Origin of the sequence: Larsenimonas rhizosphaerae (assembly GCF_026240105.1) — a bacterium.
GTDB classification, from domain to species: domain Bacteria; phylum Pseudomonadota; class Gammaproteobacteria; order Pseudomonadales; family Halomonadaceae; genus Larsenimonas; species Larsenimonas rhizosphaerae.
The window spans coordinates 397-230,247 of sequence record NZ_JAPIVE010000004.1; the positions used below are offsets into that span (position 1 = coordinate 397).

The 229,851-nt window shown below is 58.6% G+C and carries 220 protein-coding genes, 6 tRNA genes, 1 other RNA gene and 3 pseudogenes (1 of these 230 only partly in view); 107 read left to right on the forward strand and 123 right to left on the reverse strand.

Annotated features, from left to right (window positions below; translation table 11 throughout):
• Positions 1-424: 424 nt before the first annotated feature.
• Complete coding sequence (gene tyrS, locus OQ287_RS12590) at positions 425-1,630, reverse strand: tyrosine--tRNA ligase (protein ID WP_265896676.1); 1,206 nt, start codon at positions 1,628-1,630, stop codon at positions 425-427.
• 97 nt (positions 1,631-1,727) lie between these two features.
• Between tyrS and OQ287_RS12595 the strand changes: the two genes are divergently transcribed.
• The gene (locus OQ287_RS12595) at positions 1,728-2,861 is read left to right on the forward strand and encodes an anhydro-N-acetylmuramic acid kinase (RefSeq protein ID WP_265896677.1); all 1,134 of its coding nucleotides are present in this window, start codon (positions 1,728-1,730) and stop codon (positions 2,859-2,861) included.
• 108 nt (positions 2,862-2,969) lie between these two features.
• Here the strand turns inward: OQ287_RS12595 and OQ287_RS12600 are convergent, their stop codons facing one another.
• A complete protein-coding gene (locus tag OQ287_RS12600; protein ID WP_250938773.1) occupies positions 2,970-3,971 on the reverse strand; it encodes a type IV pilus twitching motility protein PilT in 1,002 nt (333 codons plus the stop codon).
• Positions 3,972-4,005: 34 nt separating this feature from the next.
• Here OQ287_RS12600 and OQ287_RS12605 point away from each other — a divergent pair, with 34 nt between their 5' ends.
• The 7 genes from OQ287_RS12605 (at position 4,006) to OQ287_RS12635 (ending at position 9,977) form a co-directional block, all read left to right on the forward strand.
• On the forward strand, positions 4,006-4,704 hold the full coding sequence (locus OQ287_RS12605; protein ID WP_250938749.1) for a YggS family pyridoxal phosphate-dependent enzyme: 699 nt from the start codon (positions 4,006-4,008) through the stop codon (positions 4,702-4,704).
• A gap of 84 nt (positions 4,705-4,788) precedes the next feature.
• Complete coding sequence (gene proC, locus OQ287_RS12610; RefSeq protein ID WP_265896678.1) at positions 4,789-5,613, forward strand: pyrroline-5-carboxylate reductase; 825 nt, start codon at positions 4,789-4,791, stop codon at positions 5,611-5,613.
• Between the two features lie 21 nt (positions 5,614-5,634).
• A complete protein-coding gene (locus OQ287_RS12615; RefSeq protein ID WP_250938746.1) occupies positions 5,635-6,228 on the forward strand; it encodes a YggT family protein in 594 nt (197 codons plus the stop codon).
• A gap of 110 nt (positions 6,229-6,338) precedes the next feature.
• Positions 6,339-7,496: a homoserine O-succinyltransferase MetX gene (metX, locus tag OQ287_RS12620; RefSeq protein WP_265896680.1), complete on the forward strand. Its 1,158-nt coding sequence runs from the start codon at positions 6,339-6,341 to the stop codon at positions 7,494-7,496.
• On the forward strand, positions 7,496-8,086 hold the full coding sequence (gene metW, locus OQ287_RS12625; protein ID WP_250938740.1) for a methionine biosynthesis protein MetW: 591 nt from the start codon (positions 7,496-7,498) through the stop codon (positions 8,084-8,086). The genes metX and metW overlap by 1 nt, the downstream gene beginning before the upstream one ends.
• 10 nt (positions 8,087-8,096) lie before the next feature.
• Positions 8,097-9,521, forward strand: a complete 1,425-nt coding sequence (locus tag OQ287_RS12630; RefSeq protein ID WP_265896681.1) for a hypothetical protein — start codon at positions 8,097-8,099, stop codon at positions 9,519-9,521.
• 42 nt (positions 9,522-9,563) lie between these two features.
• Positions 9,564-9,977: an acyl-CoA thioesterase gene (locus OQ287_RS12635; protein ID WP_250938736.1), complete on the forward strand. Its 414-nt coding sequence runs from the start codon at positions 9,564-9,566 to the stop codon at positions 9,975-9,977.
• Here the strand turns inward: OQ287_RS12635 and sfsA are convergent.
• Positions 9,972-10,694 (reverse strand): DNA/RNA nuclease SfsA, encoded by a 723-nt coding sequence (gene sfsA / locus OQ287_RS12640; protein ID WP_407658259.1) that lies wholly within the window; start codon positions 10,692-10,694, stop codon positions 9,972-9,974. The genes OQ287_RS12635 and sfsA overlap by 6 nt on opposite strands.
• Before the next feature lie 251 nt (positions 10,695-10,945).
• Here sfsA and dksA point away from each other — a divergent pair, with 251 nt between their 5' ends.
• The 7 genes from dksA to OQ287_RS12675 all read left to right on the forward strand — a co-directional run bounded on the left by dksA (position 10,946) and on the right by OQ287_RS12675 (position 17,892).
• The gene (dksA, locus tag OQ287_RS12645) at positions 10,946-11,380 is read left to right on the forward strand and encodes an RNA polymerase-binding protein DksA (RefSeq protein WP_250938732.1); all 435 of its coding nucleotides are present in this window, start codon (positions 10,946-10,948) and stop codon (positions 11,378-11,380) included.
• A gap of 62 nt (positions 11,381-11,442) precedes the next feature.
• The gene (gene gluQRS, locus OQ287_RS12650) at positions 11,443-12,330 is read left to right on the forward strand and encodes a tRNA glutamyl-Q(34) synthetase GluQRS (protein ID WP_265896683.1); all 888 of its coding nucleotides are present in this window, start codon (positions 11,443-11,445) and stop codon (positions 12,328-12,330) included.
• Between the two features lie 748 nt (positions 12,331-13,078).
• On the forward strand, positions 13,079-14,446 hold the full coding sequence (pcnB, locus tag OQ287_RS12655; protein WP_407658260.1) for a polynucleotide adenylyltransferase PcnB: 1,368 nt from the start codon (positions 13,079-13,081) through the stop codon (positions 14,444-14,446).
• Positions 14,446-14,925, forward strand: a complete 480-nt coding sequence (gene folK, locus OQ287_RS12660) for a 2-amino-4-hydroxy-6-hydroxymethyldihydropteridine diphosphokinase (protein ID WP_250938726.1) — start codon at positions 14,446-14,448, stop codon at positions 14,923-14,925. The genes pcnB and folK overlap by 1 nt, the downstream gene beginning before the upstream one ends.
• A gap of 47 nt (positions 14,926-14,972) precedes the next feature.
• Complete coding sequence (gene panB, locus OQ287_RS12665) at positions 14,973-15,764, forward strand: 3-methyl-2-oxobutanoate hydroxymethyltransferase (RefSeq protein ID WP_250938724.1); 792 nt, start codon at positions 14,973-14,975, stop codon at positions 15,762-15,764.
• On the forward strand, positions 15,764-16,612 hold the full coding sequence (gene panC / locus OQ287_RS12670; RefSeq protein ID WP_265896684.1) for a pantoate--beta-alanine ligase: 849 nt from the start codon (positions 15,764-15,766) through the stop codon (positions 16,610-16,612). The genes panB and panC overlap by 1 nt, the downstream gene beginning before the upstream one ends.
• Positions 16,613-16,716: 104 nt before the next feature.
• Entirely contained in the window at positions 16,717-17,892 is a 1,176-nt protein-coding gene (locus tag OQ287_RS12675) for an acetyl-CoA C-acetyltransferase (RefSeq protein WP_265896685.1), read from the forward strand.
• 74 nt (positions 17,893-17,966) lie between these two features.
• On the opposite strand, the gene pnp is transcribed toward OQ287_RS12675, so the two are convergent.
• The 15 genes from pnp to rlmE form a co-directional block, all read right to left on the reverse strand.
• Positions 17,967-20,087 (reverse strand): polyribonucleotide nucleotidyltransferase, encoded by a 2,121-nt coding sequence (gene pnp / locus OQ287_RS12680; protein WP_265896900.1) that lies wholly within the window; start codon positions 20,085-20,087, stop codon positions 17,967-17,969.
• A 210-nt stretch (positions 20,088-20,297) separates the two neighbouring features.
• On the reverse strand, positions 20,298-20,567 hold the full coding sequence (rpsO, locus tag OQ287_RS12685; RefSeq protein WP_250938717.1) for a 30S ribosomal protein S15: 270 nt from the start codon (positions 20,565-20,567) through the stop codon (positions 20,298-20,300).
• Positions 20,568-20,648: 81 nt separating this feature from the next.
• Positions 20,649-21,569, reverse strand: coding sequence for a tRNA pseudouridine(55) synthase TruB (truB, locus tag OQ287_RS12690; protein WP_265896686.1), 921 nt, complete (start codon positions 21,567-21,569; stop codon positions 20,649-20,651).
• The gene (gene rbfA, locus OQ287_RS12695) at positions 21,569-21,970 is read right to left on the reverse strand and encodes a 30S ribosome-binding factor RbfA (RefSeq protein WP_250938713.1); all 402 of its coding nucleotides are present in this window, start codon (positions 21,968-21,970) and stop codon (positions 21,569-21,571) included. The genes truB and rbfA overlap by 1 nt, the downstream gene beginning before the upstream one ends.
• Before the next feature lie 16 nt (positions 21,971-21,986).
• Positions 21,987-24,482 (reverse strand): translation initiation factor IF-2, encoded by a 2,496-nt coding sequence (gene infB, locus OQ287_RS12700; protein ID WP_250938711.1) that lies wholly within the window; start codon positions 24,480-24,482, stop codon positions 21,987-21,989.
• Positions 24,483-24,509: 27 nt separating this feature from the next.
• Positions 24,510-26,003, reverse strand: a complete 1,494-nt coding sequence (gene nusA / locus OQ287_RS12705) for a transcription termination factor NusA (protein ID WP_250938709.1) — start codon at positions 26,001-26,003, stop codon at positions 24,510-24,512.
• Positions 26,004-26,030: 27 nt separating this feature from the next.
• Positions 26,031-26,492 (reverse strand): ribosome maturation factor RimP, encoded by a 462-nt coding sequence (gene rimP, locus OQ287_RS12710; protein ID WP_250938707.1) that lies wholly within the window; start codon positions 26,490-26,492, stop codon positions 26,031-26,033.
• Positions 26,493-26,635: 143 nt separating this feature from the next.
• Positions 26,636-26,712 (reverse strand) — tRNA-Met (locus tag OQ287_RS12715).
• Positions 26,713-26,779: 67 nt separating this feature from the next.
• Positions 26,780-26,866, reverse strand: a tRNA-Leu gene (locus OQ287_RS12720).
• 34 nt (positions 26,867-26,900) lie between these two features.
• Complete coding sequence (gene secG / locus OQ287_RS12725; protein WP_250938705.1) at positions 26,901-27,386, reverse strand: preprotein translocase subunit SecG; 486 nt, start codon at positions 27,384-27,386, stop codon at positions 26,901-26,903.
• Positions 27,387-27,390: 4 nt separating this feature from the next.
• Positions 27,391-28,143, reverse strand: a complete 753-nt coding sequence (tpiA, locus tag OQ287_RS12730) for a triose-phosphate isomerase (RefSeq protein ID WP_250938704.1) — start codon at positions 28,141-28,143, stop codon at positions 27,391-27,393.
• 64 nt (positions 28,144-28,207) lie between these two features.
• Positions 28,208-29,557, reverse strand: coding sequence for a phosphoglucosamine mutase (glmM, locus tag OQ287_RS12735; protein WP_250938703.1), 1,350 nt, complete (start codon positions 29,555-29,557; stop codon positions 28,208-28,210).
• Positions 29,557-30,405: a dihydropteroate synthase gene (gene folP, locus OQ287_RS12740; protein ID WP_265896687.1), complete on the reverse strand. Its 849-nt coding sequence runs from the start codon at positions 30,403-30,405 to the stop codon at positions 29,557-29,559. Before folP ends, glmM begins: the two co-directional genes overlap by 1 nt.
• 74 nt (positions 30,406-30,479) lie before the next feature.
• Positions 30,480-32,453, reverse strand: coding sequence for an ATP-dependent zinc metalloprotease FtsH (ftsH, locus tag OQ287_RS12745; RefSeq protein ID WP_250938701.1), 1,974 nt, complete (start codon positions 32,451-32,453; stop codon positions 30,480-30,482).
• A gap of 68 nt (positions 32,454-32,521) precedes the next feature.
• On the reverse strand, positions 32,522-33,163 hold the full coding sequence (gene rlmE, locus OQ287_RS12750; RefSeq protein WP_265896688.1) for a 23S rRNA (uridine(2552)-2'-O)-methyltransferase RlmE: 642 nt from the start codon (positions 33,161-33,163) through the stop codon (positions 32,522-32,524).
• A gap of 127 nt (positions 33,164-33,290) precedes the next feature.
• On the opposite strand from rlmE, the gene yhbY reads away from it, so the two are divergent.
• A complete protein-coding gene (yhbY, locus tag OQ287_RS12755; RefSeq protein ID WP_250938699.1) occupies positions 33,291-33,611 on the forward strand; it encodes a ribosome assembly RNA-binding protein YhbY in 321 nt (106 codons plus the stop codon).
• Between the two features lie 48 nt (positions 33,612-33,659).
• On the opposite strand, the gene greA is transcribed toward yhbY, so the two are convergent.
• From greA to dapB, 4 genes are all read right to left on the reverse strand, one after another.
• Positions 33,660-34,136: a transcription elongation factor GreA gene (gene greA / locus OQ287_RS12760; protein ID WP_250938698.1), complete on the reverse strand. Its 477-nt coding sequence runs from the start codon at positions 34,134-34,136 to the stop codon at positions 33,660-33,662.
• Positions 34,129-37,362 (reverse strand): carbamoyl-phosphate synthase large subunit, encoded by a 3,234-nt coding sequence (carB, locus tag OQ287_RS12765; protein WP_265896689.1) that lies wholly within the window; start codon positions 37,360-37,362, stop codon positions 34,129-34,131. The genes greA and carB overlap by 8 nt, the downstream gene beginning before the upstream one ends.
• Before the next feature lie 45 nt (positions 37,363-37,407).
• Complete coding sequence (carA, locus tag OQ287_RS12770) at positions 37,408-38,559, reverse strand: glutamine-hydrolyzing carbamoyl-phosphate synthase small subunit (protein WP_265896690.1); 1,152 nt, start codon at positions 38,557-38,559, stop codon at positions 37,408-37,410.
• Positions 38,560-38,790: 231 nt separating this feature from the next.
• Positions 38,791-39,597: a 4-hydroxy-tetrahydrodipicolinate reductase gene (gene dapB, locus OQ287_RS12775; protein ID WP_265896691.1), complete on the reverse strand. Its 807-nt coding sequence runs from the start codon at positions 39,595-39,597 to the stop codon at positions 38,791-38,793.
• 74 nt (positions 39,598-39,671) lie between these two features.
• On the opposite strand from dapB, the gene OQ287_RS12780 reads away from it, so the two are divergent.
• Positions 39,672-40,613, forward strand: a complete 942-nt coding sequence (locus tag OQ287_RS12780) for an esterase-like activity of phytase family protein (protein WP_265896692.1) — start codon at positions 39,672-39,674, stop codon at positions 40,611-40,613.
• Between the two features lie 46 nt (positions 40,614-40,659).
• On the opposite strand, the gene nuoN is transcribed toward OQ287_RS12780, so the two are convergent.
• From nuoN to OQ287_RS12845, 13 genes are all read right to left on the reverse strand, one after another.
• A complete protein-coding gene (nuoN, locus tag OQ287_RS12785; protein WP_265896693.1) occupies positions 40,660-42,117 on the reverse strand; it encodes an NADH-quinone oxidoreductase subunit NuoN in 1,458 nt (485 codons plus the stop codon).
• 7 nt (positions 42,118-42,124) lie between these two features.
• A complete protein-coding gene (nuoM, locus tag OQ287_RS12790) occupies positions 42,125-43,654 on the reverse strand; it encodes an NADH-quinone oxidoreductase subunit M (RefSeq protein ID WP_265896694.1) in 1,530 nt (509 codons plus the stop codon).
• A 23-nt stretch (positions 43,655-43,677) separates the two neighbouring features.
• Positions 43,678-45,534 carry an NADH-quinone oxidoreductase subunit L gene (nuoL, locus tag OQ287_RS12795; RefSeq protein WP_265896695.1) on the reverse strand — a complete coding sequence of 619 codons (1,857 nt, stop codon included), beginning with the start codon at positions 45,532-45,534 and terminating at the stop codon, positions 43,678-43,680.
• Positions 45,531-45,839: an NADH-quinone oxidoreductase subunit NuoK gene (gene nuoK / locus OQ287_RS12800; protein ID WP_250938682.1), complete on the reverse strand. Its 309-nt coding sequence runs from the start codon at positions 45,837-45,839 to the stop codon at positions 45,531-45,533. The genes nuoL and nuoK overlap by 4 nt, the downstream gene beginning before the upstream one ends.
• Positions 45,836-46,396 carry an NADH-quinone oxidoreductase subunit J gene (nuoJ, locus tag OQ287_RS12805; RefSeq protein ID WP_250938680.1) on the reverse strand — a complete coding sequence of 187 codons (561 nt, stop codon included), beginning with the start codon at positions 46,394-46,396 and terminating at the stop codon, positions 45,836-45,838. The genes nuoK and nuoJ overlap by 4 nt, the downstream gene beginning before the upstream one ends.
• Before the next feature lie 23 nt (positions 46,397-46,419).
• Positions 46,420-46,959 carry an NADH-quinone oxidoreductase subunit NuoI gene (gene nuoI, locus OQ287_RS12810; protein ID WP_250938677.1) on the reverse strand — a complete coding sequence of 180 codons (540 nt, stop codon included), beginning with the start codon at positions 46,957-46,959 and terminating at the stop codon, positions 46,420-46,422.
• Positions 46,960-46,972: 13 nt separating this feature from the next.
• Positions 46,973-47,959 (reverse strand): NADH-quinone oxidoreductase subunit NuoH, encoded by a 987-nt coding sequence (gene nuoH / locus OQ287_RS12815; RefSeq protein ID WP_250938675.1) that lies wholly within the window; start codon positions 47,957-47,959, stop codon positions 46,973-46,975.
• A complete protein-coding gene (nuoG, locus tag OQ287_RS12820) occupies positions 47,956-50,682 on the reverse strand; it encodes an NADH-quinone oxidoreductase subunit NuoG (RefSeq protein ID WP_265896696.1) in 2,727 nt (908 codons plus the stop codon). Before nuoG ends, nuoH begins: the two co-directional genes overlap by 4 nt.
• A gap of 84 nt (positions 50,683-50,766) precedes the next feature.
• Positions 50,767-52,125 (reverse strand): NADH-quinone oxidoreductase subunit NuoF, encoded by a 1,359-nt coding sequence (gene nuoF / locus OQ287_RS12825; protein WP_265896697.1) that lies wholly within the window; start codon positions 52,123-52,125, stop codon positions 50,767-50,769.
• Positions 52,122-52,634, reverse strand: a complete 513-nt coding sequence (gene nuoE, locus OQ287_RS12830; protein ID WP_250938669.1) for an NADH-quinone oxidoreductase subunit NuoE — start codon at positions 52,632-52,634, stop codon at positions 52,122-52,124. The genes nuoF and nuoE overlap by 4 nt, the downstream gene beginning before the upstream one ends.
• Before the next feature lie 15 nt (positions 52,635-52,649).
• Positions 52,650-54,425 carry an NADH-quinone oxidoreductase subunit C/D gene (gene nuoC, locus OQ287_RS12835; protein ID WP_250938666.1) on the reverse strand — a complete coding sequence of 592 codons (1,776 nt, stop codon included), beginning with the start codon at positions 54,423-54,425 and terminating at the stop codon, positions 52,650-52,652.
• Positions 54,426-54,454: 29 nt separating this feature from the next.
• Positions 54,455-55,132, reverse strand: a complete 678-nt coding sequence (locus OQ287_RS12840) for a NuoB/complex I 20 kDa subunit family protein (protein ID WP_250938664.1) — start codon at positions 55,130-55,132, stop codon at positions 54,455-54,457.
• 9 nt (positions 55,133-55,141) lie between these two features.
• Positions 55,142-55,540, reverse strand: a complete 399-nt coding sequence (locus tag OQ287_RS12845; protein WP_250938662.1) for an NADH-quinone oxidoreductase subunit A — start codon at positions 55,538-55,540, stop codon at positions 55,142-55,144.
• Positions 55,541-55,834: 294 nt separating this feature from the next.
• Between OQ287_RS12845 and thiD the strand changes: the two genes are divergently transcribed.
• The 6 genes from thiD to OQ287_RS12875 all read left to right on the forward strand — a co-directional run bounded on the left by thiD (position 55,835) and on the right by OQ287_RS12875 (position 60,991).
• Positions 55,835-56,638 carry a bifunctional hydroxymethylpyrimidine kinase/phosphomethylpyrimidine kinase gene (thiD, locus tag OQ287_RS12850; RefSeq protein WP_265896901.1) on the forward strand — a complete coding sequence of 268 codons (804 nt, stop codon included), beginning with the start codon at positions 55,835-55,837 and terminating at the stop codon, positions 56,636-56,638.
• A gap of 96 nt (positions 56,639-56,734) precedes the next feature.
• A complete protein-coding gene (locus tag OQ287_RS12855; protein WP_250938660.1) occupies positions 56,735-57,592 on the forward strand; it encodes a universal stress protein in 858 nt (285 codons plus the stop codon).
• Between the two features lie 34 nt (positions 57,593-57,626).
• The gene (gene dtd, locus OQ287_RS12860) at positions 57,627-58,064 is read left to right on the forward strand and encodes a D-aminoacyl-tRNA deacylase (protein WP_250938657.1); all 438 of its coding nucleotides are present in this window, start codon (positions 57,627-57,629) and stop codon (positions 58,062-58,064) included.
• A 99-nt stretch (positions 58,065-58,163) separates the two neighbouring features.
• Entirely contained in the window at positions 58,164-59,300 is a 1,137-nt protein-coding gene (locus OQ287_RS12865; RefSeq protein WP_265896698.1) for a patatin-like phospholipase family protein, read from the forward strand.
• 53 nt (positions 59,301-59,353) lie between these two features.
• Positions 59,354-60,097 (forward strand): acetoacetate decarboxylase, encoded by a 744-nt coding sequence (locus OQ287_RS12870; RefSeq protein WP_265896699.1) that lies wholly within the window; start codon positions 59,354-59,356, stop codon positions 60,095-60,097.
• 90 nt (positions 60,098-60,187) lie between these two features.
• Complete coding sequence (locus OQ287_RS12875; protein WP_250938651.1) at positions 60,188-60,991, forward strand: 3-hydroxybutyrate dehydrogenase; 804 nt, start codon at positions 60,188-60,190, stop codon at positions 60,989-60,991.
• Positions 60,992-61,101: 110 nt separating this feature from the next.
• On the opposite strand, the gene OQ287_RS12880 is transcribed toward OQ287_RS12875, so the two are convergent.
• Together OQ287_RS12880 and OQ287_RS12885 are read right to left on the reverse strand one after the other, a co-directional pair.
• A complete protein-coding gene (locus tag OQ287_RS12880) occupies positions 61,102-61,383 on the reverse strand; it encodes a hypothetical protein (protein ID WP_265896700.1) in 282 nt (93 codons plus the stop codon).
• Positions 61,384-61,400: 17 nt separating this feature from the next.
• Positions 61,401-63,314 (reverse strand): ABC-F family ATP-binding cassette domain-containing protein, encoded by a 1,914-nt coding sequence (locus tag OQ287_RS12885; RefSeq protein ID WP_265896701.1) that lies wholly within the window; start codon positions 63,312-63,314, stop codon positions 61,401-61,403.
• Between the two features lie 68 nt (positions 63,315-63,382).
• Here OQ287_RS12885 and OQ287_RS12890 point away from each other — a divergent pair, with 68 nt between their 5' ends.
• Together OQ287_RS12890 and OQ287_RS12895 are read left to right on the forward strand one after the other, a co-directional pair.
• The gene (locus OQ287_RS12890) at positions 63,383-63,886 is read left to right on the forward strand and encodes a TIGR02444 family protein (protein ID WP_250938647.1); all 504 of its coding nucleotides are present in this window, start codon (positions 63,383-63,385) and stop codon (positions 63,884-63,886) included.
• Positions 63,887-63,952: 66 nt separating this feature from the next.
• Complete coding sequence (locus tag OQ287_RS12895) at positions 63,953-64,663, forward strand: FKBP-type peptidyl-prolyl cis-trans isomerase (protein ID WP_265896702.1); 711 nt, start codon at positions 63,953-63,955, stop codon at positions 64,661-64,663.
• 238 nt (positions 64,664-64,901) lie between these two features.
• Here the strand turns inward: OQ287_RS12895 and pobA are convergent, their stop codons facing one another.
• Positions 64,902-66,167, reverse strand: a complete 1,266-nt coding sequence (pobA, locus tag OQ287_RS12900) for a 4-hydroxybenzoate 3-monooxygenase (protein WP_265896703.1) — start codon at positions 66,165-66,167, stop codon at positions 64,902-64,904.
• Between the two features lie 129 nt (positions 66,168-66,296).
• On the opposite strand from pobA, the gene OQ287_RS12905 reads away from it, so the two are divergent.
• Positions 66,297-67,163 (forward strand): helix-turn-helix domain-containing protein, encoded by an 867-nt coding sequence (locus OQ287_RS12905; protein ID WP_250938644.1) that lies wholly within the window; start codon positions 66,297-66,299, stop codon positions 67,161-67,163.
• An 11-nt stretch (positions 67,164-67,174) separates the two neighbouring features.
• On the opposite strand, the gene pcaG is transcribed toward OQ287_RS12905, so the two are convergent.
• The 8 genes from pcaG to OQ287_RS12945 all read right to left on the reverse strand — a co-directional run bounded on the left by pcaG (position 67,175) and on the right by OQ287_RS12945 (position 75,430).
• Entirely contained in the window at positions 67,175-67,822 is a 648-nt protein-coding gene (gene pcaG / locus OQ287_RS12910) for a protocatechuate 3,4-dioxygenase subunit alpha (RefSeq protein ID WP_265896705.1), read from the reverse strand.
• Positions 67,823-67,825: 3 nt separating this feature from the next.
• Positions 67,826-68,563, reverse strand: coding sequence for a protocatechuate 3,4-dioxygenase subunit beta (gene pcaH, locus OQ287_RS12915; protein WP_265896706.1), 738 nt, complete (start codon positions 68,561-68,563; stop codon positions 67,826-67,828).
• A 118-nt stretch (positions 68,564-68,681) separates the two neighbouring features.
• Positions 68,682-69,623, reverse strand: coding sequence for a pca operon transcription factor PcaQ (gene pcaQ, locus OQ287_RS12920; protein ID WP_265896707.1), 942 nt, complete (start codon positions 69,621-69,623; stop codon positions 68,682-68,684).
• Between the two features lie 207 nt (positions 69,624-69,830).
• The gene (gene pcaDC, locus OQ287_RS12925) at positions 69,831-71,006 is read right to left on the reverse strand and encodes a bifunctional 3-oxoadipate enol-lactonase/4-carboxymuconolactone decarboxylase PcaDC (RefSeq protein ID WP_265896708.1); all 1,176 of its coding nucleotides are present in this window, start codon (positions 71,004-71,006) and stop codon (positions 69,831-69,833) included.
• A gap of 56 nt (positions 71,007-71,062) precedes the next feature.
• Positions 71,063-72,268 carry a 3-oxoadipyl-CoA thiolase gene (gene pcaF / locus OQ287_RS12930; RefSeq protein ID WP_250938637.1) on the reverse strand — a complete coding sequence of 402 codons (1,206 nt, stop codon included), beginning with the start codon at positions 72,266-72,268 and terminating at the stop codon, positions 71,063-71,065.
• A 29-nt stretch (positions 72,269-72,297) separates the two neighbouring features.
• On the reverse strand, positions 72,298-73,101 hold the full coding sequence (locus OQ287_RS12935) for a CoA-transferase subunit beta (RefSeq protein WP_265896709.1): 804 nt from the start codon (positions 73,099-73,101) through the stop codon (positions 72,298-72,300).
• Positions 73,098-73,925, reverse strand: a complete 828-nt coding sequence (locus OQ287_RS12940) for a CoA transferase subunit A (RefSeq protein ID WP_250938633.1) — start codon at positions 73,923-73,925, stop codon at positions 73,098-73,100. The genes OQ287_RS12935 and OQ287_RS12940 overlap by 4 nt, the downstream gene beginning before the upstream one ends.
• A 167-nt stretch (positions 73,926-74,092) precedes the next feature.
• A complete protein-coding gene (locus OQ287_RS12945) occupies positions 74,093-75,430 on the reverse strand; it encodes a class-II fumarase/aspartase family protein (RefSeq protein WP_265896710.1) in 1,338 nt (445 codons plus the stop codon).
• Positions 75,431-75,559: 129 nt separating this feature from the next.
• Here OQ287_RS12945 and OQ287_RS12950 point away from each other — a divergent pair, with 129 nt between their 5' ends.
• Positions 75,560-76,351: an IclR family transcriptional regulator domain-containing protein gene (locus OQ287_RS12950; protein ID WP_250938629.1), complete on the forward strand. Its 792-nt coding sequence runs from the start codon at positions 75,560-75,562 to the stop codon at positions 76,349-76,351.
• A 6-nt stretch (positions 76,352-76,357) separates the two neighbouring features.
• Here OQ287_RS12950 and aroQ read toward each other — a convergent pair whose 3' ends face one another.
• From aroQ to OQ287_RS12965, 3 genes are read right to left on the reverse strand one after another with little or no spacing between them, the layout of a single operon-like run.
• Entirely contained in the window at positions 76,358-76,789 is a 432-nt protein-coding gene (gene aroQ / locus OQ287_RS12955; RefSeq protein ID WP_265896712.1) for a type II 3-dehydroquinate dehydratase, read from the reverse strand.
• Positions 76,790-76,812: 23 nt separating this feature from the next.
• Positions 76,813-77,685, reverse strand: a complete 873-nt coding sequence (locus OQ287_RS12960; protein ID WP_265896713.1) for a shikimate dehydrogenase family protein — start codon at positions 77,683-77,685, stop codon at positions 76,813-76,815.
• Between the two features lie 34 nt (positions 77,686-77,719).
• Positions 77,720-79,579 (reverse strand): bifunctional sugar phosphate isomerase/epimerase/4-hydroxyphenylpyruvate dioxygenase family protein, encoded by a 1,860-nt coding sequence (locus tag OQ287_RS12965; protein WP_265896714.1) that lies wholly within the window; start codon positions 79,577-79,579, stop codon positions 77,720-77,722.
• 314 nt (positions 79,580-79,893) lie between these two features.
• On the opposite strand from OQ287_RS12965, the gene OQ287_RS12970 reads away from it, so the two are divergent.
• Genes OQ287_RS12970 through OQ287_RS12980 form a run of 3 tightly spaced genes read left to right on the forward strand, consistent with a single transcriptional unit; the run spans position 79,894 to position 82,919 of the window.
• Entirely contained in the window at positions 79,894-80,898 is a 1,005-nt protein-coding gene (locus OQ287_RS12970) for a tripartite tricarboxylate transporter substrate binding protein (protein ID WP_265896716.1), read from the forward strand.
• Positions 80,899-80,945: 47 nt separating this feature from the next.
• Entirely contained in the window at positions 80,946-81,413 is a 468-nt protein-coding gene (locus OQ287_RS12975) for a tripartite tricarboxylate transporter TctB family protein (RefSeq protein WP_265896717.1), read from the forward strand.
• Positions 81,414-81,428: 15 nt separating this feature from the next.
• Positions 81,429-82,919: a tripartite tricarboxylate transporter permease gene (locus OQ287_RS12980; protein WP_265896718.1), complete on the forward strand. Its 1,491-nt coding sequence runs from the start codon at positions 81,429-81,431 to the stop codon at positions 82,917-82,919.
• 1 nt (position 82,920) lies between these two features.
• On the opposite strand, the gene OQ287_RS12985 is transcribed toward OQ287_RS12980, so the two are convergent.
• From OQ287_RS12985 to OQ287_RS12995, 3 genes are all read right to left on the reverse strand, one after another.
• Positions 82,921-83,445 carry a hypothetical protein gene (locus OQ287_RS12985; RefSeq protein ID WP_265896719.1) on the reverse strand — a complete coding sequence of 175 codons (525 nt, stop codon included), beginning with the start codon at positions 83,443-83,445 and terminating at the stop codon, positions 82,921-82,923.
• Positions 83,446-83,473: 28 nt separating this feature from the next.
• Positions 83,474-84,487: a 2-hydroxyacid dehydrogenase gene (locus tag OQ287_RS12990; protein WP_265896720.1), complete on the reverse strand. Its 1,014-nt coding sequence runs from the start codon at positions 84,485-84,487 to the stop codon at positions 83,474-83,476.
• A 444-nt stretch (positions 84,488-84,931) separates the two neighbouring features.
• A complete protein-coding gene (locus OQ287_RS12995; protein WP_265896721.1) occupies positions 84,932-85,528 on the reverse strand; it encodes a DUF2780 domain-containing protein in 597 nt (198 codons plus the stop codon).
• Between the two features lie 215 nt (positions 85,529-85,743).
• Here OQ287_RS12995 and OQ287_RS13000 point away from each other — a divergent pair, with 215 nt between their 5' ends.
• Positions 85,744-87,165 (forward strand): MATE family efflux transporter, encoded by a 1,422-nt coding sequence (locus OQ287_RS13000; RefSeq protein WP_265896722.1) that lies wholly within the window; start codon positions 85,744-85,746, stop codon positions 87,163-87,165.
• A gap of 43 nt (positions 87,166-87,208) precedes the next feature.
• Entirely contained in the window at positions 87,209-87,796 is a 588-nt protein-coding gene (locus OQ287_RS13005) for a DUF4202 domain-containing protein (protein WP_265896724.1), read from the forward strand.
• On the opposite strand, the gene OQ287_RS13010 is transcribed toward OQ287_RS13005, so the two are convergent.
• The 5 genes from OQ287_RS13010 to hemC form a co-directional block, all read right to left on the reverse strand.
• A complete protein-coding gene (locus OQ287_RS13010) occupies positions 87,793-89,373 on the reverse strand; it encodes an FMN-binding glutamate synthase family protein (RefSeq protein WP_265896725.1) in 1,581 nt (526 codons plus the stop codon). The two genes, OQ287_RS13005 and OQ287_RS13010, sit on opposite strands and share 4 nt — an antisense overlap.
• A gap of 131 nt (positions 89,374-89,504) precedes the next feature.
• Positions 89,505-90,731 (reverse strand): heme biosynthesis HemY N-terminal domain-containing protein, encoded by a 1,227-nt coding sequence (locus OQ287_RS13015; RefSeq protein ID WP_250938603.1) that lies wholly within the window; start codon positions 90,729-90,731, stop codon positions 89,505-89,507.
• Positions 90,728-92,026: a uroporphyrinogen-III C-methyltransferase gene (locus OQ287_RS13020; protein WP_265896726.1), complete on the reverse strand. Its 1,299-nt coding sequence runs from the start codon at positions 92,024-92,026 to the stop codon at positions 90,728-90,730. Before OQ287_RS13020 ends, OQ287_RS13015 begins: the two co-directional genes overlap by 4 nt.
• A gap of 22 nt (positions 92,027-92,048) precedes the next feature.
• Entirely contained in the window at positions 92,049-92,819 is a 771-nt protein-coding gene (locus OQ287_RS13025) for a uroporphyrinogen-III synthase (protein WP_265896727.1), read from the reverse strand.
• The gene (gene hemC, locus OQ287_RS13030; RefSeq protein ID WP_250938597.1) at positions 92,806-93,744 is read right to left on the reverse strand and encodes a hydroxymethylbilane synthase; all 939 of its coding nucleotides are present in this window, start codon (positions 93,742-93,744) and stop codon (positions 92,806-92,808) included. The genes OQ287_RS13025 and hemC overlap by 14 nt, the downstream gene beginning before the upstream one ends.
• A 200-nt stretch (positions 93,745-93,944) precedes the next feature.
• Here hemC and argH point away from each other — a divergent pair, with 200 nt between their 5' ends.
• The 8 genes and pseudogenes from argH to OQ287_RS13070 all read left to right on the forward strand — a co-directional run bounded on the left by argH (position 93,945) and on the right by OQ287_RS13070 (position 100,335).
• Positions 93,945-95,354, forward strand: a complete 1,410-nt coding sequence (gene argH, locus OQ287_RS13035) for an argininosuccinate lyase (RefSeq protein WP_265896728.1) — start codon at positions 93,945-93,947, stop codon at positions 95,352-95,354.
• A pseudogene (gene lptM, locus OQ287_RS15400) lies at positions 95,351-95,452 on the forward strand (LPS translocon maturation chaperone LptM); the annotation flags it as partial. The gene argH and the pseudogene lptM, both read left to right, overlap by 4 nt.
• A gap of 131 nt (positions 95,453-95,583) precedes the next feature.
• Positions 95,584-96,843, forward strand: a complete 1,260-nt coding sequence (gene lysA / locus OQ287_RS13045; protein WP_265896730.1) for a diaminopimelate decarboxylase — start codon at positions 95,584-95,586, stop codon at positions 96,841-96,843.
• Complete coding sequence (gene dapF, locus OQ287_RS13050) at positions 96,843-97,673, forward strand: diaminopimelate epimerase (protein ID WP_265896731.1); 831 nt, start codon at positions 96,843-96,845, stop codon at positions 97,671-97,673. The genes lysA and dapF overlap by 1 nt, the downstream gene beginning before the upstream one ends.
• 9 nt (positions 97,674-97,682) lie before the next feature.
• Positions 97,683-98,333: a DUF484 family protein gene (locus OQ287_RS13055; protein WP_265896732.1), complete on the forward strand. Its 651-nt coding sequence runs from the start codon at positions 97,683-97,685 to the stop codon at positions 98,331-98,333.
• The gene (locus OQ287_RS13060; protein ID WP_265896733.1) at positions 98,330-99,241 is read left to right on the forward strand and encodes a tyrosine recombinase XerC; all 912 of its coding nucleotides are present in this window, start codon (positions 98,330-98,332) and stop codon (positions 99,239-99,241) included. Before OQ287_RS13055 ends, OQ287_RS13060 begins: the two co-directional genes overlap by 4 nt.
• 2 nt (positions 99,242-99,243) lie before the next feature.
• Positions 99,244-99,939: an HAD family hydrolase gene (locus OQ287_RS13065; protein WP_265896734.1), complete on the forward strand. Its 696-nt coding sequence runs from the start codon at positions 99,244-99,246 to the stop codon at positions 99,937-99,939.
• Positions 99,940-99,993: 54 nt separating this feature from the next.
• On the forward strand, positions 99,994-100,335 hold the full coding sequence (locus tag OQ287_RS13070; protein WP_265896735.1) for a hypothetical protein: 342 nt from the start codon (positions 99,994-99,996) through the stop codon (positions 100,333-100,335).
• A gap of 6 nt (positions 100,336-100,341) precedes the next feature.
• Here the strand turns inward: OQ287_RS13070 and yihA are convergent, their stop codons facing one another.
• A complete protein-coding gene (gene yihA / locus OQ287_RS13075; RefSeq protein WP_250938580.1) occupies positions 100,342-100,959 on the reverse strand; it encodes a ribosome biogenesis GTP-binding protein YihA/YsxC in 618 nt (205 codons plus the stop codon).
• Between the two features lie 202 nt (positions 100,960-101,161).
• On the opposite strand from yihA, the gene OQ287_RS13080 reads away from it, so the two are divergent.
• Together OQ287_RS13080 and OQ287_RS13085 are read left to right on the forward strand one after the other, a co-directional pair.
• Positions 101,162-101,794, forward strand: a complete 633-nt coding sequence (locus OQ287_RS13080; protein ID WP_250938578.1) for a thiol:disulfide interchange protein DsbA/DsbL — start codon at positions 101,162-101,164, stop codon at positions 101,792-101,794.
• Complete coding sequence (locus OQ287_RS13085) at positions 101,791-102,618, forward strand: endonuclease/exonuclease/phosphatase family protein (protein ID WP_250938576.1); 828 nt, start codon at positions 101,791-101,793, stop codon at positions 102,616-102,618. The genes OQ287_RS13080 and OQ287_RS13085 overlap by 4 nt, the downstream gene beginning before the upstream one ends.
• Positions 102,619-102,695: 77 nt before the next feature.
• Here OQ287_RS13085 and dnaJ read toward each other — a convergent pair whose 3' ends face one another.
• The 3 genes from dnaJ to grpE form a co-directional block, all read right to left on the reverse strand.
• On the reverse strand, positions 102,696-103,838 hold the full coding sequence (gene dnaJ, locus OQ287_RS13090) for a molecular chaperone DnaJ (protein WP_265896736.1): 1,143 nt from the start codon (positions 103,836-103,838) through the stop codon (positions 102,696-102,698).
• Between the two features lie 90 nt (positions 103,839-103,928).
• Positions 103,929-105,860 carry a molecular chaperone DnaK gene (gene dnaK / locus OQ287_RS13095; protein ID WP_250938572.1) on the reverse strand — a complete coding sequence of 644 codons (1,932 nt, stop codon included), beginning with the start codon at positions 105,858-105,860 and terminating at the stop codon, positions 103,929-103,931.
• 101 nt (positions 105,861-105,961) lie between these two features.
• Entirely contained in the window at positions 105,962-106,600 is a 639-nt protein-coding gene (gene grpE, locus OQ287_RS13100) for a nucleotide exchange factor GrpE (protein WP_250938570.1), read from the reverse strand.
• Between the two features lie 189 nt (positions 106,601-106,789).
• Here grpE and recN point away from each other — a divergent pair, with 189 nt between their 5' ends.
• A complete protein-coding gene (recN, locus tag OQ287_RS13105) occupies positions 106,790-108,466 on the forward strand; it encodes a DNA repair protein RecN (protein ID WP_265896737.1) in 1,677 nt (558 codons plus the stop codon).
• Between the two features lie 82 nt (positions 108,467-108,548).
• Here recN and fur read toward each other — a convergent pair whose 3' ends face one another.
• The gene (fur, locus tag OQ287_RS13110; protein WP_250938566.1) at positions 108,549-109,004 is read right to left on the reverse strand and encodes a ferric iron uptake transcriptional regulator; all 456 of its coding nucleotides are present in this window, start codon (positions 109,002-109,004) and stop codon (positions 108,549-108,551) included.
• Between the two features lie 42 nt (positions 109,005-109,046).
• Between fur and OQ287_RS13115 the strand changes: the two genes are divergently transcribed.
• Complete coding sequence (locus OQ287_RS13115; protein WP_250938564.1) at positions 109,047-109,520, forward strand: outer membrane protein assembly factor BamE; 474 nt, start codon at positions 109,047-109,049, stop codon at positions 109,518-109,520.
• Here the strand turns inward: OQ287_RS13115 and OQ287_RS13120 are convergent, their stop codons facing one another.
• Positions 109,521-109,832, reverse strand: coding sequence for an RnfH family protein (locus OQ287_RS13120; protein WP_265896738.1), 312 nt, complete (start codon positions 109,830-109,832; stop codon positions 109,521-109,523).
• Positions 109,822-110,256: a type II toxin-antitoxin system RatA family toxin gene (locus OQ287_RS13125; protein ID WP_250938560.1), complete on the reverse strand. Its 435-nt coding sequence runs from the start codon at positions 110,254-110,256 to the stop codon at positions 109,822-109,824. Before OQ287_RS13125 ends, OQ287_RS13120 begins: the two co-directional genes overlap by 11 nt.
• Before the next feature lie 129 nt (positions 110,257-110,385).
• Here OQ287_RS13125 and smpB point away from each other — a divergent pair, with 129 nt between their 5' ends.
• Both smpB and ssrA read left to right on the forward strand, forming a co-directional pair.
• Positions 110,386-110,865: an SsrA-binding protein SmpB gene (gene smpB / locus OQ287_RS13130; protein ID WP_250938558.1), complete on the forward strand. Its 480-nt coding sequence runs from the start codon at positions 110,386-110,388 to the stop codon at positions 110,863-110,865.
• Between the two features lie 44 nt (positions 110,866-110,909).
• Positions 110,910-111,289, forward strand: a transfer-messenger RNA (tmRNA) gene (gene ssrA / locus OQ287_RS13135).
• Positions 111,290-111,745: 456 nt separating this feature from the next.
• Here ssrA and OQ287_RS13140 read toward each other — a convergent pair.
• From OQ287_RS13140 to OQ287_RS13160, 5 genes are all read right to left on the reverse strand, one after another.
• Positions 111,746-112,321, reverse strand: coding sequence for a PIN domain-containing protein (locus tag OQ287_RS13140; RefSeq protein WP_265896739.1), 576 nt, complete (start codon positions 112,319-112,321; stop codon positions 111,746-111,748).
• Positions 112,318-112,764 carry a helix-turn-helix domain-containing protein gene (locus OQ287_RS13145; protein WP_265896740.1) on the reverse strand — a complete coding sequence of 149 codons (447 nt, stop codon included), beginning with the start codon at positions 112,762-112,764 and terminating at the stop codon, positions 112,318-112,320. The genes OQ287_RS13140 and OQ287_RS13145 overlap by 4 nt, the downstream gene beginning before the upstream one ends.
• Before the next feature lie 152 nt (positions 112,765-112,916).
• Positions 112,917-113,972 (reverse strand): phage portal protein, encoded by a 1,056-nt coding sequence (locus OQ287_RS13150; protein ID WP_265896742.1) that lies wholly within the window; start codon positions 113,970-113,972, stop codon positions 112,917-112,919.
• Positions 113,969-114,808, reverse strand: coding sequence for a phage terminase large subunit family protein (locus OQ287_RS13155; protein ID WP_265896743.1), 840 nt, complete (start codon positions 114,806-114,808; stop codon positions 113,969-113,971). Before OQ287_RS13155 ends, OQ287_RS13150 begins: the two co-directional genes overlap by 4 nt.
• 230 nt (positions 114,809-115,038) lie before the next feature.
• Positions 115,039-115,425 carry a hypothetical protein gene (locus OQ287_RS13160; RefSeq protein ID WP_265896744.1) on the reverse strand — a complete coding sequence of 129 codons (387 nt, stop codon included), beginning with the start codon at positions 115,423-115,425 and terminating at the stop codon, positions 115,039-115,041.
• Between the two features lie 132 nt (positions 115,426-115,557).
• Here OQ287_RS13160 and OQ287_RS13165 point away from each other — a divergent pair.
• The 6 genes and pseudogenes from OQ287_RS13165 to OQ287_RS13190 all read left to right on the forward strand — a co-directional run.
• Positions 115,558-116,109, forward strand: a pseudogene (locus OQ287_RS13165) (phage tail protein); the annotation flags it as partial.
• Between the two features lie 44 nt (positions 116,110-116,153).
• The gene (locus OQ287_RS13170; protein WP_322974130.1) at positions 116,154-116,912 is read left to right on the forward strand and encodes a contractile injection system protein, VgrG/Pvc8 family; all 759 of its coding nucleotides are present in this window, start codon (positions 116,154-116,156) and stop codon (positions 116,910-116,912) included.
• 81 nt (positions 116,913-116,993) lie between these two features.
• Entirely contained in the window at positions 116,994-118,064 is a 1,071-nt protein-coding gene (locus OQ287_RS13175) for a type IV toxin-antitoxin system AbiEi family antitoxin (protein ID WP_265896745.1), read from the forward strand.
• The gene (locus OQ287_RS13180) at positions 118,039-118,395 is read left to right on the forward strand and encodes a hypothetical protein (RefSeq protein WP_265896746.1); all 357 of its coding nucleotides are present in this window, start codon (positions 118,039-118,041) and stop codon (positions 118,393-118,395) included. The genes OQ287_RS13175 and OQ287_RS13180 overlap by 26 nt, the downstream gene beginning before the upstream one ends.
• Positions 118,396-118,416: 21 nt before the next feature.
• Positions 118,417-118,866, forward strand: coding sequence for a nucleotidyl transferase AbiEii/AbiGii toxin family protein (locus OQ287_RS13185; protein ID WP_265896747.1), 450 nt, complete (start codon positions 118,417-118,419; stop codon positions 118,864-118,866).
• Positions 118,867-119,204: 338 nt separating this feature from the next.
• The gene (locus OQ287_RS13190; protein WP_265896748.1) at positions 119,205-119,714 is read left to right on the forward strand and encodes an RDD family protein; all 510 of its coding nucleotides are present in this window, start codon (positions 119,205-119,207) and stop codon (positions 119,712-119,714) included.
• Positions 119,715-119,770: 56 nt separating this feature from the next.
• Here OQ287_RS13190 and OQ287_RS13195 read toward each other — a convergent pair whose 3' ends face one another.
• Together OQ287_RS13195 and OQ287_RS13200 are read right to left on the reverse strand one after the other, a co-directional pair.
• The gene (locus tag OQ287_RS13195) at positions 119,771-120,013 is read right to left on the reverse strand and encodes a hypothetical protein (RefSeq protein ID WP_265896749.1); all 243 of its coding nucleotides are present in this window, start codon (positions 120,011-120,013) and stop codon (positions 119,771-119,773) included.
• A 5-nt stretch (positions 120,014-120,018) separates the two neighbouring features.
• Positions 120,019-120,219 (reverse strand): annotated as a pseudogene (locus OQ287_RS13200) (hypothetical protein); the annotation flags it as partial.
• A 133-nt stretch (positions 120,220-120,352) separates the two neighbouring features.
• Between OQ287_RS13200 and OQ287_RS13205 the strand changes: the two are divergent.
• The gene (locus OQ287_RS13205) at positions 120,353-120,769 is read left to right on the forward strand and encodes a hypothetical protein (protein ID WP_265896750.1); all 417 of its coding nucleotides are present in this window, start codon (positions 120,353-120,355) and stop codon (positions 120,767-120,769) included.
• A gap of 271 nt (positions 120,770-121,040) precedes the next feature.
• Here OQ287_RS13205 and OQ287_RS13210 read toward each other — a convergent pair whose 3' ends face one another.
• Entirely contained in the window at positions 121,041-121,595 is a 555-nt protein-coding gene (locus OQ287_RS13210) for a cytochrome b (protein WP_250938555.1), read from the reverse strand.
• Between the two features lie 153 nt (positions 121,596-121,748).
• On the opposite strand from OQ287_RS13210, the gene OQ287_RS13215 reads away from it, so the two are divergent.
• The 3 genes from OQ287_RS13215 (at position 121,749) to OQ287_RS13225 (ending at position 124,703) form a co-directional block, all read left to right on the forward strand.
• A complete protein-coding gene (locus OQ287_RS13215) occupies positions 121,749-122,204 on the forward strand; it encodes a very short patch repair endonuclease (protein WP_250938553.1) in 456 nt (151 codons plus the stop codon).
• A gap of 257 nt (positions 122,205-122,461) precedes the next feature.
• Positions 122,462-123,769 carry a flippase gene (locus OQ287_RS13220; protein ID WP_265896751.1) on the forward strand — a complete coding sequence of 436 codons (1,308 nt, stop codon included), beginning with the start codon at positions 122,462-122,464 and terminating at the stop codon, positions 123,767-123,769.
• A complete protein-coding gene (locus OQ287_RS13225; protein ID WP_250938549.1) occupies positions 123,735-124,703 on the forward strand; it encodes an ATP-grasp fold amidoligase family protein in 969 nt (322 codons plus the stop codon). The genes OQ287_RS13220 and OQ287_RS13225 overlap by 35 nt, the downstream gene beginning before the upstream one ends.
• 81 nt (positions 124,704-124,784) lie before the next feature.
• Here OQ287_RS13225 and OQ287_RS15360 read toward each other — a convergent pair whose 3' ends face one another.
• Complete coding sequence (locus tag OQ287_RS15360; protein ID WP_350355176.1) at positions 124,785-125,039, reverse strand: ogr/Delta-like zinc finger family protein; 255 nt, start codon at positions 125,037-125,039, stop codon at positions 124,785-124,787.
• 265 nt (positions 125,040-125,304) lie between these two features.
• Between OQ287_RS15360 and OQ287_RS13230 the strand changes: the two genes are divergently transcribed.
• Together OQ287_RS13230 and OQ287_RS13235 are read left to right on the forward strand one after the other, a co-directional pair.
• Positions 125,305-125,964, forward strand: coding sequence for a LexA family transcriptional regulator (locus OQ287_RS13230; protein WP_265896752.1), 660 nt, complete (start codon positions 125,305-125,307; stop codon positions 125,962-125,964).
• A 167-nt stretch (positions 125,965-126,131) separates the two neighbouring features.
• Complete coding sequence (locus OQ287_RS13235; protein WP_265896753.1) at positions 126,132-126,296, forward strand: hypothetical protein; 165 nt, start codon at positions 126,132-126,134, stop codon at positions 126,294-126,296.
• A 255-nt stretch (positions 126,297-126,551) separates the two neighbouring features.
• On the opposite strand, the gene OQ287_RS13240 is transcribed toward OQ287_RS13235, so the two are convergent.
• The 6 genes from OQ287_RS13240 to OQ287_RS13265 all read right to left on the reverse strand — a co-directional run bounded on the left by OQ287_RS13240 (position 126,552) and on the right by OQ287_RS13265 (position 130,700).
• Positions 126,552-126,627, reverse strand: a tRNA-Thr gene (locus tag OQ287_RS13240).
• 21 nt (positions 126,628-126,648) lie between these two features.
• Positions 126,649-126,723: transfer RNA gene (locus OQ287_RS13245), tRNA-Gln, on the reverse strand.
• Between the two features lie 5 nt (positions 126,724-126,728).
• Positions 126,729-126,804: transfer RNA gene (locus OQ287_RS13250), tRNA-Phe, on the reverse strand.
• Positions 126,805-126,900: 96 nt separating this feature from the next.
• Positions 126,901-127,170 carry an oxidative damage protection protein gene (locus OQ287_RS13255; RefSeq protein ID WP_250938461.1) on the reverse strand — a complete coding sequence of 90 codons (270 nt, stop codon included), beginning with the start codon at positions 127,168-127,170 and terminating at the stop codon, positions 126,901-126,903.
• A gap of 15 nt (positions 127,171-127,185) precedes the next feature.
• Positions 127,186-128,256, reverse strand: coding sequence for an A/G-specific adenine glycosylase (gene mutY / locus OQ287_RS13260; protein WP_265896754.1), 1,071 nt, complete (start codon positions 128,254-128,256; stop codon positions 127,186-127,188).
• A 110-nt stretch (positions 128,257-128,366) separates the two neighbouring features.
• Entirely contained in the window at positions 128,367-130,700 is a 2,334-nt protein-coding gene (locus OQ287_RS13265; protein ID WP_265896755.1) for an AsmA family protein, read from the reverse strand.
• A gap of 323 nt (positions 130,701-131,023) precedes the next feature.
• Between OQ287_RS13265 and hisB the strand changes: the two genes are divergently transcribed.
• From hisB to hisF, 4 genes are all read left to right on the forward strand, one after another.
• On the forward strand, positions 131,024-131,617 hold the full coding sequence (gene hisB, locus OQ287_RS13270; RefSeq protein ID WP_284732788.1) for an imidazoleglycerol-phosphate dehydratase HisB: 594 nt from the start codon (positions 131,024-131,026) through the stop codon (positions 131,615-131,617).
• 35 nt (positions 131,618-131,652) lie between these two features.
• Positions 131,653-132,294, forward strand: a complete 642-nt coding sequence (hisH, locus tag OQ287_RS13275) for an imidazole glycerol phosphate synthase subunit HisH (protein ID WP_250938455.1) — start codon at positions 131,653-131,655, stop codon at positions 132,292-132,294.
• A gap of 70 nt (positions 132,295-132,364) precedes the next feature.
• The gene (gene hisA / locus OQ287_RS13280) at positions 132,365-133,123 is read left to right on the forward strand and encodes a 1-(5-phosphoribosyl)-5-[(5-phosphoribosylamino)methylideneamino]imidazole-4-carboxamide isomerase (RefSeq protein ID WP_250938452.1); all 759 of its coding nucleotides are present in this window, start codon (positions 132,365-132,367) and stop codon (positions 133,121-133,123) included.
• The gene (gene hisF, locus OQ287_RS13285; RefSeq protein WP_265896756.1) at positions 133,120-133,893 is read left to right on the forward strand and encodes an imidazole glycerol phosphate synthase subunit HisF; all 774 of its coding nucleotides are present in this window, start codon (positions 133,120-133,122) and stop codon (positions 133,891-133,893) included. The genes hisA and hisF overlap by 4 nt, the downstream gene beginning before the upstream one ends.
• A gap of 18 nt (positions 133,894-133,911) precedes the next feature.
• Here the strand turns inward: hisF and OQ287_RS13290 are convergent, their stop codons facing one another.
• Positions 133,912-134,514 carry a YjaG family protein gene (locus OQ287_RS13290; RefSeq protein ID WP_265896757.1) on the reverse strand — a complete coding sequence of 201 codons (603 nt, stop codon included), beginning with the start codon at positions 134,512-134,514 and terminating at the stop codon, positions 133,912-133,914.
• Between the two features lie 89 nt (positions 134,515-134,603).
• On the opposite strand from OQ287_RS13290, the gene OQ287_RS13295 reads away from it, so the two are divergent.
• Positions 134,604-134,966, forward strand: a complete 363-nt coding sequence (locus tag OQ287_RS13295; RefSeq protein WP_265896758.1) for a gamma-glutamylcyclotransferase — start codon at positions 134,604-134,606, stop codon at positions 134,964-134,966.
• A gap of 26 nt (positions 134,967-134,992) precedes the next feature.
• On the opposite strand, the gene OQ287_RS13300 is transcribed toward OQ287_RS13295, so the two are convergent.
• Positions 134,993-135,286, reverse strand: a complete 294-nt coding sequence (locus OQ287_RS13300) for an MGMT family protein (protein WP_265896759.1) — start codon at positions 135,284-135,286, stop codon at positions 134,993-134,995.
• A gap of 52 nt (positions 135,287-135,338) precedes the next feature.
• Here OQ287_RS13300 and OQ287_RS13305 point away from each other — a divergent pair, with 52 nt between their 5' ends.
• On the forward strand, positions 135,339-136,019 hold the full coding sequence (locus OQ287_RS13305) for a type 1 glutamine amidotransferase (RefSeq protein ID WP_265896760.1): 681 nt from the start codon (positions 135,339-135,341) through the stop codon (positions 136,017-136,019).
• A gap of 58 nt (positions 136,020-136,077) precedes the next feature.
• On the opposite strand, the gene selD is transcribed toward OQ287_RS13305, so the two are convergent.
• The 3 genes from selD to OQ287_RS13320 all read right to left on the reverse strand — a co-directional run bounded on the left by selD (position 136,078) and on the right by OQ287_RS13320 (position 139,182).
• Positions 136,078-137,118, reverse strand: coding sequence for a selenide, water dikinase SelD (gene selD, locus OQ287_RS13310; RefSeq protein ID WP_250938439.1), 1,041 nt, complete (start codon positions 137,116-137,118; stop codon positions 136,078-136,080).
• 136 nt (positions 137,119-137,254) lie between these two features.
• Positions 137,255-138,640, reverse strand: a complete 1,386-nt coding sequence (radA, locus tag OQ287_RS13315) for a DNA repair protein RadA (protein WP_250938437.1) — start codon at positions 138,638-138,640, stop codon at positions 137,255-137,257.
• Between the two features lie 89 nt (positions 138,641-138,729).
• Positions 138,730-139,182 (reverse strand): copper resistance protein NlpE N-terminal domain-containing protein, encoded by a 453-nt coding sequence (locus OQ287_RS13320; protein ID WP_250938436.1) that lies wholly within the window; start codon positions 139,180-139,182, stop codon positions 138,730-138,732.
• A 296-nt stretch (positions 139,183-139,478) separates the two neighbouring features.
• Between OQ287_RS13320 and fdhA the strand changes: the two genes are divergently transcribed.
• Positions 139,479-140,672, forward strand: a complete 1,194-nt coding sequence (fdhA, locus tag OQ287_RS13325) for a formaldehyde dehydrogenase, glutathione-independent (RefSeq protein WP_250938435.1) — start codon at positions 139,479-139,481, stop codon at positions 140,670-140,672.
• 167 nt (positions 140,673-140,839) lie between these two features.
• Here fdhA and OQ287_RS13330 read toward each other — a convergent pair whose 3' ends face one another.
• Positions 140,840-141,943: an alkene reductase gene (locus OQ287_RS13330; RefSeq protein ID WP_265896761.1), complete on the reverse strand. Its 1,104-nt coding sequence runs from the start codon at positions 141,941-141,943 to the stop codon at positions 140,840-140,842.
• 125 nt (positions 141,944-142,068) lie between these two features.
• Positions 142,069-142,341: a DksA/TraR family C4-type zinc finger protein gene (locus OQ287_RS13335; RefSeq protein WP_265896762.1), complete on the reverse strand. Its 273-nt coding sequence runs from the start codon at positions 142,339-142,341 to the stop codon at positions 142,069-142,071.
• 144 nt (positions 142,342-142,485) lie between these two features.
• On the opposite strand from OQ287_RS13335, the gene djlA reads away from it, so the two are divergent.
• Positions 142,486-143,250 (forward strand): co-chaperone DjlA, encoded by a 765-nt coding sequence (djlA, locus tag OQ287_RS13340; protein ID WP_250938432.1) that lies wholly within the window; start codon positions 142,486-142,488, stop codon positions 143,248-143,250.
• 9 nt (positions 143,251-143,259) lie between these two features.
• On the opposite strand, the gene OQ287_RS13345 is transcribed toward djlA, so the two are convergent.
• Entirely contained in the window at positions 143,260-144,852 is a 1,593-nt protein-coding gene (locus tag OQ287_RS13345) for a sulfatase-like hydrolase/transferase (RefSeq protein ID WP_265896763.1), read from the reverse strand.
• 132 nt (positions 144,853-144,984) lie between these two features.
• Here OQ287_RS13345 and hisC point away from each other — a divergent pair, with 132 nt between their 5' ends.
• Both hisC and gloA2 read left to right on the forward strand, forming a co-directional pair.
• The gene (gene hisC / locus OQ287_RS13350) at positions 144,985-146,049 is read left to right on the forward strand and encodes a histidinol-phosphate transaminase (protein ID WP_265896764.1); all 1,065 of its coding nucleotides are present in this window, start codon (positions 144,985-144,987) and stop codon (positions 146,047-146,049) included.
• Complete coding sequence (gloA2, locus tag OQ287_RS13355) at positions 146,046-146,462, forward strand: SMU1112c/YaeR family gloxylase I-like metalloprotein (protein WP_250938429.1); 417 nt, start codon at positions 146,046-146,048, stop codon at positions 146,460-146,462. Before hisC ends, gloA2 begins: the two co-directional genes overlap by 4 nt.
• A 42-nt stretch (positions 146,463-146,504) precedes the next feature.
• Here the strand turns inward: gloA2 and OQ287_RS13360 are convergent, their stop codons facing one another.
• From OQ287_RS13360 to OQ287_RS13370, 3 genes are all read right to left on the reverse strand, one after another.
• Positions 146,505-147,887: a GntP family permease gene (locus tag OQ287_RS13360; RefSeq protein WP_250938427.1), complete on the reverse strand. Its 1,383-nt coding sequence runs from the start codon at positions 147,885-147,887 to the stop codon at positions 146,505-146,507.
• Positions 147,888-148,263: 376 nt separating this feature from the next.
• Positions 148,264-148,857: an NAD(P)H:quinone oxidoreductase gene (gene wrbA, locus OQ287_RS13365; RefSeq protein ID WP_265896765.1), complete on the reverse strand. Its 594-nt coding sequence runs from the start codon at positions 148,855-148,857 to the stop codon at positions 148,264-148,266.
• A gap of 119 nt (positions 148,858-148,976) precedes the next feature.
• Positions 148,977-149,990: an aldose 1-epimerase gene (locus tag OQ287_RS13370; RefSeq protein ID WP_265896766.1), complete on the reverse strand. Its 1,014-nt coding sequence runs from the start codon at positions 149,988-149,990 to the stop codon at positions 148,977-148,979.
• A 125-nt stretch (positions 149,991-150,115) separates the two neighbouring features.
• Here OQ287_RS13370 and OQ287_RS13375 point away from each other — a divergent pair, with 125 nt between their 5' ends.
• On the forward strand, positions 150,116-151,066 hold the full coding sequence (locus OQ287_RS13375; RefSeq protein ID WP_265896767.1) for a 2-hydroxyacid dehydrogenase: 951 nt from the start codon (positions 150,116-150,118) through the stop codon (positions 151,064-151,066).
• A 184-nt stretch (positions 151,067-151,250) separates the two neighbouring features.
• Here the strand turns inward: OQ287_RS13375 and OQ287_RS13380 are convergent, their stop codons facing one another.
• Entirely contained in the window at positions 151,251-152,153 is a 903-nt protein-coding gene (locus tag OQ287_RS13380) for a Brp/Blh family beta-carotene 15,15'-dioxygenase (RefSeq protein WP_265896768.1), read from the reverse strand.
• Positions 152,154-152,204: 51 nt separating this feature from the next.
• Positions 152,205-152,876, reverse strand: a complete 672-nt coding sequence (locus OQ287_RS13385; protein ID WP_265896769.1) for a bacteriorhodopsin — start codon at positions 152,874-152,876, stop codon at positions 152,205-152,207.
• A gap of 291 nt (positions 152,877-153,167) precedes the next feature.
• Here OQ287_RS13385 and OQ287_RS13390 point away from each other — a divergent pair, with 291 nt between their 5' ends.
• Genes OQ287_RS13390 through OQ287_RS13405 form a run of 4 tightly spaced genes read left to right on the forward strand, consistent with a single transcriptional unit; the run spans position 153,168 to position 157,883 of the window.
• Positions 153,168-154,700, forward strand: a complete 1,533-nt coding sequence (locus OQ287_RS13390) for an ABC transporter substrate-binding protein (RefSeq protein ID WP_250938415.1) — start codon at positions 153,168-153,170, stop codon at positions 154,698-154,700.
• Between the two features lie 2 nt (positions 154,701-154,702).
• Positions 154,703-155,647, forward strand: a complete 945-nt coding sequence (locus tag OQ287_RS13395) for an ABC transporter permease (RefSeq protein WP_265896770.1) — start codon at positions 154,703-154,705, stop codon at positions 155,645-155,647.
• Positions 155,644-156,477, forward strand: a complete 834-nt coding sequence (locus OQ287_RS13400) for an ABC transporter permease (RefSeq protein ID WP_265896771.1) — start codon at positions 155,644-155,646, stop codon at positions 156,475-156,477. Before OQ287_RS13395 ends, OQ287_RS13400 begins: the two co-directional genes overlap by 4 nt.
• A complete protein-coding gene (locus OQ287_RS13405; RefSeq protein WP_265896772.1) occupies positions 156,474-157,883 on the forward strand; it encodes an ABC transporter ATP-binding protein in 1,410 nt (469 codons plus the stop codon). Before OQ287_RS13400 ends, OQ287_RS13405 begins: the two co-directional genes overlap by 4 nt.
• A gap of 33 nt (positions 157,884-157,916) precedes the next feature.
• Here the strand turns inward: OQ287_RS13405 and OQ287_RS13410 are convergent, their stop codons facing one another.
• The 4 genes from OQ287_RS13410 to OQ287_RS13425 all read right to left on the reverse strand — a co-directional run bounded on the left by OQ287_RS13410 (position 157,917) and on the right by OQ287_RS13425 (position 161,558).
• Positions 157,917-158,828, reverse strand: a complete 912-nt coding sequence (locus tag OQ287_RS13410) for a DMT family transporter (protein ID WP_250938405.1) — start codon at positions 158,826-158,828, stop codon at positions 157,917-157,919.
• Between the two features lie 48 nt (positions 158,829-158,876).
• Complete coding sequence (gloA, locus tag OQ287_RS13415) at positions 158,877-159,413, reverse strand: lactoylglutathione lyase (RefSeq protein ID WP_250938402.1); 537 nt, start codon at positions 159,411-159,413, stop codon at positions 158,877-158,879.
• A gap of 57 nt (positions 159,414-159,470) precedes the next feature.
• Positions 159,471-160,865, reverse strand: a complete 1,395-nt coding sequence (gene dcm, locus OQ287_RS13420; RefSeq protein WP_265896773.1) for a DNA (cytosine-5-)-methyltransferase — start codon at positions 160,863-160,865, stop codon at positions 159,471-159,473.
• Positions 160,866-160,946: 81 nt separating this feature from the next.
• A complete protein-coding gene (locus OQ287_RS13425; protein ID WP_265896775.1) occupies positions 160,947-161,558 on the reverse strand; it encodes a TetR/AcrR family transcriptional regulator in 612 nt (203 codons plus the stop codon).
• A gap of 81 nt (positions 161,559-161,639) precedes the next feature.
• On the opposite strand from OQ287_RS13425, the gene OQ287_RS13430 reads away from it, so the two are divergent.
• From OQ287_RS13430 to OQ287_RS13445, 4 genes are all read left to right on the forward strand, one after another.
• Positions 161,640-162,209, forward strand: coding sequence for a hydrolase (locus tag OQ287_RS13430; RefSeq protein ID WP_250938397.1), 570 nt, complete (start codon positions 161,640-161,642; stop codon positions 162,207-162,209).
• Positions 162,210-162,212: 3 nt separating this feature from the next.
• Positions 162,213-163,298: an AbrB family transcriptional regulator gene (locus tag OQ287_RS13435; RefSeq protein ID WP_265896776.1), complete on the forward strand. Its 1,086-nt coding sequence runs from the start codon at positions 162,213-162,215 to the stop codon at positions 163,296-163,298.
• Positions 163,299-163,396: 98 nt separating this feature from the next.
• Positions 163,397-164,986, forward strand: coding sequence for an L-lactate permease (locus OQ287_RS13440; RefSeq protein ID WP_265896777.1), 1,590 nt, complete (start codon positions 163,397-163,399; stop codon positions 164,984-164,986).
• 100 nt (positions 164,987-165,086) lie between these two features.
• Complete coding sequence (locus OQ287_RS13445; RefSeq protein WP_265896778.1) at positions 165,087-166,064, forward strand: DMT family transporter; 978 nt, start codon at positions 165,087-165,089, stop codon at positions 166,062-166,064.
• Between the two features lie 17 nt (positions 166,065-166,081).
• Here OQ287_RS13445 and OQ287_RS13450 read toward each other — a convergent pair whose 3' ends face one another.
• The 4 genes from OQ287_RS13450 to OQ287_RS13465 all read right to left on the reverse strand — a co-directional run bounded on the left by OQ287_RS13450 (position 166,082) and on the right by OQ287_RS13465 (position 170,604).
• Positions 166,082-166,936 carry an ABC transporter permease gene (locus OQ287_RS13450; RefSeq protein WP_250938388.1) on the reverse strand — a complete coding sequence of 285 codons (855 nt, stop codon included), beginning with the start codon at positions 166,934-166,936 and terminating at the stop codon, positions 166,082-166,084.
• Positions 166,937-166,942: 6 nt separating this feature from the next.
• Positions 166,943-168,205, reverse strand: a complete 1,263-nt coding sequence (locus tag OQ287_RS13455) for an ABC transporter permease (protein ID WP_265896780.1) — start codon at positions 168,203-168,205, stop codon at positions 166,943-166,945.
• Positions 168,206-168,261: 56 nt separating this feature from the next.
• Positions 168,262-169,344 (reverse strand): extracellular solute-binding protein, encoded by a 1,083-nt coding sequence (locus tag OQ287_RS13460; protein WP_265896781.1) that lies wholly within the window; start codon positions 169,342-169,344, stop codon positions 168,262-168,264.
• A 96-nt stretch (positions 169,345-169,440) separates the two neighbouring features.
• A complete protein-coding gene (locus OQ287_RS13465; RefSeq protein ID WP_265896782.1) occupies positions 169,441-170,604 on the reverse strand; it encodes an ABC transporter ATP-binding protein in 1,164 nt (387 codons plus the stop codon).
• 215 nt (positions 170,605-170,819) lie between these two features.
• Here OQ287_RS13465 and OQ287_RS13470 point away from each other — a divergent pair, with 215 nt between their 5' ends.
• The 5 genes from OQ287_RS13470 to OQ287_RS13490 all read left to right on the forward strand — a co-directional run bounded on the left by OQ287_RS13470 (position 170,820) and on the right by OQ287_RS13490 (position 175,295).
• Entirely contained in the window at positions 170,820-171,317 is a 498-nt protein-coding gene (locus tag OQ287_RS13470; RefSeq protein WP_250938380.1) for a C40 family peptidase, read from the forward strand.
• 16 nt (positions 171,318-171,333) lie between these two features.
• A complete protein-coding gene (locus OQ287_RS13475; RefSeq protein WP_265896784.1) occupies positions 171,334-172,221 on the forward strand; it encodes an RsiV family protein in 888 nt (295 codons plus the stop codon).
• A gap of 80 nt (positions 172,222-172,301) precedes the next feature.
• Positions 172,302-173,912, forward strand: a complete 1,611-nt coding sequence (locus OQ287_RS13480; protein WP_250938376.1) for a BCCT family transporter — start codon at positions 172,302-172,304, stop codon at positions 173,910-173,912.
• A gap of 93 nt (positions 173,913-174,005) precedes the next feature.
• Positions 174,006-174,824 (forward strand): sugar phosphate isomerase/epimerase family protein, encoded by an 819-nt coding sequence (locus tag OQ287_RS13485; protein WP_250938374.1) that lies wholly within the window; start codon positions 174,006-174,008, stop codon positions 174,822-174,824.
• A gap of 27 nt (positions 174,825-174,851) precedes the next feature.
• Positions 174,852-175,295 carry a DUF4174 domain-containing protein gene (locus OQ287_RS13490; RefSeq protein WP_265896786.1) on the forward strand — a complete coding sequence of 148 codons (444 nt, stop codon included), beginning with the start codon at positions 174,852-174,854 and terminating at the stop codon, positions 175,293-175,295.
• A gap of 6 nt (positions 175,296-175,301) precedes the next feature.
• On the opposite strand, the gene OQ287_RS13495 is transcribed toward OQ287_RS13490, so the two are convergent.
• Positions 175,302-176,525 carry a glycosyltransferase gene (locus OQ287_RS13495; protein WP_265896787.1) on the reverse strand — a complete coding sequence of 408 codons (1,224 nt, stop codon included), beginning with the start codon at positions 176,523-176,525 and terminating at the stop codon, positions 175,302-175,304.
• A 220-nt stretch (positions 176,526-176,745) separates the two neighbouring features.
• Between OQ287_RS13495 and hpxO the strand changes: the two genes are divergently transcribed.
• From hpxO to OQ287_RS13510, 3 genes are all read left to right on the forward strand, one after another.
• Positions 176,746-177,918 (forward strand): FAD-dependent urate hydroxylase HpxO, encoded by a 1,173-nt coding sequence (gene hpxO, locus OQ287_RS13500; protein ID WP_265896789.1) that lies wholly within the window; start codon positions 176,746-176,748, stop codon positions 177,916-177,918.
• An 89-nt stretch (positions 177,919-178,007) separates the two neighbouring features.
• Positions 178,008-178,910 carry a ribokinase gene (locus tag OQ287_RS13505; protein WP_265896790.1) on the forward strand — a complete coding sequence of 301 codons (903 nt, stop codon included), beginning with the start codon at positions 178,008-178,010 and terminating at the stop codon, positions 178,908-178,910.
• 41 nt (positions 178,911-178,951) lie between these two features.
• On the forward strand, positions 178,952-179,596 hold the full coding sequence (locus tag OQ287_RS13510; protein ID WP_250938365.1) for a DUF938 domain-containing protein: 645 nt from the start codon (positions 178,952-178,954) through the stop codon (positions 179,594-179,596).
• A gap of 2 nt (positions 179,597-179,598) precedes the next feature.
• On the opposite strand, the gene OQ287_RS13515 is transcribed toward OQ287_RS13510, so the two are convergent.
• The gene (locus OQ287_RS13515) at positions 179,599-180,690 is read right to left on the reverse strand and encodes an App1 family protein (protein WP_250938364.1); all 1,092 of its coding nucleotides are present in this window, start codon (positions 180,688-180,690) and stop codon (positions 179,599-179,601) included.
• A gap of 236 nt (positions 180,691-180,926) precedes the next feature.
• Here OQ287_RS13515 and OQ287_RS13520 point away from each other — a divergent pair, with 236 nt between their 5' ends.
• From OQ287_RS13520 to OQ287_RS13550, 7 genes are all read left to right on the forward strand, one after another.
• On the forward strand, positions 180,927-181,634 hold the full coding sequence (locus OQ287_RS13520) for a DUF3581 family protein (RefSeq protein ID WP_250938363.1): 708 nt from the start codon (positions 180,927-180,929) through the stop codon (positions 181,632-181,634).
• Positions 181,635-181,885: 251 nt separating this feature from the next.
• Entirely contained in the window at positions 181,886-183,439 is a 1,554-nt protein-coding gene (locus OQ287_RS13525) for an ABC transporter substrate-binding protein (RefSeq protein WP_250938362.1), read from the forward strand.
• Positions 183,440-183,498: 59 nt separating this feature from the next.
• Complete coding sequence (locus OQ287_RS13530) at positions 183,499-184,548, forward strand: ABC transporter permease (protein ID WP_265896791.1); 1,050 nt, start codon at positions 183,499-183,501, stop codon at positions 184,546-184,548.
• Positions 184,545-185,504 (forward strand): ABC transporter permease, encoded by a 960-nt coding sequence (locus OQ287_RS13535; protein ID WP_265896792.1) that lies wholly within the window; start codon positions 184,545-184,547, stop codon positions 185,502-185,504. Before OQ287_RS13530 ends, OQ287_RS13535 begins: the two co-directional genes overlap by 4 nt.
• Positions 185,505-185,508: 4 nt before the next feature.
• Positions 185,509-186,501: an ABC transporter ATP-binding protein gene (locus OQ287_RS13540; protein ID WP_250938359.1), complete on the forward strand. Its 993-nt coding sequence runs from the start codon at positions 185,509-185,511 to the stop codon at positions 186,499-186,501.
• Positions 186,488-187,552, forward strand: coding sequence for an ABC transporter ATP-binding protein (locus OQ287_RS13545; RefSeq protein ID WP_265896793.1), 1,065 nt, complete (start codon positions 186,488-186,490; stop codon positions 187,550-187,552). The genes OQ287_RS13540 and OQ287_RS13545 overlap by 14 nt, the downstream gene beginning before the upstream one ends.
• A gap of 219 nt (positions 187,553-187,771) precedes the next feature.
• Positions 187,772-188,683: a LysR family transcriptional regulator gene (locus OQ287_RS13550; protein ID WP_250938357.1), complete on the forward strand. Its 912-nt coding sequence runs from the start codon at positions 187,772-187,774 to the stop codon at positions 188,681-188,683.
• A gap of 1 nt (position 188,684) precedes the next feature.
• Here OQ287_RS13550 and OQ287_RS13555 read toward each other — a convergent pair whose 3' ends face one another.
• From OQ287_RS13555 to OQ287_RS13570, 4 genes are all read right to left on the reverse strand, one after another.
• Entirely contained in the window at positions 188,685-190,061 is a 1,377-nt protein-coding gene (locus OQ287_RS13555; RefSeq protein ID WP_250938355.1) for a DEAD/DEAH box helicase, read from the reverse strand.
• Positions 190,062-190,253: 192 nt separating this feature from the next.
• Positions 190,254-191,345 carry a M42 family metallopeptidase gene (locus OQ287_RS13560; protein WP_265896794.1) on the reverse strand — a complete coding sequence of 364 codons (1,092 nt, stop codon included), beginning with the start codon at positions 191,343-191,345 and terminating at the stop codon, positions 190,254-190,256.
• A 76-nt stretch (positions 191,346-191,421) separates the two neighbouring features.
• Positions 191,422-192,432, reverse strand: coding sequence for a TIGR00341 family protein (locus OQ287_RS13565; protein ID WP_250938351.1), 1,011 nt, complete (start codon positions 192,430-192,432; stop codon positions 191,422-191,424).
• Positions 192,433-192,553: 121 nt separating this feature from the next.
• The gene (locus OQ287_RS13570) at positions 192,554-193,291 is read right to left on the reverse strand and encodes a hypothetical protein (protein WP_265896795.1); all 738 of its coding nucleotides are present in this window, start codon (positions 193,289-193,291) and stop codon (positions 192,554-192,556) included.
• A 148-nt stretch (positions 193,292-193,439) separates the two neighbouring features.
• On the opposite strand from OQ287_RS13570, the gene OQ287_RS13575 reads away from it, so the two are divergent.
• Entirely contained in the window at positions 193,440-193,832 is a 393-nt protein-coding gene (locus tag OQ287_RS13575) for an MAPEG family protein (RefSeq protein ID WP_250938348.1), read from the forward strand.
• Positions 193,833-193,971: 139 nt separating this feature from the next.
• Positions 193,972-195,561 (forward strand): ABC-F family ATPase, encoded by a 1,590-nt coding sequence (locus OQ287_RS13580; protein WP_250938766.1) that lies wholly within the window; start codon positions 193,972-193,974, stop codon positions 195,559-195,561.
• A gap of 187 nt (positions 195,562-195,748) precedes the next feature.
• On the opposite strand, the gene cdd is transcribed toward OQ287_RS13580, so the two are convergent.
• Positions 195,749-196,153: a cytidine deaminase gene (gene cdd, locus OQ287_RS13585; RefSeq protein ID WP_250938347.1), complete on the reverse strand. Its 405-nt coding sequence runs from the start codon at positions 196,151-196,153 to the stop codon at positions 195,749-195,751.
• Positions 196,154-196,331: 178 nt separating this feature from the next.
• On the opposite strand from cdd, the gene OQ287_RS13590 reads away from it, so the two are divergent.
• Positions 196,332-196,847, forward strand: a complete 516-nt coding sequence (locus tag OQ287_RS13590; protein ID WP_250938346.1) for a putative periplasmic lipoprotein — start codon at positions 196,332-196,334, stop codon at positions 196,845-196,847.
• Between the two features lie 48 nt (positions 196,848-196,895).
• Here OQ287_RS13590 and OQ287_RS13595 read toward each other — a convergent pair whose 3' ends face one another.
• Positions 196,896-198,128 (reverse strand): MFS transporter, encoded by a 1,233-nt coding sequence (locus OQ287_RS13595; RefSeq protein WP_265896796.1) that lies wholly within the window; start codon positions 198,126-198,128, stop codon positions 196,896-196,898.
• A gap of 177 nt (positions 198,129-198,305) precedes the next feature.
• Positions 198,306-200,006: a methyl-accepting chemotaxis protein gene (locus OQ287_RS13600; protein WP_265896797.1), complete on the reverse strand. Its 1,701-nt coding sequence runs from the start codon at positions 200,004-200,006 to the stop codon at positions 198,306-198,308.
• Positions 200,007-200,310: 304 nt separating this feature from the next.
• On the opposite strand from OQ287_RS13600, the gene OQ287_RS13605 reads away from it, so the two are divergent.
• From OQ287_RS13605 to OQ287_RS13615, 3 genes are all read left to right on the forward strand, one after another.
• Complete coding sequence (locus OQ287_RS13605; RefSeq protein WP_265896798.1) at positions 200,311-201,870, forward strand: peptide MFS transporter; 1,560 nt, start codon at positions 200,311-200,313, stop codon at positions 201,868-201,870.
• Positions 201,871-201,957: 87 nt separating this feature from the next.
• Positions 201,958-203,766, forward strand: a complete 1,809-nt coding sequence (locus tag OQ287_RS13610) for an aminopeptidase P family protein (protein WP_265896799.1) — start codon at positions 201,958-201,960, stop codon at positions 203,764-203,766.
• Between the two features lie 244 nt (positions 203,767-204,010).
• Positions 204,011-204,514 (forward strand): Hsp20 family protein, encoded by a 504-nt coding sequence (locus OQ287_RS13615; RefSeq protein ID WP_250938341.1) that lies wholly within the window; start codon positions 204,011-204,013, stop codon positions 204,512-204,514.
• Positions 204,515-204,583: 69 nt separating this feature from the next.
• On the opposite strand, the gene OQ287_RS13620 is transcribed toward OQ287_RS13615, so the two are convergent.
• Positions 204,584-205,888, reverse strand: a complete 1,305-nt coding sequence (locus OQ287_RS13620) for an MFS transporter (RefSeq protein WP_265896800.1) — start codon at positions 205,886-205,888, stop codon at positions 204,584-204,586.
• Between the two features lie 305 nt (positions 205,889-206,193).
• On the opposite strand from OQ287_RS13620, the gene OQ287_RS13625 reads away from it, so the two are divergent.
• A complete protein-coding gene (locus OQ287_RS13625; RefSeq protein WP_250938337.1) occupies positions 206,194-207,159 on the forward strand; it encodes a zinc-binding metallopeptidase family protein in 966 nt (321 codons plus the stop codon).
• A gap of 12 nt (positions 207,160-207,171) precedes the next feature.
• Here OQ287_RS13625 and OQ287_RS13630 read toward each other — a convergent pair whose 3' ends face one another.
• The 4 genes from OQ287_RS13630 to norR all read right to left on the reverse strand — a co-directional run bounded on the left by OQ287_RS13630 (position 207,172) and on the right by norR (position 212,312).
• On the reverse strand, positions 207,172-208,056 hold the full coding sequence (locus OQ287_RS13630; protein WP_250938335.1) for an EamA family transporter: 885 nt from the start codon (positions 208,054-208,056) through the stop codon (positions 207,172-207,174).
• A gap of 212 nt (positions 208,057-208,268) precedes the next feature.
• Positions 208,269-209,234, reverse strand: a complete 966-nt coding sequence (gene mmuM, locus OQ287_RS13635; protein ID WP_265896801.1) for a homocysteine S-methyltransferase — start codon at positions 209,232-209,234, stop codon at positions 208,269-208,271.
• On the reverse strand, positions 209,234-210,634 hold the full coding sequence (locus tag OQ287_RS13640; protein WP_265896803.1) for an amino acid permease: 1,401 nt from the start codon (positions 210,632-210,634) through the stop codon (positions 209,234-209,236). Before OQ287_RS13640 ends, mmuM begins: the two co-directional genes overlap by 1 nt.
• Before the next feature lie 157 nt (positions 210,635-210,791).
• Positions 210,792-212,312: a nitric oxide reductase transcriptional regulator NorR gene (norR, locus tag OQ287_RS13645; protein ID WP_265896804.1), complete on the reverse strand. Its 1,521-nt coding sequence runs from the start codon at positions 212,310-212,312 to the stop codon at positions 210,792-210,794.
• A 149-nt stretch (positions 212,313-212,461) separates the two neighbouring features.
• Here norR and OQ287_RS13650 point away from each other — a divergent pair, with 149 nt between their 5' ends.
• Positions 212,462-213,637: a globin domain-containing protein gene (locus OQ287_RS13650; RefSeq protein WP_265896805.1), complete on the forward strand. Its 1,176-nt coding sequence runs from the start codon at positions 212,462-212,464 to the stop codon at positions 213,635-213,637.
• Between the two features lie 25 nt (positions 213,638-213,662).
• Here the strand turns inward: OQ287_RS13650 and OQ287_RS13655 are convergent, their stop codons facing one another.
• Positions 213,663-214,562: a DMT family transporter gene (locus OQ287_RS13655; RefSeq protein ID WP_250938330.1), complete on the reverse strand. Its 900-nt coding sequence runs from the start codon at positions 214,560-214,562 to the stop codon at positions 213,663-213,665.
• 190 nt (positions 214,563-214,752) lie between these two features.
• Here OQ287_RS13655 and OQ287_RS13660 point away from each other — a divergent pair, with 190 nt between their 5' ends.
• Together OQ287_RS13660 and nhaC are read left to right on the forward strand one after the other, a co-directional pair.
• Complete coding sequence (locus OQ287_RS13660; protein WP_250938329.1) at positions 214,753-215,352, forward strand: cell wall hydrolase; 600 nt, start codon at positions 214,753-214,755, stop codon at positions 215,350-215,352.
• Positions 215,353-215,455: 103 nt separating this feature from the next.
• Positions 215,456-216,970: a Na+/H+ antiporter NhaC gene (gene nhaC, locus OQ287_RS13665; protein WP_265896806.1), complete on the forward strand. Its 1,515-nt coding sequence runs from the start codon at positions 215,456-215,458 to the stop codon at positions 216,968-216,970.
• A 95-nt stretch (positions 216,971-217,065) separates the two neighbouring features.
• On the opposite strand, the gene OQ287_RS13670 is transcribed toward nhaC, so the two are convergent.
• The 3 genes from OQ287_RS13670 to OQ287_RS15300 all read right to left on the reverse strand — a co-directional run bounded on the left by OQ287_RS13670 (position 217,066) and on the right by OQ287_RS15300 (position 220,796).
• Complete coding sequence (locus OQ287_RS13670; RefSeq protein ID WP_265896807.1) at positions 217,066-217,950, reverse strand: sulfite exporter TauE/SafE family protein; 885 nt, start codon at positions 217,948-217,950, stop codon at positions 217,066-217,068.
• Between the two features lie 400 nt (positions 217,951-218,350).
• A complete protein-coding gene (locus OQ287_RS13675; protein ID WP_265896808.1) occupies positions 218,351-219,358 on the reverse strand; it encodes a cation diffusion facilitator family transporter in 1,008 nt (335 codons plus the stop codon).
• Positions 219,359-219,464: 106 nt separating this feature from the next.
• A complete protein-coding gene (locus OQ287_RS15300) occupies positions 219,465-220,796 on the reverse strand; it encodes a methyl-accepting chemotaxis protein (protein WP_322974131.1) in 1,332 nt (443 codons plus the stop codon).
• Positions 220,797-221,071: 275 nt separating this feature from the next.
• Here OQ287_RS15300 and OQ287_RS13690 point away from each other — a divergent pair, with 275 nt between their 5' ends.
• A complete protein-coding gene (locus OQ287_RS13690; protein WP_265896809.1) occupies positions 221,072-221,608 on the forward strand; it encodes an HPP family protein in 537 nt (178 codons plus the stop codon).
• A gap of 20 nt (positions 221,609-221,628) precedes the next feature.
• Here OQ287_RS13690 and OQ287_RS13695 read toward each other — a convergent pair whose 3' ends face one another.
• Complete coding sequence (locus OQ287_RS13695; protein ID WP_265896810.1) at positions 221,629-222,522, reverse strand: LysR family transcriptional regulator; 894 nt, start codon at positions 222,520-222,522, stop codon at positions 221,629-221,631.
• 102 nt (positions 222,523-222,624) lie between these two features.
• On the opposite strand from OQ287_RS13695, the gene OQ287_RS13700 reads away from it, so the two are divergent.
• Both OQ287_RS13700 and OQ287_RS13705 read left to right on the forward strand, forming a co-directional pair.
• Positions 222,625-223,062, forward strand: a complete 438-nt coding sequence (locus OQ287_RS13700; protein WP_265896811.1) for a DoxX family protein — start codon at positions 222,625-222,627, stop codon at positions 223,060-223,062.
• Positions 223,063-223,093: 31 nt separating this feature from the next.
• Positions 223,094-223,897, forward strand: coding sequence for a DODA-type extradiol aromatic ring-opening family dioxygenase (locus OQ287_RS13705; protein WP_265896812.1), 804 nt, complete (start codon positions 223,094-223,096; stop codon positions 223,895-223,897).
• An 80-nt stretch (positions 223,898-223,977) separates the two neighbouring features.
• On the opposite strand, the gene OQ287_RS13710 is transcribed toward OQ287_RS13705, so the two are convergent.
• The 3 genes from OQ287_RS13710 to OQ287_RS13720 form a co-directional block, all read right to left on the reverse strand.
• Positions 223,978-225,084 (reverse strand): cobalamin-independent methionine synthase II family protein, encoded by a 1,107-nt coding sequence (locus OQ287_RS13710; RefSeq protein WP_265896813.1) that lies wholly within the window; start codon positions 225,082-225,084, stop codon positions 223,978-223,980.
• A 177-nt stretch (positions 225,085-225,261) separates the two neighbouring features.
• On the reverse strand, positions 225,262-225,801 hold the full coding sequence (locus OQ287_RS13715; protein ID WP_265896814.1) for an MAPEG family protein: 540 nt from the start codon (positions 225,799-225,801) through the stop codon (positions 225,262-225,264).
• Between the two features lie 90 nt (positions 225,802-225,891).
• Positions 225,892-227,499 (reverse strand): ArnT family glycosyltransferase, encoded by a 1,608-nt coding sequence (locus OQ287_RS13720; protein ID WP_265896815.1) that lies wholly within the window; start codon positions 227,497-227,499, stop codon positions 225,892-225,894.
• Between the two features lie 229 nt (positions 227,500-227,728).
• Between OQ287_RS13720 and OQ287_RS13725 the strand changes: the two genes are divergently transcribed.
• The gene (locus tag OQ287_RS13725) at positions 227,729-229,429 is read left to right on the forward strand and encodes a methyltransferase domain-containing protein (RefSeq protein WP_265896816.1); all 1,701 of its coding nucleotides are present in this window, start codon (positions 227,729-227,731) and stop codon (positions 229,427-229,429) included.
• A 56-nt stretch (positions 229,430-229,485) separates the two neighbouring features.
• On the opposite strand, the gene OQ287_RS13730 is transcribed toward OQ287_RS13725, so the two are convergent.
• Positions 229,486-229,562, reverse strand: a tRNA-Arg gene (locus tag OQ287_RS13730).
• Between the two features lie 184 nt (positions 229,563-229,746).
• On the opposite strand from OQ287_RS13730, the gene OQ287_RS13735 reads away from it, so the two are divergent.
• Positions 229,747-229,851, forward strand: the beginning of a protein-coding gene (locus tag OQ287_RS13735; protein WP_265896817.1) for a c-type cytochrome. 222 nt of this gene lie beyond the right edge of the window; 105 of the gene's 327 nt are visible here — the first part of the coding sequence; the start codon lies at positions 229,747-229,749; its stop codon lies off the right edge, out of view.

Here is a 229,851-nt window from a genome sequence, read left to right on the forward strand (position 1 = left end):
GCAGAGAAGCAGAGAAGCAGAGAAGCAGAGAAGCAGAGAAGCAGAGAAGCAGAGAAGCAGAGAAGCAGAGAAGCAGAGAAGCAGAGAAGCAGAGAAGCAGAGAAGCAGAGAAGCAGAGAAGCAGAGAAGCATCGTGGCCTGTCTGCTGTCCCATGATGTTAGCGCCCCCCGGCGTCCTTGCCTGTACAAGCCATCCTGGCTCAAGGGGGCGATTCACGCTAACAGGGTCCCTTCCTTGGGTAGCGGCGCGTCCTGCGCCCCCCTCTAACGTGATATCACTATATAGGAGATGTATTGTATCTGTCCAACTTTTTTTGCTTTTTCTATTACTGGCACACTTCAAAGCTGTACAAACACTTTATCCATGTTAACAAACTGTATGGAAGGTCACTGTTATCACCCCAAAGAGCGACCGCTTGCGGCTTCAACCATGGACCAGGGTGATACGTGCATACCGCTTTTTACCCGCCTGGAAGACTCTTGCCTGCCCATCGACGGCCAGCATCGTGCCCGCAGATACCTTTTCACCATCAATCCAGACACGCTGATTCTTCAGCATGTCCTTGGCCTGGGCACCATTACTGGCCAGACCGGCCTGATTGAGGATCATGGCAATCGGCGCTTCCTGCATATCAAGTTTCAGAGTGATGTCTTCAATATCATCGGGGATCTCACCTTCCGCCAGCTGATTACCACTGGACTTGTGTGCATTGGCGGCTGCCTCCTCACCATGGAAACGCGTCACCAGCTCCCGCGCCAGCTCCATCTTGACATCACGTGGGTTCGCACCACGCTCAACGCCATCCATGAGCTCACGCACTTCATCCATCGATTTCAGAGAAAGCAGTTCAAAATAACGCCACATTAAACTGTCGGGCATCGAAACCAGCTTGTTGAACATCTCCCCGGGCCGATCATTGATACCGACATAGTTACCCAGTGACTTGGACATTTTCTGGACACCGTCCAGCCCCTCAAGAATCGGCATGGTCAAAACAACCTGAGGCACCTGGCCAAAGTGCTTTTGCATCTCGCGACCCATGAGAAGGTTAAACTTCTGATCAGTCCCCCCCAGCTCTACATCTGCTTCAAGAGCCACCGAGTCGTACCCTTGTATAAGGGGGTACAGGAATTCATGAATGGAAATGGCCTGATTGCCCTTGTAGCGCTTTTCAAAGTCGTCACGCTCGAGCATACGGGCCACGGTCGATGTCGCCGCCAGCTCAATCATGTCCGATGCTGACAGCTTGCTCATCCACTCGGCATTGAAAACCACCGTGGTTTTTTCCGGATCCAGAATCTTGAAGACCTGCTCCTGATAAGTCAGTGCATTGGCCTTTACATCCTCTTCGGTCAGCGGCTTGCGTGTCACGTTCTTGCCGGTCGGGTCTCCGATACGGCCAGTGAAGTCCCCTATCAAAAACAGCACTTCGTGGCCCATATCCTGAAACTGACGCAGCTTGTTGATCAGCACCGTATGCCCCAGATGGAGGTCCGGAGCCGTAGGATCAAAACCGGCCTTGATGCGCAGCTTGCGCCCTGATGACAGCTTCTCGACCAGCTCGTCTTCGACAAGAATCTCATGCGCTCCGCGCTTGATAATCGATAATGCTTCCGCGACATCCACCATGACTGACGGCTCTCTTCGTAGGTGAGGTTATGCAATCCTTCGGGATCACTATAAAGTGGCGCGATCATACCATGGGCAATAGACGGGATTCATGATCATGCCTGCCACCATTTCCGGCCTGTTTGTGGGCCTGATGTCCGGTACCAGCCTGGACGGCATTGATGCTGCTCTGATTCGCTGTACCGATCAGCGAATTACCTTCATTGATGCCCGCGCGTGCCCCATGCCGGACACTCTGAAAGACGAGTTACTGGCCCTGTGCCATGCACGTTCGGTCGAATTCGACCAGCTGGCCTCGGCAGAACACGCCTTTTGTGTACTGCAGTCAGAACTGGTGAATCAGCTTCTGAAAGGCAACGGCTATACCACTGATGATATTGTGGCCATCGGCAGCCATGGCCAGACCATAGAGCATCAACCGGAACTGTCCACGCCTTATACCTTTCAGCTGGATAATCCGAGCCTGTTAAGCGAATTGACAGGATGTGATGTGGTGGGGGATTTCAGGCGACGAGATCTGGCCGCTGGCGGACAGGCCGCACCGCTGGCCCCGGCGTTCCATCAGGCGATCTTTCAGGATGCACAGTGCTGGCGCGTGGCTCTGAACCTGGGTGGATTTGCCAACATTACTCTCCTTCCACCGACAGAGAGCGGTATCAGTATCACTGGATTTGATACAGGCCCGGCCAATGTCCTCAGTGACTATTGGTTCCACCAGCATAATGAAGGCAACTATGATGCTTCGGGCTACTGGGCTCGCAGCGGCACTCCCCACCAGGCCCTGCTGGAATCCATGCTGGCAGACCCCTTCTTTGCACGAACCGCCCCGAAGAGCACAGGCCGGGAATACTTCAACCCTGACTGGCTCGGCAATCATCTGGCAGCGCACCCGGCCACCCCGGAAGATGTTCAGGCCACCCTGATAGAGCTGACCGCCCGCACAATCGCCGATGCCGTACGCGACGCCCTGCCTGATACGGCATGCGGCGATGTTGATGTCATCCCCTGCGGGGGTGGTGCCCACAATGGGTACCTACTTGAACGGCTGGCATGTCACCTTGCTCCGGTGCGCCTGCGTGACTGCACTGATTTTGGCTGGTCGGCTGACTGGATGGAAGCGGGCGCCTTTGCCTGGCTTGCATGGCGACGCGTCAATTGCCTGCCCGGCAACCTGCCGGAAGTAACCGGCGCGCGAGGCCCCCGAGTGCTGGGCGGGCTCTACCGCCGGTAAGCAGATGACTGCCCTGCCTGCTCGGTCGCCTTTTCCTGGCGGCCGGCAGCACTTGATGGCACGGGGTGAACGACGAACAGTCTCCACCCTACCTAAACATATCGCGGGTCAGCGATCGTAAACAATCAGCCCATCAGTACGTAGTCGATTAACGGCATGTTCCATGGTCTGCATGCCGACTGCCGTGCCGGTTTGAATCGCGGAGTAGATCTGGGCGACCTTGTCCTCTCGAATCAAATTGCGAATGGCCGGGGTAGCCACCAGCACTTCGTGCGCAGCGATCCGCCCTCCCCCCACTTTCTTGAGCAACTGCTGCGACACGATGCCCTGAATGGATTCAGACAGCATCGAACGTACTACGGACTTCTCGTCGCCAGGAAAGACATCAACGATGCGATCAATGGTTTTGGCTGCAGAGGTGGTATGCAGCGTCGCAAATACTACATGACCGGTTTCCGCAGCAGTCAGGGCCAGGCGAATGGTTTCAAGGTCGCGCAATTCACCTACCAGAATGACATCCGGATCTTCCCTGAGAGCGGAGCGCAGGGCGGATGCCATGGTATGGGTATCACGACCTACCTCGCGCTGAGTTACCAGACAGCGGGCCGGAGTGTGAACGAATTCGATCGGATCCTCTATCGTCAGGATATGCTCATAACGCTGACGGTTGATGGCATCCAGCATGGCTGCAAGCGTGGTGCTCTTGCCTGACCCGGTAGGCCCTGTCACAAGTACAAGCCCTCGTTTGAGCGCCGCAAGCTGTCTGAACACATCAGGCAACCCCAGCTCATCCAGATTCGGAACCTGGTCTGGAATAGCGCGAAACACCGCAGCAGCCCCCCGATCCTGCTGAAAAACGTTGGCACGAAAGCGTGCAACACCGGGGATCGCAAAGGAAAAGTCAACTTCATGCTCGGTTTCAAACACGCTGCGCTGCTGCTTACTCATGATGGCGTTGATCAATTCAATGACCTGACGATCATCCAGTGCAGGTACATTGATCCGCCGAATATCCCCATCAACTCGAATGATTGGGGGCAAACCGGCGGACAGGTGTAAATCCGAGGCGTTCTGTTGTGCCGAAAATGCCAGCAGTTCTGTAATATCCATGGTTTCTCGCCAACTATCCGTATCTGGGGTCGTCATGTCAGGACACACTGTGCAGGACAATATCGTCGCGGTACGCGGGCGACTTGAATCCGCGTTGCAAAAGGCCGGACGGACGCCGGGATCAGCCAGCCTGCTGGCGGTGAGCAAGAAAAAGCCGGCCGAGGATGTACAGGCTGCCTACGAGGCCGGACAGCGGTCCTTTGGAGAAAACTACCTGCAGGAAGCGCTCGACAAGCAGCAGGCCCTGTCAATGCTCGACATAACATGGCACTTCATCGGCGCCGTTCAGTCCAACAAGACACGCGAAATAGCCGAGCACTTCGATTGGTGCCATACCGTGGACCGGCTGAAGACTGCTCGCAGATTGAGTGAGCAACGGCCAGACCACCTGCCGCCCCTCAATGTCTGTCTGCAGGTCAATATCAGCCGGCAGGAGTCGAAATCCGGCGCGGCTCCTGAAGAGGTCGAGACCCTGGCAGCAGAGATTGCCACCCTGCCCGGACTCTCCTTTCGTGGCCTGATGGCCATTCCGGCACCCACCGTGTCGTTCAACGAACAACGCCTGCCCTTCAGAGCACTGCGTGAACTACTGGACACATTACGCATCAACCATCCTGATCAACCGCTGGATACGTTATCCATGGGAATGAGCGATGATATCGATGCCGCCATTACAGAAGGATCAACGCTGGTACGAGTCGGCACGGCCATTTTTGGTGCCCGGGCAAGCTGATCAGCGCGACGGGCATGCCAAGCACCCCGTTTCACGTTAAGGTAGCCGCCATCACTGATCATTCATGAACAGACAGGAGCATGCATGGCACATCAACACATTGCGTTCATCGGCGCAGGCAACATGGCCAGCGCCATTTTCGGCGGCCTGATCGACGGTGGTTTTCCCGCCGATCATATTATTGCCGCCTGCCCGGATGCCGACCTGCTTGACGCCGTCGCCAAACGCTACGGCGTCAAGACCACAATCGATAATGCCGAAGCGATCCGTCAGGCCGATGTCGTGGTACTGGCAGTCAAGCCACAGATAATGAAATCAGTCTGCGAGCCACTGAAGAGTCAGCTCAAGGATGGCCCGTTGTTCATCTCGGTAGCTGCCGGACTCAAGGTGGATACGCTGGATCACTGGCTCGGTGGTGGACAATCCATCATTCGCTGCATGCCCAATACACCGTCACTGGTTGGTGCCGGCGCATCAGGCCTTTATGGCAATGCACGGGTTACTGACACACACCGCACAACGGCCACCGAGCTGATGCAGGCAGTAGGTATTGTTGAGTGGGTCGAGGAAGAATCCCTGCTGGATGCCGTTACTGCCGTCTCCGGCAGCGGGCCGGCATACTTCTTTTTGATGATCGAGGCACTTGAAGAAGCCGGCGTCAATCGTGGGCTCCCCCTGGAAACCGCACGGCGCCTGGCCATTCAAACCGCTTATGGAGCGTCGAAAATGGCGAGCCAGAGCGAGCAGGACCCCGCCCAGCTCAAGCGCAACGTCATGTCGCCGAAAGGAACGACAGAGCAGGCCATCTTCAGCTTTGAAAACGCCGGCATCAAGGCCATCTTTGATGATGCCACGCGGGCATGCAGCGACAGGGCCAGTGAAATGTCCGACGAGTTCGGAAAAATCTAAATTACGTAACGGAGCCACACCATGGGGACAACCCTGGGAAATACCGGCCTGATGCTGGTAAACACGCTGATCGGCGTTTACATGTTCGTTCTGATGCTGCGCTTTCTGCTGCATTTTTCGAAAGCGGACTACTTTAACCCCATTAGCCAGGGGGTGGTAAAAGCCACCTCACCTCTGGTTAATCCGCTACAGAAAATCATTCGCCCGATCGGTGGCATTGATATCGCCACCCTGGTAGTCGGGCTGATCTTCAAGGCACTGGGAATCATTCTGGTGCTATGGATTGCCGGCGCCGGCATGCCGGCCCTGCCCAGCCTGTTGATCGGCGCGCTTGCGGGAGTACTCAATGCCATTTTGAAGATCTACTTCTTCGCGATGATTATCCTGATCATCCTGAGCTGGGTTGCACCGCAGGCCAATCATCCTGGCGCCCTGCTGGTCTTCCAGATCACGGAGCCGGTCATGGCACCGCTGCGGCGTGTCATCCCGCCGCTTGGTCCGCTGGACCTCAGCCCGATCGTGCTGTTTTTGATCATCAATCTTCTTGATAGCCTGGTCGTCAATGCCCTGGCCCGTGCCGCCGGTTATCCGGTAGGTGCACTGATCGGTTTTTAACCCGCCTGATCAGCCCGGCTCCCAGCCGGGCTGATCGATATGCTACATTGTCCTGCCCTGGCGCACGTCTTTCCTGCTGCGCTACTGATTCAACCGGAACAGACGCAACAATGCCTGATACGATGCCCTCGACTTCGGTAGGGTTGGTGACGCCCCGCACCGAAACGTTTGAGACGCCGCTGGCCCTGGCCTGCGGCAAGGAGCTGCCCGGCTTCGAACTGGTGTATGAAACCTATGGCGAACTCAATGCAGATGCCAGTAATGCCGTACTGGTTTGCCATGCCCTGTCCGGCCATCATCACGCTGCCGGCTATCATGACCTCGAAGATCGAAAACCCGGCTGGTGGGATGCCTATATCGGCCCGGGCAAAAGCATCGATACTCGTCGTTTCTTCGTGGTCTGCGTCAACAATCTCGGCGGGTGTCACGGGTCGACCGGGCCACAAAGCATCAATCCGGCCACGGGGCAGAACTGGGGGCCGGCCTTTCCACTGGTGACCGTGGAAGACTGGGTACATAGCCAGGCCATGCTGGCTGATCGCCTGGGCATCGAGCGCTTCGCCGCTATAGTGGGTGGAAGCCTTGGCGGGATGCAGGTGCTTCAATGGGCCATCACCTATCCGGACCGGCTGGCCAATGCTGCCGTCATTGCCGCAACGCCCAAACTGTCCGCACAGAATATTGCCTTTAATGAAGTGGCACGACAGGCTATTCGCTCCGACCCGGACTTTCATGATGGCTGGTATGAGCAGCACGGCACGCTACCAAAGCGCGGCCTGAAGCTGGCTCGCATGATTGGTCATATCACCTATTTGTCTGAACATTCCATGGGGACTCGGTTTGGCAGGGACCTGCGGACCGATAGCCTGAATTATGGCTACGACGTCGAGTTTGAAGTGGAATCGTACCTGCGTTATCAGGGCGATGCATTTTCGACACGCTTCGACGCCAATACCTATCTATTAATGACCAAGGCTCTGGATTACTTCGATCCAGCCAGCCTTCACCAGGGCGATCTCTCAAAGGCCATGGCACATACTCGCTGTCCGTTTCTCATCGTCAGCTTTACCACCGACTGGCGCTTTGCCCCGGCACGCTCCCGAGAGCTGGCCAATGCCCTGTTGCGGGCAAAACGGCCGGTGAGTTATGCCAATATCGACTCCCCCTTTGGCCACGATGCCTTTCTACTTCCCAATGACCGTTATGAAGCGGTGTTCACCGCATTCATGACCAGGGCCTATCACGACATGACACGGAGAGCCGCCTGATGCGTGCCGATTTTGCTCAAATCATGCGGTGGGTACCTGAACAAGCACATGTACTGGACCTGGGGTGCGGGGATGGCATGCTCCTTGACACCCTGAGCCGCGACAAGCACATCACCGGATATGGCCTGGAAATTGATCCGGAAGGTATTACTGCCTGTCTAGCGCGTGGCGTAGATGTCATGGAGCAGGACCTTGATGGTGGTCTGGACAACATCGGGGATGATGCCTTTGACGTTGTGATCATGACTCAGGCGCTCCAGGTTCTGCGACGACCGGATCTGATGCTCGATGAAATGCTTCGGGTAGCCCGTGAGTGCATTATTGCCTTCCCCAACTTTGCCTATTGGCGCCACCGCCTCTATCTGGGACTGAACGGGCGCATGCCGGTATCTCGCGCACTGCCTCATGAATGGTACGACACACCAAACATTCACCTGTCGACCTTCAAGGACTTCAGACGGCTATGTGATCAGCAGGGGCATCGCATCATTGACCAGGCCGTCGGCAACGGCCATCACCAGACGCACTGGAGTGCCGAGCGCTGGCCCAATCTGTTCGGCCAGACGGCCATCTTCCGCATCCAACGCTGACCGGGCCCCCATGACCGAACTACGCGCCACGCTTGATGATGTCATTCACACACTGCAAAGCGGCACCGGATCATTTGAACGCCTCATTGCATGCGCAGGCCCGCCCCTGTCCGGGCTGGTTGAGCGCACCTGCCCGGAGGCATCGGATACGACCCGGGAACTTGTTGTTCAGGACATATTCTGTCTGGTACACAAAAACCTCGGACGCCAGCCTGCAAGCGAATGGTCAGGCCATGACTGGATAATGCTGGTGGCTGTCAGGCGCATCAATAACTACCTGGACAGCATAGACTCTACCGCAATGGCCCAGTGGGTAGATCGTATCGAACAGGCCATCGAGCAGTGGCTACCCATTCAAGGCGCCCCTCGCTATCCGGTACACACACCACATGCAGCGACAGGCGACTGCCAGACCCTGTGCCATCATCTGGAAATATCTCCCGCTTCGAATGTACCAGCCATGCTCGATCAGTGCCTTGCAACACGGATCAGGGATATACCCCTGCCCTCGGAGGCAATCGAACGGGTCATGCAGGAGATTGATCGCCATCGTCCGGTCAGGCATGGGGCTGCCCCCATGGAAGAACCGGCGTTCAAATCCCTGTCGGATCCCTCGCTTGCAAAGGCAACACAGAGAGCACGCTGGCAGTATCACATTCGCGACATATTCAGGCAGCGGGTAGGCGAGCCTGCCGAAGACGCCCTGTTCAATCTCTGGTACCGGCACCGCAACAGGCGGCAACGGCTTGAAGCCATGGGACTACCGCGTCGAAGTGTGGAAAAGACCATGGGATCAAGGCTGTCGGTCAGCATCGTTCCAGGCCAGCTGGTACAGTCCATCTCCTTCCCCGACAAGACAGAACGCCGACGATTTGCAAACCGGTTCATCTGGGACGGGGACTGGGATACGCGCCTGTCAGAGCCCCGTACCGGTCGGCAGTTTCAGTTTATCTACGACATCTGGCGGCACCGGGCAGATCTGACGCAAAGCCTTACTCTGGCGGACTACCAGGCGCGTATCGATCAGGGCCGTCCCTTACGCTCGACACACAAGGGCATCCTGCTGGATAGCCGGGAGCGAATCCTGACTTACCTGCACGTTTATCGCTTCTATCTGGAAGACATGGCCTGCTTTGGTCTGGATGCTCACCAGGGCAAGGATGCCATCGGCGTTGCCGTAACCCGCCATGGTCAACTGACCAAGATCAACAAGGGTCTGCATCGCATCGCCATGGCACAGGTACTCGAACTGGCAGAAATACAGGTTCAGGTGCGCAGTGTTCATCGCGGCTGGTGGCAGCAGGTAACCGAGCATCTTCCTGGCAGCAGAGCCCTTGACCAGGTGGGTCAGGCACTTCAGAAAACCCTGCCGGCAACGCACCCGCCCTCAGAGCATTTTTCGCGTGAAAAATGGCGCAGAAAGCATCAGCGCTAGTCAGGTATAACAGACAGAACCTGCCAACACAGGAGAGCAGTAATGAACTTTCACACTCGCAAGTGGATCAAGCCGGAAGACCTTAATCCCAACGGCACTCTTTTCGGGGGCAGCCTGCTGCGCTGGATCGACGAAGAAGCCGCAATCTACGCCGTCATTCAGCTTGATAACCCTCGGGTAGTGACCAAATACATGTCCGAGATCAACTTTCTTTCCAGCGCTCGGGAAGGCGATATCATCGAACTGGGCATTACAGCCACCCACTTTGGGCGGACATCGCTGCGACTGCGCTGTGAAGTGCGCAACAAGATCACACGGAAAAGCATTCTGACCATTAGCGATATCGTTTTCGTCAACATGGGCGCTGACGGTCTACCTGCCCCGCACGGCAAAACCGAAATCACCTACGCAAGCGACCGGTTTGATGACGAGCCGGATAATCAGCCAGCGTCATGACATCGCAACGCTCAGCGGGCGATCACACAGGGTAAGCGGTCCATCAAACCGGCAGCCGTAGGCCAGCACGTGCACACCGCTTTCTACCGCACGATCCAGTGCCAGCCCATAGCCTGCATCGATGTGACGAGCCGGACACACGACCCGCACATCATCACGAGCCACACAGAACAGCAGCACGGCGACTCCTCCCTGGCGAGCCCACCCTGTCAGTGCCTCCAGGTGCCTCTGTCCGCGGCGCGTCACCGAGGATGGAAAGTATCCGCGCCCATCCTCTTCTCGTAATGTGACCTGCTTGACCTCCATGAAAAGAGAAGGCTCATCGGGCAGGCTCACACAAAAGTCGATTCTGGAATCATCAAGCTGTACTTCTCGTCTGATTATCGTATCGGCTGGGGAGCATGCATTGTATGGTAAAGGAAGGGTGATACGGCCCGCCTTCAGGCTCTCGGCAACCAGCGCATTGGCACGGCCGGTATGCACCGAGGCCACTGCGCCGCCGGGCAGTTCGACGCGCTCCCATGTCCAGGCAAGCTTGCGTGCAGGATTGTCACTGGCAGATACCCATACACGAGCACCTGGGCGGTCGAGACTTCGCATGGATCCGGTATTCGGACAGTGTGCCGTGATGGCCCGGCCATCCCATAGCACGATATCAGCCAGAAATCGCTTGTAGCGTTTGACCAGTCGGCCTTCAATCAATCCATTCAAATACACGTTTTATTTACTCTGATCCATAAAAAACGGCCAGGTGTTAACGCCACCCGGACACTTGAGAATTTCTACGCTGTGTCAAAATCGCATTATTCTTAACAAGGCCCGCCATGAAGCGGTTTCATGCACTACTGAGCAGAACGGGCAAACGAAAAGTATTGCATACGGCTTGAAAATACGCTAAATAGCTCTACCTTTCGTGGGCCACCCACCATGCCTGGCGGTCGAAGTCATTACAAGCAAGAGGCAGTCCCATGGCAGTAGCTGAAAACCCAGACAGTTTGAAATCCTTTACGCCCTATGAAGAAGCACCGGGCGAGGAGTACATGAACGAAAAGCAGCTCGCGCACTTTCGCCAGATCCTGTCCAACTGGAAACAGGAATTGATGGAAGAAGTGGACCGCACCGTTCAGCACCTGCAGGAAGAAGCAAATAATCACGCTGACCCTGCAGACCGTGCCACTCAGGAAGAAAGTTTCAGTCTTGAATTGAGAGCCCGTGATCGTGAGCGCAAGCTGCTCAAGAAGATCAATCAGACCATCGATAACATCGACGAAGATGATTATGGCTTCTGCGATGCCTGTGGTGTCGAAATAGGCATCCGCCGCCTGGAGGCTCGTCCAACAGCAACGCTTTGCGTGGATTGCAAGACGCTGGCTGAGCTCAAGGAACGCCAACTCGGCAGCTGATGCTGCAGCCTTTCCTGCGCCGCGCCATCTGCGGCGCTGACCTGTCCGCCGGATATTTCGCCATGTCAGGCTATGTTGGCCGGTTTGCGCCTACGCCTTCCGGTCCTCTCCACTTTGGTTCACTGACTACCGCTCTGGCCAGCTGGCTGGATGCGCGTGCTGTCGACGGGCAGTGGCATGTCCGCATTGAAGACATCGACCCTCCCCGCTGCCCTCCCGGTACAGATACTCTCGTCCTTAAACAGCTTGAAGCATTCGGGCTTGTCTGGGATGGACCGGTCACCTGGCAACACGACCACGGTGAACGCTATGAAGCCTTTCTGAACACCCTGGTGGAAAGCGGTCATGCCTACCCCTGTGGTTGCTCCAGGAAGGAATGGCAGGCTTACGGGGTCTATCCTGGCTGGTGTCGTCATACACCGCGCCATCCCGAGCGTTCATCTGCCTGGCGTCTTGACGTGACAAGCGGTCCATCGACCATATGCTGGAATGACCGACGTCTGGGGAAGCAACAATGGCCACTTGAACCACTCGGGGATGTTGTTCTGAAGCGCCGTGATGGCCTGTGGGCCTATCAGCTCGCCGTCGTGATCGATGATGCCGAACAGGGAATCACCGATGTTGTACGTGGCGTGGACCTACTCGACAACACGCCCTGGCAGCACCTCCTTCACGACCTTGCCGGCTATACCCCACCCCGAATGCTGCACCTGCCACTAATGCTCACCCCCGAGGGCCAGAAACTGTCCAAGCAAAACCTCGCACCGGCGCTTGATACTCGAAGGGATGCACCACGAAGCATTCTACACCAGGCACTGATGGCACTTGGACAGAAGCCCCCGGAGGAATTGATGGATGCTCCAGTAGTCGACCAGCTCGCCCATGCCAGGGCTCACTGGCGCATCAGCCGACTACCGGGCTGCAATGTAACGGCACGTTCAACAACGTAGACCATTGTCTCAGTTTCACAGGCCGGTCAACAGGTTACCCTATACACCACATCGATCGCGCACCAATTTGGCACACACCAGTAGTTCGATGTTCACTTTTGGCGCGCAAGAAAACCCTGCAACAGCTTTAATGCCATCAAATTGATACCGCATTCAAAGCACATAAAAACAAATTACTGTTTTAAAAGAAAAAAATAAAAACTGGCATCACGCATGCAAGTTATAAGGTGAATACGAAGACCGACAGCCATTCGGTGCATAACAAAAACAACGCCACCACTGGCACGGAATAACCAATAACAACAATTTATTCCGATGATACGACAGGCAAAACAATAACAACTCTTTGCCACACAAACGTATGACATAAACAATAACAAGATAGAATCGGTCAAGTAACACGGCGCCGTGAGCACGGGAAAACAATAACAAGGCCCCGGCCAACGGCTACTTCGATCCAACAACAAGAAACGAAGGTAGAAAGGCATCTGCCGTGGTGCATGGAAGATTGTTTTGAATACGAGACGGTCATTGGTCGCCGTCACAAGTACAAGAACGGTGGACTCACCCCCTTGTGACCGTGGTGCGTATTCAGGGCATTAAGCCATCATTAGAAAAATATGAGCAAAGCGCATTCAAGGGAGGCATCGCCTCCCTTTTTCCTGCCTGCAATATAAGTAAATCCTGTAAATACCTTGTGCTTTGCAATACCCGGTCGCTTCGTTACACTTGGCCTATTCATTTACCCATGTTTAAAAGCCTTCAAGGTGGCCCACAGCGTTTGAATACCCCAACTTCTTCACCCCACATTGCTTCTCCCCGGATCCTGACGCGAGACGAGCACTCCCTGTCGCGCCGCATGATCAATGAAAGCGCACTCAAGGTCCTGTACCGGCTTAACCGCGCAGGATTTGAAGCTTACCTGGTGGGTGGCTGTGTACGTGACTCCCTGCTGGGCAAGCAGCCAAAGGACTTTGATGTGGCGACCAATGCCACGCCGGAAGAGGTCAACGATCTTTTCCGCAATGCTCGTATCATTGGCCGCCGCTTCAGGATCGTGCATGTACGCTTTGGCAGGGAAATCATCGAGGTAACCACCTTCCGGGGCCAGCATGGTGACGCCGAGGACAGCCCGCATGCCCAGCAAAGCGATGCCGGCCTGCTGCTGCGTGATAACGTGTGGGGCAGCGTGGATCAGGATGCCATACGTCGTGACTTCACCATCAATGCCCTGTACTACAATATTGACGATTTCTCGATTCATGACTGGGCTAATGGGCTGGATGATCTCGACAACCGTCTTGTTCGGATGATCGGTGATCCGGAAACACGCTATCGAGAAGACCCGGTGAGAATGCTCAGGGCAGCCAGGTTTTCAGCCAAGCTGGATTTCGACATCGAGGAAAGTACACGCGAGCCGATTCTTGAGCTCGCGCCCCTGCTGCTCCAGATCCCGCCGGCGCGCCTGTTTGAGGAAGTGCTCAAACTGTTTCTATCAGGGCAGGCCCTTGCCACCTACGACGTCCTGCGCGAACTCAACCTGTTTCCGATGCTTTTCCCGCCGACGGCGGAATCCTTCGAGCATCTCCCTTGGGCGGATCGCCTGATTCGTCAGGCTCTCGAAAATACCGACACACGCATCAGGGAAGACAAGCCGGTTACGCCGGCCTTCCTTTACGGTGCATTCCTGTGGCCGGCAGTTCAGCTCGAAGCCCAGCGGCTGGAAGATGAGGGTGTGCCAGTCATGCCGGCCTTCCAGCAGGCTTCTCAGCAGGTCATTCACAGACAGCTGCAACATACCTCGATTCCCAAACGATTCAGCTTCCCGATGCGCGACATCTGGGAACTTCAGCATCGATTGCCACGTCGCAAGGGCAAGCACGCCTTTCAGTCACGCGAGCATCCTCGTTTTAGGGCGGCGTATGATTTTCTGCTGTTACGCGAGCAGGCAGGCGAACTTGAGCCAGGCCTTGGCCAATGGTGGACGGATTTCCAGGTAGCCTCCGAACAGCAGCAACGCGAAATGATAGAAGCCGTGTCAGGACAGGCACCCTCTTCAGTCAAGGCGCCACGACGGCCACGTCGCAGAAAGCGGCGCACACCCCCGACCTCATGATGGCCACAGCCTTCATCGGCCTCGGAAGTAACCTGGGAGAGCCGGCAAACCAGCTCACTCAGGCCTTTCAGGCCTTGAACCGCATTCCCTTGACCCGACTTACAGAAACTTCACCGCTGTATCGCAGCGCTCCGGTAGGCCCACAGGATCAGCCCGACTTTGTCAATGCAGCGGCCACTCTCGTTACCCGACTGTCTCCCCTGGCGCTGCTTGATCAGCTTCAGGCCATAGAACAGGCACATAGACGGGTCCGGGCGCGCCACTGGGGCCCCAGAACGCTTGATCTTGACCTGCTCTGGTTTGAACATCAGTACATGACTCACCCCCGCCTGCGCCTTCCGCACCCCGAGATGGTGCACCGCGCCTTCGTCATGATCCCGCTGGCAGATATAGCCCCGACCCTCATGATTGATGGGGAGACCGCACGTAGAAGAGCAGATAACTTCCCCCATCAGGATGTATCGTTACTGATAGAATAACGCCACACATCCAGCGCGCTTTTTATCCGTTCATATCGAGAGATCTCATGAAGAACGTGACCTTGTCTACCCTGCAGAAACATCGACAGGAAGGCAGCATCTTCAGTTGCCTGACCGCTTACGATGCCACTCTGGCAACACTCGCGAGCCAGGCCGGCATTCATGTCCTGTTAATCGGCGACTCCCTCGGCATGGTGCTTCAGGGGCATGACAGCACGGTTCCAGTCACCATGCAGGACATGATTTATCATACTCGCTGCGTGGCCCGCGCCAATACGACGAGCCTTGTCATGGCAGATATCCCCTTCATGGCACACGCTACTACCGAGGATTTGCTGCACCACAGTGCACAACTGATGCAGGCAGGGGCACATATGGTCAAGGTAGAAGGAGAAGGCTGGCTCGCCGACGGAATTCAGGCCCTGACACAACGAGGCATACCTGTTTGCGCCCATATGGGCCTGACGCCGCAAAGCGTCAATGCCTTTGGCGGTTACAGGGTTCAGGGACGCAGTGATGAAGCAGCCCACCGAATGATCAGCGATGCCAGACACCTGGTATCGGCCGGAGCAGCCGTCATTTTGCTGGAGTGCGTGCCTCGCCAGGTGGCACTGGCGCTACGCGAGGAAGTCAACGTACCGGTTATCGGCATCGGTGCCGGCCCGGACGTCGATGGGCAGATACTGGTCATGCACGATATGCTGGGCGCCACTACCGGCCGCATGCCACGTTTCGTCAAGAACTTCATGACCGAGGCATCATCCATTCAGGAAGCATTCGAAGCCTATCATCTTGCCGTCACCGAGCGTCGATTTCCCGCCGAGGAGCATTGTTTCTAATGCAACAATTCAATGACATCGCCAGCCTGCGTGAAACGCTTCAACATGCACGACGCCAGGGTCAACGAATTGCCCTGGTACCGACCATGGGTAATCTGCATGAAGGCCATCTGACCCTGATAGCCGCAGCACGTGCAGAAGCAGACCTAGTGGTTGCTTCCATCTTTGTCAATCCGACACAGTTTGGTCCGGGCGAAGATTTCGATCGCTATCCACGAACCCTTGAAGAAGACTGCCTGAAACTGATGAGTGCCGGTTGTGATGTGGTATTTGCGCCCACGCCTGCCACCATGTATCCCCATGGAACAGAGCATTTGAGCCACGTTCATGTTCCGGCGGTTTCGGAGGGCCTTTGCGGCGCGAGACGTCCCGGCCACTTTGACGGCGTATCCACCGTGGTCAGCCTGCTGCTTCATATCGTACAACCGGATATTGCCTGCTTCGGTGAAAAGGATTACCAACAACTGGCCGTCATTCGAAAAATGGTCATGGACCTTCATATGCCAGTCACGATTGTTGGAGTCCCCATCGTGCGTGAACCCAGTGGACTCGCGTTGTCCTCCCGCAACCAGTATCTGACCGCAGATGAAAGGAAGGTTGCTCCAGGCCTTGCCGCCGTACTACGTGATGTCAAAAGAACACTGGAAAATGGGGGCGACATCTCAACGGCCATCGATCAGGGACAGCAAGCGCTGGTTACCAGAGGATTCCGACCAGACTACCTCGAACTTCGTGAGGCCATCAAACTCACACCTGTAACCGACTCAACTCACAACGCCGTACTGCTGGTTGCCGCCTACCTGGGGCAGACACGACTTCTGGATAATACAGCCGTTACCCTGTCCTGAGATTCTCCGTCCTCCGAAGTGGTTTGATTGGAAAATCAAACTATGCTCATAAAAGCGCCGGCAGTCGCCGGCTTTCATGACGCATTACCGTGAGGAGCCTTCCTATGCAAGACGTGGTGATTGTTGCCGCCAAACGAACCGCCGTCGGCGCATTCAATGGGTCGTTGGCTGGCGTATCCGCTGTCGATCTGGGTGCACGAGTCATTCAACAGTTACTGCAGGATACCGGTGTGTCTCCCGAAGCAGTCAGCGAAGTTCTGATGGGGCAGGTACTTACAGCCGGCTGTGGCCAGAACCCGGCCAGGCAGGCTGCCATCAAGGGTGGTCTGCCTGTTTCCGTACCCGCCATGACCATCAACAAGGTATGCGGATCGGGCCTCAAGGCACTTCATCTGGCAACACAGGCCATCCGCTGCGGGGATGCTGACCTTGTGATTGCAGGGGGGCAGGAAAACATGTCCCTTTCTCCGCATATCCTTCCTCATTCGCGCACCGGGCAGCGCATGGGACACTGGTCCGCCATCGATACCATGATTCAGGACGGTCTATGGGATGCCTTCAATGATATTCACATGGGCATCACCGCTGAAAATCTGGCCGAAAAATATGGCATCAGCCGTGAAGACCAGGACGCCTTTGCCTTCGCATCGCAGGAGAAGGCCAAAGAGGCCATCGCCAGTGGCGCTTTCAAGGATGAAATAGTCCCGTTCGAGATCCCTCAACGCAAGGGTGATCCGCTTGTCTTTGACACCGATGAAAACCCCAGAGCAGTAACCCTTGAAAAGCTGGCCGGCATGCGCCCTGCCTTTAAAAAGGACGGCACGGTAACGGCCGGTAACGCATCCGCACTCAATGATGGCGCGGCGGCTGTCATGCTGTGTTCTGAAAGCAAGGCTCGGGAGCTGGGCCTTGAGCCTCTGGCACGCATTGCCGGTTATGCCAACTCAGGGGTGGATCCTGCAACCATGGGCTTTGGACCAGTCCCGGCGACGCAAAAGTGCCTTGAAAAGGCCGGCTGGAATATTGGCGAGCTTGATCTGATCGAGGCCAATGAAGCATTTGCCGCACAAGCCATCAGCGTAAATCGGGCACTTGAATGGGATACCGGAAAGGTAAACGTTAATGGTGGCGCAATTGCATTGGGCCATCCGATCGGTGCTTCCGGCTGCCGCATTTTCGTGACATTGCTTCACGCCATGCTGAAACGCGACGCCAAAAAGGGATTGGCAACACTATGCATCGGTGGCGGGCAGGGGGTCGCTCTGGCAATCGAGCGTTGATCTACTTTAACCCTGTCTATGGCTTCAGACATGAAAAACCCCGCCGAAGCGGGGTTTTTTAACAGTAAAAGCAATTAGAGAGACGCTTCAAAAGCAGCCTTTTCTTCTGCTTCTACTTCCTTGATGGACAGTTTTACACGTCCGCGGTTATCGATATCAAGCACCTTGACGGTAACCTCATCCCCTTCGTTCAGGAAGTCACGCACATCGTTGACGCGCTCCTGTACGATCTGGGAGATATGTACAAGGCCATCCGTGCCCGGCATGAAGTTGACGAACGCACCAAAGTCAGCGATACGAACAACCTTGCCGCGATACAGCTTGTTGATCTCTGCTTCGGCAGTGACTGCGGTTACTGAATCAACCGCCTTTTTCATACCTTCCTTGGTGTCCGCGTAGATCCGTACGGTGCCATCATCATCGATATCAATGGAAGCGCCTGTCTGATCACAGATCTGGCGAATGGTCGCCCCACCCTTGCCGATGACATCACGAATCTTTTCAGGATCAATCTTGATCGTCGACATGGCCGGTGCGTTATCGGACAGTTCAGTTCGGCTCTGGGAGATGACGTTATTCATCTCGCCCAGAATATGCTGACGGGCATTGAAAGCCTGCTCAAGAGCGATCTCCATGATCTCCTCATTGATGCCTTCAATCTTGATGTCCATCTGCAGCGCGGTCACGCCCTTCGCTGAACCTGCCACCTTGAAGTCCATGTCACCCAGATGATCTTCGTCACCCAGGATATCGGTCAGTACGGCAAACTTGCCATCATCATCCTTGACCAGACCCATTGCTATACCAGCCACCGGTGCCTTGAGCGGAACGCCAGCATCCATCAGAGCCAGTGAAGAACCACAGACGGATGCCATGGAGCTTGAACCATTGGACTCAGTGATCTCGGATACAACACGGATCGCATAAGGGAAGTCTTCGGCGGTCGGCAGCATGGATACCACACCACGCTTGGCCAGACGGCCATGACCGATTTCGCGACGCTTGGGTGATCCCATGAAGCCCGCTTCACCCACACTGTAGGGAGGGAAGTTGTAATGCAACATGAACCGCTCATGCATTTCACCAGCCAATCCTTCGATCAGCTGTGAATCACGCGTCGTCCCGAGCGTCGTCGTGACGATGGCCTGGGTTTCACCACGAGTAAAGATTGCCGAACCGTGCGTTCCCGGAAGAAGGCCAACCTGGATATCCAGCGGACGAACCGTCTTGTTGTCACGCCCATCAATACGCGGCTCGCCATCGATGACCCGGCGACGAACCAGTTTTTTCTCTAGTTTGGCAAAGGCGCCGCTGACATCTTCACTGCTGTAGCTGGTCTCGGATTCACCACTGAGTTGCTCAAGTGCACGTGCCTTGAGATCAGACAGCGCGTCCTGACGCTGCATCTTGTCAGTGATGCGATAGGCCTTGCCAATACCATCGGCAAACCCAAGTTCGATCGCATCCTTGAGAGAATCATTTTCCTTGACCGGCTCCCAGCCCCATGAAGGCTTGCCGGCTTCCCTGGCGAGTTCGTCGATGGCCTGGATAACCGTCTGCATCTCTTCGTGTGCGAAAAGAACGCCACCCAGCATCTGGTCTTCGCTCAGCTCGGACGCCTCGGACTCCACCATCAGCACGGCATTACGCGTACCTGCAACAACCATGTCCAGATCAGATGATGCCAGGTCTTCATTGCTGGGGTTGAGGAAATACCCTTTCTCTTCGGTAAAACCAACACGAGCCGCCCCGATGGGGCCCTTGAACGGCGCACCCGAAATGCTGAGTGCGGCCGAGGTGCCGATCAGCGCTGCAATATCAGGATCGCGGTTCTTCTCGGCAGACAGAACCGTACATACGACCTGCACTTCATTCAAAAAGCCCTTGGGAAACAGCGGACGGATCGGGCGATCGATCAACCGCGATGTCAGTGTCTCCTTTTCGGTAGGACGCCCTTCACGCTTGAAGAAGCCACCCGGGATCTTGCCAACGGAATAGGTTTTTTCCTGATAATGTACGGACAGTGGGAAAAACCCCTGACCCGGCTTGGCTTCCTTCTTGGCAACGACCGTACACAGTACAACCGTTTCACCTACCGTAACGACCACACTACCAGTGGCCTGACGCGCAATACGCCCTGTTTCCAGGGTGACTTTTGTATCGCCGTATTGAAAACTTTTAGTTACCGGATTCACCATGAATTCCTTCGATGTCGATTTAAATCGCGTTGTCTATTTTCACTTGAATGCTCATGTTCATCTTAAGAGCTAATGATGCACCTGTCACTGATATCCTCAGACAGGTAGCCATCATGTGAAGTTGCGCGATCAGGACAAGATCATGTCCATAAAAAAACAGGCAACCCCAAGGGGTTGCCTGTCTGAAACATGCGCTTCGGAACCGTCTTAACGACGCAGGCCCAAACGCTGGATCAACTGCTGATAGCGGTCAAAGTCCTTCCCTTTCACATAATCAAGCAGCTTGCGGCGCTGGTTGACCATGCGAATCAGACCACGGCGGGAATGATGATCCTGCTTGTGATCCTTGAAGTGACCCTGCAGACCGGCAATGTTGGCGGTCAGCAGCGCTACCTGTACTTCTGAAGAACCGGTGTCATTTTCAGACGCGCCGAATTCCTTGACGATTTCAGCTTTCTGTTCAGCTGTAAGAGCCATGATTACTTCCTCTAATATGCATTTTGCATAAATGTTGGAGACCACGCATATTTGCAGTCTCCCCGTACACGCAGAGCACCTTCAGGTACTTTCTGCCGTGTTTACAAGCCGCTTGGGTGCCAGACGCCCCGTGGGTTCTACCAGCGCAATCCCGAGCAGCCGATGTTCATCATACACGCGAACAGGGTCATCATCGACAACCGAAGTCCGGTTTTGAAGCATGACACCCTGGCCCTGCTGAAAGCGAGCAGACTGATCAGCATCAAGCATCACTCGAGGGAGATGCTCTATCAGCACGTCCATCGGCAGCAGGCAGGCCATGCGCTCGCTGTCACCAAGGTTTTCCAGATGTTCCAACGTAACCATGCCAGAGGCATCGAACGGTCCGGTACGAAGTCTGCGAAGCGCATCCAGGTGCGCACCACATCCGAGAACTTCGCCGATATCCATGGCCAGCGTGCGAACATAGGTACCCTTGCTACATGTCACATCCAGCGAAAAGCCGGTCGGTCCTGCATCAAAGGGCCTGCTATGATAAACGCTAACCGAGCGGGGTGCACGCTTGATCTCGCGCCCTTCACGAGCAAGCTCATAAAGAGGCCGCCCCTGATACTTCAGGGCTGAAAACATCGGTGGAACCTGCTCGATTTCACCGGTGAATTGCGCTACTGCGGCATCAATGCTGGCCGGCTCAAGCAGGGGAACAGGCCGCTCCTGAATAACCTGCCCTTCAGCATCACCCGTATCGGTACATTGCCCCAGCCTGAGGGAGGCAATATAGCGCTTGTCTGCATCCAGCAAATAGGATGCAAACTTGGTCGCCTCACCCAACAGGACAGGCAATAGCCCGGTAGCCATCGGATCCAGCGTTCCGGTATGGCCCGCCTTCTGCGCCCCAAACAAACCACGCGCCTTTTGCAGCGCGCGGTTTGAACTCATGCCGGAAGGCTTGTCGAGCAACAGGACACCGTCAATCGGCTTGCCCTTTCGGCGCCGAGCCATTACGGAGATTCTTCCTGTACATCATCGTCATCACGATGGCGATCACGATCAGAAGCCACTGCTTCGTTGATCAGCGATGAAAGCTGCTGACCCCGAGCGATGCTTTCATCGTAATGGAAACGAAGCTCGGGCACATGGCGCAATGACATGCGACGTGCCAGCTGAGAGCGAAGAAAGCCTGCAGCATGCTTAAGAATCTGCATGTTCTCACGAATGACCACAGGATCATCCTGCCCCAGCACCGTGACATATACTTCGGCATACGCCATGTCACGGCTGACACTTGCATTACTGACCGTCACCATGCCCAGCCGAGGGTCTTTCACCTCGCGCTGGATAAGAACAGCCAGTTCCTGCTGAATCTGCTCGGCCACCCGGTCGGTACGACTAAACTCTCGCATCGGTTACTCCCGCGCCTTACAGCGTACGTTCGACCTTGATTTGATCAAAGACCTCGATCTTGTCGCCGACCTGAACGTCGTTATAGTTCTTGACGCCAATGCCGCACTCCATACCGTTACGCACTTCGCTTGCGTCATCCTTGAAGCGGCGCAGGGACTCGAGCTCGCCTTCGTAGATAACCACGTTTTCACGTAGAACGCGGATGCGCTTGTTACGGTACACGCTACCTTCAACCACCATGCAACCGGCCACGGCGCCAATCTTCGGTGCGCGGAAGACATCACGTACTTCTGCGATGCCCACGATCTCTTCCTTCCACTCCGGCGCCAGCATGCCGCTCATGGCCTGCTTGACTTCATCGATCAACTGATAAATGACGCTGTAGTAGCGAAGGTCCAGACCATCACGCTCGACCACGACGCGTGCTGCAGCATCGGCACGGACGTTGAAGCCAACAACGATGGCATCACTGGCAACGGCCAGGTTGGCATCGGTCTCGGTAATACCACCGACACCAGAGGACACAACAGAGACCTTGACCTCATCGGTTGACAGCTCTTCGAGCGCACTGCGAATGGCTTCAAGTGAACCCTGTACGTCAGCCTTGAGAACGATATTGACCTTGGCCACTTCGTCCTGACCCATCTGACTGAACATGTTCTCAAGCTTGGCCTTCTGCTGGCGTGCCAAACGAACATCGCGGTATTTGCCCTGACGGAAGTTGGCGACTTCACGCGCTTTCTTCTCATCGGGAACCACGAGAAATTCATCACCGGCACCTGGCGTACCATCCAGACCCAGTATTTCTACCGGCATGGAAGGACCGACCTTGTCGACCTGCTTGCCAAGCTCATTGACCAGCGCACGAACACGCCCGTAATGAAGGCCGGCCAGCACGATATCGCCCTTCGACAGGGTACCGTTTTGTACCAGCACGGTGGCTACAGGACCACGGCCACGGTCAAGGCGAGACTCGACCACGACACCCTTGGCAGGTGCATTCGGCACCGCATTGAGCTCGAGCACTTCAGAGACAAGCAGCACGGCTTCCAGCAGCGAGTCGATCCCTTCACCTGTCTTGGCAGAGACATGGACAAACTGCGTATCGCCGCCCCACTCTTCTGAAATGACACCACGCTGCGACAGCTCATTCTTGACGCGATCAGGATCAGCGCCGGGCTTGTCAATCTTGTTGACTGCCACGACCAGAGGCACTTCGGCTGCCTTGGCGTGCTCAATCGCCTCTACTGTCTGCGGCATGACACCATCATCAGCGGCCACAACCAGGATAACGACGTCCGTCGCCTTGGCACCACGTGCACGCATGGCAGTAAATGCCGCGTGTCCGGGAGTATCAAGGAATGTGATATCACCGGAATCATGCTCGACATGATAGGCGCCGATATGCTGAGTGATGCCTCCAGCCTCACCGGTAGCAACCTTGGCACGACGAATATAATCAAGCAGTGACGTCTTGCCGTGATCAACGTGCCCCATCACCGTTACAACCGGTGCGCGGGTCACGGAGTCGCCATCATAGGAAATGGTCTGAATCATTTCCGTTTCAAGCGCATCTTCCTTGACCAGTTTCGGCGTATGGCCCATTTCTTCCACAACAATCGCAGCAGTATCCTGATCGATGGTCTGGTTGATGGTAACCACTGCACCCATGGTGAACATGGTCTTGATGACTTCGTTGGCCTTGATGGCCATCTTGTCAGCCAGTTCAGCCACGCTGATGGACTCGGGAATGGCAACTTCCCTTACAATTGACTGAGTCGGACGCTGGAAGCCATGAGCATTGTCACCACGACCGCCACGGCGGGCACCACGACGCTCTGCACGCTTGACCTTCTTGCCACCGCCACGCTTGCGCTCCTGACGGTCGCCACGATCTTCTTCATCGTCACGACCACCACGACGACTGCCTGTCTTGCGGGCCGTATTATCGTTACGCTTGCGGCGGTCACCACGACCTTCCTTGGGCGGTGCATCTGCACCCCCTTCAGTCGGCGCGGGAGCCTCTTCACCCGAGGCCAGGGCTGCTTCCACATCGACTGGTGCGGAGGTGTCAGCCGGCGCCGTTACAGGCTTGGCCTGCTCGGCTGCTGGTGCTTCAGAAGCCGGTGCGGCAACCTGGGCAGCAGGCGCGGCCTGAGCGGAGGCTGCAGCCGGTGCATCCTGAGCAGGAGTTTCCTCCGGCTGCTCATCTTCGCGTTTGACGTAAGTACGCTTCTTGCGAACCTGTACTTCGATTGTCTTGTTACCACGGCCATCACCAGTACGAATCCGGCTCTTGGTCTTGCGCGTCATCGTGATGCGGTTCTTGCCGCGTCCCGGACTGCCACCGTGGTTTTTTGTCAGATGGTCAAGCAGCTTCTGTTTGTCTTCTTCAGAAACCACATCACCCTCGGATTTATGGGGAAGCCCCGCTTCACCCATCTGTTCAAGCAGACGATCGACCTCACGGCCTACCTTGCCTGCAAATTCCTTAACCGTTGTTTCCGCCATTGCGACCCTCCTGAGCCCGTGTCCTGATTACTCTTCACCTGCGAACCAGGGCGCGCGGGCCGTCATGATCAGTGCTGCTGCGCGCTCTTCGTCAATGCCTTCGATGTCCTTCAGATCATCAATGGCCTGCTCCGCCAAGTCTTCCATCGTGACGATGCCCTTGCTGGCCAGTAAATACGCCAGCGGACGTTCCATGCCTTCCATGTTCAGAAGGTCTTCAGCCGGCTCGGCGCCATCCAGTGCTTCTTCGGAGGCTATCGCCAGATTCAGCAATTCATCCTTGGCGCGAGCACGCAGTTCCTCTACCAGTTCCTGATCGAACTCCTCGATCTCGAGCATTTCCTCGAGTGGGACATAGGCCACTTCTTCAAGTGAAGTGAACCCTTCATCGACCAGAATTCGAGCCATATCCTCATCAAGATTGAGGTGGGATATGAAATATTCAACGTAACTGTCGACTTCCTGGTCACGTTTGCCCTGTGCATCCTCTTCGGTCATCACATTAAGTGACCAGCCGGTAAGTTCGGATGCCAGGCGGACGTTCTGACCGCTGCGCCCGATGGCCTGCGCCAGATTGTCTTCACTGACGGCAACATCCATGGAATGGCTGTCTTCATCAACGATAATGGATGCCACATCGGCAGGAGCCATGGCATTGATAACGAGCTGCGCGGGATTGTCATCCCAGAGAACGATATCAACACGCTCGTTGCGCAGCTCGTTGGATACGGCCTGCACACGTGAGCCACGCATGCCGACGCACGCGCCTACCGGATCAATGCGGCGGTCATTGGTCTTGACCGCAATCTTGGCACGAGAGCCCGGGTCACGCGCTGCACCCTTGATCTCGATCAATTGTTCGGCAATTTCCGGCACTTCGATCTTGAACAGTTCCGTCAGGAATTCGGGGCGGGTACGCGACAGAATAAGCTGCGCACCACGTGCCTCGGCATCCACGCGCCACAGAAGCGAGCGAACACGCTCGTTCATGCGATAGCGCTCACCGGGAATCATCTCATTACGCGGCAGGAAGGCTTCAGCATTCTCGCCAAGATCAATAACAAGACCATCCCGCGTGGTTTTCTTGACAGTGCCGCTGACAAGCTCGCCATCACGCTCGGCATACTGACGTACAATTTCTGCACGCTCGGCTTCACGCACCTTCTGCACGATGACCTGCTTGGCCGTCTGGGCAGCGATACGACCGAAGGCAACAGACTCGATCTGCTCCTCGACATATTCATCCATGTCCAGCGGCTCATCACGCTCCTGGCCGGCTGACCAGGGAATCTGTCGGGCCGAAGTGACATAATCCTCATCTGCTACCACGGTCCAGCGCCGGAACGAGTCATAATCTCCACTCTGGCGATCGATGCGAACACGAACGTCCACATCCTGACCCTCGAAGCGTTTACGGGTAGCACTGGCCAATGCGGCTTCCACAGCCTCAAAAATAACGCTGCGGGACACTCCCTTTTCATTGGAGATCGCATCAACGACCAGCAAAATCTCTTTGCTCATAAGTCTGCCTCGCCAGAAAAGCGGTTCTTAGTCATCGAACCGGGGCACTATCTGCGCCCGATCGATGGTTTCTACAGGAAAGCCGTATTCTTCATCGTCCAGCTGAAGGAGCACTTCATCTCCCTCCACGCCGGCCAGAAGGCCCTTGAACTTGCGCCGCCCCTCAAAGGGAGCAGTCAGACGCACATTAACAGTGTGGCCGACGTAGGCAGCAAACTGCTCGATCGTGAACAGGGGGCGATCCATGCCAGGTGAAGACACTTCAAGATTATATTGGCCGGATATGGGATCTTCGACATCGAGAAGTGCGCTGATCTGGCGACTGACGTCTGCACAGTGGTCAACGGTTATGCCATCAGCATGATCTATATAGATAACAAGACGAGAATGCTGGCCCTGCGCCAGGTAATCAATGCCCCACAGCTCGAACCCCATGGCGGTAATGGTCGGTTCAATGAGCGTCTTGAGCGTGGATTCTTTAGTCGCCAACGATAGTACTCCTAAGCAGCAGTTGCATTCAGGCACCTGGCCAGGAGATCGAAAAAGCGAGGTGGCCGATTGGCACTGGTGCTAACAAAAAGCCCCTTCGCAGGAAGGGGCTTTCGAAAAAAAACTTTCCACGCTTTAAAGCGTGGTAGCGGGGGCCGGATTTGAACCGACGACCTTCGGGTTATGAGCCCGACGAGCTACCAGACTGCTCCACCCCGCAACAGGACGCGACGAGTATAGGTGCTTTTGACTTTCAGGTCAAACCTGAACACCCTGTCGCTTTCAAATGGTGCCGAAGGCGGGACTTGAACCCGCACGACCATACGGTCACTACCCCCTCAAGATAGCGTGTCTACCAATTCCACCACTTCGGCACGGGGGCCAGGCGATACTTGCCCGGTTACTACCTTACTGCGTCGTTCCGCTTGCGCTATTACTCTCCGACGCTGGCGCAGCATTATCCTGACTTTGCCCTTCAACGTCAAGGGGTTCACCGGATTGATTTTCATCGGCACCGGCAGAAGGAGCAACAAGGCCATTATCGCCCGATTCGTCGGCGGCGTCACCGGCCTGAGATGCAGGTGCACCGTCATCCAGTGAAGGCACGGCAGATTTCTGCTGCTCAATGACATTGGCATCAGGAATACCGTCATCGCCCCCTTCACCATGATTGACCGTCCAGGCCAATCCCAGTGAAGTCGCAAAAAACAGGGCAGCCAGTATGCCGGTCAATTTCGCCAGGAAGCTGGTGCTTCCCTGGGAACCAAATACAGTCTGAGAGGCGCCCCCACCAAAGGCGGCACCCGCTTCTGCTCCCTTACCCTGCTGAATCAACACCAGCGCAATAAGCGCGATGGCCAGCAGTACATGTACCAACAAAATGGCAACTTGCATTAGTTCAACCTGCAGCGTGACAAATGGCTATAAAGTCTTCCGGTTTCAGGGAAGCTCCCCCGATCAGGCCGCCATCAATATCAGGCTGAGCAAGAAGCTCGTCTGCATTGGATGGTTTCATGCTCCCTCCGTAAAGGAGGCGCATGTCATCGGCCAGTGATTCTGAATACGTGCGAAGACGCGCCCTGATGGCCGCGTGCACCTGCTGCGCCTGTTCCGGTGTAGCCGTTCGGCCGGTGCCAATGGCCCATACAGGCTCATAGGCAATAACCAGCTTCTGACGCTCGGCCTCGGTCAATCCATCCAGCACAGCAGCAACCTGGCCCAGAACGATGTCATCGATACGACCGGCATCGCGCTCTTCGAGCGTTTCACCCACGCAAAGTACGGGCGTAATGCCGGCCTCGAGCGCCTGCCTTGTACGTGCAAGCACTGCCGCATCATCTTCACTGAAGAGAGTGCGCCGCTCGGAATGCCCGACCAGAACAAAATGCACACCAAACTCCTTCAGCATGCTCGCGGAAACTTCACCCGTGAACGCACCACTGTTTTCAGAGTAAAGTGTCTGAGCACCAATCTGGACCAATGTTCCTTCAAAGGCTTCATCTGCATTGGCCAGATACGGGAAGGGTGGAATGATGACAATCTCGATTGCCTTCGATAAGGATTCCGTACGCGCAAAGGCGTTGCCAAAGTCCTCGAGCAAGGCCAGAGACCCGTTCATCTTCCAGTTACCCGCAATCAGCGGAATACGCATGACTACCCCCTTGAAGGTGGTTGTGGATGGTAATAGAGCAAGTTCAGGAATACAACTTGTTAGCCTAGCCTTCCAGCGCTGCCTTCAGTGCGCTGGCTATACGTTCCGCCATGGAGTTCACATCAAAACGCGGGCGCCCTTCCACCATGACGCGAATCAATGGCTCGGTTCCTGAGGGTCGCAACAGCACTCGCCCTTCATCGCCAAGCTCGTGCTCGACTTCGGCCACGGCACTGGTAACTGCATCAGAGGTCATCAAGACCTCCTTGTCCACACCCGGTACAAGGCGAACATTGACCAGAGCCTGAGGTGTCATTTCAAGGTTCGAGAGCAGCTGCTCCAGCGTCTTGCCACGCTGCTGCATGACAGCCAGTACCTGAAGCGCAGATACCACACCATCACCGGTACTTTGTACATGCCCGCAGATCAGATGGCCGGAAGACTCACCACCCAGTAGCCAGTCGTTGGCCCTCATGCGCTCCAGCACATAGCGATCGCCTACTTTCGCACGCTCGAACGGAACACCCAGCTTTTCGAAGGCAGCTGCCAGACCGAAGTTGGACATCAATGTACCCACAACACCGCCGTTAAGCACCTTGCGGTCAAGACGGTCCTTCGCAATGATGTAAAGCAGCTGGTCCCCATCAACGACCTGACCACGACTATCGACCATGATAAGACGATCACCGTCACCATCGAAGGCGACACCCAGGTCAGCCCCGGTCTCAAGCACCTTGGCCTGCAGGGCGCGAGGATGGGTAGAACCCACATCCTTGTTGATATTCAGGCCGTCCGGAGAAGCACCGATGACCGTAACGTCAGCACCCAGTTCACGAAGGACATTCGGAGCAATGTGGTAGGTAGCGCCGTGCGCGCAATCCACTACGATACTCATGCCATGAAGACCGAACCGGCCAGGAACAGTTGATTTGCAGAATTCGATATAACGACCTGCCGCATCACCGACGCGAGTTACCTTGCCCAGTTGAGCAGGCCCCACCGTTTCAAGCGGTAATTCAAGCGCCGCCTCGATTTCGCTCTCAACATCGTCCGGCAGCTTGGTTCCCTCGCTCGAGAAGAACTTGATGCCGTTGTCCTGGAAAGGGTTATGAGACGCACTGATAACTACGCCGGCGGCTGCATGGAAGGTACGCGTCAGGTAGGCGATACCAGGCGTAGGCATCGGCCCCAGCAGAAGCACATCAACTCCCGCCGCCGAAAAACCAGCCTCAAGGGCAGACTCGAACATGTATCCCGAAATCCGGGTATCCTTGCCTATGATTACTCTGGAACGTCCCTGCTTGGCAAAAACCCGTCCAGCGGCCCACCCCAGCTTCAATACGAAATCGGCTGTAATCGGTGATTCGCCAACTGTGCCGCGAATGCCATCGGTTCCAAAATATTGTCTAGCCATTAAGCGCCTTCCTTAAGCACGGCCCGAGCCATATTGACGGCGTCAACGGTCGGAGCCACGTCATGTGTTCGTATAATTCCGGCACCCTTCATCACGGCAATACTGGCCAGAGCCAGCCCGCCGGGGAGCCGATCAGTCACTTCCCGCCCAAGTGCCTTGCCAATCATGCTCTTGCGAGAAACCCCAACCAGCAAGGGCAGGGAAAAGTCAGCCAGATAGTCTAATCGATTCATCAGCCGAAGATTATGCTCAATCGTCTTGGCAAAGCCAAACCCGGGATCGAGTATAATACGTTCCCGCGAAATACCCGCCTGCTCACAGGTAGCAATGCGACCTTCAAGAAACCGGGCAACCTCTTCTTCGATAGGCACATCGTAGTCGACATGCTGTTGCATGGTAGAAGGCTCGCCACGCATGTGCATCAGACACACCGGCAATCCGGTGGCAGCAGCGGCCTCAAGTGCTCCCGGACGAGAAAGCGATCGCACATCATTGATCAACGATGCGCCACAGGCCGCGCCCTCCGCTATCACTTCAGGCGTACTGGTATCAAGTGACACCAGGCAATCAAACTCGGCTACCAGCCGCTCTACCACGGGAAGAACGCGGTCCATCTCCTCCTGCGTACTGACAACCGCTGCACCAGGACGGGTTGACTCTCCACCAAGGTCGATAATACCGGCACCTTCGGCCAGCATGGCGTCAGCCTGACGCAATGCCCGCTCTACCGTCGTGAACCTTCCACCATCTGAAAAGGAATCAGGCGTGACATTCAGCACCCCCATGATGACCGGCGAAGACATATCAAGGCAGTGGCGACCACACGCCAGAGAAGAAGATGAGCTCATCAATGGTTCCACAGAACAGGAGAATTGAAGGGTAAACGACAAGCAAAAAGGCCGCTCGAGAGCGGCCTTTCGGACTAGTGGCCTGCAGGGCCACCCAGCGGATCCGAGGGACGACGACGAACATCATCGTCATCCTGATCCGGGCTTGCGTCAGGATCACTGTCCGGCAAGCCTCCCGTACTGGAAGGCGTACCACCAGCGGGACCATGATCATTCCAGTCCTTGGGTGGCTGAGGATAGCGCCCCTCCATGATGTCCTTGATCTGCGCAGTATCAATTGTTTCATACTGCACCAGCGCATCAGACATCATATCAAGCTTGTCACGATTGTCTTCCAGCAACTGCTTGGCATGCTTGTAGCAGTCGTCGATGATACGACGTACTTCCTTGTCCAGCCGAGAAGCCGTCTCGGCAGAACTGAAACGACCGCCGGCACCGCCGCCTGGCCCACCCAGGAACTGGTGAGATTCGTCTTCGTCATACATCAGCGGGCCCATTTCGTCCGACAGACCCCACTTGGCAACCATGTTATGAGCCAGCTCGGTTGCACGCTTGATGTCGTTGGACGCACCGGTGGTCACACCGTTGGGCCCAAGCGTCATTTCCTCGGCGATACGACCACCAAAGAGGGAGCAGAGCTGACTGATGATCTGCTGACGCGTGAGACTGTACCGATCCTCACTGGGCAGGAACATGGTGACACCCAGAGCGCGCCCGCGAGGAATAATGGTGACCTTGTAAACAGGGTCATGCTCCGGCATCAGAAGTCCGATGATCGCGTGACCCGCTTCATGGTAGGCCGTATTACGCTTTTCCTTCTCGGACATCACCATGGAACGACGTTCGGCGCCCATCATGATCTTGTCCTTGGCAGACTCAAGCTCTTCCATCGATACCAAACGGCGGTCGCGGCGAGCAGCAAAGAGGGCCGCTTCGTTCACCACGTTGGCGAGATCGGCACCGGAAAACCCTGGCGTCCCTCGCGCGATCAACTCGGGCCTGACATCATCACCCAGCGGCACCTTGCGCAAATGCACATTGAGGATATGCTCACGCCCGCGAATATCCGGAAGCCCTACCGTAACCTGACGATCAAAACGGCCGGGGCGCAACAGTGCAGGGTCCAGTACGTCAGGACGGTTGGTCGCGGCAATCACGATCACACCGTCATTGGGATCAAAACCATCCATCTCGACCAGCAACTGGTTGAGTGTCTGCTCACGCTCATCATGACCACCCCCCATACCGGAGCCACGTGAGCGGCCTACCGCATCGATCTCATCGATGAAAATAATGCATGGAGATTGCTTCTTGGCCTGTTCGAACATGTCCCGCACGCGTGATGCACCAACACCCACGAACATCTCGACGAAATCCGACCCTGAAATGGTAAAGAAAGGTACCTTGGCCTCACCTGCAATGGCCTTGGCCAGCAGTGTCTTGCCCGTTCCCGGAGGACCGGCCATCAGTACACCACGGGGGATCTGACCACCGAGACGCTGAAACTTGGAAGGATCCTTCAGGTAATCGACCAGCTCTTCCACTTCTTCCTTGGCTTCATCGCAGCCAGCGACGTCCTTGAAGGTGGTCTTGATCTGATCCTGAGACAGTAGCTTGGCCTTGGACTTGCCGAAACTCATCGGCCCGCCCTTTCCGGCACCACCACCCTGCATCTGCCGCATGAAAAACAGGAAGATGGCCAGAATGATAAGAATCGGGAAGCTTGCGATCAGCAGCCGCGACCAGATGCTCTGCTCTTCGGGTTTCTTGCCCTGAATGACAACATTATGGCTCAACAGGTCATCGATGAGTTTGGGGTCCTGCACTGCAGGCCGTATGGTCTGGAAGGAAGAACCGTCCTCACGCTCACCACGGATGGTAAATCCATCAATGGTAACCTGCCGGACCTGGTCTTTCTGGACCTGCTCGACGAACTGGGAATAGTTCATCGATTGCGGCGCATTATCGACGCTGAAATTGTTGAACACCGTCAGCAGCACTGCCGCGATGATCAACCATAAAATCAAATTCTTAGCCATATCGTTCAAGGGATCACCCTCATTACGTCATTCCAACGGCTCGATCAACTCAAGCACCCGTCCCTTCAAGGTGAGGGCTAAGGAGTATCGTTGCAAGCCTGGGTACGAAATTCTCTTCCGAGCAGATAAACCTCTCGGGAGCGCGCTCGTGACGCCTTGGGCTTGCGCGTCACCACCTTGGTAAAATGCTTTCTCATTTCCTGCAGATACTGATCAAACCCTTCGCCCTGAAACACCTTGACGAGAAAGTGTCCGCCGGGAGACAGCACCTGCGTCGCCATGTCCAGCGCCAGCTCGACGAGGTACATGGCCTGAGGCTGATCGACGGCCGCCTGGCCACTCATGTTTGGCGCCATGTCGGACAGGACAAGATCCACAGGCCGACGCCCTATCTCTGCCATGATAGCATCGAAGACGTCACTCTCCGTGAAATCTCCCTTAATGAAGGTTACATCGGCCAGACCGTCCATCTCTAGAATATCGGTGGCAATAACCGTTCCCGACGAACCAACACGCTCGGCGGCGATCTGACTCCAGCTGCCAGGTGCAGCCCCTAGATCCACGACGGTCATCCCCGGCGCCAGCAGCCTGTCCTTTTCATCTACTTCCAACAACTTGTAGCTGGCACGACTACGGTAACCGTCCTGCTGGGAGCGCTGCACATAGGCATCATCAAAATGCTCCTTGAGCCAGCCGGCACTTGACTTGGATCGTTTCACGATTTTTCCTGCATGGGGGTCCTGATGATCACGCCGAACAGGATCATTGGCTAGAGTCCGGGTGACTAGCGTAGAATAGACGCAAAATGCCTATCAACTGACGTTAAATGCGAGTAAAGAAGATATCATGAGCCTGACAGCGGCACAAAAGAAAAGCTTTCGCAGCATCGGCCATCACCTGAACCCGGTCGTTCTGGTCTCCGAGAACGGAGTCAGCGAAGGTGTCCAGGCCGAACTGGATCGCGCCCTTTCCGACCACGAACTGATCAAGATCAAGGTGGCCGTCAATGACCGCGATGCACGTCGCGAGATCCTCGAAAGCCTGAGTAAAACAGCAAAGGCCGAACTGGTGCAAACTATCGGCAAGATGGCATTGCTCTATCGCCGCAATCCCGATGCCAAGCCAAAGCTTTCAAATGTGGTACGCACCAGCGACAAGCGCCGGTAGCAAAAAAGCCCCGTTTACCGGGGCTTTTTTACAGCACGCACTTGCCGATCAGAGATGCTCGACTTCGCTTATCTCATACTCGACGTCACCACCTGGCGTCCGAACATTGACCACATCCCCTTCTTCCTTGCCGATCAACGCACGCGCGATCGGTGAAGTAACGGAAATGCGGCCCTTTTTGATGTCCGCCTCGTCTTCACCCACGATCTGATAACGAACCTCTTCATCAGTATCGAGATTCATCAACCCCACGGTCACACCAAAGATCACCTTGCCGGTGTTGGTAACCTTTTTGACATCAATGACCTGACTCGCCGACAGCTTGGATTCAATCTCCTGAATCCGACCCTCGATAAATCCCTGCTGCTCGCGTGCAGCATGATATTCGGCATTTTCCTTCAGATCGCCGTGCTCACGTGCTTCGGCAATCGCAGCAATTACCGTGGGTCGCTCGACGGACTTCAAATGGTCCAGCTCTTCCCGGAGGGCGCGCTCGCCCTCCACCGTCATGGGAAACCTAGTCATAAACTACTCCTGCATGCAGCTCCTGGAGCCGCCGCACATTAATATCATTGCCGTATTCAAGTGCCATGCAAACAGCGCGCGCCCCGGCCAGCGTAGTGGCATAGGGCACCTTGCGCGCCAGCGCCGTGCGACGAATAACGGAAGAATCGTTGATAGCCTGGCGGCCTTCTGTCGTATTGACGATATAGGCCACTTCATCGTTTTTCAGCATATCGACGATATGCGGCCGGCCTTCAAACACCTTGTTGACAACACCAACCTCGATGCCGGCATCAGACAACGCGCGAGCCGTACCACGCGTTGCTATCAAGCGGAAGCCTAATGTTAGCAAAGAGCGGGCCACATCGATAACACCTTCCTTGTCAGGCTCACGTACGGACAGGAACGCAGTACGGTCGCCTGTCAGCGGCGGCATGGCCTCACCAGCCCCCAACTGCGCCTTGAAGAAGGCCTCGGCGAAAGTTTCACCGCTACCCATGACCTCACCGGTGGACTTCATTTCCGGCGTCAGAATAGGGTCAACTCCTGGAAACTTGTTGAACGGGAAGACCGCTTCCTTGACGCTGTAGAACGTCGGAATACGCTCCCGCGTAAAGTTCTGGGAAGCCAGCGTCTGACCGGCCATGCACCGTGAAGCCACCTGCGCCAGAGAGCGTCCGATGCACTTGGATACGAACGGCACGGTGCGTGACGCGCGCGGGTTGACCTCGATCACGTAGATTTCGCCATCCTGCCAGGCAAGCTGCACGTTCATCAGGCCGATGACATTAAGCTCAAGCGCCATGCGCTTGACCTGGTCACGCATGGCATCCTGAACCTCCGCCGGCAGTGAGTAGGGCGGCAGTGAACAGGCCGAATCACCGGAGTGGACACCTGCCTGCTCGATATGCTGCATGATCCCGCCGATAACAACCTGCTGACCATCGCTGACAGCATCGATATCCACCTCAACAGCCGCATTGAGGAAGTGATCCAGCAGCACCGGGCTATCGTTGGATACCTTGACGGCATTGGTCATGTAGCGCTCAAGCTCTTCAGCCGAGTAAACGATTTCCATCGCTCGCCCACCCAGCACATAGCTTGGGCGCACCACCAGTGGATAGCCGATCGCTTCGGCCTTGGCAAAGGCTTCATCAAAGCTGCGCGCCGTGGCATTTTCCGGCTGCAGAAGACCAAGCTTCTCGATCATGTGCTGGAAGCGTTCACGGTCTTCGGCACGGTCGATGGCATCCGGCGTGGTACCAATAATGGGCACCCCGGCCGCCTCGAGGTCACGCGCAAGCTTGAGTGGCGTCTGGCCACCGAACTGCACGATGACACCTACCGGCTTTTCCTTGACGACGATTTCAAGCACGTCCTCGAGGGTGACCGGTTCGAAATACAGACGATCACTGGTGTCGTAATCCGTGGAGACAGTCTCCGGATTACAATTGACCATGATCGTTTCATAACCGTCTTCGCGCATCGCGAGCGCAGCATGCACGCAGCAATAGTCGAACTCGATTCCCTGACCGATACGGTTTGGCCCGCCACCGAGCACCATGATCTTGTCGCGATTGCTCGGGTTGGACTCACACTCGTCTTCATAGGTGGAGTACATGTAAGCAGTGGAAGTGGCGAATTCCGCCGCACAGGTATCAACCCGCTTGTAGGTCGGATGCAGGCCGAGCCGATGACGGAAATCGCGGAACTCCTTCTCGGACACCCCCATCAGTGAGGCGACACGCGAATCACTGAACCCCTTGCGCTTCCAGCCGAACACGTCCTGGCGGGACAGCTCACTGATCCCCTTTCCGGCAATCTCGGACTCAAGTGCCACCAGCTCCTGGATCTGAACAAGGAACCAGCGATCAATGTTGGTATATTCAAATACCTGCTCGAGGCTCAGGCCGGCACGGAAGGCATCCGCCACATAGAAAATCCGGTCGGCGCCCGGACGCTGGAGCTCGCCCTGCAGCTGTGTCATGGCACTTTCGTCATGACGCGTCAGTTTGGGGTCAAGCCCGTCCACATCAATTTCCAGCCCACGCAGGGCCTTCTGCAGGGATTCCTGGAAGGTACGGCCGATGGCCATGACCTCACCCACGGATTTCATCTGCGTCGTCAGACGATCATTGGCCTGAGGAAACTTTTCGAATGTAAAACGGGGGATCTTGGTAACAACGTAATCGATGGAGGGTTCAAAAGAGGCCGGTGTCGCCCCGCCGGTAATATCGTTTTGAAGCTCGTCCAGGGTATAGCCGACCGCCAGCTTGGCTGCGATCTTGGCAATCGGAAATCCGGTAGCCTTGGAGGCCAGCGCCGATGAACGCGATACCCGCGGATTCATCTCGATGATGACCATGCGGCCGGTGTCAGGATGAATACCGAACTGAACGTTGGACCCACCGGTTTCAACACCGATTTCGCGCAACACTGCCAGTGATGCATTACGCATCAACTGATATTCCTTGTCCGTCAGCGTCTGGGCCGGAGCCACGGTAATGGAATCCCCTGTATGCACGCCCATCGGATCAAGGTTCTCGATGGCACATACAATGATGCAGTTGTCGCTCTTGTCGCGAACAACTTCCATCTCGTATTCCTTCCAGCCCAGCAGCGATTCGTCGATCAGGAGCTCACGTATCGGAGAAAGCTCGAACCCGCGATTGCAGATTTCCTCGAACTCTTCCTTGTTGTAGGCCACCCCGCCCCCGGAACCACCCATGGTGTAGGACGGGCGAATGATGCAGGGAAAACCCAGTTCGCCCTGAATTTCCCAGGCTTCTGTCATGGAATGAGCGATCTTGGCCTTCGGACATTCCAGATTGATGTTTTTCATGGCCTTGTCGAAAAGGTCGCGATCCTCAGCCTTCTCGATTGCCTTGGCATTGGCTCCGATCAGCTCGACACCGTACTTCTCAAGTACACCGGCACGATCAAGCTCCAGCGCGCAGTTAAGCGCCGTCTGGCCACCCATCGTCGGCAGCACGACGTCAGGGCGTTCCTTTTCAATAATGCGCGTGACCGCTTCCAGTGTGATCGGCTCGATGTAGGTCGCATCTGCCATGACGGGATCCGTCATGATCGTGGCCGGATTCGAGTTGACCAGAATGACGCGATATCCTTCCTCACGCAGCGCCTTGCAGGCCTGGGCGCCGGAGTAATCGAACTCACAGGCCTGGCCAATCACAATGGGGCCTGCGCCGATGATCAGAATGCTATTAATGTCTGTACGTTTAGGCATGACAGTGTCCGCGAAAAACCGTGAATAGTAAGGCGAAGGGCGTAATCAGTCCGCTGACCGGCGTTCGATCATGCGCGTCACAAAGCGGTCAAACAGGGGCGCCACATCATGCGGCCCGGGGCTGGCTTCCGGATGCCCCTGAAAGCTGAACGCCGGACAGTCGGTCAGCTCGATGCCCTGCAGCGTCTGATCGAACAGTGACCGATGGGTGGCACGCACATTGTCCGGCAGGCTGTCTTCATCTACTGCAAAGCCATGATTCTGGCTGGTGATCATGACGACACCGCTGTCCAGATCCTGCACCGGGTGGTTGGCACCGTGATGGCCGTGACTCATCTTGATGGTGCGCGCACCACTGGCGAGTGCCAGCAACTGGTGCCCCAGACAGATACCGAACACGGGTATGCGGGCAGCAAGAATGTCGGCGATGGCCTTGATCGCATAATCACAGGGCTCCGGGTCACCAGGCCCATTGGACAGGAATACGCCGTCCGGATTCATGGCAAGCACTTCAGCGGCAGGCGTCTGCGCCGGCACGACCGTAATCCGGCAGCCTCGGCTTGTCAGCATGCGGAAGATATTGAACTTGGTTCCATAATCGTAGGCCACCACGTGCATGGGACGTTCCAGCCCGGCTGCATCGAGATACCCCTGCCCGAGCGCCCACTCCCCCTGATGCCATTCAAAAGCTTCGGTAATACTGGCCTCCCTGGCCAGATCCATCCCCTTGAGCCCCGGGAATGCCCGGGCAGCTTCCAGCGCACGCTCAACGGCGTCGTCACCTTCTGCCTCACTGCCCGCCAGAATGGCTCCGTTTTGCGAGCCCTTGTCCCTGAGGATACGGGTAAGCTTGCGGGTATCGATGTCGGCAATGCCCTGAATATTCTGGGCACGCAGATAATCATCCAGGCTGCTGACACTTCTGAAGTTACTGGCCAGACGCGGAAGGTCACGAATCACCAGACCGGCAGCACACACGCGGTCTGACTCGACATCTTCATCATTGATACCGGTATTGCCGATATGGGGGTAGGTCAGGGTAACGATCTGTCGGGAGTAGGAGGGGTCGGTCAGTATTTCCTGGTAACCGGTCATCGCCGTATTGAAAACGACTTCACCACTGGTCTGTCCTTCGGCGCCAATGGATATGCCGTGAAATACAGTGCCATCTTCTAATGCCAGTATCGCGGGTTTCAACGCAACATCCTCCCAGGGCTTGATCAGTTGCCCGGGCCCCTCTCAAAGCCAGCGTTCGGCCGTTGCTGGCGATGATGGTGGCGCCGGGCCTGCAGGTCGCAAAAAAGCGGGACGAAATCCAGTAAAGGTTTCATCCCGCTTCTTTTGATTATCACTCGGCTAAACGGGCTTGACCGCAGCCAAATTGGATCGATGATACCGTTTTTATGGCACCAACGCTACCCGACCTTTTCACTTCAGGCCCAGGACATCCTGCATGTCGTAGCGGTCGGCCGGCTGATCAGCCACCCAGCAGGCAGCACGAACCGCACCCTTGCCGAAGGTCATGCGGCTGGATGCCTTGTGGGTCAGCTCGATACGCTCTCCCTCGGTGGCAAACAGCACCGTGTGCTCCCCGACAATATCGCCGGCACGCACGGTTGCAAACCCGATCTCATCGTCTCGACGCGGGCCACACTGCCCCTCCCGCGAGAAAACTCCATGTTCCTTAAGCGTTCGCCCCAGCGGCGCAGCTACCGCCTGCCCCAGCATCAATGCGGTGCCGGACGGGGCATCAACCTTCTGCCGATGATGGGCTTCGATGATTTCGATATCGTACCCGGCCTCGCCCAGCGCCCTTGCAGCGGTTTCAAGCAGATTGACCAACAGATTGACACCCGTGCTCATGTTGGCCGCAAATACCATGGGAACGCGCTCTTTGTAGCCGTCCAATACCGCCAGCTCATCCTCGCTGAAGCCGGTCGTGCCGATCACGATGGCCTTTCCGTGGTCGGCACAAAAGGCCAGATTATCAAGCGTTAACGCAGGGGTCGTAAAATCGATCAGTACATCGATGTCATCTGCCGCCTGACGCACATCACCGAGAGTCGCCACACCGAGCCGACCAAGGCCGGCCAGCTCGCCGATATCCACACCGATCATTGAACTGTCAGGACGGACAATGGCTGCCGCCAGCTCAGCCTGCTCCTCCTGAGCAACCGCCTGTATCAGCACGCGCCCCATGCGTCCGGCAGCACCCATTATGGCTATACGTGTCATATGCGCTCCCCTTGTCGGTGGTGTATGTTGAAAAGTCGGCACTATACCTTATTCTCATGATCAGGCGGATGCCCATGCCCCCCTACCTGCTTCGCGCAAGTCTTGCCGGCAGTCTGCTGCTGAGTGGCTGTACCCTGGCCGGCCCCGTCAGCATGGGAAACGGCAATGCTGACCCCTCGCCCTCGGTTCACTGGTGCGGGGCACTGAACCTGTCAGACAGTGCCATCAGAGGCATTCGCGTTGGCGGCCTGTCGGACCTGGCCTACGACGACCATACCCATACCCTGTATCTGCTTTCCGATCGCGGCTACCTGTTTCAGGGGCGATTGTCATTTGATGAAAACAATCACCTGACCGGGCTCGATATCGACAGTGCCGTCCCCCTCACCGACACCGATGGCAAGCCCCTGACTACCGAGCAGGCTGATGCCGAAGGCATGGCGCTGGTGGCAAGACTTCATGGCGGCAGAGCCCTGCTGATTGGTCTGGAGCTCAATGATCGACTACAGCTGTTTTCACTTGAAGGACGCGCTCTTGGGCCACCGATACGCCCGGATGCCCTTGAGGGCACCCGCTACAATGGCGGACTGGAAGCGGTAACCTATCATCCCGATTTCGGTGTGATTTCCGGGTTGGAACGTCCACCGGCCGGCATGCCGGATCACACTACGCGACTGTTTGATCTTCAGGGACATCTCTGGCGCTATCAACTGGCCGATATCTCAGGCAGCAGTCTGACCGCTCTGGCGCCGCTGGGGCATGACCTGCTGGCGATCGAGCGCGCCTTCGCTCCTCCGCGGCCACTGGCCATCTCCCTGCGCCGGATTCATCTTGAACAGGATGGCAGCACGACCGTCTCCCCGCTGGCCACCCTGTACTCCAGCGATGGCTGGTTACTGGACAACTTTGAAGGACTGACCCGGATCGGTGAGAATCGCTATCTAATGACGAGTGATGATAACTTCAGTCGATGGCAGGCCAGCCTGCTGACCTGCATGGATATTTCATCGCCATGAAAGACGCCGCCCCTGTGGGCGGCGTCTTGATGATGGCAGACAGCCATCAGATCGGGAATTGAAGGCCTGCCATCTGTACCAGATCAATCAGCGGTTGTGGGTAAACGCCCATGATCAGCACCAGCACTGCCAGCACCAGCACCATCAGCCCCCCGACCTGCTGCGCCCAGTCATGAGGTGCATCACGCCCGGGCTGCTCGGCCGGTGACAGGTACAACGTCACCATGACGCGCAGGTAATAGTAAAGGCCCAGCGCACTGCCCAGCACCACGCCCCCGACAAGCCACCAGAGGCTTGACTCGACCCCCACACTGAACACATAAAACTTGCCGATAAACCCGGCCGTCATGGGTATGCCTGCCAGCGAAAGCATCATGACCGTCAGTACGGCTGTCAGGTAAGGGCGGCGCCAGAACAGGCCACGATAGTGGTACAACAGTCCGGCATCGGCACCTCGATACGGGCTTGAAACCAGGGTAATCACTCCGAAGGCCCCCAGTACCGTCGCGACATAGGTCACCAGATACACGGCCGTGGCTTCCAGAGCCAGCCCGTCACTGGCTACCAGCGCAGTCAGCAGATACCCCAGATGGGCAATCGAGGAATACCCGATGATCCGCTTGAGGTTGCTCTGCATGAGGGCAAGAAGGTTACCGACAACCATCGACAGCACTGCCAGTACGGCAATGATGGTATGCAGCCAGCCATCCGCCGTGGCCGGAGCCAGGCTGAACAACCGCATCAGCATTGCAAACACCGCCACCTTGCTGACAGTAGCCAGAAAGGCGGAGACCGGTGCCGGCGCTCCTTCGTATACATCCGGTGTCCACAGGTGAAACGGCGCAATGGACAGCTTGAAGCCCAGCCCGACCACCATCATGCCGACCCCTAGAATGACCCAGTTGCTGGCCAGGCCGCCCGCGCTCAACTGCTGCCCCAGACCAGTAAAGGACAGGGTGCCACTCTCGGCATACAACAGCGCCATACCGAACAGCAGGAAGGCACTGGCCATGGCTGACAGCACCATGTACTTGATGCCCGACTCCAGCGACGTGCGCTCCTTGAAAGCGTATCCTGCCAGGCCATACAACGGCACCGACATCAGCTCCAGCCCGATGAACAGCGACGTAAGATGCTGACTGGCCACCAATACCAGAGCACCGGCCACGGAGCATCCAAGCAGCATGTAAAACTCGTCACGCTGATCCGGCAGGGTTTCAAGATAGGCGTAGGCAAGCGTCGTACAGGCCAGAGCCGCCACCAGAATCAATCCCATGTAAAACAGGCTGTAATGATCGACCATCAACAGGGGCGTCACCTGAATCGGCGCCACCTGAGCCGCCGGAATCAGTGCCAGCAGGGCCGCATTGAGTCCGATGACCGTCAACGTGGCACTCATGAAGTGGTTTCGGCGCCAGGCCACGGCCAGCATGACGATGACGACCGTTGCGCAAACCAGCATCAGCGGCAAAAGCGCAATCAGATGTGAAGTTGTCAGATTCATGGCGGCCCTACAGTGTTGAAGACAAGGGAGTGGTGGCAGTCGCGACCCAGGTCTGGATCTCGCTCATGGCATGCTCGGTAACGCCCAGCAGCAACTGCGGGAAAAATCCGACAACCACCGTCAGCACAAACAGCAACAGCAGCATCAGATACTCGCGTGTATCCAGTCCCCGATAGGTAGCCTCGCTTTTGGCTGCGCCGAAGTACACACGCTGCATCAGGATCAACGAATAGATCGCGGCCAGCACCAGCCCGATACTTGCGACCACCACCACCCAGGGTTCCACCTCAAAGGCTCCGAACAAAATCAGGAATTCCCCGATGAAGTTGCCCGTTCCCGGCATACCGAGTGTCGCCATCACAAACACCAGCGCAAATCCCGGCAGAGCGCCCAGCTTGCCGAACAGACCGCCCATCTCGCGCATGTCCCGGGTGTGCAGCCGCTCGTACAGCTGACCGCTGATGATGAACAATCCCGCCGAGGAAAAGGCGTGAGCCACCATCAGGGCGATAACGCCCTGCAGGGCCAGCAGGCTATTGGAGAAGATCCCGATCAGAACAAATCCCATGTGTGAAATGCTCGAACAGGCAATCAGGCGCTTGATGTCCGTCTGGGAAAACGCCATGGCCGCACCGTAAAAGATGCCCACCAGCCCCAGCCCCATCGCTATCGGCGCAAACTGCATCGCCGCCTCGGGGAACATGGGCATCAGAAAGCGCAGCATGCCGTAGGCAGCCGTTTTCAAAAGGATTCCGGCCAGATCCACACTGCCGGCCGTAGGCGCCTGGGCATGCGCATCAGGCAGCCAGCCATGCAGTGGCACCACCGGCAGCTTGACGGCAAAGGCAATGAAAAAGCCCAGCATCAACAGCATGGCGACCGGCTCGGACAGGGTGGTGTCCTTCAGCGCCGCATAATCGAACGTAAATACGTCGGTCTGCAGGTAATGCATGAAGACCAGCCCCAGAATCGACACCAGCATCAACAGGCCCGACGCCTGGGTATAAATAAAGAACTTCATTGCCGCACGGACACGGGAATTTCCCTTCGATCCACTGTGTCCCCACAGAGCGATCAGGAAATACATCGGTACCAGCATCATTTCCCAGAAGAAGAAGAACAAAAATAGATCTACCGACAGGAAGATGCCGACCACAGCCCCGATGATCCACAGCAGGTTCAGGTGAAAAAAACCAACCCGCCGTGTAATTTCAGCCCAGGAACAGGTAACCGCCAGCACGCCCAGAAACCCGGTCAGCATGATCATGATCAGCGACAGGCCATCCAGGGCAAGATGAAAGCTGATGCCGAATCGATCGATCCAGGGCGCATGGAATTCAAGCACCCAGTTCGGAGTATCACCGATGACACCATCGAGCTGGTATTCGCCGTGCCACCACAGGCCAAGCGCAATACCAAGCTCCAGCAGCATGGTAATCAGCGCAATCACGCGGGGCGGTTTTACCCCGAAGCGTTCGGTCTGCCAGCACAGAAAGCCGCCGATAAACGGGATGAGTATGAGCAAAGGCAGGATCATGACGTTCACGTTTCCTTATGTCGTTATCCGAGGACCAGCAGCGCCAGCATGATGGTCGCCCCTGCGGTTATTGAACCGGCGTACCAGCGGATCCGACCGGTCTGACTGGCCGACAGTCCACGGTGAGCCTGCTTTGCAAGCCATGGCCAGATATTGACCAGCGCATTGATCCAATCCACCCGATGCAACCAGGCAATGGCCAGAAAGGGCTTTACAAACAGCATGTTGTAAAGCTGATCAAACGCGAAGGCATTATGAAGGAAATGCCAGCCCGTACGGCCGATGTCCGTTTTGACCAGCGCACTGACCAATCGACGACGCCCCAGAAACAGAGCTGCCGCGATACCCAGCCCCAGAATGGCCACGATGGAAGACACCACTTCCAGCACAAGTTGCAGCCCCTCGGCATCTCCCTCCGGCGATGCCGGCAGTACGCCGGCCAGTGGCGGATGAATGAAGGCACCGATAAAGGTCGACAGCACCAGCAATACGACCAGCGGTAGATGATGCGCCAGTCCGTGCGGAGCATGCGCCTTGGTTTTCTCCTCCCCGTGAAACACGATAAAGATCATGCGGAAGGTATAAACCGAGGTCAGGAACGCACCCATCAGGCCAAAGGCCCACAGCACTTCATGTCCGGAAGCGAACGACAGCCAGAGAATTTCATCCTTGGAGTAAAACCCGGCCGTGACCAGAGGCAGTGCCGCCAGCGCTGACCCGCCCACCAGAAAGCAGGCATAGGCCAGCTTGAGTGGTTTTCTCAACCCGCCCATTCTGAACATGTTCTGCTCGTGGTGGCAGGCGATGATCACCGACCCGGACGTCAGGAATAAAAGCGCCTTGAAGAAGGCATGAATCATCAGGTGAAAGATGGCCGCATCCCAGGCCTGAACACCCAACGCCAGGAACATGTAGCCGATCTGACTCATGGTCGAGTAGGCCAGAACCCGCTTGATATCGGTCTGCGCCAGAGCGGACAGCCCGGCAATCAGAAGCGTCAGCGCCCCGACAATGCCCACCAGACCCAGCGTCATCGGTGCCAGCTCGAAAATCACATGCGTCCGGGCAATCAGATAGACCCCGGCCGTCACCATCGTGGCAGCGTGAATCAAGGCCGATACCGGCGTCGGACCGGCCATCGCATCGGCAAGCCAGGTCTGCAGTGGCAACTGGGCTGATTTGCCCACCGCGCCGCCCAGCAGCATCAATGCTGCCAGCTCCGCCATCATGTCGCCCTTGCTCCAGGCTTCCGGCGCCAAAGCCAGCAACGTCTGGATATCCAGCGTCTGGAACCGGGCATACAAGATGAACATGCCGATGGCGAGAAACACATCCCCCACCCGCGTCACGATAAACGCCTTGAACGCCGCCCTAGCATTGTCCAGGTCACGGTAGTAATACCCGATCAGTAGATAGCTGCACAGGCCAACCCCTTCCCAGCCCAGATACAACAGCATCAGATTGTCCGCCAGCACCAGCAGCAGCATGCTGAACACGAACAGATTCATGTAGGCAAAGAAGCGGGTATAGAGATAGCCGGTGGCGTCCTTCAGATCTTCGGTCATGTACCAGGACGCAAACAAATGAATCAGAAAGCCGACGCCGGTAATCACACCCAGCATCGTAATCGTCAGACCGTCGACATAGAGGGAAAAACGCGGCGTGAAATCGCCAACGGAGATCCACTGCCAGAGCGTCACGGTGACCGGCGTGTGATCACCCCCAAGGTATGTCACGGCGATAACGGCGACAGACAGCGCAGACAGGGCAATTGAGCCCACACCAATCAGCGCCGCCAGACGCTGGGGCATGCCCCGCAGAAATGCCAGCAGCAGCGCCCCCACCAGCGGACAGATAAAGACCAGAGGAAGTAACGTCATCCTTTCATCTCGCTTACCTGGTCAATATCCAGGGTCCTGAAGCGGCGGTATAGTTGAATCAGCAGGGCAAGACCGATGCTGGCTTCAGCGGCAGCCAGCGTAATCACCATGATGAACATGATCTGGCCGTCCGGCTGCTGCCAGCGCGTGCCACCGACAATAAACGCCAGCGCGGCGGCATTCATCATGATCTCCAGGCACATCAACACAAACAGCATGTTGCGACGGACCATAAGACCGGCCAAACCGATTACAAACAGGATCGAGGCCAGCACAAGGCCATGTTCGACGGGTAATCCGTTCATCGTGTCCCCCGGTGATCATGTGAAAGGCGCTGTTTGGGCTCATTCATCTCGCGGGTCGGCCGCATCGAGTCATCCCGGCCCAGATGATAGGCCGTAATTACACCAGCCAGCAGCAGCATGGAGGCCAGCTCGACCATCAGTACATATGGGCCATAAAGCGCCTTGCCCACCATCTTGGCGTCAATCAGCTCACCGGTAATCATGCCTGTTCCCGGACTTTCAAACAGCGCCACCAGCATCACGATCAACATCACGGCCACCATCACCGAGGGCCCAACCCACATCCTGGGATTGAACCAGCTTTTTTCCTGTTCAACGGATGCCTGCCCCAGATTGAGCATCATCACGACAAAGACAAAAAGCACCATGATGGCACCGGCATAAACGATGATTTCAAGCACGCCGGCGAAGGGGGCTCCCAGAGCAAAGAACACCATGGCGACCGCAATCAGCGAGACGATCAGATACAAAAGCGCATGCACGGCATTGATGCTGGTGACGACCCTGAGTGTCGACAGCACCGCTACGGCCGCCGCAATATAAAAGGCATATTCCACGGGCTAGTTTCCTTGGTCTGTGATCACGGCAACAATGATTTGACGTCAATGGGCTCAGCCTCGTTTTGCGCCTCACCCTTGCCCTTGCCGGCAATTTCCATCCCGGCAACCCGGTAGAAATTATAGTTATGATCCTTGCCGGGCCCTGATATCAGCAGATCTTCCTTCTCGTAGACCAGCTCCTGACGGTTGTACTCACCCAACTCGAAATCAGGCGTCAACTGGATCGCCGAGGTAGGGCAGGCCTCCTCGCACAGACCACAGAAAATGCAGCGCGAGAAATTGATGCGGAAAAACTCGGGGTACCACCGCCCATCCTCCTTCTCTCCCTTCTGCAGGGAAATACAGCCTACCGGGCAGGCTACCGCGCACAGGTTGCAGGCAACGCAGCGCTCCTCACCGTCCGGGTCACGGGTCAGTACGATGCGCCCACGGTAACGAGGGGGCAGATACACCGGCTCTTCCGGGTACTGAAGCGTTTCGCGCTTGCGAAACCCATGCATAAAGACCATGCCGAGCGTGCGCAGCTGCGACCAGGTCCCGGCAAGTACTTTCATGATCATGCCGTGTCCCCCCTTACGATGTGGCCGGGGCGTTGAGAAGAATCACCGCTCCGGTCACGAGTAGATTGATCAACGTCAGTGGCAGGCAGAATTTCCAGCCAAAGCTCATGACACGGTCATAACGCGGACGCGGCAGCGCGGCCCTGAACAGGACAAACAACATGATGAAAAAGCCGGTCTTGAGCAAAAACCACACGATGGGCGGCAACCACGGCCCCGTCCAGCCACCGAAGAACAGCGTGGCGATCAGCGCCGAAATCAGCACCACACCGATGTATTCCCCGACGAAAAACATGCCCCATTTCATGCCGGAGTATTCGATATGATACCCATCGGACAGCTCCTGCTCGGCTTCAGGCTGGTCAAACGGAGAGCGGTGCGTGACTGCCACACCGGCAATCAGAAAGGTACAAAATCCGAAGAACTGAGGGATGATATTCCACATGTCCGCCTGAGCGGTGACGATATCGCGCATGTTGAAAGTACCGGCCATGGCCACTACCCCCATCAATGAAAGCCCCATGAACACTTCATAGGACAGCGTCTGCGCCGATGCACGCAAGGCACCCAGCAGGGCGTACTTGTTGGCGCTGGCATAACCGGCGAACAGCACTGCATAAACGTTCACCCCGGCCATGGCAAAGAAGAACAGCAGGCCCACATTCAGGTCAGCGACGCCCCAGCCCGGCGTAATCGGAATAATCATGAACGACAACAGAAGTGATGCCATCGCGATGACCGGCGCCAGCGTAAAGATTTTCCTGTCGGCAAAGACTGGAATCCAGTCTTCCTTGAAGAACATCTTCAGCATGTCGGCAGCCAGCTGCAGGGAGCCGAAAGGGCCAACCCGGTTCGGGCCATATCGGTCCTGCCACCACCCAAGCAGCCGGCGCTCGACAAAACTCAACAGCGCCCCGGATACCACCGCCGCCAACAGGATGACGATGGCCTGAACAACAGCAATGACGGTATCGATCACCGTAGGCGTCAGCCAGCTCATGCGCGGCCCTCCTGCGTCAGCGTTACGCGCGTGGCAAAGTCGATCCCGGCCGGTACGCCGGGCAGTCCGACCGGCAGGCCGGCGACACCATCGGGCAGGTCACGGCTGACGCGTACCGGCAGCGAAAAGCGCACGCTGTCCAGCTGAACCGTCATCAAACTGCCCTGCTCGACCGCCAGATCCCTGAGGCCGGCGGCATTGACCGCCACAAACGCCTCCACCATACGCTCCTGAATGGGTTCGGCCCGTGCCGACATCGGATCACTGCCGAACAGCTGGTGCAGGGGCGTCAACTGCCATTCCCCTGCCTCACGCCGGCGCGCCGGCGCAGCCGGCGTAAAATATGCGAGCCCGGCATCAGGCTGGTGCGTAATGAGCCGAATACCCGGATCCCCAGCGGTCAGATGGCCGCCCACCTCGTCCTGAAACTTGTTCCAGGCCTGAGGAGAGTTCCAGCCCGGCGCCCAGGCAAAGGGGACTTCGCCACGCGGCTCGGCATACCCGCTATACCCCTCCATCGAGAAAGCCAGGGCCGTATCTCTATCCTGGGGCGTGCGCGGTTCATGCACACTGATATTGGCGCGCATGGCCGTACGGCCGCTGGAGCGATGAGGCATCCGGGCAATCTTCTGCCCCTTGATCCGAAACGAAGCGCTGGGGGCTGCGCTTTCAATGCCCTCAAACTGAGGCAACGCCTTCGCACAGTGCAGGGTGACCTCATCGAGCTGAGTCCAGTCCACATCACGCCGTTCACGCGTGGTATGCAACGCATGCAGCCAGCGCCAGCTTTCATGGGTCAGATCGCCCGGACGGTAATAATCCGGCTGGTATACCTGGAAGAAGCGCTGGGCGCGGCCTTCATGGTTGACGAGGGTGCCGTCGGCTTCTGCAAAGGAGGCTGCCGGCAGGCCGATATCTGCGCGCTCAAAGGTCTCGGTGCGCTGGTGATCCATCACCACCAGGGTGGCCGCCTGACCCAGCGCCTGATCAACAGCAGCTCGCGGCAACCGCTGGTAGAGGTCATTCTCGACCACGATCAGCGTGGTATCGCCGTCAACGCTGGCCAGCGCGTCTTCAAGCGACAACCCACCCATCATTGCCAGGCCTGTGCTGTTGGCTTCACCGCTGATCAGTCGAAGTGATGCCTGCTTGTCACGATGTCGAAGGGCGCGGGCCAGGTTGGCTGTGGCCTCAAGAACGGCCACGGATTCAAGGCTACCCCCCGACACAAGCAGGGGCCGTCTGGACTGGTCGATGACATCCACCAACTGCGAGATCAGTGCCTGTTCGGCCTCCGTGAGAGAGTCGACCGCTGGCGCATTACCGTCCAGTCCGTGAGCGAGGGCACATCCCAGCCGCGCAATCTGGTCTGCCGTGCCGCGGAAGGTCTGGACCGCAATATCATCCAGCCTGGTTTCAGCAGGTGTGGCCACAAATACCGGCAACTTGCGCCCCTGAGCCAGGGTTTCAGCGGCGTTGTAATTCCATTCGGGGATCTTGTTGGCATGCGCAAGCTCCGTACGCTTGCCATTGGCCACCTGACGCACGGCCAGCGCCTCACGGGCTGCTGTCTGGGTCAGGTCTTCCCCCAGAATGATAACGGCGTCGTGCTCTTCGACTTCGCGAAGCGAGGGCGTCGGAAGTGCCCCCTCCTTCAGAATGCGGTACATCAGCTGCTGCCGTTCGAGCTCGGCACGCGGCATACCTACGGAAAAGTGTTCGGCACCCACCAGCTCACGAAGCGCATAATTACTTTCGAGGCTGGCTCGTGGCGAACCAATACCGATGGTACGCGAGGACTGCCGAAGCCGGTCAGCACCGGTATCAAGGGCATGATCCACTGACACCTGACGGACGGCACTACTATCCCGCACTTCAGGCTGGCGAGGACGGTCTTCCCGGTTGACATAGCCATACCCGAACCGGCCGCGATCACACAGAAAGTAGTGGTTAACGTCGCCGTTGTACCGGTTTTCTATCCGCCGCACTTCACCATAGCGCTCTCCCGGGCTGATATTGCAGCCGCTCGAGCACTGGTGGCAGATGCTTGGCGCAAACTGCATGTCCCATTTACGGGTGTAGTGATCAGAGTGAGTGCGGTCGGTAAACACGCCTGTCGGGCATACTTCCGTCAGATTGCCGGCAAACTCGCTTTCAAGCACCCCTTCGGTGGTTCGCCCGAAGTAGATATTGTTGTGCGCCCCGAAGGCCCCCAGATCCTCGCCGCCGGCGTAATCCTGATAAAACCGGACGCAGCGATAGCATGTGATGCACCGGTTCATCTCATGGGCAATGAACGGCCCAAGATACTGGTTCTTGTGGGTACGCTTGTTGAAGCGATAACGACGGGTATCGTGACCGGTCATGACCGTCATGTCCTGGAGGTGGCAATGCCCCCCCTCCTCGCATACCGGACAGTCATGCGGGTGGTTGGCCATCAGCCACTCCACCACACTGGCACGAAACTCCCTTGCCTCGTCATCCTCGATCGAGATGTAGCTGTCGTCCGAAATCGGCGCCATGCAGGACATTACCAGCGTGCCCCGCGTGTCGTCGGCATCCTTGTACTGCTTGACGGCGCACTGGCGGCAGGCCCCGACGCTGCCAAGCGCGGGATGCCAGCAGAAATAGGGGATATCAAGCCCCAGCGAGAGACAGGCGTGCAGCAGGTTATCGCTGCCGTCTACCTCATACTTCTTGCCGTCGACATGAATGGTTGCCATGGCGTGTTATTCCCATCCTCATGCCCGGCGTACCGGGCGGCTCAAGTCAAAAAACGGTCTGCCCTTGCGGGCGGCATAACCGGCTTATACGGATCCCACCGGAATCGGCTCACCGTGCGCTTCCCGCTTCGGGTGGTTGATGCCTTGTTCGAATTCGTCACGGAAATACTGAATGGCACTGCCCAACGGCTCGATGGCCCCCGGTGCGTGCGCGCAGAAGGTTTTTCCCGGCCCCAGCTTGCCGGTCAGCTCCTCGAGTATCTCGATATCGCCCTGCTCACCCTCGCCACGCTCCAGCGAGCGCAGGATGCGAACGGTCCAGGGCAGACCATCACGGCATGGAGTGCACCAGCCACAGGACTCGCGGGCAAAGAACTCTTCCATGTTTCTGAGCAGTGACACCATGCTGACGGTGTGATCGATCGCCAGGGAAAGCCCCGTTCCCATCCGCGTACCGACTTCACCGATGCCGTTGGAGCACATTTGCGCCGACAGATGTTCCGGCAGCAAGAAGCCGGTGCCGGCACCACCGGGTTGCCAGGCCTTCAACTGATAACCGGACTTCATGCCCTGGGCGTAGTCTTCGAAAATCTCACGGGCCGTCGTGCCCAGCGGCAGTTCCCAGAGCCCCGGGTTATTGACCTGCCCCGTGAAGCCGAACAGTTTGGTACCGCCGTCATCACTGCCTTCAAGCGCCAGGCCCAGATACCAGTTCTTGCCGTTGGCAAGAATCGAGGGCGCATTGCACAGGGTTTCAACGTTATTGACGACCGTGGGCTTGCCCCAGGCCCCACTCTGGCCGGGAAAGGGCGGCTTGGAACGCGGATTGGCACGCCGACCTTCCAGCGAATTGATCAGCGCGGTTTCCTCACCACAGATATAGCGACCGGCGCCGGTATGCAGAAAGATATCAAAGTCAAAGTCGCTGCCCAGCACGTGAGTGCCCAGAATCCCGGCCTCACGCGCCTCGACCAGCGCCTCCTCCAGACTTCTGGCGGCATCGACATATTCACCGCGCAGGAAGATGTACCCTCGGAAGGAGTTGTTGGCGAGCGCCGAGATGATCATGCCCTCGATCAGCAGATGGGGCAGCTGCTCCATCAACATGCGATCCTTGTAGGTGTTGGGCTCCATTTCATCGGCGTTGCAGACCACATAGCCCCGGGGCATTTCTTCGCCCCTGGCCGTCAGGCTCCATTTAACCCCGGCAGGAAAGCCGGCGCCGCCGCGCCCCTTGAGGCCTGCTTCCTTGACCAGTCCGGCGATATCATCAGCCTTCATGTCGAGCGCCTTGCGCGCGCCCTCGTAACCATCCTTGTTTCGGTATTCATCCAGGCCGACCACGGCACCGTCATCACGCAAACGCCAGGTCAGCGGATGGGTTTCAGCTGCACGTGGCATGGCATTGATGGTGCCGAATGAGGCAAAGGGGCTCGCACTCATGAGTATTCCTCCAGCAGGCGCATGACGTTGTCCGGGCTGACCGGGCCATGGATGTGCTCATCAACCATCATGGCCGGGCCCTTGTCGCAGTTGCCCAGACAGCACACCGGCAACAGCGTGAAACGCCCGTCGGCAGTGGTTTGGCCAGGGGAAATACCCAAAGCGTCCTTCAGGGTTTCGCGCACCGATTCGTAACCGTTGATGTAGCAGGTCATGCTGTCGCACAGCAAAATCACGTGGCGCCCCACTGGTTGACGGAAAATCAGGCTGTAAAAGGTCGCCACCCCTTCAACGTCGCTGGACGAGATTCCCAGCACATCGCTGATGGCATAGATGGCCCCGTCGGGCACCCAGCCATGACGCTTCTGCACGATCTTGAGTGCACCGATCGAGGCCGCACGCGGATTCTCGTAATGCGACATTTCGTGCTCGATGGCGTGACGATCATCGTCATGCAGCACAAAGTCGCTGCCGGGCCGGTCGGTAAATATCAGGCTGTCTTTGTTCATTGGCTGGTCCATGACTTAACGATCCACATCCGCCATCACGAAATCGATGCTGCCCAGATGCGCAATCAAATCCGGGACAAAGCCCCCCCGCATGACCGCCGGGATCTGCTGAAGGTGCGGGTAACTGGGGGTTCTGATTCGAGTGCGATAGCTCATGGTGCTGCCATCGCTGGTAAGGTAATAACTATTGATCCCCTTGGTGGCCTCGATCATCTGCATGGATTCGTTGGGCTTGAGTACCGGCCCCCAGGAAACCTGCAGAAAGTGGGTAATCAGCGTCTCGATATGCTGCAGCATCTTTTCGCGCGGCGGCGGCGTTGTCAGCGGATGATCCGCCTTGTAGGCACCGGCAGGCATATGCTCCATGCACTGACGAATGATGCGAAGGCTCTGGCGCATCTCCTCGATCCGCAACATGCCACGATCAAAGACATCACCATTGCTGGCCAGGGGCACATCGAAGTCGAATTTTTCGTAACCACTGTAGGGGCGCTTCTTGCGCAGATCGAAATCCACTCCGGTCGCACGCAGGTTCGGACCGGTCACACCCCACTCAAAGGCTTCCCTTGAGGTATAGGCGGCCACATCCCGGGTACGTTCGCGCACGATGGCGTTATCCATCATGGCCCGCTCATATTCATCGAGCCGGGCCGGCATCCAGTCGATAAAGCCACGGATCAGACGATCCCAGCCATTGGGCAGGTCATGAGCTACGCCACCGATACGGTACCAGGCCGGGTGCATGCGAAACCCGGTAATGGCCTCGATGACCTCATAGGCCTTCTGACGATCGGTAAAGGCGTAGAAGACAGGCGACATGGCCCCCAGATCCTGCAGGAATGTTCCCAGAAACAGCAGGTGAGAGTTGATGCGGAACATCTCGGCCATCATGACCCGAATAAACTCGGCCCGGGGCGTTACGGTAATGCCGGCCAGCTTTTCGACCGCCAGCACATAGGGCAGGTTATTCATGACCCCACCGGTATAATCGATGCGGTCGGTATAAGGAATAAAGCTGTGCCAGGACTGACGCTCGGCCATTTTCTCGGCGCCGCGGTGGTGATACCCGATATCCGGCACGCAATCGAGAATTTCCTCGCCATCCAGCTGCAGTACGATACGGAAAGCCCCGTGAGCTGAAGGGTGGTTCGGCCCCAGATTCAGAAACATGAAATCGGCATCGTCAGTACGACGTTTCATGCCCCAGGCTTCCGGATCGAATTTCAGGGCTTCCTGCGCCTGATCCTGCCCCTCCATCGTCATGCTGTAGGGGTCGAATTCAGTCGCTCTGGCCGGATAATCCTTTCTCAGCGGATGGCCGTTCCAGGTCGACGGCATCAGGATGCGGGTCATGTGCGGATGCCCGCTGAAATCGATGCCGAACATGTCAAACACTTCCCGCTCGTACCAGTTGGCATTGGGGTAGTGCCTGACGATGCTGGGAATTACCAGATCCCGCTCCGACAATGCCACCTTGACCATGATGTCGCTGTTGCGCTCCAGCGACATCAACTGGTAGAACACGGTGAAATCCGCATCCGGCAGCCCGTCACGGTGAGTACGAAGACGCTCGTCCACACCGTGCAGGTCGTACAGCATCACGTAGGGCTGACGCACGCCCTTGAGAAACTGCATCACCTCTTCGAGCCGCTCACGCGCCACCCACACTACCGGCATGGCTGTTCGAGTCACCTGAAAGGTCAGGGCATCCGGCCCGAAAAAGGCCAGTAGTTCTTCTTCAATCGCCCAGGACGACTGAGCGCCGGCGGGCTGTGCATTTTCCACGGTCATGAGCGGTCCGTTATCAAGAGCAGTCAGGGTTAAATCTGGTCAGGGGTGCGAAGTTCCGTCACGGCGATGCGCTCGGCACGATGCTTTTCTCGCTGCGACGGCATTTCGGCGCGATACACGCCCTGGTCTCCTACCACCCACGACAATGGGCGGCGCTCTTCCTGGATCGAATCCTGTAACAGCTGAAGCCCCTGCAGAAAGGCTTCGGGACGTGGCGGACAGCCGGGGATATAGACATCCACCGGCAGGAACTTGTCTACGCCCTGTACGACAGAGTAGATGTCGTACATTCCGCCGGAGTTGGCGCAGGACCCCATGGAAATGACCCATTTGGGCTCCAGCATCTGGTCATAGAGCTGCTGGATTACCGGAGCCATCTTGATGAAGCAGGTGCCGGCAATCACCATGAAATCAGCCTGACGCGGAGAAGCGCGAATGACTTCGGCACCAAACCGGGCAACATCATGAGGTGCCGTAAAGGCAGTCGTCATCTCGACATAACAGCACGACAACCCGAAATTGTAGGGCCACAGCGAGTTCTTTCGTCCCCAGTTGACCGCGGAGTGCATCACATCCTCAAGCTTGCCCATGAAGACATTCTTGTGAACCTGCTGCTTCATGGGGTCATCGACGATGCGACGTTCCCCGGCCGGATACTGGGTTGTTTCGGGCGCGTTCGGATCGATACGCGTCAGTTTGTATTGCATGGAGAAACCTCAGGACGAGGTCTTGATCTCCTTGGCGCGTTTGATGGGCGCCCAATCAAGCGCGCCCACACGACTCAGGTAGATCAGACCGGCCAATAACACAACGATGAAAATGAAGGCTTCGACAAAGCCGGTCCAGCCGCTTTCACGCACGGTGACCGCCCAGGCGAATAGAAAGAGGGCTTCGACGTCGAAGATGACGAACAGCATCGCAACCATGTAGAACTTGACGGAAAAGCGCTGGTGCGCGCTTCCCACCGGTACGATACCGGATTCAAAGGGTGTGTTTTTCTGATGCCCCCAGGCGCGCCCGCCAAGGAGACTGGCCAGTCCGACCATGAAGGCACACAGCCCGAAAACAGCGACGACAAAAATCGCTACCGACCAATGCTGTGCAATCTGCTCCATGCCTGTTCTCACTCATCAATGAAGGTGTGGGGCGCGGCGGTCAGGCCGTGCGGACTAGTCACAATGTATTTATTATGTGCGCTTTTTCGCTGGCAAGCGCCCTGGTACCTTCAAGGTAGACGATTACCGCACAGTCATGCCAAGCCCGTTTCCGGAATTGAAAAAACCTGGTTAAATCTTAACGCGCTGAATATTCGGTCATACTAAACGACGCGGCATATCAAAATCCACAATTGGGCGAATTCCTTCCTGAAGGGGCCTGCCAGACAGCCAGTACAAAAAAGGAACATAGTGATCGTGGCCATTCCCAGACTCCTGTCCATCGCAGGCACGGACCCAAGCGGCGGCGCCGGTATGCACGCTGACATGAAAACCTTTTCGGCCCTGGGCGGCTACGCCACCAGCGCCATCACCTCCATCGTGGCCCAGAATACCTGCGGTGTACGCGAGGTATATCCCCTGCCCCTGGCGGCTCTGGAAGCGCAGCTTCGTGCCGTGTTTGATGATATCGAGATCGACGCCATCAAGATCGGGATGGTGGCTGACCGGGATACGGCCCAGTGCATTCGGCGCCTGATACTGGAGTACGCTCCACGCCATGTCGTGCTGGACCCGGTCATGGTAGCCAAAAGCGGTGACCGGCTGGTCGACGCCGGCGCCGTGGCAGCAGTATGCGAACTGCTGGTGCCCCTGGCAGATATTGTTACCCCCAACCTGCCGGAAGCCGCTGAACTGCTCGGTACGAACATCCCCGATTCACGCGATGCCATGATGGCCATGTGCGATGACCTGCGCGGCCTGCAGTCTTCCCACGTTCTCCTCAAGGGAGGCTTTCTGGCTGACAGCACCTGTGCCGATCTGCTTATTTCCGCGCAGGACACCGAGTGGCTGGAAGCACCGCGCATCGCAACACGCCACCTGCACGGTACCGGGTGTACGCTCTCGTCAGCCATTGCGGCATTGCTGCCCCAACATGCCACCCTGCCGGCCGCCGTCAGGGCTGCCAAGGTCTACATGACGCGAAGTCTGGAAGAAGCCGATCGTCTGGGGGTAGGAAAGGGACAGGGGCCGGTACATCATTTTCATGCCTGGTGGTAAAACAAAGGCCCCAATTCATCCACGGGGCTGTTGAATATTCATCCCGCCCAGCCATACTGAGCACACCTGCCACCCTTCCTCTTCTGGAGGCTCGTCATGACACAAACGCTGCTGCTTGCGACGGACCTGTCCAACGAGTGTCGCGCAGCGTTTTCCCGCGCGGTACTGCTGGCCAATGAGCACCACGCCCGGCTGAACATTCTGCATGTACTTGACCCCTTTCTTCCCAGAGCGGCGCTGCGCGAGCTGGAAAAGGCGGTCAGTCGTGAAATCGAACAACTGCTGATAGATACCTGTGAATCGCTGGGCTCGCCAAGACCCAATACCATGATTCAGGTAGTAACCGGCACGCCCTACGCCGAGATCATTCGCGAGGTCTACGAGCAAAAGGCCGATCTGGCCATTCTTGGCAGCCACCGCAAGCATCATCAGCAGGATCTCGTGACGGGCACGACGGTATCCCGCGTCATGCGCCGTGCACCCTGCCCGGTACTGAGCATTTCTCACAGCACCAAACGCAACTGGCAGGACGTACTGGTCCCCATCGACTTCTCGCTGGCATCGCGCCACACTCTCAAGGAAGTCCTGCTGCGCTTTCCCGACATTCGGCTGACCCTGTTGCACGTCTGGGACATGCCTGCCTCCAGAGAACTGGCAAGTGACCCCGGCTATGCACGCTGGCGCAATGAGGAACGCACCAAACTGCGCCAGCAGCTGGAGTTTGAAACCGAACGTTTCATGGCCGATATCGACGATGTACCGGACCTTGAACTGGTGCTTGAGCAGGGGGATCCGACGGAAGTGCTGATCCAGCGAGTACGCGACCAGCCACCCGATCTGCTGGCGCTGGGGAGTCATGGACGCATCGGCATCGGCCGCCGCACGGCGGGCAGCCTGCTGGAGCGACTGCTGTCTGAAACCCGCTGCGACATCATGCTGTGCCGCACCTGGTAAGATGCCCACTGGTTTCACACCACAAGGATGATGAATGAAAGCCCTGATTCAACGGGTCAGTCATGCCGCAGTGCATATCGATGGCACCTGTGTCGGCGATATCGGCCCGGGGCTGCTGGCGCTGATAGGCATCGAGCGTGACGATACCCCAGAGCGCGCCGAGCGGTTACTGAACAAGCTGCTGGGGTATCGCATTTTCAACGATGATGATGGCCGCATGAATCTCGGCCTTGGGGCGACCGGTGGCGGGCTGCTGCTGGTCTCCCAGTTCACGCTGGTGGCCGATACGCGCAAGGGCCTGCGTCCCGGCTTCTCATCCGGCGCCTCCCCGGCGGTGGGCGAAGAACTGTTCAATACCCTGGTTACCCTGGCTCGCGAACGACACGCGCCGGTCGAGACCGGACGGTTTGGTGCCGACATGCAGATATCACTGACCAATGACGGCCCGGTCACCTTTTTGCTGGAGGCCTGACCCCGTTTTTATATTGCACCGCAACATAAACTTTCCTAGGCTGGAATAAAATCACGTTCACCCCGCAGCGCCACAGTGTGCTGCGCTCGGGAGGGTCTGATGTCGCGGGCAATGAATATCCTGTTATTGCAGGGCGGAGGCGCTCTGGGGGCCTATCAGGTAGGTGTTTACGAGGCGCTGAACCGGGCAGGCATACGACCTGACTGGGTCGTGGGTACCTCGGTGGGCGCGCTGAATGGGGCACTGATTGCCGGTGGCGACACCGAACACAGCCTGCAGCGTCTGGAAGCCTTCTGGGAAGAGATTGCCCAGCCCGGCCACAGCTTCGGCCCGCAGAGCGACAGAATGGAGAGTCAGGCCGCACGCTATATGGCACTGACCCGCGGCGTACCGAACTTTTTCACGCCTCGCCGCCCCTGGTCGATTCCACTGTTACACCCCAACGGCACATTGCCCGGGTTCTATGACACCTCGGCCCTGCGGGCCACCCTGAATCGGCTGGTGGATTTCGATGCCCTGGGCACTCGCAACTTTCATGATGGCATCCGATTGAGTGTCGGCGCCGTCAATGTTGGCAAGGGGGAACTGACCTACTTCGATAGCCACCATCACTCCCTGAATGCCGAACACATCATGGCCAGCGGTGCACTTCCTCCCGGCTTTCCGCCGGTAGAGGTTGACGGCGAGCTCTACTGGGATGGCGGGCTCGTCTCCAACACACCGCTTGATTATGTACTGGAAGAAGAGCAGCCCGGCAGCAACCTGCCCGTCAACTGCTACGTGGTGGATCTCTGGCACGCTGCCGGACCGGCGCCCTCGACCATCATGGAAGCCATCAATCGGGAAAAGGACATTCAGTACGCCACCCGTGCAGGTCAGAACGTGCACTTCCTGAAGCGTATTCATGCCCTGAAGGCCGCCATTCGCACCCTGTCCCACCACCTGCCCGAAGAAGTACGTCACACCTCCCAGATCAGTGAAATCCTGAAACTGGGCCTTCAGCAGCCGGTCAATATCGTGCGATTGCTGGCACCGGTACGAGAGCAGGAAACCGCACAGAAGGACATCGACTTTTCCTGGTCAAGCATCGTCGCGCGCCGACAGGCAGGTCACGATGACATGACCCAGGCCCTCGACATCTGCCCCTGTCACAAGGACCCGGTCAGCGATGACATCGGCGCCCGCGTCTGCAGTTTTCGCAGCAACAGGGATGGCCAGCTGGTTGAAGAATCCTGAGCACCGGCCAGTGGGCCCCTGCCCGACCGGATCACGAAACACAGGAGCATGTCATGAAAAAAAACCCTTCCCTGCCCGAGCACAGCGTTGCCATGCCCTGGGACTGCCCCTCCTATCCACCGGGCCCCTATCGGTTCGTGAACCGGGAGTTTTTCAACATCACCTACCGCACTGATGCCCAGGCCCTCCGGCGAGTACTGCCGGAGCCACTGACCTTCGATGAGCCGCTGGTGAAATTTGAATTCATCAACATGCCGGATTCCACCGGTTTCGGGCAGTACGTCGAGTCCGGCCAGGTCATTCCCTGCCTCCTTGAAGGAAAGGCCTACGGCTATCAGCGCGCCATGTATCTGGACGACCACGCGCCCATTGCCGGGGGCCGGGAACTGTGGGGGTTCCCCAAGAAGCTGGCCACCCCGCGGCTTTCGATCATGCATGACACCCTCACCGGCACGCTTGAATACGCCGGCATGCCGGTAGCTCAGGCCACCATGGGGTTCAAGCACCGTGCTCTGGATACGAACAGGGTTCGCCAGGACATGCTGGACACGCCCACCCTGCTGTACAAGCTGATTCCCCATGTCGATGGTAGCCCGCGCATTGCTGAACTGGTGGAAGTCGGCCTGGAGGATCTGGTGATCAAGGGCGCGTGGGAAGGCCCGGGGCGCCTGCAACTGTATGAACACGTCTTCGCCCCGGTCGCGGATCTGCCGGTGCGGGACATTGTCAGCGTTCAGCACATCCTGACTGACCTCACCCTGCCCTACGGCCGGGTAGTACACGACTATTTAGCCTAACCTGATATTCTCGAAACGGTGCCGGGATGCCCCGCGCGGTTTCATTCCAGTACGGGCACGACGCGCCCGACCATCGCCAAGGAGAGCCATATGTCAGCCTACCCCGCGCAGGACCGCCTCAAGGACAAGGTCGCCCTGATCACCGGCGCCGCCAGCGGCATCGGCAAGCAGATTGCTGTTTTATTTGCGGAACAGGGCGCAAGGGTCGTGATTCTCGACATGGACAAGGACGCCGCCGACAAGGCAGCGGAGGATATCGGACGCGCGGGCGGCACCGCGCTGGGCGTTGCAGCCAACGTGACGGATGAACAGGAAGTAGAAGATGCCTTCAAGGCCGCCATCGACCAGTTTGGCCGGCTGGATATCATGATTGCCAATGCCGGCGCCCAGCATGTCGAACCGATCCACAAGCTTTCCTACGCCAACTGGAAGAAGGTGACCGATGTCCAGCTGGATGGCAGCTTCCTGTGCACCCGAGCGGCGTTTCGCCAGATGATGACTCAGAAGGAAGGCGGCTGCCTGCTGTATATGGGCTCGGCCCACTCCCATGAGGCCTCGGCCATGAAGTCACCCTACGTTACGGCCAAGCACGGCCTGCTGGGGCTGTGCCGCACCATGGCCAAGGAAGGTGCCCAGTACGGCATCCGTTCAAACACCATCTGCCCGGGGTATGTAAAAACACCGCTGGTGGAAAAACAGATCCCCGATCAGGCGCGCGAGCACAACATGACCGAAGATGAAGTCGTCGAGAAGATCTTCCTGAAGGACACCGTGGATCAGACGTTCACCACCGTCGAGGACGTGGCAGAAACAGCGCTGTACCTGGTGACCTTCCCGTCCAACGCGCTGACAGGCCAGTCCATTCTGGTAAGCCATGGCTGGTACATGCAGTAAGTCAGGGCCTGATACGACAGGGGCGCCCCATGGGCGCCCCTGTACGGTGATCACGGGACATGTGACTTACCGCCGCAAACGGGATGATGTCGCGCCATGCCACAGACGCTCTAGCGTCCGGTCTGCTCAAGCCCCTGATACTGGAACGTGATGGCCCTGTTGGCTACGAACTGCGCCTGTATCGATCGCTTGCGGTCACCCCATACACAATTGGAAAACCCCATGGCACCAGTACATTTTTCACCCTCACCCAGCACAGCCTCCACCTCGGCACGGGTCATGCCCGGGCTTAATCGCTCATAGTTGCTCATCGTCAGGGTGTCATTGGCGCAACCAGCCAGCAGAACCAGCACGCCTGCCAGCCACCACGTCCCTCGGCTTCTTGTCATCATGGTTCCTTCTCCCTGTCTCAGGAGGCATCCAGCGTATCAGCATAGGCCTCAAGCGCCTCTTCGGCATCAAGCCAGGCCTGCTCACTGGCGTCCAGTTGTGTCTTGAGCTCCCCCTGCCGAGCCAGCAGCCGGTTCAGCTCATCCTTGCGGCGGCTATCGGTATAAAGCGTGTCATCTCCCAGCGACTGCTCCAGCGCATCAAGGTCCTTCTGCAGCGCGACCATGGTCTTTTCAGCCTTGTCGCGAGTGTTCCTGAGCGGGCGCATCCTTTCACGCAGCTCGGCTGCGGCCTTGCGAGCCGCCTTCTTATCCACCCGCGGCTCGGCAGCGCCGGAAGACGCATCAGCGGTACTGCGCGTCATTTCACGCTGCTTGAGCCATTGACGGTAGTCTTCCAGGTTTCCGTCAAAGGCCGTGACTCGCCCATCCGCCACGCACCAGAACTCGTCAACGCTGGCGTTCAACAGATGTCGGTCGTGCGAAACGATCACGACAGCGCCCTCGAACGCTGCCAGCGCCTCGGTCAGGGCCTCACGCATGTCCAGATCAAGGTGGTTGGTCGGCTCATCGAGCAACAGCAGGTTGGGCCGTTGCCAGGCAATCAGTGAAAGGGCCAGGCGCGCCTTCTCGCCACCGGAAAACTTGCCCACTTCACTGAAGATATCGTCCCCCTTGAACCCGAAGCCCCCGAGGAAATTGCGGATATCCTGATCACTGGCGCCAGGCGAAAGCCGCTGAATGTGCATGAATGGGCTGGCCTTGATATCCAGGGCTTCCAGCTGATGCTGTGCGAAATACCCCAGCACCAGGTGTTCGCCTTCCACCCGCTTGCCATTGATCAAGGCCTGATCACCGGTCAACGACTTGATCAACGTCGACTTGCCCGCTCCGTTGGGGCCCAGCAGACCAATGCGCTGCCCAGGCGCCAGCGTCAGACGTACCTGCGACAGAATTGCCGTATCAGCATATCCCAGCTCGGCATGATCCAGCGCCAGCAGGGGATGAGAGGTCTTGTCGGCACAGGGCAGGGTGAACTGGAACGGAGAATCGGCACGGGTCGCGGCAATATCTTCCATTCGCTCGAGCATCTTGAGTCGACTCTGCGCCTGACGAGCCTTGGTGGCCTTGGCCTTGAACCGTGCAACAAACTGCTCGATCTCGGCCCGACGCGCCTCCTGTTTGACCCGCTGCGCCTCGCGCTGGGCAATCTGCTCGGCACGCGTGCGCTCGAACGTGGAATAGCCACCGCGATAGAGCACCAGGGTACCATGATCAAAATGCAGAATATGGTTGCAGACCGCATCCAGAAAGTCGCGGTCATGAGAGATCAGCAGCAGCGTGCCCTCATACCGAACAAGCCACTGTTCCAGCCACAGCAGGGCATCCAGATCCAGGTGGTTGGTCGGCTCGTCAAGCAGCATCAGGTCCGAGGGCATGAACAGGGTCTTGGCGAGATTGACACGCATCCGCCAGCCACCGGAAAAATCGCTGAGCGGAGCCCGAAGCTGAGGCTGGGTAAACCCGAGCCCCATCAACAGCTGTTCGGCCCTGGAGCGGGCGGTATACCCGTCCAGCGCGTCAAAGTGGCCGTGCAGTTCGGCTTCCCGATGGTTGTCACCGGCCTCACGGGCCACTTCAAGCGAGCGCTCGACCTCTCTCAGTGCCGGGTCGCCGTCCATGACCACTTCAATGATCGGCCGATCCAGGGCATCAAGCTCCTGGGCCATGTGGGCCATGCGCAATCCGTTGGTATAGTCGATACTGCCCTGATCAGGCGTCAATTCGCCAAGCAGCAGCTTGAACAGGCTCGATTTGCCGGCTCCGTTGGGGCCGACAATACCTACTCGGCTGCCATCGTTGATGCGAACATCGGCACTGGTAATCAGCGGCGTCCCACCGCGTTGCAGCGCCAGTTGTCGAAATGCAATCATGTTCTCTCCACGGCGTTCATACGTTCCACGCCCCGAAAGGCGGGGGCGGGACTATTCTGAGGCGATAAATGACCGACCATTCTACGCAATTGTGGCACTACGCGCTGCGCTTGTACGCGAAAGACGGTGTTCAGGCCCTGTGTCTGGATCTTCAGGAGAATGCCGGCCTTGATGTCTGCGAACTACTGTGGCTTTGCTGGCTGGACCAGCAGGGTCTGACCCTGAACAACGACTGGGAAGCGGCACTGGCGGGCGTACGACGCTGGCAGCATGACATGACCCTGCCACTGAGGCGCTGTCGCCAGGCCCTCAAGGGCACGGCAGCTCACTCGCCACTGGCCCATGGAATACGTGAACAGCTCAAGGTGGATGAGCTCGACAGTGAGCGCGAGGCCCTGACCCGGCTGGACGCCCTCAAGGCGCAGGAAAATGCCGTCCGCCGGAAGGCACATGGCGAGTCACTGGAAACCTCACTGGCCCGCTGGGCTCCAGGCCTGTCGCTGGACAGTCGCAGACTGGTTGCCCGAACACTGGCGCAAATTCAGCCTCATGCGGAACCAGGAACATCCTGATACAGTCACATCACACATAAATACCAGTATTCCGTACTGGTCTGGTTGCATCAACGAGGACGTTTCATGAAAAAACTGGCAGGCGCGTTACTTATCGGCACACTGGCAAGCACCACGGTATGGGCGGCAGATACCCCGTCATCCCTGACAGACGATCAGGCAAAACTGAGCTATAGCGTAGGCGTTACCCTGTCTCGCAGCCTCAAGCAGGACATGGACAAGGTAGATGTAGATGCCCTGACCCAGGCCATCAAGGACGTCTATTCAGGCAATGACCTGAAAATGTCCGATGAGCAGATTACTCAGACGCTGACCAGCTATCAGAAGAAACAGATTGCTCAGCAAAAGGCCGAGCAGGAGAAGGCCGCCACACAGAACAAGCAGGCCGGTGAAGCCTTCCTGAAGGAAAATGCAGACAAGGAAGGCGTAAAAACCACCGATTCAGGCCTTCAGTACAAGGTGATCAAGAAAGGAACCGGGCCACAGCCTACCGCCGATGACACCGTCAAGGTCGATTACGAAGGCACCCTGATCGATGGCACCGTCTTCGACAGCTCCTACAAGCGCGGCGAACCCGTCAGCTTCCAGGTCAACCAGGTGATCCCGGGCTGGCAGGAAGCTCTCAAGAACATGCATGAAGGTGCCACCTGGATGCTGTATGTTCCCGCCGATCTGGCTTATGGCAGCGCAGGTACCGGTGGCTCGATCGGGCCGAATGAAACCCTGATCTTCAAGGTTGAGCTGCACAAGGTCACGCCGGCCGACCAGGCACAGTAACCGAGTTATCAACCGGTGGCGGTCATGCCGCCACCGGCCTCCCCCGCCCTGTGGATAACTTTGTGAGCAACCCGTAATAATCACGACAGGTCAGTGAATTTCGCCCTGCCGGTTTGCTGAACACATGGTCAACATCCCTATCCCATTACTGCCACTTTAAGCTTAAGCACCTGTAATCGTTGTGATTTTTTGACGCACCTATTGACAGGCCATCTTGACAACTACCAGCATGAGCCAATTAACTGCCAGAACAGACTTTTTTTGCTGTCAAGGGCTCTTGTGGATAGTTTGGTGAACTAAATTTATTGACAACCTCGCTGGAGAGCAGTTCACCGTAGGGAAGTCCCACATAGTTTTCAGCAATGGAAGCAAGTCCCGCGACCGAATCGAGCATGTAACTCAACTCGATATCCTTCATCCGCTGCGCAAAACCATCGTCTTCCGGAAAGGAATGCAGTGTATTGGTCATCCACCATGAAAAACGCACCGCCTTCCAGACACGATCAAGGCAGGTAGGCGAGTAGGAAGGCACCAGATCCTTTCGCCCATGGTGATAGACCTGTACCAGTATCCGGTAGAGCACCGACACGTCGCTGGCAGCGAGGTTAAGCCCCTTTGCCCCGGTAGGCGGTACAATATGCGCCGCATCCCCGACCAGAAACAGACGGCCATACTGCATCGGTTCCGTGACCTGGCTTCTAAGCGGTGCGATGCTTTTTTCGATGGAGGGTCCGGTAACAAGCGCCTCTCCCACCTCGGCAGGCAACCGGTGTGACAGCGTGCTCCAGAAACGGTCATCCGACCAGTCTTCGACCTTCTCATCGGCATTGACCTGAACGTAATACCGGCTGCGGGTGGAAGAACGCATGCTGCACAGGGCAAAGCCATCTGCATGACGCGCGTAAATCAGCTCCTCATGCACAGGGGGAGTATCCGACATCAGCCCCAGCCATCCGAAGGGATAGACCTTTTCAAACAGTGACAGCCTGTCCTGCGGTATAGACCGGCGCGACACGCCATGCGCGCCATCACAGCCGGCAATGTAGTCACACTCGATGTGCAGTGTCTCCCCCTGATGGACAAGCGTAACGGATGGAGCATCACTATCGATATCGTGAAGCCTGACCTCGGAAGCCTCATAAAGGCTCAGGGCGCCACTGGCCCGACGTGCCTCCATGAGATCCCGCGTTACCTCGGTCTGGCCATACACTGTCACGTGGCGCCCCTGAGTATAGTGAGCCACATCCACCCGGCGCAGCTGATCGTGATGCGCAATGGCAAACCCGCCGTGCACCATCCCCTCGTCCATCAGACGCTGGCCGACCCCGGCCTCCTTCAAAAGTGACGTCATCCCGTCTTCAAGTACACCGGCGCGAATTCGTGACAGCACGTGGGCTTCGCTTCGGTGCTCCACAATGACGGCATCAATGCCCTGTCGATCAAGCAGTTGACCCAGCAACAGCCCGGAGGGACCTGCTCCGATAATGACAACCTGTGTTCGCATATGACATTCTCCCTGTAATTACTTGCATTTTTCAGGGATAAAGACGGTAAATTAAGAGCCTTTTTCGCTATTAACCAGCACATATCGCGGATCTGCAGTCCACTTTAGTGGCAGTCCGTCGGGAGGAAGATGAATCGCCCCGATGAGGTACCCGTTTTTTCACTGTACGGTGAACGGCTACAGTGGCCGGTCGACGATCTGCTTCACTGTGAATCGATCTTCGCCCGCAGCCGTCTGCACGATTTCAATATTCGTGCCCATCGCCACATGGACTTGATGCATGTGTTACTGCTGGACAGTGGTCCGGTCTCGCTGGGCATCGATCAACGACGTCATCAGCATGACGGCCCGCTATTGATCCGCGTCCCGCCGCTGGCGGTACATCATTTCAGATTCAGTGCCGAGACCCGAGGCCATATTCTGACGCTGTCAGCCCCGATGATCGCCAGGCTGCGACAGCGCCTCCCCGAGGCGGCAGGCTGGCTGGATGAAGGAGGCTGGACCGCGCTGTCACCGTCATCGCCGGTCCTTGAGCTGCGCGACGAGATCCGGCGGGAATTTGAAGGGCGCGCCCACGGGCGCGAAACCATGATGGATACCTGGCTGTGTGCCCTGATCGGCAAGGCCTGGCGACTCGACATGCCACGCCGGCAGGCCCGGCGTCAGCCGGCAAGCCGAGCCGAACAGCATCTGGCGCAGTTCCAGCACCTGATTGACGCCCGCTTCCGAGCCCGCCCTACCATTACGGTGCTGGCACAGGAGATGGGCATCAGCGCATCACATCTGAATGCCCTGTGCATAAAACATACCGGCCGGAGTGCGCTGGCCCTGCTCAATGAACGCACCCTTCTGGAAGCCAGGCGCGAGCTGACCTACACCAGCATGAGCATTACGTTAATTGCCGAACAGCTGGGATTCGACGAGCCCGGTTATTTCGCCCGCTTTTTCAAGCGTTATACCGGCACCTCGCCGTCCCGGTTTCGTCAGCGAGGCTGATGCTTCGCCGCTTAAAAATCAAAGAAGACCGTTTCCCCCTCGCCCTGAAGACGAATATCCAGCCGGTAACAGGGCACGCCATGCCGCTCCCCGTCCCGACGGGCAATCATTGTCTGACGACGCTGCGGTGACTCCACGGCGTTCAGCACCGGACAGGAGGCATTGGCCTGTGCTTCATCCTCGAAATAAAGTCGTGTATGCAAGGCCAGATTGATACCCCGGGCAAACAGGCTCAGCGCCACGTGAGGCGCCATCCACTGGCCGCGACTGTCCTTCACGCATCCGGGCTTGATCGTATCAAAGGACCACTCCCCGTCACTCAGAACATCCGGCGCGGCACGGCCAAAGCCGTTAAAGGCGTTGGTCGGGGAATATTCGTCACAGTACTCACCGCGGGCATTCGCCTGCCACGCCTCGACAAAGATGTCCCTGACGACATCACCATTGCCGTCAATGACCGTCCCGACCAAAGCGATACGCTCCCCCTCGGCCTCCTCCGTCGCCAGTTGATTCCATATTTCCATATCACGCTGCGGCAGCCCGGCGACCGACAGGGCAAGCCCGATATGCACATACGGCCCGGCCGTCTGGGACGGCGTTTCACGAAACATCAAATCCCCGGCACGGGCGATGGCAGAGAGTGGTTTGAGCTGACTCATGGCTTATCCCTGTGATTCAAAAAACGTTTGAAATTCGCCGCGCGTCACAATATCGAAACGATAAGCCAGTGCATCCATGGGCCGGCTGCGCTCCAGATCCAGACGCGCGGTAAGGCTTTCTACCGCCTCGCGGTCATTCAGGGTCTGCACGATAGGGCAACGGGGAATCAGCGGATCACCCTCGAAATAAAGCTGCGTAATCAGACGCGTCGACAGTGAAGGCCCCATGATGGAGACGTGAATGTGTGCCGGTCGCCAGTGATTGACACCATTGGGCCACGGATAGGGACCCGGGCGGATGGTGCGGAAGCGATACCAGCCCTGCTCATCGGTCAGGGTGCGCCCCACGCCACCAAAGTTCGGGTCCAGCGGGGCCAGATACTGATCCTTCTTGTGGCGATAGCGGCCGCCGGCATTGGCCTGCCACATCTCGACCAGCGTGTGCGGCACCGGTTTTGCGAACTGATCCACGACCCGTCCGAAAATGATGATCCGCTCCCCGATCGGTAGCCCATCCTGCGGCGTACCTTCTCGATAATTCAGCAGTAGATCGTTGTCGTGGGGGCCCAGATCAGCCCGGGAAAATGTCGGCCCGCGCAGCTCGGTAGCCGTCGGATGCTGCAGGCTGACCAGCGACTGCCGGGGTGAACGCGCCACCGAGGTCTTGTAGTCTGGTGCGAAGGCAGGCGGATGCCAGCGGCGATTTCGCTCGACGAAGCGACGTGAAGGGTCAAACGACATGACAGACTCCGGAATCGATGAAGGCGCCTGGCGCCATGGTCATCCTCCATTGTGCCTGCCCGCCCTCCCCCGACAATTGAATTCATCGCCGGGGGTTATAACCGGTGGGCTATATTCGTCAAAGGTCCAGGGCGGAGGTGTCATCCGTGTCCGCCAGCGCCTGCTGGCAGAGAAACCGGCGTAACGCTTCGGCACCCGCCGTCAGCGGCAAGGAACTATTGATGCATAGCCCGACCGAACCTCCCCGGGACTCAAGGGTCACTGGCAGCCGACACAGGGGTGTCGCCCCCGGTGCAGGAGAAATGGCATCCAGCGGCGCCAGCCACAGGGCATCACTATCCAGGCAGTAACGGCGACTGAGTGGCAGCGACAGGGTCTCCAGCATGATGCGGGTCGGGGCGGCGCCCTGCTCGACCCAGAACTGCTCGACGCGTTCACGCAGGGTGGTGCCCACCGGCGGCACGACCCATGGAAAGTCATTCAATACAGTGGCGGTCAGCTCCGCCTCCGCCATCCCCACCAGTGGATGTCCGGGCCGCACCACCATGACCAGCGGCTCGTAATACAGGTGCTCAAAGCTCAGATCCCGTATTTCGCGGGCATCACTCATTCGGCCGACCACAAGGTCCAGCTCTCCCTGCCGCAATCGTGACAACAGGAAGGCACTCGGCCCGGTGGTGACCTGAAGACGCAGTTCAGGCCATGCCCGGTGAAGGGCCACCAGGGCACGAGGAAGGAAGCCCGCTTCCACCGATGACAGCGCCCCCAGCCGGACCACGCGCCCACGGGCAATCTGCCCAACGGCCTTCACGCCCTCCTCCAGGCTCGACAGGGCCGGCCCGGCGTGACGCAATAGTGCAAGCCCGGCCGAGGTCAGCGCCATGCCCTGTGGGCTGCGCTCAAACAGGGAGGTGTCGAGGATCTCCTCCAGCTCACGAATTGTCTTGGACAGCGCTGGCTGGCTGATCGACAACGCGTGAGCCGCCTTGACCAGGCTGCGCCGGCGGGCCACCTCCTGAAAGGCGCTCAAATGGCGCAGCTTGATACGCGACGACATCATGGGAATGTTCCTTTCAAGAATTCAACTGCAACGCGGTGAAGCAGCAATATAACCCTGCCAGGTCGCGCTCATTGTGCTGACCGACAGCAAAAAGCCCGCCAGAACAGGCGGGCTTCATGACGTCAGTCATGACACGCCGGGCCAGAAGATCATGCTTCCGGCACACCGGCGCTCACATCAGCCGAGGGTATCAGAAAGTGGCCGCGTTTATATCTGTTCGCCCCAGCCGTGCTCCTTCGCCATTTTAAAGGCGTGATTGGCCGCCGGAACTCCTGCATATACGGCCACATGTGTCAGCGCCTGACGCAGCTCCGCTTCAGTTACTCCAGTACGGTGAGCGGTATCAAGGTGCAGTGCCAGCTCGCCATCACGTCCAAGGGCTGCCAGCACAGCGAGGGTAATCAGACTACGATCACGGTGGGACAGGTCGGTATTGCCCCACAACTCCCCCCAGGCCAGACGCGTAATCATCTGCTGAAAGGGCTGATCCAGGCTCGTGGCATTATGTGACGCACGCTCGACGTGAGCCTCTCCCAGCACCTGCCGACGAGTCGCCAGACCCGTGTCGTAATCCACCCCGCCGGATCCGATGTCGGCCCCGGAAGGCAGTAACCAGGCCGTCAGCCAGTCGACAAAACGATCGGGGCACTCTACCGATGGAACATGTGCAATCCCCTCAAAGGTCTCCAGGGGCGCACCGCCCAGTGCCTCGGAAAGGCCTTTCAGGGTTGCCGGGGGCGTGGACAGGTCATTGTCTCCGGCCAGCAGCGCCACCGGTGTCTCATGACCCGACAACGCCTTCGAAAAGTCGGTATCGCCCAGCATCAGGCTCAGCTGCGCATAGCTCTCCGCATCCGTCCTGGCCAGCTGAACCTGCCAGCCCGCCAGAGTGGCTGTCTGGTTGCGACGGAAGGAGTCCGAGAACCACCGGGCCGTAATTTCCGGTGCCATGGCATGAAGGCCTTCTTCCCGTACGCGCCGTGCACGGGTCTGCCAATTGGCCGGCGTGCCGATCACGGCACCGGTATTGGTCAGGGCCGCCCGGTCAAGCCGCTCGGGGGCGTCACACAGCAATGCCTGCCCGATCACCCCGCCAATCGATGTTCCCGCGTAATGGTATTTCGGAACATCAAGATGATTCAGGAGCGCCCGCACATCGGCGGCCAGCTCGGAGGGCGTTATTTCGCCTGTCACCGGACTGCTGCCCCCGTGCCCCGGCAGGTCCCAGGTAATCAAACGAAATCGGCGGGACAGGCGAGGAATCACCTCATCCCAGACGGCCTGGCTCATCCCCAGCGGATGGCCCAGGACCAGTGTCGGCAAGGTGGTGCCGCCACTGTCCCGGTAGGCAACCGTACGGCCCTGATACTCGAAAAAAGACATGTCTGCTCCCTGTGTCAGTCAATGTGCCGGTTCTGAATCCACCGTGCCCCCCGAGGCTATACCCGTTCAAGCACGACGGCGATGCCCTGACCAACACCAATGCACATGGTGCACAGTGCGTAGCGCCCGCCGGTGCGAGTCAACTCATGCGCCGCCGCCGATACAATCCGTGCACCGGACATGCCCAGTGGATGGCCCAGTGCGATGGCACCTCCGTTCGGATTGACCCGTGGGTCATCTGCGTCGATCCCCAGCTGCTGCATACAGGCCAGTGCCTGGGAGGCAAAGGCCTCGTTGAGTTCAATGACATCCATCTGATCGATACTCAGCCCCAGCCGTCTGAGTACGCGCTGGCTGGCCGGCACGGGCCCCATGCCCATGATCCGCGGTTCGACACCGGCCGTGGCCATGCCCAGCACTTTTACCATGGGCGTGAGGTGGTAACGGGAAAGCGCGGCCTCCCCGGCAACAATCATGGCCGCCGCACCATCATTGACGCCGGAGGCATTGCCGGCCGTCACGGTGCCCCCCTCGCGAAACGGCGTCGGCAGCTGACCGAGCCGTTCAAGCGTCGTTTCCGGACGGGGATGCTCATCCCTGTCGATGACCAGGGCCTGCTGACGACGCCTGGGCACCTCGATCGGCACGATGTCCTGTCCAAGCCGACCACTTTCCAGCGCCGACCGGGTCTTTTGCTGTGATCGGAAGGCAAACAGATCCTGGTCTTCGCGAGAGATGCGAAACTGTGCGGCCACGTTTTCGCCGGTTTCAGGCATCGACTCGGTGCCATAGAGCGCTTCCATCACCGGGTTGATAAACCGCCAGCCAATCGTGGTGTCTTCCAGTTGCTGGCCCCGCGTAAAGGCGCTGTCGGCCTTGCCCATGACATAGGGCGCCCGGGACATCGACTCCACGCCACCGGCCAGCATCAGCTCGGCCTCACCGGCACGAACAGCCCGTGCCGCAGTGCCGATGGCGTCCATGCCGGAACCGCACAGCCGATTGACGGTACCGCCCGGAATCGTGGTGGGCAGACCGGCCAGCAGCAGTGCCATGCGGGCAACACTGCGGTTGTCTTCCCCCGCCTGGTTGGCGCACCCCAGGATCACATCATCGATCGCCGCCGGATCAAGGTCAGGACAGCGTGCCACTACCGCCTTCAACAGATGCGCCGCCAGATCATCCGGCCGCACCGTGGACAGACCGCCACCAAACCGCCCTACCGGTGAGCGCAGTGGCGAACACAGAAAGACATCGTTCATGATCAGGTTCCTTGTATCAGCGCCAGCACTCAGACGGTATCGCCGGCATGGTGGCGTTCGGTACGCGCCTTGAGTGACCGCAGCACCTCGATTTCTTCAGCGGTCGGTATGGCCGTGGTCTCCAGGGTGTCGGCAAAGCGGATGTCCCAGCCCGTGGCATCGATCACCTGATCACGGGTCACTCCCGGATGCAGCGCAGTCACCACCAGCTCATGGTCCACCGGATCAGGACGCATCACACACAGATCCGTAATGACGCGTGTCGGACCACGGCCCATGTGACGGGCGGTCTCCGGGTGCAGATTGTCCCGAGCGGTACCATCCCGACCAAAGCCGACCGTGGTAATGAAATCGACGTCCTTCACGAACGTGCGCCGGGACTGTTTGACCATCACGAAGACTTCCTTCGAGTTGGTCGCTATTTCCGGGGCACCCCCGCCTCCTGGCAGACGGACCTTCGGCTCGCGATAATCACCGACCAGGGTTGTATTGAGGTTGGCGTAGCGGTCAATCTGGGCCGTCCCCAGAAAGCCCACATCCACATGGCCGCCCTGCAGCCAGTACCGAAACATTTCCGGCACCGAGACGGTCGTCAGTGCGGTTTCGCACAGCTCACCATCCCCAATCGACAGAGGCAGCACGTCCGGCCGGGTTTGCAGGGTACCGGATTCATAGATCAGCACGGCCTCCGGCGCATGGGTCAGTCGGGCCAGATTCGCGGCTTCGCTCGGCAGACCAATGCCCACGAAACAGGTTGTGCCGTTGCCCAGCGCACGGGCTGCCGTCACGGTCATCATTTCCGACGGTGTGATATCAGCAAGCGGTTGGCTCATCGTGTGCTCTCCTCGGGGCGGGCGTTCATGACGTGATCATTCATCCAGGCAGCAAAGCTCTCCCTGTTCCGGGCGATGGCATCCCAGGTCTTGTAAAAGCCATTGTCACGTGGGTAGTAGCCATGAGCATACGAGGGGCTGGCGCCACGCTCGGCAACCACCACGGCGCTTATGGCCCAGCCGGGTATGATGCAGGCATTGGGATGTGTATCGAGCGATTCCACGATCTCCTCGACCGTGACGATACTGTGGGTTGCCGCCAGCACGGCCTCCTTTTGAACGCCGATGATGCCTTCGATCAGCACGTTGCCATGTCGGTCTGCCTTCTGGGCATGGATGACGGCTACATCCGGACGGATGGACGGAATGGCTGCCAGCTCCTCTCCGGTAAACGGACAGGTGATGGACTTGATCTGGTCATTGACCTTCGGCAGGTCACTGCCTACATAACCGCGCAGCACCGCCAGCGGCAAGCCGGCCGCTCCGGCTTCGTACGCGCAGGCCATGGCAGCGTGGCTGTGCTCGCGAATATCGAGCGGCACGGGATGATGATGCTCCACCGCATCACGCAGACGATGAAGCGAGCCAACACCAGGATTACCCCCCCAGGAAAAAATCAGTCGTTTGACACATCCCATGCCAATCATCTGGTCATAGATCAAATCCGGCGTCATGCGGATCAGCGTCAGCTCACGCTTCTGCTGACGGATGATTTCATGTCCGGCAGCGAAGGGAATCAGGTGGGTAAAACCCTCCATGGCTACCGTGGCACCGTTCTCAACGAAACGGGCCACGGCATCATGAAGGCTCAGGAACTCGGCCATGGGATCACCTATCAACTATGGGGAGGGCTACATTGTTCGCAAAACGAACATTAATTTTCCATACGAACAAACTATCCCCTTCGCGCCATGACGTCAAAGCCTGAAAAAAAGGGGCCTTGCAGGGCCCCGGTCATGCACATCAACTCATTTATCGGTTTTTCAACGGGTTAATGGGAAGATAGCCATGCATCCATCCGATCCACCTGAGCCAGACTGCTACCAAGGTAGGAGGCAGGTGCCACTACACGCGCCACATCGTCATGGGATATGTGTTGATTGACCCGTGCATCCTTCATCAGTACCGATGCCAGATCCTGGCCGGTGGTCTGCGCTTCAAGAGCCGCTTCCCGTGCCAGCGCCCGGGCCTCGGCGGCGGACATCACTTCCGATAGCAGCCGCGTGGCCGGCTCGGCCATGATGGCACCTCCAGTCAATTGAAGGTTGGCCTGCATCCGCTCCTGGTGTACTTCCAGCCCCTGAAGCAACGCGCACGTACTTTCCAGCGCACCTTCCAGCAGCGCCGCCATGGCCAGCAGCGGCTGCCATTCGGCGTGCCACTCTCCCAGACCGCGCTCAAGCGGGGAGGCGCCGGAGGTACTGATCAATGAGGCATCGGCGTGTATATGACGCGCCGCCGCACGAATGCGCGCGCAGGCGACGGGGTTGCGCTTGTGCGGCATCGAGGAAGACCCGCCGACGCCGTCTCCTGCCGGCTCGCTGAGCTCCCCGATTTCGGTCTGGCACAGCAACGCCACGTCCGTGGCGATCTTTTCAACGGCGACCGCCACGGCGTCCATCGCTCCGGCCAGCAACAGTATGGGCTGGCGCTGGGTATGCCAGGGCAGTATCGGCGCGGACAACCCGAGTCGATGCGCCATGTCGTCCATGATGGAAAGCCCGACCTCATCCAGCCCCGAATGCACACCGACGGCGCCCCCGAACTGCACCAGAAGATGGCTTGCCCGAGCCTCTTCAAGTCGCTCCCTGGCCAGCGCGAGACCATACAGCCACTGAGCCACCTTGGCCCCAAAACTGATGGGCAGCGCCTGCTGCATCAGGGTACGCCCTACCATTGGGGTTTCCTGATGCGCCATCATGACGTCACGCCCGGCAGACAGCGCGTCGCTCAACAGGGCCCCGGAGCGGGTCAACCGCGGCCTGAGCACCAGCATGAGCGCCGTATCCACCAGGTCCTGGCTGGTCGCCCCACGATGGAAGAACGGCACCAGTGCAGGAGGCAGCGCCGCCTTGCATTGGCTGACGAAGGGAATGGCCATATTGCCGCCATCCACACACCCCTGAAACAAATCGTCGGCATCAAGCGCCAGCGTTGAAAGCGCCTCACGCATCGCCTCGGCGGTATCCGGCGGAATGATACCTCGCGCCTGCTCGGCCTCTGCCAGCGCAAGCTCTACCGACAGCATGGCGTCGATCAGGGCCTCGGCTCCGCTTTCGCGAAGGGCTACCGTACTCATGAAGGGGTGATGCAACAGCCGTTCAAACATCCGATATTCTCCTTGCAGCAGGCAGGTCGTGGCCTGTTTCCTATCGAACCAGTGTTCGCTCAACGAACTATAGACAATCCCCCCCCTGCCGCTGCAAGCTTTCCGCATCGCAGGAAAGGAGAGCCTGACATGACAATGCCCTATCAAGACGACAGTATCGGCACGGATGACCGGGATTTCGTGACGGCTCTGGCCAGTGGGCTGGATGTCATTCTGGCATTTGACCAGGACCACCCACGCATGACCCTGAGCGAAGTAGCCGCTCGCACCGGCATGAACCGGGCACGGGCACGGCGCTTTCTACTGACGCTGCACGCCCTGGGGTATGTTCACAAGCAGCAGCGCCATTTCGAGCTGGCACCGAAAACCCTCCAGCTGGGCTACTCGTTTCTGTCCGCCAATGGCTACCAGAGCGTCATACAGCAGCACCTGGAACATATTACTCAAGTGACCGGTGAGTCTTCATCGATGGGAGTACTGGATGGGCTGGACGTGACCTATGTCGCACGCTCGGCAGCACGTCATCGGCTGATGGCCATTACCCTGTCGGTAGGCACAAGACTGCCGGCCATGGCCACGTCCCTGGGCCGCATGCTGCTGGCGCAGCTGTCAGATGACGCTCTGGATACCCTGCTGGCCCGGGCCGAACTGACGGCTTATACCGAACGCACCTTGACCGACCCGGCACGGCTGCGCGAGCAGATACTGGCGGCACGCCAGCAGGGATACTGCCTGGTCGATCAGGAACTGGACTCCGGCCTGCGATCACTGGCCATACCGGCCTTCAATACTCATGGCCAGCTGATCGGCGCCATCAACCTGAGCACCAATGCGGCTCGGGTAGATCGAGACACCCTGATGAACAGCTTCCTGCCCCTGATGCAGGAACGGGCCGCCATGATCGCCCGCCAGGTCAGCTGAGAAGAGTCATACCGTGCCCAACAGGCTCGCAAGCGCGAGGCGATAGCCCTGGCTGCCAAGGCCTGCAACAATGCCGTCCGCCCGGGAAGATACCCAGGAATGATGCCGGAAGGCTTCCCGCTGATGGATGTTGGAGAGATGGACTTCGATGACGCGGCCATCGAACGCTTTCAATGCGTCCAGAATGGCCACGGAAGTATGGGAATAGGCAGCCGGATTGATGATGATGGCGTCCACGCCATCGAGCCGCGCCTGCTGGATGGCATCGACCAGTACCCCTTCATGGTTGCTTTGCAGACAATCCAACGTCGCGCCAGCGGCAGTAGCCTGTCGGGTTAACGCCTGGTTGATATCATCCAGGGTTTCATGGCCGTAGATGTCAGGCTCGCGGGTGCCCAGCAGGTTCAGATTGGGGCCATGCAGTACCAGTATATTCATGTATTTTCCCAGGGTAACGGCTGTTATTTCGAAGCGACAGGTGACATGAGCACGCGCTGATAGTGCAGGAGTAACGGGGCGGCCTGACTATCCACCTCGGCACGACGGGCCTCATCGTCACAAAATACCCGGAAGGCGTCGACACCCTGAAACACAAAAAGGTGTACACCGCTCATCACGTCAGCGCCCACATCAGCGGCCTGCTGGATGAAGGCTGTTCTTGCCGGCACATAAACAGCATCAAACACCCAGTGAGATGCCTTGATGCCGTCGAGGGGAAACGGGTTGCCCGGGCTTTTTTCATGTCCGATGGGGGTACAGTTTACCAATCCATCACACCCGTCCATATAATGCGCCAGCATATCGGCCGACCCGGCAACGGCCGGAAAACCCGCGTGATTCAACGCCTCCGTCAATCCCTGGGCCTTGTCTGAATCAAGGTCCACCAGGGTAATGGAACTGGCACCCAACTGGCCGAGTGCAAAGGCGACGGCGCGGCCGACGCCGCCCGTCCCCAGCACCACCACCTGGCCGGGGGGACGTGCTCCAAAGGCAGATTGAAACCCGCTGATGAACCCTGAAAAGTCCGTATTTTCCGCATGAACATGGCCGCGATCAAATACCAGCGTATTGGACGAGCCTACCAGGGCTGCGCCTTCACTGCATGATGTGGCCAGATGCAGTGCCTGCTCCTTGAAGGGATAGGTGACGTTGGTCCCTCGATACCCCCCCGCCATTAACGTCGACACCTGACGTTCAAGCGAGACGAATCCTTCCATCTCCTGTGCATCGAACAACTCATAGGTGACCGGAATTCCCGTCAGGTCCCCTAGCCGATGATGTAGATCAGGCGAGCTTGAATGCAAAATGGACTTGCCGATTAACCCCAGCCGCATAACGCGTTCCCCGGTATAACAATGATAGGTAATGTCACTCGCCACGGCGGTGTGAGGCCGCCTGCGCCGCTAGTCGAATGGGGGCATTGGCTTCGCCATAGGCATTATATTCCCCACGCCGCTCCACAATTTCAAAGAAGAATCGGCCCTGAAATGTTGCCGTGTACGCATGAAAAAACTCACCATCGTCATTGCGGTCGTAAAGCACGTTGCGATACTTCATTGCATCGAGCAACTCGAAACTCAGCCCGTAACGCGCCCCCAGATCATCGTAATAGTTATCCGGAATATGCAGCATTGAGAGACCGCGATCACGCATGTCATCGATCGCTGAAAAGATATCGTGTGTCGTAAATGCGATCTGCTGCACCCCGCCACGATGTTGTGATAAAAAGCGGCCGGATTGGGTATCGGCGGCACTTGATACCGTCAGCGGCAGACGGATTGACACGTCAGGAGAGGTCACGGTCTGACTCATCACCATGCCATGAGGGTCCGCAAACTCGGCCTCTTTTTCGGCAGAAAAGCCCAGAATCGTGCGATAAAACAGTACCCACCCAAGCAGCTGGCTGGATGGCAGGACATAGGAGACATGGTCAATATGGCCTAAATGTTCTTTACCCGCGCCATCCGGCCCCTTGCGCAGAACGAAATCCGTTTCCCACTGCAGCCGACGATCCTCTCGTTCATCGACCAGATAAATCAGGCTGCCTTCTACGCCTCTCAGGGCCGGAATGTCCATCTCCTGCTCACCCACGGGGCCTTTATAAAGCGGCGCCCGGTAGTGTGCCGCTCGTGCAAGCACTGCGGCTGGATCGCTGGTGCGCACACCCAGCGCGCACACCGAGGTGCCATGAACCAGCCTGAAGGTATGAGCGAAGCTATCGGTTTCGAAATTAAGGACCAGATGAACATCGCCCTGACGCCATAATTCGACGTTTTTTGAGCGATGCCTGCCGACATGCCTAAAGCCCAGTGCGGCAATAAAGCTCCCCAGGGGCTCGGCGCTCTCCTCATCCAGAGTGAACTCGATAAAGTTGACGCCCTGGTATGCTGCCGGCGCAGGCAAATCAGCAGCCCATTGTGATTCCGGCACCAGTTGCTCAAGCCAGATCAAGGAGCGCAGGCCATCCAGCGCGGTCCCTTCGGCCGGTGCGGCCCGGAAGGCATCATTGAATATTTCAAGGGACAAGGGGCCGTCATAGCCTGTTTTGGCAAGCGCGGTCATAAAGGATTCCAGCGGCAAGCGGCCCTGCCCGGGAAAGCAGCGGTAATGCCGACTCCACTGCAGTACATCCATGTCCAGTAACGGCGCATCTGCGATTTGGACAAAGGCAATCCGGTCCCCGGGTATGGTGGCCAGGGTATCCACCTCATGGCCTTTCGATAGAATATGAAAACTATCGATGACGACTCCCAGCGCTGGATGGTCGGCACGCTCAACAATGTCCCAGGCAACACGATAGTCATCCACATGACGCCCCCAGGCCAGTGCCTCGTACCCGATACGCAACCCATGAACAGCGGCACGCTCGGCCAGCTCTCGCAAGTCACGCGCAGCCTGATCACGATCATCCATGCACTGTGGCGACACATTGCTGCAGATCAGCATGAAGTCAGTGCCTAATAGCTTCATCAGCTCGAACTTGCGCTCGGCACGCTCAAAATTACGCGTACGGGCCGGTTCAGGCATGGCTTCGAAGTCCCTGAACGGCTGGAACGCCACGATATCGAGCTTTAATTCATCACACAGCTCACGCAGTTCTTCAGGTGTGCCATCGAAGGATAAAAGGTCATTTTCGAAAATCTCGACGCCATCGAAGCCGGCGCGCGCTACTGCCGCCAGCTTGCTTCGAAGATCGCCACTCAGGCACACGGTTGCGATAGCTCGCATATAAGCTCCTTGCCGGTCTCAGCAAACAATATCAGTCACTATAGTTCGCATGGCGTATATCAATTCGCATTATGAACAAATACTAATCAGTCTTGTCAAGCACCCCACGGCTCTGGCTCAACAATGGTACCGTAATGCCCTTGGCCACTGAGCAACTCAACGCTTGAGACATTGGTTGAAGGCAGTGTATTACGCGTTGACAGACTTAAAGCCTGGCCCTAGCGTGGTTCGCATGAAAAACTATGATTCGACATACGAACAATGCTTTGTTTCGTCCAATCTATAAAAACCGATAATCGTCTGGAGAATACTCCATGCTTAAAACATTACTGGCAACACTGACTTTTTCCGCGGGGGCAATGCTGTTGGCAGGGCCTGCACAGGCGGCCGATTACCCGCAGCGCAACATCGAAGGCATCATTCAGTGGGGAGCGGGCGGAGCGACTGATAATGTGGCACGCAGCCTGACGCCTTACGTTGAGGAGGCGCTCAAGGGGAAGGTGATTCTGAATAACCGACCTGGCGGCACAGGCGTCATTGGCATGAACACGGTCATGCGCAAGCCTGCCAATGGCTATACCGTCTTGTATGGTGCAGAAAATCCTCAGCTTTACCCTGTCATGGGACTGGCAGACTTCGACTATAGCGACATGACGCCTATCAATGTCATTGGTCAGGGAATGGTGGTCATTGCCGTGCCCGCCGATAGCCCTTACAACAGCATGGATGATCTTTTGAAAGCCGCCCATGACAAGCCAGGCGAGCTTCGCATGGGCGGAACCGGCGCGGGCGGCCTGCCCAGCACCGTGCTGGCCATGATCAATTCCGTTGATTCACTAGATGTTCGCAGTGTGACATTTGGCGGTGATGGCCCGGGGATTACGGCCATGCTCGGCAATCATATTGATTTCATGCCGCTAAGCCTTGCTGCTGCTCAGGAGCAGATCAAGGCCGGCCGGCTCAAGGGATTGGCAGTTATAAGCAAGGAGCGTCTGGACGTACTGCCGAAGGTGCCAACCATTACCGAGGCACTCCCCAAGATTGGAAGCTATATGCCCTGGGGCCCGTTCTGGGTTGTAGCGGTACGCAAGGATACGCCTGACGATATCAAGGCCACATTAAGCAAGGCCTATCAGGCAGGCGTGGCCAACAAGGACTTTCAGGCGTTTATCCAACAGAATGGGGCTGAAACCCTTAACCTGACCGGGCAGGAAGCGGTGGACTTCCTCCACCACTGGCAATCCGTGACGGCGTGGGCCATGCAGTCTGCCGGTACAGCCAAGGTGTCACCGGAAAAGCTCGGCATTCCTAAACCCTGATATCTGTCACGCCCCGGCACCCTGCCGGGGCTTTTCGGGAATTAATCATGTCTATATCTCCTCTGAAGGCAGGCGAGCGCGCCTTTAACCTTTTACTGCTGCTGTTGAGTATCAGCATTCTTGTCGCGGCCTATCAGATTTCAGGATTTGAATCCGTTCGCTCCCCGGGGGCCTTCCCCATGTTTCTGGGCAGCCTGCTGGTAATGTCCATGGTGATGATCATCATCGGACAGCGCCATCACCCGCGCCCGAAAACGACCGGTAACCTCGGTGAAACGCGGCAGTTTTTCAAGGCGCACTTACCGCTGCGGTTCATGATCTTCACCCTGATGACCATCGGCTACCTGCTGCTGCTGACGCCGCTGGGATTCGTTTTTGCGACACTTTTGTTCATGTTCTGCGCCATCGCCTATTTATTCCGCGGCCGCTGGGTCATGTCCGCGCTGGTGACCGTTGGCTCTACCGCCATTATCTACGCACTGTTCACGTTGTTGTTTCAGGTTTATCTCCCCTGATCGAGGTTAATTTCCATGGGTGACACACTCTCCTATTTTTTGATGGCATGGAGCGATCCATGGCTTCTGGCCCTTGTGGCGACGGGCACATTTGCAGGCATCTATATCGGCGCCATCCCCGGCCTGTCCGTAACCATGGCCGTCTCCATTCTGATTTCATTCACCTTTGCCTGGGACATCAACGATGCCCTGGCGCTGATGGTAGGCGTTTTCTGCGGCGGCGTGTATGGCGGCTCTCGTACGGCCATTTTGCTCAATATCCCGGGCGCCCCCTCGGCAGTCGCCACTGCGTTTGACGGCTATCCGCTGGCCCAGCGGGGAGAGGCAGGTCAGGCCATAGGATTAAGTACGGTCATGTCCGTTATTGGCGGGATGATCGGCATTGCCATTCTGGCCGCCTCGGCGCCCGTGCTGTCCGACATGGCATTGAAGTTTGCGCCCAGAGACTACTTTCTGATTGCGGCACTGGGGCTATTGCTGGTGGGCAGCCTGGCCGCTGAATCACTGGCGCGCGGTATTTTCGCGGCAGCACTGGGCGGCATTATTGGCATGATCGGCATGGACCCGGTCACGGCTGAAGGTAGATTTACCTTTGGCAGCATGGATCTTCTGGGAGGCGTGCATTATGTCATCGTCATGATCGGCCTGTTTGGTGTCGCCGAAGCCCTTTTCCAATTACATCAGCTCGATACAACACCCGTGCGCCAAAAGGCCGAAAAGATCATTCCTTCCCTGAACCTGGTACTGCGCTTTCTGCCGCTATCAATTCGCACCTCGGTCATTGGTGTCATCATCGGCGCCCTGCCAGGCACAGGCGGCGACATCGCAGCGCTTTTTGCCTACGATCATGCCAAGCGCACCACCAAAAATCCCAAGGTCCCCTTTGGCGAAGGCGCCTATGAAGGGCTTGTTGCGCCCGAAAGCGCCAATAACGCTGCCGTCGGCGGCGCCTTTGTTCCCATGCTGACACTGGGCATGCCTGGTGATGCGGTGACCGCCGTTATCATTGGCGCCATGGTCGTACACGGCCTGAACCCGGGCCCGATGCTGATGATTGAAACACCCCATATCTTCTGGTTTATCGTGGGTGCTCTGGTACTGGCCAATATCTGCCTGCTGGTCTTTGGACTGATGGGCATCAAGTTGTTTGCCAAGGTCGTTGAGCTGCCCAAGGCTATTTTGATCCCGCTGATTCTGGTGCTATGCGTAGTCGGCAGTTACTCGATCAATGGCAGCATGACCGAAGTATTCTGGATGCTGGGCTTTGGGTTGCTGGGATATTTCATGAAAATTTTCGGCTTCCAGATGGGGCCTGTCATTCTTGGCGTTATCCTGGGGCCGTTGATGGACAAGACCTACCGTCAGGCCATGGCCTCTGTTGGCGACAGCAGTAGTGCCTTTTTGATGGACCTGGTCACCAACCCGCTATCCCTGGTATTGACCACAGTGGTGGTGTTGCTTCTATTGAGCCACACCCCGGTCAAAAGGCTCTGGACACGCCGCTGATTCAGGACGATACGGCCTGATTGTCCTCGCAGGCCGTATCAAAATCGAACCACCCGCCCAGATTGCGATGAGGCGTATGCACTACGACCTTCAGGCGCCAGCGCATGGGAGACGCGCTGCACTGATCAAGCGGCAGCAGGCCGGTAAACCGATGCGGACCGACCTGCTCCATCCTTGTGCTTTCAACCGTACGCGCCTGATCCCTGCGCTCGAGCATGACATCAACTCGGCTGGCATCCAGCTGCTCGATCTGAGCACTGATATGTGCTCGATGCTGGTCGGTCCGTGTCGTGGCAAGGGCCAGTGAGATGTCGCCGTGATGCCCAAGGGATGCCACGCAGCGGCGCTCGGACACCTGGCAGAAGGGGTTGGCCGGGTACCAGGTAATCTGATGAGAGCTGCCTACCCCAAGGTAATAATTGGCCAGGTACCCCATCGACACCATGATCATGACCAGGGTCACCAGAATCAACGCATTGAGCGTAGGCGAGCGTCGGTTGTCTTCCCTGCGTCCTGAATCCGGCATGCCGACAGGTTCCTGTATGTGAAGTAGGTTAGCGGTGTGATGCAGCAACCAGTGCATTGGGGTTATCCGTGCCGGCCTGATAGGCGCAGAGGTTGCCCAGTGTTACCTCGGCAATCTCGCTCAGGGCCTCACGCGTGAAAAAGCCCTGGTGGCCGGTTACCAGCACGTTGGGAAAGGTCACCAGCCGCTGAAGCACGTCATCATCGATGATATCGTCGGAATGGTCCTTGAAGAAGATACCGCTTTCCTGCTCATAGACATCGATGGCCAGCGCGCCAAGATGCCGCATCTTGAGCGCAGACACCACCGCCGGCGTATCGATCAGCCCGCCGCGGGACGTGTTGATCAACATGGCGCCCGGCTTCATCGCAGCCAGTGCATCGGCATCAATCAGGTGCTCGGTCGCCGGCAGCAACGGGCAGTGAAGGCTGACGATGTCGGAGTCGGCCAGCAGAGTGGGCAGATCCACCAGCTCGCCCAGCCTGTTGAAGTCTTCCTGTGGACAAGGGTCATACCCCAGCACTCGGCAGCCAAAGCCCTTCATGATGCGCGCCAGCGCCAGACCGATCTTGCCGGTCCCGACGATGCCCACGGTCTTGCCGTGAAGGGTCATGCCCAGCAGCCCATCCAGCTGAAAGTTTCCTTCGCGTACCCTGTTGTAGGCCCGGTGAATTCTTCGATTGAGGGTCTGAATCAACGCTACGGCATGCTCGGCCACGGCCTCGGGGGAATAGGCCGGCACCCGTGCAACGTACATGCCCAGCCGTTCGGCCACCTTCAGATCCACGTTATTGAATCCGGCGCAGCGCAGAACAATCGCCCTCACTCCCTGCTCGTAAAGCCCTTCAAGAACCGGAGCATCAAGCACATCGTTGACAAAGACACATACCGCCTGGCTGCCTGCTGCCAGTGCCAGCGTCTTCATGCCCAGCGCGGAAGCCTGGTAGGTAAAATGAAGGTCACTGTCGGCAAATTGCGTATGGCAGGTCTGCTCGAAGAATCGCTGATCATAGGGCTGGGCACTGAACACGGTAATATGCATGGCAAACCTACCTTGTTGAATAACAATGTCATCGTTCACTGTCGCCGGCGCCCTCTGTCGTCGGCATCTGACTTTAGTATAAGACGATGAATGCAGTACGACGACAAGCGACCCAGTGTCGCATCCAATTAAAACTAATCAATAAACGCCTCAAATGAAAAACAATATCAAATGACTTGAAAACACATTTGCACCGGATTATCCTTGTGTACGGGTTGATTACCCGGCTCACACGGATTCAGGTCCGATGGGCACCTCCTCATCAAGCTAGTCACGGTCATTATCAGCGCCATTCAATGAATGGCGTTTTTTTATGTCCGGCCCCTGACCGTATCCTGCACGAACGATGCTGTCTGCAGGGTAGTGGCCCTACCGGGCAGGCAGAAAAACGCTCCATGCCGCAAGGCATGGAGCGTCATCAACTGCATCACGCGAACATGGTGCTTATCGGGAAACGTTGCCCCAGATGCTCGACAGCGAGTTTGTCAGTGAAGATGACACGCCAGACTGACTGAACCAGGCCAGCATGGCCGGGCCGAACTGATCGACCATGGACTCATCCATTCCAAGATTGGAGAACACGGCGCTCAGGGCATCCCGGTCACTGGCATTCGCGCTTGATGATGCATCCGCGGACAGGGGGGCCATCAGCTCCGACATGTCACCGGCACGGGCGCTGGCGAGCAAACCGGTCACCGCCGGCGCCTGATTGATAAGCTGGTTGAACTGGTCCGACGTCAACCTGTTGCGAGCCTGAGTCAACAGGGATGCCGCACCGCCGGCTGCCTGCACCGGAGACACATCCAGTTTCTGACTCAGAAAGGAGGTCATGGACGCCGCCTCTGCCAGATTGCCCTCTGTCGTGCCGGTCATGATCGATGCCAGACGCGCCGGAGACACCTCCGCTTCGGTGGTCAACTCGTGGCTGCCCCTGGACAGATCCATTCCTTCTTCGGCCGCCTTGTTCATGTCAAAGGCCATTGCCTGCGCTGCACTACCCAGTCCAAGGCAAATTACCAGTGTTCCTGCAATGCGTTTCATGAAGCTTCTCCTTTGGATCAAGTGTCGAAGGCACTCGAGTAGTAATGTTCATTCCCTCGAACCATTCTCATGAAGCATAGAAAACAACCTGGTATTTCGCCGCCTGTATCGCACGATCATCTCACCGGCGTATCTGACCTGATATCATGGGGGTCTGTGGCGCGTCATGTTCCATGCCCTGCGCTGCCCCGTCTGACACTCGACCGAGGTGCGTCTTGCCCACCCGTTCTGCCTCACGACTGACTGAAGGCTCCGTTGCCGGCTCGCTGCTCAAGCTGGCCATACCGATCGTACTGGCCAATATCCTCCAGTCAGCCTATCAGCTCATTGATTCCTTCTGGATCGGCCGGCTGGGAGGGGATGCCGTGGCCTCCGTCTCCATCAGTACACCATTGATCTTTCTGCTGTTCGCCATTGGCTCGGGGCTCAGCGTGGCCGGCTCCACACTGGTGGCGCAGTACAGCGGCGCCGGCCGCCAGCGTGACGTCAACCGGGTGGCCGGTCAGACGCTGATCATGGTGGTCGTGGTTTCGCTGGCCCTGTCGCTGCTGGGTCATCTTCTGGCCCCCACCCTGCTGGACATGCTGGGGGTAGCCCCGCAGGTGCGCGAGGGGGCGCTGTCCTTTTTGCGATACGCACTGTCCGGCGTGGTATTCACCTTCGGCTTTTCCATGTTTCAGGCCTTGATGCGCGGAATCGGCGATGTACGCATGCCACTTTATATCGTGGCCACGACAGTGGCGCTCAACAGCGTTCTGGACCCACTGTTCATTTTCGGTGCCGGGCCCATCCCGGCCATGGGCATTGCCGGAGCCGCACTGGTCACCCTGCTGACCCAATGCCTTGCCTTCACGACCGGCGTGATACTGATGTGGCGCGGCTATCAGGGCATTCACCTGCAGTGGCATCACCTGAAACCAGACACGCTGCTGATTCGGCAGGCCCTGAGACTGGGCATTCCCTCGTCGATCGAGCTGTCTGCACGCGCGCTGGCCATGAACGTGATGGTTGTGCTAGTGACCGGGTTCGGCGCCACCGTGACCGCGGCATATGGCGTAGGCATGAATGTACTGGGCTTTATCGTGATTCCGGCGCTGGGCTTGTCCATGTCCACGGCAGCCGTCGTGGGACAGAACATTGGTGCAGGCCAGCTTGAGCGGGCACGTCATGTCGCCAGACTCAGTGGGATCATTGCATTCGCAGGCCTCTCGGCAGTAGGACTGGCCGTATTTCTGGGTGCGCCAGCACTGGTCGGATTTTTTGTTCCCTCGGACCCGCAGGTCATCGAACACGGCGCACGGTTTTTGCGTACGGTATCGCTGACCTTTGGCTTCATGGGGTTACAGATGGCATTGACCGGCGCCTTCCGGGCCGCGGGAAAGACCACGGCGGCCATGATATTGACCCTGATTTCCCAGTGGCTGCTGCAGTTCCCGCTGGCACTGGTATTATCCCGAGATGCGCTGCTGGGCAGCGACGGGCTGTGGTGGACATTTCCGGTCACCAACGTAGTGATTGCCCTGATCACGCTGGTCTGGTTTTCACGCGGTACCTGGCTGGATGCTACGCTGACAGGCTCTGCCGAAGAGACGCCCGACACCCTGACACCCCCGCGACCCGCCAACGTTCGATCATGATTCCGTGTGTATTACCTGTTTTCAGCCTGGAGATTCCTGTTCCATGAACCAGCACCAGTATGACCGCATTATGGCTGCGATTGATGACGCCCACGCCTGCGATCCACGCCAGGACAAGGCCTCCGACACCCCTTATGAGCTGGCCTATGCACGCCGTATGAGTGAGTGGCTTGAACGCGTTGCACCTGACGCCGATGCCGAGCTTCGAGTTGCTGCCCGCGCCCAGCATTTTCGCCGCTGGGAAAGTCCGCGCGAAGACTATCCGATGACCCGTCCCGGCTACCATGCCTGGCGTACGGACCTTCAAAAACGCCAGGCCAGTCTGGTCGCCGAACTACTGTCGGAAGAAGGTGTAACGGCAGATGAGATCGGGCGAATCAGTGCATTGATCCTGAAGCAGAACATCAAGACCAACCCCGAGATGCAGGCGCTGGAAGATACCATCGCACTGGCCTTTCTTGACCATTACGTCGAGGCCTTTGCCGAGGAACACGATGACGACAAGCTTGGACGCATTCTGGCCAGAACCTGGGCCAAGATGTCAGCGCATGGCCATCAGCTGGCCGGCACCCTGACCTTCTCCCCCAGGCTTTCACGCATCATGGCCGAGGCCTTGCCCGCCGCCGACTAGAACCGGTCAGCCGAGGCCGCCGACCAGCAGGCCGACCACGCTTCGGGGCGCTCGCTGTCATCAAGCAGCTGCCCCGGGGCCGGACAGGGGCCTATGATATCGCTCCAGGGTCTGGCCGGCGCAAACTGGGTGCGGTGCTGAACCATCGCCGGCGTCAGCTCCTTCGGCGACGATAACCCCATCGCGCCGACCATATTGAAAAACGACGCTACGGTGGCTTCGTGATACCGGGTCACGCGTTTGGACTTGTCTTCTACATCCAGCGCCCGAGAGCGGCGAGGATCCTGAGTCGCTACGCCGGTCGGACACTGATTGGTATGACAGCGACGCGACTGAATGCACCCGACCGCAAACATGAAGGGGCGTGCGGCATGGCAGATATCAGCCCCGAGCGCGTGCTTGACCACCATGTCATAACCCAGTGCCACCTTGCCGCTGGCAATCACCCGAATCTGATCCCGCAGCCCACAGCCTGTCAGCGCCTGATGTACAAAGGGCAGTGCTTCATTGATATAAAGACCAAGGCTGTCGGAAAACTCTGTCGGTGCGGCCCCGGTTCCTCCCTCGGCCCCGTCCACGGTAATGAAATCGGGGAGGATACCGGTATCGAGCATGGCCTTGCAGATACTCAGAAATTCGCTTCGCTGCCCGATGCACAGCTTGAATCCCGTCGGCTTGCCGCCGCTCAGCTCACGCAGCCTTGCGACAAATTCAAGCAGCCCCCCGGGCGTTGAAAACTCCGGGTGCGATGCGGGGGACTCACAGTCCTGTCCTGCCTCGATCCGCCGCGTTTCAGCAATCTCGTCGTTGACCTTGGCGCCGGGCAATAATCCGCCATGAGACGGCTTGGCCCCCTGGGACAGCTTGACCTCGATCATCCTGACCTGATCACTACAGGCCTTCTCCTTGAACAGATCCGGGTCAAACCGGCCCTCCTTCGTGCGACAGCCAAAATAACCGGTACCCAGCTGCCAGATCAGATCGCCTCCATGGCGTTCATGGTAGGGGCTGATGGCCCCCTCTCCAGTGTCATGAGCAAAGCCGCCGACCCTGGCACCCTTGTTCATTGCCAGAATGGCATTGCCCGACAGTGCTCCGAAACTCATGCCGGAGATATTGAATATGGAAGAATTGTAGGGTTTGGTGCATTGCGCCCCACCGACCACGACTCGACCAAAGGCGCTGTCCACATTTTTCGGTGCCAGGGAGTGCATCGAGTAGTCATACCCGGCGGCATCGATATCCCTGAGCGTACCAAAGGGCATCGCGTCTGATCCGCCGGCAGCGCGGTGGTTGATCAGTTCGCGCTGCTCTCGATTGAAGGGCCGGCCACTGGAATCGGATTCAAAGAAATACTGGCGCAACTCGGGCCGCACAAACTCCATCAAATACCTTAAATGGCCTATGACCGGATAATTGCTCAACACACTGTGGTGGCAGCGAAGATCATATATGCCGAGTGCAGCCACCCCCAGCCAGACCACCCACAGTACATTCCAGGCCGGATGAAAAAGGCCCGTTATCGCAAGACCGATAAAGGACACGGCCAGCGCAATGAAAAAATGACGTTGATACATGGCATTCCCCTGGAGCACGTTGGATTCTTGACTGACACTTAAGGTAGCCCCACGCGCATCGCCTTGCATGGATCACGTGATAAAAAAAGCCCCGCACAAGGGCGGGGCCATACCAGAGGAGTCGACAGTCATCAGTGACCGGCGGCTGATGAGGGCTGCGGCAGGGCCGGCAGCTTCTCATGCAGCATACTGACGCTCTGCTGGTAGTACTTCTGACTTTTCGCCGGCTCACCCATGCTGGAATAAAGACGGGCAAGTTCAGCGCAGACAGTGCTGCCTGGATGGACACGATAGCTTGACTCGAAGTACTCCTGCGCCTTGCCCCAGTAGGCATTGCGGAGGGACAAACGCCCCAGGGTAAGCATCAGGTCAGGGTCCTGTGGCCGCTCTTCGGCCCATTTCTCGGCGTGCTGGAGCTGACGGCTGGCGTCCACATCCAGCAGGCCGTAACGCAGGATCAGAGCGGAATGCCACTGCTCCTTCAGCGTCTGACGCAGCAGGCGCTCGGCCTGGTTTTCTTCGCCGGCCTTGTAAAGCGATTCGACATACATCAAGACCATGTCCGGATCATTGCGCAGTGTATCGGGCATTTCATCCCACAACTGGCGTACCTCATCCAGCCGACGGTAATCCCCCGAGGCATCACGAAGCGAGGACATGTAGGCATTACGCTCAAGCAGCACTCGCTCTTCATCGGTCATCAGATTGTGGCGCTCAAGGCGCGGCAGCAGACGACGCAGATTATCCCAGTCACCGACACCCACGTACGCCTGCTTGAGCATCTTGAGCACCTGGGGATGCTCCGGCAGCTGTTTTTCAAGACGGGTCAGTGTGGCAACGGCCTGTTCGTTCTGTTCTCGGTCCAGCATCAACTGTGCATGCACCAGGGAAACGGCAGTATCAGACCCTTCCGTACTGTGGTGAGCCTTTTTCAGCAGTGTTTCGGACTGGTCGTACCGTCCCTGGTAATGAGCGGCAAGCGCTGCGGACAGGTAGTTCACCATCGGTGCAGAGGAGTCATCGGCAGCACGCGTCAGGGATTTTTCCGCCTTTTTCCAGCGTCCCTCGGCAAGATCAACCAGGCCCTTTACCGTGCGGTCCATGGCCTGACGATTACGTGTGCGATGATTCCAGCGCTTGATCCGGCCAACCGGGCGACGCAGCTGCAATAACAGGCGCAGTACCATGTAGAAGACCAGGAAAGCGACCAGCACAAGGATCAGCCCAAACCAGAAGGACGTCTGGACTGACGTATCCCCGACACGTACAAGAAAATAACCTGGCGTCGACAGCATCAACTGACCCAGCAGCGCACCTACTGCCAGCCCGATGACGATGAAGAGAATCAGTTTTCTCATTCGACCGCTCCTTGCTGGTCATAGCGCCGCTGCATGATGTCACGCAGTGTATTGAGTGAGCCGCTGACATCGGGCAGGTCAGGGCGAATGGTTTCATTGGCCAGCTCATCAAGGCGAGACAGCGCCGTACGCACACGGTCATCATCGGTCTTGTAGTAGGCCTTCACCATGTCACGTGCCCGGCTGATGCCCTGCTGATACACCTGCGGCTGCCCCTTGAGCAGTGCCAGTTGCGCCTGCTCGAGCATCAGGCGGACGTTCTGACGCAGATAACCTTCCTGGGACGGCGTGATCAGTGCTTCAAGCGCTTCATCATGATGACGTACCGTCACCAGATCCTTGAGCTGATTCCCCAGCCGTGCCAGCTGGTCACGCCAGTCACCGCCGTAGAATGAACCGTCATCCACCTTCGCAGACAGGGCCTGAGTATCCTGAGCCAGCGGCAGCGTCTGGAACTGCTCTGCCTCGGCAGCCAGCGCCAGATAAAGACCCGTTTCATCCACGCTGGGCACCGCATCGAGTGCCGCCATGCCGGAACGAATCTGACGACGCACCGGGGTAAAGGCGGGGTTGTCTGCCTGCTGGAGGCGCTCATCAGCACTTTTCAGCAGGGCATAGGCGCCGCTGACATCACGCTCGAGCTGAAGGCGCTGATTGGCAAGACGAAGCAGATACTCGACTTCGGCATAGAGCCACTCGCGGGAGTCGGTTTGCTGTGATGCACTCAGTTCATCAAGCACCTTGTCCTGTGTGGCGCTCGCTTCCTTGAGGGAGTTCTGAAGCTCATCAATTTTCTTCTGCTGTGCCGACAGGCGCCGCGTCAGCGTTTCATCCTGCTGCGGGATCTGCTGCTCAAGCGTTGCAACCGTCTGTTTCTGCTGCATCAGCTGCCAGCCACCCCAGCCCATGACGGCAAGAACAATCAACAACAGGATAATCAGCACGACCATGAGGGCCTTGCTGCCCTTTCCGGAAGACGACGTACCGTGGCCACCACCATTGCTGCCACTGCCGCTGCCTTTTCCCGTACCGCGCGGAGGCGTGTTGGCTCCGCTGGCTCCGGGGCGGGATGAGGATTTGGACGACGTGCCTGTCCCGGCACTGGCGGAAGCGGCCGCACCGGATGCTGAGGCCGTGGCGTCAGACCCGGAGGTGCCCGAGACCTTGTCGCTCCTGTCCTCGGGCGAAGCAGGGCCTGCCGTATCCGGCGCCCGGGCAGGCGGGGTCGACGCAGACGAGCCGTCGGGCCGAGAGGAAGCGGTGTTGTCGTCTTTGTCGTGTTCTTGCTTGCTCATGTATCACTAGCCTTTATCAAGGTTAGAAGGCGCTACAAGCGCGGGCCACGGCTGCGCTCAATGCATTCGGGGAGGCGTCTCCGGCCACCATGACGGTATCAAATCCGTGCGTGTAAGCCAGTGTAGCCAATCGCTCGCTGGAAACGACCAGCGGGCGTGAAAACGTTTGCCTGTCACACCATACCAGAAGATGCTCAAGCTGTTCCGCGCTGGTCAATACCAGTGCAGAAAAGCGCCCTTCCGACAGCAGGTGCTGGTGCGTCAGCTCGGGCTCATGAAGCTGACGCCGGTAAAGTGCCAGTGTATCGACACTCGCGCCGCGCTGCATCAGCGTTTCGTGCAGAAGTGGGCGCCCGCCCTGACCACCGGCCAGCAGAATACGGTGACCGCTGACATTATCAGCCGCCAGGGTAGGCAATGCCAACAATGCCTCACTGGCACTGCCACTGCCCATGGGCGGAAAGGACACGTCCACCGACAGCCCGTCGGCCAGGACATCGGCGGTGCTGGTACCGGTTGCCAGATACTCGATACCGACCGGCAGCTGAGGCCAGACTGCCTCGATCTGCTCGACCAGGCACTGCGCGGCGAAGGGGCTCGTGCAGATCACCTGGCGATAAAGATCCAGATCCATCAGGCGGCGCCGGATGGCGCCCTCCTCGTCGTCCAGGGGGGACAATGACATGATGTTGAGCTGCTCGATCGCATGCCCGTCAGCCCGAAGCGCAGCATCCAGCGCTTCGGCGCGCGCTCCCGGACGCGCAATGACCACCGGCAGATCAGCGCGTGCCATAAACATCTTCCAGAATCGCACCAGCCCCCTGGGCCAGCAGCGCATCAGCGACCTGAACGCCCAGCGCCTCAGGTGCCTCTGCCGGGCCACGGGCCTGGGCACGCAGCACCTGTGAGCCGTCCGGCGCGCCCACCAGCCCACGCAGCCACAGGGTCTGTCCTTCATCTTCCAGCAGGGCAAAGCCGCCGATTGGTACCTGACACCCGCCTTCGAGATGCGTATTCATCGCACGTTCGGCAAGCACACAGCTAGTCGTTGGTGCATCGACAAGCGGCGCAATCAGGGCACGAACCTGATCATCCGCCAGACGACATTCGATTCCCAGCGCACCCTGGCCACAGGCCGGCAGGAGCTGCTCTGGCACGAACTCGCTGGTAATGCGCCCTTCCAGCCCCACCCGCTGCAAGCCGGAAGTCGCCAGTACGATGGCATTGAACTCTCCGCTATCGAGTTTGGAGAGTCGCGTCTGCACATTGCCCCGCAGACTTTCAATGACAAGGTCCGGGCGCAGTGACTTGATCTGCAGCCCGCGCCGAAGGCTGGACGTCCCCACGCAGGCCCCCAGCGGCAGAGCCTCAAGCTCCGACACTTCATTGGACACAAACGCATCGGTGGGTGCACCGCGGTCCATGATGACCGCAAGGCCCAGCCCTTCAGGGAAATGCATCGGGACATCCTTCATGGAATGCACCGCGATATCAGCGCGGCCGTCCATCATGGCCTCTTCAAGCTCCTTGACGAACAAGGCCTTGCCACCGATTTTTGCCAGCGGAGTGTCCAGGATCTTGTCCCCCCGGGTTGAAAGTGCCACCAGCTCTACCAGAAGCCCGGGGTGCAGCGCCTCCAGCCGCGCCTTGACGTGTTCCGCCTGCCACAGGGCCAGCGGGCTTTTGCGGGTAGCAATACGCAGATGAGATAGCGGCATGTCAGACACAGGGACTCCAGAGTCGGTAATCAAGCAGGACGACTATCATAAAGCACCCTCCGCCTGCTAAAAACCACCACACGGTTCAACGTTGCCCGAAGGGCAGAGCCTGACCACGGAGTCTGATACACTCGAACGCATCCGGTGCGACCTGGCCGTCGCGCTCTGTCACTTGTCATTATCAGGAATATTCAGCCGCCATGACTCAACAGACCAATCAGTCCTGGGGCGGACGCTTCAGTGAGCCCACTGACGCGTTTGTCGCTGCATTTACTGCCTCCATCGGGTTTGACCAGCGCCTGTACCATCACGATATTCGCGGCTCGATCGCTCACGCCACCATGCTGGCCCGGGTTGGCGTACTGACCGATGATGAGCGCGACGCCATCGTTGAAGGGCTGAACGATATCGAACGCGATATCGAGGCCGGCAACATCGAATGGTCCGTGGAACTTGAAGACATCCACATGAACATCGAAGCCCGGCTGACCGACAAGATTGGAATCACCGGCAAGAAACTGCATACCGGCCGCTCTCGCAACGACCAGATCGCCACGGATATTCGCCTGTACCTGCGCGATGAAATCGATGCCATCGGCAGCGAGCTAGGTCGCCTGCGTGAAGGCATGATCGAACTGGCGGACCGTCACGCTGACACCATCATGCCAGGCTTTACACACCTGCAGACCGCGCAGCCCGTCACCTTCGGTCATCATGTTCTGGCGTGGCAGGAAATGATCACTCGCGACCACGAGCGACTGATGGACTGCCGTCGCCGCGTCAATATCCTGCCTCTTGGCGCCGCTGCGCTGGCTGGCACCACCTACCCGATCGACCGTCACGTCACGGCTGAGCTGCTCGGTTTTGATCGTCCGGCCGAAAACTCTCTCGATGCGGTCAGTGATCGTGATTTCGCCATCGAATTTACAAGCTTTGCCAGCATCCTGCTGATGCACATGTCCCGCATCAGTGAAGAGCTGGTGCTGTGGTCCAGCGCTCAGTTTGACTTCATCGATCTGCCGGACCGGTTCTGCACCGGCTCCTCCATCATGCCGCAGAAGAAAAACCCGGACGTGCCCGAACTGGTACGCGGCAAGACCGGGCGTGTCTACGGCCACCTGATGAGCCTGCTGACCCTGATGAAATCCCAGCCACTGGCCTATAACAAGGACAATCAGGAAGACAAGGAACCCCTGTTCGACAGCGTCGATACGGTCAAGGGATGCCTGCGCGCCTTCGCTGACATGATCCCGGCCATCGAGCCGAAGAAGACCTCCATGTACGAGGCGGCCCGCAAGGGGTTCTCGACGGCCACCGATCTGGCTGATTATCTTGTCCGCGCCGGTGTCGCCTTTCGGGATGCTCATGAGATCGTGGGCACCTCGGTCGCCTACGGCATCAAACAGGGCAAGGACCTGTCCGACATGACACTGGAAGAACTCCGACAGTTCTCCAGCGATATTCATGAAGATGTCTTTGACGTGCTGACGCTGGAAGGCTCTGTAGCAGCCCGAAATCATATCGGCGGCACCGCACCTCATCAGGTTCGCGCCAGCGCCCAGCGCGCCCGGGATGCGCTGAAGCCAGCCCATGCAGGAGGTGCACAATGACACGCCTCATTCCCCTGTTGCTGGCCACCCTGGTATTGGCCGGGTGTGGTCAAAAAGGTCCGCTTTACATGCCAAGCGATGAACAGGCCGCCGAGAAATACGACCCGCAGCATGCCTATGAGCAGCAGTCCGAGCCAGCGCAGGCCGATGACCAGCCGGCCGACAGCGGTAATGACACCCGCGGCAATGCCGATGGCGATACCACAGCAGCCCCTGCGGAGGCCCGGCAATGAGCGCATTTGACTATCGGGAAGGTCGGCTTTTTGCGGAGTCCGTCGCCCTTGAGGATGTGGCCGACCAGGTCGGCACCCCCTGCTACGTGTATTCCCGCGCCGCACTGACCGCCCATTTCAAGGGCTATCAGGACCCTCTGGCAGGCCGGGCACACCTGATCTGCTACGCCGTCAAAAGCAATTCGAACCTGGCCGTGCTTGATGTACTGGCCCGCCTAGGTGCGGGATTCGATATCGTTTCCGCCGGGGAACTCGAGCGTGTTCTGGCCGCCGGCGGCGACCCTTCTCGTATCGTCTTCTCGGGCGTTGCCAAGCAGGCCGAGGAAATGGCCCGCGCGCTGGAGGTCGGCATCAAGTGCTTCAATGTCGAATCCACTGCCGAGCTTGAGCGACTCAACGAAGTAGCCGGCAACATGGGCAGGATTGCCCCGGTGTCGCTGCGGGTCAATCCGGACGTCGATGCCGGCACGCATCCCTACATTTCCACCGGCCTCAAGGACAACAAGTTCGGTATCGCGATCGATCATGCCCTTGAGACCTATCAGCGTGCCCAGGCACTGCCATACGTACAGCCAATCGGGCTCGATTGCCATATCGGCTCCCAACTGACCGATATCGCCCCCTTTATTGATGCGCTGGACCGGCTGAAGGTGCTGATGGCCACCCTGGCCGAGCACGGCATCATGCTCAAGCACCTTGATCTTGGTGGCGGTCTGGGCGTGAACTATCAGGGAGAAACACCACCGGCCACGGCGGATTACATCAATGCCCTGCTCGAGCATCTGGACGACGATACTCTGGAGCTGATTTTCGAACCCGGCCGCTCCATCGCGGCCAACGCTGGCGTCATGCTGACTCGGGTCGAATACCTCAAGCCCGGTGAAACCAGGCACTTTGCCATTGTTGATGCAGGCATGAATGACCTGATCCGCCCGTCGCTCTATCAGGCGTGGCAGGGCATAGTGCCGGTCGACACACGCACGCCTCGCGACAGCCAGACCTATGACGTGGTGGGCCCGGTATGCGAATCCGGCGACTTCCTCGGCAAGGACCGCACGCTGGCCATTGCTGAAGGTGACCTGCTGGCCGTCCAGTCTGCCGGTGCCTATGGGTTTGCCATGGCATCCAATTACAATGCGCGCCCCCGGCCAGCCGAAGTAATGGTGGATGGCGATGCGATGTATCTGATCCGCGAGCGGGAAACCCTTGAGGAGCTGTGGGCCGGTGAAAGCCTTCTGCCGGAGGAGCAGGCCTGATGCTGTTGCGGTTCTGGAAAATGCATGGTCTGGGCAATGACTTCATGGTCGTTGACCTGGTGACCCAGCGCGCTCGCCTGCCCGCCCAGAAGATCAGCGAGTGGGCCAATCGACATACCGGCATCGGCTTTGATCAGTTGCTGCTGGTCGAGCCACCCACGCATCCGGACATGGATTTTCGCTACCGCATCTTCAACGCCGATGGCAGCGAAGTGGAAAACTGCGGTAACGGTGCGCGCTGTTTTGCCCGGTTTGTGGTCGATAACCAGCTGACCGCCAAGCGTGATATCCGCGTCGAAACCGCGGGCGGGCCAATGTTGCTGAGTCTGACTGATGATGCCCGGGTTCGGGTCGACATGGGTCCGCCTCGGCTGGCCCCGGCCGAGATTCCCTTTCATGCCGAGATGCAGTCACTGAGCTACGAGGTGGAAACCGAGCAGGGCACCGTATCGCTGAGCGCAATCTCGATGGGCAATCCTCATGCCGTAGTCATGGTCGACAGCGTGGATACTGCTCCCGTGACCACACTGGGGCCGCTACTTGAGCGCCACCACCGCTTTCCACGGCGTGTAAATGTCGGCTTTCTGGAAGTGCTTTCCACTCGACATGCCCGACTGCGGGTCTTTGAGCGGGGCGTCGGTGAAACCCGCGCCTGTGGCACGGGGGCCTGTGCGGCAGCGGTTGCCGGTATTCAACAGGGCGTGCTCGAGAGCCCGGTCAATATCGATCTGCCCGGCGGACAACTGACACTTGAATGGGCCGGTGAAGGCCATAGCGTCATCATGACCGGACCTGCCGAGCGCGTTTTTGAAGGACGCATCCCTCTTTAGGAGACGCCCATGCCGGACATGCTCACGGCAGCGCAGGTAGCCGCCTGGCTGGAAACGCATCCTGATTTTTTCGAGACACGGGAAGCGCTGCTTGATCAGCTTGATCTTCCCCATCCGGTCCACGGCCACGCCGTACCGATACGGGAATATCAACTGGCCAGACTACAGCAGCGCGAGCAACAAAGCAGTGCCGGCCTTTCAAGCCTTTGCGTCGGAACACGCCAGGATCAGGGCCGCCAGCAACGGCTCAGGATGCTGGTGCTGGCCCTGCTGGAAGCTGAATCACCCGACGCGCTTGGTCAGCAACTGGCAATGCACCTGGCGGAGCTGTTCAATAGCGAAGCCACCGCCCTGTGGCGGCCACACTGCTCCAGCGCCCCCTGCTACCCTCCCAGCCACGCGGCAAACCTGGTGATCTCTCAGCGGTTCAGAAGCCTTCTGACAGATGGCCCGGTGCAGCGGCTCACCCTCACGACTCAGCAGGCTCGTCTACTACTGCCTGGCGCACCCGAAGGGCCGGCCAGGGTGCTGTTGATGTCACTGCCACTGGGCGCAGAAGATGGCTGGCTGCTATGCCTTGATACCGACCGGCTTGACCGTTCAGGCTTCGGGTTTATTGGCGACATTACCGCACGACTGCTGACCCGGATGCTTTCATGACCGCAGACCTTCATTCCCTGTGTACTGACTGGCTTGAACAGCTGGCTCATCGGCATAGCCCGGCGACCGTGGCGGCCTACCGGCAGGACCTGCAGGCCCTCGTCAAGGGGCTTGAAGAGGAAGGCCTTGAACAGTGGTCCGCACTGACCACTACTCACCTGCGTCGTTTCCTTGGGCGTGAGCGTACACGTGGCCTGTCGCCTCGAAGCCTGGCGCGGCGTCTGGCAACCCTGCGCGGCTTTTGTGACAGTCTGGTTGATCAGCAGTTACTGGCCAGCAACCCTGCCCGCCTGCTGGATGCTCCGCGCGCAAAACGCCCGCTGCCAAGACCGGTGGATATCGATCTTCTGAGCCATTTTCTGGACACACCGGTGGATGAGAATGATCCTCTGACCTGCCGCGACCAGGCCATGGTCGAGCTTTTCTATTCATCAGGCCTTCGTCTGGCAGAACTCACCGGGCTGGATGTGAATCATCTGGAAGCCACTCGATTGCGCGTTCGTGGCAAGGGCAACAAGCCGCGCCAACTGCCACTGGGGCAGCGAGCCCGCCAGGCACTGGACCGCTGGCTGGTTCATCGTGCCCTGCTGGCCGAGGATAAACAGACTGCGCTGTTTGTCGGCCGCCATGGCACCCGACTGAGCACTCGCAGCGTGCAGCTGCGCCTGGCCCGACTGGCCGTCGAGCGGGGCCTGCCGGAACACCTGCACCCGCACCGGCTTCGCCACAGCTTCGCCAGCCATCTGCTGGAATCCAGTCAGGACCTGCGCGGTGTGCAGGAACTGCTGGGGCATGCCCATTTGTCGACGACCCAGATTTATACGCGGCTTGACTGGCAGCACCTGACTGACGTTTATGACAAGACGCACCCGCGGGCGCGCAAACGCCCGACCAAAAAGGAAACGTGACCATGCTGAAAGCCATTACCTTCGATCTTGATGACACGCTGTGGGACAACGGCCCGGTCATGGCCCGCACCGAACAGGTTCACTACGACTGGCTCGATCAGCAGGCACATCATGCCGAGCGCTTTCCACTCTCCGAGTATGTCGCTCGCCGCGAAGCCATGGCACAGCGCTATCCCCTGCGCCGGGGCGATTTCACCTTTCTGCGCCATGAGGCGCTGTTGTCGATACTTCAGGATCACGGGCTGCCCGATCATGACGCCCGCAGGCTGGTCGCGGAGACGATCGACTACATGCTGACATTACGCCATGAGGTGACACTGTATGATGAGTCGCTGCCCCTGCTCGAAACACTGGCAGAAAACTACCGCCTTGGCGCCATAACCAATGGCAATGTAGATGTGCGCCGAGTCGTGGATGCCACGCTGTTTGACGTTGTGATCAATGCCGGAGAAATACACGCCCCCAAGCCGGATGCACGCGCCTTTCTTGCCGCGCTGGCCCGCATGAGGGCAACAGCAGGCGAGTCACTTCATGTCGGTGATTCATGGAAGGAAGATGCACTGCCGGCGTTGAGGCTTGGCATGAACGTGGCCTGGATCGACCGACGCGGCAGTGGGTCACCGATCGAGCATCCTCGGCTGCACCGGTTGGCGCATGTACGGGAACTGCCGGATGTGATCGAGGCTCTGACGCAGTAATTCACCGGATCGTGGTTATCGATGACTTGTTATCAGCAGGAACCTGGCTGACACTTGTACACTACATATCTACTTTCCTGCTGGTTCGAGGTACTGATGCGCCTGCTTCCGTTGACCGGTTTACTGTTGATCGTCAGCGCGCTTGGCATTGCTCTGGCACTAGTGCTGGTGCGTGCCGATCACGCGTCGCAGCCGGACGCGCTGCATGTCAACTATCCGCGCCAGCCGGCTCCTCACCTGACCCTGCACCCTTCTTACAGGCAGGCCGAGACACCGTCGACTCCTGCACCACTGACGGCTCGACATGGCCAGGATGAGCCTGCCGCCCTGTTCAACCAGGAAGGCAACGCAGAGACGTATCGCTACCCTGCCACGGGTCGTACCTACGTGTTCTAGGTCAGCTCAGTCTTCGCTGGCCAGCCAGCGATCCAGCGTAGCGGAAAGCGTTTCAACACCGTCCTTCTTAAGGGCGGAAAACAGCTGTACGCTCACCAGATCCTCCCATTCCCTGAGGGCATGCCGCACCTTCTGCAGGCTGGCCGCCGCGGGGCCGCGCTTCAACTTGTCTGCCTTGGTCAACAGGATGTGAACGGGCATGTCTGCCTTGTCTGCCCAGGACAGCATCATCTGGTCAAATTCGGTGAGCGGATGGCGTACGTCCATCAGCAGCACCAGCCCCTTGAGGGAACTGCGACGCTGAAGATAATCCGACAGATGGCGCTGCCACTCCAGCTTTACCTTCTCCGGCACCTTGGCGTATCCATAGCCAGGCAGGTCGACCAGCCGAAGCGTGACATCCTCATTCAGCGCAAAGAAGTTGATCAACTGGGTACGCCCTGGTGTCCTGGACGTTCGCGCCAGTGCACGCTGCTGCGTCAAGGTATTGATGGCACTGGATTTACCGGCATTTGATCGCCCGGCAAACGCGACCTCCGCGCCAGTATCCTCCAGGCACAGGGCCAGGGTCGGGGCACTGTGCACAAAGCGGGCCTGACGATAATTGATGGACGTGGAGGGCATGAACAGGATCCTGCAGAAGATGGTCAACAAGGCTAAGCCAGACGTATGCCGGCCAGTATACCAGCAAGGACCGGATAACGGGGCAGGATCCATCTCGCACCGAAGAGACTTCCCGGGTAGGATAATTCGGGTCGGGAGGAACTTGTCATATCTCTTCCCGCTCTAAACAAGGTTTATTGTCCCTACTAACGGAGCTCCACGGATGATCAAAAAGCTGCTGACCCTGGTGTTCGGCCTGACGCTGGCCTCGATGGCCTTCGCCGCTCAGCCTGTCGCCGGAAAGGATTACAAGGTGCTCGATGAACCGGTTCCAACCGATCTCCCGGCCGGCAAGATCGACGTCACGGAAGTATTCTGGTTCGGATGCCCGCACTGTTATGCCCTGAACCCCGCGCTTGAAAAATGGGTTGCCCATCAAAAGGATGACGTCAACTTCGAGCTGCTTCCCGCCACCATGGGCCGTACATGGGTTCGTCATGCCACAGCCTATTATGCGGCCGAAGAGCTTGGCATCGAGAAAAAAATGCACGATGACTTCTTTGATGCTATCCATAAGGACGGCAGGCAGCTGACGGATGACGGTGAAATTGCCGACTTCTTTACCCATTACGGGGTCAGCAGGGAAGCCGCGCTGAAAGCGCTGAATTCCTTTGGCGTTAAAAGCGAGATTAACGAAGCGCACGCCAAAATGCGCGCATACAAGCTGATGGGCGTTCCGGCACTGGTCATTAACGGTAAATACGTCATCACTCCCAACAGTGCGGGCGGCCTGGACAACATGATGGTTGTCGCCTCATCACTGATCGACGACATCCGAAACGGCGAGACTCCATGATGGAAGGCAGTGCTTCAGACGACAGACAGCGTCTGCGTCTGTTGACGTTCAACCTGCAGGTAGGCATCCATACGCATGCCTACCGCCATTACCTGACGCGCAGCTGGCAGCACCTCCTGCCACATCCGACGCGTCAGAAGCGGCTCGATTTCATCAGCGACGTGCTGAAGGATTATGACGTGGTGGCACTGCAGGAAGTGGACGGCGGCAGCTTTCGCTCCGGCCATATCAATCAGACCGAGTATCTGGCCAAAAAGGCCGGCTTCGATTACTGCTGCCATCAGTTGAATCGCAATTTCGGTCATATGGCAAAGCACAGCAACGGTGTGTTGAGCCAGCGCCCCATGACACGGGTGGAAAACCACCGGCTACCCGGCCCCCCGGGTCGCGGTGCCATCCATGTGACCTTCGGTCATGGCGAACACGCACTGCATGTCTTCGCCGTGCACCTTGCACTGGGACAGCGCACCCGCGACCGTCAGCTGGATTACCTGAGCACCTTGATCGAGCCGGTAAGGCATGTCGTGCTGCTGGGGGACCTGAACTGCACGCTTGAGCAGCTCAAGCCCCATACGCGATTCTGTAGCGCCATGGATCTGTCACCGGGCAAGGCACTGTTGAGTTATCCAGCCTGGCAACCCAAACGGGCACTGGATCACATTCTTGTTTCGAAAAGCCTGGAAACTGCCAATGTGCAGGTTCTGGATCAGCTGTTTTCGGACCACCTGCCGCTGGCTATCGACATCATCCTACCTGATGCCTGCTCTCGAGCATTGGCCCACATGCCGGAACAGGAAGACCCCAGCATCGTGCTTCCTACCTGACACTGCCTTGATTCTGATTCACTGACTCATAAAAAACCCCGCTTGCGCGGGGTTTTTTATGGGCTTCAAGACAGGGCTCATGAACGCATGTCATCAAAGAATTTCTTCACACCATCAAAGAAGCCACTCTTGCGTGGAGAATGACGGCTACCGGTATCCTCCAGGCTGGCCTGGAACCCGCGCAGCAGCTCCTTCTGGTCTTCATTCAGATTGACAGGGGTTTCAAGCACTACCTTGCAGATCAGGTCACCCGGAGAGCCACCGCGTACCGGCTTGACTCCCTTGCCGCGCAGCCGGAACAGCTTGCCGGTCTGGGTTTCAGCCGGAATCTTGAGTTTCACACGCCCTTCAAGCGTGGGCACTTCAAGCTCACCGCCAAGCGTTGCATCCACGAAGCTGATCGGCACGTCGCAGAACAGGTCGCGACCGTCACGTTCGAAGATATCGTGGGCCTTGATCGACACCTGAACATACAGATCACCTGCCGGGCCGCCATTGACGCCCCCTTCTCCTTCGCCATTCAGGCGAATGCGATCACCGGTATCAACACCTGGCGGAATCCGGACAGACAGGGTGCGTGTTTCCTTGACGCGCCCTTCTCCATGACACTTGCGGCAGGGAGTCTCGACGACCTCACCTCGACCGTGGCATGTCGGACACGCCTGCTGAACGGCAAAGAAGCCCTGCTGCATTCGTACCTGGCCGATGCCATTACAGGTGGAGCAGGATTTCTTGCTGGTCCCCGGCTCGGCTCCATCGCCGTGGCAATGGCCACACTCGGACAGGCGTGGCACGCGAATATCCACATTGGTACCGGCTACCGCTTCCTCGAGTTCGATCTCGAGGTTGTAACGCAGGTCACTGCCACGCTGCGGAGCGTTCGGATTACGGCGGCCACCGCCGGCTCCTCCGAAGATATCGCCGAAGACATCACCAAAGATGTCGCCAAAACCTCCGGCGCCACCACCCCCGAAGCCGCCACCACCGGCCTGACCATCCACACCGGCATGCCCGAACTGGTCATAGGCCGCACGCTTTTCACTGTCAGTCAGTACTTCATAGGCGTCGGAAACTTCGCGAAATTTCTCGGCCGCGGTATTGTCGTCCGGATTTCGGTCTGGATGGTATTTCTGGGCAAGTCGGCGATAAGCCTTCTTGATTTCCTTCTGGTCGGCGCTGCGGTCGACGCCCAGCACCTCGTAATAATCACGTTTGGACATGAAGCATCGGCCCTCCGGAACCATGGTTCAAACACAACGACGCGGGAGTCGTGATGGCTCCCGCGCCGGTGTTACGAGAACGGACTCGCCTTACTGTTTTTTCTGATCGTCGTTGACTTCTTCATACTCGGCGTCAACTACGTCATCGTCCGCTTTCTGGCTTTTACCGGAAGTGCCCGCCTCGGCATTACCTTCAGCGCCTTCCTGCTCGGCATACATTTTCTGTGCCAGGGTACCGGACGCTTCAGTCAACGCATCAAGCTTGGCCTGAATTGCTTCGGCATCGTCACCCTTCAGGGCTTCTTCAAGCTCGGTAATCGCGGTTTCAATCGCCTGACGCTCTTCGTCAGTTGCCTTGTCACCGGACTCTTCCAGCGTCTTGCGAGACGCGTGGATCATACCGTCCGCCTGGTTACGAAGCTGGACAAGCTCTTCGAACTTCTTGTCTTCTGCTTCGTGCTGCTCTGCATCCCGGACCATCTGATCGATTTCCTCGTCAGACAGACCACCGGAAGACTTGATGACGATCGACTGTTCCTTGCCGGTTGCCTTGTCCTTCGCCGTGATGTTCAGGATGCCGTTGGCATCAAGATCAAAGGCTACTTCGATCTGCGGAACGCCACGCTGTGCCGGCGGGATATCGGACAGATCAAACCGACCCAGTGACTTGTTCTGGGCAGCCTGTTTGCGCTCACCCTGCAGCGCATGAATCGTGACCGCGGTCTGATTGTCTTCAGCCGTAGAGAAGGTCTGAGTCTTCTTCGTCGGAATCGTGGTGTTCTTCTCGATCAGCGGTGTCATGACACCACCCATCGTTTCGATACCCAGCGTCAGCGGTGTCACGTCCAGCAGCAGCACGTCCTTGACGTCACCGCCCAGAACACCGCCCTGAATGGCCGCGCCCATGGCGACAGCTTCGTCCGGGTTGACGTCCTTGCGCGCTTCCTTGCCAAAGAACTCGGCGACCTTGCTCTGAACCATCGGCATGCGCGTCTGGCCACCGACCAGAATGACATCATCGATCTCGCTGTTGGAGAGACCGGCATCCTGCATGGCTGTTTTACACGGCGCGAGAGAGCGCTGAACCAGATCTTCGACAATGGATTCGAGCTTGGCACGCGTTACCTTGACCGCCAGGTGCTTCGGACCTGTATTGTCAGCAGTGATATACGGCAGATTGACTTCGGTCTGCTGCGCGGAAGACAGCTCGATCTTGGCCTTTTCAGCAGCTTCCTTCAGACGCTGCATCGCCAGGCTGTCGCCGGACAGGTCGATACCGGAATCGGATTTGAACTGAGCGACAAGATAGTCGATCAACTTCATGTCGAAGTCTTCGCCACCCAGGAAGGTATCACCGTTGGTAGCCAGAACTTCAAACTGCGTTTCACCGTCAACATCAGCGACTTCGATAATGGAAATATCGAAGGTACCGCCACCCAGGTCATAGACCGCAATGGTCTTGTCGCCACGGGCGTTATCCATACCGTAGGCCAGCGCTGCCGCTGTCGGCTCATTGATGATGCGCTTGACTTCAAGCCCGGCAATACGGCCGGCATCCTTGGTCGCCTGACGCTGAGAATCGTTGAAGTAGGCCGGCACGGTAATGACTGCTTCGGTAACTTCCTCGCCCAGGTAATCCTCGGCGGTCTTTTTCATTTTCTTCAGGACTTCCGCACTGATCTGCGGGGGGGCCATCTTCTTGTCGTTGACCTGAACCCAGGCATCGCCATTATCGGCTTCAACGATGGAATACGGCACCATCTTGATGTCCTTTTGAACAACATCATCCTTGAACTTGCGGCCGATCAGACGCTTGACCGCGTACAGGGTGTTGTTCGGGTTGGTCACGGCCTGGCGCTTGGCCGCCTGACCTACCAGTGTTTCGCCATCATCGGCATAGGCGATGATGGAAGGCGTGGTACGAGTACCTTCCGCGTTTTCGATAACCTTGGTCTTGTCGCCGTCGAGTACAGCAACACAGGAGTTGGTTGTACCAAGGTCAATACCAATTATGCGTCCCATGTATCCACCTCAAAGCTGATTCGTTTCTATCATGTGCGGTCATTGCCGCGCGTCTGTTTGCGTATATGGGGCCAGGATTTGCCCTTTCAAGGGCCTTTTTCCTATTCAGCGGCCTTGCTGACCACAACCATTGCCGGGCGGACCAGGCGGCCGTTGAGCAGATACCCTTTCTGCATGACATCAATCACGGTATTCGGCTCTACATCAGGGTTCGGCACCATGGTCATGGCTTCATGGTATTGCGGGTCGAACGGTTCGCCGTGGGGGTCGAGCTGTTCAACACCGAACCGAGCCAGAGCATCCACCTGCATTTTCAACGTCATCGAGACACCTTCGCGATGTGTCTCGGAAGCATCTTCCTGCATGCTTTCAAGCGCCTTTTCAAGGCTGTCGACAACCGGCAGGAGCTCTTTCACGAACTTTTCGAGTGCAAACTTGCGAGCCTTCTCGACTTCCTGGTCAGAGCGGCGGCGAACATTCTGCGCTTCGGCAGCGGCACGCAGGGATTTTTCTTCAGACGCCTTCAACTGATCCTCAAGCTCGGCAACGCGTGCGGCGAGAACATCAGCTTCCGGGTCTATATCCTGCCCCTCCAGTTCACCATCGATCGGCTCAAGGGCCTCTTCCTCGATCGTTTCACCTGTCAGCGGCGACTGCTCATCCTCCATGCGCTGCGGCTCGGCATCACGCTCGGCACGCTGCATCTCTTCATCAATGGATGTTCTGGACTTGTCGGTCATGCGTCCTCCTTCGTGCATGGCAATACGGAATACGGGCTGATAACGGCTTGGTGCATAGATGGGGCAGCCCGGTGATAATCTCAAGGCCCAGGAGCAATGAATGCGCGCTTTTCCCTCAAGTAGAGGATTGAATACGGCCTAGAACCACTGTATAAAAAGCCATAGTGTGATTTTCAACAGGATCTGCTCATGTTGTCGCAACTGTCCATACGTCACTACGCCATCGTTGAACACCTCGAGCTCGAGTTTCATCAGGGCATGACAGCCATCACTGGCGAAACCGGAGCCGGGAAGTCCATCCTGCTTGGCGCCCTGTCGCTGTGCCTGGGTGAACGCGCTGATGCCGGCAGCATTCGCCATGGCGCCGCCCAGGCCGATATCAGTGCACGTTTTGATATTCGTGAACTGCCTGCAGCCGCCGCCTGGCTTGCCGAACGCAATCTCGATACCGAAGACTGCCTGCTGCGCCGTGTGGTCACGGCTTCCGGCCGCTCGAAAGCATGGATCAACGGCAGTGCCAGTACGGCCGCGGACCTGAAGGCGCTAAGCGAATTATTGATCGAAGTACACGGTCAGCATGCCCATCACTCGTTGCTGCGAGAAGAAACACACCTTCACCTGGTGGATGAATTGGCAGATCACCAGGCGGAAGTGACCGAGCTAAGGCAGATGTATCGTCAGTGGCAGGCCCTTCGCCGAGATATACGTCATCGTCGCGATAATGGTGCCGAACGCGATGCGCGCAGCCAGTTACTGCGCTATCAGGTGGACGAGCTTGACCAACTGGCCCTGGCAGATGGAGAGCTGGCACAGCTCGAATCCGAGCAGACAGAGCTTGCTCACGCCGACCAGTTGCTGCAGATCGCCCAGAGTGCCATCGACGACTGCGCGATGGAGGACAGGGGTGCCCTGTCGCGTCTGGCCAGTGCTGTTCAGCAACTAGGCAGCCTGCCCACGGAGCAACAGCAACGCTTCAAAAGTGCGCTGGCCATGATGGAAGATGCGCGTATTCAGCTGGAAGAAGCCGTCAGCGAACTTTCCTGGCATCATGCTCACATTGACCTTGACCCCTCACGCCTTCAACTGGTCGAAGAACGGCTGGGAAGCGTCCATGGCATTGCACGCAAGCACTATATTGCCCCCGAGGAACTGGTAGCACTGCATCAGCGACTGGCCGATGAGCTGGAGCAGCTGGAAGGGGGAGATGACACCATTGCAGCACTGGAAGAGCAGGCGGAAGCACTTCGCCATCAATGGCGTGAACTGGCTGGCAGTATCTCGGCACGTCGTATGGAAAGTGCCCGGATCATGGCCGAACGTGTACAGGAGCAGCTTCGCTTTCTAGGTATGGAAAAGGCGCGTTTTACCGTAGAGGTAGTGCCACGTGAAACACCTCAACCGGAAGGCCTTGACCAGATTCAGTTCATGATGAGTGCCAACCCCGGTCAGCCTTCACGCCCGTTGCACAAGGTCGCCTCAGGCGGGGAGCTGTCACGCATCAGTCTTGCCATCCAGGTTGTTACCGCACAATTGAGCCCCACTTCAACGCTGGTTTTCGACGAAGTTGATGTAGGAATCTCGGGCGCGACTGCCGAAATTGTCGGGCAGCTTCTCCAGCAGCTTGGCCATGGCGGCCAGGTATTGTGTGTAACCCACCTGCCACAGGTCGCCGCTCAGGCTCACCAGCATCTTCATATAGAAAAACAGACTGGCGACAGCGATACCCGCACGTCGATGCTGATCCTCGACCATAAGGGCCGCGTCAAGGAGCTGGCGCGCATGCTTGGCGGCATTCATCTGTCGCCTCAGACGCTGGCGCATGCTCGGGAAATGCTGAAAAGCGGTCAATCCAGGCAGCGTCATTAACCTCACAGCAGAGCATTGCTGTAGTGAAATATAAAAAATGCCGCTCGAGAGAGCGGCATTTTTACAACGGCTGCGACACATTTCAGCGGCGCCCACCTCCGCTGCCATCCTGGCGCGTCGCGGTCGACCCCTTCGGGCGCACGTAAAGTACAAGCGCGTGGTCTACCAGTTCAAAGCCACGCTCCTCTGCCAGCTCACGCTGGCGACGCTCGATATCTGCATCAAAGAATTCGACAACCTCGCCGGTTTCAAGACACAGCATATGATCGTGGTGCTCTTCCTGCGACATTTCGAACACCGCATGGCCACCGTCAAAGTTATGACGAACCACAAGCCCTGCGGCTTCAAACTGGGTCAGAACGCGATACACGGTGGCGAGACCAACGTCTTCTCCCTGCTCCAGAAGCGTCTTGTAGACGTCCTCGGCGCTCATGTGCAGCTCTTCTTCGCGGGTTGCCTCCAGGATCTGGAGGATCTTGACCCGAGGCAAGGTGACCTTGAGGCCTGCCTTGCGTAATTCCTGGTTCCTATCGGCCATGGGTTAGCTCTTCGCAGTCGCTTGAGGTATCAGGTATGATCGATGAACGCAAACGATAAGGAAAGTCTGAGACAAATGCAAAAATCGATCCTATTAGTCACTTTTTGTTGCATGATCGGCGTGCTTTCTGGCTGCAGCTGGTTTGGCGTCTACAAAAGAGACATTCCCCAGGGCAATCTGATTACAGAGAGCATGGTACAACAACTTCACCCTGGCATGACAAAAGATCAGGTGACTTATGTGCTGGGGACGCCTCTGCTTGATGATCCGATGGGCGCCAATGCCTGGGATTACGTCTATCGAGTAAAGGAATCCGATGGCAATGTCATCAACAAGCGCGTCAGCCTGACGTTCGATGACAATGTAGTAAGCCATATTGATACTGCCGGTGATATCGATGCCAGCCCGGATGTAAACAATCAGCCCCCTGCCTCGGGGGCAGCACAATCGCCGGGTGTTACTCCGCTTGAACCCATCCCGGCCACCAGTAGCGAACCTTATCCGCGCGGCGAATGATCAGCGCCTTCGACCCAGACCGGCCCGATTTACTCGGGCCTCCTTGGGATCGATGATCAACGGGCGATATAACTCGACTCGGTCACCGGCAGCAACCTGCTGGTGATCCGGGTCACGTACCTTGATACCAAAGATTCCGACCGCAAGCGTGACAAGTACTTCCGGACTTAACCCGCTTTGCGCCACATTATCAAGCCCGCACATGATGGCTACCTGGCGCACGGTGGTACCTTCAGGCACCACCATCTCGAACAACCATTGCCTCTCGGGCAATGCGTAGGCCACCTCGATAGTCAGCTGTTTAGCGCCCATAAACCTGTTCTGCCCGTTTGACGAAGGCATCAACCTGCTGCTTTGTGACCTGCTGAAAAAGCCGACTGAATGCCATGCTCAACAGGCGATTGGAAAATTCAAATGACATGGAAAATTCTACCCGACAGGCATTTTCACCCATCTCCCGAAAATGCCATTGCCCGGAAAGCTGTTTGAATGGCCCATCCACCAGAGACAGATCAATCCGGGATGGGGCATGAAGCGTATTACGCGTCGTAAAACTCTGCTCAACGCCGCCCTTGGCCAGAGTAAGTCTACCCGTTCGATAGTTCTCACCTTCGTCCACGACGTTGGCGGCTCGACAGCCCGGCAAAAATTCCGGGTAGCTTTCAATATCGTTGACCAGATCAAACATCCTGCGATCAGAGTGTTTAACCAGGGCCGATTGAGTGACCGTTGGCATGCAGCTCTCCACTGACGGCAACGCACTTTATGCGTATGATAGTGCGTCTGTTCTATAGTGACTTGAATATTATCACGCTTTCCCGCATATCGAGGAGAGCACGATCACTCCGAAGGTTTAAGAGGTCCCATGGGCAAGAAAAAGAGCAACGCGCCCGGCAGCAACGTTATTGCCCAGAACAAGAAGGCTCGTTTCGAATACCACATTCGAGAAACCTTTGAGGCAGGACTTGCCCTCTCGGGCTGGGAAGTAAAAAGCATGCGCGCCGGCAAGGCACAGCTGACCGATACCTATATTCTGGTCAAGCGTGGTGAAGCATGGCTGCTGGGCTCGCATATCACGCCGCTGAACACGGCCAGCACACACGAAATAGCGGATCCGTCCAGAACCAGAAAGCTACTGCTGCATCGCAAGGAGATTGACAGGATCTTCTCACGCACGCAGGACAAGGGGCATACCTGCGTTCCTCTCAAGCTTTACTGGAAGGAAAATCTGGTGAAGTGCGAACTGGCACTGGTGGAAGGCAAACAGCTTCATGACAAGCGCGCTACCGAAAAGGAGCGTGACTGGAACAGACAGAAGGCGCGCATCATGCGCGACAGCAAGTAACGATTGGCACTCGCCTGGCTGTAATGCTAGGATGCTGATTCTTCGGGGGCGATATGGTCTCGACGCCGGTAGTAAACTCCGAGGTGCATGCCGAGATTGTAACGTATCTCGTAAATCCCACGTTGCAACTAAATAGTCGCAAACGACGAAAACTACGCTCAAGGTGCACTGGCAGCTTAAACCCTGCTAGTTGTTAGCCTGGCTCCAAGGGAATGTGCCCATTTATTCCGGAGGAGAGATGAGCGACAGCTAATGGGATCGTGTTTGGCCCTGTCCTCGTGTCAAACACTAAACTTTAGAGGAATCGTGGTGCCGTATCCTGCCCGTCGGAGGCGTCACTGCTAAATCAAAAGACGGAACTAAGCATGTAGAGCCGAAGGGTAAGCGCCGGCGGACGCGGGTTCAATTCCCGCCGCCTCCACCAAACACGAAAGCCGCTGTCATCGACAGCGGCTTTTTTGTTGCTTTAAATCAAGCGCTTATACTGAAAATACCCTTTACCGAATATTGGTCAACAAATAACCAATCAATATAAATCGGCATGTTTTGGCATGGCTGGGGCAACATTTCCACTGTGGTCGGGACAAGCTTAAACCCAACTGCCATGGGTTTTCCCACACACCGACACCCGACGTTAAAAATGCAAGGAATCGCAAGGAAATCCATCCTGCAACCCCCTTCACGCAGCCCAGCAACAGACTGCCTTCAACCTACCTGCAAGGGCGCAATAAAACCGACCCATTTAGCGCGCAGGCGGGGCGGGGAGTCGATGGCGCGCCGAAACTATGGCGCATGAACATATAGTCAAATCAAGCTAGCTTGCTACCGCCACATAAAGAGCTGCTTTGAAAGCAGCTCGCTTTTCGCATAGAAGGTATTTTTAAAGGATCTGTATATAAGTGGCTAGCGAGTGCACGGTTTGTCCTAGCCCTTGTCGTCTCAAGAGACCCAAGTAGTCTCCGCTCGTAAAAGGAGGATTTTTAAGTGAGGCCCTATGCCCATGAGCTGCCTCCAATACTGCTGACTGGTCCAGGTCAAATAGATCATCAGTAAACTCATCAGGGTGAAGAGCTTCGATATCGAAATGGCTTAGAGTCTCTTGCGGAAAGTCTTTCAAATTGAAAGTAACGATGGTGCTGGCACTACAACGAATAGCCGCGGCAAGTACGTGGCGGTCGTTAGGATCTGGAAGCTCTAAGCCTTCAATTAAGTGTTCATAGCCTGTGACCAAGCTGTCTGAAACAGCTCTGTTCATAAGCTCCGAAGTGCGATCTAGCTGCTCTCGAGTAATGTCTGCCCTTCGATCTAACAAGTTACGCTTCCATTCCTCATGTATTTGCTCAGTCCACTTTGCGCGAAAGCTACCAGTTAGACTTAGCCTCATTAGAAAATCGCGTAGTGGTGCTGGATAAAATACGCAGGCATCAAAAAGCACCGTAAAATGGGATTTTCTCATTCGTACCCCATGCTTAGCTCCTGAGCCTGCTGGCTCAACTCGTCAAGCGCAGCTTCGCTACTTGCATTACGATTTTTCTTATATTCCATAAGGTCTGAAAACTTAACGCGACGATGCTTTCCAGTTCGATGAAAAGGAATTTCCTCGCTTTCAAGCAACTTAACCAGATGCGGCCGAGAGACATTAAGCATGTCCGCTGCTTCTTGGGTCGTAAGCTCTGCATGTACAGGAACAACTTCAACGGCATTTCCATCAGCTAGCTCCGCAAGGATATCCACCAACAACCGTAAAGCTGAAGCAGGCAACTGGACAGACTGTAACTGATGATCTCTATCAAGTATTTGAATTTGTTGCGTTTCAAAGCCGTTCGATACGAAGGCCGCTAAAGCACGCTGACCTTCCCTAGCAGCCAAAACCTCCTGCTCTTGGGGCAACGTAAGCATTGTACAAATCCTCGATCAATGAACAGTAAAATCTCCGTATACAATAAACGAAATAAACGAAAAAAGGGAGTGGAAAATTTCCACTCCCTTTTTAACTAAAGCTAGCCACCTCTCAACTAGTGCTAGTGCTAGTGCTACATCATTGAGTCGCCCTACTGATCTTTCCCACTCAGCTCATACGGCCTGAACCGCACCACCTCCTGCCCCACGATGTCATTGATCTCAAGAAACACCGACTGCAGCGGCTCCAGCTCGTTGGTCACGAACACCCGCGCCGCTTTTTCGATGTCGCCGAACCCGCCCGTATTGTTCGGAATGATCCCCATCAGCTGGGGCGGCACCCGGTGGCCTGCCAGCGTGTCGTCACGGGTGATGTTCTTGATGCCGGCGAACTCGTCTTTCGCCGCCACTTCACTGATCGGAATGATTTGCACGCCGTCTTTCTTGCCGTTTGGCGAATGCAGGAACAGATTGCGGAAGTTGCCGACGCCCTTGGAGTTCTTGAGCGCCTCGCGCATGGCGTCAATGTCCTCCTGGTTTTGTGCGGCATCCGAGACGTACATCACGAAGCCAGCGTGGCTGCCATTCAAGTAGTAGCGCCGGCGAAACAGCGTGGCGTTTTCGTTGAGCATGATCGACTGCAGCGCACCCAGATAATCCGGTATCCCATAAATCTCCTGGTTGATGTCCGGCTCGAGCAGATGAATCACCCCGCCGCGCTCGAACTCGACCGGCTGCTGCCAGTTACTCACCCACCAGAATTGACCGGGCTCGGTACCGCGCCGCACGTACCTGGCCCGCGCCGGGCGCAGTCCGATCACCCGGCCGAGCTGGCCGTGAATACGCTCGAGGTAGGCGTTACCAAACACCAGGTAATCAGTCACCAGCTCGCGGAACGCCTGGCGTCCCAGCAACGGATGCGGCACGAACGACCGTGTCAGGATATTGCGCTTCACCTGCAGACCGCTGCCATGATGCGCGGTCGCCCGATACATTTTAGCCAGCGCAGCCAGATCCACCGGCGGCTCATACCAGCGCGCGGTCAGCATCCAGCAGCCGGTGTAGAGAAAATCGGAAAGATCAGTGACAGGCACCGGCTCGCCGAAGGTAAACGCCTCGGGCCTTGCCGGTGTGATCGCCGGTGCTGTGGGCTGCTGCTCAAAATGCGCATACATGCGATGGCGTGGTTTGGCGGTAACGTCGGTCATCCGTAAATCTCCATGATCGAGCCACCGCGCTCGCCCTCGGCGAGAACGTCGATGGGCTCATTGCTGAGGGCGTGCATGGTGGCCCACGCCAGATCGGCGTGGCCGGTCTGGCCGTTGCGGCCAGCGGCATACGTGAACTGCCGACCGCTTGCGGTCAGCTCGCGGCGGATCGAGGTAAACGACTGCGCGATGATCGTGTCGCGGGCGTCGAACTCCAGCCGCCCGCGATCAATGATGTGCTGCGCCTGACGAACCAGCGCGCTCTTGCTGTCAGGGGTGTAGCGGTGCCGGGTGACGCGCGGGAACCACTTCGCGACCAGCTGCGCCACCGCATCGCCCATCCCGTTGATATCAATGCCGATGTACTGAACGTTATACCGGCGGCTGACCTCGCGGATGTACTCGGCCTGCGCCTCATAGTCGTGCCCCTTGAGCCGGTGCTGCTCAAGAATCCGGTGCCGGTCATTCCGGTTTTTCGCCGGGGCCAGCACGATAAGGCCGGCCCCATCACTGCCCTCACCCTCGCCCGCGGGGTCATACCCCAGCCACACTGGCTGATCCCCGAACGGACGCTGTGCGAACGGCTTCCAGTCACGCCAGATATCCCAGCTGTCGACCATGCAGCGCTGTATCGACATCATCGGGAACGCCGACTGGCTGTCATCGACGAATTCACACATCAGCAGGTTCGCGAACTCATCGTCACTGTATTCAAGCCGCAGTTGGTCGATGTCGAACAGATCGCAGCCCCCGGCAATCGCATCCTGAATCGTCACGATCTGCCGCCACTGACCATCAGCGCATCGGGCACCGCTGGCCAGTGCCGCATGACTCACATCGATGTCAACGCGATCCGATTTGATACTCGGCCACCGTTGACCTCACAGACAGCAGCGCACAACTATCAGGACAACTCGACCAGCCACTACACCATCACGATCAACGCCCCACCCGGGAGCGACGAGGATGCGATCGCGAAAGCCGTAAGTCACGAGCTAGATCGGAGGGCGAGGGAGAAGCAGTCGCGGCGTCGGTCGTCGATGTGGGACCGGGAGTGATTGATGAGTCAAAGATTTGACGTCTCATGGCCCATATGGAAAAGCCGCTCAAAAGACATATGCCAAGTACAAAAAACCACAGAAGCCACTTGTAACATCATTGATATTTCGTCTGAAAGGCCAGTCATCTTTTCTGAGAATGCAGATGCCAGCTGTCCTATAGCCATAAAAAGGCCACCTGCAAAGACCATTGCCTTGAACTGCCTATTGATAAATCCATTAGTGCTAAGCCCAAGTACAAGACCTACGAATATAAAAAAACCGGTGATATCGATGTCGGATAAGGCTGCTGAGAAATCGACGTAAAAGCCACTTTGAATAATCGGAACTGAGGCAAAAGCACCAACAGCTGTTAATAGCAGAAGTCCGATCAAACCCTTGTTTGTGTCATTCATTTCAGGAGGGCATCCTTTATGCTAATGGCTCTCGGAATGTTCGTATTTGAGACAAGTACGGTACCTTATTAGCAATTCCAGCGCCGCACCGAGTGGCGCCATGCCTCACAGTCCCGCGTCGGGGACCGGCCGACCTATCAGTTCCTCGGGCCGGGTACGGATACCATCACGCTGTCGGGTACGCTGCTGCCGGCGTTCACCGGTGGGCGCGTGAGCCTCGATCAGATCCGCGACATGGCCAATCAGGGCCAGGCGTGGCCACTGGTCGAGGGCACCGGCAAGCAGTACGGCCTGTGGGTGATTACCGGCGTCGATGAGACCTCGAGCACGCTGTTTCGAGACGGCGCGGCCGCCAAGATCGAGTTCAGCCTCACGCTCGAGCACGTCGATGATGAGCGCACCGATCTAATCGGGGATCTCACCCGCTACGGCGCGGCTGGCCGGGGCTTACGTATGAGAGAACAGCCGCAGTACCGCCGCCCGGGCTACCGCATCACGCTGGCCGGAGAAGACATCACGCCGCGCATCAACGGCCGCCTGATCGATCTGCGCATCACCAGCCAGCGCGGCCAGGAAGCCGACCAGCTCGACCTGACACTTACCGACCACGATGGCAAACTCGCACTACCGGCGACCGGCGACCGGCGACCGGCGACCGGCGACCGGCGACCGGCGACCGGCTGAGTGTAGCGATTGGCTGGCAGGAGGAAGGACTGATCGAGCGTGGCGTGTTCATCGTCGATGAGATCGAGCACAGTGGATCACCCGACCGGCTCACCATACGCGCTCGCGCTGCCGACATGCGCCACCTCCTGCCCGGCAAGCGCTCGCAAAGCTGGCATGACATCACCCTCGGCGATATCGGCGATACCATCGCCAGGCGGCACCAGCTCACCCCGGTGATAGGCAAGACACTGCACGGCATCCGCATCGGCCACATCGACCAGACCGACGAATCCGACCTCAACTTCCTGACCCGGCTCGGCCAGCGTTACGACGCCATCTCCGCCGTCAAATCCGAACGGATGCTGTTCACGCTGACTGGCGAAGCCCTCACGGCAAGCGGCACTGCCCTGCCCGGCGTCACCCTCACCCGCCGTGATGGCGACCAGCACCGGTTCAGCCAGACCGATCGTGACAGTTTCACCGGCGTCCGCGTGTTCTGGAACGATAAGGCAGGAAGTAAAAGACAGACGGCCATCGCCGGGGAAGGGGAAAAGTTCAAAGATCTGCGCGCTACCTATGCCTCAGAGGCTGACGCCCTCGAGCCGGCCAAGGCAGAGCTGCGCCGGATTCAGCGGGGCAAAGCTACGTTTGAACTAACACTGGCTCAGGGCCGCGCTGATCTAACGCCTGAAACGCCAGTGATGCTCAGCGGATGGAAGCCCCAGATCGATGGCACTGGCTGGTTGGTGACGGAGGTCGTGGATTCACTTAGCGAGCCTGGGTATGGAACACACATACGCTGTGAGACGAAGCAGATCTGATTGCGGGTCAACATTGTTTTGCTGTCCATTAATTTGATTTGTACATTATTAATGGACATGGATAAATAATGGACAAATCCAGTGGATGAGAAAACCGTTGCACAGATAGCACTGGAAGCATTCACGCGCGAAACAGGACTTCCAGGAACGTTACTTCAACAGAACGTTGAAGGTCACGACTGTAATGTCCAGCTAGCGCAGTATGAGCTGAACGGCGCCATCAAACGCTGGGCATCTCATAACCTGCCGCTTCTGCTCCAAAAATTCTCATCCAGCAAAGATGAGCTTCTGCTGGCTGATTACATTAATGCCAATGTGGCAAAAAAACTGCAGGCAGCCGCCATTCAGTTTATCGATATGGCTGGCAATGCCTTCATTGATCTGCCAAATCTGAAGGTGCGCATTAGAGGAAATAAGCCAGTCAACATTGTTGACCTTCCCGCAGTTAAAGCAGTAACCGCTGCTGGAGTGACTGCCAGTCTTGATGTCGTGACGAAAGCCGAACGTATCGACCGCGCTCTTCAGCCAAAGGGTCTGATGGTTATCTATCATTTGCTGACAGATAATAAGGCGCTTACGCGATCGATGCGTGATATTGCCCAGCATACCGGCGTTGCCCACGGTACAGTAGGCATTGTTCTAACGGCCCTTGAAAACGGTTTTTTCCTGAGACGTGACCGCAAAGGTCAACTGGTTTTCCATGACCGTAAGGGGCTTATCGAGCGCTGGGTGCAAGGGTACGCTGAAAAGCTGGCTCCAAAGCTACTGTTCGGCTATTTCCTGCATGAAGGGGACAAGCGGTGGGGTGATCCAGAAGTTTCAATAGTGCACGGTGCATGGGGTGGCGAAGTCGCCGCCCGCGAATACACCCAGTATTTACAGCCCCAGATTGCAACGCTTTACGTACCGGAACAATATCGAGCAGCCGTCATGCAGGAATATAGGCTGCGCCAGGCACCCAAAGGCACTGAACCCAACTTCAAGCTAATGCGAAACTTCTGGGATGATGGGTATGAGGAGCCAGGCACAAAATTTCGTCCAGAATCTACTGCATCACCCTTGCTCACCTACGCCGAGCTGATCGCCAGTGGCGATTCGCGCAATCTTGAAGCTGCCCGGATGATCCATGATAACGACCTCGCTTCGTCTTAAGAAGTCGATTGATCCGGAGACTCAAGCCATTCTGCGTGACGCACACACCGCCTGCAGTACAAGAGGGGTCGAATTTGTGCTTATCGGCGCCAAGGCACGGGATCTAATACTCCACCACGTCTATGGGGCTCCTGTTCAACGAGCCACGTTCGATGTCGACATTGCGCTCCAGGTCAGTGACTGGCCAGCCTTTCAGGCCGTGCGGGACGCCTTGATCGCACAAGGGTACAGCGCAACAGCAACAGAACATCGATTAGTGCATGAACCCGGGGGCTATATAGACATCATACCGTTCGGGGAAATCGCCAACGAGGAAGGCCATATCGCCTAGCCACCGGAGGGTACGATCGAAATGACCGTAACCGAATTCGAGGAAAGCTACCGCTCAGCGTGCCGCATTGAGTTCGATGATGAGCCCGGCCTTGTGCTTCCCGTCGCAAGCCTTGAAGGGATAATGATCATGAAACTGATTGCCTGGAGTGAGCGAGATCCAATAGTAAGCCGCAAGGACGCCGCCGACATCGATTATCTACTGGGCAACTACGAACGTATCGATGCTGATAGAGGTACGTTGTTTGAAACAGAATGGCAGTTTGTAATGCGCCGCTACGACTATAATATTCAGATAGCTGCTGCGTATCTGCTTGGCCATCGCGTACGCCAGATTGCCCTGGAAGAAACGTTGGAGGTGTTAGCCGCACTGCTCATCGAAGCATCGACATGCTTCTTACGGACATGGCGTGATCAGGCCGCCCCCGGGATGACTGCCAAACCTTGTTCGACGCATTCGAAGCCGGGCTAATGAACCGATAATCGCCACACCACTTAGTCCACCTCAAGCTGACGAATCAGCAGCCAGCTGATGAACCTTCGACATACTCATCCTGCACCGAATACCGCACCAGCAGTGTCGCGCCCGCATGAACCGCACAGCACTGCTCACGAGTGGATAATTTCTGCCACTCGACGCATTCGCCTTGAGTTACCTCAACGATGGCTTGTCCATTGGCCCTATCGATTTTGGCAGGGTCTTTTTTTATAGAGCACGTCTACTTTTCTAAAGTAGGGATGGGATGGGGCCGTTAAGCCTCTTTTAAGCGCATGGTGCGCATTGGCTTACCCCCTGACAGGAACCATTTCATGACCTACGCCGGCTTCTGGAGACGAGCGGTCGCCTTTTTCATCGACTTTTCTCTCCTTATGGGTGGAACCACTCTGGTTTCCGTATTCACTTTGTTCACGTTCATTTTTTTCCTGAGCCCTGATTACAGCGTTGCGCTGGAACAGGTCACCTACACCATGGCGAATAAACCCTATATATCACCATTGATCCATGCGACTGTCTTTTGGCTCTATTTCGCCGGTTATGAGTCCTCAAAACGTCAGGCTACTATTGGCAAGCTCGTTATGGGACTGAAGGTGTGCACACTGGATGGCCACCGGATCGGCTTCGGCCGTGCGAGTGCCCGCCACTTTTCCAAGTACCTGTCAGGATTGCTGCTTATGGTTGGATACCTGATGGGCGCGTTCACCAAGAAGAAACAGGCTTTGCACGACAAGATGACCCGGTGCGTCGTCATCAATGTAAAGGCGATCAGGATCCATGAAGAGCCGGTTCAGGCCGAACCGGTTGATGGTTTGCCTGCCTGAGCAGCGCATTCAGGCCTGTCAGCCTTGCCTGACAGGCCGGTGAACCCTCGATATACTCATGCTGCACCGAATACCGCGCCAATAGTGTCACCCCCTTCCAGATAGTGCCCGCATGCACTGCGCAGTACTCGATCGGCCTGCCCCTGGGGATTCGGTAACGCTTGCCATCCTTCCAGCCCGCGCGTTCCTTCCGCTTGCGCCACTGGATCAATCCATAATAGGAAGGTGCAGCGCACCGGACAGGTTTTCTGCCACTCTCTGAACTGCCGGTAATCCTCACTGGAAACACTCTGGCGCATGCCCGCTACTCCACCTGCCGAACCATGCTCACCACCACACCCAACACCTGAGCGTTACCCACATCATGGCCGTGGCTTCCATTGGCATCGCATAACATGGGGGTGTCATTAATCCGCCGCAGGGTTCGCACGACCAGCTCCCCTTCCAGCGCCACCACAACCCTGGCGCCATCCATTAGCGGCTGATTTTCATTCACTACAAGCCAGTCGCCCTCATGCCACTCACAGCCCTCGGCCTGGACTCATCTCGATACCACCAACGCCGTCACCGCGTTTCTGCTCACCCTGCCCCGGCCGGCAAGCCGCGAGGATGCTGTGGCCAGATGCTGTGCGCATCTGATGACCGAACATGACCAGCCCCGCGATAACGCGAGCATTCTGGCGCTTCAGGCCTACGCCGAGCTGGAAGCGGTCAACCGCACCGCATGGATCGATCTTGATGCCAGCACCGCAAACCTGCTGGTGATTCGTCAGTCAGATGGCCCCACCCAGGCACTTACCCTGACCGATCTGTTGCGGCTGGTGCGTCATGAGGCGCTTGCTCATCACACGGTGATGGCCCCCACCACGCACTCCCCCCTGCTTACTGCATTTCAAACGACACAGGAGGTCGTTATGGGTTCGCTCGCGCTGATTTCAGACAAAACCCCTGACAACACCGGCCCCCGGGCCGGGTTCAATTCCCGCCGCCTCCACCAAACACGAAAGCCGCTGTCGATGACAGCGGCTTTTTTGTTGCCTGAAATGAAGCCATGAACCAGGTAACTCCATGACAGTCGCTGATTGAAAGCTGCAACTTAGAGACGAAAACCTCAGGCTATCAAGAAGTGGATAAGCCCATGGCGCGACACATGCTGCCAGAGGCTATTCATTCGGCGACAGGTTAATGTAGCGATGTCGCTTTAGTATCTTGTGCCCGGCCCTCGCCGGGCTCTTTTTATGTTGGGCCCATCCCCCAGCACACGACAGCCCGTAAACGTCACTGGGCATGGGCTTATGAAAAATGACGCTGATCAGGGCCGCTTCCTTAAACGTCAGATTTCGGTTTTCCGACCATATGCGACAGCGTTGCATCCTTCAAAACATAATGATGATAAATCACCATGCTCATATGACCCGCGATTGCGGCCAGAAATGTCCATGCCATAACGCCATGCAAAAGATCTCCGGTCTTGTATGCCCACTGCAGTGGGTCATGAACTCCCCAAAGATGCCCTCCGAAAAAGACAAGCGGTTTGCCTGCGCCATACACAAGAAGCAGCCCCAGTACAGGCGTGACAAGCATGAAGCCATATAAGGCCATATGCCCATACGCAGCCCATTTGCCCGTTTTATCCAATGCACGAGGGCGATTACGAAAGCTCATTAATCCCCAGACAGCTCTCATGAGGGCCAGGGCCAAAATCAGTACTCCTACCGAGAAATGTGTACCTCGCCAGGCACTCACCCACGACAGGTTGCGACTGAACAGCTCAGAGATGACTATGCCGCCGATCTGCCAGAACAGAAGCGCTGCCATGGACCAGTGAAACATGCGGCTCACCAATCCATAGCGGTAACGATTATCGGTTAAAAGGCTCATTATTGTTTCCTCTTTTCACAAGAGGCCATCAATAGCATTCCAGAATTAAGGAGAGCTTATACACCTGCAGGATTCCTTCTAAAAAGGGTGCCGCATAAAGCCTCAAACCGACCCATACTGTGCCACTTGATGGCACGTGAAGAGGAGAAATTCATGGTCGATGTAGTCGATGGCGCCACCCGTTCGAGAATGATGGCAGGCATCAAGGGCAAGAACACCCAGCCGGAGTTGACCATCAGGCGCTTTCTTCATGGCAATGGGTTACGTTATCGCCTTCACCGCAAGGACCTGCCCGGAAAACCTGATCTGGTACTGACGCGACACAACCTGGTAGTTTTTGTACATGGATGCTTCTGGCATCGGCACCCGGAGTGCTTTTATGCAACCTCTCCTGCGACACGGAAAGCATTCTGGCAGGAAAAGCTACAGAAGAATGTCGAGCGAGATCAACGCCAGATAGCACTGCTGCGCGAGGATGGATGGCGAGTTCTGGTGATATGGGAGTGCGGCATCAGACATTGCAGAGAACAGCTGAGCGAGGTTCTGGAATGCGTTCACAATAATGAACCTGAACAACAGTGGCCCACCGTACCACCGCGACAAAGGTAAGCGCCTGATGGGAAACCGCTTTCCCAAAACACGACCTTTTACACTCGCCGACTGGCAACGCTGACGCTGATTTTTAAAAACACCTAATGTACTCTAACCATACTTTGAAGAACCTCGATGGCGCTCAGGCAGAAACAGGTATAAAGCCTGCTAACAAAGCACATATGGCACATCCCCGAGCGCGTACCAGTGTCATCATAAGACATGATGGAACAGCTTGATCCAATAGTCTTTCCTTACCTTTCACTTTGAAGCATATGCAAACCGTTCGCGCCAATACCCTCTGGATCCTGTTCGAGAAAATATTCTTTGTTCTGGCCGGAATCTTCGTCAATGTTTACGTAGCACGATACCTGGGCCCCGAATTGTTCGGTGTACTGGGCTTTTCGCTTGCCATGACGGGCTTGATATCGCCTTTTACGACACTTGGCGCCAACAACATTGTCTTCAATCGGCTGTCTCGCAACCCGGTAAGTGGTCTGCGCCTGCTGAAATCCTCTGCGCGCCTGCGCGCCATCATATTTGTCATGATGGCGTCCCTTTTCAGCCTTTTTGCGTTGTTTTACTTTGAAAATGCTGAAAAAAGAAACGTTTTCCTCATCATCCTGTGGGGCAGCTTTTTTACCACCAACGATGTATACCAGGTTTTTTTCAACGCGCGACTGGAATCCAGAATCAATACCCTGTGCCAGAACTCGGCGTTACTGGCCTCGGTCGTTTTAAAACTGGCATTTGTTGCCGCCAAGCTGTCCGTGACCGCCTTTGCTCTGGCAAGCATTGCTCAGTGGGCCACCTCCTACCTGATGAAACGCTATTTTTACGAGCGTAACAGCGATGTATTACAACAGCGCGATGTACGTGGTTCACGTCGCCATGCTCGATATCTGTTAAGAGTAGGCCTTCCCCTGGCCTTCTCCGGACTGGCCATCGTTCTATATACCAAGACCGACCAGATCATGCTGGGCATGCTCGTCAATCACGAAGCGGTCGGGTACTACACCGCCGCCATCACGCTGGCGCAAGGATGGATCTTCATCCCACAGGCCATCATTGCATCCTATATGGTCGGCATCAGCCAGAGCTCAGGCAATACACGCCAGTTTGATGCAAGAACAAAGGCCCTGTTCAGCAAGGTAATATGGATGTCACTTCCTGCCTCGCTGGCGCTGTCATTATCAAGCCCCTGGGCAGTGTCCCTGATTTATGGCGAAAGCTTTACCCCGGCCACTGACATTTTGTACATCAGTGCCTTCAGCACGCTCTTTTCGGCCATAGGCACCATCAGCTACCGAACGATTACCGTGCTGGGAGGCTATCAGTTTCTTTTTTACAAGATGATGTCAGTAGCTCTGCTCAACATCGTCCTGAATTATGTACTGATCCCGATTTATGGAGGCGCCGGCGCAGCCATCTCGACACTGTGCGCCGAGATACTGTCGTCTGTTGCCTTCAACCTGTTTTTCCAAAAGGGCCGCATACTCAAACTACAGCTCAAGGCCTGTGTCACCTTACCGATGATGGAGAAGACCGATGCCAAGGATAGCACCGGGCAAAACCCGCGATAGCTCGGATATCAGAGCCCGCGACAAGACACGCAGCCTTCGGCAGCTGGGGAAACGTTATAGCCCACGTCGCGCCCTCGATGCGTTGATGGCTGTACTGCGCAGCAACATCATGAACTCCCTGTCGGACCGGCTGCATGTACCGCTTCGCTACAAACGCGCCTTCGGGGAATTTCCCAACCTGCGCAACCCGAAAACATTCAACGAGAAAATCTGCTACAGGAAACTGCATCCCGAGCCGGTTTTTTCAATTCTGAGCGACAAGGTGGAAGCAAGAAGCTATGTAAAACACTGCATTGGCGAACAGAACCTGACGCCATGCCTTGGTGTAGCTCGCCAGCTCACCCCGGAATTATTCGACGAACTTCCCAACCAGTTTGTGATGAAGGCCAGCCATGGGTCAGGGTTCAACCTTCTGGTTGACGACAAGCGTCATGTTACATTCCCGGAACTCTACAACCTGAGCCAGAAATGGCTATCCAGCAATTTTTATACGGTTTGTCGTGAAAATCAGTACAAGCCCATCGAGCCTCGACTGATCTTTGAAAAGTTGTTACTGGATGAGTCCGGCAAGGTTCCGAAGGATTACAAGTTCCATTGCTTTCAAAAGCCAGGCGAAGAACCCGTCATTTACATAGAAATCAGCCATGACAGGTTTACCAATTATCGCGTGGATTTTTATGATTCTGACTGGAAGCTGGTGCGGGTACGTGAAGAACGTCTGGACTCAGGCATTGAGCTTGAAAAGCCGCATAATCTCGATGCCGCCATGGAGCTGGCCTTGAAGCTTGCCAGGGGATTTTCATACGTCAGGGTTGATTTCTACCTGATTGGGGATGATATCTATTTTGGTGAAATGACCTTCACACCGATGGCTGGCCTGATGAAGTTCGACTCTCGCGAACTGGATGAACAATGGGGTGCCCTTTTTGATTAATAGCCTGAGCAGGCAAACAACCCTTTGAACAAGAGAGATCTGCCATACAACAGATCTCCCCCGCACTTTGCCTTACAGGTTTCAGGACGAAAGCTGTTTCAGCATCCGCTCCTTTAACTTGGGCGCCATTGGTAGCCTGATATCCGGATTGGGATGCAGACTAAAGGTCAACGTTTGCGTCAGCTCCAGTGCCAGCTTGCCACGCCATCCACAGTCAGGATTCTGACATTCCACTACCGCCTCTCGGTATATCGGCGTTAGCTGCTGGCTTTTACGAATTCTTGCAAAGGCACCGCAGTGAGGGCAGCTGAGACGCAAGTTGCTTTTACGATCCATAATTGACACCTCCAATTCCCCGATTCGAGCATCCAGTTCCTGGTACTCGTTATTATCAATAACGCTAATGTTGCCGATCGTGCTTTTTAGAATTCGCCCGGCGGACAGCCTCCTACAGATAAGGTATGCTCCTTTAAGTTCAATGAAGCATACTCGAAGACTATTTACATATTGGGGAATAGTCAACTATTGCAGGAATACTATTGTCATGAATACGCACCAGCAAATAGCCCCTATGACTATCTCGGCCTTGATAATGGAACGGATGAAGACCCTTACAGGCCTGACTTCTGACTATGCACTGGCCAAACGCTTCGGAAAATCCACAAGTGCCATTCACAATTGGAGAAAGCGAGGTACGATACCCATTGATGAATGCATTCAACTTTCAGTTCAGTACAACGTTAGCCTCGATTGGCTAGTGCTGGGCAGGGAAACTACTGCCGACTCCCCACCCAACGAATCATCGACCTATAGCGAACCTGTCGATGCAGAAGTGCGTTACCAGCAGCAGGATTATGCCGGCGTACCACTTTATGACATCGAAGCCGCGGCCGGCTCAGGACGCCTGTTCGACGATGAGCATGTCATATCCCACCTGAGTTTTCGGCGAGACTGGATTACTCAGGAAGGACTGCACTTGAAGGATCTGGTAGTCATCCGGGTGCGCGGAGACTCCATGGAAGGAACGCTTAAAAACGGAGATACCGTGCTGGTCAACAAGGCACTGACCCGACCAGATGGCGTGTTTTTAATTCGAGTCGGAGATGAGCTACGCATCAAACGACTTCAGCGCCTGTCCGATGGCTCACTGCGCCTGTCATCGGACAACACCCATTACGCGCCAGAAATCATCCATCCTGATGCACTCGGAAACGTTCATATCATTGGCCACTGCCATTGGCACAGCGGACGCGTTGCCTGAAGCCCCGCATCTCGGGGCCTTGCAACAGCCGACGATAACACGCACAACCCGCCCGAATTATCATGGCCAATACCTTCCCGCCCCTGTCAGTGGATATGTAATGCTACTCGTATTACCACTATCCAAATTGACCGTACAAAGCATGGTTTTTGAGAACCGGACTACTAATGAAACTTGAAAAATCCAATCCTCATTATCCAAACCAGACCATCCATAAAAAATCATTTAAAAACAATATATTACGAACAACTCCCACCAAAAGACCATATGCTTTAAATAATTTTCGACCAGCCCTTGCCACTGCTGCCGGCATTTTTCATAGCGAAGTCTGAAAAAACCATACCGCTCAATCAGTTTGCTGGAAGCAGCCTGTAAAGAATGCCAGCGAATAACACGATACCAGGCACCACGCACGAAGATCATTCACATTCGCCTGGGTAGCAAATTGCAGAGTGCGAGAGCCATAGACTGAAAATAGTGGCAGAGAGACTTCTCCACCCTGACCATGCAGGTGATACAGACACAAAAAAACCGCCTTCAAGGGCGGTTGATTTCATTCCAGTTCACTACTTGGACTGGAAGATTAATGGTGCCGACACCAGGAGTCGAACCCGGGACCTACTGATTACAAGTCAGTTGCTCTACCAACTGAGCTATGTCGGCACTGCATTAAAATGTGTTGACTGGCTGGGGTACCAGGACTCGAACCTGGGAATGCCGATACCAAAAACCGGTGCCTTACCACTTGGCTATACCCCAGCAAATGGTGGCCAGAGACGGAATCGAACCGCCGACACGGGGATTTTCAATCCCCTGCTCTACCGACTGAGCTATCTGGCCGTTGCCAACGGGAGCGAATTAAATAGAAAATCGCCTTTGCGGTCAAGCCTTTTCCGGAAAAACTTTTCAACTATTTTCAAATCTCCCCGCCAGCCCTTATTTTTCGGGGGGTACGTAGCCTTCTGCAATATCGGTCGGCTCGTTATCGAGAAAGCGCTCCATCTGCTCCATCAGGTAACGGCGCGCATCCGGGTCAAGCATACTGAGGTGTTTTTCGTTGATCAGACGTGTCTGAAGCTGCTGCCATTCTTCCCAGGCCTGCCTGGAAACCGTCTCGTACAGTGTCTGCCCCTTGGGACCCGGCAACGGCGGAGCCATCATGCCGTCCATTTCCTCGCCGTATTTACGACACATTACCTTGTGCATGAAAAAAACCGTCCCTTATCCGTGAGAATTTGCAAAGTCGCATTGCGCCAGCAGTGCCTTGACCGGCGCGGCCAACCCGAGGGTGGCAGGTGAGGCTGGATCATACCAGTCCTGTCCGTCACCTCGCAGGACATCAGAGCCACCCTCCCAGCGTATCGGGCAAGGGGTAATCGTCAATCTGAAGTGGCTGAACACATGAACAAAGTGAGTCCAGAATGTGAGGCGGCCTGTATCGCCCGGCAAGGCCTCCTGCCACGCCGATAATGCCTCCAGCGAGTCAAACTGAGGCAGACTCCACAAACCGCCCCACAACCCCCTTGCCGGCCGTTTTTCAAGAAGCACCCGGCCATTCCTGTCATGAAGCAATGCAAACCAGGCCTGCCGTTCGGGAATCTGACGTCTGGGCTTGCTGTGGGGATACATCTCTTCCTCGCCTTCGGCATGCGCCTGACAGGCATCCTCCAGCGGACAGAGCAGGCAGGCAGGCCTCTTCCGTGTACATAGCGTGGCGCCCAGGTCCATCATCGCCTGCGTGTAGTCTGCAGCGCGCTCGGAAGGCTGTAATTGCTCGGCCAGCCCCCAGAGCCTTCTCTCGACAGCCGTCTGCCCAGGCCAGCCTTCCACGGCCCTGTAGCGTGTCAGCACCCGTTTGACGTTACCATCAAGGATAGGAGCAGGCTGGTTGGTAGACAGGCTGATAATGGCGCCTGCAGTTGAACGGCCAATGCCAGGCAGCGTCATCATGGCTTCGACACTTTCCACCGGGAAGTGCCCGCCATGAGTGCCAACCACACACTGGGCAGCGCGATGAAGATTGCGTGCTCGGGCATAATAGCCGAGCCCTGTCCAGAGGTGCAGCACCTCATCCTCGGGCGCTTCGGCTAATGCCTGCACATCCGGAAAGCGCGCCATGAAACGGTGGTAGTAATCGATCACTGTCGCTACCTGGGTCTGCTGCAGCATGATCTCTGACACCCAGACGCGATAGGGAGTGCGCTGCTGCTGCCAGGGGAGGTGGGTCCGGCCATGTCGGTCGAACCAGTCCAGTACGCGGGCCTGAAAGTCATCAGCCGCCAATTCGGTCATCAGGCGGTATCCTCACATGAAAGTTAAGAGTGACAGTATGTCAGGCCATGGCACAGACATAAAAAAAGCGCCGACAGGGTCGGCGCTCAAGACTGGCTTTCAAGGATTGCTCATTTAAATAGACCATTGATGGCATTCTTTAGTTCCTGAGCAGCTCCTTCTCCGAGCTTGTCGTTGATCCTTTGCCGGGTTTTATCCCCCAGACCGCGCTCAACTTCTTTTTGAAGCTTGCGTTTGACTTCGCTACCGGCCAGTCCGGCAAGGGACGCCTGGAAACCATTACGGTCAAAGCTGCACCAGGAACCGGGCTCATCGGAAAAGGCACCCTGGCAGTGCAGCGGAAAATCGACCTTTTGAAACTTGTCGCTGACCTTGCAGGCTGCCGGGTCCGCAGTATTGATAAAACCGGCGTTAATGGCGTAGTCAAACCGAGAAGTCGGCAGGTTGGCCTCACCGGCCCCACTGAAACGAATCCCCGGGATATCCAGCCGGAAGTCATCGTTGTGAGCAATGCCGTTTTTGATGACGAACGTGCCTGAAAGCGCGTCAAAAGGCGTATTATCAGCCCACTCGCGCGCCGACGTACTACTGCTGACTGCTGCTACCACCTGACACATGCGCTGTGACAGATTCTGCCCCAGCAGTGCCCCATCCGTGACCTTGAACTGCGTACGACCATCAAGATTGTTCAACAGGCTGTCACGCTGATTGGTCTGTGAAGTAAACGTGCCATTCATCGCCAGAGTACCCTTGATCGGAGCCGTCTTTTGCAGGGCATCAGCAAGCAGTGGCTCCAGCTTCACGCCCTCAAGGGTATCGGTCATTCGCCACTGAATAGGGGCCTTGCGTACATCCAGCCCTCCCTTGATCAATGCCTTGCCACCATAAAGGTCCGCAGACAGATGCTTCAGGGCATGCTGACCCTTACTGCCCTCTACCAGCAGCGATACATTGCCTAGTGAAAGCTGTTTGGCTGTCATCTGATTGATCGACAGGGAAAGCTTCAGGGCTGCCTGGCGCAGCCAGTCCACGGGAACCAGCGCAGACTCTTCCACGGCCGCATAGGCAGGTGACACCAGCAGATGTTTCAGTGACGCAGTTTTTTCCTCCTTCGCCGCAACCGGTGCAAGATAGCGGTCGAGATCAAAGGACTGACCCGCCAGCGTCAGAGCAATACGCCGACCATCAAGGCCCATCGCAGCCTGTCCATTGAAATTCTGATCATCCAGTGACACATCGAGCCCGGAAAGCATCAACGTGTTCATGTCACCCTTGATCGGCGAATCAAGGGCAATGCGCGTCAGGGCCTGATTATCGGCGCTGGCCAGCGTGGCACCTGCATGCTGCTCAAGCCATTTACGTAGATTGAACGGGGCAAGCGTCACCTGACCTTCATAGGCCGGCGCCTTGTCGAGCCCGGTAAGGGCAAGATGCCCTACCAGCCGAAAATCGTTATCACTGGTCAGCGACAGATCCGACACCGATGCCGTGCCCTTTTGCAGGTCGGCCCGTGCCGAAAAATCGAGGCCAACGGGGATGGCATTGTCGCCACTCCGGGGCAGATACGCCTCACCATCCAGGCTCACGCCATCGACCTGATAAATCTGCTGACCCGGATCCGCCGACACCCGAGCAACAGCAAGATCCAGCGACTGCTCACGATCACCGCTCAGCTCGGGATAACGGGATGTGGTATTGGCCACCAGGTTCTCCAGGGTGTAACTGGAGTTGGCCAGATCGGCACGGACACGGCTTTTCAGGGAAACATGTGTCACAAATGCCGGCGAGGTACTTTCAAGATCGAAGGCCATGCTGAGCGGGAAGAACTGGCCCGGCACCACATTGGCCCCCTTGAGATCCAGCTCACTCAGGGTGTAATTCGCTCCGCTGGCTGCATCGCTGTAATGAACGCGCCCGCCGTTGATGGCAAGGCTCGCGATATCAATGCCCAGCGGCTGATCAGCGGCCCTTGACGGAGAAACAGGCTTTTTCGGGCGTTCCTTGTCATTGGACAGGGTGCCACGTGTTTTTGCCATGTGATCAACAATCTGCTCCCAGTTACCCCGTCCGGTGCCGTCACGCTCAAGATCGAGCTGCAGCCCACTGACATTGATACCGTCAACCGACACATCGCCAACCAGCAGCGACGAGAAATCCACTTCAACATCGGCCTTTTCAACCGAAGCGAAGGGCGTACTGCCTGCCCCCGCGTTCGGCAGACGCGCCGACGCATCCTCGATGGAGACCCCCAGGTGTGGATAAAACGACCAGCTCAGAGGCCCATCCAGGGAGAGTTCAAGCCCGGTCTGGGCCTTGACCGCCTCCGCCAGACGCGGCTTCAGATCATTCGGGTCCAGAAAGGTCGTGACATAAACCACCCCGCAAACAAGCAATAATGCCAGCGCACCGACCGCGGCCAGCAGTATGCGAAACAAAGCTTTCATACGGTAACTCCCTTACCATCACCTGCTGTTGTGCAGACAGGCGTTCACCCAGGCCGATACCGACCCCGATTCATGTCGTCCCTTACCCTGGCGCTACCCATCTAACATCGTCCATGTCACAAGAGACTGAACCTTGCGCGAACCTCTCCGGGTTCTTTTTTACAACGCACCACAAAAAACCACACAGACATGGCCCCGAAGCAGCGATTACCAGTGTAGCGGATGCAGTGGCCCCTTCTCTATAATGGATCCTTATTGCATACCAGCATCCAGCCGAGGCTGGTTTACTCACTCCACCGGAGATGCCGATGTCCCGCCCTGATCTGGACGCCCGTACCGCTGAAATCACTCGCAACACGTCGGAAACCCGTATTCGTGTACGTATCAACCTCGACGGCGAAGGGCGACTTGATGCCTCGACCGGGGTGCCATTTTTTGAACACATGCTGGATCAGGTAGCACGCCACGGTCAGATTGATCTCGAAGTACACGCTGACGGCGACCTGCACATCGACGATCACCATACCGTTGAAGATACCGGGATTGCCCTGGGACAGGCCTTCGCCGAAGCACTGGGCGATAAAAAGGGAATCTATCGTTACGGCCACGCCTATGTACCGCTGGATGAAGCCCTGTCACGCGTTGTCATCGATTTTTCCGGTCGCCCCGGGCTGTTCATGGACGCCGAGTTTACCCGCGCAACCATCGGACGATTCGACACCCAACTGGTATCCGAGTTCTTTCAGGGATTTGCAAACCATGCGCGTGCCACGGTGCACATTGACAACCTGAAAGGCCATAATGCCCATCATCAGGTTGAAACCATCTTCAAGGCCTTTGGCCGGGCCCTGCGCATGGCAGCCGAACACGACCCCCGCATGACCGGGCGCATTGCCTCCACCAAGGGCAGTCTTTAACACCGCTTTTCAGCCGTGACGAATCGGGAGAACACATGACCATCGCCGTCATCGATTATGGAATGGGCAATCTGCACTCTGTCGCCAAGGCGCTGGAACATGTAGGTGAGGAGCGCGTCACCATTACGCGTGACCCTCGAGCCATCAAGGGCGCTACCCGGGTGGTACTGCCAGGCCAGGGCGCCATTCGCGACTGCATGAGCGAGCTGGAACGCGCTGAACTCAAGGGCCTGGTCAATACGCTGCTGGCCGATGGCGACAAACCGTTTCTGGGTATTTGCGTCGGTCAGCAGATGCTGATGACCCGAAGCGAGGAAAACGGCGGAGTACGCTGCCTGAATTACCTGCCCGGATCAGTAAAGCACTTTGCGACCGACATGACCGATGCAGATGGTCAGCGCCTCAAGGTTCCGCACATGGGCTGGAATCGTGTTGATCAGACACATATGCACCCACTGTGGGAAGGCATTCCGGCCGGCGAGCGATTCTATTTTGTCCACAGCTACTTTGTAGCTGCCGAGCAGCATGCCGATGTCTTCGGCACGACCACCTATGGGCACCATACCGCTCACATCGCGACCGGCCGGGACGCCGTTTTTGCCGTACAGTTTCATCCGGAAAAAAGCGCAGCAGCGGGTCTGAAGCTTCTGGCCAACTTTGTCGAATGGTCACCCTGAGGAGCCGACGCCGAGTCATGCCGTTTCGCCACCATCTGCTGCACTTGCCACAACGATAAAAGGGACACACATGCTGGTCATACCTGCCATTGATTTGAAAGACGGCCACTGCGTTCGCCTGAAACAGGGCCGCATGGACGACGCGACCGATTACGGCGCTGACCCCGTAGCCATGGCCAGGCGCTGGGTGGAGGCCGGTGCACGACGTCTGCATCTGGTGGATCTCAACGGGGCCTTTGAAGGCCGCCCCGTCAATGGCGATGCCGTGACGGCCATTGCCCGAGCCTATCCGGACCTGCCGATACAGATCGGCGGTGGTATTCGCTCGCGGGAAACCATTCAGTACTATCTGGACGCTGGCGTCAGTTACGTCATCATTGGCACCAAGGCAGTCAAGGATCCTGACTTCGTGACCGACATGTGCCGTGAGTTCCCCGGCCGTATCATTGTCGGCCTGGACGCGCGGGACGGCTTTGTTGCCACCGATGGATGGGCCGAAGTATCCACCATCAAGGCCACCGAACTGGCCAGACGCTTTGCCCATGACGGCGTTGAAAGCATTGTCTACACCGACATAGCTCGCGATGGCATGATGCAGGGGGTCAATATCGAAGCCACCGTCGCCCTGGCAAGAGAAGGCGGCGTGCCCGTGATCGCGTCCGGCGGAGTGACCAACATGGATGATATCCGAGGCCTGGCTGCCGTTGCCGATCAGGGCCTGCTGGGCGCGATCACCGGCCGCGCCATCTATGAAGGCTCACTTGATGTGCGTGAAGCCCAGGCCCTGTGCGACGCGTCTACAGATGACACCTCGAAGGAAACCTCATGACACTGGCCAAACGCATTATCCCCTGTCTTGATGTAGACCGCGGTCGAGTGGTCAAGGGCATCAACTTTGTCGGCATACGGGATGCCGGCGATCCGGTCGAGATCGCCCGGCGCTACAACGAGCAGAATGCTGACGAAATCACGTTTCTCGATATTACCGCCAGCCACGAAGGCCGCGGCACAACCCTTGAAATGGTCAGCCATATCGCCGGAGAAGTCTTTATCCCGCTGACAGTGGGTGGTGGCATACGCACCTGCGACGATATTCGTGCCCTGCTCAACGCCGGCGCAGACAAGATCTCGATCAATACCACAGCCGTTACCAATCCGGATTTTGTCTACGAGGCATCACAGCGGTTCGGCAGCCAGTGCATCGTGGTCGCCATCGATGCCAAGCAGGTCAGTGCACCGGGAGAGCCGCTCAAGTGGGAAGTCTTTACCCACGGCGGGCGTAACACCACGGGGCTGGATGCCGTGGAATGGGCTCGCAGGATGGTCGATTATGGCGCTGGCGAAATACTGCTGACCAGCATGGATCGAGATGGCACCCGTCAGGGGTTCAACCTTGAGATGACACGAGCCATCAGTGACGCCGTCACCGTACCGGTCATTGCTTCCGGCGGCGTCGGATCACTGGATGATCTGGTGGCCGGCGTCAAGGAAGGCGGCGCTGATGCCGTGCTGGCCGCCAGCATTTTCCACTTCGGTGAGCATACCGTGGAAGATGCAAAACGCCACATGGCAGCACAGGGCATCGAAGTCCGCCTGTAGTGCGTTTCTACCCCGGCATCAGGCCGGGGTATCATCATCGAGCGAGAGGCCGATGTTGCTGACCCCCTGATTACGGGCCAGCCGGCGCAGACGCTTGAGTCCCTCACGGTCAAACCGGGTCTCCTCGACGGCTTCGATCAAGGCCTCGGCGAATCCGGTTTCATCCACCATCAGCGGATGCTCATCCAGCGAATCATCCTCGGACTCCCCTTCGCTGTACTCGATGAATCGCGCTACTCCGCCTGCGGACAGCCGCAGTGCCTCCAGCGCTGTCTGATGCGGCTCGGCCTTCTGCAACCCGTCGAAACAACTGGCCAGCGCCATGGTGACATCCAGGGCAAGCCGTGCACCAAAACTCTCATCCCTGTCAGTATCCGGTTCCAGCGCCACCAGTTTTTCCGCCTGGCGCTCAAAGTCGATCGTGGCACGGCTGGGGCCCAGCTGTTCCCAGATCAGGTCAATCATGACACGGATACGAGCAGCGTCTCCGGTACCGCTGACGTCGGCGTACAAGACATAATTGGGCAGCATCCGCTCGGTCATCCCTGCCGCCACGCCAAGGGCCTGATCGGCACTCAGGGCCAGAATACGCGTACGCGTTGCGGAATCCGGAAACCTCATGCGCCATTCTCCTGATGGTAGAAAAACGTCATCATACACTGAGTGTGCTAGCTTGAAAGGCTCGAACTCCAGGCTTGAGGACAGGGGTCATGCCGCGACTGTTTGTCTACGCTCATCTGCTGCGAACCGCCCCATTGCACCACCTGCTCGATGGTGCTCGGCTACTGGGGCACCACCGTACCACCACTTCCTTTACCCTTCTGGAAACAACCTGCGGGGTGTGTCTGTCGCCGGAAGGCACGACCCCCATTGATGGAGAAGTCTACTCTCTCACTTACTCGCACCTGAACGCACTGGATGAGGCGCTGATCAACACCCACCCCCTGCATCGCGCCGAACTCGTCACCCCGTATGGCGAAGCATGGTATTACGCGCTCGATCCGGTCCCCATGGATGCCGTGGCCCTGCCTCACGGCGACTGGCTTGCCTGGCGAGCAAGGCAGCGCCGATGAACGCAGCCGGCCAGTGCTGTTCAGAATCAGGGCCAGAAAAAGTGCGTTGGAATCCGGCCACGCTCATCAAACACCACCCCCTCGGCCCGAAGCCGTTCATGCTGAACGGCAGCACCACTGTGGTCAGCCAGCACGCCCCCGGCACGCACGATGCGAAACCAGGGCAGTACGTGATCCGACGGCAGGCTTCGAAGCACCCAGGCAACGTAGCGGGGCGTCGCCCCGTCCGTCATGCCGGCGATGGTACCGTAGGTAGTCACCCGACCAGGCGGGATTTGAGCCATTATCGTAGTAACCTGTTCTTTTACCTCATCTTTCACATGACCTCCTGCTGGCTGTCTGCCAGTGGGTTATTCATCATGGGCCTATCATATGCATATCTACTTTTTACAGCACAGTGATTATGGCACGCCCGCCCGTCTGGCCGACTGGCTGACCGGCATGGGCCATAGCTACAACATTTGCGCCCTGCATCGCGGCGAAGTTCCCCCGCGCCCGGAAGATGTTGACGGGTTGATTGTTCTGGGCGGCCCCATGGGTCCGCATGATGATGAAAGCCATCCCTGGCTCAAGCGAGAGCGCAAGCTGATCGATCGCTTGCTTAAAAGCAGCAAACCACTGATGGGTGTTGGGCTGGGAGCGGAACTGATCGCTGATGCGATGGGAGCCGTGGTATCACGGGCCCCCCGAGCGGAAATCGGCTGGCATGATATTACGCGCAGCGACGAGGCCGAGCTGGCCCTGCCTCCAGCCTTTTGCCTGTTTCAATGGCATACACGAATTTTCGGACTGCCGGATGACTGCGCGCCCATAGGCCACAGCGCCGCCTGCCCTGTTCAGGGCTTCAGCTGGGACGATAATCGGGTCATTGCCCTGCAAGGCCATATCGAGGCCACTCGAGCCTGGGCACAGGCACACTATGCCGCCCTTACCTTGCCGGAAGGCTTGTCCAGTCAGGACGAGGCTACCGCACTGGAGCAGCCTCGCCTCTTTGATCACCTTGCCCCGCTTCTGGACAGGATCATGGTGGCCTGGACCGAATCGGTCGACTGACCATCCGGCCCCTGCCATGCCTACAGGTGCATGCATGGCAGAGCCCCTTCCGGTTCCGTTATCCCATCACCCGCAATACCGGCTCGTTGTCACGGGCCGCGGTGCATTCGCCAAATGGCGTCAGGGTCAATCCGAATTCACGTCCCGCACGTTCAACATCATCATCCCAGGCCGGGTCTACCGCGATGAGCAGGCCGCCTGACGTCTGCGGATCACACAGCCACTGCCAGTGGGCATCATCCATGGGGTGAAGGGCCGACCCCAGCGCCTTGAAATTGCGTGCCGTGGACTCCGGAACAAGCCCCTGCCGACGGTATCCTTCTGCCACCCTGAGCCGGCCGATACGACTGAACTCGATACGGGCATGCACACCACTGCCATGACACATTTCATACAGATGGCCGGCCAGCCCGAACCCGGACACATCCGTCATGGCATTCACGCCCTTGATCCGGGAAAGTGCCGCACCAATGACGTTGGGGCGTAGCATGGTCTCGGTAGCAAAGCCATGATGCTCCGGATCCAGCTTGCCCTTGCGACCGGCTTCGTTCAAAAGCCCCACGCCGATCGGCTTGGTCAGATAGAGCTTGTCACCAGGGCGCGCACCGATATTGCGCTTCATGTGCTCAAGCGGCACCATCCCGCTGACTGCCAGCCCGAACATGGGCTCGCTGGTATCAATCGAGTGCCCACCCGCCAGTGCCACGCCCAGCTCACGACATACTGCCTGTGCACCGGCAACCACATCGCCCGCAGCACGAGCCGGTAATACATCGACCGGCCAACCCAGAATACCGAGTGCCATGAACGGCTTGCCACCCATGGCGAACACGTCACTCATGGCGTTGGTGGCAGCTACCCGTCCGAAATCGAAGGGATCATCCACCATGGGCATGAAAAAATCCGTGGTGGATATCAGCCCCTGGCCATTACCAAGGTCATAGACAGCGGCGTCTTCGTGGTCCTGGTTGCCAACAACCAGTCGGTTATTGATGGCACCCGGACCCGCGTTGGCCAGAATGGAGTCGAGTACATCCGAGGCAACCTTGCAGTCGCTGCCGGCATGACGGCTGTACTGGGTCAAACGAATGGAAGTCATGGCACATCCCTGTATAAGCAATGGTTCAGAGCCGGGCAGGCCCTTTTACAATATATTCTGACGTCATAAACGATGATCATGGGCCGTGGCCGGTGATCGTACTTCGAGTCTAGCGCAGGGCGGTCGATTAGTGACCCTAGAGTGCATCAAGGGCCTGCATCAGTTTCTCGACAGCCACCACCTCCATGCCCTCGGGGGACTTTCTGGGTATATTCGCCCGCGGCGCAATGGCTCGTGTGAAGCCATGCTTGGCAGCTTCAATCAACCGTTCCTGACCACTGGGTACCGGACGAATCTCTCCAGAGAGCCCAACCTCACCAAATACCACCAGCTCACGTGGCAGCGGCGTATTGCGAAGGCTCGAGACAATGGCCAGCAGTACGGCAAGGTCTGCGCTGGTTTCAAGCACCTTGACCCCGCCGACCACATTGACGAAGACATCCTGATCACCGGTAAACAACCCGCCATGCCTATGCAGCACCGCCAGCAGCATGGCCAGACGCTGGCCATCCATCCCCACGGCCACACGTCGCGGGTTGCCCAGCGAAGATTCGTCCAGCAGGGCCTGTACCTCGACCAGCAGTGGTCGGGTACCTTCCCATACCACCATGACGACGCTACCGGGCGCCTGCTCCTCCTGACGTGACAGAAAGATCGCACTGGGATTGGTCACTTCCTTCAGGCCGTGCTCAAGCATCGCAAATACGCCCAGCTCGTTGACGGCGCCAAACCGGTTCTTCTGGCCTCGCAAGGTCCGAAAGCGCGAATCGGTGTCCCCCTCCAGCAACAGTGACGCATCAATCATGTGTTCCAGCACCTTTGGGCCGGCCAGAGTGCCGTCCTTGGTAACATGCCCCACCAGCAACAGGACGGTATTGCTCTGCTTGGCAAAACGGGTCAGGGCCGCAGCAGATTCCCGTACCTGAGCCACACCACCCGGCGCCGATGCAATATCCTCCAGGTGCATGGTCTGGATGGAATCGATGATCAGTACTGCCGGCTGCTCCTTCTGCGCTGTAGCCAGCACGGTTTCGACACTGGTTTCACCCAGCATCCTGAGCCCCTGGGTAGGCAGTCTGAGACGGTTGGCACGCATGGCCACCTGGGAAAGGGACTCCTCGCCGGTGACGTACAGCACCTTTTTCTGTTGCGCCAGTGCACAGGCCACCTGCAGCAACAGGGTTGACTTGCCGGCACCGGGGCTACCGCCCAGCAGTACCGCCGACCCCGGCACCAGTCCGCCGCCGAGAACCCGATCAAACTCGCCGAACGTCGAGCTGAACCGGGGCACTTCCGTCAGGTCCACCTCGCCCAGGTCCGTGACACTGGGGGTTACCAGTCCGGCATAACCCTGGCGCGCAGTACTTCCACCTGCACTGCCACCACTGCCCGGTCGGGCCGGCGAGGAAAGGCGCACCTCGGTCAGGGTATTCCACTCCCGGCAGTTCGAGCACTGCCCCTGCCATTTGGAGTAGTCTGCGCCGCACTCGGTGCAGACAAAGGCACTTTTGGCTTTGGCCATTGCTGCTCTCTTGTCGTGTCTACCTGTCCGGGTCAAACCCGGCACATAAAAAAGGCGCCCATGGGCGCCTCCTGTTCAACGAGCCCGGCTTATGGCTGTTTTTTAAGCTGCAACGCCTGGCCATTTTCAAACCGGCGAAGCTGCGGGTCGATCAGTTCAAGCGTCTGCGGGTCGATGCGCTGGAAGTAATAGACCTGACCTTCACCATTGGGTGTCAGTTCATACACTGTTGCCTTGTCATCCGCCGGCGTACCGGTCATGACATCCCAGTTGCCTTCGTAATGTTCTGCAGGCGGGTTCTGGGGATGATTGACGTACTCGGCTTCAAGCGTAAAGGTGCGATCTGCCGGCTGCGCCTGATCGGTACCGGTCAGGTCAACGGTCAGGTCGATGCCATCGCAGTTGCGGCACGGCAGCGTACCCTTGTATTCGGCAGTCTGAGCGGCCGGTTTCTGGCTGTCAGGTGCCTGGGAGCCTGAAGTAGCACACCCGGCGAGCGCGGCAGTCATTGCGACACCGGCCAGCAACGTCCTGATTTGCATGAACTCTCTCCTGCTGATTGGATTAACGGGCCGCAAGGCGACCGGTCGGCCCTACAGCATAGCGGCAAGTAGCATAACCAGGCCACCCCCTGGCACGGATGCGTCACATTTCAATGCAGGCTGTAACGCAGAACAGGATTAAAACGGCATATTCGCCAAATCTTTAGTCTCACGAGGTCGCTTTTACTACATTAAATGCCGTTGAAGGACACGCCACTCCTCCATACCCCCCTATGCTGACTCAGCCTCGCCGTATCTCGGCCGGGACTTATCACACAGAACAAGGAGTGCACGCCATGTCTTCACATGCCAATCGCGGAGTGGTTTACCGCGGCGCGGGCAAGGTCAATGTTGAGTCCATTCCCTTTCCCGAACTGGCCCTTGGCAATCGGCAATGCCATCACGGCGTCATCTTGAAGGTATTGACAACAAACATCTGTGGCAGCGACCAGCACATGGTTCGCGGCCGTACTACCGCCCCTGAAGGGCTGGTACTTGGGCACGAGATTACCGGCGAGGTTATCGAATGCGGGCGTGACGTCGAATTTGTCAAAAAGGGCGACATCGTTTCCGTACCGTTCAACGTGGCCTGCGGCCGCTGCCGTACCTGCAAGCGTGGCGATACGCATATCTGTCTGAATGTTAATGGCGATCGTGCCGGCGGTGCCTACGGCTACGTCGACATGGGGGGCTGGGTGGGTGGTCAGGCCGAATACGTCATGGTGCCCTATGCCGACTTCCAGCTGCTGGTGTTCCCGGACAAGGAACAGGCCATGGAGAAGATCCTTGACCTGACCATGCTGTCGGATATTTTCCCGACAGGCTTCCACGGCTGCTACATGGCCGGCGTTCGTCCGGGTTCAACGGTTTATATCGCCGGCGCAGGCCCGGTCGGTCTGGCAGCGGCCATGTCCGCACAACTGCTGGGCGCCTCCTGCGTCATCGTGGGCGACATGAACGAAAAACGCCTTGATCAGGCACGCAGCTTCGGTTGTGAAGGCCTCGATCTCAAGCAGGACGCCAGCATGTCCGAGCTGATCGAAGGCATCCTCGGCGTACCGGAAGTCGACTGTGCTGTCGATGCCGTAGGCTTTGAAGCCAACTGTCATGGGCATAACCACAGCCATGAACAGCCGGCAACAGTGCTTAATGCCACCATGGAAATCACGCAGCCGGGTGGCCAGGTCGGTATCCCGGGCCTTTATGTCACCGAAGATCCGGGCGCTTCCACGGAAGAAGCCAGACACGGCAACATCTCGATGAAGTTTGGTCTCGGCTGGGCCAAGGCCATGTCGTTCCACACGGGCCAGACGCCAGCCATGCGCTATCAGCGTCAGCTGATGCAGGCTATCCTGCGTGACCGTGCTCCCATCGGCAAGGCGGTCAACGTACAGACCATCTCGCTGGATGATGCACCCAAGGGCTATGCTGCCTTTGACGGCGGCGCGGCACAGAAGTTTGTCATCGACCCGCACGGCCAGCTTGCCTGAACCTGAGCTGCAGTACCGATGCATAATGAAAGGCGACACAGTGTGTCGCCTTTTTTCATTGTGGCGGAAAACGCAGGGCAACCGCACACTTGAGCAATATTTCCAGCAGGTAACGCCCGGAGCAAGGCACCCGGGACAGGCCCGGGTGCTCTTTTCATGCGAGGCGCTTACTCGATCAGGAATGGATAATCGGTATAGCCCTTCTCGGCACCGCCGTAGAAGGTCTCCGGATCCGGCTCGGTCAGCGACGCCTCGCGACGGAAGCGCTCCGGCAGATCCGGATTGGCGATGAACGGCCGACCAAAGACAGCAGCATCGGCGATGCCGCGCGTAATCGTATCGTCTGCCCGCTCGGCCGTGTAGTGACCGCAGAAGAACAATGCACCACGACTGAAACGATCCCGCATGGCCTGACGGAATTCATCGGTCAGATGGATATCATCACCCGCCCAGTCAGGCTCGTTGATGTGCAGATAGGCAATGCCACGACGATTGACCTCTTCCGCCATGTAAAACGCCATTTCTTCAGGCTGCTCGTCGGTCAGGCCGAATATCTCGATGAACGGCGACAGACGAATGCCAACGCGTCCCGGTCCGAAGACCTCACTGACCGCGTCCACAACCTCGAGAGGCAGACGCGCCCGGTTTTCGATGGAACCGCCGTACTGGTCAGTACGCTGATTCGAACCGGTGGCCATGAACTGCTGCAGCAGGTAAGCATTGGCAGCATGTACTTCGACCATATCAAACCCGGCCCGTTTGGCCCGTACGGCCGCCTGGCGGTACTCATCGATCAACGCGGGAATTTCATCCGTCTCGATCGCCCTGGGGGTACTGGCGGACTCTCGGCCGGAAGAACCATCCTCGAATTCGATGAAGGCCTGAGCCCCCTCGCCGCGCAGGGCACTGGGCGCCAGAGGTGCCTGATTATTCGGCTGCACACTGGTATGTGAAACGCGCCCCACGTGCCACAGCTGCATGGCAATCTGGCCACCCCTGGCATGTACTGCTTCCACCACGCCTTTCCAGCCTGCTTCCTGAGCATCGGTCCAGATGCCCGGGGTGTACACGTACCCGACAGCAGTCGGCGAAATGTTGGTCGCTTCACTGATGATCAACCCCGCGCCAGCGCGCTGACCATAATAGGTTTCCTGCAGCGGGCCCGGAATGGTATCCGGCGTACGTGCACGCGTCAGGGGCGCCATCAGCACCCGGTTGGACAGGGTCAGGTCACCCACCTGAACCGGAGTAAACAGTATATCGTGAGCCACGAGGCCTCCTTGCGTTCGAAAAGTCACTATCCCCAGCATGGTAGTAGTTAGCAGACTTATCAAATGCAGCCCTGCTCATATAACGTCATCGGCTGTCTGCACGTCACCATCCCTGCCGGATAGCCCTAGCGCAGCTGGCTATCCTTGCTGCCACGCCGATTGAATCCTGCCCCGTTCCGAGGGCGTTTATCAGCCGCTGTCTGGCAGTCGATACACAGCCGCACGCCGGGCACTGCTTCGCGGCGCGCCTGCGCGATGGGCTCCTCGCACTCCTCGCAATACTCCAGGCTCGGCCCACGCTGCTGCTCAAGGCGCTGCCTTGCCTCCTGCACGCCATCTTCGACCGTGCTGTCGATCTGGTCCTGTACGGCACCATCCCTTGCCCATCCTCCGGCCATGATCACACCCTCCTTCTTCCACCTGCATGATGGCTGTAATGACCATTCAGTCTAGACGACCCTGCCCGTAAGGTTGTCTCCCAGGGTATAGTTGACCAAAACAAGCCTGACTCATTTTCCGTCTCATCGACTATTGGAATTGCCATGCTCTTACTGGTTATCATTTTTGGCCTTATCGGCTACGCCTTCGGCGGCTTCTGGGGCCTGTTGATTGGCGGCCTGATCGGCGGTGCCATCGGACGCTACGTGCGACAGCGCCTGATCAAGGCCCGCCAGCAGATACAGGGCCGTTACCTTGATTCCACCTTTGCGGTCATGGGATGTCTTTGCCAGGCCGATGGCGAGGTCACCGATGGTGAACTGAGCGCCGTCGAAAAGCTCTTTGACCAGTTTCGCCTTCAGGGCGAGCAGCGCGCCCAGGCCAAAGCGTCCTTCGAGCGGGGCCGCGCCGATACCTTTGATCTCGACGCGGACCTGGCAGATATCAAGCGACTGACACAAAGCCAGCCGGTACTGCGGCAGGTCTTTCTGCAGGTGCAGCTGTCGGCCATTGCGGCTGACGGTGTCCTGCATCCCAACGAGCAGGAAATGATTCTGCGGGTCGCACGGGGAGTAGGCTGCAGCGATGCGGAAGTCCAGCAGATCGAAGCCATGCTGCATGGCGCCAGGGAGCAGTCCCCCGAAGCATCGGCGGAAGCGCTCAGGGATGCTTACCGTGTGCTGGGTGTGGAAGAGGATGCCAGTGACGCCGAGGTCAAGAAGGCCTATCGCCGGTTGATGAGCCAGAACCACCCGGACAAGCTGGCCGGCAAGGGGCTGCCGGACAGCATGCGTGAAGTCGCCCAGGCCCGTACCAGCGAAATCGGCAATGCCTACGAGCGTATCCGGACGGCCCGCGGCAACGATTGAGGCCGCGCCTTACCGCTCGCGCCCCGTCACCAGCATGTGCCGGAACTGATCCATGCCCACCGGCCGCTGCCCTGCGGCCGGAATCATGCCTGACGTCCAGCCCCATTCGGTCGCCTCATCCAGCAGCGCATTGCCTCGCGGGGCCAGGATATGCATGGGCACCTGCCGGGTCGCCCTGTCGCCGGTAATGATCGACGCCGGCTGATGGTCTCCCAGAACGATCACGACAGGATCGGTCTGCTGATACGCCGTCACAAAACTGCCAATGACCTGAAGGGTGTAATCGATTGATTCAAGATACTGAGCGCGTACCCGCTCCGGGTCCTGCCAGACCACGGCGGGCGGGTCGCCTGCGACTGCCTCATCATTGAACACCCGCCCCCGATCCAGCTGATCCCAGTTTCTGAGCGTGGGAATCGGCGTCCAGGGCGCATGGCTTGAAATCAACGCAGCTTCGAGCATGACCGGCACATCATCCCGGGCGGCCAGCTCACGCTGATAGACCGAGGCCAGCGTGAACTGATCCGGCATGGTGACCCAATTGAACGGCCGCCCCTCATAGCCCAGGCTTCTGGCATCGTAAACCATGTCATAGCCATAAAAATCCGCCTCTGGCCACGCTCTGGTATTGGCAGGCATGGCCGCTACAGTTCGCCAGCCGGCCCGGCCGAACAGCTGCGTCAATGTCAGACGTGAGGTGCCTGTCAGCCAGTTGTAACGCCGTTGGCTATTGATCCATAGCCCCGATAACAACGTGGAATGGGCCAGCCAGCTCTGCCCGCCTACCGTTGGCGACTCGAGCCAGCCACTGCGCGCCTCGTAGTTCACCCGCCCCAGTGAGTGCTCGATGACTTCAAGCCGCCCGCGCACCCTCGCCTGATAGCGCGGGTCATCAAGGGCGCTGCGCCCATAGGACTCCACGAACAGCAGCAGCACGTCTCGCCCCCGCAGACCGGTAAAAAGCCGTGCCCCCGGCTGGTCGTCCGGATCAGCCTGCGCCACGCGTGCCTTCAGCTCGGCCAGCCCTTCGAGGTTGCTCCGGGACTCCCTGACGTGTGCCACGATGCTCGCCGTGGTTGTCGCCGCCCACCCGTTACCACCCAGGCCACCGATGACCAGCACCAGCGCACTACATCCAAGGCTGGCCGCCAGGGCGCGACGCGGCCATCCGGCGCCCCCTCGTGCGGCTGCCTCGAACCCTCGACCCAGCACCACCAGAACAAGGATCAGCAGAACCAGCAGCAGCAGCAGACCTGCTCGGGCCCACCCCACTCCGACCGTATTGGATAATACGTTCCACCCCGGGCCGAGCAGGCGCCAGTCCGATACCGGATCAAAGGTGCGCCAGTAGGCACCAAGGGCCGCCATGTCTGCCAGCTTCATTACCAGCATCAGTGTAAAAAGAAGGGCCAGCCCCCAGGCCAGCATGCGCCGCCCGCGCGCCGGAACCAGAACAAGCAGCGCCAGTGCCACGCCAGGCTCGAACGGAGGTCGCCACCAGGCCCAGGGGCTGGTCAGTGCCTCGAATTGCCCGGGCAGCAGCACGATCAATACGGCCACCAGCAAGCCGGCCAGGGCAGAAATACTACGCAGCGATGGCATGACAATACTTCCATCCGACAGGGGAGATACCGAGCATAACCGTTACAACAGCACATGACTTGCACCGTCTGACGCACAGCGTCACTATGAAGCTCCCTGTCCTGTACGCATTCTTTCAACAAGCGAGTCATCATGAGCCAGTTCTGGAGCCCTGCCGTGCGGGCGCTGACACCTTATGTGCCCGGCGAACAGCCCCGCGAAAAGCTGATCAAGCTCAACACCAACGAAAATCCCTACCCGCCGGCCCCGGGCGTTGCCGAAGTGCTTCGCGAGTACGCCATCGACCGCCTGCGCCTGTACCCGGACCCTGGCGCTCATGCGCTGCGTGAAGCCATCGCACGTCACCATGACGTCGCCGTGGAACAGGTGTTTGTCGGCAATGGCTCCGATGAAGTGCTGGCACTGGCCTTCAAGGCCTTTTTCGAACGCGACGAAGCACTGGCCGTGCCGACCATCTCCTACAGTTTCTACCCGGTATACTGCGACTTTTACGGTATCACCATGAACCGGCTGCCGCTGACCGAGGCCCTTGAGGTGGACCTTGATGCCTTCCCGACCGACTCGGGCGGCGTTGTCTTCGCGAACCCAAATGCCCCGACCGGCCACGCCCACTCCCGCGAGGCCATTGCCGGCCTGCTGGAACGCTATACCGAACGGGTAGTACTGGTGGATGAAGCCTATGTCGATTTCGGCGGAGAGTCAGTGGTTCCCCTGTTGGCCCGTTTTCCCAACCTGCTGGTTACCGGCACCTTTTCCAAGTCCCGTAGCCTCGCGGGTCTGCGGATCGGCTACGCCATCGGTTCACCCGAGCTGATCGACGGACTGAACCGGGTCAAGGACTCGTTCAATTCCTATCCCCTCGACAGCATCGCCATTGCTGCCGGGGTGGCTGCCATGCAGGATGACGAGCATTTCCGTGCCTGCTGCAACGCCGTGATCGCGACCCGGGAGCGCACCCGTGCCGCCCTTGAACAGGCTGATATTCAAGTACTGCCCTCCTGCACCAATTTCCTGTTCGTGCGACCACGCAGTATCGACGCAGAAGCGCTCTTTACCGGCCTGCGTGAACGCGGCATCCTGGTCCGTTTTTTCGATAAACCCTCACTGAACCAGTTCCTGCGGATCTCGATTGGTACCGACGATGAAATGGATCAATTGATCGATGCGATTTACGCCATGACAGGAGTCAATGCATGAGCCTGGGCTTGAAAGGCATTCACCATGTTGCGCTGATCACCGCCGACTACCCTGCGGCCAGGGCGTTTTACCTGGAGATCATGGGCGGTGAGGTAATCGAGGAGACCTATCGCGAGGCGCGAGACAGCTACAAGCTTGATGTGCGTCTGCCGGGCAACGTGCAACTGGAGCTGTTTTCATTTCCATCACCGCCGGCCCGGGTCGATCAGCCGGAAGCCTGTGGGCTGCGCCACCTGGCCTTTGCTGTCGCCGATATCGAAGGTGCCATCGCGCATCTGACGCACCATGGCGTCGCAACGGAGCCGGTACGTATCGATGAGCTGACGCACCAGCGATTTACCTTCTTCAAGGACCCGGACGGCACGCCGCTGGAACTGTATGAAGTGACCGCCGACACACCGCCCATTCTGTAGTGGCATACCCTGAAAGCGCCCCCGGGGGGCGCTTTTCAACCATTACAGGCTGGCCATGGCCACGATCACACTCAGCGCCAGCACCGGCCCGGCGACAGCCACCACGAAAATGTCCAGATAGGACTTGCCATGCGTCATGCCGCAGATGGCCAGCAACGTGACAACGGCCCCGTTATGCGGCAGGGCATCCAGCCCACCGGTGGCCACCGCGGTTACCCGATGGAGCACCTCGGGGGCAATCCCGGCAGCCTGGCCCAGCTCCATGTAACGTGCGCCCAGTGTTTCCAGCGCAATACTCATGCCGCCGGAGGCCGAGCCGGTAATCCCCGCCAGCAGATTGATTGACACTGACAGGGAAATCAGCGGATTGCCCGGTGCCATGGAGAGGATCATTTCCCTGAGTACGGCAAAGGCCGGCAGGGCAGCCATGACCGCACCAAACCCGACCAGGGACGCCGTATTGAAAATCGGCAGCATCGCATCCTGTGCCCCGGGGCCCAGCGACGCGCCCAGTGAGCGAAGGTGGCGCAGATTCAGCACAATCACCGTCAGGCAGGCCAGAAACAGGGAGGCAATGATCGACCATACCCCGATCACATCCTCGGGGCGGGCCGCCCCCCAGGCGGGCGTTGCCAGCCAGGCATAATCACGTCCGGGCAATATCAGCTTTGACAGCACCAGGTTCGCCGCCAGCACCACAATGATCGGTGCCAGCGCCTTCCATAACGGCGGCCGCAGGCCCTCCTCCTCGCTTTCCTGTACCGTCTCCTCTGCCGCCAGGCTGTCTGCAAACCCTTCCTGGTGACGATGCGCGACTGCAGCCCGCCGCTTGAGCCAGACATATCCCACGGCCATCATGATCAGCGATGCCACCAGCCCAAGCCAGGGCGCAGCAAAGGCCGTCGTTCCGAAATAAGGCATCGGAATGGCATTTTGAATCGCCGGCGTGCCCGGCAAGGCCGTCATCGTAAAGGTAAAGGCCCCCAGCGCAATTGCCCCGGGGATCAGTCGCGCAGGAATATCCGCGGCCTTGAACAGCGCTCGCGCGATCGGGAATACCGCAAACGCCACCACAAACAGGGACACCCCGCCATAGGTCAGCACGGCGCAGCACACCACGATAGCCAGAATCGCATGTCGCTCACCCAGCCGATTGACAGTCCAGTAGCCGATACTTCTGGCGGCGCCGGAAAACTCCATCAGCTTGCCGAACAATGCCCCCAGCAAAAACAGCGGAAAATACGCCACCACAAAGCGTCCCATCGACACCATGAAGATCTGGGTATAACTGCCCAGCATCGGCAACCCGCTGATACCAGCGGCAATCACCGCCAGCAGCGGGGCCAGAATCAGGAGCGACACGCCGCGCCAGGCCAGATAGATCAATAATCCCAGAGTAATAACAATCAGAAGAATACCCGCCATGATGACTCCTTTTGGCCTGTCCACTGACACCCCGAGACAACAGTATCCCGTGGGCATGGGACGTTAATTTAGACCAAATTAATACAAGCGCATCATGATGGCTTTGGCAAAAACGATACGGCTCGTTCATCTCGAACAGGGTGGTCCAGCACCTCGCTGATGACAGGGCCTGTTAACAAGACAGACAACAGCCCGCCGCCACCGCGTGTTGACAGAGCAGATTACCGTGCCCTCGCGAGGCGGTGCCGGTATCAACGGCAGACAGGCCAACCATGGCATATCGCGATGACGTGGAATGACGTGCGCCACTTTCCAGGGCCCGGAAACTGAAAAAGCGCCCCGAAGGGCGCTTATTGCAACATCACCATCATTCAAGTCAGGCCAGTCTGGCCGCCGTTTCCGCGACCAGCTTGCCCTGATAGCGGGCAATCGCCAGCTCCCGATCATCCGGCTGACGAGAGCCGTCACCGCCGGCCAGGGTAGTCGCACCGTAGGGCGTACCACCACTGACCCGTGAAATATCAAACAGCTCGTCGGTGCCGTAACCGATCGGCACCAGCACCATCCCGTGGTGGGCAAGGGTCGGCCAGAAGGTAGTAATGGTCTGCTCTTCACCGCCGCCGGTGCCGGTCGAGGCGAACACACTGCCAACCTTGCCAAAAAGCGCCTTGCTCGCCCACAGCCCGCCGGTCTGGTCCAGAAAGGTACGCATCTGACCGGCCATGTTGCCAAAGCGGGTCGGAGTACCGAAGATGATGGCGTCATGATCGGCCAGTTCCTGCGGCGTAGCCTCCGGGTGAGCGTAGTCGGTCAGACCGCCCGCATTTCTAACGGCTTCCTCGCTCATCGTTTCCGGCACACGCTTGATGGTCACCTCGGCGCCGGCGCTGCGCGCCCCCTCGGCCACGGCCTCGGCCATGGTTTGAATGTGTCCATACATTGAATAATAAAGCACCAGTACCTTGGCCATTACGTCCTCCTGATTACACGCAAAAATCCTGATTCCTGTTGAGCGTAGAACGGTTACTGCGTGTACAAAAACGAAATAATTCCACGCTACGCATCGATTTTTTGAATGCGATACCGAGCTCAGGCCACGGCAATGTCCGGTGCGCCCGTGGCGGTTTCTCCCAATGGGCGTTCAAGGGACACCGTGGCACCGAACTCACGACGCTGGCCCGGCTCAAGTGCCAGGGCAGTGCGCCACTCTTCCCGGTTGAACGCATCCGGCATGAACTCGTTCGGCTCGATGGCCAGTGACTTGCGCGGCCGGTACGTCAGCGGATCGCCGGTAAACAGATGCACCACGCCATGCTCCTGACGAACCACCACGGCATAATCCACGCCAGGAGCGCTCAGTTCGGACACGACACCATCCCCCACCACCGCTGGCGACACGGTATAGCACTGATCCACCACCTGCCCCTCCAGCTGCAGCGGCATCGGAGGCGCCGGATCAAAGGCCTGCTCTCCAGGCAGTGGAATCAACTCATCGTTGGTGACCACGGTCTGACTGGCCGGCAACCTGACACTGCAGGCATCAAGCTTGCCTCCCGGCGGCAGAAAGTACGGGTGCCAGCCCAGCCCGACGGGAGCGACCTCCTGGCCGACATTGGTTGCTGCCAGTGACCAGTCGAGCCGGTTCTCGGCGAGGGTCAGGGTGAGTTCAAGCAACAGGGGAAACGGATACCCGGGCAGGCAGTTTTCGGTCAGCGACAGCGCCCAGCACAGCTCCGCGTGCACGTCATCAGCCTCCTGATGTTCAAGGGTCCAGGGAAGCTGCCAGGCGATGCCATGCAGAGCGTGCTTGCCCTCGTCATGAGGCAGGCGATGAGTGGTGCCATTCCATCCGTAATGGGCACCGGCGATCCGGTTGGAAAAGGGAGCCAGTACCGCACTTCGCGCCCCATCACCGCTGTCGAACTCCTCGTCACTGGCATAGCCGTCGATGACGGATTCCAGCCGCCCTTCCGGGGTGCGCAACACGAGTTCGGTCAGCGTCGCCCCCCGGGCCGACTGCACCAGCCGACATGCCCCGTCCTGATCGCGAACCTCAACGGCCGGTGCGCCGTGGCGTGTTTTCTGCGTAATCACAAATCCCATGATGCTCTCCCTTGCCGGACGGCAGGTCTACGCTGCGTCCTGTGACTGTGCCAGACTGTTCTTATAGTAGAAGCCTGGCGCCACTTGCCCACCCTTGATCACGCGGTACCGATAACGAGGACATCATGCCCATCCATATGCTGGTTGTTACCCCGCTGTCCCGGCATCATCGCCAACAGCTCGCCGATGCCGATATCATCCTGCACCTCGCCCGCACGAACGAGGACCGGGAGACGCTGATCGCCACGCAGGGCGAGCATATTACAGCCGTGCTGACGATTGGCACGATCGGCTTCACCGCCGAGGAAATGGACCGTTTACCCCATTTGACACTGATCTGCGCGCAGGGGGTGGGGTTTGAAAACATTGATGTTGAGGCGGCGCGCGCCCGCCATATTGCCGTCACCCATGGCCCGGGGACCAATGCAGGCACCGTGGCGGATCACACATTCGGGCTGATGCTGGCCAGTCTTCGCCGGATAGTGCAAAGCGACAGGGCCGTCCGCGAAGGACGCTGGGACGAGGTCAGGCGAAGCCTGCCGGCCCTGCATGACAAGACCCTGGGGATTCTGGGCATGGGCAACGTCGGCCAGGCCATTGCCCACCGGGCCTGGCACGGGTTTGACATGCCGGTGCGCTATTACAGCCGGCACGCCCGCACCGACCTGCCCTACACCCACGACAGCGACCCCCTGGCACTGGCACAGGGGGTCGATATCCTGGTGGCCGCCCTGCCCGGCGGATCAGCCACGCGACACATGGTCAACCGCGAGATGATGGACGCCCTCGGCCCCAAAGGGCTACTGATCAACATCGGCCGCGGCAGCGTGGTTGATACAGCGGCGCTGATCGATGCCCTGCATCACAACACGCTCGGGCAGGCGGCGCTGGATGTGCTGGAAGATGAACCGGAAGTACCCGCAGAGCTTTCAGCACTGACAGAGCAAGTGATCCTCACCCCGCATACCGCCGGCCTCTCGCCCAGTGCCATCGACGCCACCATCGCGCTGGTCATTGAAAATGTCAGCGCCATCCGCCGCGGTGACGCGCCGGTTACGCCCGTGCCTCTTGTATGAATCGGAGTCACTACCCACTCTTTCCACGGAATGGATGACGACTGTGCAACGGTAAATATTGATCAGTTCAGAAGGTCAGGCAGTGCCGCGGCCTGGCACTTGGCCTCGACGCCGGGACCAGGTGCAGATCGGTCAGCGATCACGGTTTTCCAGCGCTTTCTGACGCCTGTGTACCGGGTGACGCTCAGCGCGGTTCCGGCACACCGATACGGTGGTCCAGCCACTCAACGATGATATGAGGCACGGTCAGGCAGGCAAGGCCGATGAACGTCATCTTCAACAGTGGCGAGGCCACACTGTAGTGCGCCATGATGGCGTAGCCGATACTGGCGGCAATCCAGGTCACGATCACGACCGGGCCAGCCATCCACAAGGCCTGACGGGCAGAGCGAATCCCCAGCTCCCGACGAATTTCGCGCAGGTGAATCGGGCTGTGGCACGCACAGAAGTAGCAGGCAAAGTACAGTAACGGGTTGAACAGCCAGCCCGCCCCCAGCAGTAACACCAGGCTTGCCAGTACAGCGCGCTGCTTCAGCAGTCGGGGCAGGGCCATAAGCATGATTGCCAGTGCACCCCAGAAGACCCACGGCGCCACCTGCAGAAAGGGCGCGGGGTCGTCGATGGCCAGTGCCTGAATGATGCCCGACACCGCCTCGGGTCGTGCATGAAACGGGGTGGCAATGACCAGCGCCCCCCAGGCCAGCCGGGGCGCCATGGGCAATGCGCCACGCCAGTCCGTCCCGAAATGACAGGCCGAAATCAGCAGGAAAAGCCACAGCCCGAGGGCGGGCGCTGCAATCCAGCCGGCCATCAGCGTCATGGACAGGCTGATATACAACAGCAGAAACAGCAGTAATGCCGGCAGGGGACGGCGGCAGTACTGCTTCAGCAGGCCGCCACGCAGGATGCGCTGGCCCAGCAGGTGATCAAAGGCCCCGTGAGGCAAGCCGAGCACCGCGACACCGACAACCAGCACCGTCATGCCCATACCGGACGAGGCGCCGGTCAGGTGAGTGGCAAGCAGGAGAGCAGCCCCCAGCGCAAACCGGTAAAAGGTACGCCTGGCATCCATGTCACTGGCGTTCATGACCTGTCTCCATAACAGGAGGGGCGGCCATCAGCCGCCCCGGACCAGCCACTACGCCTGCTTGCGTGCAGCGCCCAGTGCCACGAATCCGAACCCGACCTTCGCGGTCACGTCCAGCACCAGGTAGAGCCAGCTCTCGACAGCCGTGGAGATAACGTTGAACCCGGATGACCCGATCAGCCACACGATCGGATAGCAGATCCAGAGTACGGTCAGCATGGTCGCCAGCGTCTTGAAGGCACCAGGATTGGGGCCATTGACCGCTTCTGCAGCCAGGGGCTTCCAGATCAGTCCCAGCACGACGAAAAACGCCACCATGCTGATGACCCACCAGTAATAGTTGTACGGCGCGGTGGACAGGTTGCCGACCAGCCCCGTGATGATCATGTACACATCAGCGGCAATCAGTGCACACACCAGGGTTCTGAGGCGCGACAAGGCATCGGTCGCCATCATGGCCAGACTGACCAGCAGGATCGGCGTCGTGATGACCCAGTCGGTATAGCGCGCAAAAAAGACGTCCCGTCCATTGTAGGCAATGTCGCCCTGGCCGAGTGCCATCGCGAAATAGTTGGCAAACGCCACAAACACAATGGTCATTGCTGCCACACCATGGTGTTTCTGTTTTGGCGATAGCCCCCGACTCATCTGCCAGAATGCCAGGCCACCGGCCAGCATCGCGATCCAGCCGATGATGAAGGAAAATTGTACTGATGAGGACATGTCTGCACTCCTTTGCCTATGCTCTCAAGTCATTGGTTGAACCTGGCAACCCGCTGCCAGCGCGCCTCTTCCTTTCATGGAACTTAACGCAAGGGCAAGCCTAGTACAGTCATTTCATGTTCTGCCAGAAATCGCTAAAAAAGATTTTTCTTCTCCCTGTCATGGCCTGGAGCGCGCGAAGCGTCGGCACATTCCCCTTTACTTAATTTCCACTTAACAGCCTGAACCCCATATCTCCAGCCAGTGAAAGTTATGTTATAAAATAACAAAATCAACATTTAAGGATGCCTCATGCACCGCCCGCCTCCCCTGTCTCTGCTGTGCCGACTGCTACTGGTCCCCCTCCTGCTTGCCGCCCTTCCAGCCAGTGCCGACGATGACCGGCTGGACGTGGTCGCGCCCTGGGAAATCAACAGCCTTGACCCGGTTCAGTCCGGCCTCATTCTGGGGCGAATGCAGGTGGCTGAAACCCTGATCGACAGTGATGATACCGGTGCGCTCGTGCCAGGCCTTGCGACCCGGTGGCAAAGCCCGGATGCCACTCACTGGCACCTGACCCTGCGGCAGGGAGTGCATTTTCATGACGGCACACCCATGACTCCGAAAAGCGTCGCAGCCTCGCTCGAACGAACCCTGGACCGCCCGGGTGTTCTGGCTCAGGCCGATATCCTGGAGGTCACTCCGACCGACCAGGGCGTGGATCTGGTACTGGCACAGCCCTTTGCCGCACTGCCGGCCCTGTTAAGCCATTATTCCACCCAGATCCTGGCGCCGGCTGCCTATGATAATGACGGCCAGGTGACCCGCATCATCGCCACCGGGCCCTATCAGGTCACTCAACTGGCACTGCCCCAACGACTGGACAGCACCCGCTTCGAAGCGTACTGGGGCAAGGCACCCGCCATTGCCACCACCCGCTACCTGGCCGCACCTCGCAGCGAAACACGCACGCTGATGGCGCAAAGTGGTGATGCCGATCTGGTGTTCACCCTCGATCCGGTCAGCCTGGCACGGCTTCGCATGACACCCGGCCTTGCCCTTTTTGCCGAGCCGATTCCCCGGACGGTGGCTCTGAAACTCAATGCGACTCATCCGGGGCTTGATACACCGGCCTTGCGCCACGCCATCAGTCTGGGCATTGACCGTGACGGCATTGCGCAAGGGATTCTGCGCCGCAGTGACGCCGCAGCACATCAGTTGCTTCCCCCCAGCATGGCACGCTGGCACCTGTCAGACCGCGCTCCGGAAGCCCGCAACCTCGACAGGGCCCGTCAGCTACTGGCCTCTGAGGGCTGGACCCCCGGTCCGGACGGTATCCTTTCCCGAAACGGCACGCGTCTGGCCCTTACCCTGACCACCTTTGCCGACCGCCCTGAACTGCCCGTCATTGCCACGGCCCTGCAGGCGCAGCTCCGAGAGCTGGGCATGGATGTTCAGGTCAATGTCGGCAATGCCAGCGAAATTCCCGCCAGCCATCAGGACGGCTCGCTGAACATGGCACTTCTGGGACGCAATTACGGCCTGGTGCCGGACCCACTGCCGACCCTGATGCAGGATTTCGGTCCGACAGGCGGTGACTGGGGGGCAATGAACTGGTCCAGCCCGGCCCTTCAGGACATCTTCACAGAGCTGACACGCCACACTGACCCGGCCCGCCGTGATGCCCTGGCACAACAGGCTGCTACCCTGCTGGCGGACGAGCGTCCGGTCATTCCGGTGGTGTCCTACATGCAGACCCTGGCAGCCAGTTCCCGGCTTGAAGGGGTGTCTCTCGACCCGTTTGAGCGCAGCTACCGGCTCGCTGACATGCGCTGGGGAGACTGATCATGCCGCCATTGGCCATGTCATTGCTCCAGCGTGTATGCCAGGCCGGTCTGGTGGCCTGGGTAGTGGGCACCCTGACCTTTGTTCTGACACGTACCCTGCCCGGGGACATGGCATACCGGATTGCCGCCGGTCGGTATGGTCATGAGCAGGTGACTGCCGCCGCCGCAGAGGCTGTTCGAGCCGAGCTGGCACTTGAAGGATCCGCCGTACAGGCTTATCTGCAGTGGTTCAGTGATCTGGCCCGCGGGGATCTTGGTCGCTCGCTGGTCAGTGGCCAGCCGGTTGCCGGTGAACTGCAGCACCTGCTGGGACATTCAGCGCAGCTTGCCGGAGTCGCCATCGTAATGGCACTGCTGATTGGCGTGCCCTTCGGGCTGGCCAGCGGCCTGTCACGCCACCGGCTGCTCGACCGTCTGGGGCTGGCTCTGGCGGTGGCGATGCGTTCACTGCCGCCCTTTGTGATCGGCCTGGGGCTGATCATGCTGTTTTCCATCACACTTGGCTGGCTGCCTGCGGCCGGATCCGGTCACCTGACGCATCTGTGGCTACCGGCCATGGCTCTGGCCCTCGGGCTGGCAGCGGTATCAAGCCGGGTAACCCACCACGCCATGGCCCGCGTCGCCGCCTCCCCCTTTTACGCCTTTGCCCGACAAAAGGGCCTCAGTGCCCGACAGGCGCTGTACCGGCACGGGCTGCGCAATGTCAGCGTGCCGGTCGTGGCCTATCTGGGCGTACAGTTGATTTACCTGATGGAAGGCGTGGTCGTCATCGAATCGCTGTTTGCCTGGCCCGGTATCGGCCATGCACTGGTACACGCCGTGGTTGCCCGCGACGTGCCGATGATTCAGGGCACGGCGCTGGTACTGGGGCTGGGCTTCGTCCTGCTCAACGCGCTGGTCGACCTGGCCTGCCGCGGCCTTGATCCCTGGAGACAGACATCATGACGACCACCGCCACACATCATCGTATTCCGCTGCTTCGGCTGCGCGTTTCCCTGCCACGCGCACGCATGGCAGGCGCACTGCTGCTGGCGCTACTGATCGCCTTTGGGTGGCTGGTGCCGCTATGGCATGACGTCTCGCCGCATCACCAGGATCTGATGCATACACTGACGCCCCCCGGGGCGGAGCACCTGCTGGGAACCGACCCGCTGGGACGCAGCATGCTGGGACGGCTGACCGAGGCGGTGCGACTATCGCTGGGGCTGGCCCTGTTGAGTGTCGCCAGTGCTGCCGTACCAGGCGTTGTATTCGGCGTTATCGCCGGATGGCGTCCGGGGCTTGTCGACCGCTCCATGGGGCTGGTCGCTGACGTGGTACTGGCCCTGCCCGGACTGCTGCTTGTGCTGCTGCTGGCCGCCATTGCCCCCGGCACGTTCTGGTCACTGTACGTCGGCATTGCACTGGTACTGTGGGTGGAATACTTCCGTGTGGTACGCACGGCCACCCGCACCCTGATCAGCGCCCCTCAGGTACAGTGCGCCAGAATGCTGGGCTTTGGTCCCGGCTATATCTTCAGGCGTCACCTGTGGCCGGAACTGGCACCCCAGGTGACCACGCTGGCGGCCTTCGGAGCCTCCACCGCCGTCCTCGCCGTCTCCTCGCTCGGGTTTGTCAGCATCGGTCTGCGCCCCCCGACCGCGGAGCTCGGCCTCATGATGACCGAACTGTTCCCGTTCTATCAGGAAGCGCCCTGGCTGCTGGCCCAGCCGGTCATCATGCTCTTTCTGATGGTGCTGAGCTTTCAATTACTGGCTGGAAGAGAACCGCAATGACCCCATTAATGGAGGTTCGAAACCTGTGCGTGGAGACCACGCAGCCCCCGATACACACCCTGCTCCACCCGGTCTCGTTTACGCTGCACGCCGGACGTCCACTGACCCTGCTGGGCGAAACCGGCTCGGGCAAGAGCCTGCTGGCCCAGGCCGTCATGGGAACCCTTCCGCCCGGTCTGCGCGCCAGGGGCGATGTCATGGTCGAGGGCCGCAACTTTCTGGCCCTCCCCGCGCGAGCACGAGCAAAGTGGTGGGGGCGCCATTTCGCGCTGCTGCCCCAGGAACCCTGGCACGCACTGGATCCCACCATGCGAATCGGAGCACAGATCGAGGAAGGCCACCGCCTGGTCGCCGGGCGGTCAAGGTCGGCGGCACAGCATGCGACGGATCAGTCCCTGATGCGGCTGGGGCTGGCAGACTGTCGCCGGCATCTGCCCCAGGCCCTGTCCGGTGGCATGGCACAGCGTGCGGCATTTGCTGCGGCCCGCACCACCGAAGCGCCCATCGTGATTGCCGATGAGCCCACCAAGGGATTGGACAGCACCCGCCGGGACGAGGTGGTCACGCTGCTCAGGGAAGCCCTGAACGAGCGCAGCAGCCTGCTCGCCATTACCCACGACATCGATGTTGCCCGTCAGCTGGGGGGGGACATCATGGTCGTACGCGACGGTATATGCCTTGAACAGGGCGAGGCCCGTACGGTGCTTGACGCCCCCAGAAGCGAATATGCCAAACGGCTGATTGCTGCTGACCCCAGACACTGGCCGGCACCTGCATCACCTGCCCCTGCATCCGCTCAACCGGTCATCGAAGGCCGGACGCTGCGCATGAAACGAGGGAACAGGGTGCTTTTTTCCAACCTGTCCCTCACCCTGTCCCCGGGTGAAATTGTCGGGCTGACCGGGCCAAGTGGCTGTGGAAAAAGCACGCTGGGGGATATTCTGCTGGGCATCATCACACCGGATGAGGGCCACGTGCACCGGGCCCGGGGCCATGCTCCCCTGCGCTTTCAAAAGCTCTACCAGGACCCGCCCGCGGCCTTTGCACCCCACTGGACGCTGCACACCCTGCTGGAGGACCTGTGCGCCAGGCATCGCCTCGACCGGGCGCGCATTCCCCTGCTGATGACCCGTCTGGGGCTGCACACCCGGCTGCTGCAGCGCCAGCCGGGCCAGCTTTCCGGTGGCGAGCTTCAGCGGTTTTCGATCCTGCGTGCGTTATTGCTGGAGCCGGTATTTCTGTTCGCCGATGAGCCCACCTCACGGCTGGACCCGATCACTCAGCAGGACACCCTGGCCCTGCTGACCGATGTAGCGCGAGAACACGACTGCGCCGTTTTACTGGTCAGTCATGATCCCGCGTTGATTACGGCAAGCTGTGACCGCCAGGTGGTGCTGAGTGGCTGATGCACCCTGCACTTCAGAGTACGGCCCCGATACTCAGGCCCGGCGCGCCAGTGTCCGTCGGGGTGGACGCACCAGCGCCACTCCGACGGCCGCAACAGCCATGCCCACCCAGGCCAGGGATGGCATGGGCTCATCGATCATCCACCAGGCCATCAGCGCGGCCACCGGGGGCACAAGGTAAAACAGCGACGACACCCGCGCGGCTTCCCCACGGCGCACCATCATCAGCAACAGCGACACGGCAACCAATGAACTGCCCAGTACCAGATAGGCCAGCGCCCCGAGCGACACGGCATTGGCCTCAAACTCGAGATGGCCAAAGGCCAGAGCCAGCGGCAATGCGGTAATCAGGCCTACCCCGTACTGGATGGTATTGGACACCACCGGGTGCTGAGCCACGCCAAACCGCTTTTCATAAAGGGTTGCACCGCTCATGCCGGCCAGCGCGCCAACCGCACACAGGATGGCCCACAGGCTGCTTGATGACAGATCATTTTTGGACCAGATAACGATCACGGCTCCTGCCAGCCCCAGTACCAGACCACACCAGGAGCGTGCGCCCTGGTGCTCACCCACCAGCCACGGCGAGGCAACCGCCACCACCACCGGCTGCAGACATACCACCAGTGCGACGGTACCGGCAGAAGCTCCCAGCCCGAACGCGGTATAGCACAGCCCGAAATAGACCGTCTGGATCAGCACCCCGACCACCGCCTGATGACCCCATTGGGCCCGCGTTGTCGGCCAGGCCGGTGACATGAACAGCAACAGCGGCAGCAGTACCGCCAGCACCAGCGCATAACGCAACACCAGAAGCAGCATCGGGTCGACATAGGCAATGGCCAGCTTCGACACCGGAAAGGCCAGTGACCACAACACCAGAAACAGGCCGGGAGCCAGCAACAGCAATAGCCCGGAGGCTTCGCCACCACGGGGTGAAGACATTCGATACTCCTTTCAGGGGCGATCCAGGATCATGTTCCGTCAGTGCGGTCACGCCTGTCCGAGGTGGCTCAGCCGCGCCGGTTCGACCACTTCGATCCAGTACCCGTCAGGGTCCTTGACGAAGGCAACGTCCTTCATTCTGCCGTCATTCGGACGCTTGACGAAGTCCACCGAATTGGCATCAAACCAGGCCACGGCACGATCCAGGTCAGGCACCGACATGCAAAGATGGCCAAATCCCTGCGGGGCATCGTTGCCGTTGTGGTAGTGAAGCTCCGGGTCGTTTTCGCTGCCCCAGTTGTGAGTCAGTTCCAGCAGACCGGTCTGCGAGAACGTCCAGGTTGTGCGTGCCGCAGCGTCATCGGGAACCTGGCTGTCTTCTGCCAGATGGCCCAGAAAGTACAGCGTGAACTGCAGTTCGGGAAAATCGAGCTGGCGCAGCAGACGCATGCCAAACACCGTGGAATAAAAGGCCAGCGACGTTTCAGGGTGCTTGACCCGCAGCATGGAATGATTGAGGCGGAACCCTTCAGTGGCAGAAGGGGCCTGCGCGGCAACGCCAGGCGCCATTTCGGTAAAGGACATCGTTACTCTCCTGGTAAGGGCCACGCCGGACGGGCCGGCGCAGCGGATCACATCGGGTTAAAAGGACAGCTCAAACTGCTGAACCCGCTCGGCACGTTCAACCGCCTGCATGATGCGTGGATGCATCAGCGTGGCCACGGCTTCAAACACCGGCACCACCACGGAATTGCCAAACTGCCGATATGCCTGGGTATCAGAAACCGGAATGACAAAATCACCTTCACCGGGCCGGTCAAAGCCCATCAGCCGGGCACATTCCCGGGGTGTCAGTCGGCGCGGCCGGTGTGCCTGATTGTGCGCGCTGTAAAAATCATCCTGTGGATCAAAGCCCCGGTCGACCAGAATCTCCGAGCCATCCTTGTGGTAGCGCGCCGACAGGGTGCGTGCGGTATCGGTCGGGCCGGTCAGCCCAAAACCGAATCCATTGCCCTTCTCGCGATGCTTGCGCGCGTACTCGAACAGGTATTCCCACAGTTTGGGGCTCAGGATATAGCGCTCATCCACGGGGTTATCCAGCATGTCACCGAACGTGGGCCGCTGCGCCGGGTACAGGTGTTCAAGCGCGCGCAGGGTAAAGCCCTCATGCACGTCCAGATCACGGCGAAAGCCTACCAGCACGATGCGCTCACGGTGCTGCGGCACAAAGTGGCGGGCATCAACCACCTTCGGATCCCGCCCTCCGGGAGCCTCGACATCAGCCACCTCATACCCCAGCTCATCCAGCGCGTCGCAGATCACGCGAAAGGTCTTGCCCCGGTCATGACTCTTGAGGTTCTTGACGTTCTCCAGCAAAAAGGCCGCCGGGCGCTTGGCCGCCAGAATCCGGGCCACATCGAAAAAGAGGGTTCCCTGGGCATCACATTCGAACCCGTGCTTGCGCCCCATCGAGTTTTTCTTCGAGACACCGGCCAGCGAAAACGGCTGACAGGGAAACCCTGCCAGCAGAACGTCATGGTCCGGCACCTGGGCATCGATATGGCGATAGGCAGAGGCTTCATCCACATCAGGACGATGGCTCAGGGTCAGGTCGCGGATGTCTTCATTGAAGATGTGACGCGCCGGATCGCAGTAATAGTTGGCGCGGTAGGTACGTCCCGAGTACTTGTTCCACTCGGAGGTCATGACGCACTCGCCACCCAGTGCATCAAAGCCGCGGCGCAGGCCACCGATACCGGCAAACAGGTCAATGAAGCGAAAGGCCGGAGGCGCCTGCCGGACAGGGGGTGGGGGCAGCAGTGAACACATGGCCCGGTGGGCGGCCAGCGTCAGCCGTGGTGCGCCTTTCCCCTTGACCCAGCGATTGATGGTCTCGCGGCACCAGTTACCGGGTTCGGCGTCACTGAGCACCCGAGCCAATTGACCCTGGCCATGAATGGCCAGCACGCGTTCGAGCAGCTCGCGCTCGTCAAGGTCATCGTAAGGGGAAGCTGATGCGGCGTACCGGGAGGTCATGGCATATCTCGCTGGGTAAATTCTGTGACCAAAGACCACATGATATCCCCACCAGGAACACCATGCGACCGGAACCTGGCCTCAGTGACACTGTGCGCCGAGCCAGCCTTCTACCATGGCATGCCAGTTGGCCCGCGCCCTGACCGGATCGGCCTCCTCGCCCATATGGACCATGGCCTTCATGGCATTGACCACGACCACGGCGGCCACCTCGATCTCGTCATCGCTCAATTCGGGCGCGCGGGCCCGCAGGGCACGAGCCGTACCGGTTCTGAGGCTGCGCCTGAGCGTCTTCCGGCAGTCCGGTGGAACGGTATGCGCCTCCAGCAGCGTCATTGCACAGCGCCGTTCGACTTCAAGTGACATCAACACATTGAGCAAAAGGCTGGTGAACTCGCCAAGCGTTACCTCGGTGGCACTGTCACAAATGGCGTCCAGCCGGGCCGATAGATGAGCGTCATAGCGGGCCAGCAGGGCCTGCGCCAGAGCAGTCTTGGTCGGGAAAAACTGATAAAGCGAGCCGATCGGGGCGCTGGCCGTGGCGGCGATTTCGGTCATGGTCGCAGCATCAAATCCCTTGTCGGCAAAGGTAGTGACCGCCGCATTCAACAGATCCTCGACACGTCGTCGCCCACGGGAGCGTTTGGGTGCCCGGGCGGTCGCGCTGGTTGCATTTGACTTTTGTGAGGGCATCTTCATAAAATGTTTTTGTGAGGTTATCCTCATGTATATCACGCCCACCTGATACCGTCGACCACCAGCAAGGACCAGCACATGATGACCCTTGATCCCGCAACGACTGCGCTTATTCTGATTGACCTGCAGCATGGCATCGTCAATCTGCCACTGGCTCCCCGCAGTGGTGCCGAGGTGGTCGAGGCCTCACGACCGGTCGCAGATCGCTTTCGTGAGGCTGGTGCCTGCATAACCTGGGTACGCGTAGGCTGGAACGAGACGTTTTCCAATGCCCCGAGCAATAATGTCGATACACCGGCCGAGCGCCCCCAGGGCGGCTTGCCTGACGACTGGTCCACACTGATGGAGGGCCTTGAACAGCCCGGCGACCTCACGATCCTCAAGCATCAATGGGGAGCCTTTCACGGCACGGCCCTGGATACCGAGCTTCGTCGGCGCGGCATCAAAACGCTGGTATTCGGGGGCATTGCCACCAACATGGGCGTTGAATCAAGTGTCCGTGCCGCCTGGGAGCACGGTTACGACGTTGTGGTACTGGATGATCTGACCACCACCTTCTCGGAGGACATGCAGGCGTTTGCCATTCAGACGATCCTGCCCAGGCTGGCGCGCATTACGTCCACCGATCAGCTTTGCCTTGAGCACTAGGCCGTGAGCGCCCTCCTTCACCTGCGTCTGGCTTCCCTGCCGGTCCCCCTTCAGTGGGTCCTGCTCGTGGTGCTGTCCGGCATCATTGCCTGGGGGCTTGAACTGGTGAAGCTGCCGGCGGCCCTGCTGCTGGGACCGATGGTCATGGGCATCGTCTTCAGCCTGCGTGGCAGCACGCTGGGGATCGGACGGCCGTTCTTCTTCGCCGCCCAGACCATCATCGGCTGCATGATTGGTTCCAGCATGAACATTGATGTGCTGGATACCTTTGCAACTCAGTGGTGGCTGTTTCTGCTGGTGACCCTGCTGGTCATCGGCACTACCAGCCTTCTAGGCTGGTTCATGGCCAAATGGCAGGTACTGCCTGGTACCACGGCGATATGGGGAACCTCCGCGGGGGGAGCGTCGGTCATGATGCTGCTGGCCGAGTCTCAGGGCGCCGACATGCGTCTTGTCGCCTTCATGCAGTACCTGCGGGTTTTGTTTGTCGCCGTAACGGCCTCGATCATTGCGCGATTTCTGCTGCCGGCACAGGCACCCGATGCGGACACCTCGATTGACTGGTTTCCAGCACTGGACGCCGTGGATTTCACCCAGACGCTGCTGATTGCCGCGATAGCTGGTTACATCGGGCTCAAGCTGAAACTGCCGGCCGGCCAGCTTCTGCTGCCGATGATTGTCACATCGGCCCTGTCGATGGGCGACACGGTGACGCTGCAGTTGCCGGAATGGCTGCTGGCCATCAGCTATGCGCTGGTGGGCTGGCGCATCGGGCTGGGCTTTACCTCGACCATCTTTCGCCATGCCCTGCGGGCGCTGCCACAGATCATGGCCTCCATTGTGGTGCTGATCGGGCTGTGCGGGCTGATTGCGGTACTGCTGGTCGTGCTGCTCGATATCGATCCATTGACCGCCTACATGGCGACAAGCCCGGGCGGGCTGGACTCCATTGCCATCATTGCCGCCTCCAGTAACGTGGATATCGGCTTTATCATGACCTTTCAAACCGTGCGTTTTGCGATGGTACTGATGATCGGTCCGATACTGGCCAGGGCACTGGCCAAACGGCTAGCGGCCCGTACCGGCTGATCACCGCCGGGTGCGACACCAGGGCGCGGCCTGCACACACGTACGAAAACACCGGGTTTGTATACTGAAGGCATCCCTCGCCGACAGGATCCGCACCCATGATGCACCTCATTGCTGCCTATCTCCCACTGGTGGTGCTTATAGGCCTGATGGGCAAAAAAAACAGCATGGCGTCCAGCCGCGCTCTGCCCCTGTGTGCCGTCATGGCCTGGTGGCTGTCACTGACCGTATTTGACCAGAACCTGCGTGAGCTGAACGCGACCGTCGCAAGCGGGATGCTGCTTGCCCTGACACCGCTGTCTATCATTGCCGGTGCCATCTTCCTGTTTCGGACCATGGACGTCACCGGTGCGCTGGACACCATTCGCACCTGGCTCAACCAGATCAGCCATAATCCAATAGCGCAGCTGATGATCGTGGGATGGGCCTTTGCCTTTCTGGTGGAGGGTGCGAGCGGCTTTGGCACGCCAGCAGCCATCGCGGCTCCGGTGCTCTACGGCCTGGGCTTTCCCGCGCTGAGAGTGGCCGTCTTCTGCCTGATCATGAATACGATTCCGGTCACCTTCGGCGCGGTGGGCACGCCGATCTGGTTCGGCTTTTCCGTTCTTGAGCTCACCCCGCAGGCCCTGCATGCCATTGCCTGGAAAGCGGCACTGGTCAACACGCTGGCTGCTCCGTTCATTGTGATTGCCGGGCTGGCGCTGGTGCTGGAAGAACGCCGCGCCATTCTGTCCAACCTGGTGTTTATCCTGCTGTCCACCTTCGCCTGCACTCTGCCTTACCTGCTGTTAAGCACCATAAGCGTTGAATTCCCCGCACTGGCGGGCGGGGCCATCGGGCTGTTCATCACGCTGATGCTGGCACGGCGCGGCATTGGGCTGGCTCGGGAACACAATCGGCCATCCCCTACTGGCGCCATCGCACCACGAACACTCATCAAGGCGACCTTTCCCCTGTGGGGCACGGTACTGGTACTGATCCTGACCCGTATCCATCAGCTGGGGCTGAAGCAACTGCTACAGCGTGATCATCCGGCGCTGCATGTCAGCCTGGGGCCGCTGGGAGATCTGCACCTCAGTGCGGCGCTGGTAGTCAGCCTCGATGATATCTTCCTGACCGATGTGGCCTGGCAGCACAGTCTTCTGTACGTACCATCGCTGGTGCCGTTCATACTGATTGCCCTGTTGACCCTGATCTGGTTCCGATCCAGCGCCACACGGCAGGTCGCACGCCAGACGTTCGACAGCCTCCGGGCCCCGTTTCCTGCCCTGCTGGGGGCTCTGGTATTCGTCAATGTGATGATGCTCGGTGGAGAAGCCTCACCGGTAGCGCGCATCGGTCACCATCTGGCGGGGCTCAGCGGACAGAACTGGCCATTGCTGGCCCCCATACTGGGAGCACTGGGCTCCTTCTTTTCCGGGTCGGCAACCATTTCCAACCTGACGTTTGCCGCCATCCAATCGTCCATTGCCACACAGTCCGGTCTGGACCCCACCTCGATCCTGGCCCTTCAAGGGGTCGGGGCGGCCATGGGCAACATGGTCTGCATCAATAACATCGTGGCCGTCACATCCATTCTGGCGCTGAAACACCAGGATGGCGTGATATTAAGGAAAACCGCTCTGGTACTGATACTTTACGCCACAATTGCCGGACTGGCCGGGGCGTTACTGCTGCCGCACGTGTAGGCCCGGCAGCATTTCTGCCGGTACATCCTGCCCTTTTAGCTTGACGTCAAGATAAATAACCAATTAACTTGACGTAAAGATAAATAACCAGGACAAGACCATGCCCAGTACACGCCTTCGCGATTCAGGAACCACTGCTTCTGCATCAACTCCCCGGAAACGGCTCACTGCACTGGGCTATCTGCTCGTCGGGGGCATGCTGCTGGGACTGTCAACGAACATGGCCAAACTTGCCGGTGAGATGGCGGTATCGCCGCTGGCCTTTCTATTCTGGTCGCTGGGAGGTGCAGCACTGCTGCTGATCGCGCTGGCTGCCCTCCGCGGCTGCCTGCCGCCGATCAACGCCCACACGGTTGAGTACTATGTAGTATCGGCCCTGCTGGGCGTGGCAGGGTCCAACCTGCTGTTCTTCTCTGCCATTGCGCACCTTGGCGCGGGATTCGTGGCCCTGATGATCACCCTGCCACCACTACTGACCTACGCCGGTGCCCTGCTGTTGAAGATGGAGCGCTTCCAGGTGCTGCGCGCCGCCGGCGTGCTTTCTGCGCTGGCCGGGGCGATGACGCTTGCCATGCACAAGGTGGCCGGGCCGGAGGCTGAGATGCGCTGGATTCTACTGGCACTGCTGGGTCCGGTACTGCTTGCCATGGGCAATCTATACCGCACGCTGCGTTGGCCGGTGGGCGTGTCCGGAGAGGCGTTGGCGCCCGGCATGCTGATCGCTGCCGTCGTTCTGCTGCTTGGCTTGGGCTGGCTGCCCGGCTTCTCGCTTGGCGTGCCCATTGCCCGGCCCGAGGTGATGCTGCTGATCCTGCTTCAATCCATTATCTTTGCGGTCCAGTTCCTGCTGCTTTTTCTACTTCAGAAAGCCGGCGGCCCGGTTCTTTTGAGTCTGCTCGGCTCGGCAGGTGCCCTGTTCAGCGTACCGGTAGCTGTCCTTCTTCAGGGGGAGCGCGCACCAGAGGGACTGCTGCTCGGAGCCCTGCTGATCGGGGGCGGTATCGCCCTGCTCAATTCATGCAGGGTCACCTCCCGCCCCCGGACGCCCCCTCGGGCCAATCACACCCGCGGCAGCTAAGGCCGTCTTCACTCGCCTTATTCGGCAGGCGTCATGCCCCGCAGGCGCTCGTTACGCCTCCTGATCAGCTCAAGCGTTGCCAGCAACAGCACTGATACGGCCACCAGTAGCGTTGCCACGGCCAGAATGGTCGGGCTGATCTGCTCCCGAATGCCGGACCACATCTGAATCGGAATGGTCCGTTGCTCCGGTCCGGCAATGAACAGTACGACCACGACCTCATCAAAGGAGGTGATAAAGGCAAAGAGCGCCCCTGAAATCACCCCGGGGGCGACCAGCGGCAATACCACCTTGAAGAAGGCGCGCGTCGGGCTGGCACCGAGGCTGTTGGCGGCACGGGTCAGGGTATTATCGAATCCTGACAGGGTAGCCGTTACCGTGATGACGACAAACGGAATCCCCAGCACCGTATGAGCAAGAATGACGCCGGCAAACGTCTGACTCAGCTGCATTTTCGAGAAGAAAAAGAACATTGCCGCGGCCGAAATGATCAAAGGCACGATCATCGGCGAGATCAGCACCGCCATGAAGACGCCCTTGAATGGCATGTGCCGACTTGAGAGCCCGAGGGCAGCAAAGGTGCCCAGCACCGTGGCCAGCACCGTTGAACAGACGCCGATGATCAGGCTGTTTTTGATCGCGGACAGCCAGGCCTCGGAGGTGAAGAACTCGTGATACCAGCGCAGGGAAAAGGCATCGGGCTGCAGGTTCAGCATGCCGGGCGTAAAGGTAAAGTACGGCTCGGCATTGAACGACAGGGGAATGATGACCAACAGCGGACCGACCAGAAACAGAAAGATCAGCGCACAGATACCACGGAAGCACCAGGCCCACAGGCGCTCACCGCGTGTCGCACAGGATGGAATCGCCATGGCGCGTTACCCCAGTTTGACCTTGTCCACACCGATCAACCGGTTGTAGACGAGATAGCAGATGATGACCACGAACAGCAGAATCGAGGCAATGGCAGCGGCCAGCCCCCAGTTGAGCGAGGTCTGCATGTGATAGGCAATCAGGTTCGTAATGAAGCGGCCGCTTTCGCCGCCGACCAGTGCCGGCGTGATGTAGTATCCGATCGACAGGATGAACACCAGAATCGAACCGGCCCCGATCCCGGCCACCGTCTGCGGGAAATAGACGCGTCTGAAGGCGGTTACCGGCCCGGCCCCGAGCGACCTGGCTGCACGCATGTAACCGACAGGAATCGTCTTCATGACCGAGTAAAGCGGCAGGATCATGAAGGGCAGCAGGATATGAGTCATTGCCACGATCGTACCGGTCTTGTTGTAGATCATCTGAAGCCGTTCATCGTTACCGATGACATGAAGGCTGACCAGGATATCGTTGAGTACTCCCTGCTGCTGCAAAATGGCAATCCAGGTGGTGGTACGCACCAGCAGTGACGTCCAGAACGGCAGCAGCACCAGAATCATCAACAGGTTGCCCTTGCCCGCCGGCAGGGTAGCCAGCAGGTAGGCCACCGGATAGGCCAGCACCAGGCACAGCGCCGTGATCAGCATGCTCATCCACAGGGTACGAACGAACAGCTTCACATGCAGCTGCAGATAGCCGGGCTTCTCGACAATATTGCCGTTGGGGGCGTACTGCATGTCGATCGCCGACAGGTAATACGATAGCGTCCAGGGGCGGGCCTCGCGCTGTATCATCCGCCACAGGTCATGCTCGCCCCAATCCCTGTCCAGCGAAATCATTGCCGCCTTCCAGGGAGGGCCCTCGAGACGCCCCAGCTTTCTGGCCGATCCCATCAGGGTGGAGCGCATGCCGGAGTACTGATAATTGAGCCTGGAAGCTACTCGCCCGATCGAGCGATCGGCATAACCGGTTTCAAGGTCCTTGTACAGCGCGGCATATACCGGCTCACCCGGCAGCCCCTGCCCGTCCCAGTCGGCGATGGCGCGTGAGGTAAGCGGCAATCCCTGACTGACCTCGGGGTTATCGATACTGCGCCACAGCATGCTGCCGATCGGCAGGACAAAAGCCACTATCAAAAAGGCAACCAGCGGCAGCACCAGCATCAGGGCACGAAGTCGGTGGCGACGCACGGCATGTTCAAGGCTCGCCTTGAGGGGGCGACCATCCGCGGTCGTCAGCCCCTCCGGCGTATCGGAAGGTAGTGTCATGAGAGTCTCCTCGATCCGGCGGTCAGCCCCGTCATGCGACGGGGCCGTGGGCAGGGTTAGCTGGACAGCCAGGCATTGAAGCGCTGGCTCAGCTCATCGAGGTGGTCGGCCCAGAAGGCATCATCCTTGCGAATGGCCGTCTTGAAGTTGGGCCCATAGGTAGGCATGTGCGGCTTCATGTCGATATCGGTGCCATCCATCGTGGACACCAGTGCCGAGGATGACTTGCGCGCCGGGCCATAGGAGATGTATTTGGCCTGATTGGCCAACTGAGGCGTGGCGGTGGCAAACGCCAGGTAATCCTTGACCCTGTCGAGCTTGCCAGCGGGCACAACCCAGCCATCAAGCTCGAAGACCTGAGCATCCCAGATGATATCGAACGGCTGATTCTCATTGACGGAAGCGTTGAAAATACGGCCGTTATAGGCCGATGCAAACGACACTTCCTTGTCTGCCAGCAACTGCGGCGGCTGGGCACCTTCCTCCCACCAGATTACGTGATCCTTGATGGTATCGAGCTTTTTGAACGCTCGCTCCACCCCTTCCTCGGTAGAAAGCACTTCATAGACATCGTCCGGTGCCACGCCATCGGCTACCAGAGCCCATTCCATGTTGTTGATCGGCTTTTTCTGCAGGGCCCGTTTGCCGGGATAGTTTTCAAGATCAAAGAGCGCCTTGATGGAATCCGGCTCCTTGTCCTTCGGGAACATGCTGGTATTGAAGGCCAGAATATTGGAATAGACGATCTGCGGTACAAAGCACTCGCCAAGCGAGTTATCCAGAAAATCCTTGCTGGGTGGGGTGCCATCCGGCGCCGGCTCCAGCACCTTGTCGGCATCAATGATGTCGATCAGCCCTTCATCACAGGCAATGATGGCATCGGAAGGCAGCATATCGACGACATCCCAGGTCACGTTGCCGGCCTGATTCTGCGCTCGAAGCCCCGCCAGCGCATTGGCGGACTTGTCGATGTTGACGATTTTATCGCCGGTCTTTTTCATCCAGGGATCATGGTAAGCCTTTTGCTGGCTGTCACTGTAGGCTCCCCCCCAGGACACGATGTTCAATGTCTGCGCCTGCGCCAGGCCGGACAGGGTCAGACTTGCCAGTACGGCGGTTGCAATCGTTGTCTTTTTCATGCCTTTACCTCAACGCTGTTATTTATTGTCTTTGTGTCAAGCGGTGGCCGCGCTGCCGCACGGTGGTCATGATGGTGATACGTTACATACCTCGCGTCAGTGAGTGGGTGTCTGGCCGTCCAGCGCCCGGCAATTCTGTCGTGACCAGCCAATGGACAGCGTCTGGCCCGGACACAGGGTGCCTACGTCTTCATTGTTGGGTGTCTTGATGGAAAACTGCTGCCCACCGAAGGCACTGACGTGTGCGCGCAGATGATCCCCCAGATAGATCACTTCATCGACAGTGGCCTCGAACACGTTATCCAGACTTCCGGCACCAGCGCCCAGGGCAATCCGCTCGGGCCGAATGGACAGCGTGGTTCGCTCTCCGGGCTGGGTTACTGCCACGGCCATGGCCTCGATTTCCTCGCCGGAATCGATGCGCACCCGGCAGACATCGCCATCAATGGACAGTACCTCACCGGCCAGGCGATTGTTTTCACCGATAAAGCCCGCCACAAAGGCATTTTCCGGTCGCTCGTACAGGTCACGCGGGCTGGCCAGCTGCTGCACGACGCCGTCACTGAACACGGCAATCCGATCCGACATGGTCAGGGCTTCGCTCTGATCATGAGTGACATAGATCATGGTGACGCCCAGTCGATCATGAATCCGCTTGATCTCGAACTGCATTTCCTCACGCAGGTTCTTGTCCAGTGCGCCCAGCGGTTCATCCATCAAAACAAGCTCGGGTTCGAACACCAGCGCTCGCGCCAGCGCTACCCGTTGCTGCTGTCCTCCGGAAAGCTGGCCGGGGCGCCGGTCGCCAAACTCTCCCAGACGCACCATGTCGAGGGCCTTTTGAACCTTCTCCTTCGTTTCCGCCTTGCCTGTTCGGCGCACATCCAGCGGGAAGGCCAGATTTTCAGCGACGGTCATGTGAGGAAACAGGGCATAGTTTTGAAAGACCATACCGATGCCACGCCTGTGCGGTGGCAGGTCAGTGATGGGCTGATCCTTGAGCAGGATGCGACCATGGGTAGGGGTTTCAAATCCGGCCATCATCATCAGGCAGGTGGTCTTGCCGGAGCCGGAGGGGCCCAGCAGGGTAACGAATTCGCCTTTTTGAATATCGAGGTTGAAATCCTTTACGACCAGCGTTTCGCCGTCGTAGCTTTTCTGTACATTGATGAATCGGACAAAGGAGGAGGATGATCGGGAGTGGTCAGAGGCCGTCGGCTCCTGATCGGGAGAGGCATGAGGTTCAACGGTTGCCTGCATGATCGGCAAGCCCTCGTGTCGAGGCCAGCGCCACGGCTGACCGTGAGTGAGCGATGAATGGCGCACCATGCATCATGTTGTTATTTATTGTGTCTGCTTCACGTCACTTTTATTCTTTTCACGTACGGTCGATAAAATCAAGTAATGGTTCATGGCGCATTGACCGAATGCGCGAATGAGCATGACGCTCGCCCCCTGCACGGAGCCCGACGCTGATGGCGTTTTCATACACTACTGCAGCCGACCGATCAGGCCAGGCCGTGCGCTGGCTGGCCCTTTTCATGCTGGTGCTGCTGGCCGGCTGTGCCGGTCGCCCAACGCTTGAAACCCGGGATACTGCCAGCCTCAGCATGCAGCAGGCACTGATCGTATCCACGGCCAGAAATGCGCTCGGGGCGCCTTATCAGTGGGGAGGCACCACTCTCAGGGGACTGGACTGCAGCGGCCTTGCACTGCTGAGTTACCGTACTGCCGGCATCGCCCTGCCTCGCACGTCCAATCAACAGTTTCAGGCCCTTCCCCGCCGTGACAGGGCCCAGCCAGGCGATCTGCTGTTCTTCGGCCCCAGGGGCCGGGCAACTCACGTAGGCATCTATATCGGTAACCAGCGAATGGTGCATGCACCAGGCACCGGACGCACGGTACGGGTATCGGATATCACCAAACGCTACTGGCGCCATCACTTTCTGGGCGCCGCCGGCCCCCGGTCCTGAACCACGGAGACTCACCATGATGTATCGCACTGCGGCCCTGCTTGCCGGGCTTGTACTGCTGACAGGCTGCCAGCCCAACCTGTCTGAGGTGACGCGCAGCAACATGCGCGCCTTTCAGACAGCAGAACAGTGGCCGGGAAAATCCAGCATGCCCGGCCAGCTTGCCAACCTGAAAACCAGGCAGATTGCGAATAACATCAAGGATCCCGACTGCCGCAGGGACGAGTGCCCCTCGGTGGATGTGTCCTACTACACATTCCCTGATTATCCCGCCCTGAGCGAGCAACTGCCGCGGGCCATGGCAGCAGCGGCCGGCCACTCGGGTCGACGTACTGCCATCAACACCCTGCCCGAATGGATGAACGACTTCTTTCGCCGGGCCAAGGGGCATCCGGACTGGAGCGCCCAGCTCACTGCCAACCTGCTGGACAGCTACGGACACCTCATCGTCATGGCGCTCAACAGCTATGAATACCAGGGAGGCGCGCGCGGCAAGGCCATCACACGCTATGCCAACTTTGATATACAGCTTCACCGCATGGCCACGCTGGAGGACATGCTGCTGCCCCGGAAAAAAGCCGCCCTTGATGCACTTGTAGAGCGTGCCTACGACCAATGGGCCCGTGATCAGGGGCTTGATCAGGACAAACACGCCGACGCGATTTCCACCGATAATGTGGCACTGCTCCGTGACACGTTGATGATCACCTACCAGGCGGGTGAAGTGGCTCCATACGCTATGGGTCAGATCAATCTATCCCTGTCCTATGACGACCTCGAGGGCATACTGAAACCCGGATACCTGCCGAAAAATGTGAAGGATGACAGCAAAAAGGTGCATTTTGACGATCCGGAAGCACAACAGATTCAGGAGCGGGCACAGAAGATGTCCGGCGAGAAGTAGCGAATCGGCGAGCCAAAAGGTGGCGACCTGACGCCACAAGCGTGTTACAGTGGTCGGTTAATGTCCTGAAAAAGACTCCCATGCCCCACACTCCCGCTCGGGACACCGGCAAGCCTTCGGGCCTGTTCCATGGTGTCGACCGAACCATGGCCATTACCTCGATCCTGATGGTCATCGCCTTCTTGCTGTTTACCGTGCTCTTCCCCGAGACTGCCAATCACAGTTTCAGTGTTGCCATGAGCTTCATCAAACAACAGATGAACTGGTATTACATTCTGGTGATTGCCGGGATGCTGTTCTTTACCCTGACGATTGCCTTCAGCCCGATGGGCCGACTGCGGCTTGGCCGGGATGATGAGCGCCCCGAATTCGGCAACTTCACCTGGTTTGCCATGTTGTTCAGCGCAGCCGTCGGGACGGGGCTCCTGTTCTGGAGCATCGCCGAGCCGCTGAGCCATTTCCAGAGCAACCCCTTTGCCACCATGGAAGGCGTTGAAGCCGGATCGCGACAGGCCGCTGAAGTCGCCCTGCGCATTACGATATTCCACTGGGGTCTACACGGCTGGGCGGTCTATATCACCGTGGGCATGATTCTGGGATATTTTGCCTATCGCCGCGGCCTGCCACTGACGATTCGCTCCACGCTGTACCCGCTGATCGGCGATCGCATCTACGGCCCGATCGGTCATGTGGTCGATCTTCTGGCCATTTTCAGTACTCTGTTCGGTACGGCCACAACGCTCGGGCTGGGCGTTTCCCAGATGAATGCCGGATTGAACTCGCTGTTCGGCATGCCGATCTCGACCACCAGCAAACTGATGCTGATCGGCGCCATCACCCTGCTGGCCACCCTGTCGGTCTGCACCGGACTGAAACGCGGCATCAAGATGATCAGTGAATGGAACATTCATCTGAGCATGATACTGGTGCTGTTTTTCCTTATCGCCGGCCCAACGACCTACCTGCTTGGCCTGTTTTCCACCAGCATCGGCAGCTACCTGTCCCATGCCATCGAGATGAGCTTCTGGGTCGACCCTGATCCCACGGATCAGTGGCAGGGCTGGTGGACGCTCTTTTACTGGGGCTGGTGGCTGTCATGGGGCCCGTACGTCGGCATGTTTGTTGCTCGAATCTCGCGTGGTCGCACCGTGCGCTCCCTGATCCTCGGCGGCATGGGGCTGGCAACGCTTGGCTCACTGGCATGGATCGTGGTCTTCGGCGGTACCGCCCTGCAGGCTCAGCTGACGGGTCAGGTCGATCTGGTCAGTATCGTCAACCAGGACAAGACCCAGGCCCTGTTCGAAACCATCGGCTCCATCGGTGCCCCTTGGGTAACTACCCTGATGACCGGAATCGCCACGGTCATGATCATCACCTGGTTTGTCACCTCGGCAGACTCCGGCACGCTGGTTATCTGTACCATCCTCTCGATGGGCGACGAGCAGCCCCGTACGCTGTATCGCGTAATCTGGGGCATCGGGCTGGGCGCGGTGTCAGCAGTCCTGTTGCTGGCCGGGGGTCTGGAGGCCCTGCAGACAGCCGCCATCATGGCCGCCTTCCCGTTTTCGCTGGTCTTTCTGGTGATGTGCTTTTGCGTGGTCAAGGCCATGCGCGAGGAGACGGATGCCATGGAACTGCATTATACCGGCCAACGGCATACTGACGTGCAGGAGCGCGTTCACAGCCGCTGAATTCGGCGCGCCCGGCCAGAGTCGGGCGCATATTCGCCGGATTTGAACTATCCTGGTTTATTAATCAAGTATTCAACCGGGAGGTAGCTGATCATGCACACCATCGCGACCGTGAGTCTGGGCGGCGATCTGATGGACAAGCTGGACGTTATTGCCCAGGCGGGGTTTGAGGGTGTCGAGATTTTTGAATCGGACATTCACCACAGCCGTGCCAGTACCTTCGAGATCGGTCGCCATATCAAGGCACTGGGCCTCAGGGTCACTGCACTGCAGCCCATGAAGGACGTCGAAGCGACCGGCCATCTCAAGCGCCAGCTTGAGCGCCTGGAAATTCGCTTTGCCATCATGAGTACGCTGGGTACCTCTCTTTTGCTGACCTGCAGCAACACCACTCCACATGCCATCGATGACCCACAGCAGGCCTGTACCGATCTACTGGCCATGGCCGAATTTGCGCAGCAACACGGCTGTCGGATCGGCTTCGAGGCCCTGGCATGGGGTACCCATATCAACAGCTGGCAGCAGGCCTGGTCGCTCGTGCAGCAGGTTGACCATCCCGCGCTGGGGCTGGTGCTCGACAGCTTTCACATTCTTGCCCACGGCGACCCGCTGACACCGCTGGCTGATGTGCCGGGTGACAGGATCTTTGCCGTGCAGTTTGCCGATGCCCCCTGGTTCGAGGAAGAGTCCTACCTGCACTGGAGTCGCCACCACCGATGCCTGCCCTTTGCAGGCGAGCTGAACATGGATGGATTCATTTCGGCACTCCATGACACCGGCTACAAGGGCCCGCTGTCACTGGAACTGTTCCACGATCCGGCCAGCCCGGAAAATGGCCAGGTCCGTGCTGCAGACTGCAAGCGTACACTGAACCGTATTGATGCCAGGCTGGATCCACTGCCTGTCGTGTAACCTCTCGCTGACCGTCTGGAGGATGCCATGAAGCTGTTCGGTTGTTTTCTGTTGCTGACCACTGCCCTGCTGGGCGCCACATCATCGTATGCACGTGAGGCGGCCAATCCGCTGAATGCAGACCAGTGGCAGGCCAGACCGCTGATACTGATCACGCCCTCGGCGGGTAATTCACAATACCTGCGCATGCGTCGGGAGCTGAAGAATCAGCAGGAGGACTTCGACCGGCGGGACATGGTGCTCTACACCATCGAAAGCGGCATTGGTTATCATGACGGCGCGCCAATGACCGACGCTGAGACCAGCGCGCTGCTCAACGATCTCGGCACCACGCCGGACAGTCGCGTCATCGTTATCCTGATTGGCAAGGATGGCGGCAAGAAGGTGGAACAGCGCGGTTATGTCAATCCAGAACAGCTTTTTTCAACCATCGACAACATGCCGATGCGTCAGCGGGAATCCTCTCGATAACCGCTGCTATTTCTCTTCAAGCCATTGTTCGATCAGGTCGCAGGCACGCCGTGTGCCTCCCGCCTGACGAATGGCTTCCCCCATGGCAACGGCCCGCTCGGTAAAGGCCGGTTCATGCATCAGACGTTCAAGTGCCTGCGCCAGCGCGCCGGGACGTGCATGACGAGATAACCGAAGCCCGGTTCCACTTTGATGCACTCTGGCCCCTACCCCGGGCTGGTCGAAGGCGATCGGCAACACCAACTGCGGTCGCCCTGCCGCCAGCGCATCCATGACCGTATTCATGCCGCCATGGGACACCACCACGGAGGCCCGCCCGATCGCCTCCTTCTGATTGACCCGACCATGAACCTCCGCTCCCAGACGCTGCAGCGATGCCACCTCGCGAGCACTCAATCGATCACAGTGAGTTATTTCCAGTGATACACCAGCCCGGGCACAGGCAAGGGCGAGCCGATGAAACATGCGATATCGCCCCCCCTGCAACGTTCCCAGTGATGCATAAATGTGCGGCTGGGCCGGCCGTTCGGCAGCGTTGCGTGTCAGCGTACGGAATGGCCCGGTGCAGGCGAGGTGGGCGGGCGGTTGGTGCCGCGTGAAATCGAGCGCAGCAGGCAACTGACACACACTGCCCAGAGGCGAAAGTGCCTGTTCAAAGCTGCCAATCGGCAGCCGCCAGGCATGACCGTAACGTGCCAGTACCCGCGTACAGGGGCGCATCAACACATCGCTGACCCGGTGACCGCCCTGATTGCGCTTGATGCCTTTTTCGGAGCCATCGCCCGGCCAGCCCAGAAAGGGCGGCGGCAGCGCCGGATCTCGCTCCAGAGGCAGTGCGCAGGCAACGGAAACATAGGGTATCCCCAGCCGTCGTGCGACCAGACCACCCGCCGGCTCCATCTGATCGACCAGCAGCGCCTGAATTCCGGCACCACGAATCAATGCCGGCAGACGCTGGCACAGCGCCTCGGTCATGGCCGCCATATCCTTAACCACGCGATAAAGCTGCGCTCCCCCCGAGGCAGCACGCGCCAGCATGCGCTCGACATCCCGAGGCAGCGGCGAGGCCTGATCCGTCTGCACAAGCTCAAGCGGGGGCGAAACATGGCCACGACACTGGCCCGGCAACAAAAAGGCTACGCGGTGGCCTCGCGTTACCAGCGCCTCCCCCAGCGCCGAGAGCGCCGTAACATGACTGGGGTAAGGCGGACAGATGATTCCAATATACAACTCAACACTCCCTCTACACCGCCAGGACAACCCCTCGTGGCACATTTCATGATGGCATCCAGGCCATGTGATGAGGTTAGTACACCCGCACAGGAGCGCTTGCCGCCCTGCCCGTATCTGACCGATCGGACAGAAAAGCACTGGCAATCCGCTGGACGGTTGGGTAGAACTAAAGGCGTACGCCATTCCAATAACGTCAACAAACGGCGAGAGCAACAACATGACTCCACGTTCCATTACCATCATCGGCGCCGGCATGGGCGGCTTGACCACAGCACTGGCGCTACGGCAGGCCGGACATACAGTTCATGTGTTTGACCGCGTCAGCGCCCTGCGTCCGGCCGGCGCCGCACTGTCCGTATGGTCAAACGGGGTCAAGGTGCTGGCGGCCCTGGGGCTTGAAACACGGCTGAAGGCAGCCAGTGGCACCATGACCCACATGGCTTATGCTGATCAGCATGGCCGGCCACTGACCCATTTCGACATTACACCGCTGTATTCGCGGGTCGGTCAGCCCGCCTGCCCGATTGCCCGAACAGCCCTGCAGACCCTGTTGCTTGAGGCTGTTGGAGAAGACAGGGTGAGTCTGGGAGAGAACTGCACGCACTACACCACCACCGAAACCGGTATCACGGCGCACTTCAATAGTGGGCTGACGGTGGAATCTGACCTGCTGGTCGTGGCAGACGGCACGCACTCCATCCTGCGTAACCAGGCCATGGGCGAGACCATTGAGCGCCGCTACTGCGGTTACGTAAACTGGAACGGTCGTGTACCGGTCACTCCCGAGCTCGGCGATCCCGAGTGCTGGATTCAATACGTTGGCCACGGACAGCGGGTCTCGATGATGCCCATGGGGGAAGTCGATGGCGTGCCGCACTTCTACTTCTTCCTCGATGTCCCCCTTCCGGACGGAACCCCCAACGACCCCGGCCAGTATCGGGCCGAGCTGGCCCGACACTTTGATGGCTGGGCCGAGCCGGTACAGACACTGATTGCCCGCATCGATCCGGCGCACATGGCACGAGTGGAAATTCATGACATTGACCCGCTACCGCGCCTTACCGCCTCCCGGGTCGCCCTGCTGGGTGATGCCGCTCATGGCATGTCGCCTGACCTGGGACAGGGCGGCTGCCAGGCCATGGAAGATGCCTGGGTGCTGGCCCGGGCTCTGGATGACGCTGACACACTGGACGAGGCACTGGCCACCTATGATCATCGGCGGGTAGACCGAGTAGGCGATATTATTCTTCGTGCCCGAAAGCGAGCCGCCACAACTCATGGAAAAATACCGGCACTGACGCACTCCTGGTACCAGGAACTGACAGAAGAAACCGGCGAACACATCATGGCGGGCATGGAAAAAACCATTCTCGGCGGGCCGCTCGTCTAAGCCACATACGGCACTTTCAAGGTGTACACTACCCCTCCTGCACGCCTTCGGGCGTGCTATCCGTTTGCCCTTCAGACACTGGAGTAACCATGGCGCAGCGTCCGACACTTTATAATTATGGCTCCATCAATATTGATCATGTGTACCGCGTCCCTCACCTTGTAAAACCCGGCGAAACGCTGGCCAGTCATGGCTATCAGCAGGTACTGGGGGGCAAGGGAGCCAATCAGTCTCTCGCGGCAGCACGAGCAGGCGGCCGAGTCGCACACTGGGGTCAGCTCAATGAAAAGGACCGCTGGGCGCTTGAACTCATGGACAGCGCCGGGGTCAATATCACGGGCGTGGACCTTGTTGAAGTCCCCAGTGGCCATGCCGTTATTCAGGTTGATGACCAGGCCGAAAATGCCATTGTGCTGTTCGGCGGCGCCAACCAGAGCATGGATGACGCCTTCGTGACACACCGTCTGTCCGATGCCGTGGCCGGTCAGGACTGGCTGCTGCTTCAAAACGAATGCAGCCTGACGGCCGATATCATTCAAAAGGCATGTGCACAAGGCCTGTCAGTGGCATTCAATCCGGCTCCGATGACGCCCGAGGTAGGCAGCATGGCGCTGGAGGAACTGGCCCTGCTGTTTGTCAATCGAGGAGAGGGCGCGGCACTGGTGGGCCTGGATGAGCACGAAGATGCCGAACGCATTCTTGATGCACTGATGGCCAGGTACCCCTCCACGGAAATCGTTCTGACCCTCGGGGGTGAAGGGGCCTATTACCAGAAAGGGACGCAGCGTCTTTTTGAACCGGCCTGCCGTGTGACGGCCGTGGATACGACCGCTGCAGGAGATACCTTTATCGGTTATTTCATGGCGACCCGACTGGCGGGCCAGTCCGATGCGGCGTGCCTGACCCGAGCCACGCGCGCGGCCGCCCTGAGTGTTCAGAAAGAGGGCGCCCATACCAGCATCCCGAGCGCTCAAGACGTCGATACGCCCTGAATCGGACCGATACAGAAGAACCAGGATGGAGACTCATTTTCATGGACTGGACAGACATGGCCTTTCCAACGCCGGAGCCGCGCTTTTCCCACGCCGCTACCCGCCGCAATCGCGGGCCGATTCTTGATGTACTGAAAACCGTGCTGGGCCCGGAAGACCACGTACTGGAGATTGCCAGCGGCAGTGGTGAACATGCCGTGCACTTTGCAGCAGCCCTGCCCGGTGTGGACTGGCAGCCCAGTGACCCGACACCCCAGTCACTGCGTTCGATACAGGCCTGGACCGAACATGAAGGTCTGGGGAACGTTCGCACGCCGATCCAGCTGGACGTCACCCGCGGCCCCTGGGGAGAGGAAACACGTGGCAAGCATGCCATCGTCTGTATCAACATGATTCACATTGCCCCCTGGGAAGCCTCCATTGCCCTGTTCGATCAGGCCACGCGGAGCCTGCTTCCCGGAGGGCACCTGATACTCTATGGCCCGTTCAAGCGGCACGGCCATCATACCTGCGTCAGCAACGAAGGCTTTGATGGACGGCTGCGCCGGGACGATCGTCGCTGGGGCGTGCGCGATCTGGACAATGAAGTCGTGCCACTGGCTACCAGCAACGGCTTCGAGCTGCTGCAGGTGATCGACATGCCCGCCAATAACCTGAGCGTTATCTGGCGGCGCGTCTCGGCGTAATATCAGGTCGCATCGCAGACCGCTTCCATGCCCGCGCGGGAAATATATCCCTTTTCAAACGCATGCCGGGCCATGTCAGCGCTGTGAGACGTCAGAACAAGCTCACAGCCTGCAGCTCCCACTTCCTCCTTGAGCCTTGCAATGGCCTCGTCCCGCTCGGCATTCTTGTGCACGCTTCTGATATAGATGGCACAGATCCGATTAGGATAGCGCCGAACAATATCAGCATAGATTTCCGGGTCCTTCTGGCCACTGTCGCCCACCAGCAGAAACGGCAGGTCATCATAGAGTGCCAGCATGTTTTCGATCAGATGGCTTTTATGATCTTCCGCCTTCTTGGGCAGCGGGTGCTGCAACGTCAGCCCCCATTCACGCAGGAACAATACAGGGCCGGCCGGAATATTGTTGAGGTTGAAAAAGGCTTCCAGTATTTCATAGATGCTCCATGGCCCCCGCGATACATACAGCATCGGCCGCCCCATATTGCCATCCAGCCCCCCATGAAGTGCCTGATAAAGCGGCGCCACGCCCGGAAAGGCCGTACGCTCGTCGGCCTTTTCCATGAACAGGCGATACATCATCTTTACCTTGTTGGCGACGCCTGTGTACATCACGGTATCGTCGATATCGCTGATGACCGCCATGTCGATCGAGGCCGGCGGCACATAGATATCTGCAACGGCCGGCAGGGCACTGCTTTCTCCCATGATCTTGAGCTCGGCCTTGTGCCAGACCGTATCCGAACTCAGCGGTGTGGCAAGCTTCACATGGGCATGAAAGTAACCGTCCTTGTCAGTGGTGACCACGGTTTCACATTGTCCAAGCCGGATCGCCACATCCCGGTTTCCCAGCCCCCAGCGCACCATGCGGCGGACAATGTCGGCCATGTCGCGCAGCACCCCGACCCTTGCCGACATGCCAAGACTCGGTTGGTGAAACACGCGCCCCATCATGAAGACTTCGTTGGCCGAGCCGTAACCTCGGTAGGGGTAAATGACCGTCCCCCCATGGCCGTGGTCACCCTTCACCGGTTTGGCAAGAATTCGCAACAATTTTCTGAACATATGGTGCGCAGCGCGTGAACGTCGAGACATGTTTCTCTCCTTGAGTGCGCCAACAGCACATGAAATGTCAATCTACCGCCTAGGATAGGCAAGGCAGGCCGGTTCTGCTGTAACGGTCTGAAAGAAACAGGAGCCTGCGATATTCAAGCCTGTTCATCGCACCGGTGAAGCCCCACGGGCGGCATGACTCATGGTAGGCTTGTCAAAACAGGGCAACGCACGCTTGCCTACACTGTGTTATGTCACACACAAGGCTTCCGACACGCATGGTTCTTGACGACTTTTACACCGAAGATAATGACGGCCGTCTCATTATCACCGCCGACCAGGCCAGCCGCTTTGCCAAGGAAATGGCAGGCGATTTCAACCCGATCCATACGCCGGGCGCACGGCGTTTCTGTGTTCCGGGTGATCTGCTGTTTTCACTGGTGCTGAATCGCTTTGGTCTGGCGCCCTGCATGACCTTCCGCTTCTGCGGCATGGTAGGCGACAGCGTGCCTCTTTCGTTTGAGGAAGACGGCGATACCATCACCGTATCGGATGCCCGAGGCAAGGTGTATCTCAGCGTTGAGCGCAAGGGCACCCCCACCTTCGATGCCACCGCCATTGCTGCCTTCACTACACGCTATATCGCCTTTTCAGGCCAGAATTTCCCACACTATCTGCAGCCCCTGATGCAGGAACATGGCGTCATGTTCAACCCGCAACGGCCGCTGGTGATTTATGACAGCATGGGATTCTGCCTTGATCGGCTCGATGCAGAAGCCCCGGAACTTCATTTCGACAAGGCCTGGCTGGACGTCAACGGCAAGCGTGGCGATGCACACATGCATTTCGAAATGATGGTGGGTGGCAAGTGCATTGGCACAGGCGAGAAAAAACTGGTCGTCAGCGGCCTTCAGCCCTACTGTGATGACACCATGCAAAGCATTATCTGCGAGTTCAACAAGCTCAAGGCTTCGGCCACCTCATGATACAGGTCAGGCGCCCGGCCCGACCGGAGCGCCTCCTTCCCCCCTTCCCTGTCCTGCCGTTCTTCGTCGCCATTCATCTGACGCATACCGGCATGTCGGTAATTCGATTGTCATCCTGATGGCTCTGCCCGTAGGTTATAAGCGGGGTCGGGCCGACAATAAAAACGCACGCTCGAACCCACGACCACTCGACCAATAACGTACAACTACACGGTGCTGCCCTGACGCAGGGAAACACCCTCGGAGTCGTGATGAAAAAATCGATTGCTGCCCTCGTGGCCGGCGCATTGCTGTCCGGTGCATCTCTGGCCCATGCCACTACCCTGCGCGTCGCTTACGATGCCGACCCGGTTACCATGGATATTCATGAACAGCTTTCCGGCGGCATACTGCAGTTCTCCCATATGGTGTTCGACCCGTTACTGCGGTGGAACAAGCAGCTGGGCTTTGACCCGCGACTGGCCTCTTCCTGGGAGCGCATCGATGACCTGACCATGCGCTTTCACCTGCGCGAAGGCGTCACGTTTCATTCCGGCAACAAGATGACCGCAAAGGATGTGGTCTGGACCTTCAATCGCCTGAAAAAAAGCGGTGATTTCAAGGCTATCTTCGAGCCCTTCAGCGAGATGAAGCAGGTCGATGACTATACGGTCGATCTGATTTCAAAGGCGCCGTATCCGCTGACCCTCAATGCTGCGACCTACATCTTCCCGATGGACAGCAAGTTCTATTCCGGTACCGACAAGAACGGTCACCCGAAGGACGAAATCAAGAAAAGTGCCAACACGTTCGCCTCACGCAACGAATCAGGGACCGGCCCCTTCAAGGTCACCTCACGTCAGCAGGGCGTCAAGGTCGAGTTTGACCGATTCGCCGACTACTGGGACACCGAGTCTCCCGGTAACGTCGATCACCTTGTGCTGACCCCGATCAAGGAAGATGCCACTCGCGTCTCCGCACTGCTCTCTGGCGGCGTCGGCTTCATCGCCCCGGTTCCACCAACGGATCTGGCCCGCATCAAGTCCAACCCGGATACCCACCTGGTTACCATGAGCGGTACGCGTATCATCCTGTTTCACATGAATGAGAAGCGGGTCGAGGCCTTCAAGGACAAGCGAGTCCGTCAGGCCATCGCCTATGCCATCAATCAGGAAGGGATTGCCGCCAAGATCATGAAGGGCTTTGCTACCCCCGCCGCTCAGCTCTCGCCTGAAGGATATGCCGGTCATGATGCTGATCTGGCACCGCGCTACGACGTTGCCAAGGCCCGTGAACTGATGAAGGAAGCCGGCTATGAAGATGGTTTCACCATCACCATGATGGCGCCCAACAACCGGTATGTGAACGATGACAAGATCGCTCAGGCCGTTGCAGCCATGCTGTCTCGCATTAATATTCGAGTGGATCTTAAAACCCTGCCCAAGGCGCAATACTGGCCGGCCTATGATGAGCGTGAAGCCGACATGATGATGGTGGGCTGGCACTCCGACACCGAGGATTCTGCCAACCTGTTTGAATTCCTCACCATGTGTCCTGATGCCGATACCGGCATGGGCCAGTATAACGCCGGTAATTACTGCAACCCTGCAGCCGATGCGCTGGTGAAAAAGGCCAATCTGGAAACCGACCCGAAAACGCGAGCCACCGAACTGCAACAGGTCGAAAGGATGCTGTATGACGATGCGGCCTTCATTCCCCTGCACTGGCAGGATCTGGCCTGGGCTTCGCGCAACAATGTCGAAATCGAGCCCATCCTCAACGTCATGAACTTCCCCTACCTGGGCGACCTGGTCGTCAAGGACTAGCCCTTCGGCCGGCCATCGCGGTGGCCGGCCTTGCCTTTGATTTTTTCAGGTGACATTCCATGATTGCCTTTCTGATTCAGCGCCTGTGGCATGCGTTTCTGGTCATGTTCGTGATCAGCCTGATCAGCTTCTCGATCAAGGGCAGCCTCGGCGACCCGGTCCGGGAACTGGTAGGCCAGAGCGTCTCCGTCGAGCAGCGCAACCTCCTGCGTGAGGAAATGGGACTGAATGACCCCTTGCCGGTGCAATACGGGCGCTTTGCCTGGGACGCCCTGCACGGCGATCTGGGCCAGTCCTACTTCTACAGCAAACCCACCCTCGATGTGATCGTCGAGCACATGCCGGCAACCCTTGAACTGGTGCTGTGTGCCTCCTTGATCATCCTGCTGTTTTCGGTACCTGTAGGCGTATATGCCGCCATCCGGCCGGCCTCATGGCTGGCCAAGACCTGCATGGGCATCAGCGTGGTGGGCATCTCGGTGCCGGTCTTTCTGACGGCCATTGTCTTGATTCAGCTTTTTTCCATCGGAGTACATATCACCCCCTTCCCGACAGATACCGGCTGGGGGACCTGGCTCAACGAGCTGATATCCACCGATGGCGGCCTGCCCTCCTTTGGACGCGGCAACGAGCTGGTGCACCTGTTCGGCACCTGGGACACCGGATTTTTCAGCGTGGATGGCCTGCTGCACCTACTGCTGCCGGCGGCGTCTTTGGCCTCGATCATGCTGCCCCTGTTCATTCGTCTGATTCGCTCGGAAATGCTCGAAGTGCTGCAAAGCGACTATGTCCGCTTCGCCCGCGCCAAGGGGATTTCCCCCGGACGCATCTACTTTCTGCATGCCCTTAAAAACACCATGCTGCCGGTTATCACGGTCGGCGGTGTGCAGATCGGCACCATGGTGGCCTACACCATCCTGACCGAAACCGTCTTCCAGTGGCCCGGCATGGGGCTGATGTTCCTTGAAGCCATTACCCGCAGCGATATTCCGCTGATTGTCGCCTACCTGATGGTGGTGGGCCTGATCTTTGTGGTGACCAACACCCTGGTCGATCTGGTCTACGGCCTGGTCAATCCCACCGTTAAACTGACAGGACAACACGCATGAGCGAGGAGACATCTACCGCGGATCTGCGGGCGCAGATGCCCGGCGCCTGGGCCCGTTTCCGCAAGAGCTATCTGCTGTACAGCTTCAAGCGCGATCCGGTGGCCCAACTGTGTCTACTGATCTTCATCATCATCACCATTGCCGCCTTTGGCGCGCCCTGGTGGGCGCCGACGGATCCCTATGATCTGACCGGCATTGACATCATGAACTCCGAGCTGCCGCCGATGTGGCTCGATGGGGGCGACGCGGCCTTCCCGCTCGGCACGGACGCCCAGGGCCGGGATCTGCTGTCGACCATCCTCTATGGTACGCGCGTTTCACTGCTGATCGGCTTTGGCGCCGTGGCGATGCAGTGCGTGCTTGGCATCCTGTTCGGGCTGCTGGCCGGTTACTTCGGGGGCATCATTGATGCCACGCTGATGCGGCTGGCCGATATTCAGCTGTCATTTTCAACATTGATGGTGGCCATTCTGGTCGGCGCCATTGTCAAGGCGTCCTTCGGTAACCTGATGTTTGGCCAGGTGGCGCTGATCCTGCTGATCCTGATTATCGGCATCGCTGAATGGCCCCAGATTGCCCGCACGGTACGTGCCTCGGTCCTGGCCGAGCGAAGCAAGGAATACGTGGACGCTGCACGGGTCATGGGCTTTCGCGCCCCGCGCATCATGTTCCGCCACCTGCTGCCCAATACGCTCTCGCCGATTTTTGTCATTGCGACGGTGCAGATTGCCAATGCCATCATTTCCGAAGCCGCCCTCTCGTTTCTGGGACTTGGCATGCCGGAAACCCAGCCCTCGCTTGGCTCGCTGATCAAATCCGGCTTTGACTACATCCAGAGTGGTGCCTGGTGGATCACCCTGATCCCTGGTGCCGTGCTGGTGGTACTGGTACTGGTGATCAATCTTCTGGGTGACTGGCTGCGCGACGTCATAAACCCCCGACTGCACAAGGGCTGATACCATGGCACTGCTTGATGTACGACAACTGGATGTACGCTTCTCAAGCCGAGGCAAGGCTGTTCAGGCGCTGAGAGGTATCGATTTTTCACTGGAGCGCGGTGAGCGACTCGGCATTGTCGGTGAGTCCGGCGCCGGCAAGTCAGTGGCTGCCTTCTCGATTCTTAATCTGATTGCCCATCCGGGCTTTATCGCCGGCGGTGAGATTACCTTCGACGGCCATCACCTCAACAGGATGAGTGAACGACAGCTCAGGAAGATCCGTGGCGACCGTATTGCCATGATCTTTCAGGACCCGATGATGACCCTCAATCCGGTACTGACGCTTGGCGCTCAGATGATCGAGTGTCTGAAGGCGCATCGGCGCATCAGTACGCGGGAAGCGAGACAGATCGCGCTGGACAAGCTCAATCTTGTTCAGATTCCTTCGCCGGAACGCCGGCTGGACCAGTATCCCCATGAACTGTCCGGGGGCATGCGCCAGCGCATCATCATCGCCATCGCACTGCTGCTTGATCCTGACCTGATCATTGCCGATGAACCCACTACCGCACTGGATGTCACGATTCAGGCGGAAATCATGGCCCTGCTCACCGAGCTGTGTGACACCCAAAACGTGGCCCTGATGCTGATCACTCATGATCTGGGCGTAGTGTCTCAGGTCACTCGACGAACGCTGGTCATGTATGCCGGGCGCATCATCGAACAGGGTCCGACGCGGGAAATCATCAATGATCCGCAGCATCCCTATACCCAGGGACTGCTTGATGCCCTGCCTCAGATGGCTACCCCAGGCGAGCGCCTGAACCAGATCCCTGGCGCCATGCCCTCACTCAACAATATTCCTCCGGGCTGCGCCTTCAACCCGCGTTGCACCTTTGCCACCGAGCGCTGCACCCGGGAGGTACCCCACTTTGTCAGTACCGGCGGCACCCAGGTCGCCTGTCACATGGTCGAGGCCATGCTGGCCAAGGAGAAAGCCCATGATACCGTCTGAGATAACTCAGCCGACCGACCAGGCCACCACGAGCCCCCGGCACGACCCATCCACCCTGCTGAGCATCCGCGGGCTGCGCAAACGGTTCAATCTGTCAGGCAACTGGCTCGAGCAGCTGCATTTCTCGAAGGGCCGCCTCACTCGTCGACAGGAATACGTGCACGCCATCAACGGCGTTGATCTGGATGTAGCCCGGGGCGAGGCCCTGTGCGTGGTCGGCGAATCCGGCTGCGGCAAGTCAACCGTGGCCCGTACCGTCATGGGGCTGATTTCTCCCAGCGAGGGCGAGATCCATTTTGATGGCACTCGCATCGATCAGCTGTCAGCCCATGCGCTGCTTCCCTGGCGACGGCGCATGCAGATGATCTTCCAGAACCCCTACGCGTCACTGAACCCCCGCATGACCATCAACCGGATTCTGGAAGAGCCGATCACGTTTCATAACCCATCCCTGAACCGTGGTGACGTGCAGGACAAGGTTCAGGAGGTCATGAGCTCGGTAGGCATCGATCCTGAATGGGGAGGCCGCTTCGCCCATGAATTCTCCGGCGGTCAGCGTCAGCGTATTTCCATTGCCCGCGCGCTTGCCGTCGACCCGGAATTCATCGTGGCGGATGAGCCGATCTCGGCTCTGGATGTCTCCATTCAGGCCCAGGTACTGAACCTGATGCGCGATGCCCAGCAGGCACGGGGGCTGACCTATCTGTTCATTACCCATGACCTGGCCGTGGTAGAGCATTTCGCCACGCGCGTGGCCGTCATGTATCTGGGCACGCTATGCGAGCTGGCACCGCGTGACACACTGTTTTCCACCCCCCGCCATCCTTATACCCAGGCCTTGCTGTCGGCCATTCCCCGGCTCTCGGATGGACACCCCACGCCGATTCGGCTGACGGGTGAAGTGCCCACCCCCGTCAACCTGCCATCGGGATGTGTGTTCCATGGACGCTGCCCGTACGCCAATGCGCGCTGCCGCGAAGACATTCCGGCCTTGAAGACCTATGGCGATGCCCGGGTGGCCTGTCATGCCCTGGAGGAGGGACGTCTGTAATTACACTGCCACACCCGGCCCGGCAGATGCGATCAACGACGACGCCTCCTGACCGGGCCGGAAAAACCAGAAAAACTGACCATTCGGTCATATCATGAAGCCACACCATTACTGGCCGATAACGTCCGAGGCTGCACAACCTGCATCCCGGGCGCGGCTGTACGGCACCCGCCAGGTGTCAACGGCCTTGTCCGACAACAACGATAAAGATACGACCCAATGGAAATACGCTGGCTCGACGATTTCATGGCGCTGGCCCGCACTCGCCACTTTTCCCGTGCGGCGGAACGACAACACGTAAGCCAGCCTACTTTCAGCCGACGCATTCGCCTGCTGGAAGAGGCCATGGGCACGACCCTGATCGACCGCCAGACCCTGCCCCTGTCACTGACACCGGCCGGGCAGCACTTTCTGGCCTTTTGCGAAACCGTCAGTGGTGAGCTGGCGCTCACCCGTGAGCGCATTTCGATCCTGACCGATGCTGCCCTCTCACGCCTGAGCCTGGCCGCCGCCCAAAGTCTGTTTACCCACTTTTTCCAGGACTGGGCCGGTTCCACAGGTCTTGAGCCTCTGTTATCGCCGGATCTTCACAGCACCAACTGGATCGGCAGTGAATATCTGGACGCACTGGAGCAGGGCCAGTGTGATGTCGCACTGGTCTACTGGAGCGCTGACCTGTCCTGGGCGGATCGATTCGACAGTGACCGACTACGCTGGCATTCAGTCGGCCGGGAGCGGCTGATCCCTGTCAGTCTGGCGGCGATCACTGACGAGGCAACGCCTCGCTTTGCCCTGCCCGGGACGCCGGAGCAACCCGTACCGGTCATGGCCTACCATCCGCGCAGCTTCATGGCACAGCCCATTGCCGCTCACATGGCTCGCCTGTCACCTACACCACATCTGCTGCCCCTTAATGACAATCTGCAATCGGGCAATGTCAAGACACTGATTCAACAGGGATACGGCATGGGCTGGCTGCCGGCCAGGATGGCCAATGACAAAGGCCTCGTCCGCAGTGCGGACGAGGCCTTTGATGTCGAACTGGATATCAGACTGGTAGCGCTGGCTCGGCCACGCCACTCGGCACTTGAAGCACTGTGGCAGCAGCTTGATCCGTCTCCGGAGGCCTGACTCAGCTCTGACTGGACGAGGAGTTGTTGCCGCCACTGCGACGCGGACGCCGGTTGCGGCTCGGCTGACCACCGGAAGGAGCACCACCGGCGCGATTGCCACTGGCATTACCACCCCCGTTACGCCCGCCGCCGGAAGGCTTGCCACGACCATTACCGCCACCAGCCTTGCGCACCGGCTTCGGACCACGCGGCGGTGACAGCAGCGGATACTGTGCCTTCGCACTGGCTTCATCGAAGTCCGACATGTCGGTTTTGGGCAGATTGGACTTGATCAGGCGCTCGATGCGACGCAGCTGATCCTTTTCTTCACTGTCAACCAGCGAAATGGCCTGCCCCGCCGCACCTGCACGACCGGTACGCCCGATACGGTGCACGTAGTCGGCAGGCGTTGCCGGCAACTCAAAGTTCACGACCTGCGGCAGCTCGCTGATGTCGATACCACGGGCAGCCACATCCGTCGCAACCAGGGCCGTGACGCGCTTGTCCTTGAAGCCTGACAGCGCCTGGGTACGGGCATTCTGGCTCTTGTTGCCATGAATGGCAGCCGCCTCGATGCCTGCCTGCTGCAGACTGTAGGTGACCTTGTTGGCCATGTGCTTGGTGGCGGTGAATACCAGCACCTGCTCCCACTGACGGGCCTTGATCAGGTGAATCAGCGCCGCCGCCTTGGCCGGACGATCCACAAAGAAGGCCGATTGCTCCACGCTCTGAGCAGCGCTGTTGCGCGGCGTGATATCGATCTCGACCGGCTGACGCAGAAAGCCCGACGCCAGTGAGCGAATCTCGCTCGAGAAGGTTGCGGAAAACAACAGGGTCTGACGATCCGTGGGGATCAGCTTCATCAGCTTGCGAATATCATGGATAAAGCCCATATCAAGCATACGGTCGGCTTCATCCAGCACCAGCGTTTCGACGTTATCAAGCCGAACCGCCTTCTGGTTGATCAAGTCAAGCAGACGACCCGGGCAGGCCACCAGAATATCCACGCCCTTTGCCAGCGCATCGATCTGGGGACGGGCACTAACCCCACCGAATACGACGGCGCTGGTCAGCCGGACCGGCAGTGACGCGGCAAACATTTCCACCACTTCACCGATCTGAGCGGCCAGTTCACGTGTGGGTGTAAGAATCAGCGCCTGAACGCGATTGGGCTGGCGCCGTGCGCCATTTTGAAACAGGCCCTGCAGAATCGGCAGGGCAAAGCCTGCAGTCTTGCCGGTACCAGTCTGGGCGGCAGCCAGCACATCGCGGCCTTCGAGACAGACAGGAATAGCCTTTTCCTGAATCGGTGACGGGGTGGTATAGCCTGCACGATCAACGGCGGCAAGCAGCTCAGGGCATAGGCCCAGCTCGGAAAATGACATTGAATCAACCATCTAACGCTCGCCTTCGGGGCAGGCCAGCAAGGGAAAGGGGGACAACAGGAGAAGAGAACTGCAGAAGATGGCCCCGAGCCATCACCAGCACTCAAAACGCAGGTGAAGACGTCCATCATACCGCGTTTTCGGGTTCAGGGATAACGCCCGGCTTTGCCGGGCATTACACGGGCCAGGAAAGGCCCGGAGGCTCTACTCGAAATAACTGAAGGTTTCGCCAGGCGCAATCGTCAGCAGCGTTTCGTAAATCAGCCTGATCACATTCTCGACATCATCACGGTGCACCATCTCGACCGTGGTGTGCATATAACGCAGCGGCAGGGCAATCAATGCCGATGCCACACCCTGGTTGCTGTAGGCGAAGGCATCGGTATCGGTGCCTGTCGCCCGCGAGGAAGCAGAACGCTGGAACGGAATGCCGTGGGTTTCAGCCGCGCTGATGATCCTGTCACGCAGGCGCTGCTGCACCGCGGGCGCATAGGTAACCACCGGGCCATCCCCCATTTTCAGGGTGCCCTGGGTCTTCTGCTCGATCATGGGAGTGGTGGTATCGTGGGTGACATCGGTCACGATGGCCACATCAGGCTTGATGCGCTCGGCGATCATCTGTGCGCCACGAAGCCCCACCTCTTCCTGCACCGAGTTGACGATATACAGGCCAAAATCAAGCGTCTTGCCATTTTCCTTCAGCAACCGTGCGACCTGGGCAATCATGACCCCGCCAATACGGTTGTCCAGGGCACGGCACACGAACTTGTTTTCGTTGAGGATAAAGAACTCGTCCGGATACGTAATGATGCACCCGACGTGCACGCCCAGCGCCTCAACCTCGTCTCGCGTCGTGCACCCCACATCAACAAAGATATTGTCGATCTTGGGCGCCTGTTCCTTGCTGCCATTGCTTCGGGTGTGAATCGCCGGCCAGCCGAACACCCCCTCGACCACCCCGTCACGGGTATGGATATTGACCCGCTTGGATGGTGCAATCTGATGATCACTACCGCCGTTTCTGACTACGTAGATCAGGCCATTGTCGGTAATGTGATTAACGTACCAGGAAATCTCGTCGGCATGGCCTTCGATCACGACCTTGTATTTGGCCTCGGGATTGATCACGCCCACCGCAGTGCCGTAGGTATCGGTAAAGAACTCATCCACATATGGCGTGAGATAATCCATCCACAGCTTTTGACCGGACCATTCCTGGCCAGTGGGCGATGCGTTGTTCAAATAGCGTTCCGTAAAGGCAAGCGCCTCATCATCAAGCGGTCTTGAATCTGCCATAACCGGTAGTGTCCCTGTCAGTGAATCGTCATTTGATTCTGGCGTGTTGTACGCCGATGTGCAAAATACGAAGGCGTTACAGCAGGCTGAAGTTCACGTTACTGCCAGACAGCCACAGAAAGAGCCCGGCCACGACCGCCAGTCCCGCAGACACGCCCAGCGCCAGCTTGACAGACGTGCCGCGTGACTCCGTATCCCAGCGCTTGGGACGGATACCCTTCAATAGAAACACGACCTGTGCCGCCAGATTGATGGCGATGATGTTTACTACCACCGACACCAGAGCCCGCCCGCCGGAAAGGTAGTTGCCATCACCAATGAACAGACCGAAGGCCGCCAGCGGCGGCAGCAGCGCAGCAGCCACCATGACGCCGACCAAAGCCGACATCTTGCCACCAGCGACCATCAGCGCTGCGGCCGCGCCGGAAGCCAGGGGCAACATCAGAGTCTGCAGGCTCATGACACCGGAGAAGTTCATCATCTGGTTGTCCGGAGTTGCTCGATACAAAAACCCGAGCAGGATGCCGACGGCGATCGAGACTCCCAGCCCGGCCAGCAGTGACCGTGCTGCAATCCACAGCAGTTCAAGGTTGCCCAGTGTCGAGCCGAAGGCGAAGGCAAGAATGGGGCCCAGCAGCGGTGCAATCACCATGGCCCCGATGACGACGGCCACCTGCCCCTGATTCAGGCCGATCGCCGCCACACAGGTGGCCAGGGCGGTCATCAACAGATAATCACGCGTCAGTGTGGCGCCGCTACGTATATCGCCATAAATCTCTTCCCGCGCACTGGCGGTATTCTTTTGCTCCAGGCGCTCCTGCTCATCCTCATCATCGACTTCCGGCAGGTTGGCCTCGGTAGCCAGCGAGAACAACCGCCAGTCATCCTTGCCCTTCAGTGCTTCGCCCAGCGCGTCCATGACCTCCTGAGATTCAGCCTGATGCAGGGCGACATAAAACGTGACCCGCTCACCCCCTCCGGCCGGCGAGTTTTTCCACCACTCCTCGAGTTCCAGCTTTTCGAAACATGATGTGATGGTGTCCGAATCATCCTCGGAGGCAATCAGTTGAATCAATCGATTGGACATACTGGCTCCCTGCCAAATAAGAGGATAAGCGTTTCATCGGCCCTTCCGAGCCTTTCATGCACTGACCAAACATGAAAAAGGCAGCGCTGTGCGCTGCCTTCAAATCATCGGACCACTGCCATCAGAAGGACAGGGCGTGACGCGTATCCTGATGGGTGTGCTGCGCTGCCGCTCGCGCGCTGGCCACAAACCACCGCTCCGTCTTCATGGTCGAAAAGAGTACCGAGAAGACACAGGCCAGTGCGACCGAGAAAATTTCGCCACCATCCTCGATCCAGCCGATATCCATCGCCTCGGCGCCACCCATGGCGATATGGAGCATGTCCACGACCACGCCACAGAACACCAGCAACCCGAAGCAGCAGCCAAACACGACCAGCATACCAAAGTCACCGGCGCGTCGGCCCATCCAGGCCCACAAAAAGACCAGAGCCATCGGAATGGCTGCCAGACCCCAGCCAATCAGCTCGCCAATATCCTGAGCCCGCATGCCGCCACGCGCCTGTACCAGCCCGTGGCTATCCAGAAACGCACCAACATGCTCATGGTACATCATGGTGTCATCAAACCAGACAAACGCATATAAAAAGGCCAGCGCCAGAAAGGCGCGCGTGTTGTGGCGAGCGTAGCCCACCAGAAACATGAACACACTGAGTATCATCAGCCCCTGGGCAAAGCGGTTCGGCAGGGACTCTTCATTGTAAAGCGACATGAGCTGAGGTGGCAGGCCCATGGACTCCCAGATGATCGCCACGATGATCACCAGAAGCGTAGCGCCAAGTACCACTTTCGCTGCCGTAGAAAAGAGAGGATTTTCAGCGTATTCATCGCGTATGAGCTTCGTAAGTCCTGAGCGCACTTTAGTATCGTCCTGTAATATAAGTGAAGCATTCCTGTAATAATTGTGACAATAAATGCAGTTATGTACTGTGCCGTTTGTGCAATAAGCCCATGCCGTAATGCGGTGGCTTCTTCTATGCTTGGCGAGCACTCAAGGAGAAAATGTCATGAGCATGGAGCTTTATCTGCTGGGCTGGACACTGGTACTGGCCGTTGTACAAATCCTGTTGCCGGCCATGTGGCGCAACCGGGAAACAGGGGTGGAATACAATACCGGCCCGCGCGACCATGACGGCCCCCCGATGGGCAAGGTCACCGGCCGCCTGTTTCGCGCCCAGCGCAATCTGTTTGAAACCCTGCCGCTATTCATCGCCGCCGTGCTGATTCTTCACATCAGCGGTCAGGAAGGCACCCTGAGCCTGTGGGGATGCTGGCTCTACCTGCTGGCCCGTATGGTCTATGTGCCTCTTTATGCCCTTGGCATACCCTGGGTGCGCTCGATGGTGTACATGGTATCGATGCTGGGACTGGCCCTGTTGCTGATCGCTGTGCTGACCTAGACGATTAAAGCCCCCCGAAACATGCACGGCAGCGATGACGCCCGGGGGGCAAGCACGTACAATGGCCGCATCGGCCCTGCATGCTGCATCACGCCTCGAGGGTCGGCTCACTCACCTGTTCCCGCGAGAACCCCCCGCTGTGCTTTCTACTGCCAATATCACCATGCAGTTCGGCCCCCGGCCGCTGTTCGAAAATGTTTCCGTCAAGTTTGGTAATGGTCACCGCTACGGCCTGATCGGCGCCAATGGCTGCGGCAAGTCCACCTTCATGAAGATTCTGGGGGGTGACCTGGAGCCCACCGGCGGTCAGGTGATGAAGGATGCCAACATGCGCCTGGGCAAGCTGCGCCAGGACCAGTTCGCGTTCGAGAACGAGCGTGTGATCGATACCGTCATCATGGGCCACGAAGCCCTGTGGAAGGTCGGTGCCGAGCGCGAGCGCATTTACTCGCAAAGCGAGATGAGCGAAGAAGACGGCATGAAGGTAGCCGACCTTGAAGTCCAGTTTGCCGAGCTGGATGGCTATACCGCCGAAGCGCGTGCCGGCGAACTGCTGCTCGGACTGGGCATACCGCTGGAACAGCACTTCGAGCCCATGAGCGTCGTGGCACCGGGCTGGAAGCTTCGAGTACTGCTGGCTCAGGCCCTGTTCAGTGATCCGGATGTACTGCTGCTGGATGAGCCAACCAACCACCTGGACATCAATACCATCCGCTGGCTGGAAGACATTCTGCGGGCTCGCAACTCGACCATGATCATCATCTCGCATGATCGCCACTTCCTGAACAGCGTCTGCACCCACATGGCCGACCTGGACTACGGTGAATTGCGCCTGTTCCCCGGCACCTACGATGAATACATGATTGCCGCTACCCAGGCCCGGGAACGGCTGCACGCTGACAACGCCAAGAAAAAGGCCGAGATTGCCGAACTGCAGCAGTTTGTCAGCCGCTTCTCTGCCAATGCCTCCAAGGCCAAGCAGGCCACGTCACGCCAGCGCAAGATCGACAAGATCCAGCTCGACGAGGTCAAGCCCTCTTCTCGTGTCAGCCCGTTCATTCGCTTCGAGCAGACCAAAAAGATTCACCGTCAGGCCCTGACCGTCGACAAGCTGACCAAGGCCTGGGGCGACAACACCCTGTTCAGCCGGTTCAGCCTCCAGGTAGAAGCCGGTGAGCGCATCGCCATCATCGGACCGAACGGCATCGGCAAGACAACCCTGCTCAACTGCCTGGTAGAGACGATGGCACCGGATGCAGGCACCGTGAAATGGACCGATGCTGCCGAAGTAGGCTATTTCGCCCAGGACCATGCCGCCGATTTTGACGGCGGCGAAACCCTGTTTGACTGGATGAGCCAGTGGACCACCGAGGGCGAACAGATGGTACGGGGCGCCCTGGGCCGCATGCTGTTCTCCAATGATGACATCGGCAAGACCGTCAAGGTAATTTCCGGTGGCGAGCAGGGCAGGATGCTGTTCGGCAAGCTGGCGCTTCAAAAGCCCAACGTGCTGGTCATGGATGAGCCCACCAACCACCTCGACATGGAATCCATCGAAGCACTCAACCTTGCGCTGGACAACTACCCCGGTACGTTGATCTTTGTCAGCCATGACCGGGAGTTTGTCGGCTCCCTGGCCACCCGCATTCTCGACATGACTGCCGATGGCATTGTCGATTTCAGCGGCACCTACGACGACTACCTGAGAAGCCAGGGCATTCATGGCTGACAGGTAATACCGGCCGGCCCGCGCTCATCACGTGTCCGGTCGATACATCGCGGCCCTCGGGGAGCATTGACCTGCCTTCCCGAGGGCCGCGGCGTTTCAGAGTCCCGCCCTTCCGATGGACCAATGCAGGTCATCGCCATGGCCCTGAGCGTGATCAGGGTATAGCTGGCGTAGCAGGCCGGCTTGATCAGACCGTCAGATTTTCCGGCCCGAAGGAATCCGGCAGCAGCATCTCCATGGAATAGCGCTTCAGCACCTCACCTTCGCCATTGACGACCACGATTTCGGTATCCGGCGTGGCAAATTCGCGAATGCGCTGCCGACAGTCACCGCAGGGTGTACACAGTGCGCTGCCCGGACCCATCACGACGACTCGACGCAGGGCTGTTGCTCCCGTCTGTGACACCATGGTGGCAATGGCGCTGGCCTCGGCACACAGTCCCTTGTAATTGGCAATTTCAACATTGCAGCCAGCGAACTGACGCCCCTGATCATCCTCGACCAGTGCGGCCACCGGATGATGAGAATACGGGGTATAGGCGTTGCCACGTGCCTGTAAAAGTCGGTCTATCTCAGCAGTATCCAGTGCCATGTCATGTCTCCTGTTGACCATGCACAGTGACCCGATCACACGACCGGATCACTTAATAAAAAAAATAACTAAAGAAGAGTAATCAAATGTCGTTACCTGTCAGGCACTTGCACTGAAGAAGAACGATCGGTGCATTATCGAAGGCCTTTCAAGGGCCCATACTACAAGAGATTGCCCCATGAAATTGAAGACCCTTGCCGCCCTGATGGGCACCTGTGCCGCACTCAGCCTGACCGGCTGCGCCTCTATCGTCGGCGACAGCGAACAGAGTGTGACCATTAACAGCACGCCATCCAACGCAGGCATCATCATTACTGACGAAACGGCCAAACAGGTCTTTTCCGGCACCACGCCTGCGACGGTAACGCTCAGGAAATCCGATGGCAGCTATTTTGGTGGCAAGACATACCACGTTGAAATCAAGAAGCCGGGCTATTCTCCCCGGACAGTGGAGCTGACCACGTCAGCAAATGGCTGGTATATCGGAGGCAATCTGCTGTTCAGCGGCCTCATTGGCTGGCTGATTGTCGACCCGTTCAACGGCGGCATGTATACGCTGTCTCCGGATGACATCAATGCCGACCTCGGCGACAAGGTGGCTCTGCAGGATAGTGGGCAATCGCTGAACCTGGTCATGATCGAAGATATCCCCACGACCATGAAAGGCAGTCTGGTGAAGGTCGGTCAGATCTGAGTCCTTCCGTGCCGGGCCATACCAGGCCCGGCACGGTGACATGCCCGGCTATCCCACACCCGATACACGCTTGAGCCTCAACGCGACCACCAGAGCACAGGTCAGCAGCAGGCCGATGAACAGCACCACACCGGGCCACTGATGCCAGCGCCAGAAGACCCCACCCAGCGTACCGGCCGAACTAGACCCCAGATAATAACTGAACAGATAAAGCGATGAGGCCTGCCCCCTTGCCTGGGTAGCACGCTGTCCCACCCAGCCGCTGGCCACCGAATGAGCAGCAAAGAAGCCAAAGGTAAAGATCAGCATCCCCACCAGGATGGCCCACACCGGGCTCATCAATGTAATCGCCAGCCCGCCTGCCATGACACCGATAAACACCCAGAATACCTGCGGCCGCCCTCGCCGGTCAGCGACTGCACCCGCCCAGGCAGAGCTGTAGATACCTGACAGGTAGACAATGGACATCAGGCCGACCACGGCCTGACTGAAATGGTAAGGCGGCTCCAGCAGCCGATAGGCAATATAATTGAACAGCGTTACAAAGCTGCCCATCAGCAGAAAGCCTTCCAGAAACAACCAGGGCAACCCGGCATCGCGAAAGTGCAGCCGAAAGCCCTCCAGCAAGTTGCTGAAACTCAGCCGCCGCGGCGTAAAGTGACGCGATGGTGGCAGCAGCCGGATAAACAGGGCCGCCGTTATCAGTGAAATCACCCCCATGATGCCCAGCACCCAGCGCCAGTGCAGCCAGTCCACCAGCACCCCACTGATCAACCGCCCTCCCATGCCGCCAATGGCGCTGCCACCGATGTAAAGCCCCATCGAGACACCCACGAAACGGGGCGCGATTTCCTCGCCCAGATAGGTCATGGCAACAGCACACAACCCGGACAATGACAGCCCGGCCAGGGCCCGCATGACCAGTACGCCCCCCCAGCCTGGCATCAACGCGGCAGCCAGCGTACAGATAGACGCCGACAGCAGTGCAAAGACCATGATCCCCTTGCGCCCGATGGCGTCAGACAGCGCACCGGTAAACAAAAGCCCCACCGCCAGCGAGGCCGTCGCTACCGACAGCACCAGGCTGCTGCGCGCGGCATCGATACCGAAGGCATGGGAAAAGATCGGCATCATCGGCTGCACGCAGTAAAGCAGGGCGAATGTCGAAAAGGCGCCCAGAAACAGCGCCAGCATCGTGGCACGGTAACCACGCCGGCCACGTTCGATGAAGGTCTTGTCAGACAACGCCGATGCGTCAGGGGAAGATACAGGATCAGACACGGCGCCTCCAAAGTGCGTCATCATCAAGTGTAAGGTCACGACACCGGCAGTACTGCGACGAACCGGCCCCTGCACTCTAATACATGTTGCAGGACGTCGCCTGATGCCGACCGGCAGCCCGGCACAAAAAAAGGCGGCCCATGGGGCCGCCCTTGTCACATCATGCCGTACTGAAGACTAGAAGGTTTCCCAGTCATCCTCCGCTGTTACTGCTGCCGGCTCCGGCCGCCGGGCCGTGCCCTTTGGCAGATCGACAGGCCGGGGGCTGGAGGAGGAAATGCCGTGCGAGGCGCTTGATGCCGTAACCGGGGACGGACGCGCAGCCCCGGCACGTGTCATGTCATTGTCCAGGGCAAACGTGGCCACCAGTGCCTCAAGGCGCTGCGCCTCTTCCTGCATGGAGCGGCTGGCAGCCGCCGACTGCTCGACCAGCGCCGCGTTCTGCTGGGTGTTCTGATCCATATCGGTGATGGCCTGATTGGTCTGGTCGATGCCGGAGGTCTGCTCACGGGAAGCTTCGGATATTTCGGCAATCAGACTCGACACCATGGACACCGAGGACACGATTTCCTCCAGCACATTGCCGGATTCCCGCACCAGAGCGGTTCCCTCATCAATACGAGCGCCGCTTTGATCCACCAAGGCCTTGATGTCACTGGTCGCGGTTGCTGCACGCTGGGCCAGCGCCCGCACTTCCGAGGCCACCACGGCAAAGCCACGACCATGCTCACCGGCACGGGCCGCTTCCACCGCCGCATTCAGTGCCAGCAGGTTGGTTTGAAAGGCGATGCTCTCGATCATCGTTACGATTTCGGTAATTTCCTGGCTGGAGGCATTGATGGCGTCCATGGCCTCAATGGTCTGCCCCATCACCCTGCCACCGCGTTCAGCATTATCACGGGCTGCTGTCGCCTGCTGATCGGCAGAGCGGGCACTCTCGGCGGTCTGTTTTACCGTCGCGGTAATCTGCTCCATCGAGGCCGCCGTTTCTTCAAGACTTGCGGCCTGAGACTGAGTGCGATCAGACAGATCATTATTACCCTCGGCAATCTCGGCACTGCCGGAAGTAACCCGCTCGGCGCCCTGCCTTACCTGAAATACCAGCCTGCCAAGCTGGGCACGCATGGTCTGAAGCTGCCCCAGCACACTGTCCGGCGCATAGGTCACACCGCCCCGATCCACCAGATCGCCCTGGGCAATGCGCTGGGCCAGCGCCACTGCATCGCCAGGCTCACCGCCCAGCACCCGCTTGATCGCGCGCATGTTCCAGAAAATGATGGCAATCACGAACAGGGAAATAGCGCCCCCCTTCAGCAGCGCCGTCATGAAGGCTGACTTGACATCATTCAGGTATACCCCTGTCCCGATGTGCCAGTCCCATGGCTCGAAATACGCGGTATAGGCCAGCTTGGGTTCGGCATCGATATTGCCGGGCCGCGGCCAGACATAATCCGTAAAGCCACCTCCGTCACGACGGTCTACGGCTACCATGTCATTGTACAGTGGGGTGCCGTCCTGATCGGTGGCTCCATTCAGATTCCGGCCTTCCTTGCCCCTGTCCACAGGGTGCATCAGCATGGTCGGTGCGGAATCGAATACGAACATGTACCCCGTGCCATTGTCCCAGCGCAGGGTGGCGAGCTGATCCCTGGCGTTCAGTCTGGCCTGCTCCTCGGAGATATCTCCACGCTGAGCCCGGTCAAACTGAAATTGGGCCAGTGCTATTGCGGTGTTCACTTTCCCCATCAGGAAACTTCGCTTTTCCTCCATTTTCTGATGGCGGGAACTCAGCGCGTCAAGAAGACTCAAGCCAAGCATGCCGATCACCACCGCGGTCATAATGACAATGATGCGTGAACGCATTGTTGTTACAGCCATTGCTGCTTCTCCTGATGTAATTTTCGTAGCGTCAGGGATAACGGCCGCTGCATGGTTGTTCTTCACGTCCAAGTGCTTCAATTCAGCGGTTTTTTTGGCCCATGTGGCAATACATCGCACTTTCTCACCCAGCGAAGGACCTTCTTTTCTTCCTGTCATGCGAGACAGGAAACGGCACGAACATCGCTCCGGCGCAGGTGCGCCATTTCCCTTTTCACCGCATTTATGCTTTGACATCAATGGGGTGGGTGGTGAATCTTGTAGCCGCGAAAACTGACAATAATGGCAACAAGGCGTGATTCTCATGCATTCCACACCCTCTGGCCAACGGACCGATTCCCATCAGGATCGTGGTTTCCTTGGCCATCCGCGGGCACTTGGCCCGCTGTTTTTTACCGAACTGTGGGAACGCTTTTCCTACTACGGTATTCGGCCACTGCTGGTGCTGTTCATGGCCGCGACGTTACAGGAGGGCGGTCTGGGCTTTTCAAGCACCACGGCCTCGGCCATCGTCGGCATCTTTGCCGGCACCATGTACCTGGCCACCCTGCCCGGTGGCTGGCTGGCCGATAACTGGCTGGGACAGCAACGCGCCGTCTGGTATGGCTCGCTGATCATTGCGCTGGGCCATTTGTGCATCGCAGTCTCCGCCATGCTGGGGGCGCCGGCGTTCTTTCTGGGCCTAGGCTTTATCGTCATCGGTTCGGGCCTGTTCAAGACCTGTATTTCGGTCATGGTCGGCAGTCTTTATGGCGAAGGAGATGCGCGGCGTGATGGCGGCTTTGCCATTTTCTATATGGGCATCAACATCGGCGGATTGCTCGCCCCACTACTGACCGGCGTATTGATGCGGGAACTGGGGTGGCACTGGGGCTTTGGCATCGGTGGGCTCGGCATGCTGGTTGCGCTGGCCATCTTCCGCCTGGGTGCCGTACCGGCCATGAAGCGCGGCGATCGGCTACGAGATCGCGACGCCTCCTGGGATGGCCCGGCCGTCCAGCGCCAGGGGGTTGGCCGCTGGATCGCAGGTATCGGGGCAGCAGTGGCCGTGACTGTCGGCCTGGCGATGGCTGGGTATATCCCGATCGACCCGGTGGCGATCGCTACCTCGATGACCACCATCATCATTCTGTGTGCGCTTGGCTACTTCATCTTTCTGGCCTTTTTCAACGGGCTGTCCGGTGAGGAACGCCTGCGCGTGGGTGTCTGCTTTCTGCTGGTCGCTGCGGCGGCCTGTTTCTGGGCCTCGTTTGAACAGCAGCCCACGTCCTATAACCTGTTCGGCCGTGATTTCACGGATCGCATGATCGGCGATTTTCAGGTTCCGACGGTCTGGATTCAATCACTCAACCCTCTCTTCATCATTGTACTGGGGCCGATATTCGGCTGGCTCTGGCCAGCGCTGGGCCGGCGTGGCCGTGAGCCCGGCAGCCCGGTCAAGTTCGTCATGGGGCTGCTCTTTGCCGCCGCCGGCTTCGGATTGATGGTACTGGCCGCACAGCGCATCGTGGGTGGTACGGAAGCAGTCTCACTGTGGTGGATTACCGGCAGTATCTTTCTGCTGACCGTAGGAGAAATGTGTCTAAGCCCGGTGGGCCTGTCATCCATGAGCGCGCTGGCCCCCTACAAGATGCGTGGTCAGGTCATGGGGCTCTGGTTTACGGCCTCGGCGCTGGGTAACCTGGTCGCCGGACTGATCGGCGGCCACGTCAATCCCGAGGAAATCACCCAGTTGCCGGAACTGTTCGGTCGTTGCGCCCTGGCGCTGATCATTGTGGCGGCCGTTCTGATGCTGCTGACCCGGCCCATCAAACGGCTCTTGCGAAACAATAGCGTCATCAACCCAGGGGCCAGCGCGTCCTGACACAGGCACAACAAAGACAGGCGTGTTCCAGGTACCCTACACTGGCCTGAGAACACGCCCTCGTACTGCACCGTTGGAGCATCCTTCATGACCACCCTTTCCTCTCCCGCCGACCGCCTTCAGGCCCTGCGTCAGGCCATGTCAGACCACGGCCTTGATGGCTGGTGGCAGCCATCCTCTGATCCACACCTGTCCGAGTACCTTCCGGGCTACTGGCAGGGACGCGAATGGTTATCCGGCTTTACCGGATCGGTCGGGCTACTGACTGTCACGCAGGACAGCGCCGGCCTGTGGGTCGACAGCCGCTACTGGGTTCAGGCCGCACAACAGCTGGAAGGCAGCGGTATCGAGCTCAAGAAATGGACACCCAGTGAGGCCACCGCCCCCATGCAGTGGCTGGCCGAACACCTGCCGACCGGCAGCACGGTCGGAGCTGATGGTGACGTACTGGCACTGAAGACCGCCCGACGCCTGAAGGAGGTGCTCGGCAGCCACCAGCTCTCACTGGACACGTCACGGGATCTGCTGAGCGCCATCTGGACGCACCGTCCGGCGCTGCCGGATGCGCCGGTGACCGCCTATGCGGGTGGCTGGAGCAATGAACCGGCCAGCGCACGTCTGGCCGACCTGCGCCATGCCATGAAAGATGTCGGCGCCGAGGTTCATTTTCTGTCTTCTCTGGACGACATTGCCTGGCTGACCCAGTTACGCGGCAGCGATGTTGACTACAACCCGGTATTTCTGGCCCATATGATCGTGACGGCCGATCAGGCCACGCTGTTCATTGACTCGGCCAGGCTCGACGGTGCACTCACGACCGCGCTTGAGCAGGAAGGCATTGCCATTGCCCCCTATGAAACGGCTGCCACCGTGGTTGCCGCGCTTGACCCGCACCTGCCCATACTGCTGGACCCGGCCAGGGTCACCCTGCTGCTCGCCAGGGAGCTGTCCGATGACACGCCCCTGATCGAGCAGATCCAGCCCACGACGCGCGCCAAGGCCTGCAAGAGTGAAAACGACCTTGCCCACATTCGCGATACCATGGAAGAAGACGGCGTGGCCCTGTGCGAATTTTTCGGCTGGCTGGATGAAGCGCTGGCTGCCGGCACCGAAGTCACCGAGCTGACCATTGATGAAGTGCTGACCGGCGAGCGCGCCAAACGGCCCTACTTCGTATCGCCCAGCTTCCCGACCATTGCAGGCTTCAATGCCAATGGTGCCCTGCCGCACTACCGCGCCACACAGGAGCAGCACAGCAGCATCACCGGGGGGGACGGCCTGCTGTTGATCGATTCCGGTGGCCAGTACCTGGGTGGCACCACCGACATTACTCGCATGGTGCCTGTCGGACATGTTTCTACCGAGCAGCGTGATGACGTGACCCGTGTCCTGAAGGGCACGATTGCCCTGTCACGGATCCATTTCCCGCGCCACATTCCGGCCCCGCAACTCGATGCCATCGCTCGTGCTCCCCTCTGGCAGGAAGGGCTGGACTACGGCCACGGCACCGGCCATGGGGTGGGCTACTTCCTCAATGTGCATGAGGGCCCTCAGGTAATTTCCTGGCAGGCCGGCAGTGACAGCACCACGGCAATGGAGCCGGGCATGATCACCTCGATCGAACCCGGGCTGTACCGCGAAGGGCAGTGGGGCATCCGCATCGAGAACCTGGTCGCCAATCGATCGTCCAACCCTTCGGACTTCGGCGAGTTTCTGTATTTTGAAACACTGACCCTGTGCCCGATCGATACCCGATTGATCAACCCCCTGCTGCTGAACGACGATGAACGCACCTGGTTGAACACCTATCACCGTGAAGTCTACGAGCGACTGAGTGCACGTCGTCTGTCAGACCGGGCACTGACCTGGCTACAGCAACGCACCCTGCCAGTCTAGCCGCTGTAACGGGGCGGCAGGCCCCTGTGCCGCCCCTTGCAAACACGTCTTCGTGCCCAGATAAAGCGATCAACGGGCACGCCTGCTCCGCCTCCAAAAAAAAATGTCAGTGCCTCTCTTGAAAACGGATCAGCTGCCACTATTTAACATAATATCGAGAGCGACACCGCCTCGTGACACCTGTGCCGACCGCGGGCAGGTGGGAAAAATGCAGTTTACTTCGCTGATTACCAGGAGGTTTACCATGAACAGTTTTTCACTGTCTCCGCTTTTCCGTCGCAGCATCGGCTTTGATCGCCTGAACGACCTGTTCGACTACGCCGTACAGAACGATGCGCCCAGCTATCCCCCCTATAACATCGAAAAGCGGGGCGAAAATGACTACCACATCGTTATCGCAGCCGCAGGCTTCGCCGAGAAGGAGCTTGATGTCAGCGTCGAAAAAGGCGTATTGACCATCAGCAGCAGCCGGGCGGAGACCGAACAGGGCGATAGCGAACCGCCGGTGTATCTGCATCGTGGAATTGCCCAGCGCGCGTTCAAGCTCTCCTTCCGGCTCGATGAAAACATCGAAGTCCGCGGCGCGCGGCTGGAAAACGGCCTGCTGCATGTTGATCTTCTGCGTGTCGTGCCGGAACAGCAGCGCCCACGACAGATTCCGATCAACGGCCAGGCACCGGAATCCCTGTCACACCAGACTCGTGAAGCCGCCTCGGCCCCTCGTACCGAAGAAAGCACACCAGCCTGATGACGACCTGACACGCCCCACGACAACGCCCCCCTGCCAGGCAGGGGGGCGTTTTGCATGCAGGGCTGTCTACAGCGCAATCCTTCGCGTTTCAGTCAACGTCAGAATGGCCACCAGACTCATCAGAGCCATGACACTGACGTAGCCCCCGACCCAGGCAAGACCTCCCCAGCTGACCAGCAGTTCAGCAATCCAGGGCGCCATCGAGGCCCCCAGAATCCCCGCCAGATTGTAGGCAGCCGATGCCCCGGTATAGCGCACCGCCGTCGGGAACAACTCTGGCAACAATGCGCCCATGGGTGCAAAGATCAGCCCCATGGCGCCCAGCGACAGGCACAAAAAGGCCGTCACGCCAACCAGCGAGCCACTGCCCAGCCAGGGGCCGAGACTCATGCCGGAACCGATGGTGACCAGCATGCCGATAATCAGCACCGGTTTGCGTCCGACGCGGTCACACCACCACGCTGATACCGGCGTCATCACGGCCATGACCACCACCGCCAGGCACAACAGCGCCAGGAAGGTTTCCTTCGGATAACCCAGCGCCCGGGTGCCATGACTCAAGGCAAACACGGCACTGGTGTAAAACAGCGCGTAACAGGACACCATGGCCAGCGTCCCCTGCACCAGGGGGCGCTTGTGATGCGCCAGCACCTCGACCACGGGTGCGCGGCGCGGCGCGGCTTCCTGCTGGCTGGCCTTGAACACCGGTGACTCTTCAAGACTCATGCGAACGTATAGCCCGACAAATACCAGCACCGCACTGACCAGAAAAGGAATTCGCCACCCCCAGTCAAGAAAGGCCTCCTCGCCCAGCGCATACAAAAGCCCCATGAACAGGGCATTGGCCAGCAAAAATCCCAGCGATGGACCAAGCTGCGGAAACATGCCGAACCATGCCCGCCGTCCTTCCGGGGCATTCTCGGTTGCCAGAAGAGCTGCCCCACCCCACTCGCCTCCCAGCCCGAGTCCCTGACAGAACCTCAGCACACACAGGGCCAGCGGCGCCCACACCCCCCAGGTATCGTACGTGGGGACAAGCCCGATCAGCGCCGTGGCACCTCCCATCAACAGAAGGCTGGCCACCAGCGTCGTTTTACGTCCCATTCGATCACCGAAATGACCAAACAGTACCGACCCGAGCGGTCGAGCCAGAAAGGCCAGACCAAAGCTCATGAAGGCACCCATCGACTGGGCCAGCTCGGACGAGGCCGGGAAGAACGCTGGCCCGATGACCAGGGCCGCCGCAATGCCATAAATATAAAAGTCGTAGAATTCGATGGTTGTCCCGATCAGGCTGGCAGCAATCACCTTGCCCGGGGAGTTGACCGGTGCCACACGCTCCTGCGCCGGCCCGGAAGTAACAGAGGTCATGAACAACAGTCTCCAGCATCGGCCACTGGGCCGAACCATGAATAACCGCCCGGCCCGATGGCCAGAGCAATGAAAGGAAGGTAACTGCCGCGGAGGCCTTGTGAGCACGCTGCCGCCACATACCAGGGGGGTAAGGTTAAAAAGCATACGCTGATAAAGAGAGACAGCTCAAGGCACACTCCGGAACGACGCATCGTTGCAGATCACGGGCCGATATTTCGTCACCCTGCACCGGGATATAAACAGGCGCGGATTCCGATAGCTGCCTATACTCCAGGCCTCTTTCCCGCTGGAGGGATCCTTCGATGCGCGTGTTCACCAACCCGGTCGGTGCCGGCTCACTCTGGTTTGACAATCTGGCCACCGCTGACGGCGTACAGGTCGGTTACGATCCCCAGGCACGGGCCTTTTTGCCCATGCCCCCCTTCTGCGCCAACCGCGAGCTGATCGGCTGCAACTGGATAGCGTCCGAACCCGGCGCCCTGTGCCGCTCCTGTGCCATGAGTGCCATGATCCCGGATCTATCCATCCCGGACGCCGTCGCCAACTGGGCACTGACCGAAGCCGCCAAACGCTGGGCACTGGATAATCTGGGACGCTGGTACTGGTTCCGCCCGGAGGACCCCGGCGTACGGCCGGTATTTCACATGCTGGCCGAGGGAGAAACGCCGGTCATGATGGGTCATGCCGCTGGCGTGGTTACCATCAGCGTGGCGGAAGCCGACGTAGTGCTGCGGACCTCACGGCGTGAAGCGCTGGATGAGCCCTATCGCACCATGATCGGGCATATGCGCCATGAGATTTCCCATATGCTCTGGTGGCGACTGAGCATCCGTGATGACTTCATAAAGGCGTTTCGCAAGATGTTCGGCGATGAACGGGAAGATTATGCCGCAGCGCTCAAGCGTCATTACAATCAGGGGCCGCCCAGCGACTGGCAGGAACACTACCTGACCGCCTACGCCTCCGCGCACCCTCATGAAGACTGGGCTGAAACCACCGCGCACCTGCTGCATCTGACCGATATTACCGACAGTTTCGTGGCGGCCGGACTTTCGTCGCCGGAGCTGCCAGCCCCCGGATGGGACCCCTATGCCGAGCCGGATACTGCCCGACTGATCCATATTGCCGCGACCCTCAGCGTCGGCGTCAATCACGTCAACCGGGCCATGGGGCTCTCCGATCTGTACCCGTTTGTCCTGTCGGAAAGTGCCCACCGCAAACTGGCCTTTGTACATGAATGGCTGCGCCGGGGTGCCACCAGCATGTAGTACTCATGCCCGTCAGTCAGGCGCCGGGGCGGCTTCCCAGGCCTGATCGGCAGGCCTGTGAGTGAGCGTGGTACCAATGGAGGCTACCATGATGGATACGATGGCCAGCCATTGCACCAGCGTCAGCAGTTCACCCAGAAACAAAAGCCCCGACAGTGCGGCCACGGCAGGCTCCAGGCTCATGAGTGTGCCAAAGGTGGTGGTCGGCAGGTGCTTGAGAGCAATCATCTCGAGCGAATACGGCAATGCCGTGGACATGATGGCCACCAGTGCCGCCAACGGCAGCACCTCGAGGCTGAACATCCCCGGACCGCTCTGATAGATGCCCAGCGGTGCAATCACCAGTGCCGCGATTGTCACCCCGATCGCGGTACCTTCAGGGCCAAGGTCGGTACCGATACGCTGTCCGAACCAGATATACAGCGCCCAGCAGACCCCCGCGCCCAGGGCAAAGGCGACGCCTACAAGGTCCAGATCGTGATCCACCCCGCTATGGGGCATGATCATGACAATGCCCACCAGAGCCAGCCCGACCCACAGTGCATCCAGCCAGCGACGCGAGGACAGAATCGCCACGGCCAGCGGACCCGTGAATTCCAGCGCCACGGCAATGCCCAGCGGAATGCGCTCTATGGCCTGGTAGAGCATGTAATTCATGCACCCCAGCGCCACACCGTAAATCATCATCGCCTTCCAGACCCGGGCAGAAATGGGTCGCCGCCAGGGCCTCAGTACCAGCAGGAGCATGGCCGCCGCCATCAGCAGGCGGATCGCGGTCGTCCCCGGCGCACCAATCAGCGGAAACAGCTGCTTGGCAAGGGCAGCTCCACCCTGAATGGATGTAATCGAAATGAACAGAAGACCGATGGGCCAGAGGGGAAGACGTTGTACCGACATGACAGGAGCATCCATGATTGACAGCCTGACAGGAGCGCATTGCGCTCCCGGATTCCGAGCAGGCCCATACACTGCACGCAATGCAGGGCCATGAGCAATACGACGTCCAGATGTCTGTCGCCCCATGGCTTATCAACGGTCGGTGCCAGAACGTAAACCGCAAATCATCCACACCCGGTCGCCTCTGACACCGGGTGTGGACAAGTCAGGACTCAGGCAGTGGAAGCGTCGCGCAGCGCGGCAATCGCACGCACATCGTCCGGCCCGGTTCGGCAGCACCCGCCAATCAATGAGGCACCGGCCTGACGCCAGAGGGGAACCAGCGTGGTAAATGCCGACTCATGATGACCGCACTCCCCTGCCTCGGCGGCCCGCCAGGTCTTGGTGATCGGGTCATACACTTCCCCGGAATTGGGATACACCAGCAGCGGCGTACAAGTGTGGGCGCGCAGATCGGTCAGCAGGGACTCGATGTGCTCAAGGGCCGTACAGTTGACCCCCATGGCCACGACCTGAGGTTGTTGATCCAGCCATGTGGCACATTCAGCGATCGGCGTACCTTCACTGATGTGATGCCCATCCCGGGCCGAGAACGTAACCCAGGCCTGCGCCTCGGGAAACTCCGCCAGCACCCGTACCAGCGCCTTCGCCTCGACAAGCGAAGGCAGGGTTTCACAGGCAAGCAGGTCAGCTCCCGCCTCTACCAGTGCCTTGATGCGGGGCCGATGAAATGCCATCAGCGCCTCCTCATCAATGGCGTAGCCGCCTCGATATTCCGAGCCATCAGCCAGATAGGCGCCATAAGGCCCCACCGAGGCCGCCACCAGCGGCCGGGGCCGCATCGGCCCGGCATAATCAGCCCAGAAGGCATCGCGCGCCTCACATGCCAGCGACACCGAACGCGCAATCAAGGCGCCGGCCTGGGCTTCACTCATGCCCCGCGCCATGAACCCTTCAAAGGTGGCCTGGTAGCTTGCGGTGATGGTGATGTCGGCACCGGCCTCGAAATAATCACGATGCACTCGAGTGATCAGTTCGGGCTGCTCGGCCAGCACGCGGGCCGACCACAGACTGTCATTCAGATCGCAGCCATGACGTTCAAGCTCGGTGGCCAGCGCCCCGTCCACGACCGCAAACGGCACGGTCTCAAGCAGGGCATGAATCGGATTGGTCGGCATCAGTCAGACTCCTCGGCAGACAGGTTGCCCGGCACGGCCGGACGCGTAAGGTAATAGGCGAGATAACACAACGTCACGAACGGCAGGCCGCAATACAGGGCAATCCGCTGGGAAGGGTCAAAGGCAATCCCGATCAGCGACAGGGTACAAAATCCGAAGGCCAGCAGCGGGACCAGCGGATACAGCGGTGTGCGATAACCCAGGGTAGCGGGGTCTCCGCCACCGGCCACGAACTGACGCCGGAACATGAACTGGCTGGCCACGATCACCATCCATACCGCCACCACGGCAAAGCCTGAAATCGACACCAGCGCAATGTAGACGCTGTCCGGGGCAAACCGGCTCGACAGCAGCGAGAACAGCCCGCCAATCATGCTGAAGATGATCGCATTCAGCGGCACACCACCCCGGGTGACCCGCTTGAACAGCGCCGGCAGCGTCTTTTGCTCCGCCAGGGACCACAGCATGCGGGAAGCCGCATACAGCCCCGAGTTGGCCGCCGACAACAGCGCCGTAATGATGACAAAATTCATGATATCGGCAGCGTAGGGAATACCGGTGCGGGAAAATACCGCCACGAACGGGCTTTCCAGCACACTGGCGGTCTGCCACGGCAACAGGGCTGCAATCACGATAATGGTCCCGACAAAGAAGATGATCAGCCGCCACAGGGTCGCCTTGATCGCCTTTGGGACATTCTTTTCGGGTTCCACGGTTTCACCGGCAGCAATGCCGATCAACTCGGTGCCCGAGAAGGCAAAACTGACCGCCAGCATGGTCATCAGAATCGGCATTACCCCGGTCGGAAAGAGGCCGTCGGCAAACAGGTTGTCAAACAACGGCGCCGACCCGCCCCGGGTGGCCGGCGTAAAGCCAAGCAGGGCCGCCGCCCCGATCACGATAAAGGCCAGCACCGTGATCACCTTGATCAGTGACAGCCAGAATTCGGTCTCGGCAAAGATGCGGGAAGAAAAGGCGTTGAGCACAAAGATCAGGGCGGCAAACAGGGCGCTCCAGACCCAGACCGGTACATCGGTAAACCAGTGCTGCATCAGAAGGCCCGCGGCCGTGAACTCCGACCCCAGCGCCACCGTCCAGGTCAGCCAGTACAGCCACGCCACGGTATAGCCGGTGCCCGGCCCGATGGTACGCGTCGCATAGGTATTGAACGATCCGGTTTCCGGCATCTGTACCGCCAGTTCGCCCAGACACATCATGACCAGATACACCACCAGCCCGCCAATGAGATAGGCAATGATGGCCCCCAGCGGGCCGGCCTGGTTGACGGTATAGCCGGAACTCAGGAACAGACCGGTACCGATAACACCGCCCAGGGACAGCATTACCAGATGGCGACTCTGCATCGTTCGCTTGAAATCGTTGGAATCCGTGTGAGACATGCGTTGTCCTGATGAATAAAAAAACACGAGCCCGATGCCCGGGCGCCAGAGTGTAAATTATTCTCAAATAACCTTCAGCGATGACTGCCACACTTTTTATATCAATTGCTCAACGACTTATATCGATTGTTCAGCGACAGCCTCCCTTCCCGCCGATTTACTTCAGCCCCAGCCGTGATGCCAGCCGATGCAGGTTGCCCCGATCCACGCCCAGTAGCCGCGCCGTTTCGGCCCAGTTGCCCTCGGCAACCTCCAGCGTGGTTTGAATATGTTGACGCTGGAAGGCGTCCACAGCCTCACGAAGCGGCACGATATCATCAGCAGATACTGCACCGGCGACCCGAGACATGTCCGTGACCGATAAAACCGAATGGCGAACAAGCTCCAGATGATCCGCGGCAAGCGTCAGAATCTCACCGGCCTGGGGGCGCGCCTTGAGCGTGGCTCGACTGATGACATGCTCAAGCTCACGCACGTTGCCGGGCCAGTCATGCGCGAGCAGCGCCGCTTCGGCCGAGGCCGACAGGCGCAGGTTGTGCAGCCCGAAGCGGGCCCGGTTTTCTTCCAGAAAGGTACCGGCCAGCAGCAGAATATCCTGCCCGCGTAACCTCAGGGGCGGGATATGCAGCGGGTAGACACACAGCCGGTGATACAGATCCGCCCGAAACCGGCCCTCGGCCACCTCGTCTTCCAGATCCCGGTTGGTGGCCGCCACGACCCGCACATTGACCGACCGCATCTGCTCGCTGCCCAGGGGCTGAAATTCTCCTTCCTGCAATACGCGAAGCAGCTTGGGCTGCAGCGCCAGTGGCAGTTCACCGACCTCATCCAGAAACAGGGTGCCGCCATCGGCCAGCGCAAAGTGCCCACGTCGCGCGCTGAGTGCCCCGGAGAACGCACCTTTAACGTGCCCGAACAGCTCGCTTTCGATCAGATTCGGGGACAGGGCCGCACAGTTGAGCTTGATCAGCGGCCCGTCGCGTCGGGCAGAGCGCCAGTGTACCTGCGTGGCTACGCGCTCCTTGCCGGTGCCGGTTTCACCGTGAATCAGCACACTCAGTTCGCTCTGCGCCACCAGGGTCAACTCATCATCCAGCCGCCGCATCACGGCACTGCGGCCGGTGACCCGCTGAACGAGCGGAGTACGGCCGGTATGAGACAGCACATCCTGAAGCCGGGCACGTGTCTGACGGGCCTTCATGGCCATGTCGAGGCTCGTACCCAGCAATCCGGCAATGGCCTTCAGTTCGTCGTGGTCGACCGAATCCAGTTGCCCCGGCATCAGCGCGTCCAGTGTCAGCATGCCCACCACCCGGGGGCCGGCCCGAAGTGCCACCCCCATGCAGTCATGCACGTGAAGTGCGTCCGGCGCCCCGCTGATCAGGCCGTCGAAAGGGTCAGGCAGGGGCTCGTCGGTGGCAAAATGCCGCACGCCGTCAGTAGCTGCGATGTCGGCCAGGCGTGGATGTGATGCCGGATGAAACCGCCGGCCCAGCACGTCTTCCTGCAGCCCGTGAATCGCGACAGGGACCAGCTCCTCGCCCTCACAGACCATCAAAGTGGCCGCGTCTCCAGGGTACTGGGTAAGCAGCACATCCAGCAGGGACTGCCAGGAAGGGGACTGATTGAGGGTGAGCCTGGCCAGCAGGTTCTGAATCTCACTATAAATCGTTGTCATTTGAACTACCCGTTGTCATAACGACAGCACGTCATGGGGTCAAAAGAACAACAAGCAGCAAAAAAATCCATTAAAAACAAAAACTTGATTATTGGCACGCTGCTTGCTCCCTGAAAGGTGACACTACTCATCCTCCAGAGGACCGCCCCATGCTGACCGTTCAACAACGCCACATCATCGCCGCTACGGCCCCGGTCGTTGCACAGCATATCACTACCATCACCACGCGATTCTATCCGGCCATGTTTGATCGCTACCCGGAGATAAAGCCGCGATTCAATCCGCGCCATCAGCAGACCGGCGCCCAGCCGCGGGCCCTGGGTCAGTCCATTGTCGCCTACGCGCTCAATTACGATGATCCCATCGCCCGTGACGCCGTACTGGCACCCATCACACACAAGCACGTCGCCCTGCACGTCCAGCCGGATCATTATCGGATCGTCGGGGAGTGCCTGCTGGAAGCCGCCGCCGAGGTACTGGGCGCAGCCTTTACACCGGACGTTCGCGATGCCTGGCAGGCACTTTACTGGTCCATGGCGGACGATCTGATCGACGGCGAGGAACGGCTCTATCACGATCAGGAGCGCAGGCCCGGGGGCTGGCGAGGATTTCGGGAATTTGACGTGGTGGATCGGCAGGCTGCCGCCGAAGGTATCCTGAGTGTCACACTGGCCCCCGCCGACGGGCAGCCTCTGGCGGATTTTCTACCCGGTCAGTACATCGGTCTTCGCCTGAAGCACGACGGCCACCTGCATTACCGCCAGTACAGCCTGACCGGGCAGCCCGGCAGTGCAACCTACCGGATTACCGTCAAGGAAGAGGCCCATGGGCAGATCAGCCAGGCCATCCATCACGGTCTCACGGTCGGACAATCCGTGCATCTCACCGCACCGATCGGCCTGCTGACGCTGGACCGGCGCACTACACCCGTGGTGCTGCTCAGTGCCGGCATCGGTCAGACACCGATGCTGCCCCTGGCCAGGCAGGCACTGGCCCAGGGGCGACAGGTCACCTACCTGCACAGCACCCGCTCCCCGGCCACCCTGGTTTTCAGGGAAGAACTGGAATCGCTGCGCGCCGAGTATGGTGATCGATTGCTGATCATTCATCGCTTCAGCCATGAGGACCCGGCAGGCGAACCCTCCGGACGCATTGACCGAGCCCTGCTGGAAGATGTGATAACGGTAGACAAGACCCCTGACTGCTACTTTACCGGCCCGGCCGGGTTCATGAGCGACATGAATGCCCTGCTGGAAGAGCTGGGCATTCCCGAAGCCCACCGGCATTACGAATGCTTCGGCCCACTGCAGCTGCCAACCTCGTGACCGGATCTCGGGCCACTGAGGAGACTCAATGCCCCGAAGGCGGCTGTTCTGTCCTGCCCCGCGCCGGGTAGACCTCCAGCAGGGCAGCCGCCACGACCAGCGCGCCACCGGCCATTTCGATGGTACCCAGTGGCTCGCCGGCCCAGAGTGCCGCCGACATCACCCCGACGATCACCTCACTCATCAGTAAAATGGCCAGTCGCGCCGGCTCCAGCCGGGCGTTGGCCCACAGCAGCACGGACAGCATCATGGCCCACCAGAGCACACCGGTCACGCCAACCCATCCACCGGCCTGCGCCCAGTCGATCTCGGCGAGCCGGCTGATCGGTGCCCCGATCACCAGAGCCAGAATCAGCGACATCAATGCCGCACCGGCCGAGAAGACAAAGGTGGATTCCAGCGCACCGGGCATCGGGCGAAGGCGCATGCCGATCGAACACACCGCCCACATCAGCCCCGAGGCCAGCCCGAGCCAGTCCCCCAGGTTCCGCGGTATCGGCAGGGTGCCACCACCGCCCAGCACCAGCAGCAGACCGGCCAGCCCGAGCACGATCACCACATAGCGACTCCAGGGCGTCGGCCAGCCCAGCAACCGACCGATCAGGGTGCTCCAGACCGGAGTGAGGTAGAACATCAGAATAACAATGGCCACCCGGCCGTAGGACAGTCCGATCGAGTACAGCGCAAATCCGGCACCTCCCAGCGCAATGATGGCAAGGGTCGACCATGGACAGTCCGCCAGAATGCGGCGACGGCGACAGGCTGCCGGCAGCAGCGTCAGTGTCGAGACCGTGACAATGGCCAGCGTGCCCCAGGCCCCTTCCAGCACGGTGCCCTCCAGTGCCCGTACCGGCCACCAGTAAAGCCCCCACAGGGCCCCGATGATGACCACGGCCAGACTGGCCTGTCGTTCCTGTTGCTGCATCGATGCTCCCGTCACTCGTGTTGTGCTGCCCTGTAGATGACACTATCGAGTCTAGCGAGCCGGTGCCCGTATTACGACCATCGCCCCTGAAGCCAGGCGGCAAGCGCATGCCGGGTATTGCCGTCGGGGAGTTCCCGGCACGCGCGGGGATGCGTAATATGAAAATCCCATTCACGCCGGAGATGTTCGGATGACCCGCAGGATATCGCTGATCCTTGGTGTGCTGACAATGACCCTGGCGCCGTCATTGATGGCCGCCTCATCGTCTCAACTGGCTGCACTTGCCGTCAAAAAGGCAGAAATTCTGGAACAGGGCGCCTCTTCAAGCAGCCCGGCCCATGCCCCGCATGTGGTATTGACCAAAGAAGGGGTGAAGGCGGCCGACCCGCTCGGCCAGGCACCGCTGGATGACCCGATCAGCTGCCTGTCCCGCTCGATCTACTGGGAAGCCAAGGGAGCCGGCCGAAAGGAAATGGAAGCCGTCGCCAGCGTAATGATGAATCGCCTGGGCAGCAGCGGCTTTCCCGATACCATCTGCGAGGTAGTGCAACAGGGATCGGAAACCGGGCATTGCCAGTTCTCGTGGTGGTGTGATGGCCGGCCGGATCAGGTACGCGAACCGGATGAATACGACATTGCCCGCGAGATTGCCCGGCGAGCCCTGAACGGAACCCTGCCCGACCCCACCCATGGCGCGCTGTTCTTCCATCAGAAAAACGTGTTTCCGTACTGGGCTGACAGCTTCACGAAGACCGCCGAAACACGGGCCTTTGAATTTTATCGTCCGTAAAGGCAAGGTAATGCGCCACATGTCCAACCACTTTTTCACATGATCATCACGCATGACACTGTCCATCTGCTTATCCTGACGCCTACCAGAAGGTCTACCCAGCATGAATAATGATAACAAGACCATTGCCCTTCCCTCCCTGTCCATGGCGTTACTCCCCATCGCGCTGGCCATCGGTCTGCTGGCCATCCAGCTGTTCTACTACGGCGATTTCACCCCCCATATACCACTGGCCCTGGGCGCGGCCATCGCCGCCATCTTCGGGTGGGCTCGCGGCTATCGCTGGGCTGATATGGAAGCCGGGGGCTTCAAGCTGCTGCACGTTGCCATGCCCGCCGTGGCCACGCTGATCGTGGTCGGCATGCTGATCGGGGTACTGATCGCCAGTGGCACGGTCCCGACCCTGATCTACTACGGACTGGAAATCATCAGCCCGCAGTGGTTTCTGGCGGCCAGCATGCTGATGTGCGCCGTTGTTTCCCTGGTGGTCGGGTCCTCGTGGACCACCATCGGTACCGTGGGACTGGCCCTGATGGGGATCGGCACGGCACTGGGCGTGCCCGTGTACTGGACGGCCGGTGCCGTCGTATCCGGCGCGTTTTTCGGCGACAAGATGTCACCGCTGTCTGATACCACCAACCTGTCCCCCGCCGTTACCGAAACCAATATTTTCGACCACATCAAGAACATGCTGCCGACCACCGTGCCGGCCATGCTGATCGCCCTGGTCATTTACGCCTGGGTGGGCGGGGTCGACCAGGAAGCCGCCGCGTCACTGTCCCGCATCAGCAGCATGCGTGAAGGGCTGGATGACAGCTTTTCACTGGGGTTCTGGCAGCTGATTCCGCTGATGATCATACTGGGGCTGGCCTTCATGAAGGTCGCACCGATCCCGGCCTTGTTCACCGCTACCTTTGTCGGCGGCATCATCGCCATCCTGACTCAGGGCGATTCCTTTCATGACGTACTGACCTATGCCCACAGTGGCTACACCATCGATACCGGTCTGGGCATGCTGGATACCCTTCTTAACCGGGGAGGTGTCACCTCGATGACCTGGGTCGTGACTCTGATCATCTTCGCGCTGATCTTTGGCGGCATCCTTGAAAAGACCCGCTGCCTTGAGAAGATCGTTCTGACCATTACCGACAAGGCCAGAAGCTTTCGTGCCCTGCAGACCAGCGCGGTACTGACCCCCATGTTTGTCAATGCCGTGGCCGGTGATGTCTACCTGTCCATCGCCCTGCCCGGACGCATGTACGTGGCAGCCTATGAGCGGATGGGCTACTCGCGACTCAACCTGACCCGCGCCATCGAGGAAGGCGGTACGCTGATATCACCGCTGATCCCCTGGAACGTGGGCGGCGCCTTTGTCATCACTACCCTGGGCCTTGATATCAGCAATGGCGACATGAGCGCCCTGATGTATATTCCGCTGGCCTTTGCCTGCTGGCTGTCTCCGGTACTGAGCATCATGTATGCCCAGTTCGGGCTTTTCTCGCACAGGCGCGACGAGGAAAAACGGCCCAACAGCGACTTCCCCGCCAATATCGATGCACTCGAAGACGGCGATAAAGGCCCTGACGGCCGTGAAGAGCTGGTGCACGACACGCCCTGATACCTGTCCTGTCGGCACGCCAAACGCGGACGCCTCTGGCGTCCGCGTTTTCATGCATGCACCCTCCCTCCCGGCCCTGTCGCCAACGATGATGACTACAGCGCCTCTGAAAGCATCACTCGGCGCAAGCGATAAACCCGCCGCCCGGCCACACCCAGCGCCAATGCCCATCCCACCAGCAGAACCCCGTACACCAGCGTGGCCACCTCGGAGGAGACTGACTGCGACATCATCAATGTCCGGCTGTTGGTCAGGATAATGGCGCCTCCGACCACCACACCCAGCAGCTGTACCGGCATCAATCGCACCAGCCAGGCGGCCAGCGGCGCCGCCAGCAGGCCGCTCACCGCAAAAATGCCGACCCACTGCCAGTTGATGTCATCAAGCCCGAGCGCAATGACAAAGCCCAGCGTGCCAGCCACGGTCACGAAGAACTCACTGGCATCCACCGAGCCCACCACCTTGCGCGGATCACTTCCCCGGTGCGCCAGCAGCACCGGCGTGGAAATCGGCCCCCAGCCACCGCCGCCTACGCTATCAAAGAACCCGGCCACCACTGCCAGTGGGGCCATTTTCCACGCCGACACCCGGAGACTGCCCGGCGTCCGGCGCGCCGGACGCAGCAGATACTGCGCCATCACATAGACGCCCAGCAGCAGCAGCCCCACGGCAATGAAAGGCGCCACCAGCCTGCCGGGGATATTGCTCAAAAAGCAGGCGCCTACAAAGGCACCCACGGCACCGGGCACGATCAGGGTCCGCACCAGTGAGCGGTCCACATTACCCAGCTTGACATGTGATACCCCCGAGGCGGCGGTCGTGGCGATTTCCGCCAGGTGAATGGATGCCGATGCCACGGCCGGTGTAATGCCCATCGCCAGCAGCATGGAAGAAGACGTCAGGCCATACCCCATCCCGATGGCACCATCTACCAGCTGAGCCACGAACCCGGCCACCCCAAAGAGAATCAAACGCTGCATGTGTCTGCTCCTGTACGCGGGCGTCGCGGTGCCCTACGCACACTAATAACCATATGGAATTAAAAACATGATCCATATATCCCATTTTTCAGGCAGAAATAAAAATGATGATTATCGATATCGTTATATACAAACCACACAGTCGGCCGTGGACAGGTGCCCTCTGATGCCATGGTCATATCGCCATAAAGGTTGCTCATGCATACGGCGTGATCCATTCCTGCTGTTCATGAAATGGTCGCATCCGTGACGATACTCACCGATCAGGGCAACCAGGGTGTCGAGGACAGAACGATATAAGGAAGGGAAAGCGAAGGGGGGGACGAAGATGCCTGATGGCGGCATCCAACGGCCGCCGATGGCTCATCCGGAGCCGTCGCGCGAACCGTCGTCAGATCCATCAGGAGGAGAAGGAAGACGCCTCGGGCACGCCACAGCTGTCGTGCTGGCCGCAGGCACCGGCATGGCCGGCGATCTCGGGCTGAAGCGTAATATGGGAAATGCCGAACCGGGTCTCAAGCAGCGATGTAACATCATCCAGCAGCGGCTGCCACTGCGCCATGTCGGTGATGACACAGTGGGCCGACAACGCGACCTCACTGGAGGAAACCGACCAGATATGCAGATCATGTATGGCCACAACGCCGGGGGCATCCGCCAGCGCTGCCTGCACCTGAAGCGCATTGATGCCCTTCGGGACGCCTTCCATCAGTACCCGGGTGACTTCCATCAGCAGCTTCGTGGCCGACACCAGAATCAGGCCACTGACCAGCAGAGACAGCAGCGGATCAATCGGCATCCAGCCGGTCAGCCAGATCACCACGCCGGCCACGATGGCGGCCACTGACCCCAGCAGATCGCCCAGCACATGCAATAGTGCACCACGCACGTTCATGGTCTGCTCGCCACGCATCAGGATATAACCCACCACCAGATTGACGATCAGTCCCAGTACCGCGATGCCCATGACCGTCAGACCACCCACGTCCTGCGGTGACATGAACCGCCCGATGGCACTGATCACTACCGCAATGACCACCGCATACATGAACACCACATTGAACAGCGCCCCCATGACCTCGGCACGCTGCAACCCCCAGGAATGGCGTCTTGATGCCGGCCGGGTCGCCAGCCAGGACGCCAGCGCCCCGACACCAAGCGAGGCTGAATCAGTCAGCATGTGGCCGGCATCCGACAGCAGCGCCAGGGAGTTGGACCAGACCCCGCCAATAACCTCCACCACCGCAAAGGCCGTAGTAAACAACAGTGAAAAAATCAGAACCTTGCCACTGCCATGATGATGGCCACCCAGCCCATGGTGATGGCCATGGTGGTCGTGGTCGTGGTCGTGGTCGTGGTCGTGGTCATGGTCGTGGTCGTGGTCGTGGTCGTGGTCGTGGTCGGCCATATCATCTCCCCGGAATACGGATCGCCAGAAGCGCTGGGGCAAGTCTGGCATATTCAGCCACGGCCTGCGGAGTTATGTGGGGAGATGAGGCCTCGGCGGCCCGCAGTCATGCCTTCACGGGGTCACCTGCCTGACGGGTGGTCGCGACCTGCTGTGCTGCCGCATCCTCATCCATGGAGGACATGTGAAGAATAACGTCTACCACCTCGTCGGCATTGGCACTGATCCTTCCGATGGCCGTACTCGCATCACCTGCCAGCCGCACACCGTTCTCAACCCGATCCAGACACACATGCATGCTGCTGTGCGCGCCTTTCGTCAGGTTCTGCAACAGGCTGATGGTGTCGGCAATATCTTCCGTGGCCTGTGACGTACGCTGCGCCAGCTGCCGTACCTCCTGGGCCACCACGGCAAAGCTGTTGCCCTGCTCGCCGGCGCGGGCCGCCTCGATGGCCGCATTCAACGACAACAGGTTGGTCTGGGTAGCAATGGACTGAATCGTTTCGACAATGGCCGTGATATCCGCCACCTGGGCCTGCAGCTCATCAAGCTGACCGGAGGCACTGGACACCTGGGCGGCAATATGGCGAATTTCCTGCTGCGCGCCATCGATGACCCGCGTGCCATCGTTGACCGACGCCTGGGTATCCGAGGAAATACGGCTGGCCATGCGGATGCTCTCCCCTTCGCGCTGCACCCGCTCGGTGATGTTGGTGGCAAACTTGATGACCTTGTACAGCTGACCATCCACATCAAATACCGGGTTATAGGTGGCCTCAAGCCACAGGGGCTTGCCGCGCTTGTCAAACCGCTGGAACTGGCCTGACATGAACTGCCCCCGGTTCAGATCGCTCCAGAAGGTTTTATACGCAGCGCTGCTGGCATAGGCCCGATCGCAGAACATCCGATGGTGCGCGCCCTTCAGCTCGTCCAACCGGTAGCCGACGGTCTCCAGAAAGTTCTTGTTGGCATTCAGAATGTGGCCGTCCGGGCTGAACTCGATGACTGCCATCGAGCGATCAATCGCCGTCAGCAGGCTGTTCATCTCCTGCTCCTCATGCACCTCGTCGGTAATATCCCGCGCAATCTTCACGACCCGGTAAATACGCCCGCGTCGGTCGGGGATGGGGTTATAGGTGGCTTCCAGCCAGATCGGCTCGCCCTGGCCGTTGACACGGCGGCAACGCCCGCTGAAGCATTCACCATGGCGCAACCGGGCCCAGAACGCGGCGTATTCGTCACTGTGTGCGTAGTCGGGCTCGCACAGCGTGCTGTGGTGTTGTCCTACCAGCGCATCCCGCGTGTATTGGGTCGTTTTCAAAAACGGCTCGTTGGCCCTCAGGATCATGCCCTCGGCATCAAACTCGATGACCGCCATGGAACGATGAATCGCTGTAACAAGCCGTTTGTTGTAACGGGGAAATTTAAGCTGAATCACGAAGAGCGCTCCCGTGGCCGCCGCGCTATCGCGACTCCGCTTTCAGAGGTGATTTATAAAGGCAGCATCGGCCAGCACTGCACGCACTTTATGTCCCACTACCGCACCCTCCGCGCCACTTGATGGCCGGAATCGGTTTTTATTATTAAAAATAATCCTTTATCAGCGTAAATTAATTTCTCTGCATTTCCGGCTCGGCCATAGCCAATGGTTATTTCAGAAATCTGCTTATCTTTGACAGGATGCGCCTCTTTTTGGTGCAAAAAGGCGTAATCATGATCAAACCCTATCTCGGCAAGATGAAAGGGGCACCTGCCAACCGCCCCCCTCCGTCCCTGCGCGACGCATTATGGTCGTGGCTCGGGGCCTTTCTTGGCATCGCCGGCGTAGGCTGGATCAGCGCGCAATCCATCGAGGCCCATGCGCTGCTGATGGTCGGCTCCTTCGGCGCTACCTCGGTGCTTTTGTACGCCGCGCCGGAAAGTCCGCTGGCCCAGCCGCGCAACGTCCTGCTGGGTAACATGCTCTCGGCGTTGTGCGGGATGCTCACCTGGCAACTGCTCGGCGACAACTGGATGGCCGCGGCAGTGGCCGTCTCGACCGCCATTTTGATCATGCAGCTGACCCACTCGCTGCACCCACCGGGCGGTGCCACGGCACTGATTGCCGTGATCGGCTCGGATGAGCTTCACCAGATCGGCTGGAGCTACGCCTTCTTTCCGGTCGGCACAGGCTGCCTGTTGATGCTGCTGATCGCGGTGGTAATCAACAACCTGGCCCGCCACCGCCGCTATCCGGTGCACTGGTTCTAGTCGTCAGCGCACGGGACGGGTTACCGGGATGGCCCATCAAACCACTGCTGTAGATGATCAATCATGCTCCGAAGGCGGGGCGTCATCTGATCCCGGTGGGCATAGACGCAATACAGCCCGAGCACGGTGTGGCCGTAATCCGGCATGACGCGCACCAGTTGTCCGCTCGCCAGCGCATCTTCAAGCAGAAAATCCGGTTGCAGGGTAATCCCCATGCCGGCAATGGCCATGTCTCTCAGCACTTCACCGCTGTTGGCCGTGACGCCGGCCTGTGCCGTGCCGCTGTGGCGATTGCCGTCTCGAATGAAATGCCAGCGCTGGCCGTGGCGCGCATAGCGGTAGTGAAGCCCCTGGTGCCGTGACAGCTCCCAGGGATGCTGCGGCGCGCCATGACGCGCCACGTAGCCCGGCGAGGCGCACAGGGTCAGGCTGATATCCCCGATCCGCCGTGCTATCAGCGTGGAATCCTCCAGTGCGCCAATCCGCAGTGCCATATCGAACCCATCCTCCACCAGGTCCACCTGGTGATCACTGAGCACCAGTTCCAGCACCACCGACGGGAAGCGTTGCCGGTACTCGGCAAGCAATGGCCCCAGATAGCGCGTGCCGAAGGCATGGGGCGCACTGATCCGCAGCCGGCCACCCATCACGGCCCGATCCTCATGCAGCACCCCCTCAAGCGTTGAAAGTTCGCGCAGGATGGTATCGGCGCGCTCAAGCACCTCCCGACCGGCATCGGTCAGACTCAGCCGCCGGGTCGTTCGGTTGATCAGACGTGCGCCGAAGCGCTGTTCCAGAAAGGCGATGTGCTTGCTGACCGAGGAGCGCGACATCGACAGTCGCTCGGCGGCGGCGATGAACGCCCCCTGATACGCCACCTCGGAAAAGACCTTCAAGGCTGCCACGGTGTCCATGATTGTTTCCAAATCGAGGATAGATACTCTCTGATTAGCATGTTTATCCACATGCGAGAAGCAATCACACTATGCGCAGTCACCTCCACCAGAGAAAACATCATGAAGGCGTCATCCGATACGCACGCAATCTCCCCTTCTTCCATGGCCGGGCACGACATCGCGGCACTGCTGCTGCGCCTGGCGCTGGGCATCATGTTTCTGGCCCACGGCCTGACCAAGGTACTGGTCTGGACGCTGCCGGGTACGGGGCAGTTCTTCGCCTCCATCGGCCTGCCGTCCTGGATGGCCTGGCCCATTACCGGCCTTGAGCTGATCGGTGGCGCACTGTTGATTCTGGGCGTTCGTGTACGTTGGGTCGCGCTGATTCTGGCGGCGGAACTCGCCGGTGCCAGCATGCCCCACCTGGCCAACGGCTGGATGTTCACCGCCCCCAACGGCGGCTGGGAATACCCGGTGTTCCTGGCGGCTACCGCGCTGGCCTTGAGCTTTCTTGACGGCGGCAAACTCACCATCGCGCGTCTTGCTGGCCGCCACTAACCCCGGCCTGCCGATCACAGGAGATATGCTCATGGCTCATGCACTGTTTATTTCTCACGGTTCACCGCTCGAAGCGCTCGATCACAGTAAAAGCGCCCTCGCCTGGCAGGCACTGGCGTCACGTCTACCGCGGCCAACACGCATTCTGATCGTCTCGGCTCACTGGACCGCGTCGCCGCTTCGCCTGACCGCCAGCAAGGCACCCGAGACGATCCACGACTTCTACGGCTTTCCCGCGCCGCTGTATGACATTCGCTACCCCGCGCCAGGCGAGCCCGAGCTTGCCCACGATATCGCGGAGCACTTGAACGCCTGCGAATTTGAGGCGCAGGTAGATGCGCGCAGAGGACTGGACCACGGCATGTGGGCACCACTGCGCCATCTGTATCCGGAAGCGGACATTTCAACCGTCGGCCTCTCGATTAATGCCCGTAAACGCCCCGAGTGGCATTACCGGCTCGGCCAACAGCTTGCCGGCGCACTGGATGAAGAGACCCTGCTGATCAGCTCGGGCAGCGTGACGCACAATCTGGCGGACATCCGCGGTAGCGACCCGACCATCGCGGCCTACGTCGAAGCGTTTCAGGACTGGATCAGCAGCCACCTTCAAACCCGCCAGGACGACGAGCTGATGCACTACCGTGACCTCGCCCCGGACGCACAGCGCGCCCACCCGAGCGATGAACATCTGCTGCCACTGTTCGTCACGCTTGGCGCTGCCGACGCAAGCGCGCCGGAGCGCTTCAATCCCGTGGTCGCGGACACGGCGCTGGCAATGGATGCCTACCTGTTCACCCGCACTGCCGGAACGCCCTCCCTGCAACGCAGCGCGTAGCCGCCTCTGGCCGTAAAAAAGCCGGCGGGCCCTGTTCGGGGCCGCCGGCTTCATCGCGTCATGGGCGCGCCTGTTACTGCCTACACCCGGCCCCAGAAGCGCTCGGCGATATCCAGCGTTAAACGAATCTTCTCCCACTGTGCCTGCTCGGCCAGATCATTGCCCTCCTCAGTGGAGGCAAAGCCACACTGGGGGCTCAGGCACAGCTGTTCCTTCGCGACAAATCGAGTAGCCTCTTCAAGCCGTGCCCGTACGGCGCCTTCATCTTCAAGCGCCCCCACCTTGGTAGTGATCAACCCAAGTACCGCCTGCTGATGGCCTTCGGGTATGAAGCGCAGCGGGTCGAAACTCCCGGCACGGTCACTGTCGTACTCCAGAAACCAGGCATCGACGTTTACCCTGCCAAACAGTGTCTCGGCTACCGGCTCGTAGCCGCCCTCGCTGATCCAGGTCGAACGGAAGTTGCCACGGCACACATGCAGGCTGACGTGAAGGTCATCAGGCTTGTCGGCGAGGGCGTGATTTATCACGCTGGCGTAGATCGCCTGCAGGTTGGCAGTATCCAGGCCGCGAGCCTGGGCGGCGGCCAGTTCCTTGTCAGAACACAGATACGCCCACACCGTGTCATCCAGCTGCAAATAGCGGCAACCCGCCTGATAAAAGGCGTGCACCGCGTCACGGTAAGCGTCGGCAAGATCAGCGAAGAACCCCTCCAGCGAAGGATACACACCGCTGTCGATTTTTGCGGCATTGCGAAAATGCAGCACACTCGGGCTGGGGATCGTCATCTTGGGCGTGACCGTGGCCACACTGTTCAGGTAGCGAAAGTGTTCAATCATGGGATGGGAAGAATCAAACCCAACCTTGCCATCAATACGCACCTGTTTGGCCGAGGTCTGAACGCCTTGGAACTGAATGCCCTGCTCGCCCTGATACCCGGTCACACCATCCAGGTGCTCCAGAAAATCGAAGTGCCACCAGGCGCGGCGAAACTCGCCATCCGTGACCACCTTGAGCCCCAGCGCCTCCTGCTGTGCAACCACCTGTCGGATTTCACGGTCTTCCACGGCCTTGAGCGCCGCGGCATCGATAGCGCCCTGCTGAAACGCGGTGCGAGCCTGCTTGAGCGCGGCCGGGCGAAGAAAACTACCGACAATATCGGCGCGAAACGGCGGCTGGTACGACATGAAACCTTCCCCTTGAAAAACGATGCCCGCCGGAGCCGGAACCCGGGCAGGCGGTGTACATGCGATATCACATCAACTCATGATGCCAATGCCAGCCACCGGCTGCCATTGGCGTCTTTTCAAGGAGAACCTGAATGAAATTCATGACATGCACCGGCGTCATCGTAGAGAGTCATCTCATGCCCACAGGGCGGCCACCTGCGCAACTGCCGAGGCTACCAGCATCAACGCCGACGTATAAAAGCAGAGCGTAAACCCGAGCGCACGTGCCGGAGCGCCACGCGCATATCCGGCAAAAAACAGCAGCCGTCCCACGACAAACGCCAGCGCTGCCAGAGGCACCACCGACAGCCACGATGACGGCATGACCGACGCCCACAGGGCATACGCCACGAGTGCCAGCACAGCCTGCTCCAGGGTGTTTTGCAACAGCGCCTGCAACAGCCGGGCGCGCGCCGAGCCCGCACTCAGCCCACTGCCTTCGATATCCCCGGCATGAAAGAACCGGTGCGATGCCAGCCGACCGACCGCCACCATCAGGCACAACGCCGGGGCAGCACTGGCGCCAACCGCCACCGCCAGCCGCGCCGACATCGCCTCGTGGCTCACCAAAGAGAACGGATCTGCCCATGCCCCGATCACCAGCAGCATGACCGCGACCGACATGCCCTGAGCCATGCCATGCAAGACGCCGCGTTGTGTGGTATCAAGCGCCATGCCCCCACCTCCCTCAGCAACAGGTTTGCGAATGCCTCCATTGAAAAATAACAACACAGGGCACGGCAGGCGAGCGGGTGTCAGCACGTATCATGGGCACACCGTGCTGGCACGGATACCCGACACTGGCAGGATAAGCAGCGTGCCACTTCGGTAGGCATAGCGGTGCATGCGGGCCGAGGCGGTCGCATCACGAAATGCCTCATCCCGGGCACGCCCCACGACCCATCCCTCGGGAGAGGCAGACCGGAACCGGCACAGGGCTTCATCACTGGACAGCTCGATCAACGGCGCCTTCAACCGGCCGGCAAACTGAAACGTGGCCTGATAATCGCCCCCAGCAAAGGCCACCGGCACACCGTCTCGTTGAAGTATACCGATCAACTGCCCCGGGCCCGTCACACTATTGCGATGCCACAGCGGTGACAGCACCACCTGTAATACCACGACCAGCGCAAGGGTACTGACAATTGCCAGGGTGCGGGCGGTATCGAACAATGACCGCACCGGCAGCCACCACAGCAGCACCCCAATGCCGAGAAGAAGCACAGCCCCGAACGGCAGAATGAGTGTGGTATCCACGGCTCCAATGCCGAACAGCAATGCCCCCAGCGCCACCGCACCCAGCGCCGCAATCGCCAGGGCAACGGGCCTTTTGGACCCCGCCGCCCGCTCGGGCTGCTGCGCCAGACGATCCATGATCATCAGCGCCACCCCGGGCAGCAGCGGCATGAGGTAATGCACCTGCTTGCCGCTGATCAGCGAGAACACCACCAGCGGAGGCAATACCCAGCACCAGGCCAGGCGCTGACGACGCTGCCGCGGGAGGCCAGGCCGCGCGGACGGCCACAGCGTCCACGGAAACATCAACAGCACAAGCCAGGGCAGGTACCACCACATCGGCCGGGCATGCGCCATCGAGTTGTGCAGACGATCAACGGTCTGCCCCCAGAGCAGCATGCGAGCGAACTCACCCCCACCCAGCCAGGCAGCCACCAGTGCCCACCCCAGCAGCATGACCACTCCCAGACCGAGCGCCCCGAGCACCCGCCGCCACTCGGCACGGGTAAACGGCACCGCCCGCCACCAGGGGCTGCTCAACAGCACCGGTGCCAGCGTGACCAGCGCCACCGGCCCCTTGGCCAGCAGCGCAAGCCCCACCCACAGGCCACACACCATGATGCGGCGGGTATCGAATGCCCCTCGAATAAGTGTCGCGATGGCGCCCAGCAGGCACGCACTCAGCAGCACATCAAACATCAGCGCACCACTGTAGAGCTGCCACAGCAGCATGGTCATCAGCACCAGCGGCGCCAGTCGGGCATGTTCCGGCGCGTAATCAAGCCCCCTGGCGATACGGTAGATCTGAACCAGCCCCACCAGCGAGGCCAGCGGCGAAATCAGCCTGGGCCACCAGTCATTGACCCCGAACACCGCCCAGCCCGCATGTATCAACCAGAACAGCAACGGCGGCTTGTCCGCGTAGGGCGCGCCATTCATGAGCGGCACCCAGAAGTGATGCCCCTGCCACATCTCCCAGGCGACCGAAACATAGCGTGTCTCATCGATGGGCAATAGCGGGCGCATCAGCGCACTGGCGGCCAGCACCAGCCACAGCAGCGAAAGAATCAGCAGGTCGTAGTGCGTACGACGTCGGTGTGAAAGCCGCGTGGGCGGCAAGTGAGGGGGTAGAGCCATGAGGATCTCGGTCAGGAGTGATATCGGGCCCCATCATGGCCTCAGCGGGCTTAAAGCAGTATTACGTTGGGCGCCGTAATAGACGATTGAGAGCACCAGGCATATTTCAGGGAAAATGAAATGGCACGCGGAGCGATATATAAAAAAAGACTTAAGCAAGGTGTCACGTCGATACAATCGACGCCGTTAAACTACCTTCCACCTCTTCAACCATAAGTCGCCTTTATCCATGAAAGACATCTACTCGGACAATGCAGGCTATTACTTTGAGCAATATCAGAAACTTGATTTCAATGATGTTCATGGAAGCTGGCTTAAGCACCTGCCAGAACCGAACGGGCTAGCGCTGGATATCGGCGCAGGCAGCGGTCGCGATGCGGCGGCCCTGGCAAAAAGAGGGTGGGACGTACTGGCGGTAGAACCGGCAGCAGGCCTCAGGGAAAAAGGAGAGGCCTTCACTGCTGGCTTATCAGTGCAGTGGATGGATGACTCCCTTCCCGCACTCAACAAGGTCCGCAAGCTCGGCTTCAAGGTAAGTCTGATTCTGGTGTCAGCGGTGTGGATGTATCTGCCAGAACAGGAGCAGGAGCGTGCCTTTCGCATCCTGACCGAATTGCTGTCACCTGGTGGTCTGCTGGTGATTACCCTGCGGCATGGTCCCAGCTCGGACGAACGCATCTTCTACCCGGTCGACCCTCAACAGATTAAATGCTGGGCGTGTCATCGGTCGCTGACTCACCTGCTTACTGTACAAAACGACGATCTACTACAGCGGCCCCTGGTAAGCTGGGAGACGCTGGCATTTACACTCCCGGATGATGGCACCGGGGCGCTATCGCTCCTGCGTCATGTCATCGTCAATGACAACAAGTCTTCAACCTACAAACTGGGGTTACTGCGTGCGCTGGCATCCATTGCAGAGTACATGCCCGGCATCGTGATGGGCCGCACGGATGAATGGGTAGATATACCGCTCGGCGCGGTAGGCCTTTACTGGATCAAACTCTATAAGCCACTGATTCTCGAACACGATCTGCGGCAGGCACCCGGAAATCGCGGCTACGGATTTAACAAGGACGCATTCAAGGCGCTTTCCGATGTATCAGGTCTTGATATGCGGATAGGCCAGCCACTTGATAATGCGCTGGCGAAAGAGCTGATGAATGCCATTCGTGATGCTGTGAGCACCATCAAGGGTATGCCGGTGAAACACATTTTCTGGCCCGGATCGGGAGGAGAAAGGCCGGTCTTCCATGTTCGCAGAAAAACCGTAACCTTGATGCCGCCCCCCAAACGGCTGGATAAGGAGACCCTCGCCAGGTTCGGTTATTTTCGTGTACCGATGGCACTCTGGAACTGCTTTAGCCAACATAACTGCTGGATAGATCCCGCCATAGTGAACGAATGGGTTCAGCTAATGCGCGGTTATGTTCCTACCCATGATATCGGCCACCTTTATCAAACCCTGTTCCAGCAGGAAGCCAAACGCGATACCAGCCTATTGCGCAAGTGCGTTACTGAAAAACAGCGGGAGAATCATCCTGTCGAATGCGTCTGGACAGGCCGACGCCTTACCAGAAAAAGCACATATTGTATTGATCACTGCCTGCCCTGGGCACGCTGGAGCAATAACGATCTTTGGAACCTGCTACCCACAACGCAACAAGCCAACGCTGACAAGTCGGACAAGCTGCCTTCTCAAGCGCTTATGGAGCAGGCCAGGGAACGCATTATCACGTGGTGGGAAATAGCATTCATGGGCAGCTCACTGGAAAAGCAATTTTACACCGAAGCACGCACCTCGTTACCCATGCTTAAAGGCGACGACACACTGGAAAACGTCTTTGAAGCCCTGATGCTTCAGCGTCTTCGGCTCAAGGCAAACCAGCAGTTGACCGAATGGCAAGGTATGAAAGAGAAAAAGCGGTGATGACTAATGAATGCTTGTCGAAGAAACAGGGGGAGATAAGCGAGGAATATAAAAAGTGGCGCGCCCAGAAGGATTCGAACCTTCGACCCCTGCCTTCGGAGGGCAGTACTCTATCCAGCTGAGCTATGGGCGCGCGATGCTGCCATTGCGGCAGACGGTGGGCATTGTACGCACCCACACCGGGCTTGTCCATCGGGCGATGCTATCGCGACGTTCAGCCCTGCCAGGTGCCTTCCCATGGTGAGGTGGGCTACAGTATCGCCCATGCAGGGCGATAAGCATTGCCGCTTCAGTCGATCATGATAAAGGATATCTGGATGACGTTTTTCCGCAGGTGGTTACCCGCAGTGCTGTTGGTGTGTGCATCCCCCGTGCTGGCCGGTGAGGCTCAGCCGGATGGCGAGGCCATTTATCAGGATAAC

Excerpts from the sequence above, each read along its gene's own strand:
- mutY (WP_265896754.1), bottom strand. The coding sequence starts at position 128,256 with ATGACCGAATTGGCGGCTGATGACTTTCAGGCCCGCGTACTGGACTGG.
- OQ287_RS13440 (WP_265896777.1), top strand. The coding sequence starts at position 163,397 with ATGATGCACCTCATTGCTGCCTATCTCCCACTGGTGGTGCTTATAGGC.
- nuoE (WP_250938669.1), bottom strand. The coding sequence starts at position 52,634 with ATGAACAAAGACAGCCTGATATTTACCGACCGGCCCGGCAGCGACTTT.
- OQ287_RS12940 (WP_250938633.1), bottom strand. The coding sequence starts at position 73,925 with ATGGCCGAGTTCCTGAGCCTTCATGATGCCGTGGCCCGTTTCGTTGAG.
- fur (WP_250938566.1), bottom strand. The coding sequence starts at position 109,004 with ATGGCCGATAGGAACCAGGAATTACGCAAGGCAGGCCTCAAGGTCACC.
- OQ287_RS12635 (WP_250938736.1), top strand. The coding sequence starts at position 9,564 with ATGAACTTTCACACTCGCAAGTGGATCAAGCCGGAAGACCTTAATCCC.
- OQ287_RS13530 (WP_265896791.1), top strand. The coding sequence starts at position 183,499 with ATGATTGCCTTTCTGATTCAGCGCCTGTGGCATGCGTTTCTGGTCATG.
- OQ287_RS12875 (WP_250938651.1), top strand. The coding sequence starts at position 60,188 with ATGTCAGCCTACCCCGCGCAGGACCGCCTCAAGGACAAGGTCGCCCTG.
- OQ287_RS13710 (WP_265896813.1), bottom strand. The coding sequence starts at position 225,084 with ATGTCGTACCAGCCGCCGTTTCGCGCCGATATTGTCGGTAGTTTTCTT.
- OQ287_RS13145 (WP_265896740.1), bottom strand. The coding sequence starts at position 112,764 with ATGCTTACGTTGCCCCAAGAGCAGGAGGTTTTGGCTGCTAGGGAAGGT.
- OQ287_RS12595 (WP_265896677.1), top strand. The coding sequence starts at position 1,728 with ATGCCTGCCACCATTTCCGGCCTGTTTGTGGGCCTGATGTCCGGTACC.
- OQ287_RS13535 (WP_265896792.1), top strand. The coding sequence starts at position 184,545 with ATGAGCGAGGAGACATCTACCGCGGATCTGCGGGCGCAGATGCCCGGC.
- OQ287_RS13220 (WP_265896751.1), top strand. The coding sequence starts at position 122,462 with ATGCAAACCGTTCGCGCCAATACCCTCTGGATCCTGTTCGAGAAAATA.
- OQ287_RS13305 (WP_265896760.1), top strand. The coding sequence starts at position 135,339 with ATGCATATCTACTTTTTACAGCACAGTGATTATGGCACGCCCGCCCGT.
- secG (WP_250938705.1), bottom strand. The coding sequence starts at position 27,386 with ATGCAAGTTGCCATTTTGTTGGTACATGTACTGCTGGCCATCGCGCTT.
- OQ287_RS13160 (WP_265896744.1), bottom strand. The coding sequence starts at position 115,425 with ATGAATGACACAAACAAGGGTTTGATCGGACTTCTGCTATTAACAGCT.
- yhbY (WP_250938699.1), top strand. The coding sequence starts at position 33,291 with ATGAGCCTGACAGCGGCACAAAAGAAAAGCTTTCGCAGCATCGGCCAT.
- OQ287_RS12970 (WP_265896716.1), top strand. The coding sequence starts at position 79,894 with ATGCTTAAAACATTACTGGCAACACTGACTTTTTCCGCGGGGGCAATG.
- OQ287_RS13625 (WP_250938337.1), top strand. The coding sequence starts at position 206,194 with ATGCGCGTGTTCACCAACCCGGTCGGTGCCGGCTCACTCTGGTTTGAC.
- pcaG (WP_265896705.1), bottom strand. The coding sequence starts at position 67,822 with ATGAGTCAGCTCAAACCACTCTCTGCCATCGCCCGTGCCGGGGATTTG.
- OQ287_RS12990 (WP_265896720.1), bottom strand. The coding sequence starts at position 84,487 with ATGCATATTACCGTGTTCAGTGCCCAGCCCTATGATCAGCGATTCTTC.
- OQ287_RS12950 (WP_250938629.1), top strand. The coding sequence starts at position 75,560 with ATGACAATGCCCTATCAAGACGACAGTATCGGCACGGATGACCGGGAT.
- OQ287_RS13210 (WP_250938555.1), bottom strand. The coding sequence starts at position 121,595 with ATGAGCCTTTTAACCGATAATCGTTACCGCTATGGATTGGTGAGCCGC.
- dapB (WP_265896691.1), bottom strand. The coding sequence starts at position 39,597 with ATGACACGTATAGCCATAATGGGTGCTGCCGGACGCATGGGGCGCGTG.
- OQ287_RS13725 (WP_265896816.1), top strand. The coding sequence starts at position 227,729 with ATGAAAGACATCTACTCGGACAATGCAGGCTATTACTTTGAGCAATAT.
- OQ287_RS13615 (WP_250938341.1), top strand. The coding sequence starts at position 204,011 with ATGAACAGTTTTTCACTGTCTCCGCTTTTCCGTCGCAGCATCGGCTTT.
- nuoG (WP_265896696.1), bottom strand. The coding sequence starts at position 50,682 with ATGGCAACCATTCATGTCGACGGCAAGAAGTATGAGGTAGACGGCAGC.
- OQ287_RS13695 (WP_265896810.1), bottom strand. The coding sequence starts at position 222,522 with ATGGACACCGTGGCAGCCTTGAAGGTCTTTTCCGAGGTGGCGTATCAG.
- radA (WP_250938437.1), bottom strand. The coding sequence starts at position 138,640 with ATGGCCAAAGCCAAAAGTGCCTTTGTCTGCACCGAGTGCGGCGCAGAC.
- nuoK (WP_250938682.1), bottom strand. The coding sequence starts at position 45,839 with ATGAACGGATTACCCGTCGAACATGGCCTTGTGCTGGCCTCGATCCTG.
- pcaQ (WP_265896707.1), bottom strand. The coding sequence starts at position 69,623 with ATGATGTCGTCGCGTATCAAGCTGCGCCATTTGAGCGCCTTTCAGGAG.
- yihA (WP_250938580.1), bottom strand. The coding sequence starts at position 100,959 with ATGCCCTCCACGTCCATCAATTATCGTCAGGCCCGCTTTGTGCACAGT.
- OQ287_RS13255 (WP_250938461.1), bottom strand. The coding sequence starts at position 127,170 with ATGCACAAGGTAATGTGTCGTAAATACGGCGAGGAAATGGACGGCATG.
- OQ287_RS12985 (WP_265896719.1), bottom strand. The coding sequence starts at position 83,445 with ATGCCGGATTCAGGACGCAGGGAAGACAACCGACGCTCGCCTACGCTC.
- truB (WP_265896686.1), bottom strand. The coding sequence starts at position 21,569 with ATGGCTCGGCGCCGAAAGGGCAAGCCGATTGACGGTGTCCTGTTGCTC.
- OQ287_RS13550 (WP_250938357.1), top strand. The coding sequence starts at position 187,772 with ATGGAAATACGCTGGCTCGACGATTTCATGGCGCTGGCCCGCACTCGC.
- lysA (WP_265896730.1), top strand. The coding sequence starts at position 95,584 with ATGAGCGCATTTGACTATCGGGAAGGTCGGCTTTTTGCGGAGTCCGTC.
- OQ287_RS13470 (WP_250938380.1), top strand. The coding sequence starts at position 170,820 with ATGGCGTTTTCATACACTACTGCAGCCGACCGATCAGGCCAGGCCGTG.
- OQ287_RS12870 (WP_265896699.1), top strand. The coding sequence starts at position 59,354 with ATGAAAAAAAACCCTTCCCTGCCCGAGCACAGCGTTGCCATGCCCTGG.
- pobA (WP_265896703.1), bottom strand. The coding sequence starts at position 66,167 with ATGCGAACACAGGTTGTCATTATCGGAGCAGGTCCCTCCGGGCTGTTG.
- glmM (WP_250938703.1), bottom strand. The coding sequence starts at position 29,557 with ATGGCTAGACAATATTTTGGAACCGATGGCATTCGCGGCACAGTTGGC.
- OQ287_RS13565 (WP_250938351.1), bottom strand. The coding sequence starts at position 192,432 with ATGTCCAATCGATTGATTCAACTGATTGCCTCCGAGGATGATTCGGAC.
- OQ287_RS13410 (WP_250938405.1), bottom strand. The coding sequence starts at position 158,828 with ATGTCTTCACCCCGTGGTGGCGAAGCCTCCGGGCTATTGCTGTTGCTG.
- cdd (WP_250938347.1), bottom strand. The coding sequence starts at position 196,153 with ATGGCACTGGATACTGCTGAGATAGACCGACTTTTACAGGCACGTGGC.
- folK (WP_250938726.1), top strand. The coding sequence starts at position 14,446 with ATGGCCACAGCCTTCATCGGCCTCGGAAGTAACCTGGGAGAGCCGGCA.
- OQ287_RS13005 (WP_265896724.1), top strand. The coding sequence starts at position 87,209 with ATGAACCAGCACCAGTATGACCGCATTATGGCTGCGATTGATGACGCC.
- OQ287_RS12845 (WP_250938662.1), bottom strand. The coding sequence starts at position 55,540 with ATGGAGCAGATTGCACAGCATTGGTCGGTAGCGATTTTTGTCGTCGCT.
- OQ287_RS12630 (WP_265896681.1), top strand. The coding sequence starts at position 8,097 with ATGACCGAACTACGCGCCACGCTTGATGATGTCATTCACACACTGCAA.
- OQ287_RS12960 (WP_265896713.1), bottom strand. The coding sequence starts at position 77,685 with ATGCGGCTGGGGTTAATCGGCAAGTCCATTTTGCATTCAAGCTCGCCT.
- OQ287_RS13620 (WP_265896800.1), bottom strand. The coding sequence starts at position 205,888 with ATGACCTCTGTTACTTCCGGGCCGGCGCAGGAGCGTGTGGCACCGGTC.
- recN (WP_265896737.1), top strand. The coding sequence starts at position 106,790 with ATGTTGTCGCAACTGTCCATACGTCACTACGCCATCGTTGAACACCTC.
- OQ287_RS13225 (WP_250938549.1), top strand. The coding sequence starts at position 123,735 with ATGCCAAGGATAGCACCGGGCAAAACCCGCGATAGCTCGGATATCAGA.
- djlA (WP_250938432.1), top strand. The coding sequence starts at position 142,486 with ATGCTCTTACTGGTTATCATTTTTGGCCTTATCGGCTACGCCTTCGGC.
- OQ287_RS13345 (WP_265896763.1), bottom strand. The coding sequence starts at position 144,852 with ATGCCATCGCTGCGTAGTATTTCTGCCCTGGCCGGCTTGCTGGTGGCC.
- pcaH (WP_265896706.1), bottom strand. The coding sequence starts at position 68,563 with ATGTCGTTTGACCCTTCACGTCGCTTCGTCGAGCGAAATCGCCGCTGG.
- OQ287_RS12855 (WP_250938660.1), top strand. The coding sequence starts at position 56,735 with ATGACACAAACGCTGCTGCTTGCGACGGACCTGTCCAACGAGTGTCGC.
- aroQ (WP_265896712.1), bottom strand. The coding sequence starts at position 76,789 with ATGAATATACTGGTACTGCATGGCCCCAATCTGAACCTGCTGGGCACC.
- OQ287_RS13320 (WP_250938436.1), bottom strand. The coding sequence starts at position 139,182 with ATGCAAATCAGGACGTTGCTGGCCGGTGTCGCAATGACTGCCGCGCTC.
- OQ287_RS13490 (WP_265896786.1), top strand. The coding sequence starts at position 174,852 with ATGAAGCTGTTCGGTTGTTTTCTGTTGCTGACCACTGCCCTGCTGGGC.
- dtd (WP_250938657.1), top strand. The coding sequence starts at position 57,627 with ATGAAAGCCCTGATTCAACGGGTCAGTCATGCCGCAGTGCATATCGAT.
- nuoH (WP_250938675.1), bottom strand. The coding sequence starts at position 47,959 with ATGAGCTGGCTGACGCCTACGGTGATCGATACCGTCATTGCTGTTGTT.
- panB (WP_250938724.1), top strand. The coding sequence starts at position 14,973 with ATGAAGAACGTGACCTTGTCTACCCTGCAGAAACATCGACAGGAAGGC.
- OQ287_RS13640 (WP_265896803.1), bottom strand. The coding sequence starts at position 210,634 with ATGTCTCACACGGATTCCAACGATTTCAAGCGAACGATGCAGAGTCGC.
- rpsO (WP_250938717.1), bottom strand. The coding sequence starts at position 20,567 with ATGGCTCTTACAGCTGAACAGAAAGCTGAAATCGTCAAGGAATTCGGC.
- pcnB (WP_407658260.1), top strand. The coding sequence starts at position 13,079 with ATGTTTAAAAGCCTTCAAGGTGGCCCACAGCGTTTGAATACCCCAACT.
- OQ287_RS12975 (WP_265896717.1), top strand. The coding sequence starts at position 80,946 with ATGTCTATATCTCCTCTGAAGGCAGGCGAGCGCGCCTTTAACCTTTTA.
- nuoL (WP_265896695.1), bottom strand. The coding sequence starts at position 45,534 with ATGACGTTACTTCCTCTGGTCTTTATCTGTCCGCTGGTGGGGGCGCTG.
- OQ287_RS13525 (WP_250938362.1), top strand. The coding sequence starts at position 181,886 with ATGAAAAAATCGATTGCTGCCCTCGTGGCCGGCGCATTGCTGTCCGGT.
- mmuM (WP_265896801.1), bottom strand. The coding sequence starts at position 209,234 with ATGCCGACCAATCCGATTCATGCCCTGCTTGAGACCGTGCCGTTTGCG.
- OQ287_RS13670 (WP_265896807.1), bottom strand. The coding sequence starts at position 217,950 with ATGCAGCGTTTGATTCTCTTTGGGGTGGCCGGGTTCGTGGCTCAGCTG.
- OQ287_RS13555 (WP_250938355.1), bottom strand. The coding sequence starts at position 190,061 with ATGGTTGATTCAATGTCATTTTCCGAGCTGGGCCTATGCCCTGAGCTG.
- rbfA (WP_250938713.1), bottom strand. The coding sequence starts at position 21,970 with ATGCGAGAGTTTAGTCGTACCGACCGGGTGGCCGAGCAGATTCAGCAG.
- OQ287_RS12895 (WP_265896702.1), top strand. The coding sequence starts at position 63,953 with ATGAAAAAACTGGCAGGCGCGTTACTTATCGGCACACTGGCAAGCACC.
- OQ287_RS13460 (WP_265896781.1), bottom strand. The coding sequence starts at position 169,344 with ATGAAAAAGACAACGATTGCAACCGCCGTACTGGCAAGTCTGACCCTG.
- OQ287_RS12880 (WP_265896700.1), bottom strand. The coding sequence starts at position 61,383 with ATGATGACAAGAAGCCGAGGGACGTGGTGGCTGGCAGGCGTGCTGGTT.
- OQ287_RS13185 (WP_265896747.1), top strand. The coding sequence starts at position 118,417 with ATGACCGTAACCGAATTCGAGGAAAGCTACCGCTCAGCGTGCCGCATT.
- dksA (WP_250938732.1), top strand. The coding sequence starts at position 10,946 with ATGGCAGTAGCTGAAAACCCAGACAGTTTGAAATCCTTTACGCCCTAT.
- OQ287_RS13485 (WP_250938374.1), top strand. The coding sequence starts at position 174,006 with ATGCACACCATCGCGACCGTGAGTCTGGGCGGCGATCTGATGGACAAG.
- OQ287_RS13180 (WP_265896746.1), top strand. The coding sequence starts at position 118,039 with ATGATAACGACCTCGCTTCGTCTTAAGAAGTCGATTGATCCGGAGACT.
- nhaC (WP_265896806.1), top strand. The coding sequence starts at position 215,456 with ATGAATAATGATAACAAGACCATTGCCCTTCCCTCCCTGTCCATGGCG.
- OQ287_RS13405 (WP_265896772.1), top strand. The coding sequence starts at position 156,474 with ATGACCCCATTAATGGAGGTTCGAAACCTGTGCGTGGAGACCACGCAG.
- hisH (WP_250938455.1), top strand. The coding sequence starts at position 131,653 with ATGACCATCGCCGTCATCGATTATGGAATGGGCAATCTGCACTCTGTC.
- OQ287_RS13375 (WP_265896767.1), top strand. The coding sequence starts at position 150,116 with ATGCCCATCCATATGCTGGTTGTTACCCCGCTGTCCCGGCATCATCGC.
- OQ287_RS13060 (WP_265896733.1), top strand. The coding sequence starts at position 98,330 with ATGACCGCAGACCTTCATTCCCTGTGTACTGACTGGCTTGAACAGCTG.
- nuoI (WP_250938677.1), bottom strand. The coding sequence starts at position 46,959 with ATGATCATGAAAGTACTTGCCGGGACCTGGTCGCAGCTGCGCACGCTC.
- nuoC (WP_250938666.1), bottom strand. The coding sequence starts at position 54,425 with ATGACCGTGGAAAATGCACAGCCCGCCGGCGCTCAGTCGTCCTGGGCG.
- OQ287_RS13630 (WP_250938335.1), bottom strand. The coding sequence starts at position 208,056 with ATGTCGGTACAACGTCTTCCCCTCTGGCCCATCGGTCTTCTGTTCATT.
- dnaK (WP_250938572.1), bottom strand. The coding sequence starts at position 105,860 with ATGGGACGCATAATTGGTATTGACCTTGGTACAACCAACTCCTGTGTT.
- metW (WP_250938740.1), top strand. The coding sequence starts at position 7,496 with ATGCGTGCCGATTTTGCTCAAATCATGCGGTGGGTACCTGAACAAGCA.
- OQ287_RS13015 (WP_250938603.1), bottom strand. The coding sequence starts at position 90,731 with ATGAGAAAACTGATTCTCTTCATCGTCATCGGGCTGGCAGTAGGTGCG.
- OQ287_RS13700 (WP_265896811.1), top strand. The coding sequence starts at position 222,625 with ATGAAGGCGTCATCCGATACGCACGCAATCTCCCCTTCTTCCATGGCC.
- OQ287_RS13545 (WP_265896793.1), top strand. The coding sequence starts at position 186,488 with ATGATACCGTCTGAGATAACTCAGCCGACCGACCAGGCCACCACGAGC.
- OQ287_RS13610 (WP_265896799.1), top strand. The coding sequence starts at position 201,958 with ATGACCACCCTTTCCTCTCCCGCCGACCGCCTTCAGGCCCTGCGTCAG.
- OQ287_RS13575 (WP_250938348.1), top strand. The coding sequence starts at position 193,440 with ATGAGCATGGAGCTTTATCTGCTGGGCTGGACACTGGTACTGGCCGTT.
- nusA (WP_250938709.1), bottom strand. The coding sequence starts at position 26,003 with ATGAGCAAAGAGATTTTGCTGGTCGTTGATGCGATCTCCAATGAAAAG.
- OQ287_RS12995 (WP_265896721.1), bottom strand. The coding sequence starts at position 85,528 with ATGAAACGCATTGCAGGAACACTGGTAATTTGCCTTGGACTGGGTAGT.
- gloA (WP_250938402.1), bottom strand. The coding sequence starts at position 159,413 with ATGTCCTTTACCGAAATGGCGCCTGGCGTTGCCGCGCAGGCCCCTTCT.
- OQ287_RS13605 (WP_265896798.1), top strand. The coding sequence starts at position 200,311 with ATGCATTCCACACCCTCTGGCCAACGGACCGATTCCCATCAGGATCGT.
- OQ287_RS12780 (WP_265896692.1), top strand. The coding sequence starts at position 39,672 with ATGCCCCCCTACCTGCTTCGCGCAAGTCTTGCCGGCAGTCTGCTGCTG.
- OQ287_RS12885 (WP_265896701.1), bottom strand. The coding sequence starts at position 63,314 with ATGATTGCATTTCGACAACTGGCGCTGCAACGCGGTGGGACGCCGCTG.
- OQ287_RS13660 (WP_250938329.1), top strand. The coding sequence starts at position 214,753 with ATGACCCGCAGGATATCGCTGATCCTTGGTGTGCTGACAATGACCCTG.
- OQ287_RS13655 (WP_250938330.1), bottom strand. The coding sequence starts at position 214,562 with ATGCAGCAACAGGAACGACAGGCCAGTCTGGCCGTGGTCATCATCGGG.
- OQ287_RS13335 (WP_265896762.1), bottom strand. The coding sequence starts at position 142,341 with ATGGCCGGAGGATGGGCAAGGGATGGTGCCGTACAGGACCAGATCGAC.
- OQ287_RS13705 (WP_265896812.1), top strand. The coding sequence starts at position 223,094 with ATGGCTCATGCACTGTTTATTTCTCACGGTTCACCGCTCGAAGCGCTC.
- OQ287_RS12865 (WP_265896698.1), top strand. The coding sequence starts at position 58,164 with ATGTCGCGGGCAATGAATATCCTGTTATTGCAGGGCGGAGGCGCTCTG.
- tyrS (WP_265896676.1), bottom strand. The coding sequence starts at position 1,630 with ATGGTGGATGTCGCGGAAGCATTATCGATTATCAAGCGCGGAGCGCAT.
- greA (WP_250938698.1), bottom strand. The coding sequence starts at position 34,136 with ATGACTAGGTTTCCCATGACGGTGGAGGGCGAGCGCGCCCTCCGGGAA.
- OQ287_RS12980 (WP_265896718.1), top strand. The coding sequence starts at position 81,429 with ATGGGTGACACACTCTCCTATTTTTTGATGGCATGGAGCGATCCATGG.
- nuoM (WP_265896694.1), bottom strand. The coding sequence starts at position 43,654 with ATGATCCTGCCTTTGCTCATACTCATCCCGTTTATCGGCGGCTTTCTG.
- OQ287_RS13560 (WP_265896794.1), bottom strand. The coding sequence starts at position 191,345 with ATGGCAGATTCAAGACCGCTTGATGATGAGGCGCTTGCCTTTACGGAA.
- OQ287_RS13380 (WP_265896768.1), bottom strand. The coding sequence starts at position 152,153 with ATGAACGCCAGTGACATGGATGCCAGGCGTACCTTTTACCGGTTTGCG.
- OQ287_RS13690 (WP_265896809.1), top strand. The coding sequence starts at position 221,072 with ATGATCAAACCCTATCTCGGCAAGATGAAAGGGGCACCTGCCAACCGC.
- OQ287_RS13230 (WP_265896752.1), top strand. The coding sequence starts at position 125,305 with ATGAAGACCCTTACAGGCCTGACTTCTGACTATGCACTGGCCAAACGC.
- gloA2 (WP_250938429.1), top strand. The coding sequence starts at position 146,046 with ATGAGCCTGGGCTTGAAAGGCATTCACCATGTTGCGCTGATCACCGCC.
- OQ287_RS13505 (WP_265896790.1), top strand. The coding sequence starts at position 178,008 with ATGGCGCAGCGTCCGACACTTTATAATTATGGCTCCATCAATATTGAT.
- hpxO (WP_265896789.1), top strand. The coding sequence starts at position 176,746 with ATGACTCCACGTTCCATTACCATCATCGGCGCCGGCATGGGCGGCTTG.
- OQ287_RS13010 (WP_265896725.1), bottom strand. The coding sequence starts at position 89,373 with ATGTATCAACGTCATTTTTTCATTGCGCTGGCCGTGTCCTTTATCGGT.
- metX (WP_265896680.1), top strand. The coding sequence starts at position 6,339 with ATGCCTGATACGATGCCCTCGACTTCGGTAGGGTTGGTGACGCCCCGC.
- OQ287_RS13125 (WP_250938560.1), bottom strand. The coding sequence starts at position 110,256 with ATGCCAACGGTCACTCAATCGGCCCTGGTTAAACACTCTGATCGCAGG.
- OQ287_RS13385 (WP_265896769.1), bottom strand. The coding sequence starts at position 152,876 with ATGTCCTCATCAGTACAATTTTCCTTCATCATCGGCTGGATCGCGATG.
- OQ287_RS12905 (WP_250938644.1), top strand. The coding sequence starts at position 66,297 with ATGAATCGCCCCGATGAGGTACCCGTTTTTTCACTGTACGGTGAACGG.
- OQ287_RS12675 (WP_265896685.1), top strand. The coding sequence starts at position 16,717 with ATGCAAGACGTGGTGATTGTTGCCGCCAAACGAACCGCCGTCGGCGCA.
- hisA (WP_250938452.1), top strand. The coding sequence starts at position 132,365 with ATGCTGGTCATACCTGCCATTGATTTGAAAGACGGCCACTGCGTTCGC.
- hisF (WP_265896756.1), top strand. The coding sequence starts at position 133,120 with ATGACACTGGCCAAACGCATTATCCCCTGTCTTGATGTAGACCGCGGT.
- OQ287_RS13205 (WP_265896750.1), top strand. The coding sequence starts at position 120,353 with ATGACCGAACATGACCAGCCCCGCGATAACGCGAGCATTCTGGCGCTT.
- infB (WP_250938711.1), bottom strand. The coding sequence starts at position 24,482 with ATGGCGGAAACAACGGTTAAGGAATTTGCAGGCAAGGTAGGCCGTGAG.
- OQ287_RS13400 (WP_265896771.1), top strand. The coding sequence starts at position 155,644 with ATGACGACCACCGCCACACATCATCGTATTCCGCTGCTTCGGCTGCGC.
- tpiA (WP_250938704.1), bottom strand. The coding sequence starts at position 28,143 with ATGCGTATTCCGCTGATTGCGGGTAACTGGAAGATGAACGGGTCTCTG.
- grpE (WP_250938570.1), bottom strand. The coding sequence starts at position 106,600 with ATGACCGACAAGTCCAGAACATCCATTGATGAAGAGATGCAGCGTGCC.
- OQ287_RS12605 (WP_250938749.1), top strand. The coding sequence starts at position 4,006 with ATGTCAGGACACACTGTGCAGGACAATATCGTCGCGGTACGCGGGCGA.
- OQ287_RS13475 (WP_265896784.1), top strand. The coding sequence starts at position 171,334 with ATGATGTATCGCACTGCGGCCCTGCTTGCCGGGCTTGTACTGCTGACA.
- panC (WP_265896684.1), top strand. The coding sequence starts at position 15,764 with ATGCAACAATTCAATGACATCGCCAGCCTGCGTGAAACGCTTCAACAT.
- hisC (WP_265896764.1), top strand. The coding sequence starts at position 144,985 with ATGAGCCAGTTCTGGAGCCCTGCCGTGCGGGCGCTGACACCTTATGTG.
- OQ287_RS13265 (WP_265896755.1), bottom strand. The coding sequence starts at position 130,700 with ATGAAAGCTTTGTTTCGCATACTGCTGGCCGCGGTCGGTGCGCTGGCA.
- proC (WP_265896678.1), top strand. The coding sequence starts at position 4,789 with ATGGCACATCAACACATTGCGTTCATCGGCGCAGGCAACATGGCCAGC.
- OQ287_RS13390 (WP_250938415.1), top strand. The coding sequence starts at position 153,168 with ATGCACCGCCCGCCTCCCCTGTCTCTGCTGTGCCGACTGCTACTGGTC.
- norR (WP_265896804.1), bottom strand. The coding sequence starts at position 212,312 with ATGACAACGATTTATAGTGAGATTCAGAACCTGCTGGCCAGGCTCACC.
- selD (WP_250938439.1), bottom strand. The coding sequence starts at position 137,118 with ATGACTTCCATTCGTTTGACCCAGTACAGCCGTCATGCCGGCAGCGAC.
- smpB (WP_250938558.1), top strand. The coding sequence starts at position 110,386 with ATGGGCAAGAAAAAGAGCAACGCGCCCGGCAGCAACGTTATTGCCCAG.
- OQ287_RS13600 (WP_265896797.1), bottom strand. The coding sequence starts at position 200,006 with ATGGCTGTAACAACAATGCGTTCACGCATCATTGTCATTATGACCGCG.
- OQ287_RS12600 (WP_250938773.1), bottom strand. The coding sequence starts at position 3,971 with ATGGATATTACAGAACTGCTGGCATTTTCGGCACAACAGAACGCCTCG.
- OQ287_RS15360 (WP_350355176.1), bottom strand. The coding sequence starts at position 125,039 with ATGGATCGTAAAAGCAACTTGCGTCTCAGCTGCCCTCACTGCGGTGCC.
- nuoN (WP_265896693.1), bottom strand. The coding sequence starts at position 42,117 with ATGAATCTGACAACTTCACATCTGATTGCGCTTTTGCCGCTGATGCTG.
- OQ287_RS12935 (WP_265896709.1), bottom strand. The coding sequence starts at position 73,101 with ATGAGCCAACCGCTTGCTGATATCACACCGTCGGAAATGATGACCGTG.
- OQ287_RS12615 (WP_250938746.1), top strand. The coding sequence starts at position 5,635 with ATGGGGACAACCCTGGGAAATACCGGCCTGATGCTGGTAAACACGCTG.
- OQ287_RS13540 (WP_250938359.1), top strand. The coding sequence starts at position 185,509 with ATGGCACTGCTTGATGTACGACAACTGGATGTACGCTTCTCAAGCCGA.
- OQ287_RS12890 (WP_250938647.1), top strand. The coding sequence starts at position 63,383 with ATGACCGACCATTCTACGCAATTGTGGCACTACGCGCTGCGCTTGTAC.
- dapF (WP_265896731.1), top strand. The coding sequence starts at position 96,843 with ATGCTGTTGCGGTTCTGGAAAATGCATGGTCTGGGCAATGACTTCATG.
- OQ287_RS12945 (WP_265896710.1), bottom strand. The coding sequence starts at position 75,430 with ATGTTTGAACGGCTGTTGCATCACCCCTTCATGAGTACGGTAGCCCTT.
- OQ287_RS13055 (WP_265896732.1), top strand. The coding sequence starts at position 97,683 with ATGCCGGACATGCTCACGGCAGCGCAGGTAGCCGCCTGGCTGGAAACG.
- OQ287_RS13190 (WP_265896748.1), top strand. The coding sequence starts at position 119,205 with ATGACCTACGCCGGCTTCTGGAGACGAGCGGTCGCCTTTTTCATCGAC.
- OQ287_RS13120 (WP_265896738.1), bottom strand. The coding sequence starts at position 109,832 with ATGGGCGCTAAACAGCTGACTATCGAGGTGGCCTACGCATTGCCCGAG.
- OQ287_RS13020 (WP_265896726.1), bottom strand. The coding sequence starts at position 92,026 with ATGAGCAAGCAAGAACACGACAAAGACGACAACACCGCTTCCTCTCGG.
- OQ287_RS13445 (WP_265896778.1), top strand. The coding sequence starts at position 165,087 with ATGCCCAGTACACGCCTTCGCGATTCAGGAACCACTGCTTCTGCATCA.
- OQ287_RS13465 (WP_265896782.1), bottom strand. The coding sequence starts at position 170,604 with ATGCAGGCAACCGTTGAACCTCATGCCTCTCCCGATCAGGAGCCGACG.
- OQ287_RS13290 (WP_265896757.1), bottom strand. The coding sequence starts at position 134,514 with ATGAGGTTTCCGGATTCCGCAACGCGTACGCGTATTCTGGCCCTGAGT.
- OQ287_RS12965 (WP_265896714.1), bottom strand. The coding sequence starts at position 79,579 with ATGCGAGCTATCGCAACCGTGTGCCTGAGTGGCGATCTTCGAAGCAAG.
- argH (WP_265896728.1), top strand. The coding sequence starts at position 93,945 with ATGACTCAACAGACCAATCAGTCCTGGGGCGGACGCTTCAGTGAGCCC.
- OQ287_RS13195 (WP_265896749.1), bottom strand. The coding sequence starts at position 120,013 with ATGCGCCAGAGTGTTTCCAGTGAGGATTACCGGCAGTTCAGAGAGTGG.
- OQ287_RS13720 (WP_265896815.1), bottom strand. The coding sequence starts at position 227,499 with ATGGCTCTACCCCCTCACTTGCCGCCCACGCGGCTTTCACACCGACGT.
- OQ287_RS13215 (WP_250938553.1), top strand. The coding sequence starts at position 121,749 with ATGGTCGATGTAGTCGATGGCGCCACCCGTTCGAGAATGATGGCAGGC.
- OQ287_RS13675 (WP_265896808.1), bottom strand. The coding sequence starts at position 219,358 with ATGGCCGACCACGACCACGACCACGACCACGACCACGACCATGACCAC.
- OQ287_RS13425 (WP_265896775.1), bottom strand. The coding sequence starts at position 161,558 with ATGCCCTCACAAAAGTCAAATGCAACCAGCGCGACCGCCCGGGCACCC.
- gluQRS (WP_265896683.1), top strand. The coding sequence starts at position 11,443 with ATGTCAGGCTATGTTGGCCGGTTTGCGCCTACGCCTTCCGGTCCTCTC.
- dnaJ (WP_265896736.1), bottom strand. The coding sequence starts at position 103,838 with ATGTCCAAACGTGATTATTACGAGGTGCTGGGCGTCGACCGCAGCGCC.
- OQ287_RS13065 (WP_265896734.1), top strand. The coding sequence starts at position 99,244 with ATGCTGAAAGCCATTACCTTCGATCTTGATGACACGCTGTGGGACAAC.
- pcaF (WP_250938637.1), bottom strand. The coding sequence starts at position 72,268 with ATGAACGATGTCTTTCTGTGTTCGCCACTGCGCTCACCGGTAGGGCGG.
- OQ287_RS13715 (WP_265896814.1), bottom strand. The coding sequence starts at position 225,801 with ATGGCGCTTGATACCACACAACGCGGCGTCTTGCATGGCATGGCTCAG.
- OQ287_RS13450 (WP_250938388.1), bottom strand. The coding sequence starts at position 166,936 with ATGGCGATTCCATCCTGTGCGACACGCGGTGAGCGCCTGTGGGCCTGG.
- carB (WP_265896689.1), bottom strand. The coding sequence starts at position 37,362 with ATGCCTAAACGTACAGACATTAATAGCATTCTGATCATCGGCGCAGGC.
- OQ287_RS13480 (WP_250938376.1), top strand. The coding sequence starts at position 172,302 with ATGCCCCACACTCCCGCTCGGGACACCGGCAAGCCTTCGGGCCTGTTC.
- OQ287_RS13370 (WP_265896766.1), bottom strand. The coding sequence starts at position 149,990 with ATGGGATTTGTGATTACGCAGAAAACACGCCACGGCGCACCGGCCGTT.
- wrbA (WP_265896765.1), bottom strand. The coding sequence starts at position 148,857 with ATGGCCAAGGTACTGGTGCTTTATTATTCAATGTATGGACACATTCAA.
- OQ287_RS13085 (WP_250938576.1), top strand. The coding sequence starts at position 101,791 with ATGATGGAAGGCAGTGCTTCAGACGACAGACAGCGTCTGCGTCTGTTG.
- OQ287_RS13395 (WP_265896770.1), top strand. The coding sequence starts at position 154,703 with ATGCCGCCATTGGCCATGTCATTGCTCCAGCGTGTATGCCAGGCCGGT.
- OQ287_RS13150 (WP_265896742.1), bottom strand. The coding sequence starts at position 113,972 with ATGACCGACGTTACCGCCAAACCACGCCATCGCATGTATGCGCATTTT.
- OQ287_RS13510 (WP_250938365.1), top strand. The coding sequence starts at position 178,952 with ATGGACTGGACAGACATGGCCTTTCCAACGCCGGAGCCGCGCTTTTCC.
- dcm (WP_265896773.1), bottom strand. The coding sequence starts at position 160,865 with ATGACCTCCCGGTACGCCGCATCAGCTTCCCCTTACGATGACCTTGAC.
- OQ287_RS13520 (WP_250938363.1), top strand. The coding sequence starts at position 180,927 with ATGGTTCTTGACGACTTTTACACCGAAGATAATGACGGCCGTCTCATT.
- pcaDC (WP_265896708.1), bottom strand. The coding sequence starts at position 71,006 with ATGTCTTTTTTCGAGTATCAGGGCCGTACGGTTGCCTACCGGGACAGT.
- OQ287_RS13235 (WP_265896753.1), top strand. The coding sequence starts at position 126,132 with ATGAAACTTGAAAAATCCAATCCTCATTATCCAAACCAGACCATCCAT.
- OQ287_RS13515 (WP_250938364.1), bottom strand. The coding sequence starts at position 180,690 with ATGTCTCGACGTTCACGCGCTGCGCACCATATGTTCAGAAAATTGTTG.
- OQ287_RS13590 (WP_250938346.1), top strand. The coding sequence starts at position 196,332 with ATGAAATTGAAGACCCTTGCCGCCCTGATGGGCACCTGTGCCGCACTC.
- OQ287_RS13115 (WP_250938564.1), top strand. The coding sequence starts at position 109,047 with ATGAACGCAAACGATAAGGAAAGTCTGAGACAAATGCAAAAATCGATC.
- OQ287_RS13430 (WP_250938397.1), top strand. The coding sequence starts at position 161,640 with ATGATGACCCTTGATCCCGCAACGACTGCGCTTATTCTGATTGACCTG.
- fdhA (WP_250938435.1), top strand. The coding sequence starts at position 139,479 with ATGTCTTCACATGCCAATCGCGGAGTGGTTTACCGCGGCGCGGGCAAG.
- nuoF (WP_265896697.1), bottom strand. The coding sequence starts at position 52,125 with ATGAGTGCGAGCCCCTTTGCCTCATTCGGCACCATCAATGCCATGCCA.
- OQ287_RS13080 (WP_250938578.1), top strand. The coding sequence starts at position 101,162 with ATGATCAAAAAGCTGCTGACCCTGGTGTTCGGCCTGACGCTGGCCTCG.
- OQ287_RS13650 (WP_265896805.1), top strand. The coding sequence starts at position 212,462 with ATGCTGACCGTTCAACAACGCCACATCATCGCCGCTACGGCCCCGGTC.
- OQ287_RS13140 (WP_265896739.1), bottom strand. The coding sequence starts at position 112,321 with ATGAGAAAATCCCATTTTACGGTGCTTTTTGATGCCTGCGTATTTTAT.
- folP (WP_265896687.1), bottom strand. The coding sequence starts at position 30,405 with ATGAGCTCATCTTCTTCTCTGGCGTGTGGTCGCCACTGCCTTGATATG.
- OQ287_RS13455 (WP_265896780.1), bottom strand. The coding sequence starts at position 168,205 with ATGACACTACCTTCCGATACGCCGGAGGGGCTGACGACCGCGGATGGT.
- hemC (WP_250938597.1), bottom strand. The coding sequence starts at position 93,744 with ATGCCGCTATCTCATCTGCGTATTGCTACCCGCAAAAGCCCGCTGGCC.
- OQ287_RS13360 (WP_250938427.1), bottom strand. The coding sequence starts at position 147,887 with ATGGCGGGTATTCTTCTGATTGTTATTACTCTGGGATTATTGATCTAT.
- OQ287_RS12840 (WP_250938664.1), bottom strand. The coding sequence starts at position 55,132 with ATGCAATACAAACTGACGCGTATCGATCCGAACGCGCCCGAAACAACC.
- OQ287_RS13295 (WP_265896758.1), top strand. The coding sequence starts at position 134,604 with ATGCCGCGACTGTTTGTCTACGCTCATCTGCTGCGAACCGCCCCATTG.
- OQ287_RS13025 (WP_265896727.1), bottom strand. The coding sequence starts at position 92,819 with ATGGCACGCGCTGATCTGCCGGTGGTCATTGCGCGTCCGGGAGCGCGC.